This is a genomic window from Mucilaginibacter xinganensis (assembly GCF_002257585.1).
GTDB lineage: Bacteria > Bacteroidota > Bacteroidia > Sphingobacteriales > Sphingobacteriaceae > Mucilaginibacter > Mucilaginibacter xinganensis.
This window is the reverse complement of sequence record NZ_CP022743.1, coordinates 1,787,818-2,018,503: the sequence shown is the minus strand read 5'-3', so window position 1 is coordinate 2,018,503 and position 230,686 is coordinate 1,787,818. Positions and strand designations below refer to the sequence as shown.

The 230,686-nt window shown below is 41.5% G+C and carries 187 protein-coding genes, 7 tRNA genes and 1 riboswitch (2 of these 195 running past the window's edge); of the genes, 73 read left to right on the top strand and 121 right to left on the bottom strand.

The features are described 5' to 3' along the window. The 3 genes from secDF to MuYL_RS08735 form a co-directional block, all read left to right on the top strand. Positions 1-368 carry the 3' portion of a protein translocase subunit SecDF gene (secDF, locus tag MuYL_RS08745; RefSeq protein ID WP_094570175.1) on the top strand. The gene continues 2,626 nt to the left of window position 1, outside the view, so only the last 368 of its 2,994 coding nucleotides appear in the window; the start codon falls outside the window, past its left edge; the stop codon is at positions 366-368. Between the two features lie 82 nt (positions 369-450). Continuing rightward, complete coding sequence (locus MuYL_RS08740) at positions 451-1,764, top strand: NAD(P)/FAD-dependent oxidoreductase (RefSeq protein WP_094570174.1); 1,314 nt, start codon at positions 451-453, stop codon at positions 1,762-1,764. A gap of 2 nt (positions 1,765-1,766) precedes the next feature. Next, positions 1,767-2,627, top strand: coding sequence for a hydroxymethylglutaryl-CoA lyase (locus MuYL_RS08735; protein WP_245845812.1), 861 nt, complete (start codon positions 1,767-1,769; stop codon positions 2,625-2,627). 293 nt (positions 2,628-2,920) lie between these two features. On the opposite strand, the gene MuYL_RS08730 is transcribed toward MuYL_RS08735, so the two are convergent. From MuYL_RS08730 to fbaA, 3 genes are all read right to left on the bottom strand, one after another. After that, positions 2,921-3,346, bottom strand: a complete 426-nt coding sequence (locus MuYL_RS08730) for a GNAT family N-acetyltransferase (protein WP_094570173.1) — start codon at positions 3,344-3,346, stop codon at positions 2,921-2,923. Continuing rightward, a complete protein-coding gene (locus MuYL_RS08725; RefSeq protein WP_094570171.1) occupies positions 3,312-3,809 on the bottom strand; it encodes a low affinity iron permease family protein in 498 nt (165 codons plus the stop codon). The genes MuYL_RS08730 and MuYL_RS08725 overlap by 35 nt, the downstream gene beginning before the upstream one ends. An 87-nt stretch (positions 3,810-3,896) precedes the next feature. Continuing rightward, entirely contained in the window at positions 3,897-4,976 is a 1,080-nt protein-coding gene (gene fbaA, locus MuYL_RS08720) for a class II fructose-bisphosphate aldolase (protein ID WP_094570170.1), read from the bottom strand. Positions 4,977-5,341: 365 nt separating this feature from the next. Here fbaA and accD point away from each other — a divergent pair, with 365 nt between their 5' ends. Beyond that, positions 5,342-6,187 (top strand): acetyl-CoA carboxylase, carboxyltransferase subunit beta, encoded by an 846-nt coding sequence (accD, locus tag MuYL_RS08715; RefSeq protein ID WP_094570169.1) that lies wholly within the window; start codon positions 5,342-5,344, stop codon positions 6,185-6,187. Positions 6,188-6,264: 77 nt separating this feature from the next. Here accD and MuYL_RS08710 read toward each other — a convergent pair whose 3' ends face one another. From MuYL_RS08710 to glmM, 4 genes are all read right to left on the bottom strand, one after another. Next, the gene (locus tag MuYL_RS08710; protein ID WP_094570168.1) at positions 6,265-6,498 is read right to left on the bottom strand and encodes a hypothetical protein; all 234 of its coding nucleotides are present in this window, start codon (positions 6,496-6,498) and stop codon (positions 6,265-6,267) included. Positions 6,499-6,589: 91 nt separating this feature from the next. After that, positions 6,590-6,889: a hypothetical protein gene (locus MuYL_RS08705; protein ID WP_094570167.1), complete on the bottom strand. Its 300-nt coding sequence runs from the start codon at positions 6,887-6,889 to the stop codon at positions 6,590-6,592. Between the two features lie 105 nt (positions 6,890-6,994). After that, positions 6,995-8,131 (bottom strand): cysteine desulfurase family protein, encoded by a 1,137-nt coding sequence (locus MuYL_RS08700; RefSeq protein ID WP_094570166.1) that lies wholly within the window; start codon positions 8,129-8,131, stop codon positions 6,995-6,997. A gap of 86 nt (positions 8,132-8,217) precedes the next feature. After that, positions 8,218-9,606 carry a phosphoglucosamine mutase gene (glmM, locus tag MuYL_RS08695; protein WP_094570165.1) on the bottom strand — a complete coding sequence of 463 codons (1,389 nt, stop codon included), beginning with the start codon at positions 9,604-9,606 and terminating at the stop codon, positions 8,218-8,220. Positions 9,607-9,731: 125 nt separating this feature from the next. Between glmM and MuYL_RS08690 the strand changes: the two genes are divergently transcribed. Next, positions 9,732-10,301 (top strand): phosphatase PAP2 family protein, encoded by a 570-nt coding sequence (locus MuYL_RS08690; RefSeq protein WP_094570164.1) that lies wholly within the window; start codon positions 9,732-9,734, stop codon positions 10,299-10,301. Positions 10,302-10,331: 30 nt separating this feature from the next. Here the strand turns inward: MuYL_RS08690 and MuYL_RS08685 are convergent, their stop codons facing one another. The 9 genes from MuYL_RS08685 to MuYL_RS08650 form a co-directional block, all read right to left on the bottom strand. Further along, complete coding sequence (locus tag MuYL_RS08685; protein WP_094570162.1) at positions 10,332-10,781, bottom strand: MarR family winged helix-turn-helix transcriptional regulator; 450 nt, start codon at positions 10,779-10,781, stop codon at positions 10,332-10,334. A 32-nt stretch (positions 10,782-10,813) separates the two neighbouring features. After that, a complete protein-coding gene (locus MuYL_RS23430) occupies positions 10,814-10,972 on the bottom strand; it encodes a DUF5522 domain-containing protein (RefSeq protein ID WP_170309736.1) in 159 nt (52 codons plus the stop codon). Next, positions 10,973-11,911, bottom strand: coding sequence for an MBL fold metallo-hydrolase (locus MuYL_RS08680; RefSeq protein ID WP_094570161.1), 939 nt, complete (start codon positions 11,909-11,911; stop codon positions 10,973-10,975). Positions 11,912-11,983: 72 nt separating this feature from the next. Continuing rightward, entirely contained in the window at positions 11,984-12,577 is a 594-nt protein-coding gene (coaE, locus tag MuYL_RS08675) for a dephospho-CoA kinase (RefSeq protein ID WP_094570160.1), read from the bottom strand. Then, positions 12,577-13,524: a CdaR family protein gene (locus MuYL_RS08670; RefSeq protein ID WP_094570159.1), complete on the bottom strand. Its 948-nt coding sequence runs from the start codon at positions 13,522-13,524 to the stop codon at positions 12,577-12,579. The genes coaE and MuYL_RS08670 overlap by 1 nt, the downstream gene beginning before the upstream one ends. Positions 13,525-13,644: 120 nt before the next feature. Then, entirely contained in the window at positions 13,645-13,968 is a 324-nt protein-coding gene (gene yajC / locus MuYL_RS08665) for a preprotein translocase subunit YajC (protein ID WP_094570158.1), read from the bottom strand. Positions 13,969-13,981: 13 nt separating this feature from the next. Further along, on the bottom strand, positions 13,982-14,410 hold the full coding sequence (locus MuYL_RS08660) for a DUF1573 domain-containing protein (RefSeq protein WP_094570157.1): 429 nt from the start codon (positions 14,408-14,410) through the stop codon (positions 13,982-13,984). Positions 14,411-14,415: 5 nt separating this feature from the next. After that, positions 14,416-15,363, bottom strand: coding sequence for a transcription antitermination factor NusB (gene nusB / locus MuYL_RS08655; RefSeq protein WP_094570156.1), 948 nt, complete (start codon positions 15,361-15,363; stop codon positions 14,416-14,418). Between the two features lie 49 nt (positions 15,364-15,412). Beyond that, positions 15,413-16,498, bottom strand: a complete 1,086-nt coding sequence (locus MuYL_RS08650; RefSeq protein ID WP_094570155.1) for a Glu/Leu/Phe/Val family dehydrogenase — start codon at positions 16,496-16,498, stop codon at positions 15,413-15,415. 252 nt (positions 16,499-16,750) lie between these two features. Here MuYL_RS08650 and MuYL_RS08645 point away from each other — a divergent pair, with 252 nt between their 5' ends. Both MuYL_RS08645 and MuYL_RS08640 read left to right on the top strand, forming a co-directional pair. Further along, positions 16,751-18,538 (top strand): ABC transporter ATP-binding protein, encoded by a 1,788-nt coding sequence (locus MuYL_RS08645; RefSeq protein ID WP_094570154.1) that lies wholly within the window; start codon positions 16,751-16,753, stop codon positions 18,536-18,538. A gap of 118 nt (positions 18,539-18,656) precedes the next feature. Next, positions 18,657-18,986: a DUF3276 family protein gene (locus MuYL_RS08640; protein WP_094572895.1), complete on the top strand. Its 330-nt coding sequence runs from the start codon at positions 18,657-18,659 to the stop codon at positions 18,984-18,986. Positions 18,987-19,066: 80 nt separating this feature from the next. Here MuYL_RS08640 and MuYL_RS08635 read toward each other — a convergent pair whose 3' ends face one another. Together MuYL_RS08635 and mgtE are read right to left on the bottom strand one after the other, a co-directional pair. Further along, positions 19,067-19,543 carry a DUF5362 family protein gene (locus MuYL_RS08635; RefSeq protein WP_094570153.1) on the bottom strand — a complete coding sequence of 159 codons (477 nt, stop codon included), beginning with the start codon at positions 19,541-19,543 and terminating at the stop codon, positions 19,067-19,069. A gap of 74 nt (positions 19,544-19,617) precedes the next feature. Then, positions 19,618-21,048, bottom strand: coding sequence for a magnesium transporter (gene mgtE / locus MuYL_RS08630; protein WP_094570152.1), 1,431 nt, complete (start codon positions 21,046-21,048; stop codon positions 19,618-19,620). A 193-nt stretch (positions 21,049-21,241) separates the two neighbouring features. Here mgtE and ychF point away from each other — a divergent pair, with 193 nt between their 5' ends. The 7 genes from ychF to MuYL_RS08595 all read left to right on the top strand — a co-directional run bounded on the left by ychF (position 21,242) and on the right by MuYL_RS08595 (position 35,120). Continuing rightward, positions 21,242-22,345 (top strand): redox-regulated ATPase YchF, encoded by a 1,104-nt coding sequence (gene ychF / locus MuYL_RS08625; protein ID WP_094570151.1) that lies wholly within the window; start codon positions 21,242-21,244, stop codon positions 22,343-22,345. 134 nt (positions 22,346-22,479) lie between these two features. Then, positions 22,480-25,137 (top strand): glycoside hydrolase family 2 protein, encoded by a 2,658-nt coding sequence (locus MuYL_RS08620; RefSeq protein ID WP_094570150.1) that lies wholly within the window; start codon positions 22,480-22,482, stop codon positions 25,135-25,137. A gap of 375 nt (positions 25,138-25,512) precedes the next feature. Next, the gene (locus MuYL_RS08615; RefSeq protein WP_094570149.1) at positions 25,513-28,173 is read left to right on the top strand and encodes a ThuA domain-containing protein; all 2,661 of its coding nucleotides are present in this window, start codon (positions 25,513-25,515) and stop codon (positions 28,171-28,173) included. Between the two features lie 114 nt (positions 28,174-28,287). Beyond that, positions 28,288-30,642: a TonB-dependent receptor gene (locus tag MuYL_RS08610; RefSeq protein WP_094570148.1), complete on the top strand. Its 2,355-nt coding sequence runs from the start codon at positions 28,288-28,290 to the stop codon at positions 30,640-30,642. A 217-nt stretch (positions 30,643-30,859) separates the two neighbouring features. Further along, the gene (locus MuYL_RS08605) at positions 30,860-31,180 is read left to right on the top strand and encodes a hypothetical protein (protein ID WP_094570147.1); all 321 of its coding nucleotides are present in this window, start codon (positions 30,860-30,862) and stop codon (positions 31,178-31,180) included. A gap of 493 nt (positions 31,181-31,673) precedes the next feature. Then, positions 31,674-34,394 carry a T9SS type A sorting domain-containing protein gene (locus MuYL_RS08600; RefSeq protein WP_157740705.1) on the top strand — a complete coding sequence of 907 codons (2,721 nt, stop codon included), beginning with the start codon at positions 31,674-31,676 and terminating at the stop codon, positions 34,392-34,394. A 6-nt stretch (positions 34,395-34,400) separates the two neighbouring features. Continuing rightward, the gene (locus MuYL_RS08595) at positions 34,401-35,120 is read left to right on the top strand and encodes a fibronectin type III domain-containing protein (RefSeq protein ID WP_094570145.1); all 720 of its coding nucleotides are present in this window, start codon (positions 34,401-34,403) and stop codon (positions 35,118-35,120) included. A gap of 130 nt (positions 35,121-35,250) precedes the next feature. Here MuYL_RS08595 and MuYL_RS08590 read toward each other — a convergent pair whose 3' ends face one another. Next, the gene (locus MuYL_RS08590) at positions 35,251-35,616 is read right to left on the bottom strand and encodes a nuclear transport factor 2 family protein (RefSeq protein ID WP_094570144.1); all 366 of its coding nucleotides are present in this window, start codon (positions 35,614-35,616) and stop codon (positions 35,251-35,253) included. A gap of 94 nt (positions 35,617-35,710) precedes the next feature. Between MuYL_RS08590 and MuYL_RS08585 the strand changes: the two genes are divergently transcribed. Further along, a complete protein-coding gene (locus MuYL_RS08585; RefSeq protein WP_094570143.1) occupies positions 35,711-36,619 on the top strand; it encodes an AraC family transcriptional regulator in 909 nt (302 codons plus the stop codon). Between the two features lie 43 nt (positions 36,620-36,662). On the opposite strand, the gene MuYL_RS08580 is transcribed toward MuYL_RS08585, so the two are convergent. Further along, a tRNA-Arg gene (locus MuYL_RS08580) sits at positions 36,663-36,734 on the bottom strand. 203 nt (positions 36,735-36,937) lie between these two features. Here MuYL_RS08580 and MuYL_RS08575 point away from each other — a divergent pair. After that, positions 36,938-39,373 (top strand): AsmA family protein, encoded by a 2,436-nt coding sequence (locus MuYL_RS08575; protein ID WP_094570142.1) that lies wholly within the window; start codon positions 36,938-36,940, stop codon positions 39,371-39,373. Between the two features lie 267 nt (positions 39,374-39,640). Here the strand turns inward: MuYL_RS08575 and MuYL_RS08570 are convergent, their stop codons facing one another. Further along, positions 39,641-40,132 carry a DinB family protein gene (locus MuYL_RS08570; protein ID WP_094570141.1) on the bottom strand — a complete coding sequence of 164 codons (492 nt, stop codon included), beginning with the start codon at positions 40,130-40,132 and terminating at the stop codon, positions 39,641-39,643. Positions 40,133-40,285: 153 nt separating this feature from the next. On the opposite strand from MuYL_RS08570, the gene MuYL_RS08565 reads away from it, so the two are divergent. Together MuYL_RS08565 and MuYL_RS08560 are read left to right on the top strand one after the other, a co-directional pair. Next, the gene (locus MuYL_RS08565) at positions 40,286-41,314 is read left to right on the top strand and encodes an LLM class flavin-dependent oxidoreductase (RefSeq protein WP_094570140.1); all 1,029 of its coding nucleotides are present in this window, start codon (positions 40,286-40,288) and stop codon (positions 41,312-41,314) included. A 111-nt stretch (positions 41,315-41,425) separates the two neighbouring features. Then, positions 41,426-41,803 (top strand): response regulator, encoded by a 378-nt coding sequence (locus MuYL_RS08560; protein WP_094570139.1) that lies wholly within the window; start codon positions 41,426-41,428, stop codon positions 41,801-41,803. A 38-nt stretch (positions 41,804-41,841) separates the two neighbouring features. Here MuYL_RS08560 and MuYL_RS08555 read toward each other — a convergent pair whose 3' ends face one another. Beyond that, a complete protein-coding gene (locus MuYL_RS08555; protein ID WP_094570138.1) occupies positions 41,842-42,606 on the bottom strand; it encodes an SDR family NAD(P)-dependent oxidoreductase in 765 nt (254 codons plus the stop codon). Between the two features lie 111 nt (positions 42,607-42,717). Between MuYL_RS08555 and MuYL_RS08550 the strand changes: the two genes are divergently transcribed. Further along, a complete protein-coding gene (locus MuYL_RS08550; protein ID WP_094570137.1) occupies positions 42,718-43,095 on the top strand; it encodes a response regulator in 378 nt (125 codons plus the stop codon). 6 nt (positions 43,096-43,101) lie between these two features. Here the strand turns inward: MuYL_RS08550 and MuYL_RS08545 are convergent, their stop codons facing one another. The 4 genes from MuYL_RS08545 to MuYL_RS08530 form a co-directional block, all read right to left on the bottom strand. After that, on the bottom strand, positions 43,102-45,465 hold the full coding sequence (locus MuYL_RS08545) for an ABC transporter permease (protein WP_094570136.1): 2,364 nt from the start codon (positions 45,463-45,465) through the stop codon (positions 43,102-43,104). 253 nt (positions 45,466-45,718) lie between these two features. Beyond that, on the bottom strand, positions 45,719-46,996 hold the full coding sequence (locus tag MuYL_RS08540; protein WP_094570135.1) for a BamA/TamA family outer membrane protein: 1,278 nt from the start codon (positions 46,994-46,996) through the stop codon (positions 45,719-45,721). Between the two features lie 162 nt (positions 46,997-47,158). Then, a complete protein-coding gene (locus MuYL_RS08535) occupies positions 47,159-49,516 on the bottom strand; it encodes an ABC transporter permease (RefSeq protein ID WP_094570134.1) in 2,358 nt (785 codons plus the stop codon). A 78-nt stretch (positions 49,517-49,594) separates the two neighbouring features. Further along, the gene (locus tag MuYL_RS08530) at positions 49,595-52,009 is read right to left on the bottom strand and encodes an ABC transporter permease (RefSeq protein WP_094570133.1); all 2,415 of its coding nucleotides are present in this window, start codon (positions 52,007-52,009) and stop codon (positions 49,595-49,597) included. Positions 52,010-52,301: 292 nt separating this feature from the next. Here MuYL_RS08530 and MuYL_RS08525 point away from each other — a divergent pair, with 292 nt between their 5' ends. The 6 genes from MuYL_RS08525 to MuYL_RS08500 all read left to right on the top strand — a co-directional run bounded on the left by MuYL_RS08525 (position 52,302) and on the right by MuYL_RS08500 (position 58,887). Continuing rightward, a complete protein-coding gene (locus MuYL_RS08525) occupies positions 52,302-52,664 on the top strand; it encodes a BlaI/MecI/CopY family transcriptional regulator (RefSeq protein WP_094570132.1) in 363 nt (120 codons plus the stop codon). Continuing rightward, positions 52,661-55,099, top strand: coding sequence for a M56 family metallopeptidase (locus tag MuYL_RS08520; protein ID WP_094570131.1), 2,439 nt, complete (start codon positions 52,661-52,663; stop codon positions 55,097-55,099). The genes MuYL_RS08525 and MuYL_RS08520 overlap by 4 nt, the downstream gene beginning before the upstream one ends. 13 nt (positions 55,100-55,112) lie before the next feature. Continuing rightward, the gene (locus MuYL_RS08515; protein ID WP_157740703.1) at positions 55,113-56,270 is read left to right on the top strand and encodes a hypothetical protein; all 1,158 of its coding nucleotides are present in this window, start codon (positions 55,113-55,115) and stop codon (positions 56,268-56,270) included. Positions 56,271-56,394: 124 nt separating this feature from the next. Next, the gene (locus MuYL_RS08510) at positions 56,395-57,138 is read left to right on the top strand and encodes a YdcF family protein (RefSeq protein WP_094570129.1); all 744 of its coding nucleotides are present in this window, start codon (positions 56,395-56,397) and stop codon (positions 57,136-57,138) included. A gap of 72 nt (positions 57,139-57,210) precedes the next feature. Further along, complete coding sequence (locus MuYL_RS08505; protein WP_094570128.1) at positions 57,211-57,930, top strand: peptidase; 720 nt, start codon at positions 57,211-57,213, stop codon at positions 57,928-57,930. 111 nt (positions 57,931-58,041) lie between these two features. Further along, positions 58,042-58,887, top strand: a complete 846-nt coding sequence (locus MuYL_RS08500; RefSeq protein ID WP_094570127.1) for a transglutaminase-like domain-containing protein — start codon at positions 58,042-58,044, stop codon at positions 58,885-58,887. A 181-nt stretch (positions 58,888-59,068) separates the two neighbouring features. Next, positions 59,069-59,268, bottom strand: a riboswitch (SAM riboswitch). 126 nt (positions 59,269-59,394) lie between these two features. Here the strand turns inward: MuYL_RS08500 and MuYL_RS08495 are convergent. Next, positions 59,395-63,342, bottom strand: a complete 3,948-nt coding sequence (locus MuYL_RS08495; RefSeq protein ID WP_094570126.1) for a Pls/PosA family non-ribosomal peptide synthetase — start codon at positions 63,340-63,342, stop codon at positions 59,395-59,397. A 152-nt stretch (positions 63,343-63,494) separates the two neighbouring features. Between MuYL_RS08495 and MuYL_RS08490 the strand changes: the two genes are divergently transcribed. Together MuYL_RS08490 and MuYL_RS08485 are read left to right on the top strand one after the other, a co-directional pair. Continuing rightward, positions 63,495-63,992: a TspO/MBR family protein gene (locus MuYL_RS08490; RefSeq protein ID WP_094570125.1), complete on the top strand. Its 498-nt coding sequence runs from the start codon at positions 63,495-63,497 to the stop codon at positions 63,990-63,992. A 41-nt stretch (positions 63,993-64,033) separates the two neighbouring features. After that, entirely contained in the window at positions 64,034-64,567 is a 534-nt protein-coding gene (locus MuYL_RS08485) for a hypothetical protein (protein WP_094570124.1), read from the top strand. A 130-nt stretch (positions 64,568-64,697) separates the two neighbouring features. Here MuYL_RS08485 and MuYL_RS23130 read toward each other — a convergent pair whose 3' ends face one another. Further along, a complete protein-coding gene (locus MuYL_RS23130; RefSeq protein ID WP_157740701.1) occupies positions 64,698-64,847 on the bottom strand; it encodes a hypothetical protein in 150 nt (49 codons plus the stop codon). 289 nt (positions 64,848-65,136) lie between these two features. Here MuYL_RS23130 and MuYL_RS08480 point away from each other — a divergent pair, with 289 nt between their 5' ends. Continuing rightward, the gene (locus MuYL_RS08480; RefSeq protein ID WP_094570123.1) at positions 65,137-65,460 is read left to right on the top strand and encodes a hypothetical protein; all 324 of its coding nucleotides are present in this window, start codon (positions 65,137-65,139) and stop codon (positions 65,458-65,460) included. A 24-nt stretch (positions 65,461-65,484) separates the two neighbouring features. Here MuYL_RS08480 and MuYL_RS08475 read toward each other — a convergent pair whose 3' ends face one another. Continuing rightward, positions 65,485-66,684 carry an NHL repeat-containing protein gene (locus tag MuYL_RS08475; protein WP_170309735.1) on the bottom strand — a complete coding sequence of 400 codons (1,200 nt, stop codon included), beginning with the start codon at positions 66,682-66,684 and terminating at the stop codon, positions 65,485-65,487. Positions 66,685-66,880: 196 nt separating this feature from the next. Then, positions 66,881-69,277 (bottom strand): translocation and assembly module lipoprotein TamL, encoded by a 2,397-nt coding sequence (gene tamL / locus MuYL_RS08470; protein WP_094570121.1) that lies wholly within the window; start codon positions 69,275-69,277, stop codon positions 66,881-66,883. Between tamL (MuYL_RS08470) and MuYL_RS08465 the strand changes: the two genes are divergently transcribed. From MuYL_RS08465 to MuYL_RS08455, 3 genes are all read left to right on the top strand, one after another. Then, complete coding sequence (locus tag MuYL_RS08465) at positions 69,268-70,023, top strand: TrmH family RNA methyltransferase (RefSeq protein WP_094570120.1); 756 nt, start codon at positions 69,268-69,270, stop codon at positions 70,021-70,023. The two genes, tamL (MuYL_RS08470) and MuYL_RS08465, sit on opposite strands and share 10 nt — an antisense overlap. Before the next feature lie 31 nt (positions 70,024-70,054). After that, positions 70,055-70,125 (top strand) — tRNA-Cys (locus MuYL_RS08460). Positions 70,126-70,158: 33 nt separating this feature from the next. Then, positions 70,159-70,332 carry a spore protein gene (locus MuYL_RS08455; RefSeq protein ID WP_073405483.1) on the top strand — a complete coding sequence of 58 codons (174 nt, stop codon included), beginning with the start codon at positions 70,159-70,161 and terminating at the stop codon, positions 70,330-70,332. A gap of 128 nt (positions 70,333-70,460) precedes the next feature. Here MuYL_RS08455 and MuYL_RS08450 read toward each other — a convergent pair whose 3' ends face one another. Continuing rightward, the gene (locus tag MuYL_RS08450) at positions 70,461-71,501 is read right to left on the bottom strand and encodes a quinone-dependent dihydroorotate dehydrogenase (RefSeq protein ID WP_094570119.1); all 1,041 of its coding nucleotides are present in this window, start codon (positions 71,499-71,501) and stop codon (positions 70,461-70,463) included. Positions 71,502-71,839: 338 nt separating this feature from the next. Here MuYL_RS08450 and MuYL_RS08445 point away from each other — a divergent pair, with 338 nt between their 5' ends. The 7 genes from MuYL_RS08445 to MuYL_RS08415 all read left to right on the top strand — a co-directional run bounded on the left by MuYL_RS08445 (position 71,840) and on the right by MuYL_RS08415 (position 85,909). Continuing rightward, positions 71,840-72,604, top strand: coding sequence for an SGNH/GDSL hydrolase family protein (locus MuYL_RS08445; RefSeq protein WP_094570118.1), 765 nt, complete (start codon positions 71,840-71,842; stop codon positions 72,602-72,604). 164 nt (positions 72,605-72,768) lie between these two features. Next, complete coding sequence (locus MuYL_RS08440; RefSeq protein WP_094570117.1) at positions 72,769-74,694, top strand: ABC-F family ATP-binding cassette domain-containing protein; 1,926 nt, start codon at positions 72,769-72,771, stop codon at positions 74,692-74,694. A 200-nt stretch (positions 74,695-74,894) separates the two neighbouring features. Continuing rightward, positions 74,895-76,166, top strand: a complete 1,272-nt coding sequence (locus MuYL_RS08435) for a type IX secretion system plug protein (protein ID WP_157740699.1) — start codon at positions 74,895-74,897, stop codon at positions 76,164-76,166. 106 nt (positions 76,167-76,272) lie between these two features. Then, positions 76,273-81,399 (top strand): translocation/assembly module TamB domain-containing protein, encoded by a 5,127-nt coding sequence (locus MuYL_RS08430; protein ID WP_094572894.1) that lies wholly within the window; start codon positions 76,273-76,275, stop codon positions 81,397-81,399. A gap of 2 nt (positions 81,400-81,401) precedes the next feature. Next, positions 81,402-83,696, top strand: a complete 2,295-nt coding sequence (gene tamL / locus MuYL_RS08425) for a translocation and assembly module lipoprotein TamL (RefSeq protein ID WP_094570115.1) — start codon at positions 81,402-81,404, stop codon at positions 83,694-83,696. A 403-nt stretch (positions 83,697-84,099) separates the two neighbouring features. Beyond that, positions 84,100-85,458: a PAS domain-containing protein gene (locus MuYL_RS08420; protein ID WP_170309734.1), complete on the top strand. Its 1,359-nt coding sequence runs from the start codon at positions 84,100-84,102 to the stop codon at positions 85,456-85,458. Beyond that, on the top strand, positions 85,451-85,909 hold the full coding sequence (locus MuYL_RS08415; RefSeq protein WP_094570113.1) for an aspartyl protease family protein: 459 nt from the start codon (positions 85,451-85,453) through the stop codon (positions 85,907-85,909). The genes MuYL_RS08420 and MuYL_RS08415 overlap by 8 nt, the downstream gene beginning before the upstream one ends. A 20-nt stretch (positions 85,910-85,929) precedes the next feature. Here MuYL_RS08415 and MuYL_RS08410 read toward each other — a convergent pair whose 3' ends face one another. The 4 genes from MuYL_RS08410 to gyrB form a co-directional block, all read right to left on the bottom strand. Continuing rightward, the gene (locus MuYL_RS08410) at positions 85,930-86,604 is read right to left on the bottom strand and encodes a hypothetical protein (RefSeq protein WP_094570112.1); all 675 of its coding nucleotides are present in this window, start codon (positions 86,602-86,604) and stop codon (positions 85,930-85,932) included. After that, positions 86,601-87,281 carry a hypothetical protein gene (locus MuYL_RS08405; protein ID WP_094570111.1) on the bottom strand — a complete coding sequence of 227 codons (681 nt, stop codon included), beginning with the start codon at positions 87,279-87,281 and terminating at the stop codon, positions 86,601-86,603. The genes MuYL_RS08410 and MuYL_RS08405 overlap by 4 nt, the downstream gene beginning before the upstream one ends. Continuing rightward, positions 87,278-87,616: a PadR family transcriptional regulator gene (locus MuYL_RS08400; protein ID WP_094570110.1), complete on the bottom strand. Its 339-nt coding sequence runs from the start codon at positions 87,614-87,616 to the stop codon at positions 87,278-87,280. The genes MuYL_RS08405 and MuYL_RS08400 overlap by 4 nt, the downstream gene beginning before the upstream one ends. A gap of 122 nt (positions 87,617-87,738) precedes the next feature. Next, a complete protein-coding gene (gyrB, locus tag MuYL_RS08395) occupies positions 87,739-89,697 on the bottom strand; it encodes a DNA topoisomerase (ATP-hydrolyzing) subunit B (protein ID WP_094570109.1) in 1,959 nt (652 codons plus the stop codon). 343 nt (positions 89,698-90,040) lie between these two features. Between gyrB and MuYL_RS08390 the strand changes: the two genes are divergently transcribed. Then, positions 90,041-90,637 (top strand): OmpH family outer membrane protein, encoded by a 597-nt coding sequence (locus MuYL_RS08390; protein WP_094570108.1) that lies wholly within the window; start codon positions 90,041-90,043, stop codon positions 90,635-90,637. A 104-nt stretch (positions 90,638-90,741) separates the two neighbouring features. Then, positions 90,742-91,227: a nucleoside deaminase gene (locus MuYL_RS08385; protein WP_094570107.1), complete on the top strand. Its 486-nt coding sequence runs from the start codon at positions 90,742-90,744 to the stop codon at positions 91,225-91,227. Here MuYL_RS08385 and MuYL_RS08380 read toward each other — a convergent pair. Next, positions 91,224-92,627: an undecaprenyl-phosphate glucose phosphotransferase gene (locus tag MuYL_RS08380; RefSeq protein ID WP_094570106.1), complete on the bottom strand. Its 1,404-nt coding sequence runs from the start codon at positions 92,625-92,627 to the stop codon at positions 91,224-91,226. The genes MuYL_RS08385 and MuYL_RS08380 overlap by 4 nt on opposite strands. Before the next feature lie 59 nt (positions 92,628-92,686). Then, entirely contained in the window at positions 92,687-93,088 is a 402-nt protein-coding gene (locus tag MuYL_RS08375) for an RNA-binding S4 domain-containing protein (protein WP_094570105.1), read from the bottom strand. Between the two features lie 140 nt (positions 93,089-93,228). Here MuYL_RS08375 and MuYL_RS08370 point away from each other — a divergent pair, with 140 nt between their 5' ends. The 6 genes from MuYL_RS08370 (at position 93,229) to miaA (ending at position 99,108) form a co-directional block, all read left to right on the top strand. After that, the gene (locus MuYL_RS08370; protein WP_094570104.1) at positions 93,229-94,044 is read left to right on the top strand and encodes a 2,3,4,5-tetrahydropyridine-2,6-dicarboxylate N-succinyltransferase; all 816 of its coding nucleotides are present in this window, start codon (positions 93,229-93,231) and stop codon (positions 94,042-94,044) included. A 109-nt stretch (positions 94,045-94,153) separates the two neighbouring features. After that, complete coding sequence (locus MuYL_RS08365; protein ID WP_094570103.1) at positions 94,154-95,272, top strand: glycosyltransferase family 4 protein; 1,119 nt, start codon at positions 94,154-94,156, stop codon at positions 95,270-95,272. Further along, positions 95,266-95,832: an L-threonylcarbamoyladenylate synthase gene (locus MuYL_RS08360; protein ID WP_094570102.1), complete on the top strand. Its 567-nt coding sequence runs from the start codon at positions 95,266-95,268 to the stop codon at positions 95,830-95,832. The genes MuYL_RS08365 and MuYL_RS08360 overlap by 7 nt, the downstream gene beginning before the upstream one ends. Positions 95,833-95,903: 71 nt before the next feature. Next, positions 95,904-97,313, top strand: coding sequence for a CCA tRNA nucleotidyltransferase (locus MuYL_RS08355; RefSeq protein ID WP_094570101.1), 1,410 nt, complete (start codon positions 95,904-95,906; stop codon positions 97,311-97,313). A 118-nt stretch (positions 97,314-97,431) separates the two neighbouring features. Then, the gene (locus MuYL_RS08350; RefSeq protein ID WP_094570100.1) at positions 97,432-98,082 is read left to right on the top strand and encodes an IS1096 element passenger TnpR family protein; all 651 of its coding nucleotides are present in this window, start codon (positions 97,432-97,434) and stop codon (positions 98,080-98,082) included. 117 nt (positions 98,083-98,199) lie between these two features. Beyond that, entirely contained in the window at positions 98,200-99,108 is a 909-nt protein-coding gene (miaA, locus tag MuYL_RS08345) for a tRNA (adenosine(37)-N6)-dimethylallyltransferase MiaA (RefSeq protein ID WP_094570099.1), read from the top strand. Positions 99,109-99,146: 38 nt separating this feature from the next. Here the strand turns inward: miaA and rfbA are convergent, their stop codons facing one another. Both rfbA and rfbD read right to left on the bottom strand, forming a co-directional pair. After that, complete coding sequence (gene rfbA, locus MuYL_RS08340; RefSeq protein ID WP_094570098.1) at positions 99,147-100,010, bottom strand: glucose-1-phosphate thymidylyltransferase RfbA; 864 nt, start codon at positions 100,008-100,010, stop codon at positions 99,147-99,149. A 15-nt stretch (positions 100,011-100,025) separates the two neighbouring features. After that, on the bottom strand, positions 100,026-100,880 hold the full coding sequence (gene rfbD, locus MuYL_RS08335; RefSeq protein WP_094570097.1) for a dTDP-4-dehydrorhamnose reductase: 855 nt from the start codon (positions 100,878-100,880) through the stop codon (positions 100,026-100,028). A gap of 225 nt (positions 100,881-101,105) precedes the next feature. On the opposite strand from rfbD, the gene MuYL_RS08330 reads away from it, so the two are divergent. The 5 genes from MuYL_RS08330 to MuYL_RS08310 all read left to right on the top strand — a co-directional run bounded on the left by MuYL_RS08330 (position 101,106) and on the right by MuYL_RS08310 (position 106,524). Beyond that, a complete protein-coding gene (locus MuYL_RS08330) occupies positions 101,106-102,368 on the top strand; it encodes an oligosaccharide flippase family protein (RefSeq protein WP_094570096.1) in 1,263 nt (420 codons plus the stop codon). After that, a complete protein-coding gene (locus tag MuYL_RS08325) occupies positions 102,361-103,293 on the top strand; it encodes a glycosyltransferase family 2 protein (RefSeq protein ID WP_094570095.1) in 933 nt (310 codons plus the stop codon). The genes MuYL_RS08330 and MuYL_RS08325 overlap by 8 nt, the downstream gene beginning before the upstream one ends. 64 nt (positions 103,294-103,357) lie before the next feature. Beyond that, the gene (locus MuYL_RS08320) at positions 103,358-104,704 is read left to right on the top strand and encodes an O-antigen ligase family protein (protein WP_157740697.1); all 1,347 of its coding nucleotides are present in this window, start codon (positions 103,358-103,360) and stop codon (positions 104,702-104,704) included. After that, positions 104,694-105,392, top strand: a complete 699-nt coding sequence (locus tag MuYL_RS08315) for an acyltransferase (RefSeq protein WP_094570093.1) — start codon at positions 104,694-104,696, stop codon at positions 105,390-105,392. The genes MuYL_RS08320 and MuYL_RS08315 overlap by 11 nt, the downstream gene beginning before the upstream one ends. Position 105,393: 1 nt before the next feature. Further along, positions 105,394-106,524 (top strand): glycosyltransferase family 4 protein, encoded by a 1,131-nt coding sequence (locus tag MuYL_RS08310; RefSeq protein WP_094570092.1) that lies wholly within the window; start codon positions 105,394-105,396, stop codon positions 106,522-106,524. Here MuYL_RS08310 and MuYL_RS08305 read toward each other — a convergent pair. Next, positions 106,521-107,624: a glycosyltransferase gene (locus tag MuYL_RS08305; RefSeq protein WP_094570091.1), complete on the bottom strand. Its 1,104-nt coding sequence runs from the start codon at positions 107,622-107,624 to the stop codon at positions 106,521-106,523. The two genes, MuYL_RS08310 and MuYL_RS08305, sit on opposite strands and share 4 nt — an antisense overlap. Before the next feature lie 15 nt (positions 107,625-107,639). Then, positions 107,640-108,584, bottom strand: coding sequence for an SDR family oxidoreductase (locus MuYL_RS08300; protein ID WP_094570090.1), 945 nt, complete (start codon positions 108,582-108,584; stop codon positions 107,640-107,642). Between the two features lie 537 nt (positions 108,585-109,121). Between MuYL_RS08300 and MuYL_RS08295 the strand changes: the two genes are divergently transcribed. From MuYL_RS08295 to MuYL_RS08285, 3 genes are all read left to right on the top strand, one after another. Beyond that, complete coding sequence (locus MuYL_RS08295; protein WP_094570089.1) at positions 109,122-110,354, top strand: glycosyltransferase family 4 protein; 1,233 nt, start codon at positions 109,122-109,124, stop codon at positions 110,352-110,354. Between the two features lie 122 nt (positions 110,355-110,476). Then, positions 110,477-112,873, top strand: coding sequence for an SLBB domain-containing protein (locus tag MuYL_RS08290; RefSeq protein ID WP_094570088.1), 2,397 nt, complete (start codon positions 110,477-110,479; stop codon positions 112,871-112,873). A 2-nt stretch (positions 112,874-112,875) separates the two neighbouring features. Further along, the gene (locus MuYL_RS08285) at positions 112,876-113,943 is read left to right on the top strand and encodes a hypothetical protein (RefSeq protein ID WP_094570087.1); all 1,068 of its coding nucleotides are present in this window, start codon (positions 112,876-112,878) and stop codon (positions 113,941-113,943) included. Here the strand turns inward: MuYL_RS08285 and MuYL_RS08280 are convergent. From MuYL_RS08280 to MuYL_RS08070, 43 genes are all read right to left on the bottom strand, one after another. After that, a complete protein-coding gene (locus tag MuYL_RS08280) occupies positions 113,940-115,637 on the bottom strand; it encodes a capsule assembly Wzi family protein (RefSeq protein WP_094570086.1) in 1,698 nt (565 codons plus the stop codon). The genes MuYL_RS08285 and MuYL_RS08280 overlap by 4 nt on opposite strands. Positions 115,638-115,652: 15 nt before the next feature. After that, positions 115,653-117,344 (bottom strand): capsule assembly Wzi family protein, encoded by a 1,692-nt coding sequence (locus tag MuYL_RS08275; protein ID WP_094570085.1) that lies wholly within the window; start codon positions 117,342-117,344, stop codon positions 115,653-115,655. Next, positions 117,341-117,982: a hypothetical protein gene (locus tag MuYL_RS08270; RefSeq protein ID WP_094570084.1), complete on the bottom strand. Its 642-nt coding sequence runs from the start codon at positions 117,980-117,982 to the stop codon at positions 117,341-117,343. Before MuYL_RS08270 ends, MuYL_RS08275 begins: the two co-directional genes overlap by 4 nt. Beyond that, a complete protein-coding gene (locus MuYL_RS08265) occupies positions 117,979-119,934 on the bottom strand; it encodes a polysaccharide biosynthesis protein (protein ID WP_094570083.1) in 1,956 nt (651 codons plus the stop codon). Before MuYL_RS08265 ends, MuYL_RS08270 begins: the two co-directional genes overlap by 4 nt. Before the next feature lie 157 nt (positions 119,935-120,091). Then, positions 120,092-121,063, bottom strand: coding sequence for an MraY family glycosyltransferase (locus MuYL_RS08260; RefSeq protein ID WP_094570082.1), 972 nt, complete (start codon positions 121,061-121,063; stop codon positions 120,092-120,094). 113 nt (positions 121,064-121,176) lie between these two features. Continuing rightward, complete coding sequence (locus tag MuYL_RS08255) at positions 121,177-122,067, bottom strand: NAD-dependent epimerase/dehydratase family protein (RefSeq protein WP_094570081.1); 891 nt, start codon at positions 122,065-122,067, stop codon at positions 121,177-121,179. Between the two features lie 278 nt (positions 122,068-122,345). Beyond that, positions 122,346-123,056: a glycosyltransferase family 2 protein gene (locus MuYL_RS08250; protein ID WP_094570080.1), complete on the bottom strand. Its 711-nt coding sequence runs from the start codon at positions 123,054-123,056 to the stop codon at positions 122,346-122,348. Beyond that, positions 123,053-124,210: an O-antigen ligase family protein gene (locus MuYL_RS08245; RefSeq protein WP_157740695.1), complete on the bottom strand. Its 1,158-nt coding sequence runs from the start codon at positions 124,208-124,210 to the stop codon at positions 123,053-123,055. Before MuYL_RS08245 ends, MuYL_RS08250 begins: the two co-directional genes overlap by 4 nt. Continuing rightward, positions 124,200-125,072 carry a glycosyltransferase family protein gene (locus tag MuYL_RS08240; RefSeq protein ID WP_094570078.1) on the bottom strand — a complete coding sequence of 291 codons (873 nt, stop codon included), beginning with the start codon at positions 125,070-125,072 and terminating at the stop codon, positions 124,200-124,202. The genes MuYL_RS08245 and MuYL_RS08240 overlap by 11 nt, the downstream gene beginning before the upstream one ends. Continuing rightward, the gene (locus tag MuYL_RS08235; protein ID WP_094570077.1) at positions 125,053-126,240 is read right to left on the bottom strand and encodes a glycosyltransferase family 4 protein; all 1,188 of its coding nucleotides are present in this window, start codon (positions 126,238-126,240) and stop codon (positions 125,053-125,055) included. The genes MuYL_RS08240 and MuYL_RS08235 overlap by 20 nt, the downstream gene beginning before the upstream one ends. Positions 126,241-126,320: 80 nt before the next feature. Beyond that, on the bottom strand, positions 126,321-126,914 hold the full coding sequence (locus tag MuYL_RS23795) for an acyltransferase (protein WP_394338998.1): 594 nt from the start codon (positions 126,912-126,914) through the stop codon (positions 126,321-126,323). An 86-nt stretch (positions 126,915-127,000) separates the two neighbouring features. Continuing rightward, positions 127,001-127,843, bottom strand: a complete 843-nt coding sequence (locus MuYL_RS08225; protein WP_094570075.1) for a glycosyltransferase family 2 protein — start codon at positions 127,841-127,843, stop codon at positions 127,001-127,003. After that, a complete protein-coding gene (locus tag MuYL_RS08220; RefSeq protein WP_094570074.1) occupies positions 127,840-129,087 on the bottom strand; it encodes an O-antigen translocase in 1,248 nt (415 codons plus the stop codon). Before MuYL_RS08220 ends, MuYL_RS08225 begins: the two co-directional genes overlap by 4 nt. 10 nt (positions 129,088-129,097) lie before the next feature. Beyond that, complete coding sequence (locus MuYL_RS08215) at positions 129,098-129,694, bottom strand: DapH/DapD/GlmU-related protein (protein WP_094570073.1); 597 nt, start codon at positions 129,692-129,694, stop codon at positions 129,098-129,100. Then, positions 129,675-130,781, bottom strand: a complete 1,107-nt coding sequence (locus MuYL_RS08210; protein ID WP_094570072.1) for a DegT/DnrJ/EryC1/StrS family aminotransferase — start codon at positions 130,779-130,781, stop codon at positions 129,675-129,677. The genes MuYL_RS08215 and MuYL_RS08210 overlap by 20 nt, the downstream gene beginning before the upstream one ends. Further along, positions 130,778-131,329, bottom strand: a complete 552-nt coding sequence (locus MuYL_RS08205; protein ID WP_094570071.1) for an acyltransferase — start codon at positions 131,327-131,329, stop codon at positions 130,778-130,780. Before MuYL_RS08205 ends, MuYL_RS08210 begins: the two co-directional genes overlap by 4 nt. Then, positions 131,323-131,733: a sugar 3,4-ketoisomerase gene (locus tag MuYL_RS08200; protein WP_094570070.1), complete on the bottom strand. Its 411-nt coding sequence runs from the start codon at positions 131,731-131,733 to the stop codon at positions 131,323-131,325. Before MuYL_RS08200 ends, MuYL_RS08205 begins: the two co-directional genes overlap by 7 nt. Next, on the bottom strand, positions 131,734-132,144 hold the full coding sequence (locus tag MuYL_RS08195) for a sugar 3,4-ketoisomerase (RefSeq protein WP_094570069.1): 411 nt from the start codon (positions 132,142-132,144) through the stop codon (positions 131,734-131,736). 88 nt (positions 132,145-132,232) lie between these two features. After that, entirely contained in the window at positions 132,233-133,330 is a 1,098-nt protein-coding gene (locus MuYL_RS08190; RefSeq protein ID WP_094570068.1) for a lipopolysaccharide biosynthesis protein, read from the bottom strand. A 25-nt stretch (positions 133,331-133,355) separates the two neighbouring features. Further along, complete coding sequence (locus tag MuYL_RS08185; protein ID WP_094570067.1) at positions 133,356-135,839, bottom strand: SLBB domain-containing protein; 2,484 nt, start codon at positions 135,837-135,839, stop codon at positions 133,356-133,358. 108 nt (positions 135,840-135,947) lie between these two features. Beyond that, positions 135,948-136,889, bottom strand: a complete 942-nt coding sequence (gene fcl, locus MuYL_RS08180) for a GDP-L-fucose synthase (RefSeq protein WP_094570066.1) — start codon at positions 136,887-136,889, stop codon at positions 135,948-135,950. 6 nt (positions 136,890-136,895) lie between these two features. Continuing rightward, positions 136,896-138,011: a GDP-mannose 4,6-dehydratase gene (gene gmd / locus MuYL_RS08175; protein ID WP_094570065.1), complete on the bottom strand. Its 1,116-nt coding sequence runs from the start codon at positions 138,009-138,011 to the stop codon at positions 136,896-136,898. A 17-nt stretch (positions 138,012-138,028) separates the two neighbouring features. Further along, complete coding sequence (locus MuYL_RS08170; RefSeq protein ID WP_094570064.1) at positions 138,029-138,340, bottom strand: DUF3467 domain-containing protein; 312 nt, start codon at positions 138,338-138,340, stop codon at positions 138,029-138,031. Between the two features lie 302 nt (positions 138,341-138,642). Beyond that, positions 138,643-142,929 carry a DNA-directed RNA polymerase subunit beta' gene (rpoC, locus tag MuYL_RS08165; protein WP_094570063.1) on the bottom strand — a complete coding sequence of 1,429 codons (4,287 nt, stop codon included), beginning with the start codon at positions 142,927-142,929 and terminating at the stop codon, positions 138,643-138,645. A 94-nt stretch (positions 142,930-143,023) separates the two neighbouring features. Then, positions 143,024-146,827: a DNA-directed RNA polymerase subunit beta gene (rpoB, locus tag MuYL_RS08160; RefSeq protein ID WP_094570062.1), complete on the bottom strand. Its 3,804-nt coding sequence runs from the start codon at positions 146,825-146,827 to the stop codon at positions 143,024-143,026. A gap of 221 nt (positions 146,828-147,048) precedes the next feature. Next, positions 147,049-147,432, bottom strand: a complete 384-nt coding sequence (rplL, locus tag MuYL_RS08155; protein ID WP_094570061.1) for a 50S ribosomal protein L7/L12 — start codon at positions 147,430-147,432, stop codon at positions 147,049-147,051. Between the two features lie 62 nt (positions 147,433-147,494). Further along, positions 147,495-148,013 carry a 50S ribosomal protein L10 gene (gene rplJ / locus MuYL_RS08150; RefSeq protein ID WP_094570060.1) on the bottom strand — a complete coding sequence of 173 codons (519 nt, stop codon included), beginning with the start codon at positions 148,011-148,013 and terminating at the stop codon, positions 147,495-147,497. Positions 148,014-148,016: 3 nt separating this feature from the next. After that, the gene (gene rplA, locus MuYL_RS08145; RefSeq protein ID WP_094570059.1) at positions 148,017-148,715 is read right to left on the bottom strand and encodes a 50S ribosomal protein L1; all 699 of its coding nucleotides are present in this window, start codon (positions 148,713-148,715) and stop codon (positions 148,017-148,019) included. Positions 148,716-148,742: 27 nt separating this feature from the next. Next, positions 148,743-149,183, bottom strand: a complete 441-nt coding sequence (gene rplK, locus MuYL_RS08140; RefSeq protein WP_094570058.1) for a 50S ribosomal protein L11 — start codon at positions 149,181-149,183, stop codon at positions 148,743-148,745. 187 nt (positions 149,184-149,370) lie between these two features. Beyond that, positions 149,371-149,913, bottom strand: a complete 543-nt coding sequence (gene nusG / locus MuYL_RS08135; protein ID WP_094570057.1) for a transcription termination/antitermination protein NusG — start codon at positions 149,911-149,913, stop codon at positions 149,371-149,373. 15 nt (positions 149,914-149,928) lie between these two features. Then, positions 149,929-150,123 (bottom strand): preprotein translocase subunit SecE, encoded by a 195-nt coding sequence (gene secE, locus MuYL_RS08130; RefSeq protein ID WP_094570056.1) that lies wholly within the window; start codon positions 150,121-150,123, stop codon positions 149,929-149,931. 19 nt (positions 150,124-150,142) lie between these two features. Beyond that, a tRNA-Trp gene (locus tag MuYL_RS08125) sits at positions 150,143-150,213 on the bottom strand. Positions 150,214-150,329: 116 nt separating this feature from the next. Next, a complete protein-coding gene (gene tuf, locus MuYL_RS08120; protein WP_094570055.1) occupies positions 150,330-151,517 on the bottom strand; it encodes an elongation factor Tu in 1,188 nt (395 codons plus the stop codon). A 70-nt stretch (positions 151,518-151,587) separates the two neighbouring features. Next, positions 151,588-151,659 (bottom strand) — tRNA-Thr (locus MuYL_RS08115). A gap of 38 nt (positions 151,660-151,697) precedes the next feature. Beyond that, a tRNA-Gly gene (locus MuYL_RS08110) sits at positions 151,698-151,770 on the bottom strand. A gap of 147 nt (positions 151,771-151,917) precedes the next feature. Then, positions 151,918-151,998, bottom strand: a tRNA-Tyr gene (locus MuYL_RS08105). A 66-nt stretch (positions 151,999-152,064) separates the two neighbouring features. After that, positions 152,065-152,137, bottom strand: a tRNA-Thr gene (locus MuYL_RS08100). A gap of 245 nt (positions 152,138-152,382) precedes the next feature. Next, a complete protein-coding gene (gene hpf, locus MuYL_RS08095; protein WP_094570054.1) occupies positions 152,383-152,730 on the bottom strand; it encodes a ribosome hibernation-promoting factor, HPF/YfiA family in 348 nt (115 codons plus the stop codon). Between the two features lie 12 nt (positions 152,731-152,742). Then, positions 152,743-153,693, bottom strand: coding sequence for a tyrosine-type recombinase/integrase (locus MuYL_RS08090; protein ID WP_317043870.1), 951 nt, complete (start codon positions 153,691-153,693; stop codon positions 152,743-152,745). Between the two features lie 48 nt (positions 153,694-153,741). Continuing rightward, entirely contained in the window at positions 153,742-153,936 is a 195-nt protein-coding gene (rpsU, locus tag MuYL_RS08085) for a 30S ribosomal protein S21 (protein ID WP_094570052.1), read from the bottom strand. 155 nt (positions 153,937-154,091) lie between these two features. Beyond that, positions 154,092-155,264: an acyl-CoA dehydrogenase gene (locus MuYL_RS08080; RefSeq protein ID WP_094570051.1), complete on the bottom strand. Its 1,173-nt coding sequence runs from the start codon at positions 155,262-155,264 to the stop codon at positions 154,092-154,094. Between the two features lie 160 nt (positions 155,265-155,424). Continuing rightward, positions 155,425-155,952 (bottom strand): adenine phosphoribosyltransferase, encoded by a 528-nt coding sequence (locus tag MuYL_RS08075; protein WP_094570050.1) that lies wholly within the window; start codon positions 155,950-155,952, stop codon positions 155,425-155,427. After that, the gene (locus MuYL_RS08070) at positions 155,949-156,824 is read right to left on the bottom strand and encodes a ComEA family DNA-binding protein (RefSeq protein ID WP_094570049.1); all 876 of its coding nucleotides are present in this window, start codon (positions 156,822-156,824) and stop codon (positions 155,949-155,951) included. The genes MuYL_RS08075 and MuYL_RS08070 overlap by 4 nt, the downstream gene beginning before the upstream one ends. Before the next feature lie 77 nt (positions 156,825-156,901). Here MuYL_RS08070 and MuYL_RS08065 point away from each other — a divergent pair, with 77 nt between their 5' ends. Continuing rightward, entirely contained in the window at positions 156,902-158,656 is a 1,755-nt protein-coding gene (locus MuYL_RS08065) for a lysophospholipid acyltransferase family protein (RefSeq protein WP_094570048.1), read from the top strand. A 72-nt stretch (positions 158,657-158,728) separates the two neighbouring features. Here MuYL_RS08065 and MuYL_RS08060 read toward each other — a convergent pair whose 3' ends face one another. The 8 genes from MuYL_RS08060 to MuYL_RS08025 form a co-directional block, all read right to left on the bottom strand. Next, positions 158,729-159,271: an Mpo1 family 2-hydroxy fatty acid dioxygenase gene (locus MuYL_RS08060; RefSeq protein ID WP_394338988.1), complete on the bottom strand. Its 543-nt coding sequence runs from the start codon at positions 159,269-159,271 to the stop codon at positions 158,729-158,731. Positions 159,272-159,317: 46 nt separating this feature from the next. Then, the gene (gene rny / locus MuYL_RS08055) at positions 159,318-160,886 is read right to left on the bottom strand and encodes a ribonuclease Y (RefSeq protein WP_094570047.1); all 1,569 of its coding nucleotides are present in this window, start codon (positions 160,884-160,886) and stop codon (positions 159,318-159,320) included. Between the two features lie 215 nt (positions 160,887-161,101). Beyond that, positions 161,102-161,395 carry a cell division protein ZapA gene (locus MuYL_RS08050; RefSeq protein ID WP_094570046.1) on the bottom strand — a complete coding sequence of 98 codons (294 nt, stop codon included), beginning with the start codon at positions 161,393-161,395 and terminating at the stop codon, positions 161,102-161,104. A gap of 18 nt (positions 161,396-161,413) precedes the next feature. Next, the gene (locus MuYL_RS08045; protein ID WP_073405404.1) at positions 161,414-161,701 is read right to left on the bottom strand and encodes a hypothetical protein; all 288 of its coding nucleotides are present in this window, start codon (positions 161,699-161,701) and stop codon (positions 161,414-161,416) included. A 183-nt stretch (positions 161,702-161,884) separates the two neighbouring features. Next, positions 161,885-164,284: a phenylalanine--tRNA ligase subunit beta gene (gene pheT / locus MuYL_RS08040; protein ID WP_094570045.1), complete on the bottom strand. Its 2,400-nt coding sequence runs from the start codon at positions 164,282-164,284 to the stop codon at positions 161,885-161,887. 161 nt (positions 164,285-164,445) lie between these two features. Beyond that, on the bottom strand, positions 164,446-164,679 hold the full coding sequence (locus MuYL_RS08035; RefSeq protein WP_094570044.1) for a hypothetical protein: 234 nt from the start codon (positions 164,677-164,679) through the stop codon (positions 164,446-164,448). A 103-nt stretch (positions 164,680-164,782) separates the two neighbouring features. Further along, entirely contained in the window at positions 164,783-165,481 is a 699-nt protein-coding gene (gene radC / locus MuYL_RS08030) for a RadC family protein (RefSeq protein ID WP_094570043.1), read from the bottom strand. 214 nt (positions 165,482-165,695) lie between these two features. After that, on the bottom strand, positions 165,696-167,177 hold the full coding sequence (locus MuYL_RS08025) for a glycine--tRNA ligase (RefSeq protein WP_094570042.1): 1,482 nt from the start codon (positions 167,175-167,177) through the stop codon (positions 165,696-165,698). A 616-nt stretch (positions 167,178-167,793) separates the two neighbouring features. Between MuYL_RS08025 and MuYL_RS08020 the strand changes: the two genes are divergently transcribed. Further along, a complete protein-coding gene (locus tag MuYL_RS08020) occupies positions 167,794-168,576 on the top strand; it encodes a carboxypeptidase-like regulatory domain-containing protein (protein ID WP_157740693.1) in 783 nt (260 codons plus the stop codon). A 92-nt stretch (positions 168,577-168,668) separates the two neighbouring features. Here MuYL_RS08020 and dnaE read toward each other — a convergent pair whose 3' ends face one another. The 3 genes from dnaE to MuYL_RS08005 all read right to left on the bottom strand — a co-directional run bounded on the left by dnaE (position 168,669) and on the right by MuYL_RS08005 (position 172,962). Beyond that, on the bottom strand, positions 168,669-172,259 hold the full coding sequence (gene dnaE / locus MuYL_RS08015; protein WP_094570040.1) for a DNA polymerase III subunit alpha: 3,591 nt from the start codon (positions 172,257-172,259) through the stop codon (positions 168,669-168,671). 111 nt (positions 172,260-172,370) lie between these two features. Beyond that, entirely contained in the window at positions 172,371-172,670 is a 300-nt protein-coding gene (locus MuYL_RS08010; protein WP_094570039.1) for a HigA family addiction module antitoxin, read from the bottom strand. A gap of 13 nt (positions 172,671-172,683) precedes the next feature. Next, complete coding sequence (locus MuYL_RS08005) at positions 172,684-172,962, bottom strand: type II toxin-antitoxin system RelE/ParE family toxin (RefSeq protein ID WP_094570038.1); 279 nt, start codon at positions 172,960-172,962, stop codon at positions 172,684-172,686. A 185-nt stretch (positions 172,963-173,147) separates the two neighbouring features. Between MuYL_RS08005 and MuYL_RS08000 the strand changes: the two genes are divergently transcribed. Then, a complete protein-coding gene (locus MuYL_RS08000) occupies positions 173,148-173,675 on the top strand; it encodes an acyl-CoA thioesterase (protein WP_094572892.1) in 528 nt (175 codons plus the stop codon). Positions 173,676-173,833: 158 nt separating this feature from the next. On the opposite strand, the gene MuYL_RS07995 is transcribed toward MuYL_RS08000, so the two are convergent. The 3 genes from MuYL_RS07995 to MuYL_RS07985 are packed head-to-tail and all read right to left on the bottom strand — an operon-like array spanning position 173,834 to position 176,451. Beyond that, the gene (locus tag MuYL_RS07995) at positions 173,834-174,916 is read right to left on the bottom strand and encodes a family 10 glycosylhydrolase (RefSeq protein ID WP_094572891.1); all 1,083 of its coding nucleotides are present in this window, start codon (positions 174,914-174,916) and stop codon (positions 173,834-173,836) included. A gap of 16 nt (positions 174,917-174,932) precedes the next feature. Next, on the bottom strand, positions 174,933-176,039 hold the full coding sequence (locus MuYL_RS07990) for a carbohydrate-binding family 9-like protein (protein WP_094570037.1): 1,107 nt from the start codon (positions 176,037-176,039) through the stop codon (positions 174,933-174,935). A 4-nt stretch (positions 176,040-176,043) separates the two neighbouring features. Then, positions 176,044-176,451, bottom strand: a complete 408-nt coding sequence (locus MuYL_RS07985) for an EVE domain-containing protein (protein ID WP_094570036.1) — start codon at positions 176,449-176,451, stop codon at positions 176,044-176,046. A gap of 142 nt (positions 176,452-176,593) precedes the next feature. On the opposite strand from MuYL_RS07985, the gene MuYL_RS07980 reads away from it, so the two are divergent. Beyond that, positions 176,594-177,157, top strand: coding sequence for a hypothetical protein (locus MuYL_RS07980; protein WP_094570035.1), 564 nt, complete (start codon positions 176,594-176,596; stop codon positions 177,155-177,157). 1 nt (position 177,158) lies between these two features. Here the strand turns inward: MuYL_RS07980 and MuYL_RS07975 are convergent, their stop codons facing one another. Then, positions 177,159-177,380, bottom strand: a complete 222-nt coding sequence (locus MuYL_RS07975) for a hypothetical protein (protein ID WP_094570034.1) — start codon at positions 177,378-177,380, stop codon at positions 177,159-177,161. A gap of 228 nt (positions 177,381-177,608) precedes the next feature. After that, on the bottom strand, positions 177,609-178,061 hold the full coding sequence (locus MuYL_RS07970; protein WP_094570033.1) for a pyridoxamine 5'-phosphate oxidase family protein: 453 nt from the start codon (positions 178,059-178,061) through the stop codon (positions 177,609-177,611). A 460-nt stretch (positions 178,062-178,521) separates the two neighbouring features. Between MuYL_RS07970 and MuYL_RS07965 the strand changes: the two genes are divergently transcribed. The 4 genes from MuYL_RS07965 to MuYL_RS07950 all read left to right on the top strand — a co-directional run bounded on the left by MuYL_RS07965 (position 178,522) and on the right by MuYL_RS07950 (position 182,491). After that, positions 178,522-179,043, top strand: a complete 522-nt coding sequence (locus MuYL_RS07965; protein WP_094570032.1) for a YciE/YciF ferroxidase family protein — start codon at positions 178,522-178,524, stop codon at positions 179,041-179,043. Positions 179,044-179,178: 135 nt separating this feature from the next. Next, positions 179,179-180,276 (top strand): baeRF3 domain-containing protein, encoded by a 1,098-nt coding sequence (locus tag MuYL_RS07960; protein WP_094570031.1) that lies wholly within the window; start codon positions 179,179-179,181, stop codon positions 180,274-180,276. 87 nt (positions 180,277-180,363) lie between these two features. After that, a complete protein-coding gene (locus MuYL_RS07955; protein WP_094570030.1) occupies positions 180,364-181,032 on the top strand; it encodes a BON domain-containing protein in 669 nt (222 codons plus the stop codon). A gap of 379 nt (positions 181,033-181,411) precedes the next feature. Then, positions 181,412-182,491, top strand: a complete 1,080-nt coding sequence (locus tag MuYL_RS07950; protein ID WP_094570029.1) for a 3-oxoacyl-ACP synthase III family protein — start codon at positions 181,412-181,414, stop codon at positions 182,489-182,491. Positions 182,492-182,562: 71 nt separating this feature from the next. Here the strand turns inward: MuYL_RS07950 and MuYL_RS07945 are convergent, their stop codons facing one another. Next, positions 182,563-184,344 carry a hypothetical protein gene (locus MuYL_RS07945; protein WP_094570028.1) on the bottom strand — a complete coding sequence of 594 codons (1,782 nt, stop codon included), beginning with the start codon at positions 184,342-184,344 and terminating at the stop codon, positions 182,563-182,565. A 208-nt stretch (positions 184,345-184,552) separates the two neighbouring features. Then, entirely contained in the window at positions 184,553-185,500 is a 948-nt protein-coding gene (locus MuYL_RS07940) for a phytanoyl-CoA dioxygenase family protein (RefSeq protein WP_094570027.1), read from the bottom strand. 127 nt (positions 185,501-185,627) lie between these two features. On the opposite strand from MuYL_RS07940, the gene MuYL_RS07935 reads away from it, so the two are divergent. After that, positions 185,628-186,488: a helix-turn-helix domain-containing protein gene (locus MuYL_RS07935; protein ID WP_094570026.1), complete on the top strand. Its 861-nt coding sequence runs from the start codon at positions 185,628-185,630 to the stop codon at positions 186,486-186,488. 37 nt (positions 186,489-186,525) lie between these two features. Here the strand turns inward: MuYL_RS07935 and MuYL_RS07930 are convergent, their stop codons facing one another. Continuing rightward, complete coding sequence (locus MuYL_RS07930) at positions 186,526-188,928, bottom strand: TonB-dependent receptor plug domain-containing protein (RefSeq protein ID WP_157740691.1); 2,403 nt, start codon at positions 188,926-188,928, stop codon at positions 186,526-186,528. Between the two features lie 178 nt (positions 188,929-189,106). Between MuYL_RS07930 and MuYL_RS23735 the strand changes: the two genes are divergently transcribed. Then, the gene (locus tag MuYL_RS23735; protein WP_094570024.1) at positions 189,107-189,283 is read left to right on the top strand and encodes a DUF2256 domain-containing protein; all 177 of its coding nucleotides are present in this window, start codon (positions 189,107-189,109) and stop codon (positions 189,281-189,283) included. 18 nt (positions 189,284-189,301) lie between these two features. Here the strand turns inward: MuYL_RS23735 and MuYL_RS07920 are convergent, their stop codons facing one another. Further along, positions 189,302-192,022: a bifunctional YncE family protein/alkaline phosphatase family protein gene (locus MuYL_RS07920; protein WP_094570023.1), complete on the bottom strand. Its 2,721-nt coding sequence runs from the start codon at positions 192,020-192,022 to the stop codon at positions 189,302-189,304. 391 nt (positions 192,023-192,413) lie between these two features. On the opposite strand from MuYL_RS07920, the gene MuYL_RS07915 reads away from it, so the two are divergent. After that, positions 192,414-193,274, top strand: coding sequence for a ThuA domain-containing protein (locus MuYL_RS07915; protein ID WP_211710255.1), 861 nt, complete (start codon positions 192,414-192,416; stop codon positions 193,272-193,274). A gap of 175 nt (positions 193,275-193,449) precedes the next feature. Here MuYL_RS07915 and MuYL_RS07910 read toward each other — a convergent pair whose 3' ends face one another. The 5 genes from MuYL_RS07910 to MuYL_RS07890 all read right to left on the bottom strand — a co-directional run bounded on the left by MuYL_RS07910 (position 193,450) and on the right by MuYL_RS07890 (position 200,277). Further along, on the bottom strand, positions 193,450-195,618 hold the full coding sequence (locus MuYL_RS07910; protein WP_211710254.1) for a carbohydrate binding family 9 domain-containing protein: 2,169 nt from the start codon (positions 195,616-195,618) through the stop codon (positions 193,450-193,452). A gap of 391 nt (positions 195,619-196,009) precedes the next feature. After that, on the bottom strand, positions 196,010-197,182 hold the full coding sequence (locus tag MuYL_RS07905; RefSeq protein WP_094570022.1) for a DUF5009 domain-containing protein: 1,173 nt from the start codon (positions 197,180-197,182) through the stop codon (positions 196,010-196,012). A 478-nt stretch (positions 197,183-197,660) separates the two neighbouring features. Next, positions 197,661-198,059, bottom strand: a complete 399-nt coding sequence (locus MuYL_RS07900; protein WP_094570021.1) for an RNA recognition motif domain-containing protein — start codon at positions 198,057-198,059, stop codon at positions 197,661-197,663. Between the two features lie 129 nt (positions 198,060-198,188). Further along, entirely contained in the window at positions 198,189-198,641 is a 453-nt protein-coding gene (locus MuYL_RS07895) for a 3-oxoacyl-ACP synthase (RefSeq protein ID WP_094570020.1), read from the bottom strand. 739 nt (positions 198,642-199,380) lie between these two features. After that, positions 199,381-200,277, bottom strand: a complete 897-nt coding sequence (locus MuYL_RS07890) for an AraC family transcriptional regulator (RefSeq protein ID WP_094570019.1) — start codon at positions 200,275-200,277, stop codon at positions 199,381-199,383. A 125-nt stretch (positions 200,278-200,402) separates the two neighbouring features. Between MuYL_RS07890 and MuYL_RS07885 the strand changes: the two genes are divergently transcribed. Beyond that, on the top strand, positions 200,403-201,218 hold the full coding sequence (locus tag MuYL_RS07885; protein ID WP_094570018.1) for a phytanoyl-CoA dioxygenase family protein: 816 nt from the start codon (positions 200,403-200,405) through the stop codon (positions 201,216-201,218). A 52-nt stretch (positions 201,219-201,270) separates the two neighbouring features. On the opposite strand, the gene MuYL_RS07880 is transcribed toward MuYL_RS07885, so the two are convergent. The 3 genes from MuYL_RS07880 to MuYL_RS07870 form a co-directional block, all read right to left on the bottom strand. Beyond that, entirely contained in the window at positions 201,271-202,890 is a 1,620-nt protein-coding gene (locus MuYL_RS07880) for a DUF3943 domain-containing protein (protein ID WP_094570017.1), read from the bottom strand. Positions 202,891-202,967: 77 nt separating this feature from the next. Then, complete coding sequence (locus MuYL_RS07875; protein ID WP_094570016.1) at positions 202,968-203,744, bottom strand: SDR family oxidoreductase; 777 nt, start codon at positions 203,742-203,744, stop codon at positions 202,968-202,970. Positions 203,745-203,812: 68 nt separating this feature from the next. Further along, positions 203,813-206,149: an efflux RND transporter permease subunit gene (locus MuYL_RS07870; protein ID WP_094570015.1), complete on the bottom strand. Its 2,337-nt coding sequence runs from the start codon at positions 206,147-206,149 to the stop codon at positions 203,813-203,815. Positions 206,150-206,251: 102 nt separating this feature from the next. Between MuYL_RS07870 and MuYL_RS07865 the strand changes: the two genes are divergently transcribed. The 3 genes from MuYL_RS07865 to MuYL_RS07855 all read left to right on the top strand — a co-directional run bounded on the left by MuYL_RS07865 (position 206,252) and on the right by MuYL_RS07855 (position 208,868). Further along, positions 206,252-206,620, top strand: a complete 369-nt coding sequence (locus tag MuYL_RS07865; protein WP_094570014.1) for a diacylglycerol kinase — start codon at positions 206,252-206,254, stop codon at positions 206,618-206,620. Next, positions 206,610-207,335 (top strand): DNA repair protein RecO, encoded by a 726-nt coding sequence (gene recO / locus MuYL_RS07860; protein WP_094570013.1) that lies wholly within the window; start codon positions 206,610-206,612, stop codon positions 207,333-207,335. Before MuYL_RS07865 ends, recO begins: the two co-directional genes overlap by 11 nt. 321 nt (positions 207,336-207,656) lie before the next feature. Continuing rightward, entirely contained in the window at positions 207,657-208,868 is a 1,212-nt protein-coding gene (locus MuYL_RS07855) for an alpha/beta hydrolase-fold protein (RefSeq protein ID WP_157740689.1), read from the top strand. 616 nt (positions 208,869-209,484) lie between these two features. Here MuYL_RS07855 and MuYL_RS07850 read toward each other — a convergent pair. Further along, positions 209,485-210,354: a hypothetical protein gene (locus MuYL_RS07850; RefSeq protein WP_094570011.1), complete on the bottom strand. Its 870-nt coding sequence runs from the start codon at positions 210,352-210,354 to the stop codon at positions 209,485-209,487. An 830-nt stretch (positions 210,355-211,184) separates the two neighbouring features. Between MuYL_RS07850 and MuYL_RS07845 the strand changes: the two genes are divergently transcribed. Continuing rightward, positions 211,185-211,709, top strand: a complete 525-nt coding sequence (locus MuYL_RS07845; RefSeq protein WP_094570010.1) for a hypothetical protein — start codon at positions 211,185-211,187, stop codon at positions 211,707-211,709. A gap of 591 nt (positions 211,710-212,300) precedes the next feature. Here the strand turns inward: MuYL_RS07845 and MuYL_RS07835 are convergent. The 4 genes from MuYL_RS07835 to MuYL_RS07820 all read right to left on the bottom strand — a co-directional run bounded on the left by MuYL_RS07835 (position 212,301) and on the right by MuYL_RS07820 (position 219,787). Beyond that, positions 212,301-213,590, bottom strand: a complete 1,290-nt coding sequence (locus MuYL_RS07835; protein ID WP_157740687.1) for an AAA family ATPase — start codon at positions 213,588-213,590, stop codon at positions 212,301-212,303. Positions 213,591-214,011: 421 nt separating this feature from the next. Continuing rightward, complete coding sequence (locus MuYL_RS07830) at positions 214,012-215,133, bottom strand: efflux RND transporter periplasmic adaptor subunit (protein ID WP_094570007.1); 1,122 nt, start codon at positions 215,131-215,133, stop codon at positions 214,012-214,014. Further along, positions 215,123-218,371, bottom strand: a complete 3,249-nt coding sequence (locus tag MuYL_RS07825; RefSeq protein WP_094570006.1) for an efflux RND transporter permease subunit — start codon at positions 218,369-218,371, stop codon at positions 215,123-215,125. The genes MuYL_RS07830 and MuYL_RS07825 overlap by 11 nt, the downstream gene beginning before the upstream one ends. Positions 218,372-218,386: 15 nt before the next feature. After that, positions 218,387-219,787 (bottom strand): TolC family protein, encoded by a 1,401-nt coding sequence (locus MuYL_RS07820; RefSeq protein WP_094570005.1) that lies wholly within the window; start codon positions 219,785-219,787, stop codon positions 218,387-218,389. An 88-nt stretch (positions 219,788-219,875) separates the two neighbouring features. Here MuYL_RS07820 and MuYL_RS07815 point away from each other — a divergent pair, with 88 nt between their 5' ends. Together MuYL_RS07815 and MuYL_RS07810 are read left to right on the top strand one after the other, a co-directional pair. Then, on the top strand, positions 219,876-220,919 hold the full coding sequence (locus tag MuYL_RS07815) for a LysR family transcriptional regulator (RefSeq protein ID WP_094570004.1): 1,044 nt from the start codon (positions 219,876-219,878) through the stop codon (positions 220,917-220,919). Between the two features lie 67 nt (positions 220,920-220,986). After that, on the top strand, positions 220,987-222,213 hold the full coding sequence (locus MuYL_RS07810; protein ID WP_094570003.1) for a glycosyl hydrolase family 8: 1,227 nt from the start codon (positions 220,987-220,989) through the stop codon (positions 222,211-222,213). A gap of 291 nt (positions 222,214-222,504) precedes the next feature. Here MuYL_RS07810 and MuYL_RS07805 read toward each other — a convergent pair whose 3' ends face one another. After that, positions 222,505-225,300 carry a glycoside hydrolase family 2 protein gene (locus tag MuYL_RS07805; protein WP_094570002.1) on the bottom strand — a complete coding sequence of 932 codons (2,796 nt, stop codon included), beginning with the start codon at positions 225,298-225,300 and terminating at the stop codon, positions 222,505-222,507. Positions 225,301-226,248: 948 nt separating this feature from the next. Between MuYL_RS07805 and MuYL_RS07800 the strand changes: the two genes are divergently transcribed. Continuing rightward, positions 226,249-227,475: a cytochrome c3 family protein gene (locus MuYL_RS07800; RefSeq protein ID WP_094570001.1), complete on the top strand. Its 1,227-nt coding sequence runs from the start codon at positions 226,249-226,251 to the stop codon at positions 227,473-227,475. Between the two features lie 65 nt (positions 227,476-227,540). Here the strand turns inward: MuYL_RS07800 and MuYL_RS07795 are convergent, their stop codons facing one another. The 3 genes in view from MuYL_RS07795 to MuYL_RS07785 are tightly spaced (at most 20 nt apart) and all read right to left on the bottom strand, a layout consistent with a single transcriptional unit that may run on beyond the window. Further along, positions 227,541-229,085, bottom strand: a complete 1,545-nt coding sequence (locus MuYL_RS07795; protein ID WP_094570000.1) for an FG-GAP repeat domain-containing protein — start codon at positions 229,083-229,085, stop codon at positions 227,541-227,543. A gap of 20 nt (positions 229,086-229,105) precedes the next feature. Then, the gene (locus MuYL_RS07790) at positions 229,106-230,425 is read right to left on the bottom strand and encodes a vanadium-dependent haloperoxidase (RefSeq protein ID WP_094569999.1); all 1,320 of its coding nucleotides are present in this window, start codon (positions 230,423-230,425) and stop codon (positions 229,106-229,108) included. 11 nt (positions 230,426-230,436) lie between these two features. After that, a protein-coding gene (locus MuYL_RS07785) for a VCBS repeat-containing protein (RefSeq protein WP_094569998.1) crosses the window boundary here: on the bottom strand, positions 230,437-230,686 show its 3' end. 3,332 nt of this gene lie beyond the right edge of the window; the window shows 250 of its 3,582 coding nt (coding positions 3,333-3,582); its start codon lies off the right edge, out of view — the gene reads right to left on this strand; it ends in the stop codon at positions 230,437-230,439.

Here is a 230,686-nt window from a genome sequence, read left to right as displayed (position 1 = left end):
AGGATGTGTTGCCGTTCTCGCTTGATATCGACCAGTCGTTTATAGCGGCCATATTGACAGTTATAGGTTATTCCATCAACGATACAGTGGTAGTATTTGACCGTATCCGTGAGTTCCTTAACCTGCACCATGCAAAAAATGACGATCCGAAAACAGTTATTAATGATGCGATCAACAATACGTTAAGCCGTACCATTATTACTGCTTTAACTGTGGTATTAATATTACTGGTATTATTCATCTTCGGTGGTGATGTGATCCGCGGCTTCTCATTCGCTTTATTGATAGGTGTATGTTTTGGTACGTATTCGTCAATATGCGTGGCAACACCGGTAATCATCGACTTTGGAAAGAAAGATCTTAGATAAGTAAAATTATCAGGTTATTGAGGCTCCAAAGAACATTTGGAGCCTTTTTTGTTTCTATATAAAATGAAAATTATAATGTAACATGGATACAAAAGATAAAGCTAAATTTCCGCAGGTGGTAATAGTTGGCGGTGGCTTCGGCGGTTTGCAGGTTGCAAGCAAACTTGCCGATAAGCCGGTAGATGTATTATTGCTCGACAGGCACAACTACCACACCTTTCAGCCCCTGCTTTACCAGGTGGCTACCGGCAGCCTGGAAGCTGAATCAATAGCCTTTTCAATCCGCAAAAACTTTGCAGGGCAAAAAAACTTTCGCTTTAATATTGCGGAGGTAACCAGGGTGAATGCAGAGAAAAATACCATTGATACTTCTATTGGTGAAATTGCTTACGACTACCTGGTGATTGCAACCGGATCAACAACCAATTTTTTTGGCAATAAGGATATAGAGAAATTCTCAATGCCGATGAAATCAATCCCCGAGGCATTAAATCTTCGCTACCTGATCCTGCAAAACCTGGAGGACGCAACTTTAAAGGCTACAAAAGCTGAAAAAGAGCCCCTTTTATCATTTGTGCTGGTAGGTGCCGGCCCCACCGGCGTTGAATTAGCCGGGGCGCTGGCAGAAATAAGGAACCACATTCTTTGCAAGGATTATCCCGAACTGAAAAAAGAGGACATGAAAGTGTACCTGGTTGATTTTTTACCTAAAGTACTCGGCCCATTTTCAGACGAAGCATCAAAAAAAGCCTACGAGTTTTTGACGAATATGGGCGTTGAGGTATTGTTGAACGTTAAAGTTGAAAGCTATGACGGAAATGAGATAAAATTTGAAGGTGGAAAAACCATTCGCAGTAAAAACGTGATTTGGTCGGCAGGGGTTATGGGTGAAATTCCGGAAGGGGTAAATAAAGAAGTTATTGTTAGGGGTAATAAGATAAAGACAGATGACCACTGCCGTATGGCAGGTAGTCCGGCTATTTTTGCTATAGGCGACGTGGCTGCGATGATAACTGATGAAACCCCTAAAGGCCACCCGGGCGTTGCACAGGTGGCTATACAAATGGGTAAATATGTTGCAGAAACAATCATCCAAACGATAAACGGAGAAGCGACAAAGCCATTCAAATATTTTGATAAAGGCTCATTGGCTACTATTGGCCGAAATAAGGCTGTTGCAGATTTGGGTAAAGTAAAATTCCAGGGATTTTTTGCCTGGATGATTTGGATGTTTGTACATTTGATCTCACTGTTAGGCTTCAGGAACAAATTGCATGTATTCATTAACTGGATTGGCAGTTACATCAGCTTTAACGGCGGCAGCAGGCTCATTATCCGCCAGTTTAAAAAAGAGACCTTAGCCAGCAAAACCGAACAAGTAGCAATACCAGACTAAAGTTGACAAACGCACCCGTAAAGATAACCGAATGCCCGCGTGATGCCATGCAGGGGCTTCATGACTTTATCCCAACAGCGGATAAAGCGGCCTACATTAATTTATTATTACAGGTTGGTTTTGATACCATTGATTTTGGGAGTTTTGTGTCCTCCAAAGCTATCCCTCAAATGCGGGATACTGCCGAAGTATTAAGCATGCTGGATTTAAGCAATACCAAATCAAAGCTACTGGCTATTATAGCAAATTACCGTGGTGCGGAAGATGCAGCAAAGCACCAGGAAATTACGTACCTGGGCTATCCGTTTTCCATTTCCGAAACTTTTCAGCAGCGGAATACAAATTCCGGAATTAGTGAATCTTTTGATACTGTGAAACGGATGCATGACTTATGTGGAAAGAGTAATAAACAATTACTGGTGTATTTATCCATGGGATTCGGAAATCCTTACGGGGATGAGTGGAATATAGAAATAGTACAATACTGGGCAGAAAAACTTATTAATGAAGGGATCAGCCAAATAGCTTTAGCAGATACTATTGGGATAGCCACGCCGGAACAAATAAACAGTTTATACCCGTTGCTTTGCAGGCAATCTCCAAAAACAGAATTTGGGATTCATTTACATTCTACTCCTAATACATGGCACGAAAAAATTGAAGCGGCTTATCACAGTGGTTGCAGAAGATTTGATACTACTGTAAAAGGCTATGGTGGCTGCCCAATGGCAAAAGATGAGCTTACAGGCAACATTGCCACCGAAAACCTAATCGACTACCTTCAATCGCAAAACGAGCCTACAGGGCTTGATATGGATAAATTCAGCGCAGCTATGGCATATTCAGGCCAAATTTTTATTTAATTTATTCAACTTTGCTGTAAGTAAAATAATAGTTCAGAAACGGTAAAAAAGTTAAATTTCTTAATTAACGTGCATTTTCGATCTAAAAAATAGTGTAACACCTTTATTATCATATATTTAATCACTAACAAAAATCTAATCAGTTAATAATCAGCATGTTTCACTTTGTTCCGGGTGTTCCGCGTGCAAAAATGGAACGCTTTGCCTGCACAGATCTGCAAACTTGCGCTTCACTTTATATAAAGTTGTAGTGGCATGCGATTATTCTCAAAAAATAAACAGCAACTAAAAAATCACGCCTTCACCATTTTAAAATGCCTGATCCCTGCTTCCTCAAATTCAGGCCCAGTTTTCTCAAAACCAAATTTTTCATATAAGCTTACAGCCTGGATCTGCGCATGCATATAAACGTAAGCAGCATCCGCAGGCAAATCAGCCAAAACAGTTTTAACCAACTCCTGCCCTACTCCCATTCCCCTGAAATTTTTCAATACGGCAAATCGTTCAAGCTTGTAGCCTTTATCTGTGTTACGCCAGCGCGATGCACCGGCAGGTTCCCCGTTAACTGTTGCTAAAAAATGAGTTGATTCCTCTTCAAATTCCCATTCCAGTTCGGGCGGGCAATTTTGTTCATCTACAAATACTTCACGCCTGATGGCGAATACTTTTTCAAGATCGGCCTGATCACTTACTTTGTTTGCTTTTACTGTTACCGGCATTTTTATAAGAGTTTCTTTGCTTAAAATTATTTTGCTTAGAGTTGTTATTTTCCTCCGCCGCATCAATAGAATGGGTGCAGGTAAGGTCATCTTCCTTTTCGGCTAATTTACCCAATTTAACATAAAAGCGATGTAACTGATCAAGTTCAATTTCAGTAAGGTCCTCAATGTTTACCATGCGGTTACTTGTACCCTGGTGAGAAGCTATTAACTCATTTAGCTTAAGGTGAATTGCCTTTGAATCTTTATTTTGCGATTTCTGTATCAAAAAAACCATTAAAAAGGTAACAATGGTTGTACCTGTATTAATAATTAACTGCCAGGTGTTTGAATATTGAAATACAGGCCCGGTAACAATCCACACCAGTATAGTGCTTGAAGCTATAATAAAAGCGGCTGAACTACCGGTTGCCATAGTTGCCCAATTGGCAAAACGTTCAAAAAGATTCTTTTTCTTAGCCATGATAAATTTATTTGCTGAACAACAAAAAAAAAGCGCCAATGTTTAAAACATCGGCGCTTTTTACAACAAACAGGAATGCTGCTTATCTTATAATTTACTATTCACATCAAGGCAATTCAAATCACCAAAAGCAACAGTTAATCTCTTAACAAAGCTTTCTTCACCTTTACGTAACCAAACACGCGGATCGTAATATTTTTTGTTTGGAGAATCTTCGCCTTCAGGGTTACCGATCTGGCTTTGCAGATACCCTTCTTTTGATTTGTAGTAATCTTTTATACCTTCCCAATATGCCCATTGCATATCGGTATCAATATTCATTTTAATAGCACCATAAGAGATCGCTTCCCTTATTTCTTCCTGGCTTGAGCCGGAACCGCCATGGAATACAAAATTGATTGGTTTTTCAGCAGCAAGACCGCAATGCTTTCTAACATACTCCTGCGAGTTATGCAAAATTACTGGCTGCAGCTTAACATTACCCGGTTTATAAACACCGTGTACGTTACCAAAAGCAGCTGCAACTGTAAAGCGTGGGCTAACTTTTGAAAGTTCCTCGTATGAGTAAGCAACGTCTTCAGGTTGTGTATATAAACGTGAACTATCAACATCTGAATTATCCACACCGTCTTCCTCGCCACCGGTAACGCCTAATTCTATCTCTAAGGTCATTCCCATTTTTGCCATCCGGGCAAGGTATTTAGCAGAGATTTCGATATTTTCATGCAACGACTCTTCCGAAAGGTCAAGCATATGCGATGAAAACAACGGTTTCCCAGTTTCAGCAAAAAACTTTTCACCATGATCCAACAAACCGTCAATCCATGGAAGAAACTTCATTGCAGCATGGTCAGTATGTAATATTACGGCAACACCATAGTGTTCCGCTAATAAGTGAACATGCTTTGCAGCAGAAACAGCGCCTAAGATACAAGCCTGCAGTTTAGAGTTATCTAATGATTTACCTGCATAAAACTGCGCACCGCCGTTTGATAATTGGATAATTACCGGGGAATTTACAGCTTTAGCTGTTTCCATAACAGCGTTAACGGTATTGGTACCTATTACATTTACTGCCGGTAAAGCAAACTGGTGCTTTTTTGCCGCTTCAAATAGCTCCTGAACCTGATCGCCGGTCAGAACGCCCTTATAATTTTTTAAATCCATTTAACTTTTAATTGGGTCCCGAAGTTAAAAAAAAATATCATTGTAGTTATTACCCTGGTTGCGAAACACAACTTTTTTCAAGTTTTTGAATAAACAATTGTTAATTATGTTTATAATAAAAACAAGCGACTAATCAACAACTAAATTTTGATTTTTATAATAGAAGTTAGATTTAATGCAAGGGATTAAAGCGCTGGCTCCTATCGTTTATCCGAAAAAATATTGAATATCAGCCTGTAAATTAATTAAAACCAAAGCAATATTTTTTTTTAATACCCTATCAATTTCAGATCTCGAATGAAACATCCTATATCTCAAAAAAAATTTCGTTTCTTTGTATCCAATTGAAAGAGTTAGATATAGATATGGCTTGGTTTAAAAGGGAAATCAAAGGGATAATTACGACCACGGAGGAAAAGAAGGAAGCGCCTGACGGCATCTGGAACAAATGCCCTGAATGTAAGAAACCTCTTCATTATTCTGAACAGGTTGAAAATCAATACGTTTGTCATTATTGCGGGTATCATTTACGCATAGGTTCAAAAGAATATTTCTCCATACTTTTTGATAATAACGAGTTTACAGAATTATTCCCTGATTTGATATCGGGCGATCCGCTTCATTTTGAAGATACCAAAAAATATACCGACAGGCTGAAAGAAACCATGAGCAAAACTGGTTTAAAAGATGCTATAAGGGCTGGAACGGGCACTATGGGCGGGCAACCACTGGTAATTGCCTGTATGGACTTCAATTTTATAGGCGGATCAATGGGATCAGTAGTAGGCGAGAAAATAGCCCGCTCTATTGATTATTGTATTGAGCATAAAATCCCATTCCTGATGATCTCGAAATCGGGTGGAGCACGTATGATGGAGGCGGCGTTTTCATTAATGCAAATGGCTAAAACATCGGCCAAACTCGCACTGCTATCACAAGCAAAAATACCTTATATCTCCTTATTAACCGATCCTACCACAGGGGGTGTTACTGCATCTTATGCAATGCTGGGGGATATCAATATAGCGGAACCAGGTTCGTTAATTGGATTTGCCGGGCCAAGGGTTATTAAAGAGACCATTAAAAAAGATCTTCCAAAAGGTTTTCAAACTGCCGAATTTGTACAGGAACACGGATTTTTGGATTTTATAGTTGACCGCAGGGAAATGAAAGAAAGACTATCTTCCTTTTTGAAAATGATGGTTAATTAAACAAAATATATTAAAAAAAAACGAGGCTGCCTTTCCAGACAGCCTCGTTTTTTTTTGCGCAGATTCAGGTTAAGCTCTTATTTGAATGTTCCGGCATTTTGGCTGGTATCGCCGTCGGCATTTTTACTTATTTTATCCCAGTTTGGGCCTTCAACGCCTGAATCGTCTTTACCCATATAATTTTTTGCCTTAGGATCGCCGCCTTTGTTTATTTCTGCAGCACTGGGTTTTTCTGCATTTGGAAACGGTTTTGTTGCGTCATCTTTTTCTGCTTCCATTTTTTTAAAAAGATCTTTATTCTTGGTTTCCATAATTAACACATAATTAATGACCAAAAAGTGTAAGGATATGGTTACTCGTAATCCTTACGCTTTTACTGATCGTTGTCAGAAAATTGGTTATTTATATATTGTTCTCGGTACCTGGTTCGTGGCCAACCATTCTTCCGGTTGTACGGCCATGATTACTTGGTTTGAAATCAGTTTCAGGATTTCCTACGGATGGGAATTCTTTATGATTAGGCGGCGTGACGTCTGTTTGTTCGCTATACGAGGCGTCATTGCCACCTTGTTGCTGCTCCTGCTCCTGTTCGTTAGGATAACCTGATTGCTCTTGTTCTGATTCTCTTTTTTCAGGAATTTCATTCGGACGACCTTGTCCGCGATGTTCCACGCTTTCGGAATTTTTACTATTTGAACTCATGGTAGTTTAATTTATAATTAAATAAACCCACCGTTTAAACATTTTGTTTTATAAATGATAAAATAAAATCGCTTTAAAAGAAACACACGCAAAAAATATCTAAGCTTAAGCGCTCACCAAGCACAGTTCGCGTACTTTGGCAACTGTAAAATCAACTTCGTCCTTAGTATTGTACTTTGAAAAAGAGAAACGCACTGACGGCCTTGACGCGCTCGCCCCTATCGCCGTTAAAACGTGTGAACCAATATCGCTTCCCGAACTACAGGCGCTGCCGCCTGAAGCAGAGATCCCGGCTATATCTAAATTGAACAACAGCATGTCTGACATTTCCATTTCAGGAAACTGAACGTTTAAAACCGTATATAAGCTTTTTGCAGGATCGGTTTCACCGTTAAAATTAATACCCGGAATACTTGCAAGTAATTGCTCCTGCATATAGGTTTTTAAACCCTGTATATGGATTTGATGCTGTTCCATTTCACTGTAAGCAATTTCCAGCGCCTTGGCCAGGCCTATTATCCCATAAATATTCTCGGTGCCGCCGCGCATGTTGCGTTCCTGCGCGCCACCATATATCAAAGGCTTAATTTTTATACGATGATTTACGTGTAAAAACCCCACTCCCTTAGGCCCGTGCAGTTTATGACCGGCACAAACTAAAAAATGAGCTTTTAGCTTACCCAGGTCATGTTGGTAGTGCCCCATGGTTTGTACAGTGTCGCAGTGATAAATAGCGTTATAGGCTTCGCAAAGATCGCCTACACGCTCCATGTCAGACAGGGTGCCAATTTCGTTATTGGCATGCATAAGCGATACAAAGCTGCGCTCGTTCTCTTTCAACAAAGTCTCCAGGTGTTCGTAATCAACATTGCCTTTACTATCCAGGTTAACAAAGCTTAATTTAATTAGTCCGGCCTTTTCAAGCGCCTCCATGGTGTGTAATACCGCATGATGCTCTATTTTAGTTGTAATGGCGTGTTTAATGTTGTGGTCGATGATGCCGCACCTTATGGCTGTGTTATCTGCTTCGGTACCGCTTGAGGTAAAAAATATCTCAGAAGGCGAAGTATGCAACAAGCCTGCAATGGTTTTGCGTGACCTTTCAATCAGCGTACGCGCTTCACGCCCGTGTGAATGAATAGAGGAAGGATTACCATAGGTACTTTCCATAACAGCGTACATGGTTTTCAGTACTTCAGGATCAATAGGCGTAGTAGCAGCATTATCAAAATAAACACGCATGTTGTAGTAGTTATTGAATTTGTAATTATTTGAATTGGTGACTGGTTGTACGCCACTCACCTTCAATTTTTAATTATCGTTTTGGACTAACTTAATTTTAAAATCTCTTTGATATCGGCAATTATCTTGTTAGCTAAGTTATTTGCAACAGTTTCTGAGTTTCCTTCTGAGTAAATACGAATAATGGGTTCGGTATTTGATTTTCGTAAATGCACCCACTCTTTATCAAACTCTATTTTGAGTCCATCAATGGTGCTATGGGGCTGTTTACTATATTTCTCTTCAACCTTTAAAAGCAATGCATCAATATCCATCTCGGGTGTTAAGGTTATTTTATTTTTAGAGATAAAATAACCCGGGTAAGTGCTTCTTAATTGCGAAACAGACTTACCATATTTGGCCAAATGTGTTAAAAACAATGCAATACCAACCAAAGCATCCCTTCCGTAGTGTAAGTCAGGATAAATTACCCCGCCGTTGCCTTCGCCGCCAATTACGGCATTCACTTCCTTCATCTTATTAACTACGTTCACTTCGCCTACAGCGGCTGCATGGTATTCGCCGCCGGCACTTTCGGTAACATCGCGCAATGCACGTGTTGAAGAAAGGTTTGATACGGTGTTGCCTTTGGTATGCTTTAAAACATAGTCGGCTACGGCAACCAGTGTGTATTCCTCTCCAAAAACGTTCCCATCCTCGCAAATAAAGCAAAGGCGGTCAACATCCGGATCAACAGCAATACCCAGGTCTGCCCTTTTACTAACCACTTCTTTTGATAACGCAACCAGGTTTTCAGGCAATGGTTCCGGGTTATGCGGAAAATTACCATCAGGCACGCAATACAACTCATGGATAGTTTTTACACCCAATGCCTTTAACAATGCAGGAACAAAGATCCCACCGGTTGAATTGACACAATCAATAACTATTTTAAAATCAGCTTTGGCAATTGCAGCCGCATCAACAAGCGGCAGTGCTAATATTTTGTCAATATGCTTTTGCATATAATTATCGCTATAATCTACCTTGCCAAGGTCGTTCACATCAGCAAACTTGAAAGCGTTGTTCTCCGCAATTTCAAGCACTTCTTTGCCATCCGCATCACTTATAAATTCACCCGCTGCGTTTAATAATTTCAGCGCGTTCCATTGCTTTGGGTTATGGCTGGCGGTTAGGATGATACCACCGGCTGCTTTTTCATCAGGCACGGCAATTTCAACCGTTGGTGTGGTTGAAAGGCCCAGATCAATCACATCAATACCAAGACCCTGTAAGGTACCTATAACAAGGCTGTTCACCATGTTACCCGAGATTCGGGCATCCCTGCCTAATACAATTTTTTTTATCCCGCTTTTATTAACAGCCCAGGTACCGTACGCGGCAGTAAATTTCACAATATCCAATGGAGTTAAGCCCTCGCCCACCGCACCACCTACGGTGCCCCGTATTCCTGAAATTGATTTTATTAGTGTCAAAGTGTAAATGTTTGATATGCCGCAAAAATAAGATATTTAAGCGAGCAATAATAAAAATCCTATTGTTTTAAGCCTGCACTAATTAGCTATATTTACCGTTTGCTTAATTATTCATCAGTAACGCAATGCCTGATTACCTTTTACAACTCGACCGGCATTTATTTTATTTTGTTAATCACGACCTGGCAAACCCGTTTTTCGACTGGATTATGCCCTGGCTGCGCAACCCTAAATTCTGGATCCCCCTATACCTGTTCATTATTGGCTTTTGCCTTTATAACTACAGGAAAAAAGGATTGGGAATTATCCTGATGTTAGCGCTGGCGGCCGGTTTTGCTGATTTTACCAGCGCAAGCATTATAAAGCAATTGGTGAAGCGTGATCGCCCCTGCCGCGATATTGTTGTTTCAAAAACCGATGTTATCCGAGTTACCTGCGGTACAGGATACAGCTTTCCGTCAACCCATGCAACAGATCATTTTGCAATGGCCTTTTTCCTGATCATGCTGTTTTATAAAAAATGGCGCTGGATCTGGCTTTGGGCCATTCTTTGGGCGGGCAGTATAAGCTTTGCGCAGGTGTATGTTGGTGTGCACTTCCCGATAGATGTTTTATGCGGTGCCCTTTATGGAATTTTTGTTGGATGGTTGTTTTCGGTATTGTTTAAAAAAGTGCAGCCAGACTTTAAATTTTAAAATGTCATTAAAACCTTAAAAACAAACAACTTACCCTCGCAATTTATCCAGCAGGTCACTCAGCTGGCCGGCCTCTTCTTCGGTGAGGTTATCCTGCAAGATGTCTTTTATTTTAAAGTCCTGGTCCATTCTTGATAATATTTCGAGGCCCTTTTCACTGATCCTGATATCAACAGCACGGCGGTCTTTTTTGTTGGTACAGCGTGATACCAGTTCTTTTTGAACAAGTCGGTCAACAATTCGTGAAGCGTCAGACATTTTATCAACCATCCGGTCTTTCAGCAGGTTAACTGTAGCCGGATTAGGATATTGCCCCCTCAGAATTCTTAAAATATTAAACTGCTGCATTGTAATATTATGCTGCTCAAACAGCGAACGCGTTTGGTTATTGATCCAGCTATACGTGTAAGATATGTTGATGACAGCCTTTTGGTAGTTATTTTCAAACTTGCTGCTTTTAATTTCGTCGTCTATCCGCATAATACGATTACATTTTACACAAATATCTTTAATTATTTTTTAACATCCTTAACCTGTTTCGGTTTCCCGTAATCCCAGGGGCAGTTCAGGCACTTATTTTTACAACAATATCCGCGTTTTAAATGGTATTCTTTTGTAAAAACCAGGTTGCCATCACTATTAACGTAATAATCAATCCCTTCTACCAGCATTTAGTTTAAAATTTTCACAAAGATATCATCTCCAAAATATTTCTTTAAGTGCGTCCCCTTGCCGTGCAATGTCCAAATTTGGGCGGGTTTAATTTGTTTAACCGCTAACAAAATATCATTCCAATCCACATGATCTGATATAAACAGGGTGTCCTGCTGGTTTACCTGCAAATTTTTCCATCCCGACGCAAACAACCGCTTAACCCCCACCGCCCTGATGTAGCTGTCAAAGGTAAAAGGCGGAACGATATAAACAAATTCGTCCTGCTCCTTCATAAGCTTTCGGCTATAGATCTGGTGTTTCCCCAGTTTAATACCCATCTTTTCGTAAACCGCATTGATAGGCATTATGCGGTGGTGTACCAATATCTTCTTTTGCGGGGCATATTCATTTATCATATTGATAAGCCGCTGGCTTTTGCCTAAGCCATATGCACCAAGCAGGATATTACTTTTTATGTCGTTAATCTTTTCTATCTCGGCAACAGGGTCTGGATGTAAAATTTCGGGATCAGCAAAGGTACTTTCGGTTATCAGCACATCGGCATTCACCCATTCAATGGGTTCACACGTTGCATCCGGCTGAACTTTGTAATCACCGGTATATAAATACCGGACACCTTCATATTCCATTACAACCTGAGCTGAACCTAACATGTGCCCGGCAGAAATAAAAAAAATTGTAACACCACCAATATTAAAAGGTGCATGATAAGCCGCTATATTGAATTCCCGTCCGGCGTTTTTACCATACCGCAGTTTCATAAAAGCATGCGTAGCTTCCGTACAATAAATGCTGGTATTTCCGGGTATGGCATGGTCAGCATGGGCGTGCGAAATTACCGCATTAACTACCGGCTGCACCGGGTCAAGGTAAAAATCGCCGTACTTACAATATAAACCGTTCGGGTTAAAGCTTAGAAAATTTTCTATTATCATTGAATTACCGGGTCATTGAGTAATTTTTGCTTCAGTATATTAATAGTGGATGATTAAAGAACAACAATGACTTTAATGACCCAATGACAAAAATTTTTGGTGCAATTCCAAAACCTGGGGTATCAACAATTGCACATCATCATTAATAATTATATAATCAGCAAGCGCGGCTTTCTTTTCTTCCGAAAACTGTTTGGACTCGCGGCTTTCTACCTCTGCACGGCTTAAGCTGTCTCTTTCCATTACGCGTTTTAACCGGAGTTGAAAAGGTGCCTGCACCATAATAGAATAGTCGCACATTTTATATGAATCACTTTCAAATAGCAATGCCGCTTCCTTTAAAACATAGGGAACATCCTTAATTGCGTTAACCCATTCGTCAAAAGCCCTGAAAGTTGCGGGGTGTACCATCGCATTTAACCTGGCCAGTTGCTCCTTATCATTAAAAACAATTGCGGCTATGTGTTTACGATTTAACGCGCCATCCTCAAAATAAGAACTATCGCCAAACGCTGCCTTAACCCCGGCTATAAGTTCCCGATCGGTCACCATAACTTTTTTTGCCGCATCGTCCGCGTAAAAAACAGGAACTCCCAGCAATTCAAATACCTTACTTACCGTAGTTTTACCACTCCCAATATTGCCGGTTAATCCTATCTTAAACATTATTTCTTTACAATAAAGTCGATATTCTGCGGTTCTATTTTTACTATTTTGCAATAAGATGGCGATTTAAAAATCACCACGGGTAACACCTTATAACCATGTTTGCGCCAAAGGTCCAGATCAACCGTGGCTTCAAAAAAATCCTCATCAGTTTGCGCATAGCGGCTCAGCGCTGTTGTAAACGTTACCTTAACCTTTTGAGGGAAGATCTTTACATCATCGTAATTGTAATTATTGATCATCTTAACAGGAATCTCCAGCGTTTTTTCAGTATATTCATCAACAGGGACGGTTACTTCAACCGTTTTTGGAAATACACTTACATTCCCTTCCCGCACCGGCTGCAGCGTTAAGCGCGTGTTAATGGTTTCACTGATACTGTCAGACTCTAATGTATCTGTTTTCCACGTCTGTATTTTGTCGATGATATTAGCCGGGCCATTTATAATTACGTAGGCGGGATTAAGTATAACGTTACCAGATTGTGAAAACTGGTGTTTATACTTTACAGCGGTCACTAACTGGATAGGCACCCTTTTTACCTTCCTGTTCGAAAAATCAAAATACAGTGTATCAGGGTTAAATCCGGTTATTTGCTGTTCAACTTCCTTTTTGGTGTTTATCTGGCTCAATTGCGTGCTCAGCACAATGTAGCTCTTGTATTCCAACGACCGCAGATCGACTGAAATACTGCCCGCTTCTTTATGCAGTTTTGAAAATAACATTTCCCACCCCGTGCCATTTACAGTAGCGTTAACTGTATCAGACTGTAATGAATGGAAGGCGCGTTTTTGCGGAGTGTTCTTAAAATTCAATACTGTTTTAATGGTGTAGCTATAGGTGTTTGACAATACGGTAAATACCCACGCAAGAACTGCCAGCACCAGGCATGTAAAAAATGCCGATACCCGTCTTCGTTCTGTTGCAGATAATTTTATTATTGCCATATTGAGGTGTTAAAGGTTAAAGGCGAAAGGTTAAAGGCAAGATTTTAATCCCCGCATTTAACCTTCCGCCTTTACCTTTTTAATTATTAAGGTGAAAGCCTTTCACCTTTAATCTTTTACCTAAGCCTTAGTAACTACAGCGGGCGTGTTCAGCGCCTTTGAAGCCTCTAAAGATATTGCCGATTTATCAAAACGAATCTTACCGTTATCAACTTCAACCAAAAAAGTGGTATCGTTTACGTCAATGATCCTGCCGTGGATACCAGCTGTTGTAACCACTTTATCGCCTTTTTTCAACTCGTTAACATATTTTTTTTGATCTTTTTGCTTTTTAACCTGTGGCCTGATCATAAAAAAGTAAAAAACCACGGCTATTAAACCAAAAGTTATAATTTGCTGAATTCCAAAGCCTGAACCAGCCTGTAATAAAATAGTTGCTATCATTTTAATTTATAATTTAATTAGTTGTTACCTCGCCAATTAAATGCACCCTGTTTTGGGCCGGGTTGGTATTGGCGGTAATAGTGATCATTTTGTCCTGCAGTCCCATTTTTGCGGCACTGTTAAATACAACATGTATGTTGCCGCTTTCACCCGGTTTTATTGGTGTTTTTGGCCATTCGGGCTTCGTGCATCCGCAGGTTGCTATGGCATCGGTAATAATCAAAGGCGATTTACCTGAGTTGGTAAACTTAAAATCGTAGGTAACCTTATCACCGCTTTTGATCTTGCCGAAATCATGGGTATCCTTTTCAAATTTCATTACAGGTGCATTTGCAGCATTCGCAGTGGTGGTATTGTCTGCAGTTGCGCTGCCTGTTTTGTTTGAGTTGCAGGCAGTAACCAGGATTCCTGCTGCCAGTAAGGTTAAAAACAGTTTCTTCATTTTAATTATTCTATAAGTCCTCTGCCTATTTTCTTTATTTTATTCTGCGATTTTAAGTCGGTTAAAATCTTGTCCAAGATACCGTTAATAAACGAATTACTCTTCGGGGTGCTAAATTCCTTCGAAATTTCCAGATACTCGTTAATGGTTACTTTAACGGGTATTGAAGAAAAGTTAACAAATTCGGCAATCGCCATTTTCATCAGCAACGTATCCATCATCGCAATACGGTCAGGTTCCCAGTTTTGAGTTTTTCCGGTTATTAAAAGCTGGTATTCGTCGTTATGACGAATGCTTTCTTCAAAAAGATTTACTATAAACTCCCTGTCTTCTTCCCAATTGCCCGTTACCTCGGCAAGGTTGTTCAGTTCGGGCTCATCGTGCGAAAAGTTTTTAAAAGTTTTTGCGATCAGGGCCTGCAAAACATCTTTATCAACCGGCCAGTACAAAAACTTATCTTCAAATACCTGCTCCGCAATTGATGATTTTAAGATCACCTTTTTGAAAATATATTTGATTATGTCTTTATCTGTTTGGATAGTATCACCTGTTTTTTTCAGATACTCTTTATAATCTTCAGAATTTTTCAGGACAGTAAATAGCGACTTAACCAGCTCAGGTTCAAAATCCCAGGCTACTTTGTACTTTTTAAGGCCCGCCAAATACTCTTTATTTTGATGTAAAGAAGTTATAAAGCGGTTGGTTAAAATTTTAACGTTGGCATTAAGATCCTCGGCTGTAGGCAGGTGTTTGTTTGCCCTTTCTTCGGCATCATTTTCTGCGTAGCTTGTTATTTCTGAAATTAACGAAAGCATCCAAATGTACATTTCGTACACTTTATCAATTGTCTGCAATAAGTTTTTTTCATGCTGTTTGATGTCGCCGCTGTTTGATTGATGATAAGCGTATAACGACTGAAGAACTTTTACCCTAAGGTGTCTGCGGTTTAACATTTTTGTAAGAACGATTTTAGCCCGCTAAGTTAGCGGGTTATTTTCTATTTTAATAGGTTGATTTAACTTTTTTTATGTCAGCGATTCTTTTTTCGGCTATTTTGTTTGCGGCTACGGTTGTTGAGATGTTTTCGGCTTTTGAAAGTTTTAAAACATTGCGTGTGGCCTCGTAAATATTTTCGGTTAGCTGCATGGTCCTTTTTTTGCTGAATCCCATCAATTCCGAGTAACAATTAATGATCCCACCTGCATTAATTACATAATCAGGGGCGAATATGATTCCTTTATCCAGTAGCATTTGCCCGTGAATGCTTTCATCCTCCAGCTGGTTATTAGCCGAGCCGGCAATAATGGCACATTTCAACTTATTAATTGTTTGTGTGTTTACCGTTGCGCCTAAAGCACAAGGTGCGTAAATATCCGCATCAATATCAAATATCGTATTGTTTGATACAGCTTCGGCTCCGTACTTTTTTGCAATCTGCCCAAGGCTGTCCTCATTAATGTCGCTTGCATAAACTTTCGCATTTTCTTCGCGAAGCAACTTTACAAGGTTTTCGCCAACGTGCCCTATACCCTGTACAATTATTGAGCGGCCTGCAAGGTTATCATTACCGTAAAGCTCCTTTATACAGGCCTTAATCCCCATAAAAACGCCAAGGGCCGCTATAGGTGCAGGATCGCCGCTGCCACCGATAGACTCAGGCACACCCGTAACGTGCTGCGTTTCCATCCGGATATACTCCATATCACGCGGATTGGTGCCAACATCTTCGGCGGTAATAAATTCACCGTTAAGGTTTTTTATAAAACGGCCGAATTTGCGTAATAATGCTTCCGATTTATCTTTGTGAGAATCGCCGATAATAACTGCTTTACCACCGCCCAGGTTAAGGCCGGCGATTGCCGATTTATAGGTCATGCTTTTTGATAGCCTTAAAACATCATGCAATGCATCAGCTTCTGATTTATAAGCCCACATCCGTGTTCCGCCTAAAGCAGGGCCGAGCGTGGTGTCATGAATAGCTATGATTGCCTTTAAGCCTGTATCCGGGTCACTGCAAAACACAACTTTCTTATGTCCTAAAGCCTCAAGCTGGCTAAAAATCGATTCACTTGCGTTTGAGTTTGGCATTAGCGGTGACAAAGTAAATTATTCTGTTGACTTGGACAAAAGTATGGGTTTTTTTTATTGCCGCAAAGTTTGTTTAGTCCTAAACCCGGAAAAGCATAGGAGCACGGCTGAAACAGGAGCGTATTAACAATAAATAGTTACATACCAATATTATTATCGCAGCCCCAATGCTCCTTGAATAATTAATTACATTATCCTACTTTTGAACTTTCCGGCGTCCGGGTTTCGGACTGTTCCGGGCTCCGCCGCTATATGAAGGATCTTGCATACCTCAATAAGTTTTTTTACAAATACCGCTGGCGACTTATTCCCGGCATCCTGTTCGTTATAATTTCCAATATTTTTGGCGTGTTGCCTGCGCAGGTTATCCGGGTCGCATTTGATCTTGTAACAGAAAATATAGCGCTTTACAGGCTCTTTTCAGGCTTTAACCGGCAAGACGAAATTTACCAGCTCTTTGGCACCAGCCTGCTCCTCTTTGGCATCCTGGTGCTGGTACTGGCCTTGCTGCGTGGTTTGTTCCTGTTTTTTATGCGCCAAACCATTATTCTTATGTCAAGGCACATAGAATATGATCTGAAAAATGAGATCTATTATCATTATCAGAAATTATCGCTTGCTTTTTATCGCCGCCACAACACCGGCGACTTGATGAACCGCGTAACGGAAGACGTGAGCCGCGTGCGGATGTACCTTGGGCCGGGTATTATGTACACCATTAACACGGTAGTACTTTTTATAATGGTTATTTATGTAATGCTTACCGTAAATGTACGGCTTGCCATATATTCTGTGCTGCCATTACCTGTTTTGGCTGTAATTATATACTACGTAAATAATACCATTAACTTCAGAAGTGAAAAGATCCAGCAGCGGCTGTCGGCCCTTTCCAGCTTTGTGCAGGAGAATTTTTCGGGTATAAGGGTTATCAAATCGTACGTTCGCGAGGGGCACGTAACCGGCAAATTTGCTGCAGAGAGCGAGAACTACAAAACACATTCAATGGAGCTGGTTAAAGTACAGGCACTATTTTATCCATTAATGCTGCTGCTGGTAGGCTTAAGCAACGTTATAACTATGTACATAGGCGGTGTTGAAGTAATGAAGGGTAATATCACATCGGGCAACATCGCTGAATTTATTGTGTATCTTAATATGCTTACCTTCCCCGTTATCTCGTTAGGCTGGGTTACTTCGCTGATTCAACGGGCGGCAGCCTCACAAAAACGCATAAATGAATTCCTTGAACAGCAACCGGAGATCATTTCGCCCGCTGTTGATAAAATAGCTGTGAGCGGGCACATCCGGTTTGATAATGTATCTTTTGTTTACCCGGATACCGGCATCCGTGCACTTAAAAATGTTTCATTTACCGCTAATCCCGGCGAAATGATAGCCATTATTGGCCGCACAGGTTCGGGAAAATCAACTATTGCTAATTTGATTATGCGGATGTACGATACCACCGGCGGCGAGATCCGGATTGATCAGCAGCCAATTACCCAAATTAACCTGGAAGGGTATCGTTCGCAAATTGGCTTCGTACCGCAGGAAGTTTTTCTTTTTTCAGACACCATAGCCAATAACATCGCCTTCAGCGCCGACGTGCTTGAAATGGATAAAGTATCGCAGGCTGCAAAAGATGCCGCCGTTTATTCAAATATCATGGAGCTGGAACATGGTTTTGAAACGCTGATTGGCGAACGGGGGATAACGCTTTCGGGCGGGCAAAAGCAACGGGTGTCTATAGCAAGGGCGATAGTTAAGCATCCGCAGATTCTGATTTTTGATGATTGCCTCTCGGCCGTTGACACCCGGACTGAAGAAGAAATATTAAACAACCTGGGGCGAAATATGCAAGGGAAAACAAGCCTGATAATAGCCCACCGGATTTCGACCATAAAAAATGCCGACAAGATTTTGGTAATGGACAATGGCGAAATTATTGAGCAGGGAAACCACAACTACCTGATGCAACTCAAAGGCACATATTTTGAGTTATATGAAAAACAGTTGCTGGAAGAAGAGGAAAGCATCTGAAAAAAGTGCGGAAAATAGAATAATTACAACAAAAGTTTAATATTATTAGAATAAATACTTGTACTTTGAAAAATTATTTATATTTATGCCAACCAAAACTAGTTACGATAAATATATTATGGGAGATTTTGAAAACAGAGAGCGTGAAGAGGTTTATTCAAAGAAGGTAAGAGCAGGGAAAAGGACTTATTTTTTTGACGTAAAGGCAACCCGTTCAAACGATTACTATGTTACTATTACCGAGAGCAAAAAGCGTTTGGAGGATGGCGTTTTTATCAAGCACAAAATCTTTTTATATAAAGAGGATTTTGAAAAATTTGCTGATGGCCTAAAAGATACCATTGAGTATATTAAGGCAAATCAGGAAGTTGTTGAAAAGCGTTATGAATATAGCGAAAACCAGGAAGTTGCAAAAACTGCCGACGAGGATTTTTCTTTCGAAATTTAAACAGAACAAACTAAACTAACTAAACTAATATACCCCTGCCCAACCAGCAGGGGTTTTTTATTTTGTTATTTCCCGATTTGTTAACGGTGATTGAACGCTATCCCGATTATTATTGCGCCGGCAATTTCAAGAGCATATAAACACAAAACTACAATTGTTACTATGGCCCAGAGTTTAAAAAAGGATTTTAATTTCCCCAGTGCTTCGGTAACGCTTTCGGTGTCTGCAAACAGCAATCCCTTTTTTATTTTTGTCGCAAACTGGTAAATGTACAAAGCAAAGAAAAAGTAAAGTACGTCAACCAGTATAAAAATAACAGACAATCCTATACCGGCACCAGCGGGTATGCCAGCATACAATGGGGATATGGATGCCAGTACAGAAATGATAGTACCAACAAATAATGACAAGATTAAAAACAGGCTGCAAAATACAAACCCGGTTATACCTAAAAAATAAGCCCACTTACCTGATTCGCGTAAATATCCCTGCGCTTCAAAAGTTAAAATTGCCCCTGACTCAGCTTCGGGTTGTTCAAAGTTTTCTGTTACTTCCATTTTAATTATTTTAGATTATCTAAAGTTATAAACTATTAAAAACTAAACAACTAAAATTGAGCCCGGCCCGTAATTTAACCGAAAGAGACTTTAAAATGATTGAATAAGCAAACTGCATGATGCGCAGTAGCTGCATGATGAAGAATATTATGCATCATAAGAGATGCCATGCTAAAATAGATGATAAGCCCGGTAACATCAACTAAAGTGGCCACGAAAGGTGCCGATGAAGTGGCAGGGTCCAGTTTTAATCTTTTCATCAGCAAAGGCAGCATTGAACCTGCTAACGAGCCCCATAGTACAATCCCAATTAATGAAAAGCCAACCGTAAGGGCTATTAATAACCAGTAAGGGCCATAAATTGTACTGAATGAGGTCCACAACACAATGCGCAGAAACCCAATAACACCCAGTATGGAGCCCAGCATCAATCCGGACAGGATCTCCCGGCGCATAACCCGCCACCAGTCGCTTATGGTAACTTCACCAAGCGCCATGGCCTGTATAATTAAGGTTGATGCCTGCGAGCCGCTGTTGCCCCCACTTGACATAATTAAAGGAATAAAGAAGGTAAGCTGTATAACTACTGCAATTTCATCATTAAAATATTGCATCGCCGTAGAGGTAAGCATCTCACTTAAAAACAGGATGATGAGCCACCCCACCCTTTTACGCACAAGTCTGAATAAATTAATATCAAGATATGGTTCGTCCAAAGCTTCGGTACCACCTATCTTTTGGATGTCTTCTGTATATTCCTCATTTGCAATCCACAAAATGTCGTCGACCGTAACAATTCCCAATAAAATATTTTGGGCATCCACAACAGGCAACGCCGTGCGGTTATTCATCCTGAACACATTAATGGCATCCTGCTGAGGGTCGCTGGCGCTTAGCGAAATAAGCCGTCCATCCATCAGATCGATGATCTTTGTATCGGGTGTTACCAATAATATCTCACGGATCCGGATGTCATCCAGTAAAATACCGCCTTTATCAATTACGTAAATAACGTCGATAGTTTCGGAATTTTTACCATAACGCCTGATGTGATTGAGCACCCGCTCCACATCCCATTCCTTTTTTACGGCGATATAGTCAGGGGTCATTAATCTGCCAACAGAATCTTCCTCGTATCCTAAAAGGGATAATGCCTCTTTTCTGTCTGCAGGCGATAAATGCAGGATCAGTTTTTGAACGGCATCACCGTGGAGTTCGCTAAAAAGCGAAGTGCGATCATCCGGTGGTAACTCGTTAATGAGGTCGGCAACGCGCGTGCCTGAGAGTTTTTTTATAATGCGCTCCTGTGTAGGAAAATCCAGGATGCGGAATACATTTACAGCGCGGTTAAGCGAAAGTGTTTCAATAAACAGGGCACCGCGTTCAGGAAGTTCATCTATCAGCTCTTCAACGTCTGATATATTTAAGTTGTTCAAATATTCCTGCAGCCGGGTATTGTCTTTATCTTCCAGTAACACATTTATCTGATCAACCATTTCTTCCATAAAAACCCTCCGTTTACATATTTAATTCTGCCTGCTTTTTGTATTGCCGCAAAAGTCGTTTATTTTTTCAAAACGCAGGCAATTTTTTCTGTTATCTTTGCAGCTTTTTGGGAATAGTTCATAGTCAACAGTTGATGATTCATGTCGGCATCTATGAATTAGCAACCATAACTATCAACATAATTTAGATAAAATGGGACTTCAATGTGGTATAGTAGGTTTGCCGAATGTAGGTAAATCAACACTTTTTAATTGCTTATCAAATGCAAAGGCGCAGGCGGCAAACTTTCCGTTTTGCACCATTGAGCCAAATGTGGGTGTAATTACTGTTCCCGATGAGCGCTTAACAAAGCTTACGGAAATAGTTAACCCTAAAAACGTTGTTCCAAATGTTATTGAAATAGTTGATATAGCAGGGCTTGTTAAAGGCGCCAGCAAAGGCGAAGGACTTGGCAACCAATTTTTGGCCAATATAAGGGCTACCAATGCAATTATACACGTGTTACGTTGTTTTGATGATGATAACGTGATCCACGTTGATGGCTCAGTTGACCCGATCCGTGATAAAGAAATTATTGACACCGAATTACAGCTTAAAGACCTTGACTCGATAGAAAAGAAAATTCAGAAGGTTGAAAAAATGGCTAAAACAGGCGGCGATAAAGAAGCTAAGAAAACCTTTGACGTACTTACTGTTTACAAAAACCATTTATTGGCCGGCAAATCAGCCCGTACCGCTCCTGTTGCTGAAGAAGACCAGGAGTACATTGCAGACATTTGGCTGTTAACGGCAAAACCTGTTATGTATGTTTGTAATGTTGACGAGGCATCGGTTAACACCGGAAACGCTTATGTTGATAAAGTGAAAGCCGCGGTTAAAGAAGAAAACGCCGAAGTACTGATCATATCCGCACAAATAGAATCAGAAATATCGCAACTGGAAACCTATGAGGAGCGCCAGATGTTTTTAGACGATCTCGGCCTTGCTGAATCTGGTGTAAATAAATTGATCAAAGCCGCTTACAAACTATTGAACCTTGCCACCTACTTTACGGCTGGTGTGCAGGAGGTGCGTGCATGGACCATTACCAAGGGCTTTACCGCACCGCAGGCAGCCGGCGTAATCCATACCGATTTTGAAAAGGGATTTATCCGCGCCGAAGTTACCAAATATGAAGATTTCGTAAAGTTTAATGGCTCAGAAGCCGCAATTAAAGAAAACGGAAAATTAGGTATCGAAGGCAAAACCTATATTGTGCAGGATGGCGACATTATGCACTTCAGGTTTAATGTATAAAAAAAGACAAAAATTATTTAAAATAGCGGTGAGTATGAAACTTACCGCTATTTTTTTTAATTAGTGTATAAAAGAACTCGCGCCCACAGCTACTATTTTATATTTATTTTACCTTTAGGGCATTAAATTTATCTATGGCTACGTACAAATCATTTGCTAAAAGCTTCTCCCTTTTTATTGCCTTTTTTTTACTCTCATTTGCAAACGCCCCGGCGCAAAATAAATACGAATTAAACGAAGGCTGGAAATGCCGGCAGATAGCTGAAGTACGTGCCGATGGCACACAAATTTCAAAAACTGACTTTGCTGTTAACGCCTGGATCAACGCCACCGTCCCCGGAACGGTTTTGACTACGCTGTTGAATAACAAACAGGTTCCCGATCCTTTTTGGGGGATGAACAATGCCCATATTAAAGACATTTACACCACCGGGCGCGATTATTACACTTACTGGTTTGTAAAAGACTTTACCCAGCCAGCACCTACCGGTAATAACCAGGTTTACTTAAATTTAAGAGGCGTTAATTATAGCTGCGAGGTTTTTTTAAACGGCAAAAAGGTAAATAAACAAACGCATTTCGGGATGTTCTTGCGGCAATCATACAACATCTCCGCGCTCCTTAATAAAAATGGCGCCAACCGTTTGGCGGTATTAGTTTACCCACCAGACCCTGTGGGCAATCCCAATGGCGGCCAGGGCGGCGACGGCCGGATAGCCAAAAATGTGGGACTGCAATACACCGCCGGCTGGGACTGGATCCAACCGATGCGTGATCGCAACACCGGGATTTGGGATAAAGTGACCATTGAAACAACCGGAGCGGTTAGAATTACCGACCCGCACGTTGTTACAATTGTTCCGGGTATAAGGCAGGTTGAAGGCAAACAACAACCTGCTGTTATTAAATCTTCGGCAACATTGGTTAACGCTACCGGCAAGATTGTGAGCGGTGTACTACAGTTTATTATTGACGGGCAGCGAATGGTTAAAAACATAGCCATTAAACCAAATTCTTCTCTTGAAGTTAACCTGAACGATTTGGTATTAAAAGACCCTAAACTATGGTGGCCCAATGGCTATGGCACGCCCCACCTATATAAGTCGTCTATTCAATTTTTTACAGCAAATAAACTTTCGGACAAAGCAGATATAAATGTTGGTGTAAGGGAAATTCAAACCAGCTGGAACACACAAACACATAGCAGGCAGGTGGAAGTTAACGGGCAAAAGATCTTTATCAAAGGCGGCAACTGGATCATCTCTGATGCCATGCTCCGTTTCACCGATGCCCGATACAATGCAGAAGTGCGCTTTCACAGGGATATGAATTTGAACCTGATCCGCGTTTGGGGCGGTGCTTTGGTTGAACGCCCTGAATTTTATAACGCCTGTGATGAATATGGCATGCTCGTTTTCCAGGATTTCTGGGTATCAGGTGATGCGAACGGCAGGTGGCTGGACCCAATGAAGAAGGATGACCAATGGACGAGGCGCAAATACCCCGACGACCATAAACTTTACCTGCAATCGCTCGCCGACCAGATAAAACTGGTGCGCAACCACCCCTCTTTAGCTATTTGGTGCGGCGGTAATGAGATAACACCGCCTGAAGATATTTTACTGCCCGTGCGCGACTCTATCCTGCCAAAGCTTGACGGCACAAGATGGTTTGTTGAATACTCTAATTCCGATAAAATGTCACTCAACACCCTCGGCGGCAATGGCGACGGGCCTTACGGCATCCAGCCCGACTCGGCATTTTGGAAGGTGCATACCTTTCCGTTTAATTCCGAGATCGGCTCGGTTGGTATTAATGACTTTGAAAGCTTGAAACGCTTTATCCCAACCGAAAATTTAGTGGCCCCTGAGTTTTCTGATGATAAGAAAAAGAACAAGGTTGACTCCGTGTGGGATTATCATAAATATATCGGCTATGATGCATCTATTGAGCCTTACGGAAAAGCAAAAGATGTAAAAGATTTTGCCGCTAAAGCACAGCTGGTTAATTATAACCAGTACCGCGCGCTAATGGAAGGCTTTAGCGCCCACATGTGGGATTGGTACACCGGTGTGATTATCTGGAAAACCCAAAACCCATGGACGGCCATGCGCGGGCAAATGTATGATTATTACCTCGACCCTAATGCTTGCCTGTATGGCCTGCACAACGGCAGCGAGCCCCTGCATGTGATGTATAATCCGTTAAATGGAATGGTCACCATTGTGAATAACACGTTTACAACTAAACGTGACCTGATGCTGTCTGTGAAAACTTATGATATGCAGGGAAGAGAAAAACTGCTGACGCAGGTTTTTGAAGAGATCCAGCCGCAATCTGTTAAAGGCTTTGTTCCGGTAAAAGACGATGTTGATGCCCTTGCCAAAAAAGAAGGTGTATTTCTGTCGCTTAGATTAACTGATCTGAAACAAAACGTTGTTAGCGACAACCTGTATTGGCTTGTGGACGAAAAAGGCAATTATTCCGGCTTGAAAAAAATCGCACCATCACAAGTTGAAACGGTTGCAAAACAAATTGTGCCCGGTAAAATTGAAGTTACTTTAAGCAATCCCCCAAATGCGCCTGTGGCATTTTTCAACCGGGTATCTTTGGTCGATTCGCAGAGTGGCGCTCGTTTACTGCCGGTATTTTACAGCGATAATTATGTCTCTGTTTTACCCGGTGAGCATAAAACAGTTACGCTTACTTATGATGCAGGTAAAATTAAAAGTTTACCGGCAGTAACTGTAAGCGGGTGGAATTTGAAAGAGCAGACCATCAGCCTTAAATAGTTGGTATCTCCCGTTAGTCCGCAGTTATTATTCCGGGCTAAAGAGAGATAATTTGCGGTCTTTTACCCTGCAAAACCCGTTATTCGTGAATTCAGTGATGGAATTATAACCCGCAACAAACAAAATAATAGTTTGTGTATTGATACTCACACGTCAAGACTAATGACTAAAGGGTACATATTCAAAGGCATCGCTCATGTTTTAATAAATGACGCATACCCCTTTCCGCAATCGATTTCATAAATCTTAAACACATGAGTAACAATTAAGTATCATTTCTTTTTATCCATACTAATTCAAGCCTTTTTTATTAAATTGAGCCCCTGTTAAACCAATTACAGCACCGACATATTTTATCATTAAAAAGACAAGCCAATGCGCCTAAAATTTACTTTCCTTTTATTTATCCCGCTTTTGTTTTTAGGATTTGCTCCTGTAAAACCAAAGGTTTTGGTGTTCACCAAAACTGCGGGCTTTCACCACGCCTCTATCCCGTTGGGTGTGACTGCAATTATAAAACTTGGCCACGAAAACAATTTCGACGTGGATACCACCTCAGATGATGCCAAGTTCACAGAGAGCAACCTGAAAAAATACAGCGCCGTTGTGTTTTTAAGCACTACCGGGCCTTTATTAACCGCTAACGAGCGTAACGATTTTGAAAGGTACATACAGGCCGGCGGAGGCTACGCAGGTATCCATGCTGCTGCTGATGCCGAGTACGACTGGCATTGGTATGGCCGCCTGGTTGGTGGTTACTTTTTGAGCCACCCTGCACAACAGGAAGCTGTACTACACGTAGTGGACAGAACACATGTTTCGACCAAACACCTTCCCGCTGAGTGGAAAAGAAAAGATGAATGGTATAACTATAAAGAGCTGAACAAGGATGTTCATGTTCTGATCACTATCGATGAAACCAGTTATAAAGGTGGCGTTAACGGTGCCAACCACCCTATGGCCTGGTATCACAACTTTGATGGCGGCAGGGCGTGGTACACCGAACTTGGCCATACTGACGAGTCGTACAGCGACCCGCTTTACCTGAAACATATTCTTGGCGGTATTCAATATGCCATTGGTGATCACCAGAAATTAAATTATGGTAAGGTTACTACAGAACGCGTACCCGAAGAAAACCGTTTCACAAAAACACAGCTGATAACCGGTACTTTTTTTGAACCTACGGAAATGACCATTTTGCCAAACCTTGATGTGCTTATTGCACAGCGTCGCGGCGAAATAATGCTTTATAAAAACGAAACTAAAACTGTTAAGCAGGCCGGATTTTTAAATGCATACTGGAAAACACATACCAAAGGCGTAAATGCCGAAGAAGGTGTGTTGGGCATTCAGGCCGACCCTGATTTTAAGAACAACCATTATGTTTACATTTATTACAGCCCGGTTGATACCAGCGTAAACCGTTTATCGCGTTTTACACTGGTAAATGACACCATTGACAATAAAACCGAAAAAGTTGTACTGCAACTTTACTCCCAACGCGAGATCTGTTGCCACACCGGCGGTTCCATTGCATTTGGGCAGGATAACACCCTATTTGTTTCAACGGGTGATAACTCAACCCCTTTTGATGAACCGGGAAAACAACCGTATAATACCCATGCCTTTGCTCCTCTTGACGACCGCCCTGACCATAGCCAATTTGATTCAAGGCGTTCAGCAGGAAATACCAATGACCTGCGCGGTAAAATATTAAGGATAAAAATAAAACCGGATGGCTCGTATGATATTCCAGAAGGTAACTTGTTTAAACCGGGAACCCCAAATACCAAACCTGAAATTTTTGTGATGGGCGACCGGAACCCATATCGTATTTCAGTTGATAAAAAGAATGGTTACCTGTATTGGGGAGAAGTTGGCCCTGATGCTAATAAAGATAGTTTAGAGACCCGCGGACCACGTGGCTATGACGAGCTTAACCAGGCCAGGACCGCCGGCTTTTTTGGATGGCCGCTATTTATAGGGCCCAATATCCCGTATCATGCTTTTGACTATGCAACAGGCGTTTCGGGCCCCGCGTTTGACCCTGCACACCCTGTGAATGATTCAAAAAACAACACCGGTTTAAAAGAATTACCACCTGCGCAGCCCGCTTTTATCTGGTATCCTTACGCTGCCTCGCCAGATTTTCCTGAAGTAGGTTCAGGCGGACGTACCACAATGGCAGGACCGGCTTATTATACGGACATGTACCCTAAAGCAACCCGTTTCCCTGATTATTACAATAAGAAAGTTATTTTTTACGATTGGATCCGTGGATGGATAAAAGCAATAACCCTGCAGCCAAACGGCGATTTTGATAAGATGGAACCGTTTATGTCAACCACAAAATTCAATGCGCCAATTGATATGGAAACCGGCCCCGACGGCAGGATCTATGTATTGGAATATGGCAGTGGCTGGTTCAGTAAAAACCCCGATGCCGGTTTGGCCCGTATTGATTACAACCGCGGCAACCGCGCACCTGAAATTACCAGCGTAAAAGCCAGCAAAACTTTTGGGCAGTTGCCGTTAGCCGTGTTATTTACGGTTGCCGCAAAGGATCCCGAAGGCGATAAAATGAGCTATACCTGGAACCTGGGTAATGGAGTTACCAAAAAGACCATCGCCCCAAAATTGCTTTATACTTATACTAAAAAAGGAAACTATAACGCAACGGTGGATGTTAAGGATGACCAGGAAGCAACCGTAAAAAGTAAACAAATTAATATCTTAGCCGGCAGCATGATATCAAACCTGGCTAATATCAATGCAAACAGCCCCGGCAAAGCATTAATGTTATCGCTTGATTGCAAAACCTGCCATAAAATAGCAGAAAAATCTATCGGGCCTGCGTTTACAGAAGTGGCAAAAAAATATCCTAATAATAAGGCATCCATGGCCCATTTAACACAAAAAGTTAAAGAAGGTGGAAGCGGCGTTTGGGGCGATGTTGCCATGCCTGCACACCCTGCTCTTAAACCGGCGGAAGCTAAGCAAATTATCGGCTGGATCCTGTCGTTAAAACAATAATATTAAAAAATACCAGCGGCAGGATAATCAAATAATTATCCTGCCTTTTTATTTATACCCCGCAAGTGTGTAGTCAATTTGACCTCACATTTTTGAACTTATGTACCTATTTTAATGAAAAAACTACTCGTTTTATTTTTTATGCTGATCATTTATTGTTCAGTGTCAGCGCAAAATTTCACTGATATTTCCGGTGTTATTGTCAACCAAAGCTCAAAGCCGGTTGGCGGTGCAACCGTTACATTACTAAATACTAACTTTAATACAACAAGCAATAGCAAAGGAGAATTTAGTATTAACCATGTACCTGAAGGAAACTATACCATGCACGTAAGCAACATAGCCTATGCCGAGCGGAACCAGCTTGTTACACTAAATGGCAAAGGGCAGGTGTTTAATATAAAACTTAATGACGCAAGTACCCAACTGGACGAAGTGGTGGTAACGGCACAAAAAAGGGAAGAAGAAGTGCAAAAGGTGCCGGTTAGTATTTCAACACTATCGGCTAAAGAGGTACAGGCTTACCACCTGCAAAACCTTAAAGATATTACCGGCATTGTACCTAATTTATACGCTGCCGGCCCGGGTGACAACCGGAATGTTACCGGCATAAGGGGAATTGCAACTACATCTTATGATCCGGCGGTGGTAACTTATATCGACGGCGTTAATCAATTTAGCCTGGATACTTATATCCCGCAGCTTTTTGATGTAGAGCGGATAGAGGTTTTACGCGGGCCCCAGGGAACTCTGTATGGCCGCAACGCCCTGGGCGGTGTAATTAACGTGATAACCAAACAACCCACTAATCAAACCAGCGGCTTTGCTGAACTTGAATTTGGAAATTACGGCGAACAACGCTATAGCCTTGGCTTGCGCGCACCTTTAATTAAAGACAAACTATTTTTAGGGGTTGCCGGAGTTTACTCAAAAATGGATGGCTTTTATACCAATGAGTTTAACAATACTAAATTTGATAAACAGCATTTCTTTTTGGGTAATTATTACCTGAAGTATTTAGCAAGCCAAAAGCTTACGCTTACCCTGAACGTTAAAAATTACGCCAACCGTAACAACGGACCGTTCCAGTTAGCGGGAAGCCCTGCAGATGCCATAAGTAATCCATTCAGGGTTAATCAGAATGCTACTACAAAAATGATTGACAACATTTTCAATGCCTCCCTGTCTGCAAACTATACAGGCAGCAACTTTAATTTCACCTCAGTAAGCTCGTACCAGGAGAATAACAGGTATTATACCGACCCTATTGATGGCGACTTCTCCCCTATTGATGCGGTGTCTCTGATCAATAATTATGGTGGTAGCTGGAACAAAGTTAAGGTGGGAACGCAGGAATTCAGGTTCAGTTCACCGGCATCATCATCCTCTCCGCTTAAATGGACAGCCGGTCTGTATGGATTTTACCGGTACGCCCCTTCAAAAACGGGGACCCATTTTGGTGCTGATGCTGCAGCTGTTGGCGCACCGATCAATAATTTCACCAGCATTAACACCAATATTGAGCGCAATTACGGCGCGGCAGCATTTGGGCAGGTAGTTTATACTATCAACCCAAAATGGGATATTACAGCAGGTTTACGCTATGATATTGAGCACAAAAAAGAAGAAGTGAAAGGCGAATTTCAGCCGGACGGAGGTGACGCAATGATAACCCAGCCGGATACCTCCTCGAAAGCAAACTTTAGGGCATTTACGCCAAAGCTTACCGTAGCTTATCATTTAACAGATAACAACAACTTGTTTGCCACTTACAGCAGAGGTTTCCGTGCCGGCGGCATCAGCCAGTTAGGCTCTGATCCTTCGCAACCACCGCTTTACGCTTATAAACCGGAATATAGTGACAATTATGAAATTGGTTCAAAAAATTCATTTTTTGATAAAAGGCTACGTTTAAATATCTCGGCATTTTACACGTTGATCAACAACGCACAGGTGCCAACGCTGGTATTGCCCGATGCCATAACTATCACTAAAAATGCCGGCAAACTGAGCAGCAAGGGTATTGAGGCAGAGTTAGCGGCCACGCTTTTAAAAGGTCTTGACATCGGTTATAACTTTGGTTATACACATGCCCGCTATACCGACTTGGTTGTACCCAATAACGGCAGCACTTTAAACTTAAAAGGCAACCACCAGGTATATACTCCTGATGTAACCTCAATGCTTTCCTTGCAATACGCTTATGAAATTGGAGAAGACATGCATCTTGTGGCCCGCGGCGAATGGAAATATATTGGCAACCAATATTTTGACCTGGCCAATAAGATTGAACAGAAGGCCTACAGCGTGTTGAACGCACGTTTAGGCATAAGCACGAAAAGATTTGATGTGTTTTTATGGGGAAGCAACCTTGCCAACAAAAAATACATTGATTATGCTTATGACTTTGGAGCGTCGCATCTTGGCAATCCAAAAACTTACGGGCTTAGTTTAAGAACCAGATTTTAAAGACTTTCGTTTCAGCAAATTTAATTTTAAAAACCAATAGTTAAAAATTAACTATTGGTTTTTTTATTTCACTAAGCTTAGTAATAGCATGTTATCTTCTCATCAAACTTTCTAATCTATAGAAAGGCTAATGAGTATAATTTCTAAATAAATAAATTAACTTTCATGTAAAACATTTGAAACAGCATTTGTGTTTATAAGTAACACACATTTACCCATGAAACAATATAATGAATATGCTACCGTAATTTATACGGATTGCGAAGGAAAAGAAATAGATACTTTCGTCATCTATGATACTGACCCATTAACCGGGCTAACCCATATTAATCACAACAACTTGAGAGTTTCGGGCGAATCTCTAAAAATGCACCCGGGAACAGCTGTCGAAAAATATCATTTGCCAATTAACGATGCTTTCAGCTTCGAGATCTTTAAAAAACTAAAGGATAAATTTGACAATACTGAAAGCCCAGCCATCCGCCGCGAACTAAAGGTTGAGCCTGTTTATAACAATCAGCTGGCACAGGCATCTTAGTAAGATACCTAAAATGTTATTATATAATAAAGAAAGCCCGCCAGTGACCTACCGGCAGGCTTTTTGACGTTTTGTGCTCCGGCAACATACCAGCCGGTATCCATAGCTGAAACATTTCTATTATCTACCAAACTATTTACGCGTCTCCTTCCGCATCAACGCCATCGATTAGGAGTGAATACTCACTTACAATATTTTTATAAATATATTGTAAGTGCTTTGTTCTAAATAATATTAACTTTATAGAGTTATAGGTGTAATTTAATTGCCGTATTGCTTTAGTACACAGTATATTAAAAATTCAATACTCCTTATGAAAAAAAAGCTAAACCTTTTTTTCTTAATTTTTCTATTTGCAATTCCATTTAGCACTAAAGCTTCAATTTTAATTACTATCAATAGCCCGGATACGAGACTTCTTTTCCACGATTTACTTAAAGTAAGAATATCTGTTACTTCTCCTTATTCAATAGCTACAGCAACGGCTACAGTAATGAACAGAACAGTATCCCTTGCACGCGATAGCTATGGTTATTACATCGGTACACTGTCTTTAACTGGGCTACCCCAGGGACTTTTACAAATAACTGTTTTTGTAAAAGATGCGCTCAATAACGCGCAAACCCTAAGCCAAAATTTCAATTTTGATAGTTTACCAATAGTCGCGGTGACGGCGCCAACAAGAAGGGCCTCTTTTCTGCAATCAAAAATACATATAAAAGCAAACGTGAGCGACCCGGGACACAGTAGTTGCAAGGGTGTCGTAATTTATGATAATTCCAGGATCAATTTTGTTAATAGTATTGATACGATGGTTGATATACTGCCACAGGGGACATCTTTCTCGGGCAATATTGGTGTTTACGGCATAGATAATGAAAGTGTAAGTACAGGTGTAAATGAAACAAGCGACATAACCTTAATTCCAATATATATTGATAAAAGCCCTTATCTGAAGCCTTATTTTACCAGCCAGGGGGGGCAGGTGATTGATTTTAAAGACACTCGAGCCTTGGTCTTAGATCAGGGGACTGATAATATACCTCATTTAAAAATTGTAAATATCACTAATGGAGCTACTGAAAATATTAATATAGGCGGCGGTGCTTTTGTATTTGGCATTTTATGTGATGCTGGTGCGGCATTACTTTTAAACTACAGTGGCGACGCCGTCCATGACTCGGTGTATGTTTGGAAGGCCAATAAACTTACTAATGTATCTAAGGCTGTAAAGACTTTTAGCGGAATTTCTTATGGGCTTATCAGCCAGGGAAATAAACTGATGTGGCAGGGATGGGGAAATGAGATTTTTTTAACCGACCTCACAACATTTAATACCATTACAGCAGCTACAGTTACCACAAATAATCAAAACGATTTTAGCCCCGAAGGCACAATTGTTTACAGCAAAGTATATAGCGCGTCGGATTACAATATTGAAAAATATACGGTGAGTACCGGTGCCGTGCAAAAAATAACAACGAACGGGGTTGATGTTTACCCCTCTATAGATCACAATAATATTGTATATACGCAGGCTTCAGTTGGAGGTCTCGGGCCATATACCGTACATTTGTACAACGGGTCAGGTGATCAGGTTTTAGGAACGGTATTAGAGAACACAAAAAAATACCTTTTATACAACGGATACATTGCATTTAGTATTACAGACAATTCAAATACTGAGCAGGTTTGGCTCAGGACTTCTAAAAATGTGTCGAAACAAATAAGCTTTTTTTCGAACAATAGCGCGGTAGATAAATTAGGCAACAACGGCCGGATGATATTCAACTCCCGCGGATCAAGATATTATGCAGATAGCTTAACATCTGCTAAGCGGGTTCAAAGTTCATTAGGTAAGGTTTACTTTGGTAATGGTGATTTTTATGTAGCAATTGGGGGCAGCATATATAGGTATGACATTCCATCAGCTATCTATCCGGTTAAAATAACCTCCGTAAGCCCATTATCTGCAGGAACCGGGGCAACCTTAACCTTTAAAGGATCAAACTTTAGTAGTGTAACTGCTGTAACTTTAGGTGGGGTGGCGGCAAGTTCATTCAAAATTGCGTCTGATACGGTATTGGCGGCCGTAGTTGGCGCCGGAGCTTCCGGTGCAATTAAATTCACAACAGCCGGCGGAAGTTACGCAATTTCGGGGTTTACGTATCTGGCGCCAACCTTTACTATAACCGGGACAGCAAAAACCTTAAACACTATTAAAGGAACACCATCGGCCTCTCTTACTTTTAATGTATCAGGTACAAATATGATTACGGGAATATTGGTAACCCCACCAGCCGGTTTTGAAGTAAGTAAAGACAATATTACGTTTAGTACCGCTGTGACTATAGGTAAGGCTGGAACTATTACTCAAACTCCTATATATATTCGTCTTAATGCGAATGCGGCCGGAACTTATGGTGGCCCTATTCTTTTATCCAGCACAGGAAGCGTATCGCAAAACTTGCCAGTTGATGGCAAAGTAATGTTTGATTTACCAGCAACCAATTTTAAAATAACCAATACCAGCGCCACTTGCAGGGGTTCAGCAAATGGGGCTCTCAACATAACAGCACAGCAAAGTTTTAATTATACAGCTTTGGTAACTACCAATGGCGGCACAAGCAGCAACTATTCCTTTACATCAACCCTTGATGTGAACAATCTTTCTGCCGGCACTTATAATGTATGTATAACTATCGCCGGGCAAGCCGATTACCAGCAATGCTTTACATCAGTAATTACTGAACCCAAAGAACTGTCGGTTTATTCAAGTGTAATCACATCCACTAGCCAACTGGTACTATCATTAGATGGCGGGGATGTTTATCACATTACCTTAAATGGAATAAACAGTACTACTACTGCAGGGCAGGTAACGCTGAATCTTAAAAGCGGAACAAACCAATTAGCCGTAACCACTGATAAGGTGTGCCAGGGCATTATCAGTAAAACGATTACTATTGAAAACGAGATGACACTTTTTCCAAATCCGTTTACCAATTCTGTTAGTCTTAATTTAGGTGATAATGTGATAAAAAATGCAAGCGTGAAAATATATAACAACGTTACCAAGGTAGTTTATGACAAACAATACACCAATCAATCTGGCATTATTCAACTTGATCTGTCTAACTTAACACAAGGTGTTTATATAATTGAGTTAGTTGCAGATGGTAACCAGGGCATCCATAAAATCATAAAAAATTAAATGAGTATGCCGCACCTTATATCAAAATCAAAAATAAAAGGCATGGTGAATATTTCAGTAATGTTGATCCTGACCTTTCTAATAGCAAACTGTAGCAAACATCAAAATCCTAAACCTTCGCCTGAGAAAGCGACACTAGTATTTCCGGCTCAAAACGCCCTTTGCACCAGCGGAACAGTTCTATCAAACACCGAAGCCAGTATCGTACTTACCTGGAGCGCGGCCGCTCATACCGACAGTTATGAAATTGATATTAAAAATTTGATTACAGGAACAATCGCTGTACAAACATCAACTGGTAACCAGATTACAGCTACTTTATCGCGCAACACCCCTTATTCATGGTTCGTGGTTTCTAAATCAAACAGCTTGAACACCACTGCCCAAAGTGATACCTGGAAATTTTACCTGGCCGGATCAGGCGCAATCACCTACTCGCCTTTTCCTGCAGTCCTGGTCGCCCCTGCCTTTGGAGCAAGTGTAACTGCTGCGGCCAATGCCATAAACCTGACTTGGACGGGCGGAGACGTTGATAACGATATTACCGGGTATGATATCTATTTTGGCTCAACTTCTACCCCGTCACTGCTTAAATCCAACGTTACCGATATGTTTTTAAACGGAGTGACGGTTACGTCCGGAAGCAGCTACTATTGGAAAATAGTTACCAAAGACACGCAGGGTAATACTTCGAATTCAGGCGTTTACTACTTCAAAGTAAATTAACTGCTGACGGGTAATTTATTCAGACTGCATGATGCCACTGATATAGAATTATATTACGGGAGTTTCGCTTTAAAGCAATAACAAAACTCCCATTTTACCTTTAGATATCCGTAAAAGTTTAAACTAATTACTAATAAAAAAAGGTTTCGGATATTATCTTGCCGTCCTTCACTCCAAAAACTGCAACTTCTGCAACCTGTAAACGCTGTCCATTTTTCATGGTCATATCCCGGCCCATAGCCATGCTAAAATAGTCGCCACCAACTACCGGTTCACTGCAAAAAAAGCTGTGTACTTCTGCTATAATTTCTTGCCTGGCTTTTGACTTTGCTAATACCGCCTCAATGCCCTTTGTTATGGTAGGCACACCCATTGCCAAAGCATGTTCAGGTTCGGTACAAACAATGTCGGTACTATAAAATTGTTGATAAATTTCGGCCACTTGCCTTTGCTGAAAAAGGTCGTAGTAGCGATTAGCTAATTCCTGTGTTGTCATTTTTAATTATTTTAATTATCCAAAGTTATCCTCATTTTTAACACTTAAAGCGTTAAAAAGTATCATATATTTGCTTAATCGTATCATTTTATAAATGGATTCATTAAGCGCGATATTAGAGGCAACCAGGTTAAAGAGTGTAGTTTACAGCAAATTTCCTCTTGCAGCTCCCTGGGGACTGGATATTATCCAGGATCAAAATTCGCAATTCTGGCGGTTAATAAGCGGCAACTGCACTGTTGGCTCGCCTGATGGCCGGATTATAGAATTGCAAGAGGGTGATTTGGTATTTATTCCTCATGGAAGTGCCCATTGGATAGCAGATAAACCTACAAGCCTGCGTATGCCATCGCCCGAATTTGTTAAGGCCCGCCGGGCCGGGATCCCTGTTTTTAACGGCGGCGGCGAAGTAACCAACCTGATAGCGGGACATTTTGAATTTGATTACCAGCCTTTGCATCCTTTTTTAAAGGATTTGCCGCCAATTATTCATATCAGGCAATATTTGACAGAAAACCAGCTATTGCTAAAGCAGGTTACGCAATTAATGCTGGAAGAACTTAATAACGAAAGGCCGGGAAGCAATGTAATGCTGAAGTGTTTGTCGGAAATTATGTTTATTAATATCATCAGGACATATTTAGAACAAGCTGAACCCGAAAGTGGTTTTCTTTCCGCGTTAAACGACCCAAGGATCAGCAAGGCGCTAAAGCTAATGCAGGAAGCACCGCAAAACAATTGGACCTTGCAATCGCTGGCATCAGAGATTGGTATGTCACGTTCTGTCTTCTTTAATCAGTTTAAAAAATTAGTGCATGAAACGCCTTTGAGTTACCTTACTAACTGGCGCATCAGGCGGGCCCAAAATCTATTGATAACGGAAAGCAGTAATATATCCCAAATCGCAGCAAGCGTCGGTTATCAGTCCGAAGCCGCTTTTAACCGACTTTTTAAATCAAAAACAGGGGAAACTCCGGCAGCTTACAGAAGAAGCAAAAAATAAAAAAGCGGGACAACTATATCAAATTTGACGTTGTCCCGCTTTGTGCTCCCGACGAGATTCGAACTCATATCGATGGTACCGGAAACCATAATTCTATCCATTGAACTACGGGAGCGTTGTGCGGCAAATATAAGATATTTCCGTATTTAATTTAACCGGACTTTTAAACACTATTGATAAAGCGCTGTTATGTTTTTAAAGAACTGTAAACCTGGTTATTTAAGCGGACAATCCCATGGTAATCGTTTATTGTAATTATTTAAAGGTGCGTTAGTTTTGGCAGCCCGATTACAGTTTTAAAACTTATATTTATCTATTATGGCCCGCTGGTTAAAAATTTCGTTAATAATATTTGCTTCCCTTGTACTGTTTTTTATAGTTGTTTTGGCGGGCCTTTCTATTTACATCTCCAGTCACAAAACAAAGGTTATAGCCATGGTTACCGCCGAACTTAATAAAAACCTGGACGGTAAGCTGACTGTAGGCGATGTAAAAACTTCACTTTTTGAAAGGTTCCCCTCCCTTTCGGTTAAGTTGGAAAATGTGTCCCTACGTGATAAACAATTTGAACGCCATCATCATACTTTACTAAATACCAGGAGTTTTGACGTAGCCGTAAATTTTAAGCAATTGCTTAAGGGCAACGTAAATATTGACCACATTGATATAACCGGTGCCAATATAGATTTGTTTACCGATAGCAGCGGCTACACTAACACATCCATCTTTAAAAAAGATACTACTAAGGCAAATAAGGGTACCGGCAAGAATGACCTTACTCAAATTGGCAAATTTAATTTAAAAGAAGTGATCTTTACTGTTGATGACCGTAAAGCTAAAAAGCTGTTCAAATTTGAAGTAGAACGACTCAACGGAAAAATAAACTTTCCTGACACAGGCTGGGCAGCGGAAACGGATCTTAAGGTTATGGCAAGGAGCATGGCCTTCAGTACTGTTCATGGAAGCTTTATAAAGAACAAACTGATTGAGGGTAGATTAAAGGGCGGCTACAACAGCAGCACCGGGGTTATCAGCGTACGTTCTGATGATTTTAGTATTGGCGGAGATGATTTTAATGTAACTGCAAGTTTTAACACCAAAAAGAAGCCTGCTGATTTTACCTTTTTTATTACGGCCGATCAACTTTTGTGGCGGCATGCTTCATCCCTGCTGGCTCCTAACATCTCCCAAAAGCTCAACCTGTTTAATCTTGACAAACCAATTGCCATTACTGCCACAATTAAAGGCACCTTTGGCCCGGGCGACCCGTTCCTTTATATTACCGCAGGTGTTAACAACAATAAACTTAGCGGCCCGGGCTGGGTTATTGACGATGTGAGTTTTAAAGGAGTTTTCACTAACAATTATATTAAAGGAAAAGGGTTTACCGATGCAAATTCTATTATTAGGTTGTCGGCATTTCAAGGCAGTTATGGACATTTGCCTTTCGTTATTGATACCGGCAGTATTATCAACCTGGAAAAACCAATTGCCACGGGTAATTTCAAGTCTAACTTCCCGGCAACTAACTTCAACTATCTTTTTGGCAGCAGCGTGGCCAGGTTTAGCAAAGGCACAGCCGATATGACACTGCATTACAAAGCCGATATTGTTGATTACCTGATTAATAAACCGATAGTGACCGGCGATATCAATTTAAGAAATGCGGATATCAATTATGTTCCGCGTAATATTGCTTTTAAAAACACATCTGTTTCTTTTCATTTTACTAAAAAGGACCTTACTGTAGATCACATCCGGGTGCAAAGCGGCAGGAGCGTCGTATTGATGAAGGGCAGGATCAATAACTTCCTGAACCTTTATTACAACGCGCCTGAGAAAATTGTAATCGACTGGCAAATTAACAGCCCACAGCTATATATCGGGGAGTTTATCGGGTTTCTGGGCACCCGGCAGCATGTTGAAACAAAAAAGGTTAACAGGAGGAACAGCGGGAACATTGTAGATCAGCTGGGCACCGTTTTGGATAAGGCGCAGGCAGCTATCCATATTAATGCGGCAAATGTACATTATAATAAATTTCTTGCTACTGACGCCGTTGCTGACCTTCACCTTTCTGACGATGGCGTGCAGATAAGTAATGCAAGTGTGAAGCATGCAGGCGGATCACTAAAGCTGAGGGGTAATATTTACCAGGATAAAACACAGAATCATTTTAATCTGAATACTACTGTAAATAATGTAAATGTCCGCGAATTCTTTTTAGCGTTCGATAATTTCGGGCTTACCGATATTACCTATCAAAATCTTAAAGGTTTTTTATCGTCCACCACAAAAATTACCGGCCGGCTCAGTAATGCGGGCGGGCTGGTGCCGCTTTCAATTTTCGGCACCTCGAGTATTAACCTGCAAAATGCGGCATTGCTCAATTACAAACCGCTGATCAATGTCGGTAAGTTTGCGTTTCCTTTTCGAAACCTCAGAGAGATCACCATCCCGCGTTTAGATGCTAACTTTGAGATCAGGGGCGACAAGATTGTTATCAACCCCATGCAGCTTAACTCCAGCGTGCTGAATGCCGATATAGCGGGCACCTACGGGCTAAAAACCGGGACGGACATCACAATGGATGTGCCGCTGCGTAACCCAAAAAATGATGCTGATATCACAGATTCAGTTAAGCTGGCCAAAAGAAGAAACCGGGGCGTTGTATTGCACATCCGTGCCAGCGATGATGAAAGCGGAAAGCTAAAAATAGGCTGGAATAAGGACCACAAAATATTAGGCTTTTAATTAACTGGAGTGCAACATAAGCGAAAGGCCGCCTAACACCTAAACCGCGCTGCAACCGCGCGAAACCGGGTTTTAGATGAGGTGAGTTTTTGTATTCACGCCGCTAACGCGTTCCATTTTTGCATGCGGAACACCCGGAACAAAGTGAAACATGCTGATTATCAGCACATTTGATTTTTACAAAGGAATAACCAGATGTAAATAACTGATAACTAACATGTTTCATTAATATCTATATAGAATTCACGTTAATTAACCCGGAAAACGTTAACTATTTCCGGGGTTAACCAAAATTACCTGCCCAATGTGATAAGCAATGTGGTTGGCCCTGTTCAGCAGCACGCTCAAACGGTTTCGTGATGGATCTTTTTCAAAATCTTCGTCGGTCATTGCATTATGCCGTTTAAACCAGTCATCTTCGGACGTATTGGCAAACAGTTCATTTAATTCGCTGTGGACAAGCTCCCAGTATTTCTTCAATTCAGTTATTGATGGCATCACAGCATCGCTGTCATCCGGATTTTGCAGAAATATAGCAGCAAATTCAGGCTCTGTGCGTTTACCTATTCCCAGTGTTTCCTTGAGCGCATCGTGATATGCGGCAAGATGTCCGTATAAGTAAATGACCCGGTTTTTACCGGGCGCTACAGGCAAATAAAATGCGGCTTCGCTAAAGCTGCTGAATATTTTTTCGGCACGTGCAAGCTGAGTATTCCAGCTGTGCAGCGCCATTTGTACAAATATTTTTTGCTGATTCATTTGGTAAAGATGGGTCTGTACAGGCAATATTCAGGCAGCAAAACGAAAATTGACGCCTGCCTGACGCTTCGCCGGGCGCAGCAAAAATAAATGGGTAATTTTGTATCGTAACAAAAAATTACAGGAGAATTTTCCCGGACTACGAAAATTAATATGGAATTAGGCATCAGTACATTCGGCGAAGTAACGCCTGACAATAAACCAGGCGGAGCAGTAAATGCACACAAACGCGTTCAGGAATTACTTGAGGAGGTTAAACTGGCTGATGAGGTTGGGCTTGACGTTTTTGCATTCGGCGAACACCACAGGTCTGACTTCGTAATATCCGCTCCTGAAATACTGATGGCAGGCGCTGCTGCTATCACCAAAAACATCCGGTTATCCAGTTCGGTAACCGTTTTAAGTTCTGCCGATCCGTTAAGAACCTTTCAAAACTTTGCTACCGTTGACCTAATTTCAGGCGGCCGGGCTGAAATGATTGCCGGGCGTGGATCGTTTATTGAATCATTCCCGCTATTTGGTTTTGACCTTGACGATTACGATGCGCTTTTTACAGAAAAGCTGGAGCTATTTTTAGAGATCAATAAGCATGAAATGCTGAATTGGAAGGGCAAGTTCCGTTCCCCTGTTGTTAACCAGGGCGTATATCCGCGGCCATTGCAGCAGTCGCTTCCTGTTTGGATAGGCGTGGGCGGCACACCCGCATCTGCCAAACGCGCCGGCAGTTTAAATTTACCAATGATCATCGCTATACTGGGCAGTGCACCAAAACACTTTGTTCCTTTTGTAGAATTGTACAGGGAATCGGCAGCTAAGGCGGGGCACGATGTTGCTAAACTGCAACTGGCAATTTCATCACAGTTTTATGTAGCTGAAAATTCAGGCCGCGCAGCCGATGAGTTTTATCCTTCGTATGAAGCGCTAATGAACCGCGTGGGCAGGGATCGCGGGTGGGACCCGATGAACCGGCAAAATTTTGAATGGTTAAGAAAAGACGGACCATTAATTGTAGGTGACGTGTCGCAGGCTGTTGATAAGATTCTGATGCAGCATGAACTTTTTAAAAACACGAGGTTTGTGGCGCAACTGGTTACCGGGCACACCCGGCATGCAGATGTATTAAAGGCTATAGAACTATATGGTACTAAAATAGCGCCCGCGGTAAGAAAAGCATTGGCTTAATTTTATAACATTCCCCTAACTTTAAAGACAAAAGATCGCCCTATTTTTGATTGGATAGTTTTAAACAAAAACATTTGTTTAGCTGTTATATCATCACCAATTGCCAATCTTATGTCGAAGAGAATCCTTATCGTTGAAGATGACTATGATATACTTTGCATCTTAACAGACCTGCTGAATGAAGAGGGCTATGAAGTAGCCGGATTAAATCACACCCCGTCCATTACAGAAAGTGTATGGCAGCACAAACCCGACCTGGTGATGCTGGATTTTTTACTCCCCGGGGTAAACGGCGGAGAATTATGCCGCGAATTAAAAAACAATGCAACAACGCAGCCATTGCCGGTTATCATACTTTCCGGTTATCCACGGTTTATAGAATCGCTGGGCGACTATGGATGTGACGGCTTTATTGCAAAACCATTTAATATAGATGCCGTGATGCACATGGTTGAACGCTGTTTATCAAAGCGACCTGTGCTTGCTTAAAAAATCTGTAGTTACCCGGCCTAAGACAAGTGTGCAGATTAGCCCCGCAAATACGATGCGCCGTTAATATCAACAATACCTGCACTTGTAAATTCAAGCCCTTCACTGGCATATACTGCAATCAACCGGGCCACCTCTTCCGGCCTGGCAACCCTGCCAAAAGGGCTTTGCTTCCTGATCTGCTCGCCCGCGGGGCTATTTAACACACCCGCCGCCATATCAGTTTCTACAAACCCCGGAGCAATAACATGCACACTGATGTTATGCGGAGCCAAAGCAATGGCCAGCGATTGGCTCATGGCGTTCAATCCGGCTTTACTTGCGCCATAAGCAGGATGATCAGGCTCACCTCTAAATGCTCCCCTTGACGAAATATTGATAATTTTTCCGCCGTTTTGGTTGATCATTAAACGCGACGCAAAATAGCACATGTTAGCGGGCCCGGCCAGGTTAGCCCTAAGTGTATCGTCCCAGCTTTTCTGCCAGTTTTCGTAACTGGTTTCAAGGATTTTATGTTCTGTAAATATTGCAGCATTGTTAACCAATACATCCAGCTTTTTATATTTTTCTGAATATAAACTAAAAAATTCCTGAACAACTTCCGGAATGGCTATATCCAGCTGGTATATGCTGTGATTACCTGGTTTAAGCGAAGAAATTACCTGTTTAGCCGCATCCAAATTATTGTTATAGGTAATTATGACATTGGCGCCGGCCTCTGCAAATAACCGTGCGGTAACGCTTCCTATACCACCAGAGCCCCCGGTGATCAGTATATCCTTATCTTTAAAATCAAAAGTCATTTATAAAAGTACGTTTTTGCGGCAAACCTGAGCGCCTGCCATTGGTTTCTATACAAATATTTTTTAAACAATAGTTGCCGTTAAATGTTATAAATCCACCTATTATCAAACATGGCAAAAAAAATCCTATTGGTAGAAGATAACCAGGATATCTTAAATATACTTAAAGAGCTTCTTGAACTGGAAGGATACGAGGTAACAGGGCTAAATTACACTGATTCCATAACAAAGAGCATTGCTCAATTCGCTCCCGACCTTGTAATGCTTGATTTTTTATTGGAAAGAATAAATGGCGGAGAACTTTGCCATGAAATCAAAACTACCAAAGAAACTTCTGCAATACCCGTTATTATGCTATCGGCATATCCAAGAGTACTTGACTCACTGGGCAACTACGGGTCTGATGCTTTTATTGCCAAACCATTTGACATAGCTGAAGTATTGAAAACAGTGAAAGAGTGCATTGAAGCTAGTATGGCACACGCATAAAATATTTCATTCGCTCTTTAAGCTTTTTACCGGGTTTGTAACCGCTACTTTTATGGTTTGATAACTTATCACCAAAATTGAAATGAGCAGGATCATAAAAACAGGTGTAACCAGTAGCCACCAATTGATATTAATGTGATAAGCATATAAAGTAAGCCACTTGTTCATTATGAGCCAGGTGGCCGGAATGGCTAAAATAGCCGCTATAGCTATCAACTTTACAAAATCTTTTACGAGCAAAATAATTAACCGGTTTACTGCGGCGCCCAATACCTTACGGATCCCGATTTCTTTGGTACGCTGAGTTGCCATTAGGTGAGCAAGCCCGTACAACCCCAGGCAGGCTAAAACAATTGAAAGGATGGTAAAGTAGTTAAACAGTTTAATACTGGTTACATCCTTTTGATAAACAATATTAAATGCGCTATCCATAAACTCAAAAGTAAAAGGCACGTCGGGAAAATAGGTCTGCCATGTATTTTTTACCAGTTGGAGGTTATTTGGATTTATTTTTACTAAAACAGATGAAGGCCGAAAGGTAGTATAAACCATTACCAACGGTGCAATTGGACTGTGCATAGATTCGTAATTAAAATTCTTAACTACACCCACTACATATCCTTTATGATCAAATCCTTCTATAGGCTGGCCTATTGGATTGCTCCACCCTACCTGCTTTACAAATGCCTCGTTTACAATAAAACCTTCCTTTTTATCGGTGGCCATACTTTCTGAAAAATTTCTGCCGGCAGCAAGCTTCATATTCAGTATGGGGATAAATTTATCATCAACAGAAAAGTAATTTGACATTAATTCCCGCTTAGTACCATTTGATTTAATCATAGTGGTTGACTTAGCCTGGATACCGTTAATTATTGACAGCCCATTTTGAACGGAGGTGCCTTTTACCTGGCTCAATTGCCGAAGTGCATTATTAAAGGGCGTAACCCGCAGCAATGCCACTGAATCTGAAGGCAGCGATATACTTAATACCTGGTTTTTATCATAACCCAATGACCTGTTCCGGACGTAATTTATCTGGCGGTTCATAATGAATGCCCCCGCTATCATAACCGTTGCTATTACAAACTGGGTAACAGTAATAACTTTCCTCATAGTTATCCCCTTTGCTACATGTTTAAAATTTCCCTTTAAGGCAGTGATGGGCTGAAAAGCTGACAATACGAATGCCGGGTATAAGCCTGTTAATAACGATGAGGCTAAAACCAGTCCGCAAATAACAAGGAAACTAATCAACGAACTCCAGAAAGAGATGTTGATTTGAAGCAGGGTATTTAAAAACGGCAACATTATTATTGTTAAAGCAATGGCTATGACCAGTGCAATTAGGGTAACAAAAAAAGACTCGAACAAAAACTGACCCACAAGGCTTGATTGAACTGCACCGTTCACTTTTCGTACCCCTACTTCCTTTGCCCTTTCGGCAGCCCTGGCGGTTGACAGATTGATATAATTTAGCAACGCGATTACCAATATTACTATTGATAACGCCGAGAAAATATAAACCAGCTGTTTATCGCCTTTCACAACGTCGCCTAATTTCCCCTCGCTAAAATGCACACCGGCCAAATACTCCGTGTTAAATTTCATGGAGTATTTTACCGCACCTATTTTATTTAACTCCGGCTGGATCTGCTGTTTAGAGATCTTCGCCAGCTTGTTTTCAAAAGCTGTTAAATCAGGTTTTTGTTTAAAAAGCACAAAAGTGTAAACTGAAAAATCATCGGCCAGCCAGGTTGTTACTTTTGAATAGTCGCCTGCAAAAAGGGCGCTGATTTTCATGTCTGAATTTTCCGGCAAATCATAAAACACGGCTGATACCCGGTAAGTTTTGCCATTATGGTTAATGCTTTTGCCAATAGCATCGCCGCTGGTGAAATATTTTTTCGCCAGCGTTTCACTTATCACCATACTGCTTGGGTCGCGAAGCGCCTGAAAAGGATCGCCTGCTGCAAATTTGAAAGTAAAAACGTTAAATATATTGGCATCTGCTTTATAAACATTATCCTCTCTGAACAATTGATTATTCACCTTCATTATACCGCCGTCCGGCTCAAAGCGTACAGCAGTTTCTACCTCTGGATAGTTATGATTTAATGCTGAAGCCAACAGCGCAGGCGTTAACGCCATGTTAACATTATCATTTTCGGGCGTATGCATCAAGTTGGTGATGCGAATTATCCTGTCTTTTTTTACTTGATACCCATCATAACTTAGCTGGTAGTGCACATACAATGAGATAAGAAGACATGCCGCAATACCTATTGACAAACCGCCGATATTGATGAATGAAAAACTTTTATGACGGATAATATTACGCCAGGCGATTTTAAAATAGCTTTTTATCATGATACAATTGTTGGTACACAAATGTAACTGATACGCGCTACGCCAAAGACTATTTAATAACTGATTAACAGATATTTAACAAGTTTTAACAGGATTTAACAATTTGAATTAATAACAATAAACCGGAATTAATTTTCAGACCGCTTAGCTTTAACGAATTTGAGACACCATACAGATCGGGTTGCTGCCTGCTCCAATTTTAATATCTGTTTGTACGTTATATTATGCGTTATGTCAGATATAAATTAAGCACCTAAAAGGCCTCGCCAACGTCAATAAATAACCCGTTTGACCCTTGCCGGCCAAAGCCATAGTCAATTGTAATATTGGTATTTGACTTTTTATTGAGTTTTAAACGCAAGCCGGGCCCGTAGCCAGGCTGGATGCGTTGTAAACTGGTTCCCGGCGCTGCAGAAAACGATTCTCCGTTTAAAAACAACACACCGCCAAGCAAGCCGTTCCTGGTAATTTTAAACCGGTACTCACTCTCCAGGTACACCATCTGCGCCCCGCGAAACCTGCCCTGGATATATCCCCTGCCGGTGGCGGAATTGCCATCCCACTGCGTACTTGGTAAATCAAGATATCCGGGCCTGCCGCTTAATATCAACCAGTTATAACTCCAAAATGCCAGCACGTTATCTGAATTATCAGAAAGCCTGAAATACTTGCGTAAATCAATGATCAGTGAACGCCACGGCGTGGTGCTTCCCAAAAAGCTATAATTGTCGCGGTATTGGATGGCTGCATAGCCGCCTTTTAATGGGTTTATCGCATTATCCCTTGAATCAAGCAGCATATTAAAGGTTAGCCCTGAGGCTACCGTGTGTGAAGCTTTTCCGTAAACAGCATAGTCCGGTATCGCGCCATTTATATCACCCTTATCAGAAATATTCCAGTGTGTGCCAAATATGAAACCAAGCCCGGCATACAAATTACCTGCTATACGCCTCAGGGCAGTTTGATAAAATTTAAAATAAGAATAATCCATCGGATCTGCATTCTTAATATTTGAATTACTGCCGAGTCCGTATGTGCTTTGCGGGTATTTATAATATTGATATTCGCCCACAAAATTATATCTGTTGTCCTTACTCCAAATATTGGTTTGAACAGGTAATATCAACTGCTTGTTTTGTGTATATGACGCGCTTGCGATAACCGTTGAGATCCGAGATTGTGGACCCGTTTTAAAAATAGCATTCCCCGAAAGCACCAGTGCAAATCTGGATAATAAGGTATAGCCTATTGCGGGAGCTAATGAAATTTCGGGCTTAGATGTAATTGAATCAACCTCTGGACTTGGTTTGCTGTGAAATAGCTTGGTTAATACATCGCCGATGTCTTTTTGATCACGAATGCTGACTTTGTTATTACTGCTTAACGTATCAATCGTAACAGTATCTTTTATTACTCCAACTTTGCGCCCGACAGGAATTCTCTTTAAAATCACCGGGTTTTGCTGTGCAGATAGCTGCGCCGCCAACAATATAGAAACAATAAAAATACCTAACGATAGAAAAAACTTCATAAGCCCATTTAAAATAACCGGGCTAATTGAAATTCAACACCCTGTTTTATATAACCAAAAACGGTTTACAATTAGGCTCGAAAGTAGTCATTCTGTTACAAAATCGACTCAATATTTAAATAAAAACGTTAGTGTCAGCATCCTGATAGTATGTTTATAAAATCATTCACTGCGTAAACTTTTAACGGGGTTTGTAAGCGCGGCTTTAACAGACTGAAAGCTGATAGTGACAAAAGCAATTACAATAGCGATTGCTCCCGCTGCCACAAATACCCACCAGCTTAAATTAATGCGATAAGCAAAACTTTGCAGCCAACTGTGCATGGCAAACCAAGCAACCGGGATTGCAATTATAATGGCGATAAACACCAGTTTTATAAAATCCTGTGCAAGCAAACCTACAATTCGGCCCACGCTGGCGCCCAATACTTTACGTACGCCAATTTCTCGCGTACGAACCTGAGCGGTAAACGCAGCAAGACCCAACAAGCCCAGGCAGGAGATCATAATGGCTATTGCGGCAAAATAATTAAACAATGTTCCTTCGCGTTGTTCTGATTGGTAAAGGCCGTTAAATACATCATCTAAAAAAGCGTAACCAAAAGGATATTGCCCGTTGTATTGTTTAAACTGCACCTGTGCGGCAGCTATTGCTTTCTTCGCATCGTTTGTGGTGGTTTTTACATAAACAGTGCTAAAATATTGCGGTGCATACCAGAACAGCGCAGGTGCTATTTTTTCTTTCATTGATGCATAATGAAAATCCTTAACCACCCCTATTATTTTACCGGTAATGGTATTCATCCGGAAGCGCTTGCCGATAGGGTTTTTCAATCCCATCTCGTTAATTGCGGCTTCATTTAAAATATAGTTTGCGGTATCACTTGCTGCTCCCGTAAATGATGCGCCCGCTATCAGCTGCATTTTAAAGAACGGGATGAAGTCTTTATCTATCACGATCGGGTGAACGATAAAAGTTGAGTTTGGAGCTTTACCATCCCAGTCGTTATCACCCGACATTCCGCCGAACCTTACAATATTTTGATTTGACCGCGTTACAGCCAATACGCCCGGCTGTTTTAATAATTCAGCTTTTACAGCGTCGTAGTGTTTGGCAGCATCGCGCATCCAGAACGAAAAGACGTTGGTTTTGTCGTACCCCAATTTTTTTGAGCGGATATAATTTAACTGGCTCGTAATAACTATTGTGCCAATTATGAGCACCACTGAAAAAACAAACTGTGTAACAACCAGTATTTTACGGAACATTACATCGCCTATCCCTGCTGAAATCTTCCCCTTTAATGCCTTTAACGGCTCAAATGAGGACAACAAAAGGGCGGGATAAATACTGGAGGCCGCCAAAGTACCGGCGATAGATAAAAGTATAATTGTCCATACGTGGTAATCGGACAAATTGAGCGACAGTTGTTTACCAGCCAACTGGTTAAAAGCCGGCATTAAGGCCGAAATAACGAAAAGCGCCAGGATAACCGCAAGGGAAAATAGCAGCGCTGTTTCAACTATAAACTGCATAAAAAGTTGGATTTTTGCAGCACCCACAATTTTACGCATACTTATTTCTTTTGACCGCAGCATGGAACGGGCGGTTGAAAGATTAACGTAATTGATACATGCAATAACCAGTATCAGCAACGCTACCACGATAAAGATCCTGACAGTGCTCATTCCTTTATCAGTAAGGTCGGCATTATATAAATGCATCTTGGATAAGGGCAGCAAAAGGTATTCGGCATCAGTATCCTCCGGTTTATGGTTAAGGTGGATCTGCCGGATCCTTACCGCAAGATTATTTAAGGAAACACCCTGTTTTAGCTGCAAATAAGTCTCGTAGGAGAAGTGTGAAAAATTAGAATTAACATCATTTTTTTGAGCAAGCATACTTTTTACATGGTAGCTCATTGGCATGATCATGTCAAAGTCAAACCTGGAGTTTTTAGGAAAATCATTAATCACAGCACTCACTGTAAAGTTCTCCTTTTCATCTGCAATGATAACCTTGCCTAATGGGTTCTCGCCGCCAAAGAACTTCTCAGCTGTTTTCTTAGTGATCACAACAGAATTGTCATTTGCAAACGGTTTTGATGCATCACCCTGAACAATCGAGAAGTCGAACACCGAGAAAAACGAGGGGTCGGCAAAAGTTGCATTTTCATCCCCAAAAACTTTGTCTTTAAACTTATAAAGCGAAAAATTATAGTTACCGGTAAGTCGCACCGCATCCTTCACTTCGGGCAGTTGTTGCTTTAGCAGCGGCCCCATTGGCGCAACACCAACCGTCCAGATCTGCTTGCTGGCTCCTGTACCGCCAAAAAGCTCCAGCCTGTAAATATTGGAAGTTTGTTTGTGAAAGTTATCAAAACTTAGTTCGTCCTGAACCCATAACAATATGAGGATTCCGATAGCCAGGCCAGCAGTTAGCCCGGCGATGTTTATAAGCGAATAAAATTTGTTCTTTAACAAATTACGCCAGGCGGTTTTGATATAGTTTTTAAGCATTTGTTCAGTTATTTAGCAGTGTCGGATATTTTTTATTTATTTCAAATATTCCGGGAAAATTAAAAAATAGCGTGCTTTTTATTCTGTTTTTAAACTTTTTACAGGATTCATTAAGGCGGCCTTAAAGCTAAGGTATGATACCGTAGCAAAGGCAATAAATACCACAATAATGAACGGAATAAGAAACAGCGTCCAGCTGATATCTATCCGGAAGGCATAGGTTTGCAGCCATTTGTGACAGGCGTACCAGCCAAGCGGGGCCGAAACTAAAAACGCCACCAAAACAAGCTTTGCAAAATCTTTATACAGCAGTTGTAAGATTCCGTTAACAGAGGCGCCCAATACCTTGCGAATGCCAATCTCTTTAGTGCGCTGTACAATGGTGTAGGATACCAACCCAAACAAGCCCAGGCAGGCAACAAAAATACCTATCCCTGTAAAGGCAGCAAACACCTGCCCAAATTGCCTGTCGGCATGATACTGTTCATTAAAATGCTGATCAAGAAAGAAATAATCAAACTGGTCGCCGGGAAAAAATGCCTTCCAGTTGCTTTTTAAAGCGGCGATAGTTTGCGGCAGGTTGGCCGTACTTATTTTTACCGAAACCTGCCCCCTCACGTCAGGGATGCAGCGGAAGATAAGGGCATCATAAGCATCGTGTAATGATTGCTGGTGGTAGTTGTCAACAACACCTATGATAGTATAAACCTCGCCCCAGAAATCAATCTTTTTACCGATAGACTGCAGCGGCTTATCAAAGCCCATTTGTGCTGCGGCTTTTATATTAAGTACTACTGCGTGCGGGTCAGTTGTGCTAAATTGTTCCGAAAATAACCTGCCGCCTATAAGTTTCACACCAAATGCACCAAGGTAATCCATATCGCCGCCTATGATGCGGTATTGTTTACCCTCACTTTCAGGCGTGCCCACCAGCTTAATGCCACCGGCGTTCCAATCCACGGGTTCGCCGGGTATAGATGTGGATACAGTTATGCTTTTAACTGATGAATTTCGGAGGCTTTCATTTTTAAATGCCTTCATACTGCGGTAAAACGAATCAACTTTGGCCAACGGCGGTTTTATAACCAGCGTTTGGTTAATGTTAATACCAAGGTTCTGCTGCTCCATAAACCGGATCTGCTCAAATACGGTGAGCGAACCAATCAGCAAAAATATGGATGCCGCAAACTGGAACACCACCATTATTTTACGCAGCATTATGCCGCGGGGCGAGGCAGAAAGCTTACCCTTCATTACCTCAACTGGCTTAAAGCCAGATAATACCATGGCCGGGTAAAAGCCCGAAAAGAATGAGCCCAGCACAAACAAGCCCAAAACGCCGGCCCAAAAGGCAGGCTCAACGAGCAATGTAAGGCTTATATACTGGCCTGATATGGTAGAAAATATGGGTAAAAAAACTATTATTAAAGCTATAGCCAGCACAATTGCGAGCCCATTAAGCAGCAGGGCCTCCATCATAAATTGCGTAATTAACTGCCCCCTGGCCGACCCTAAGGTTTTACGCACGCCAACTTCTTTTGCCCTGCCAATACCACGTGCGGTGGCAAGATTTATGTAGTTTATCCAAGCAATAACTATAACAAATATGGCTATGCCGGCCAGCAGATATACTGACGTACCATCGCCATTCGGCCCGGCTTCCATCATAAGGTGAGATTTGAGGTGGATGCTCTCTAAAGGCTGTAGATAATATTTTGCGCCATCACCGCTGCCTTTAAACTGAGCATATTCTTTATTTACATAAGGCACGAACTTTGCCTCGAGCGCTTTAGGGTCTGCGCCCGGCTTAAGCAGCAGGTAAGTAAGGCAGCCATCGTTGCGCCATCGATCATCGATGTCGCTTTTAGGGCCGGCAAATTTTAAAAGTGTGGCGTACGACAATAATATATCCGTATTAAAATGTGTGTTAACCGGAAAATCCTTCATAACGCCGGTTACCTTTACGGGCTGATCATAGCCAAAGTTTAATAATTTGCCTATAGGGTTTGTATTACCAAAAAGCTTTTTTGCATTGGTTTCAGTTATTACTATAGAGAATGGTTCCTGCAGTGCTGTTTTAGGGTCGCCGGCGATCAGCGGGTAGCTAAAAATATTAAAAAACGAATTTCCGCTAAAATAAACCTTTTGCAGGCTAAGGCGCTGCTCCTGGTAAATAGCCAGAACCGGCCCGGCACCCACTACTTTCACAAAGTCCTCTATCTCGGGAAAATTTGCTTTAAACTTACTGCCTGCCGCAAAAGCACCGGCGGCCCATTGCGTGCTCAGCTTCCCGTTGTTATACCTGTCTTGCGCTACACGGAACACCCTTTCTTTTTTAACATGAAAATTATCATAACTCAACTCAAATACCACGTATTGAATTATCAGTAATCCGGCAGCCATCCCGATGGCCAGCCCCGTGATGTTTATAAAAGAGAAAGCTTTGTTCTTCTTAAGGTTTCTGAAGGCAATGAGTAAATAATTCTTGATCATAATTCAGGATTTGCTAAGCCGTTGACTAAAATTGTGCCGTTTTTATAAGTATTTGATTATAAGCTTTTTATATAAATATTAAATAATAACAAATGTTCGATAATAGCATAAAAACCGTCCGGTAACGGACACCCGCGGTTGCCCCCCTTTTGTGAAAAATTCAGATTGTAAATTTTTTATCGCTGATAATCAACTATTTAAATATTAAATACTATTCAATTAGTACAAATACTAATTCAATAGTTGCAATACTAATAAATTAGTATCAACTTTACGAAAAAAAAATGTTGTTATGCAAAAACTGGCTAAAAGAGAAGAACAAATAATGCAGGCCGTATGGCAGTTGGAAAATGCTTTTATAAAAGAGATTATCCAGGAAATGCCCGATCCGAAACCTCATTATAACACAATTGCTACCATGGTTAAGATTTTGGAAGACAAAGGATTTTTGGGACATGAAATAATTGGCAACATTTTTCGCTATTACCCGGTCATATCAAAAGACACTTATCAAAAACACGCCATGAAAGATATTGTGAGCCAATATTTTGATAATTCGTATCCAAGTATGCTTGCGTTTTTTGCCAAAGAGCAAAAGATCACTGAAGAAGAATTAAATGAAATTGTAAACCTAATAAAATCACAAAAAAAATGATCCCTTATATTCTGCAAGTAGCATTGCTCCTAACGGTTAGTATTTTGTTTTATAAGATATTGCTGCAAAGAGAAACCTTTTATCAATTAAACCGACTGGTGCTGGTATGTTGTTTGGCATTATCATTCGGTGTTCCATTTATTCCAATACCGCAGCAGTGGGCGTTACGGAGCAGCGAAAGGCCAGTGGGTGTATATAACCAACCGGTTGTGTTACCCCAACCGGTTGCCGTGCAATCGCAAGGTGCGGCAGCAGCCCTGCAAGCTGTAAAATCTATAGCTGTGCCGGCACCTACCGATAAATCAAAGGTTGCTGTTAAAACTACACCTCCCCCATCCGTTGCCGAACCCCAGGTTCCGTTTATACAAAAAATGGCAAAATGGTTGTTTTATTTATACTGGATAGGCGTTGTTGCCTTTGGTTTAAACCTGCTATTGCAACTGGTTGTGCTGCTGTATCAAGCCTATACAAAGCCGGTTATAAAAGACGGCAAGTTCAGGATTATTGAACTTACCGGCGATAAAGCGCCCTGTTCCTTCGGCAACAACATATTTATAAACCCTGAAAAGTACGACTGGGATACATACAGCCAGATCCTGCTGCACGAGAAGGTTCACATACAGCAAGGGCACAGCTTTGATATTTTACTGGCCGAACTGGTGCTGGTATTGCAATGGTTTAATCCATTTGCCTGGCTTTACCGCAGCGAGCTAGAAAACAACCTGGAGTTTTTAACCGATGATGCCGTACTGGGGCATAAAGAAATTGAACGCGAAAGCTACCAGATGAGCCTTTTGAAAGTTTCTGCACCTCATTTATCGTTAGGCATTACAACAAACTATAACCAATCATTATTAAAAAAACGCATTGTTATGATGAACGCTAAAAAATCAAACATCCATATTATGTGGAAATACTTTTTCCTTGTGCCACTGCTGGGGGTGTTAGCCTGCGCTGTTAACAACCCTGTGGCATACAGCCAGGTTACCAAAGTAAAAGCAAAAAGCCTACGGCAAAATCATTACAATATAGACCGGTCTGCAGGCGTATGGTTTGCCACTATTAAAAACGAAAAGGTAAATATTGAGTTCAAAAGTGATGACGATGATCACAACTGGTCTAACAGTTCCGGCTTTTTGCTCAGTGAATTTCCCGCTTTGCCAAAGGATCAAAAAGGAGATTTTACCTTAAAGCGAGAAGCTGGTTCGGTTTTATTTAATGGCAAATTTGAAGGTAATGAGGGTTATGGACACTACAAATTTACTGTAGATAAAACCTTTACCGAATATTTGAAACAGGAGGGCGTTGCCGAAATGGACAATGATGATGATTTATTTGCCTTTTTTATGGTGAATGTAACAAAAGAATACGTAACAATGCTGAAAAGGAACGGATATAAGAATCTCTCAAAAAACAATCTGATCTCAATGGCTGCACTTAAGGTTGATGAGCCCTACGTTAAAATGTGGAAAGCAAATGGCTTTGCTGACCTGAGCCCAAACCAACTGGTGTCAGGTAAAGCCATGCATATTGACAACGCTTATGTAAGCGAAATTCGCAAAGCGGGTTACAATAATATTTCGTTTAATGAACTCATTAGTTTTAAAGCCCAGCATATTACCGGCGACTATATAAACGGATTAAAGAAAGCAAAACCAAAGGACGGTAAAAGCACAGGCGAAGAAAGCTTACCGTCGGCTAACGAGATTTCGAGCTACAAAGCCATGAATATCGATTCTGATTTTGTAAGGTCGTTTGCAGCTATCGGTTACAAAAATATACCCTATAACCAGCTCACCAGTTTAAAGGCGATGAATATTACACCGGCATTTGTTAAAGGATTGAGGGATCTGGGCTATACTAACCTCACCATAAACAACCTTACCTCGTTAAAAGCATTGGGCATTACCGGTGATTACGTAAAATCATTTGAAGCTATAGGTTACAAGAATCTAAGTGTGAACAATCTTACAACCTTAAGATCATTGGGAATAACGCCGGAATTTGTAAAAAGCTACGAGCCGTTCAACTTTGGCCAGTTAAGCGTGAATAATTTATCAACGCTGAAATCATTGGATATAACGCCGGAATACATTAAGGGATTTACAGCCATGGGATATAAAAACCTTACAGTAAATAACCTAAGCTCCTTAAAAGCATTAGGTGTTACCGGCGATTATATAAAAAGCTTTGAAGCTGTTGGTTATAAAAACATCCCCGTTAACCAACTGAGCTCGCTAAAAGCCCTAAGCATCTCGCCTGATTTTGTTAAAGGATTTAAAGAACTGGGCTTTGAAGACGTATCTATAAACGAATTATCATCATGCAAGGCAACCGGTGTTACGCCGGCATACATAACCGAAATGAGGGGTAAAGGGTTTAACTCAAAGGACCTCAGGAAATATGTACAACTAAAAACAGCTTTCAGCAATTAAACCCTCACTTATCATGAAAAAAAATATTTTAACTTTTTTAGCTGTCGTTGTTCTAATGGCAGCATTTTCTGGCAACTCGTTCTCGCAGCAAAAGGCAAAGGCTGAAAAAGATGAGGATGATGAAATTAGCGGCGGTTTTTACAGCAACCACACGCCGGGCACATGGGATGCTGTAATCAAAGGCGACCAGGTAAATATCCCGTTTTATGGCGCACACTGGAGCTTCGGCAGAAATTTCCCTGTAACTGAACTTGGAACCCTGCCTGTGGGAAAAACCGGAACTTTCACACTTACCCGGGAAGCGGGAAAGATGACTTTTAGAGGAGTTTTTGAAAGTGGTTTCGGGCATGGCAGCTACATCTTTGAGGAAAATACCACTTTCAAAAACGATTTAGCAGCGCGCGGATATAAAGGCCTTGATAAACAGTTGATGATCGATATCTTTTTTACTGATATCAACAGAGGTTATTTCGATTATATGAAAGCCAATGGGTATGCAGAAATTACAAATAGCCAGCTAAAAGACCTGGCCGAGCAAAACCTTAACCATAAAGTACTGGCCGACTATTTTGAACTTTTTAAAACTGAGGGCTACGGGCACCAACCGATAGACAAGATAGTGGAGCTGCGGGAGCATGGCGTTAATGCGGGCTTTGTGAATAGCGTTCATCAGATAGGCTTTAAGAAAATCCCGCTTGACCAGGCGCTGGAGCTTCGCGATCACGGCGTTAATGCCGAGTTTATTGGCGAATTTAAGAAAATGGGATATGGGAGTATTTCGCTTGAAAAAGCGCAGGACTTGAGGGATCATGGTGTGAGCGTTAAATATATCAGCAGCCTCCAAAACATGGGTTACAAAAACGTTACGCTTGACAGAGCCCAGGATTTGAGGGATCATGGTGTAAGCCCCGAGTTTATTAACAGCATTCAAAACATGGGCTATAAAAACATTACGCTGGAAAAAGCGCAGGAGCTAAAAGATCATGGTGTGAGCCCCGAATTTATTAAAGGCGTGCAGTCACAGGGATTTAAAGAGCTTTCGCTTGATCAGGCGCAGGAACTTAAGGACCATGGTGTAACAGTTGCCTACATTCAAAAAACAAAAGCGAAAGGGCTCAGCAATATCCGCACGCTTGATGACTATATCAAGCTAAAAGAAACCGGGTTTTAATCTAAAAGCATTTCCACTACTATAAAAGCAAATTGGGCCAGCCCCGGTTTGCTTTTGTATTGAAATATAATTATGCCATCCGTCAACAGTAAAAAACTCTATTTTTATCACAAATTAAGGTGATATGTTTTTTATTCTCTCTAAGGTACTGTTGATTTTTATTTTACCATTTACGTGGGTAGTCGCTTTTTTGCTTGCAGCGTTGATAGTAAAGAAACCGCTGCTTAAGCGCCGTTTTTTTATAACTTCTGCGGCGTTGCTATTCATATTTTCCAACCCATTCTTATTTAACAGATTTGCTAACAGTTGGGATATTAAGCCCGTACCGCTAACAAAACCTGTATATAGTTGTGCGATAGTTTTAGGAGGATTTTCCGGCGGTGATGCAAACGGGAACGGTTTTTTTAACGGATCAGCCGATCGGTTTATCCAGGGTCTGAAATTAATCACAACCGGCAAAGTATCACATATCCTTATTTCGGGTGGAAATGGATTTTTAATGCCGGGTGTTTTTAGAGAAAGTGCATGGGTTAAAACCCAACTACAGCAATTAAAAGTTCCGGACAGCTGCATAATAGTTGAGGACAAGAGCCGCAATACAATTGAAAACGCTGCTTTTTCAAAGGTGCTGTTAGCTCAAAAGCACCTGTCTCCACCCTATTTACTAGTGACTTCAGCTTTTCACATGCGCAGATCATTAGGCATTTTTGAAAAACAAAAAACTGAGGTTATCCCTTATCCATGCAATTTTTTAGTTTCGAAGGCTGATTTTTCGTTAGATGAGTTTATCCCGAGTTCCGAACCGTTGTACCGCTGGGAGTTTTATATCAAAGAAGTAGTTGGCACCGCAGTAAATTATTTTAAATAGCAACATGGGCTTATACCTGTTATTTAACTAATTTGCCCCTTTAAAAATCATTGTTCATCCATATATTACAAAATGACTTATTGCTTAGGAATAAAGGTTAAGGAAGGCTTACTTGCCATTGCAGATACGCGCATTACTTCAGGAACAGATACAACTATAAAAAAGAAAATCACGATAGAACAAAAGGATAAATTTTCGCTTTTTATTATGACCAGCGGATTGCGGTCTGTAAGAGATAAGGCGCTTATTTATTTTAATGAATTGCTGGAAACCAATGAATATAATAAGTTATATAAGGCGGTTAACGCTTTTGGCGAACAGGTTAAAAGGGTGGCCAACGAAGATAAGGCAGCGCTTGAAAAGGCAGGTTTTAAGTTTGACCTGAATACAATTATTGGCGGGCAGCTTGCGGATGATGAGGAACATAAGCTGTTCCTTTTATACCCCGAAGGCAACTGGGTTGAGCTGGGACAGGGAGCCCCCTACGTCGTAATTGGTAATTCGGGCCATGGAAAAGCGATATTGAACCGAATTCTTGATGAAAATTCCAGTTTAAAGCTGTCTCTAAAAACCGGGTTTTTATCTTTTGATTCAACAAGGGTAAGTTCAAACAATGTTGACTTTCCTATAGATGTTGCGCTTTACCGCAAAGACAGTTTTCATATTATTGAAAAAAGATATGAAAAAAAGGACCTTGAATATATTTCAACACAATGGGCCGAAGAACTAAAAACTGCCCTTGAAAATATATCGGAGGACTGGATGGATGATGCATTTAATAAGTTAGATTAGTTGGACGACGTTAGCGTTGCATTAGTTAAACGCAGCCGGTGACAAAATCCCCCAAATTTAATAACGTTTAACCCATAAAAACACTGTTTTCACAACGCTTACAATCACAGTATGAAATTGAATGTACTTACTGAAATGGAATATACCGCTGCGTCGGCAGGTACATTGATACTAAATATCCATGCACTGCGAACGCCGCGGCAAACAGTAATTAGTGAAGAATTTGTAATAGATCCTTATATTAAGGTGGAAGAACTGGTATCGCAACAGAGTGACAACCGCGTCTTTAGGTTCGAAATTGCCGAAAACTCATCTATAAAAGTATCCTATAAGGCGACGATTGATAATTACTGCGAAGTGAAGGATTACACCAACCTGGTTGAGATCCCAATTGCGCAGATGGACAGTACTATTTTACCTTATTTATATCCGAGCCGCTATTGCCAAAGCGATAAGTTGTACCGCCTTGCTAACAACCTGTTTGGTCATATTATGAACCCTTTTGAAAAGGTGATGAACCTTACCGGATGGATCAATAAAAATGTACAATACCTGAGCGGATCAACCAACGCACAAACCTCTGCTTATGATACCGTTACGCAACAGCAGGGTGTGTGCCGGGATTTTGCCCATTTAGGCATCGCGCTATGCCGGGCGCTTACCATTCCGGCACGCTACTTTACAGGATATGCTTACCAGCTACAACCGGCAGATTTCCACGCCTGCTTTGAGGCATACCTGGGTAATGACTGGGTTTTGTTTGACGCCACCGGCCTGGTGCCGCTTAATGGGTTAATTAAAATTGCCTCAGGCCGTGATGCGGCAGATACTGCGATAGCCAATATTTTCGGTAATGTTAATTTTACTTCGATGCTGGTAAGCTGCGAATTGGCCGAAGACGGATTTACGCCATTTTATTACCATCCAACCCAACTACGGGGGCTCACTTATTTATAAGCACCAAGGCATTTAACAGTAATTAAAAAAAAGTTTTTAAACGACTACCAGGTAATTAGACGTCGCGGGCAGATTCGAACTGCCGTGTGGGGTTTTGCAGACTCCAGCCTATCCTCTCGGTCACGCGACTTTTTAAAAAAAAACTATTTAATCACTTATCAGAGGACCGGAGGAACTGGATAACCTATCTTTCTCCGCAGGGCGGAGCAGGAGTTAGCACCTTTTATCGAGTCTATAGTCTTGAGTTTACAATCTTAAGTCTTTATTAAAATTTGCTGTTTTAATTTTTTTTGACTCGGGACTCATGACTTTAGACTTTGCTCTAAATACAGGTTGCTAAGACTTCACAGGGCCTTTTCCCTCAGTCTTTCTGGATAAGCGAAAATAAAGAACGATTTGATGATGCAAACATACGTATTAATTCTATAAATCCTATAGACATTATATAATATATTAAATTAATTTATAAATAACTTAAAATCAAACAGATAATTTTAAAAAAAAGTTTCAGGCGGGTTTAACGGGGCTACCTGTCCAGTCGGTACCCGGCGATAAACGTTCACCCTTCATCACCAAAGACAACGCTTCTATGTTGGTATCGTCTCCAAGTTCGCTGTCATACAAAATAATAGTACCTGCACCAATACTGCTCCTTGCCCCTATTTTCACGGAGCCAACTTTCATCACCCTGTCTTCAAACAGATGCGTTTGCGGGCCGCAGTCGGCGTTCAAAGCGGCATCGTCACAAATCGTAACCATATCAAATTCGGTAATGTCGGTAGTATTCATAAACACCCGTTTGCCCATTTTAACCCCAAGCAGGCGCATTAATAGCGGTAGCCAGGGTGTACCCTGAAGGTATTCCAATAAAAAGGGAATAGACAGCGCCTCGTATGTAGACGTGATAGCCTCGCTTCGCCATACCGCCCAGCTCCACATTGGCCTTTGTTTGGGCTTATACTTTCCAATAAAGCACCATTTTAATAAAACAGTAATCAGGAAAGCAGGGATACCCATAAAAAACAGGTAATAAAACGGAAAATACAGGATGATCTTCCACAAAGGCTCGTCAACCACCAGGTCGTGCCCGTAGGCTATAAACAAGATGGAGCAGCAAATAATGGTGCTCTCCGGCAGTATGATCCTTATGAATTCAACAAATCCCCTCGCAATTTTACGGAGCGGTTTAGGGTGAATAGTTAACTCAGGGGGGAAAGGGTTACTCTCCTGCCTGCGCGGCAATGGTATTGCCGGTGAACCAAACCAATCCTTTGCTTCGCTTGCTGCCATTTGCTGCTGATCCGGAGGGGTTGATAGCACACCTATCAGCATATTGCCATTTAAATGATACCCCTGCGGGATCAGCGCGCTGTTACCCACAAAGCTATTACTGTCAATAATCGTTTTATCAAGAATCAGCTGCTGTGCACGAACATCAGCTTCGCCAAGCGTAACTGCATCAGCAACAAAAGCGCCATCGCCAATTTCAAGCAACTGGTGCGTAACACTGCTTGCGGTTGATATCTCTGTATCCCTCCCAATTTTAGCACCCAACGCCCTGAAAAAGCCGGCGACGTAAATTGTTGCATAAATGGGGTGCAAAACAATAAGGCTTAATGACATCAACTGGTCAATAAACCACTTACGCACATAAAACATGCTATAAATTGAATATTTGCCCGGCTTTATATTCCTTTGTAATAAACGGGTCAGTAAAATGGTCTCAGCTGCAAACAAGGCAATATAAACTATAGCGAGCAATGGCGCATTCACCAGGTAGGTAAAATCATAGTCGCCGGCGGCGTTATCCAGCTTATTTATGGCAATAATGGTTGGCAGCAAAGGCAGCAGGATAATGAACGGGAAGATCATGATAAACATCGTGAAGATCAGCTTATACTTGCGGCGCGTAAAATTTGATACAGGTAAGGGATGCGGCAACTCATCAATACTCTTTTTTTCTTTAAACTGCGCAGGGCTCCCCTGCCATACTTCACCCACGGCTATTGTTTTGCCTGGCTGCAGACAGCTCAGATCCTGTAACTCACTCCATGGCTCCATTACGCTTCCCCCTGATATAATGGCACTGCTACCGATATAAGCATGGTCGCCAAGGGTTATGGTGCGGAGTTTTAACATACCATCTTCAACAAAGGCGTTGTTCAAATTGGTTTGCGAACTTATACTTACATCGCTGCCAATGGTTATCAAATCCTCGGCCCCGAAAGCAAAATCACTAATCTGTGCATCAGCGGCTATTTTAACGCCCAGTAAACGCAGGTACACCGGGTATAACGGGGTTCCGTTTAAAAACTGGGCCGGCAATAAGCGCTGCATTGTTTTTACCAGCCACCACCTGAAATAGTAGCTACCCCAAAGCGGATAGTCGCCCGCTTTCATTTTTCCTATGATAAGCCATTTGCTGGCTAAACACACCACTGTAAAAATGGGCGGGATCAGCGAGAATAACAGCAATGAAGTAATGATGGAATAAAGTACATTGCCCGTTTCCTGGTCAACATAATAATACCCCAGGTATGGAATAAAGATCTGGAAAGCAAAAAGGCCATAAATAACCAGCAAGGCAATAGTTTGTGCCAACCAGCAGGCGATATGTCTTAGCAGGGGAATCTTGTTAAAAACCCGTTTAGGCTTATTGCTTTCTTCCTGTTTTGCACTCCAAACTTCAATCAGATTGCTAACCGGCCTGTTGATGTAAACATCCTTAAGCGATGCATTAGGTAATCCGGCATCGCGCCTTAACTGTGATACAAAACCGGCCGCCAGTAAAGAATGGCCGCCAAGATCGGTAAAGAAATCCATTGACGGATCAATCGTTCTGTTGGGGAAGATCCGGTGCAGGACGCTTAAAATCCTGTCTGCCACCGGGGCATTGAGGTCCAGTGTTCCCGATCCGCCTTCGTCGGCTGATAACAGCGGTGGCACCGGCAGTGCTTTACGATTGATCTTCCCGCTTGGCATCCGCGGCATTTCTGGCAGCACCATTATGGTTGACGGAACCATATAGGAAGGCAGCCCTTTTGAAAGTTCCATCCGGAAAACACCTTCATCAATACAGGCAAGGCCTTCCGTAACTACATAACCAACCAAATGCTCGGTACCGGCAAAATCCTTTTTTACAGCTACCGCTGCGGAGCGCACCCCGGCAATTTCATTCAACTTTGTTTCAATCTCGCCAAGTTCAATCCTGTAGCCGCGAAGTTTTATCTGGTCGTCAATACGCCCTTGCATATCAACGGTACCGTTTTCATTGATTATAGCAATATCGCCCGTGCGATAAACCGTGTCGCCGGGCATTTCAGTTAGCGATGATGGTTTTGGTACAAATTTCTCCCTGGTAAGCTGTGGCAATTTAACATAACCGTTGGCCACTCCCGGCCCCGTTATCACTAATTCGCCAGCTTCGCCAACGGGTACCAGGTTCAAACCTTCGTCAACAACTGCCAGGTTATAGTTAGGTAACGGCTGCCCTATTACTATATGATCATGCGGGCCCAGCTGCGCCATGGTTGCGGTAACGGTAGTTTCTGTAGGGCCATAACTGTTAAAAAAACGCATCCCTTCTTTTGACCATTTGGCCAGTACCTGAGGGGTGCAGGCTTCACCGCCGGCATTAACCAGTCTTAAGAGCGGCAAACTATCGTCCATAACCGCAAGTAGGCTCGGCACGGCATGCAATACCGTAATATTTTCTTTTTTTAGCGTATAGCTTAACTCATCAATTGCTTTTGAGGTAGTGTTGTCGGCAACCCACAAAGTAGCGCCGGCAAAATAGCTGATCCAGGTTTCTTCGCACCACATGTCAAACGAAACTGAAAAACCCTGGTAAACTTTATCATTGGCATTAATTTGCAAAATGGTTTGCTCTGACCGCACCAGGTGGCAGATCTGTGCGTGAGTAATAGGAATGCCTTTCGGTTTACCCGTACTACCAGAGGTATACAGCACGTAAGCAAAATCTGTAGGCAACGGTCCGGTAACCTGGCTCATGTTAATCGTTTCCCGGTTTTCCGCAACTGGTTTTTCGGGTATGGTGAGCATTTCGCAGGCCACGTTTAGTTGTTGCAGGCTAAAACAAGCCGAGGCACCAACTTCCTGCATTATTACCTCAACCCGTTCTGCGGGAATCTCCCTGTCAACCGGCACGTAGGCAGCCCCTGCTTTAACTATCCCCAATATAATGGTGTGCAGTTCCAGGCCCCGCTGCCACCAAACGCCCACACTATGCCCCCGTCCTATCCCTTTTTTTGAAAGATATAAAGCAACTTCGTTGCTCCAATGATCCAGCTCTCCATAGGTTAACGAGTCATCATGAAAGGTCAGGGCTTTTTTGTTTGAGAATTCAATTGCCGAAGTCTTGAATAAGGCCGGTAATGTTTCTTCTTTGATAAGGTCGGGGCGGTGAGCACCGAGGATAATACTTAAATGGTTCATATAAAGGGGGTATTCCAAAGCATGAGCGGATGCGCCGTCAATACTCAATAGTAAACAATGTTTACAGCATTTTGATGAAATAAATATGAAATAGTTTAACCATATATTTACAATAAAAAACAGGTTGATATAATAGTTGTTAAAGCAGGTATATGAGCACAGTAGCCGAAGTTAAAAAGTTCCGTTTATTCCCATTTATAACCAGTTTATTTATTACCCTGGCCATTGGTTTTGTAGCCTCATTATTTACAAGGCCTCAAATTGCGGGGTGGTACAGCACCCTTAATAAACCATCGTTCAACCCGCCGGCATGGTTGTTTGCCCCGGTTTGGACTGCCTTATATATTATGATAGCCATTGCGGCCTACCTGGTTTGGCAGCGCAGGGATGGATCTGTTAGCTATAAAACAGCAGCAACTATCTATGCTGTGCAATTACTGCTAAATTTCTCATGGTCGATAGTTTTTTTTGGGTTGCACGGCATTTTACCTGCCGTGTTTGTTATCCTGCTGATGTGGGCGGCCATTATACTAAACATAAGATGGTTTGCTAAATTCAGTAAAATTGCTGCATGGTTGCTTGTACCTTATTTGCTTTGGGTAAGCTTTGCAAGCCTGCTTAATTTAAGTATTTATTTGCTTAACCAATAGCTTAAAATGCTACTTTTATACCACAAAACTGCTTTATGATAATGAAGAAATTATTACTTATTTTTTTCCTGCTGGCCATTTCAGCACACTTCACTTTTGCTGATACAATTGCTATCAATCATTTTGTAATTAAAGAAAATCCCTTTGCGAAAAATGAAGTTGCGGTAATAGCCACTGATACCGCTAACGTGATACAGGAAAATGTTACTGGGCTGTTTACTTTTACCATGAACGGTTTTGAGGAGCAGCTAAAGTTTGACAAGGGTACAGCCTTTTATCGCCACAAGATTGACAAATCGACCTTTATATATGCCCGGCACCGAAACGATAAGGGAACACACAGTATTCTATATTATATTTATAAGCACGATGATAAGTTAAGCCCTTTTCACATAAGCTGGGTATTGCTGCTCGCTATTCCATGCGGGCTGGTTTTACTGGCCTACATGTTTAAAAGGTTCATAATTATTGCCATCATCATCTTCTGCATTTTTATGTACTTTAATTACCATAATAACTTAAGCATTCCAACATTTTTTCAAAGCATAATTGACGGGTTGAAAGGGATATTTTAGCCTGTCAGGCATCAGGATAAAATAAAAAAAGCCGCCCGGTACGACCCGAACGACCCATTTGAAAAGAAAACTTTTTTATGCTGTAAAACCCTGTTATTAAGCAGGATTTTGTATTTATCCAGTCGGTTAATCAGGCTGCTATTTGCTGGCTTGTGCGTGCTGTTTTATTTTTGGCCTGCATCATTCTAAAGTTCTCCAGATCTTTTTCAAGAAGTAACTTCAGTTCAATATCAAGTGCCTTTAAAAGGATGTTTGTTTTGGTTGATGTTATGTTTTTCATGGTGGTAATTTTAGTTTGTTACCTCATTTATATAAATATGATGCCATAATCTCTAAAACTTAAACTATTTCTAAAATTAATTAAATATCATATAATGATAATTTAATAAGTGTATTGTTTAGTATGCAGAAAGCATATTTTTGGCGGCATTAACAAACTATTACCTGTTAATTGAGGTAAATACCGTAGTTATTCAGCTTTAAACACCGGCGCCGGGAATGCAAATTTGAGTTTTACGGTAAAACAAACTATTGTTCTGCCTGTATTATCAACATCAATTAAAAAAGCAATGATCAACCCGCTGCAGATTAGCCTTGTGCAAACAGATGGCACAGAAAGAAAAATTATAATTGAACCTGTTTTAGAAAAAAACGAAAAAGGATTACATCCTAACGGCACTTACAAGATCTATAAAGATTCTTTTGGTGACGAATCGGCGTTATTTACGGAACCCCTTGAAACAACCATTACAAATAATGTCCTCCCTGATGATGATAATCCTGATTATTTAGGGAAGATCGTTTTCGATGATCAGTCTGCGTGGATATACACCGGCGATCTGCTCAGCCCGGAGGAACAAACTCAGGCTGCAGGTTTTATAGCCAAAGCTTAACTTGCCGCTCCGGCCAATCATACGCTATTTAACTTTATAAAATACAGGCAATTGTTTCTTAAGTGCCGTCCTGATTATTTTAGGGTTACGCCTCACAGCCGCCTGCCCGTTAATCGCACCGGATGAACCACTGCCTGCAATGGTGGTAACTATCCCGGCCTGGGTTATTTTACGAATCATATTATTGTTCGAGTCAGCCACATACACGTTCCCGGCGGCATCAACCGCTAATCCGGCCGGTCCGTTGAATGAGGCTTTTGCTGCGGCACCATCAACAGCGCCGGCGGTACCATTGCCCGCAAAGGTGGTAACAACGCCTGCGGGCGTTATTTTACGCACCAGGTTATTGATCCCATCAGCCACATAAACATTGCCGGAAGCATCAACAGCCAAACTATTGGGGAAATAAAAAGTAGCCGAGCTGCCTGTACCATTTGCCGAACCGGCGTTACCGCTTCCTGCAAAGGTGTTTATTAGCCCTGAAGGCGTTACTATGAGTATATTATTGTTAATGTAATTAGCAACGTAAACATTTCCCGATGCATCCGCAGCTACCCCGGTAGGGTTATTGAAGATTCCTCCCTGGCTTACATCCGTCCCGTTTCCTGCAAGAGTACTCACAGTTCCGTTAGGTGTAACTTTACGGATAAGGTTATTACCTGCATCAGCCACATAAACGTTACCCGCAGCATCAAGGGAGATACCTTCGGGATGAAAAAATGAAGCAGTGGTGTCGGGTCCGTCGGCAAAACCTGTGCTATCACTTCCGGCCAGCGAGCTTACTGTTCCCGCCGGGGTAATTTTGCGGATGCGGTCATTTCCTGCATCACCAACATAAACATTGCCTGCTGCATCAACAGCTATACCCGTAGGCTGGTTAAAAGCAGCCAGCGTGCCCGGGGCGTTGATGTACCCCTGTGAACCGTTTCCCGCCAATGTGCTCACCACTCCGGCGGCGGTAATCTTGCGAATCAGGTTATTGCCGTAATCGGCTACATAAATATTACCCCCGGCATCAACAGCTACGCCGGCGGGGCTGTAAAACGATGGCAGGGTATCCACAACAACGCCTCCTCCATTTCCTGACGTATCGGGCTTGCTATGCGTAGTAGTATCAGCAACCTGGCGGTTGGGAATAAGCTCGCGTTTGCAGGCGACAAAAAAGCCGGCTATCATCAACAATAAAAAGATATTAAGCTGGTGTTTAGAGGACCCAAATTTCATTGATATAAATGTAGGGAATTTGTTCATTATTTATCAGCTCAATTACCCTCAAACAACCCTACTGATCAATAATGCAGCTGTGCAGCCTGTATTTGATTTTACGCACCTATTGATTTGGAAAGAGTTAACGCTGAAAAAGAGACCAATTTTATAGCGCCCCACCGCAGGCATCGCTTTTTGTACAGTTGTTGCCCGGTTAAAATGGCATTCCAATGCCGAAGTTAAGTTGCATAAAGTTATAAGTGTCGCCGCTATTGGCAATTTTGTAGTTATTTTTAAATGATCCGGCGTTAAAAAGCTCATTGAAGTGCCGTACCAACACCCATGAATCGGAACCCGTAAACTGCGGATCCTTAAATTTAAATGCTGCATCCAGCCTGAATACAAAGAATGCAAGATCGAACCGTAAACCTGTACCAATATCCATAGCAGTTGATGGTAAAATATTATTCAGCCTGAATTCAACGTCCGGTTGGTCCGCTTGTCTTTTCAGTCGCCACACGTTACCGGCATCAATAAAAACAGCTCCTTTTAATTTTGCACCAAAAAAGTTATCGGCGAGCTTATAACGATATTCTGCATTGGCAATAATTTTAATTTCTCCAAATTCATCAAGATATTTCAACTTGCTGCGCAGTAAATCACCGCTGGAAGGGTGATCGCTGTCAGGTCCGGGTGCACCGTAAAAGGTAGCACGGTTAAATTTACCCGGGCCAAGCGTACGCGGCAACCATGCCCGCATATCATTGGCGCCACCTGCATAAAATTCTTTCTCAAAAATCCAGTGCTGATCATCGCTGTTGCCATAAGGGATGCCGAAGCCTGGGTTTATGCGAAATATAAACTGGCGCTCGCCTCCAAGTGTTTTGTAAATACGGAGGTCAACCTCAGTTTTACCATATTGTGCAAACGGATAACCCAAAAAGGTTCTCTTACCTGCTGTGTCACGTTTAGTATTGAGCACTTTACTCAGCAGACTTAAGCTGTTACCACCAACATCCAGGCTTCCCCTAAAATAAATAAAGTTCTTATATGAGTTTAATTCAATAGCATTATATTGAAAAGTATATTGGCTGCCCGAAGTAAAGATGGTGCGCCCTATGAGGTAACTATAGGCATAAAGGTTTTTTTTCAGCAATTCAACCTGCGCTGCAGGATCAATAGTGCCCCTGGAAAACTCAATATCAATGGGTGTTATAGTATGTAGTTTACGCCCGGTTTCAAAAAAATCGTATGTTATGGAGTTAATAAAACTTTGACGCGATACCAGTCCCTTTTGATAAAAAAGCTGGTAGTTGGTTGAAAACGTGGTATGAGGCACACCATACTTACCCGGTAAGGGAAAATCAAACGGGGCTATTATACGCGGATAAATAAGATTCGCACCAATACGAAGATCCTGGTTTTGCACTGCCGCCTGGTTTATGGTATTGTTATTATTGTCAAACAAAACGCTCCAGTTAGTTTTTATTTGCAGGATAGCCGCATTGTTAAATACGTTTCTGTCAGTAAAAGTATTCCCGAGATTGTAGCCAAAACGACCGCCGTTAAACAGAAATTCGCCCTCAACCCTGTCGCTAAACTGTTTAAGCGGCGTTATATCAATTTTCGTATCGAGCCGGTTGGTACTATCGGGCAACTTTGTATAGGTTGGGTTGGGCACGTTTCGGAACACATTTAGCTCTGATAAACGCGAGGTCGTCAATGTTTGCTGGTCGATATTATAGATCTGCCCTTTTTTCTGAAAAATATAATCGGTAACGGCATGCGGATTAAACCTGCCGGAAAAATCTACAAACCTAAACTGGGAATCAACCTGTATAGTATCAGCCTTACCAACTGCACGCCCATTACTCTTAGCCACGGTTACCAGGGTATTGTTAATAGTGTAAACAGGATGAGAAGCACGGCCTGCAGGGTTATCAATAGTCATTTTAATATCAACAACGCTGCTACGGAACGTTGAATCATATTCAAAATTGATATACTGCCGGTAAAAATCGTAATAGCCGTTACGTTTCATTATCTGGTAAAACTCATCCCTGTCAAAAGCGAGGCTATCGGTATCAAACCTTCCACCGGGTTGAACGTGCGAAAAGCGGGGGCGATTAACGCGGTAAAGATCCTGTACTTTTTTATCTGCTATGCTATCCTGCAGCTTCCGGATCCTGAACAGGGGCCCTTCCACCGCCGAAAATAACAGTGTGGCCTTTTTCTTTTTTATAATAATGGAATCTGCAACTTTCGCTTTTAAATAACCCTTATTCTGTAAAAAGCGCTCAATCTGCACACGGGAAAACTCAACAAGGTTACTATCAAGTATAGCAGGTGCTTCGCCTATGTCGCGCTTGCCATTTTTGCTGAACAGGTAATAAAATTGCAGGTTTATAACATTATTGGGTTGCTGCTCTTTATCAACATATAAAACAGCCGCATCAGCAAACTCTTTATCAACCCCCTTAATGGTTATTTTACGTACCAAAGCCTCGTTATCCTTAAGCCTGCGCGTTAAACTGCATCCGCTCCCTATAAAGAGCAGCAAAATACTTAATATTGCAAGGCGGTAACCATTAGGTTTTATATATGCTCTCAAAGTCTCAAATCAGTTTACTAAAATCACTCCAGCACAAAAACGAACGTAAAGAAAACGGCCTGTTTTTGGTTGAAGGATACAAATCGGTTATTGAATTCATTAATTCTTCCTACAAAATTGAAGGTATTTATCATACAGCTTCATTTGAGCCAAAAATGCTCAATTTATCCCAAAAAATAAACTTATATAATATTTCTGTTACAGATATTGAAAAAATAAGCAGTTTAAAAACTCCGCAGGAAGTTATCGCTCTTGTCAAAATACCGGTTCACCCACCGCTTAATAACCAAAAGCTTAAACAAAAGTTCTCATTAGTTTTAGATGGCATTCAAGATCCCGGCAACATGGGTACCATCATCCGTACCGCCGACTGGTTTGGTATCGATAACATCATCTGCTCAAACGATACAGTTGATGCTTACAACCCAAAAGTTGTACAGGCAAGCATGGGGTCGCTATCACGCATTAATGTATACTATGCTAATATAGCCGAAGTTTTGCCGCAAATTGGACTGCCTGTTTTTGGAGCTATGCTAAATGGCGAAAGCATTTACAAAACGCGTTTTGGAACTGAGGGATTGATAGTAATGGGCAACGAAGGCAAGGGCTTAAGGCCTGATATTGAGCGCTTAATAAGCAAGGCGGTAACCATACCACGCACCGGAAAAGCTGAATCCCTTAACGTTGGGATAGCTACTGCATTATTTTGTTCAGAAATAAGCAGAAATAAACTTGGCAGCCAATAAATAATTACTATTTTTGCAACCTTGAAATTTTGGTCGGGTGGCCGAGTGGCTAGGCAGAGGTCTGCAAAACCTTTTACAGCGGTTCGAATCCGCTCCCGACCTCGAAGGATTTAAAAACATTAAAATAATACCATCATGGGCGTTACTCGTTTAAAAAGAAAAGATAGGAAAAACAAAACTACTTCACGTTTAGAAGTACAATTTTTGAAGCTGGCTACAAACCTTGAACCAGGAAGCCGCAGCGCTGAAAAGAAAGACAGCCAGATCGCAAAAAACAATGCAGCTTTATTGATTGCAGCAGGTAAATAATCTCTCTTTTTAAGGGAAAACTATTTATTTTGAATAATATTTAAGATCCTGTTGGTGTAAACCGATGGGATTTTTTGTGGGATAAAAGCTGATAAGCGGAAACACGAAACATCGCATCCCTGCCGGATTTACATCGAAATTATCCTTTTATTTATCCGCCCGATCAATGCCGGTCCCTCGTAAATAAACCCGGTGTACAACTGCACCAATGCTGCTCCCGCATTCAGTTTCTCAATAGCATCCTCTGCAGAATGAATGCCTCCCACTCCTATAATAGGGAATGCTCCGTTTGATTTTCTGTGCAAATAACTGATCACCTCGGTTGAGCGTTTGCTTAATGGCACACCGCTTAACCCACCGGTTTCATTCTTCAATTCATCGCTTGATGCTAACCCCTTCCTGCTGATGGTAGTATTGGTTGCTATAATTCCTGCAATGCCGGTTTGCTGTACTATTTCAATAATATCGTCCAGCTGCTCATCAGTTAAGTCTGGGGCTATTTTTAATAGAATGGGCCTGCTGATGCCATTTTTCGAGTTCCGTTTTTGCAGGGTATTTAACAGATCCATCAACGGTTCCTTTTCCTGCAGGGCACGCAAACCTGGTGTATTGGGCGAACTCACATTCACCACGAAATAATCAACCACATCAAACAAACGGTCAAAACATTTGATGTAATCACTTACCGCTTCCTCATTAGGTGTAACTTTGTTTTTGCCGATGTTTCCACCAATGATCAATTCTTTTTGGCCCGCTTTGGTTTTGCGGAAAGCCGCCAGGCGTTCGGCAACCACATCAACACCCAGGTTATTGAACCCCATACGGTTTATTAGCCCGCCATCTTCAGGCAGCCTGAACATCCTCGGCTTTGGGTTACCCGGTTGCGGTAACGGGGTAACTGTACCTACTTCAACAAAGCCAAAACCCAGGTTAGCCATTTCACCCATCAGTTCGCCGTTTTTATCAAACCCCGCTGCAAGGCCAACAGGGTTTGTAAACCTGAGACCAAACACTTCCCGCTCCAGCTTTGGGCTCTTGACGTTCCAGATAGCCCTGCTCAAAGCAGCACCACCGGGAAAGCGGTTCAATCGCTTTAAATTAGCTGTTACCACGTAATGGATCTTTTCAGGATCGAACTTAAAAAGAATGGGTTTGAGTAGAGAATACATGAGTGCGAAGGTAAGCGTTTTGGAGGAAGTGCAAAAACAGGAAAGTCAGTAAACTCCGGGAGATAACTACAGTCTGTTCCGCGGAACAGTGTGCACGCGGGAAACATTTGGAACAAAAATTGGCCGATGGAACAATGTGGAACAGGTGGAACAACCGGAACAAAACTCCTTCTTTCGGACTGCCTGTCTTTACTGACTTTCGGATTTCACACATGTAACAAATTACAGATATTTTCAGCCTTGTTAAATGATTATCTATATTAGCGATAACTAATGATTATGCATCCGGCCACAAAACGGTGAACCATCAACCATAAACTGCTTACAAACCATCAATTATGAAGTCAAACAACTCCCGCCGAGGTTTTATAAAGACAGCCGCCGTTGGCACACTTGCATCAATGGCATTATCCCTGCCGCAAATTGCTGCTGCGGCCGTTGCCGAAAATGGTATTAAGAAGGTCAGTATTGACAAAAATGATATTATCCTTTTCCAGGGCGACTCCATTACCGACTGGGGCCGCGACCATAGCAAAACAATCCCGAACGATACCGGCAGCCTTGGCAGCGGCTATGTTCTGCTGGCGTCGGGCCAGTTGCTGATCAAATATCCGCAATACAACCTGCAGATCTATAACAAAGGAATCAGTGGTAACAAAGTTTACCAGTTAGCAGAACGCTGGGATACAGATGCCCTTAACCTGAAACCAACTGTATTAAGCATCCATATTGGCGTAAATGATTTTTGGCACACAATAACCAATGGTTATACAGGTACCATTCAAAACTACATTGCCGATTACCACACTTTGCTCGACCGTACCCGGAAAGCGCTGCCGGAGGTGAAATTTGTGATCTGCGAGCCGTTTGCTGTAAAAGGAGTTAAAGCAGTTGATGATAAGTGGTATCCCACCTTTAACCTTTTCCGGAAAGCGGCAAAGGATATCGCAAATGAGTACAACACAGCTTTTGTGCCGTACCAGGCTGCTTTTGATAAAGCGCTTGAACTTGCCCCCGGCAATTACTGGACCTTAGATGGCGTACATCCCAGCATAGCAGGCGAAGCCTTGATGGCCAAAACGTGGATGGAGATAGTTAATTAGAGATTAGAGACCAGAAATTAGTGCTAAAAATCTAGAACATGAAGGACTTTGCGGTAGATAATTACTTTAAATGTCTCGTTTGCCTTGAACTTTTACGGCTTTCCGACAAAAACCTAACCTCTAAACTCTAATCTCTAGCCTCAAAATCGTATCTTTGCGCGCAAATGATAGCTATAAATAACCTTACGTTCGAGATTGGTGCGCGCGCCCTATATGATGAAGCTAACTGGCATATAAAACCGGGAGAAAAAATTGGCCTTATCGGCGCCAATGGGACCGGGAAAACCACCCTTCTTAAAATCATTGTAGGCGACTATAAACCTACTTCAGGTACCATATCAATGGCTAAGGACCTTACTTTGGGCTATCTTAACCAGGATCTGCTATCCTATTCATCTGATAAAAACATACTACATGTAGCCATGGAGGCCTTTGAACGCCAAAACCAGCTGCATGATGAAATTGAAAAGATACTTCAAAAGCTTGAAACCGATTACAGTGAAGACCTGCTGCACAAACTTAGCGACAAACAACATGAGTTTGAAGCGCTTGACGGTTATAACATTGAGTACAAAGCACACGAAATTTTAGCCGGTTTAGGCTTTACCGAAGCTGATACCCACCGCAAGCTAAGCACCTTCTCGGGTGGATGGCGCATGCGCGTTATGCTGGCCAAGATCCTGCTGCAGGCACCTGATATCCTTTTACTGGATGAGCCTACCAACCACCTTGACTTACCATCAATTGTATGGCTGGAAGATTATTTAAAAGCATTTGACGGTGCTATCGTTATCGTATCGCATGACAGGTGGTTTTTGGACAAGGTAATTAATCGTACAGTTGAGTCGCGTAAGGGTAAGCTTACTGTTTATGCGGGCAATTATACTTTTTACCTGGAAGAAAAAGCGCAGCGCGAGGAAATTCAACGCGGCGAATTTAAAAACCAGCAATCAAAAATAAAGCAGGAAGAGCGTTTAATTGAGCGCTTCCGCGCCAAAGCTTCAAAAGCAAAAATGGCGCAGTCACGTATTAAAATGCTGGATAAAATGGAACGGGTTGACGATGTGGATGATGATAATCCATCGGTAAACTTCGCTTTCCGTTTTTCAAAGCAATCCGGCAGGCACGTAGTAACGCTGGATAATATTGTGAAAAAATACCCCGGTCTTGACATTTTAACCGGTGCAGAGGCTGTAATAGAAAAAGGCGACAAAATTGCTTTGATAGGTGCCAACGGTAAAGGTAAATCAACATTGCTGCGTATTATTGCAGGTGCCGACCATGATTTTACCGGCAAGGCAGAAACAGGCCACAATGTGTCGCAAACGTTTTTTGCACAGCACCAGTTGGAAGCTTTGCATTTGGAAAATACCGCATTGCAGGAACTGCAGTCATTCGCTCCAAAACATACGGAAACAGAACTGCGTACCATATTGGGCTCGTTCCTGTTCACCGGCGACGATGTATTTAAAAAGATCAAGGTATTATCGGGTGGTGAAAAATCACGCGTGGCTTTAGCCAAAGCATTAACCGCTGATGCTAACTTCCTGGTACTGGATGAGCCTACCAACCACCTTGATATTGCATCGGTAAATATATTGATCCAGGCATTGCAGCAGTTCGAAGGAACTTTCATCGTAGTATCGCACGACAGGTATTTCCTTGACAACATCGCGAACAAGATCTGGTTTATTGAAGATCAGCAGATTAAGCAGTACCCGGGCACCTATGCCGAGTTTGATATTTGGTTTGCTAAACGTAAACTGGAGCCTAAGGCAGCTATTCCTGTACCTCAACCAAAAAAAGAGGAGAAGAAAGAAGTGGCACCCGTTAAACAGCAACCATCTGAAAACAAACACCAGCAGCTTAAAAAGCTAAATCAGGATTTGGGCAAAATGGAAGAGCAGATTGCTGAGCTTGAGAAAACGGTAAAGAGCCTGGAGGCGCAATTGGCTGATGAAAAGCTGTATAACGATGTGGTGAAGATGAAAGAGATCAACCTCAACTACGATAAGAAGAAAATGGAGCTTGGTCATATCCAATTAAAATGGGAGGCATTGGCCGAGCAAATAATGGAGCTGGAAGCATAATTTGATTTCGGAATTCGAATATTTGATTTCGGATTTATTTATAATTTAGAAGACAAAAATCACTCTTTTAAATTATAACCTTGCGGGGAATAAAGCAATTGCAAGCTATGCATGGTAGTGTTTGTGTACTTATATACCTTCGACATGCTAGGGTCGCAAAAACATAATGTATAATGAACCATAACCTATTGATAAACATTATGCGCAAGAAATACGAATGGTTTAAAAGCATCGTGCTTATCCTGCTCTCCGTATCTGCCTTAACAACCTTTGCCCAGCCCTACACCGACAGCGTTTACCGCCACGAAATAAAAAGCGTTGAGTTTTACAATTCAACGAAAAAGGCTTCTTTTCCGTTGATCAACTTAAACTCCGGCGAAACGGTTACGTTAGGTTTTGACAACCTTGCAGGTGGCACACTTAATTATCATTATACCATTGAGCATTGCGACGCGGAATGGAACCCGTCAAATATCTCAACCGCGGAGTATTTAAAAAACTACAATGACGACCGCATATTAAACTATAGCTACTCTATCGCGACTGTACAAAAATACACCCATTACGAGCTTACACTGCCAAATGAGAACATAGCACCCAAGATACCGGGCAACTATATCTTAAAGGTGTATGATGACAGCGACCCAACCAAACTGGTGCTAACCCGCAAATTATATGTACTGGGCCCGAAGATTAATATAGCTGCTGAAATAGTACCTTCCAGTGATAATGCTACCCGGCAAACTAATCAAAAAGTAAACTTTACCCTCGACTACGGAAGCCTGCGGGTGCAGAACCCAAACCGGGATGTGCGCACGCTGTTGATGCAGAATAACCGGGTTGAAACTGCAATTATGAATAATCAGCCTACTTATATCCGTGGCACACAGCTTATTTACAGCGATGTGAATATCAATAATTTCGCGGCTGGTAACGAGTTCAGGCACTTTGACACCCGCACGTTGAAGCTAAACTCACAGAATATTTTGCACATCTACCGCGATACGGCAAATACGGTAATGATGCTGACTGACCCTGACAGAAACAAGGCTAATTACACGCTGGAATATGACCTGGACGGCAACTATTACATCCTGAACCAAGACGGAACCGACCCGCGAATTGATGCTGATTATGCCCACATGATCTTCAGCCTTTCCACCGCAAGGCAGCCAAATACCGGCACGCCTTACATTGTTGGGCGGTTTAATGATTATAAGCTGGACGAAAACAGTAAAATGACCTTCAATACTACCGACAATAAATATTTTAACACCCTGTTTTTAAAGCAGGGCGTGTACGATTATACTTTTGTTTGGGTCGATAAAAATGGCAAAGCTGACAACAATGCTTTGGAAGGCAGTTATTTTGAAACCGAAAACGATTACCAGGTTTTAGTTTACTACCGCCCGGCGGGTGCACGCTGGGAAGAACTGGTGGGTTTTAGGCTGCTGAACTCAACAAAGAAATAAAAACGGGTCTTTTCTTCAAAATTCGAATTTTCCGGAAAACTTTTTGGCTGGTTAATTGATTGTATTTAAAGTAAAATCACGCTTACCATTTGAAAAATTTATACGCTTGGAACGATTTGGACGAATAGCCCTAAAAACCATACTCTGGATAATTGCAAGTGTCATTATCCTGATACTACTTATCATAGTCTTAATACAGGTACCTGCCGTTCAAAATTTCGCTAAAGACAAAGCTGTATCTTTTATCCAGGGTAAAATCCATACCCCGGTAAAAATTGGCCACATCAGCCTGGGGCTACCAAAGCTTATTGTGCTGGAGGATGTATATTTTGAGGACCAGCATAAAGACACCCTGATAGCCGGTGAAAAACTAAAGGTCGATATCAGTTTATTAAAATTACTAAGTAACAAGGTTGAGATCAATGAAATTAATCTGCAGGGTATTACTACTAATATAAGCCGCGGCGCTGACAGTGTTTTCAACTTCGATTATATAACCAAAGCCTTTGCCGGCGAGCAAAAAAAAGAAGTAAAACCTACGGATACCGCTTCTACCATGAAATTCTCAATTGATAAGATCATCCTCGACCGGATCAATGTGAGCTATAAAGACAAGATTTCGGGCAATGATGTAAAGTTTATTTTAGGCCATTTTGATACCAGGATTAAAGATTTTGACCTGGATAAAATGAAGTTTACGATCCCGAAGATCAACCTTTCAGACATCGACGCAAGGATAATACAATCCCCGGTTACTTCAGAGGGCATTAAAGTTGTCCCGGTTGATACCACCACAACGCCCATCCAAATGGCCCTTGACCTGGGCACCATAGACATCTCAAAAGTTAAAGTAGATTACCGCAGCAAATCAATGAGTAGTAAGGTAAACCTGGGGAAGTTTTTGGTGGAAATGGATAAGATAGACCTTAAAAACCAGGTGGTAGGTATAAAAAAAGTTCAGCTTGATAACACAGATGCCGGTATCACATTTGCAAAACCAGAAACGGTTAAAAAGGCTGTAATAAAAGCAGTTAAAAAATTAGATACACTGGTGGCCACCCCTGCAAGCGGAAAAGGGTGGCGCGCCAAACTGAACAAAATAACATTCAGTAATGACAATATTCAATTTGATAACGATGCGCAAAAGCCATTACTAAAAGGGCTGGACTTTGCGCACATGAATATCAAAAAGCTTAATGCTGATGTGCAGAACCTTTCTTACAGCCCTGATACTATAGCAGGTAAAGTAAACTCATTTACATTTGCCGAAAAAAGCGGGCTTATCATTCAGAAATTCCACACCTCGTTTTTATATGGCCCAAAAAGCGCTTACCTGAATAACCTGCTGGTTGAAACACCGCAAACCGTTTTACAAAAACAAGTGCAGGTTAGCTACCCGTCTGTTGCGTCGCTTTCAAAAGACCCGGGGCAACTTTATGTTAATGCCAATTTAGATGGCAGCAAGCTGAGTTTAAAGGATGTTTTACTGCTGATGCCTTCAATGTCTGGTATGGAGCCTTTTAAACATTCACCCAATGCCGTGTTCCGGATAGATGGTCGGGTAATTGGGAAGGTAAATAACCTCAGCATCCCAGCCGTGGAGGTTAAGGGCTTAAGTAATACCCATATCAAAGCTTCTGCAACGCTGCGGGGCTTACCAGATATGAATAAAGCATATTTTGATGTGAACATTGCCGACCTTACTACCAGCAGAGCCGATATCTCAAAACTGGTTGCCGCTTCAATGATCCCGGCTTCGGTAAGCATCCCTGCCAATTTAAATTTAAAAGGAAACTTTAAAGGTAGCATGTATGATTTTAATACTAAAATGTACCTGCGTTCAACCTATGGTGCTGTTGACCTGGTTGCAGCCATGAAAAACGGTAACCATAAAGGCCGTGAAATTTACACGGCCAACGTTAAAGCCAATAACCTTAATGTTGGTGCATTAACCAAACAACCGCAAACTGTTGGAATGGTAACCGCTACAGCCAATATAAAAGGGGTAAGTCTTGATCCTAAAAAAGCAAGCCTGCAGTTTAGCGGAAACGTAGTAAAAGCCTATGTTAAAGGTTACAACTACCAAAACCTGGTAATGAAGGGCACCGCTCAAAACGGAAGCTATGCGGCTAAAGCAACCATGAAAGACCCCAACATTAATTTTACGCTTGATGGCAAGGCCAACATGAACAAAAAATACCCTGCCATAGCTGCCACGTTACAGCTGGACAGCATTAACCTAAAAAACCTGCACCTCACTACATCCGATATTCGGGTTCACGGTAATATGGTAGCTGATGTACCAACTGCTGATCCGGATTACCTGAATGCCAACATCAGGGTAACAAACCTGCTGGTGGCACAAAAGGACCAGGTATTTAAGCTCGATACCATCAGCCTGGTTTCGACAGCCAATGCCGATAGCAGCACCTTAAGGCTGAAAGCGCCTATGCTTAATGCGCATATGGCAGGCAAGTATAAACTTACAGAAGTTGGCCCCGCCCTGCAGGACCTGGTAAATAAATATTACAACACCGCGCTGGCGTCAAATACAGCTAAGCCTAATTATTCGCCGCAACAGTTTAAGTTTGATATGAGGCTGGTTAAAACACCATTAACCGATAAATTTGTGCCCGACCTGAAAAGGCTCGATCCGGTAAACATTACCGGTCACTTTGATAGCCAGGCTGGCGCCCTCACCATTGATGGCACTGCACCGAAGGTGATATATGGCACCTATATTGTAAATAATTTAAAACTTGCCGTTAAAACACAAAATAACGCGCTGAATTACGGCATAACCGTTGATGAAGTAAAAGTATCTTCAAGTATCGACCTGCTATATACAAGCTTAACCGGCAGTGCACAGAACAACAAGTTAAATGTTAACCTGCAGATTAGGGACGCAGCAAAAAAAGAAAGGTACAGGCTGGCGGGTTTATTCAGCGTTTTACCGAACGAATATCAGTTTAACTTTTTGCAGGATGGCCTGCTGCTAAACTACACCCCCTGGGCGGTTAATGCAAATAACGCCTTGTTTTTTGGCAGCAAAGGCATAATGGCCCGCGACTTTGCCTTAACTAACAACAACCAGGTATTAAGCATCAACAGCGATACGCAGGAACACAACGCCCCAATTACAGTAAGCTTTAAAAACTTTAAAATTGAAACCCTTACCACAGCCGCACAGCAGGACTCATTACAGGTTGGCGGCGTTATTGACGGGGACGCACACATCAGCAACTTCCAGAAATCGCCGGTGGTTACTGCAGCATTAAATATTAAGGATTTTAATTTTAAAACAGATACCGTAGGCAATGTAGCGCTTAAAGTAAATAACCAAACTGCAAATGCGTACGCTGCGGATGTAACCGTTACCGGCAAAGGCAACCAGGTTAACTTAAACGGATTGTACTATACTGATCCTGAAAGCAGGTTTGATATGAACCTGAATATCATCAGCCTTAAAATGAAAAGCATTGAAGGTTTCAGCTTTGGCAGCATCAGGCGTTCCAGCGGCGACATTAGCGGGCAGTTGAAAATAACGGGTACTACAGCTGCCCCGGTGGTAAGGGGCGATGTTAATTTTAACAAAGTCGGTTTTAACGTTTCTATGTTAAATTCCTACTTTACAATGCCCAAAGAGAGCATAACATTTAACAATGATGGCATCCTGTTTAACGATTTCGCCCTAATCGACTCGTTAGGCAATAAAGCGGTAGTAACGGGCACCCTTTATACCAAAACCTTTACTGATTTTAAATTTGGACTGGATATTAACGCCACAAATTTCAGAGTGATCAATTCTACTCGCGAGGATAATAAGTTGTACTATGGCAAGCTTTTTATAGATACCCGCATCCGGGTTCGTGGAAATATGGCCAAGCCGGTAGTTGACGCAAACCTTACCGTTAACGACAAAACCGACTTAACCATCGTACTGCCGCAGGACGACCCTGGAATAGAGGACCGCAAAGGGGTAGTTGAAGTGATAAATCCAAATGCGCCAAAGCTTGATTCGATATTCCTGGCCAAACAATTGGATTCGCTCCGTAAATCAGATATAACCGGGCTTGATGCGACAGCGAACATTACTATCAATAAAAATGCAAAATTCACCATTGTAGTTGATGAGCGCAACGGCGACGTGGTACAGCTGAAGGGTGAAGCCCAGCTAAATGGCGGCATTGACCCGAGCGGTAAAATAAACCTGACCGGTACCTACAAGGTTAACCAGGGCTCGTATAATTTGGCGTATGCCACCGTTAAGCGCAAGTTTAATTTTAAACCCGGCAGCACTATTACCTGGACAGGCGACCCAACCAGTGCCAATATTAACCTTACAGCCACCTATGTAGCAAACGTCCCTCCTATTGACCTCGTGCAGCTGAGCGAATCGCAGAACTCAACGATGTACAAGCAAAAGCTGCCCTTTAATGTTAATCTTAATTTAAAGAACGAGCTGTTGAAACCCGACATCAGTTTTGATATTGTTTTGCCGGACAGTACTTATACGGTATCGCCCGACGTAATTTCCACAGTTAATACCAGGCTGGCACAGATCAGACAGGACCCTAACGAATTGAACAAACAGGTTTTAGGCGTACTGGTACTTGGCCACTTTATTGGCGACAATCCATTCCAAAGCCAGGGCGGTAACGCAGGTATTGGCGGCGCTATCCGCAGCAGCGTAAGCAGTTTATTGTCCGATCAGTTGAATAAACTTGCCGGCAATTTGATAGGTGGCGTCCAGCTTAGTTTTGACCTTACCTCGGGTGAGGATTATTCTTCCGGCACTACGCAAAACCGAACGGACCTGAATGTTGGCCTCTCCAAACAGTTCCTTAATGACCGTTTAACAGTAACCGTAGGTAATAATTTCAACCTTGAGGGCCAAAATCAGCCGGGTCAAAAATCAACAGATATTGCGGGCAATGTATCCGTGAACTATAAAATAACCAAGGATGGCCGCTATATGGTTCGTGTTTACCGCAGGGACCAGTTTATTGTGGTAGAGGGGCAGGTAATTGAAACAGGCGTAGGGTTTACCCTGACTTATGAATACAACCGCTTTAAAGAACTGTTTAAGCGAAAATCGAAAAAAGACAGGGAACTGGAAAAGCAATACAACGAGAAGCAAAAGGAAATAAAAAAGGAACAAAAGGAGGCAGATAAAAAAGCCGACTCCACAGCGGCACCCGTGCAGCCTTTACAAAAACCAATATCAAAGTAACTATGGCCAAACTTAGATACATATTTATTTTTCTGGCCCTTTTTGTAAGTGCCTGCAGCAATACCAAATATTTGGCTCCCGGTCAGAAATTATATACCGGTGCCGAAGTTAAAATTGACGACAAGGACCTTAAAAAAAGTGATGCCGGCCAGTTGAAAGATAATTTATCGGCCTTGTTAAGGCCGCAGCCTAACAGCAGTATACTGGGTTTAAGATTTAAACTTTGGGTTTACAACAAAACCCGTACAAATAAAAGGACCGGCTTGAGGCACTATTTAAACACCCATATTGGCGAGCCCCCGGTTTTAGCAAGCAGTGTTGATTTGGTGAAAAACAGCACTATTTTACAAAACAGGCTTCAAAATGTGAGTTACTTTTTGGCCCAGGTTAATGGTGATACGGTAGTTAAAAATAAAACTGCAAAAGCAGTTTATGCGGTACATGCGGGCCCTTCATATCATTATCGCTCTATAAAGTTCCCTACAGACAATAATGACCTTGATACTGCGGTTGCCGGTACCGCTAAACAAACCTTTTTAAAGGCCGGCAATAAATACAACCTGGATATAATTAAAAATGAGCGCATAAGGATTGATGCCCGCTTAAAAGAAGAAGGCTTTTTTTATTTTGCGCCTGAAGACCTTATCATGAGGTATGACAGCACGGTAGCCAACCACCAGATTGATATGTTTGTGAAAGTAAAAGACGCCACGCCCGATGAAGCCAGGTGGATTTACAAGATCAGGAATATTTATGTTTATCCACGTTACTCACTAAGGGATACCTCTTTAAAATTAGATTCTGCGGTAAAGTACCGCTGGTACAATGTTATCGACCCCAAGAAGACGGTACGGCCATTTGTGTTTAAAAACGCGGTGCTGTTACAACCCGGGGAGGTTTACAACCGCACGGAGCACAACAACTCGTTAAACAGAATGATCAACCTGGGTCCCTTTAGTTATGTAAAGAACCGTTTTGAAGATGTTACCCCCGACTCTGCCTTCCTTGACATTTACTACCAGTTAACGCAATATAAACGAAAAGCGCTTTCACTTGATTTACTTGCGCGGCAAACCTCTGCAAATTATAACGGTACACAAATTAACCTTAATTTTAAAAACCGCAATACCTTTAAAGGTGCCGAACTATTTACCCTGACGCTATTTGCCAGCAGTGATCTGCAATTTGGAGGTACTTCAAACGGTTACAATGTTTACCAGTTTGGTATTCAGCCCAGTGTTACATGGCCCCGGTTTATTAGTCCGTTTAATTTCAATACGGACAATGCCTATATCCCGCATACCATTTTAACGGCAGGGTACACGCTGGTGAACCGTACCAAACTGTATAATTTAAATTCGTTCAATGCGTCGTTTGGCTATTCGTGGAAACCAAGCATTCATAAACAGCATGATTTAAACCTTCTCAATTTAACTTATGTTGATGCAGCAAGCGTTAGCCAGGTGTACCGGGACAGCATTGCACACACACGCAACCCAGCCCTGGCGCACGTAATTAACAACCAGTTTACTTTTGGCCCATCATACGGCTACACCTACACCAATACCAGCGAAGATTACCGTACCAATACATTTTACTATAACGGTAAAGTGAGCACATCTGCCAATATTTTAGGATTAGTTACCGGTGCAGATACATTAAAAGGAAAAGTAAGTAAGCTGTTCGGTACACCGTTTAATCAATATGTTAAACTGGAGAACGAAATCAGGTTTTACCATAAATTATGGGCCAATAATAAAATTGCCACCCGGTTGCTGGTGGGCGTTGGCTTGCCTTACGGAAACTCTACCGTATTGCCTTATAGCCAGCAGTTTTTTATTGGCGGGCCTAACAGCCTGCGTGGGTTCCAGGCGCGGTCGCTCGGGCCGGGTGCATATAACCTTCCTCCAAGTCTCAACACCGGGAACAATTTCCTGGCAGATGAATCAGGAGATATAAAAATTGAAGCTAATGCCGAGTTTCGCCCCAAATTATTCAGTATTGTTGAAGGCGCACTGTTTGTTGACGCCGGTAATATTTGGCTGCTTCGACCAAACAGATTACAGCCCGGGGCAGCTTTTGGATCAAACTTTATTAACCAAATGGCTGTAGATGCAGGTGTTGGTTTACGCTTTGATTTAACCGTACTTATTTTGCGTACAGACTTTGGGTTTCCTTTAATTAAACCCCAGTTACCGGCCAGCCAGCGAACCGTAATTAACGGAATAGATTTTTCAGATGCCAAATGGCATGGCAGCAATATGATCTTTAACCTGGCAATCGGGTATCCATTCTAATGTTATAACCACCTGGCATTCATAAATTTCTTACCATGCAGTTACGTTCAGTAACTTAATTAATTATAAATTTGTGTTTAATTTATAAGCAAGCGACATTTAATGAATATTAAATATTAACTAACCTTTCTTTTAACAAACAATGAGTTCCAAATATGTAATTGAAAGCTATCCTGCCATAAAATTTAAAGCCGATCCATTATTTTAAATGTCTAAACCGTGGAAATATACCTCAATCAAAATAATTGCCCTCCTTGCAATATTTACAGCGTTAGCAATTACAGCCGGCTGTTTTTTTAACGTTGCCGCCGTTAAGTATTTATTAACCAATACTTTAATAATCAAGCTAAGTTTACCTATTCTATTGCTAATATCCGGGGCCATCCTGTTATATTGTTATACTGTGCTGAATAAAAACAGCCTGTCCGGCTTTCAAAATAGCGAAGACAAGTACCAGTCATTAATAGAACAGGCATCTGATATTATCTATATCCTCGATCTCAATGGAAATTTTACTGATGTAAACGCCAGCATGTGTAAAATAATGGGCTACACCAGGGAAGAGATGTTGCAGTTGAACATAAAATCAATTCTTGATCCGGACGAACTAAAAACCGATCCCCTGCCTGATAAAATGGATAAATCAACCATCCCCATTGTTCGTGAGCGACATTTTATTCGTAAGGATGGAAAGATATTTACCGCTGAGATAAATGTTAAAAAATTCACTGACGATTGTATAATGGTAATTGCGAGGGATACCACCTATCGCAAAAAAATGGAATCGGATCTTAGAGAAGCCGAAGTAAAATTCAGAACCATTGCCGAAAAATCAATGATAGGTATCTACATAGCACAAAATGGCAGGTATATCTACGTAAATCCAAGGTTTGCTCAAATTTTTGGTTACACGCCTGCCGAAATGATCGATACTTTTCCCGTGGAAACTGTTGTTGACGAAAGCTACAGAGACCTTGTTAATGAAAACGTAAGGCGCAGGATAGCAGGCGAGATAGATAGCATTCATTACGAAGCCAAGGGAATCAGGAAAGACGGCACAAGCAATTGGCTTGAATTGTATGGCAGCCGCGCCATTATTGGCGGTGAGACTGTTATTATGGGCTCGGCATTAGATATTACTGAACGCAAAAAAAACGAAATTGAATTGCGCTCATCAGAGCAGGAGTACAAATTACTTTTCGACAGCAACCCGATGCCAATGTGGATGATAGGAAAGGGTGATCAACGCATAATAGCCGTAAATGATGCAGGTGCAAAACACTATGGTTACAGAAAAGAAGAACTGTTACACATGGATGTGAAAATTTTCAGGCCCAGGGAAGATCGCGAACAACAATTGTTGGACTACCGCCAGGACAAGAATGCGGATAGCCCGCGGGTTGTAAAACATCTTAAAAAGGACGGCACCATTATTTATGTTCAAATAATTGCTCATGATATTATATTTGAAGGTCGGCAGGTGAGGCTTTCAATGACGAACGACATTACCGAAAAATTAAAGGCTGAGCAGGATTTAAAAAATGCTTACGAAAGTATCAGGACCCACATTAGTAGTATAAAAGAAATGGCCTGGAAGCAGTCGCACCTCATTAGGGGGCCCCTGGCTAATTTACAAGGGCTGGTACCAATGCTTAAAGACGACCCAAAAAACGCAGAACTATTTAACTATATGCAAAACGAACTTAACAGGATGGATACCATAATTATTGAAATGGCGGAGGAAGCATCAGACCATGACTGAGACTAAACCCACATCTGCTAAAAAAAGCATTTCCATTCCTTTACAAATTATTGACCTGCACGAAGATGGATTTCACCCGCTGCTTAAAATCAAACTTTTCGGAAAACGTTTTACTGTAGTTTTAGATACAGGCGCTTCTAAAACTGCTTTTGATAAAACCATGCTGCTGCAAACTTTTGAACATGCCGTACTAAATGCAAGCGACAGGCTTTCCACCGGCCTTGGCACCAACAACATGGAATCGGCAACAGCCACCATTAGCGATATGTATATCGGGAAATTTTTGGTGGAGGAGTTTGAAGTTGCAGTGCTTGATCTTTCAACCATAAATATTGCGTATCGCCAATTAGGGCACCCTGAAGTTTTGGGTGTTTTAGGTGGTGATATACTAATGAAGTATAAGGCAGTAATTGATTATGGTAAGGAAAGGCTTTTATTGCGGGTTAAATAGAAATTTGAAACTAAGTCCTATCATTTCGCTATTTTAAACTCCTGCCTGCACAGCCTTATTATACTTAATCCATAAATTATAAAAAATACAAAAAGTACCATATAAATTACCGGATGATAATTTATTGGATTTAAAAAAACAATATCCCAGGTACGTGCCGCTCCGCCAAACAGACAAAGTATTAAATTTATCAGCGTCAGTAAAAATAACGCCCGGGTTTTCATATAGCTTTCAATGATTGATTGTTTGCCCTGATCAAGTGTTATCCGGGGAGAATTTCTGTAAGCATAAACTAAAGGGATTATTGCAGTTAATAACAACCCACTAAGCATTATCAGGACGGTCACTTTGGTTCGTGGCAGGTAAAACCCTACTAAGGCGAACAGCATTACAGCAACCACGCCCGGTCTCTTTAGATAAAATTTAAAATTCTCAAGCAAGCCTTTTGTTATTCTGCTTCTGTAAGCACGCTCATATGCAGTTACAATTTTATCTACTCCAAGGTAGCCACCAAAATCGCGTTCCGTTACTTTATCAAAAACATTATCAATGGTTCGCTGATCACCTGCTGCCCTTTCAACTTCAATAGCTGAAATGATATGGTCCGCTATCTCATCAAAAATTTCCTGGAATTTGATACCATACCAGTCCATTCGCTTATTTATCCAATCTAATTCCCGCGTTGTTAAACTCATTGTTGATGGGTTATAGATTTAATAATTTTAAACTCGGCACTACTCAGTTTTATAACTGCCAATGATAATGTAATTTCAGCCACAATGATAATTGTAAGAACAAGAGGCTCAAAGCTGCCTAAAAAAGAAAAATCGGCTTTATGATAAATAAGCAATAACAAATTGCTGCAAATACAAAGTCGCATTGGAAACTGAGCTATCCATACAAAAATATTGTCCCTCACTGATTTCTTTGTGTCTTTAAATATATAACCAATTTTGTAATACCTAACCGGCACAAGCAAAGCTGGCAGAAAAGCAAAAAGAACAAAGATTCGCTCAAAAGCGACAGGCTGTATATTTATGTTGTAAATTATATAATAAACTATTGCCGAAATTATTACAGTATACACAGCCAACGGAAATTTCATATATGTGCTAAAGAATTTCCAAAACTGGCTGCTCATATCTTTGGCAACAGATTTGCGAAAGTTTTCTTCTATCCGCCATAAATTTTTGCTGCCGCCAAAATCTTCTCTGATTATTTCATTAACGGTACCATTAAATGACGAAGTTTCGGCTTTGTTTTCTAAAGCAACAAGGATATGATCATACACTTCTTCATAGGTTTCACGGTATTTTAATCCTTTTCGCAGATATTCCTGTAATTGTTGCTTTTGTTGCTGGTTTGGTTTCATTTTATTGCAGGTTTAAGGCTTAACAAAAGCTGAAGCTGATCAATAAAAACCTGTGCTTCATTTAGTTTACTGGTTACTTCCTTCCCACCCTGTTCAGTAAGGCGATAATACTTCCGCACCCGGTTGTCAACAACTTCTGTAAAAGTTTCAAGCATACCATCAGCCTCCAGTTTATGAAGCGCAGGATACAATGCCCCTTCAGTAAGAATAAACTCACCGGCAGTTACTTCCTTAACTTTTTGTGTTATCTCATAACCATACATCTGGCTATTATCCTCCAGTAGTTTTAGGATAATGGTTTGCAAAGTACCTTTTAGCATGGGGTTTGAACTCATCTGGCAAATATATTATTATTTTATATACATAAGAAAATTATGTATATAAATTTAAAAGCTTATACCTGGAAAATAAAAAAGCCCCGCTATCACTAGCGAGGCTCAAAAAAATCATTTAAATACTAGGTATCTATTCTTGCATATTTGGCATTCTTCTCAATAAACTCACGGCGTGGGGCAACTTCATCCCCCATCAGCATAGAGAAGGTGTGATCGCACTCGGCGGCGTTTTCAATGCTTGCACGTTTCAGGGTACGGGTTGCAGGGTTCATGGTTGTATCCCAAAGCTGCTCGGCATTCATCTCGCCCAAACCTTTGTAACGTTGTATGTGCACACTATCTTCTTTACCTGCACCTTTTAAACGCTGTACGGCTGCGTCACGTTGTTCTTCGGTCCAGCAGTACTCAAATTCTTTTCCCTTTTTAACCTGGTAAAGCGGTGGCGAGGCTACATATACATACCCATTTTCAATCAGCTCCTTCATGTAACGAAAGAAGAAAGTTAATATCAGGGTAGTAATGTGCGATCCATCCACGTCCGCATCCGTCATGATCACAATTTTGTGATAACGGAGCTTAGCCATGTTGAGCGCTTTATCATCTTCAGGCGTACCGCGGCTTACGCCAAGACCAGTAAACATGTTCTTTATTTCTTCGTTTTCGTAGATCTTGTGCTCCATTGCCTTTTCCACGTTCAGGATCTTACCCCTTAAAGGTAAAATAGCCTGGAATTCGCGGTTGCGGCCCTGTTTGGCAGTACCACCCGCCGAGTCACCTTCCACAAGGTAAAGTTCGCATAATGCAGGATCACTGTTGGCACAATCCGATAGCTTACCAGGTAATCCCGATCCGCCCATTACACTTTTACGTTGTACCATTTCACGTGCCTTACGTGCAGCAGCGCGGGCGGTTGCAGCAAGAATTACCTTGTTAACAATCATCCTGGCCTCTTTAGGATGTTCCTCCAGGTAATTACCCAGGATCTCTCCTACCGCCATATCTACGGCACCCATTACCTCGTTGTTACCCAACTTTGATTTGGTTTGCCCTTCAAACTGCGGTTCTTGTACTTTAACTGAAATTACAGCCGTCATCCCCTCACGGAAGTCATCGCCGGTAATCTCAATCTTCATATTCTTCAGCAACCCTTCTTTATCGGCATAAGCTTTTAAAGTACGGGTTAGGCCGCGCCGGAAACCAGCAACGTGCGTACCGCCTTCAATGGTATTGATGTTGTTGACGTATGAATGTACGTTCTCTGTATAAGTATCATTATACTGCAAAGCAAGCTCAACCGGGATGCCGTTCTTTATACCGTCAACATAAATTGGCTCAGGTATAATAGAAGTACGGGTGCCGTCAAGATATTTTACAAACTCGCTTAAGCCACCTATTGAATAAAACTCTTCGGTGTTAAAAGATCCATCCTCGTTAGGTTCGCGTTCGTCAGTTAAAGTAAGGCGGATGCCTTTGTTTAAGTAAGCAAGTTCGCGCAAACGGGCTGCAAGGGTATCATACTTATATTCTGTGGTAAGCGTAAATATCTCAGGGTCGGGCTGAAAGGTTTGTGTAGTACCTGTACGGGTTGAAGTGCCGATCTCTTTAACCTCAAACAATGGCTTACCCTGTGCGTATTCCTGGGTAAACATTTTGCCTTCGCGCTCAACAACGGTTTTCATGTGTGTTGACAATGCGTTAACGCAACTTACACCCACACCATGCAAACCACCGGATACCTTGTAAGTATCTTTATCAAATTTACCACCTGCGTGTAAAACGGTCATTACAATTTGCAGTGCCGATACCTTTTCTTTAGTGGTGATACCGGTAGGAATTCCCCGCCCGTTATCCACAACGGTAATGGAATTACCTTTATGAATGGTAACGTTAATGGTATCGCAATAGCCGGCTAGTGCCTCATCTATTGAGTTGTCAACAACTTCATATACCAAATGGTGCAAGCCTTTAACGCCTGTATCGCCAATGTACATGGAAGGGCGTTTACGCACCGCCTCTAAACCTTCTAAAACCTGTATATTATCTGCTGAATAATTTGATTTGTCTTGATTTTCTTCGCTCATATATGGTTAAAACAATAACCTTCAAAAGTACGAAAAATACCCCATATCACCGCTATTGTTGATAAGTAAAATGGTTGTGGAGATGTAACAAGTACGCTGGAATGCAGATAAATCCTGATGTGCGGATAAGTTACAACATAAAGTAAAAATACTGCCGGCAAAACTGCAAAACCGAAGCAGAGAACACGCATATCTTCATCTTTTGGTACAGCACATTTGCATATCTGCACATCAGCACATTAAATTAGGATACTTGTTGCGAAAGTTTATCTTTGTCAAAATTTACATAAATTAAAACGCTAAAAATTTCTTGCGTAAATGCGCAATAAAACAATTTAAAAGAATGAAAAAGACGGCTTCAATTTTTACAAAAATCACTTTAGGTGTGTTACTTGCCGGAAGCATAGCAGCATGTAACCAAAATAAACCCGCCGATAAAACAGCAGCAACACCTGCTACCACAGCAAGCGATAAACCAGCAATTGTTTATGTTAATGAAGATTCTGTATCGCTGAAATACGAATACGCAAAAGACATGCGTAAACGTTTGGAAGACAAAGGTAAAAGTGCGCAAAACGATGTTGGTGGCCGCAAACAGGCATTTCAACGTGAAGTTGTTGAGTATCAAAAAGGTGCTAATACATTAAGTGCTGACCAACGCGCTACAACTGAGCAGCGGTTACAACGCGAAAGCCAGGAACTACAAACTTATGAGCAAAACGCAGGTGCACAATTACAAAGCACTCAGGCTGATGAAAGCAAAAAGCTTTACGAAAAAGTATATGAATTCACCAAACAATACGCCAAAGACAACGGCTACAAAATGATCCTGACTTTTCAAACCGGAAGCACACAGCTTTTGTATGCTGATAAAAGCCTTGACATTACTGCCGATTATCTTAAAAAACTAAACGAAGCTTACACAAAAGACAAGAAGTAATATCCCTTCGGGTAGCAATATTTGCAGGTATGCAAAATGCTTATTACGTTGAATAATTAATAAAAACCCCGGGCAATTAGTCGGGGTTTTTTATTTTTGGGCAAATGAAAAATCAGCTACATGAAAAATTTATGCGGATGGCAATTGCGCTTTCTGAATATAATATAAAGGAAGGACTTGGCGGGCCGTTTGGCGCTGTAATTGTAAAAGACGGCGAGGTAGTGGCCGCCAGCGCCAATAAAGTTATTCCTGAAAACGACCCAACCGCCCATGCCGAAGTATCAGCCATAAGGCTGGCCTGCAAGGAGTTGGATACCTATAATTTAACCGGCTGCGAAATTTACACCAGTTGTGAGCCTTGCCCTATGTGCATGGGCGCTATATATTGGGCCCGGATAGACAAAATATACTATGCAAACACCAAGGCCGACGCTGCTGCCATAGGCTTCGACGATCATTTTATATACAACGAAATAGCCTGTAAAATGGAGGATCGCAAGGTGCCGTTTATTCAGCTTTTACGCAATGAAGCGTTAGGTGCTTTTAAGCAATGGAAGGAACTTGGCTTTAATGATACCAAAAATTATTAAAATGCATTTTCATTGCCTAGCAGCGAATCCCTCACCGTTAAAAATACTATTTTAAGATCCAGTAAAAACGACCAGTTTTCCAGGTACCACAAGTCTGCTTCAACCCGCTGCTTCATTGCTTCAACAGTTTTAGTTTCGCCCCTGAAGCCTTTGATCTGTGCCCATCCGGTGATTCCCGGCTTCAAAAAATGCCTTACCATAAACATATCTATCAGCTCAGAATATTCTTCGGTATGGTTTAACATGTGTGGCCTTGGCCCTACTACTGACATATTGCCTATCATCACATTAAAAAACTGGGGCAGTTCATCAAGGCTGGTCCGGCGCATAAATGCCCCAAGTTTGGTTACCCGGCTATCGTTGCGTGTAGCCTGAACTTTATCGGCATTGTTATTAACGTACATGCTCCTGAATTTATAGCACTTAAAAGGGGCATTGTTCCGGCCTGTACGGGTTTGAACAAAAAACACCGGCCCCTTTGACCCCGCCTTTATTAAAAAAGCCAGGATAGGAAATAGCCAGCTAAAAACAAACACGATTACAAACAGCGAAAATATAACATCAAAGCTCCGCTTTATCATCCGGTTAAGTAAATGTTCAAGCGGCTCTATCCTGGCAGAGATCACCGGGATCTGCCCGAAACTTTGAATATAAGTGGGCTTGTTACCGTAATCATAATACTCAGGCACTAATTTAAAACGGACCATATTTTTATCCGCGTCAAGCATAAGTTTTTCAATCTTTTTTGATTCAGAAACCGGCAGGGTGCAAAACATCTCGGTTACTTTATGTTCCTTAACCCAGGTAATACACTCATTTGTGTCGCCAAGATACATTTTGCTTTCACGCACTTTGGTGGCATCGTCATCAAAAAAGCCTACTACTCTATAACCTGTATCCCAGTTTTTTAACAGATATTCGTGCAAATCGTATCCGGTACGCCCGGCGCCAACTATCACCGCCTTGCGGGTATCCATCAGCGCAGCCCGTTCGGCCTTTCTTATCAGCAGGAAGATCACCTTCCAACAACCCAATAAAAACCCAAAAAACGCTAAAGAATAAAACAGGTACTGCCTGGTTACAAAATAAGCCTCTGACCCTATTAATATCAATATGGTGAAACAGATAAAACTTACAAAAAGAAAATAGGTGCGAAATACGTTGCGAAATGTTAAAATAGAGTCTTTGTTTAATACAGCGAAGTAGAGCCGGGAGATATTTGCAGACAGCAACCAGATCAGGTTAAAAATCAACACTATAGGGAGAAATCTCCTGTTTTCGGCCGAAAAAATATTGGTCTTATTTAGAATATAGTAAGTAACTATTAAACTTAAGTTCAATAGCAGATAGTCAATTATAAGGTTTAGTGCTTTAAAAAAGGTGGTATGTCTGTTTATCATTCAAATTTTGCAGATTAAATTCGATATGGGTCTGTCAAGGTAATGATATAGATAACGCTTTAAGCATCTTTTTTAAAAAAATCGTCATTTAACTCGTCAATTTCCCGCCGGTCACGCTTGGTTGGCCTGCCGGTTCCCCGGTCGCGTTTCAAAAGCGGCGCATGAAACATTGATTTAAACGCAGGGGTTTGCTCAACCGGGGTTATATCTTCGTAATAATCTACAGCTTTTTTTGCATCTACCCTGTTCTCAAGCAAGCCGGTAACTTTAATAATCTTCTTATCCGGCCCTTTTGAAACTTGGTACACCTCGCTTAATTTTACCTCGTGCGATGGTTTTATGTTTTGCCCCTCAAGTTTTACCCGCCCGGCTTTACAGGCATCAGATGCCAGCGTGCGTGTTTTAAAAACCCTTATCGCCCACAAATATTTATCTATTCTTAGTTTTTCTTTTACCGGCATTGCTAAGGGTCAAAATTACAAAGTTTTATACACTTGCGGGTTTATGTTTACAATAATTTTATATTTATGAACTGCGTATGCATACAGATTGAAACAAATTCCGTAAAATTCCTTTAATTTGCTGAAAGTTAAATTTACTGATGCAAGACCTTAAAAAACTTATTGAAGATGCCTGGGAAGACAGGAACCTGCTGCGTTATTCTGAATATGTTAACGCAATTGATACTGTTATTGAAAAATTAGACCAGGGCGAAATGCGTGTGGCCGAACTTATAGGCACCCGCTGGCATACCCATGAGTGGATAAAGAAAGCGGTGATCCTGTATTTCCCTACCCGCGAAATGAAAGAAATTACCGTTGGCCCGTTTGTTTTTCACGATAAAATGAAGTTAAAAACGGATTATGCCCAAACAGGCGTTCGGGTTGTTCCCCACGCTATAGCCCGCTATGGCGCTTACCTTGCCAAAGGGGTTATCATGATGCCATCGTACGTAAATATAGGTGCTTATGTGGATGAGGGCACCATGGTTGATACCTGGGCAACCGTTGGTTCATGTGCGCAAATTGGCAAACATGTACACTTAAGCGGTGGTGTGGGCATAGGCGGCGTATTGGAACCTATCCAGGCAGCACCGGTTATTATTGAAGACAATTGCTTTTTAGGGTCAAGGGCCATAGTGGTTGAAGGTGTGCACCTGGAAAGCGAAGTGGTTTTGGGTGCAAATGTGGTATTAACCGCATCAACCAAAATTATTGATGTTACTCATGACACGCCTATTGAATATAAAGGCATTGTACCGGCCCGCTCTGTTGTGATTCCCGGTTCATATACTAAGAAATTCCCGGCAGGTGACTACCAGGTGCCTTGCGCATTAATAATTGGCAAGCGTAAAGAATCAACTGATAAAAAAACATCGTTAAACGATGCGCTGCGCGAAAACAATGTGGCGGTTTAGTGAATAGTTGATTGGGTTGATTAAGTGAGCGGTTGATTGGGTTAAGTTATGATTCATCAATTCATCTTGATCAACCTAATCCAACTCAATCAACCCATTCAACTCCCCCATGAAAATAGGATACGATGCTAAACGTTTATTTTTAAACAACACCGGGTTGGGTAATTACAGCAGGTGGCTGGTTAAAAACATAGCACAGCATTACCCCGGCAATCAGTATTTTTTATACACGCCCCGGCTAAAGGCTAATAACAGTCTTGATTTTCTGCACAACGCCGGCCAAATCAAGACCGTTACCCCAAAAAGCAAACTCTTTACTTCCTGGTGGCGCAGCAGGGGAATAGTTAAAAACTTAAAACAGGACGGAATTGAAATCTATCACGGGTTAAGTCACGAACTGCCGGCAGGCATCCGGCAAACAGGCATAAAAACGATAGTTACCGTTCACGATCTGATCTTTATGCGCCTGCCCGAAAGTTTCGGATGGATAAACAGGCGAATTTATACCGCTAAGGTTGTGTATGCCTGCAAGGTTGCCGATAAAATAATTGCCATCAGTGAAAAAACAAAAGATGACCTGGTAGCACTTTTGAATGTGGATACCAACAAAATTGAAGTGATATACCAGGGAATTGACCCGGTATTTAATAACCCGCAAAGCAAAGCGCAAAAAGAAGCAGTAGTAACTAAATACAAACTCCCCGCAAAATTTCTGCTAAGTGTAGGAACTATTGAAACACGTAAAAACCTGCTTTTAACAGTTAAAGCGTTAAAGCTTACAGACGCGTGCATGGTTGTTGTAGGCAAGCCGACTGCTTATTTAGATGATGTTAAAAAATATTTAAGCGATAATAAACTAACGCAAAGGGTGACGTTTTTGCATGAGGTAACATTTAACGAGTTACCTGCAATTTACCAGCTGGCAACAGTATTTGTTTACCCTTCCCGGTACGAAGGCTTTGGTTTGCCGGTATTGGAAGCAATAAGCAGCGGCGTACCGGTGATAGCCGCAACCGGCTCGTGCCTTGAAGAAGCGGGCGGTCCGGATAGCTTATATGTTGATCCGGATGATGAAAATGACCTTGCTCAAAAGATCAATCGTATATTTGCAGACGAAAAACTGCGGCAAGCTATGATAGCAGCAGGAAAACAATATGCTGCAAAGTTTGAAAGCGATAAGCTTTCTGCACAGCTGATGCAATTATATAACAACATTAAAAAATGCTAAAAGACGAAGTTGCCAAAGCGTTAAAGGTTATACAGGACGGCGGAATCATCCTTTATCCTACTGATACTATTTGGGGAATAGGGTGCGATGCCACCAATACCGATGCTGTAAAAAAGATCTTCAGGCTAAAACAGCGCGAGGAAACAAAAAGCATGATCATTTTGCTGGACACCGAAAATAAACTGGAAAGTTATATTAGCGATGTAAATCCCTTAGCTTACGACTTAATTGAATATGCCGAAAACCCGTTAACGCTGGTAATGCCCGGCGCTAAAAACATTTCGCCGGCCCTTATAGCTGCCGATGGCAGTGTAGGTATCCGGGTAGTGAAGCATCCTTTCTGCCAGCAACTCATACAGCGGTTACGAAAACCACTGGTATCAACCTCGGCAAACATCAGCGGCAACTCATCGCCTCAATATTTTTCGCAAATAGAAGGTGCCATAATAAACGGTGTTGATTATGTAGTTGACATTGACCAGCACGATATGGAAATTAAAACACCATCAACCATTATGCGGTTGGCACCTGATGGGAAGTTTGAATTCATCAGGAGATAGCGGTTAGCCGTCAGAAATACAATACAAATTATTTAAACCATCATCTCCGGATCAGAGATAAAAAATACATAATGCAAAAACACCTGCAACATCCTGTTTTTTCTATTATATCAAAGCTTGCTGCTGAGCAAAATGTGCAGGCTTATGCTATTGGTGGTTTTGTGCGCGATATTTTCCTTAAGCGCCCGTCAAAAGACATTGATATTGTAGTAATAGGGAACGGGATAGCTTTTGCCGAAAGTGTAGCACATAAGTTAAAAGTAAAGGTTTCGGTGTTTAAAAACTTTGGTACAGCATCACTTAAATACCATGATCTGGAGATTGAATTTGTGGGAGCCCGTAAAGAATCGTACCGGCTTGATTCGCGGAAACCCATTGTAGAAAACGGCACGCTTGACGACGATCAAAAACGCCGGGATTTCACGATCAATGCGCTGGCCATTTCGCTGCACCCGGAGTCTTTCGGGCAGTTGTTAGATCCATTTAACGGCATTATCGACCTAGAAAAAAAAACAATCCGTACCCCCCTAAACCCGGTTGAAACATTTTCTGATGATCCGTTACGGATGATGCGGGCTATCCGCTTTGCATCGCAGCTGGATTTTAAGATTGATGAACCGGCCCTTGCGGCAATAAAAAGCAACATCGACAGGATCAGCATCATATCGCAGGAGCGGATAACTGACGAACTTAACAAGATCATTTTATCCGCAAGGCCATCAATAGGTTTTAATTATTTATTTGATACCGGCCTGCTGCATAAAATATTCCCGCAAATGACGACGCTTTATGGCGTTGAATATATTGACGGGAAAGGGCATAAAGATAATTTTTACCATACCCTGCAGGTGCTGGATAACATTTGTGAAACAACGGACGATCTATGGTTAAGATGGGCCGCTATACTGCACGACATCGCCAAACCCGCCACAAAGCGTTTTGAACCAGGGCATGGCTGGACATTTCATGGTCACGAGGACCGCGGGGCACGCATGGTGCCTAAAATATTCACCCAGCTAAAACTGCCGCTTAACGAAAAAATGAAGTTTGTTCAAAAAATGGTGCAACTGCATTTACGGCCCATTGTTTTGGCGCAGTCAATAGTAACCGATTCGGCCGTACGGCGTTTATTATTTGAGGCTGGCGAGGACATTGAAAGCCTGATGTTGTTGTGTAAAGCAGACATCACCACGAAAAATGAATATAAAGTAAAAAAATATCGCAACAATTTTGAGCTTGTACAGCAAAAATTAAAAGATGTTGAAGAGCGTGATAACATGCGTAACTGGCAGCCGCCGGTAACAGGGATTGATATTATGGAACTTTTCGGTATAAAAGAGGGCCGCGAGGTAGGTATTATCAAGAACCAGATCCGCGAAGCCATACTTGAAGGCGATATCCCAAACAATCGCGAAGAGGCAATTAAATTCACAATTGAGAAAGGTGCAGAAATTGGCTTAAAAGTTGTGGGGAACAAATGATAATTTAGGAGCGGGGCTTACAAACTGCGATTTTTAAAAAAATTGAAATCGAAAATCCTAAATCCAAAATAACTAAAAACATTACTATTTTTGTAAAAACACTATACTATACTAAAAAATGGCTTTATACAGGTTCAGGATTACTTTTGAAGATTACGATGATGTGGTTAGGGAGATTGACGTAAAGTCAAATCAAACATTTGAAGATCTTCACAGAGCGATCCATCAGTCAACAGGTTACAATTCGGAATACCCTTCATCTTTTTATATCAGCAATGATCAATGGACAAAAGGCGAGGAAATTACTTATTTGCCCAATCAAAAAAGAATTGACCGTGGTGTTGCGTTAATGAATAAAGTAAAACTGTTAAGCTATATTGATGATCCTCACCAAAAATTTTACTATACTTTTAATTTTGACCGGCCTTTCGACTTCCATGTTGAATTGATGAAGATTATTTTGGATGAAGCGCCCGGTGTTACCTACCCTGCTGTAATAAAATCTACCGGCGAAGCACCAAAACAATTTGGCAATGTACTTAATGTACCTATTGCTGCTGCAGAGGGCGATGATTTTGATTTCCTGAACGAAATGGCAATTGGTGAAGAAGATGCTGAAGACTTTTCTGAAATAGCTGAAGCTGTTGAAGAGGATGAGGTGATTCCTAAAGTTGAAGGGGACGAAGAAGAAGATGAATTTGGCAGCGGATTTTCAGACGATGAAGGCTTCGAAGATGACAGCAAACTTTCTCACGGCGACGATTATTAATTAGTTCATAGTTGATGGTTCATAGTTGATGGTTGATGGTTCATAGTTGATGGCCGCTGCAATTTTTTGCTATAAGACACCATCTGTGAACCATTAACAACCTGCGAACTATTTACAATGAACCACGAACTGCTTCCTACGCTCTTAGTAATAGCCGGCCCAACGGCTGTTGGTAAAACTGCAGCCGCAATTGAAGTTGCCAAACATTTCCATACCGTAGTGGTATCTGCTGATTCCCGCCAATTTTACCGCGAGATGTCCATTGGTACAGCTAAACCAAGTGATGAAGAGTTGAGTGCTGTACAGCATTATTTTATCAACTCTCTTTCAATCAATGAGACATATACTGCCGGCGACTACGAAAAACAATGCCTGGATCTTCTCCACGATCTTTTCAAAAGCAATAATGTGGTGGTGTTAACCGGAGGATCAGGACTGTTCATAAAGGCGATATGCGAAGGGTTTGATGCGTTTCCGGACACGGATGCAGCGGTAAGAGAAAGCTTAAATAAAGAACTGGATACTTACGGTATAACTTATTTACAGGAAAAATTAAAAACTGCCGACCCGGAATATTATCAGCAGGTTGATGTCAACAACCCTCAGCGGGTTATAAGAGCGCTGGAAGTATTTGAAAGTTCAGGTAAACCCTACTCATCGTATCGTAAATCTAACTTAAGTAAACGTCCTTTTCGAATAATTAAAGCAGGTTTAAGGATGCCACGGCCGGAATTATATAACAGGATTAACCGTCGTGTTGATTTAATGGCAGCGCAGGGCCTGGTGGATGAGGTTCGCTCACTTTTACCATATAGACACCTAAATGCATTAAACACTGTTGGTTACAGCGAGTTGTTTGACTATTTTGACGGAAAAACCGGTATGGATACCGCCCTTGACCTCATCAGGCAAAATACCAGGCGTTTTGCTAAACGGCAAATCACCTGGTTTGGAAAAGACAAAACCATTACCTGGCTGGATGCCTGTGATAAAGACCTGGCTGACAAAATAATTGCTTTGGTTTAATTCTAATTTCAACCTCCGCGAAAGACTTGCACCTTAAATCAATCGTGAAGCAAGGTCTCTAAATAAGCCCCATAACCACTTTTAAGATATTTTGTGATCAGCACTTTCAATTGCTCATCATCAATAAATCCCTGGCGATAAGCAACTTCTTCAATACATCCTATTTTGGTAGCCTGGCGCTTTTCAATAACCCTTACATATTCTGAAGCATCACTTAATGAATCAAATGTTCCGGTATCCAGCCATGCTGTTCCTCTGTCCATTAACCCAACATGCAGATCGCCCTGTTCAAGATAAAATTTATTTACATCGGTAATTTCATACTCGCCGCGCGGAGAGGGTTTTAGGTCTTTTGCTATTTTAACTACGTTATTATCATAAAAATAAAGTCCCGGAACCGCATAATTTGATTTCGGCTTAACAGGTTTCTCTTCTATTGAAAGTGCCCTGAATTCTTTATCAAACTCAACAACCCCATATCTTTCCGGATCGGCAACCGGGTAAGCAAAAATCGCTGCGCCATCAACATCGCTAAAGCTGCGGATCAGTTCGGTAAAGCCGGTACCGTAAAATATATTATCGCCCAAAATAAGTGCAACTTTATCAGCACCGATAAATTCCCTGCCAATAACAAAAGCTTGTGCAAGGCCATTTGGTTTTTCCTGTATAGCATAGTGAAAATCGCAGCCTAATTCCTGGCCATTACCAAGCAGGCGTTTAAAACTTTCATTATCCTCCGGCGTGGTGATGATCAGTATTTCCCTGATACCTGCCTGCATCAAAACCGATAACGGGTAATAAATCATCGGTTTATCATATATCGGCATCAGTTGTTTACTTATTGCCCTGGTGATAGGATAAAGCCTGGTGCCTGATCCGCCTGCTAAGATTATTCCTTTCATGTAGTATCTGTTTAATTATTGAAGCTTGCTTATGCATTTGATAAGGCTATCTCTCCAATACGGTATTTCTATATTAAATGTTTGTTTTGCTTTGCTTTTGTCCATCACAGAGTAAGCCGGCCTAACAGCCTTTGTAGGATATTCATCTGTGCGGATAGGTATAGCTTTAACCTTAGTGTCCGAAATATCAAATACGGCCCTTGCAAAGTCAAACCACGAGGTTACGCCTTCGTTACTGTAATGATATGTACCGTAAGCCTTACTCCCGGTACTGATTATCATCAATATAAAATCAGCGAGGTCAATTGCATAGGTGGGTGTTCCTACCTGGTCAGCAATAATTTTGAGTTCATCGCGCTCCCCCCCTAACTTCAACATCGTTTTAACAAAATTATTGGCATATTCCGAGTACAGCCACCCCGTACGAATAATAAAATGTTCCCTTAATACTTTAGCCACTGCCAGTTCACCATCAAGCTTGGTTTTCCCATAAACGCTTATAGGCTTTGCTTCATCATCTTCGGTCAGCGGCCTGGCGACATCGCCTTTAAAAACAAAATCTGTTGAGATGTGGATTAATACGGCATCGTGTTTTACACATTCAACAGCAAGGTTCTCAGCCCCCATCCTGTTAACCTTTTCAGCAACAGCGGCATCGTCTTCTGCCCGGTCAACTGCTGTATAAGCTGCACAGTTAACTACGTATGCCGGTTGGTATTGGTCAAACAGCCTGGCCAGGCCATCTACATTTAAAATATCGGCTTCTTCTTCCGGTAAAAAAACCACCGGTGATATCCCTTTTAAAGATGCTACGTTTTGAATGCACTGCCCTAATTGGCCCGAAGCGCCGAAAATTAATATATTATTCATTTTGGTATTTTTCTGTCGTAAAGCAGGCCGGCAGCAGGTGCCCAAAGCCTTTAAAATAACCCGTAGTTTAGTGTAGCAAATATGTTCACTATATTTTAATTAATAGCTACAAGTAATCAAATAATTACACCTAAAATTACTGTAATCCATATTGATCACAACGGTGCTCGGTATCAAATTACCATTAAATTAAGCTAAATTTGCTTTTAAAATAACTTTTAAAATTTGAAACAACGCATAATTGGCTCTTACAATAAGCTGAAAGAAACAAATATAATTTCTAACTTCTTCAATTTAAGCAGCATTCAAATTTCAAATATTTTACTGCTTATCCTTATTATTCCTGTTATAACCCGCGCCGTTGGTATTGTTGAGTTTGGCATAATTATGTTTGCCACACGCTTTTCTCAATTTGCAGGCGCTATTGTCAATTACGGAACAGGGCAGTCAGGCGTGCGGGATGTAGCTTTTCACATAAACGATTCCAAAAAACTAAGTCATGTGTTTTTTAGCACGCTGCTTATAAGAACCATCATTTTTGTGTGCTTTTTGGCCGTTATGTTTGCACTGCAGTGGTTTCATATCCGTTATTATCCCTACCTGCTGCTCTCTATACCTATAGTTTTGGCCGAAGTTTTTAATCCGCTGTGTTTTTTCATCGGCGCAGAAAAACTCAGGATTTTTAACATATTAAACCTGGTATCAAATATCGCGTCGGTTTTGGGTATCCTGGTTTTTATAAAAAGCCCCGCGGATGCGGGTTGGGTTAATTTAATTTTGGGAACAAGCAGTGTAATAGCCTATTTTGGTTTATTGATCCATTTGCTGTCAAAACTTAAAGTTGATTTTTATCTGCCATCAAAAACTGAACTACTAAAAATCGGGAAAGATAACTTCTATCTTACTGTTAATAACCTTTCTGTGAACCTGCAACAGTCAATTATCATCTTTGCTTTACCTATATGGGGACTGGAGCGCTTACTGGGCCCCTATTCATTATGCGACAGGATCATTGGACAATGCCGCAACCTGTTGATCACCATTTCAAACGCACTGTACCCAAACGCAGCACATTTGTACAAACAAAGCATCACTAGCTGGAATGTTTACCGTAAAAAAACGAAGTACCTGCTTGCAGGTGTATTTTTCACGGGTTCGCTGCTTATATTCTTTCTCGCCGATTTTATTGTATTTACCCTTTCGAAGGAGCACAATACAACGGCTGTGCTGTTTTTAAAAATAATGGCATTGGTTCCGACAATATCGGCTCTGAACGTTTTAAATGTGCTCGACCAGCTTTTGAAAAATCATACCGTTTATATCTTTAGAATAGCGATAATTTTGTTCATCGTAACGCTATTAACCACATTCGTGCTGGTTACAATTGGTAGCGATCCTTTAATCGGGAGTTTCACCCTCATTGTGGAAGCGTGTGCCTTACTGATGTATGAATATATTGTAAATAAAACCTCAGTAAAAAATGGCTAAACCTGTAGCAATCATACTGCTCAACTGGAACACACCGGAACATACGGTTAACTGTATCCTGTCATTAAAGCAGTATTGCGATGAGGCCTTATTTGATATAATTGTGGCGGATAACGGATCAGCAGACAATTCACTAACCATCTTTAAAGCCCGGTTTCCGGAGCTGATTTATATTGAAAACAAGGAGAACCTGGGCTTTGCAGAAGGCAATAACAGGGGGCTGCTGTACAGTATTGAAAAAGGCTACACCTATTCGCTGGTTATGAACACTGATACCTTGGTTGACCAGGATTTAGTAAAGTGTCTTTTAACACACATGGACAGCCACCCCCAGGCGGCAGCAGTGCAGCCCGCCATTTACTGGATGCATGATAAAACTAAGATCTGGAACGGAGCGGGAAGCTTTAACCGTTTATCAGGCAAAACCATTTCTGACACTACAGTACCCGGCGAAACTGATTTGTTAAGCTATAAAGTTGCTGAATGGGTAACCGGGTGCTGCATGTTTATCAGGAATTCGGTATTAGCAAAAAGCGGGCTGTTTAACAAACTGTTCTTTTTGTATTACGAAGATGTTGAACTTTCATTCAGAATGCGCGGTGCGGGCTTTGAAGTGCATTATCTGCCATCATGCCGCATGTATCACGAAGCCGGAGTATCGGCCAAAGTATCAGCTCCAAAAAAAGAAGGGGCATTGAGCCCCGTTATACATTACTATGTGAGCAGAAACCATATCTGGTTTTTACGGCAATACGGCAGTGCGGTTTGTTACCCTGTTAATATAATTTATAATGGCTTTTACTACCTCGCCCTGCTTGCCTATTTTGTGTTGCGCCGTCGAAATGAAAAAGCAGGTTATTTAATTAAAGGTTTGAAAGAAGGGATTTTCACTTCAAAAAACCTAATTTGGCCTAAAAATAATTAATAAAGTACCGCCAAGGATGTTGTTCATTTTTCCACTCATTTATCTCACTTCTTTTTTTGTGGCATTGCGTGAGATTATAAGGGGCAACCGCCAGGGTATTTTGGTGTTTTTAATTTTCGGCCTTTCAATGTACACAACAGCAATGTCTGTTGCTTTTTTACTCGGTCTTAAGGGGTTTATTCCTATTTTTCAATACTTTAAAGAAGTTTTAATATTAACCCTGCTCACTTTAAATATAGTAACGCTCAAGTACCTGCCACGTCTGCATTTAATTGATTATGCGGTTCTCGGTTTTTTATTGTACACTTTAATTTACGCCATATTACCCATTGGTGAGCAAAGCTTTTTTGACCGCCTGCTCGCCTTTAAAAGCACCTCATTTTTTGTAGTGGTTTACTTTACAGGCCGGTTAATGGATATCCGGACCATTTACATCAGCAAATACTTTAACTATATTGTATTGCTAACGATTGCCGCGGGCGCGGTGTTGGTGGTTGAAGTTATCTTTAATCAGCACTTGCAAACCATAACAGGTTTTGCAGATTACGTTTATTACTTTTTTAATTTTGAGCCCAGTGGAAACTTTGGCCTCAGCTGGACATTTGAGTCGGAGGGCGGCTATAAACGTTTTGCCAGTTTTTTTGCCAATCCGCTCGAACATGCATCTGCTACCCTTTTAGCACTGTCGGTAATAATTGCTTTGTTTACGCGCGACGATAATAAATTCAAACCTTCCGGTATGGGGATGCTCGCTTTGGCAGCATCGTTTCTTTCCATACTTTTCGCACTATCGCGGGCTCCGTTTGTAAGTTACTTCATCATCATTTATGTTTACGCGCTGATTACCAAAAAAAAGTATATCACGCATACGGTACATGCCGCCTTTGGCCTGGCGGCGCTTTACTTAATTTACCTGTTCACCAGGTTTGGCGATAACAACAATGGGATCACCGCTGTTATTATGAATACCATCGATTTCAGCAATCCATCCAGCGTTGGTCATTTGCTGGAGTGGGCCGAAGGCATCCTTGCCATGATTGAAAAGCCCCTCGGGCTGGGCCTGGGTACCTCGGGCCGCGTTGCCGGCAGTTTGGGTGAAAACGTAGGGGGCGAGAACCAGTATATCATTATTGGCGTGCAGGCTGGTATAATTGCCTTATCTTTATATTTATCTGTATATATTATGCTGATAAAAACAAGCTTAAAATGGCTGCCAAAGTTAAAGGGAAAGGAAAGACAGGTTTGTATGGCCGTGCTGCTTTTAAAAATTGGATTTTTCATCCCTTTGCTCACGTCAGAGGTAGAATCATCGTCGTATATATCCTATGTAAACTGGTTTTTATCCGGCTTATTGATCAGTGTCATCATGCAACCAAAATTCAATCAATTACAGCCATCACATGATCATTGAAAAGATTATAAAAACATTAAAAAACGACCCCAATTATAAATGGGAAAGTCCGCATTCCACGCGGGATCTGCTCAGTATCAGCTGGGTTAGAGCCAGTCAAATTATCAGGGGATTGTTTTTGAAGCCGTTTTTAAAAAAATCAACCGGTCTGTTATTTGTTGGCCGCAGGGTTAAAGTAAAGCACGGCTACAAAATAACTGCCGGGAAGAATTTAATTTTAGAAGATAATGTGAGCATAAATGCCTTATCAGAAAACGGAATAACCCTCGGCGACAATGTTTCTATTGCCCGTGATTCCATTTTGTTTTGCACCGGGGTAATAGCATACAGAGGAAAAGGCATCACCATTGGCGACAGAACAGGAATTAGTGCCCGTGCATATCTTGCCGGGCAAGGCGGCATAACCATAGGCACCGATGTAATTATGGGCCCGAACGTGCAAATTTTTTCAGAAAATCACGACTTTAGTGATGTTAACCTAACCATTAAGGAACAAGGGGTTACCAAACAGCCGGTGGTAATTGGTAACAACTGCTGGCTTGGCGGCGGCACCAGTATTTTATCTGGTGTAACCATTGGCGATGGTTGCGTGGTTGCAGCCGGCAGCGTGGTTAATAAATCGTTCCCGGCAAATTCAGTAATAGGCGGCGTACCTGCAAAATTGATCAAAAACAGGGAAGGGATTTAAAATGCCAAAACCTTTAACAATAGCTGTAGATGTGCGCGACCTGCAGGTAGCCAAAACAGGTACCCGCACTTACCTGGAAGAGCTTTGTAAGGAGTTCAGGAAGTTGGAAAGCAACGAACTTAAATTTCATTTTATAGATACCGGCATTCCCGTTTATTCCGGCAATAAAAAACTCTTTAAATATATTGAACATGCCAGGCACCAGTTTTGGAAACAATTGGTATTACCGTTGAAAGCTTTCTTTAAAAACTGCGATATTGTTTTTTGCACTGATAACTGTGTGCCTTTACTGCATTTGGGATATAAAACTATCCCCGTTTTTCACGATGCTTTTTGTTTTGAGTCGCCGGAGACCTATGGGAAATTATGGCTTTGGCTTTATATGAAAACAGCTGTACCCGCTGCAAAACGATCTCCTTTTGTGATCACCCCAACCGAATGGTCAAAAAAACAGATTCATCATTTCACCAAAATAGCTAACGACAAACTGTTGGTAATATACGAAGGCCCAAAGGCATTGAAAAATAATGACGATGGAGAACACGCCACAACCGTGCTTGGTTCCTTTTCAATAAGCCCGCAAAATTACATTTTACATGTTGGATCGATGTTTAAGCGAAAAAACATTCCTGCACTTATTGAAGCCTTTGCTAAAGTAAAAAACACCGGCTACCCCGGTTTGAAGCTGGTGCTTGCCGGCCCGAAGCCTGCAAACTATTTCGACAGCGATTTTAAACTCATATCAGATGCTATCGAATCCCATCAGCTTAAAGGTAGTGTGGTGCTCACAGGATATCTCAGCGATATTGAATTGAGCGACTTTTATCAAAATGCGCTGATGTATGTTTTCCCCTCAATAAACGAAGGATTTGGAATTCCTATTCTGGAAGCATTCAAAAATAAGCTGCCTGTTTTAGTAGCTGATAATACCTGCCTGCCGGAAGTTGGCGGCGATGCCGTTTTAACATTTAACCCATTCGATACGAACGACATTGCTGAAAAAATAAAAACCACACTGGATAATTTGGACTTGCGAAAAGATTTGATCAGTAAAGGGCAACTGCGCTTACAATTTTTTTCGTGGGAAAATACAGCCAAACAACTGGTACAGGTATTTAAAAAATCGATTTAGCTGTTTGCAAATACCTTGATATGTTCATCAGCAACCATTTCCCAGTTAAATACGCTTAAAGCCCTTACCTGGGCTTTTTCGGCAAGGGCCAGCATTTGAGCGTAGTTGCTTTCGCAAAAATTGATTTCCTTTGTCAGGGATTCAATATTGCCCTTTTCAAACATCCGGGCAGTATCTAAAACGGCGTATTGATTTTCCTCAATATCGCTCACAATTAAGGGTACGTTTAACCCCATTACGGTTAAGACTACCGGCGACAAGCCCTCAACGTCCGAAGGCTGAATATAACAGTACGCATTGGACATCAGTGTATTTACGTCGCTGCCGTAAACATACCCTGGAAAAACGATGTTTTCATCAGCCATGTCCAGCAGTTGCTTTTCATAAGGTGATGGATTGGGCGACCCTCCAATAAGTACCAATTTTTTGTCTGATATGGATTTTTTAAACGCCGGTAATAAATAATGCAGGCCTTTATCAGGAATAAAGCGCCCCACAAATAAATAATATCCACCCTTTTTTAACCCATGCTGCTGCAAAATAGCAGTGCTGCCATTTCCGGGCTCTACTTCGCTGCCGAAAGGAATAAATTTAAATGTCTTCTTAAACTTATCTTCAAAAAGTTTTTTTGCAATTACGTTATCAAATATTACTTCGTTGGGTATATGGGCTGTAATAAAAGAGGAGAGCTTTAAATATAACTTTCCATACCACGGCCACTTATCTCTTTTCCAATCAACCCCGTCCTGGCTTATGAATACTTTTTTGCCGAACAGGCGTAATGGCAAGGCCCAGATACTGTTCCCTCCATTTTGGATGTGAACAATATCGGCGGTATTATTAACAATAATATCCCAGGTACATTTAAAAGAATGAAGCAGGGTGTCGAATCCCTTTTTTGAAGTTGTTTTAAAGGTTTTGATCTTTACCCCCTTATACTCGGTCACATCAACAAACACATCGGGGTAACGCCTGTTGTAAGCAACTACACTGTGCCCTCTGTTAACCAAACGGGGAAATAATTCAAGAGCAAATTTATCAGCACCGGCAGCACCTTTTGAGGGTGGGACCGACCGGAAGCCAAAAGCAGCAATACGCATTATTTAAAATAATATTTATAAAGTAATTATGTCTTCCTTTACAGAATAAATATTCTTTTCTTTTAAATAATCTGTGTAGTAATCAGTAATGTATTCTCTTAAGGCAACCTTCCAGTCGCGCATAATATTCATATTCCTTAGCTCCAGCTTTTTGTTTATCAAACGCTCAGAGGGCGGTCTTGGGGCAAAATAAGTATCTTTAAAATAAGTAGATGAAACTTCGTGAAAAGTAACTTCACTTTCAAGTTCAAGTATTTTTACAAGTTCTTCAGCTACTTCGCGCCTGCTGGTTTCACCGTTACAAACCAGGTTATATAATCCCCAGTATTCATTCTCGATCAGCAGTTTTACATTTTTAGCAAAATCAACGGTAAAAGTTGGTGTTCCATCTTTATCGTTCACTATATACAGGTCACGCTTACCGGACGCTATCTGTTTAATTATTTTGTTTATAAATTTCTTGTCTTTGTCAGGCCCTCCGCCCATCATCCAGCCAGCGCGGCAAACAATATATCGTTTGGCATTTTCGCGAACATAACGCTCACCCATATATTTTGATCGTGCATAATGTCCAAGCGGATTAGGCTCGTCCCAATCATCGTAAAAATCTTTGGTGCCGTCAAATATCCCGGCCGTACTGATATATAAAAGCGGTATGTCTAACTTATTCGCAATGAAAACTGCATTTTCAACAGCCGTTGTATTGGTTAGGTAAGTATCGTCAAGGTTAAGTTCACAAAATTCAAGATCAGTATATGCGCCTAAATGAAACAGATAATCAGGTTTAAAAGCCTCAACTTCCTTTTTATATTTATCAAAATCGCGAAAATCTAAAAAGCTAAGCCATTTCTCATTTACATCCTTATCTGTGCACTTAACTTCAAAGTCATTCTTAAATATGCGGTAAAAAGCTTCTCCAAGCATTCCACCTGCACCAGCAATGTAAATCTTTTTCTTCATATAAATGTTAAAACCATAAGGCAGAATCTGGTAGTTGATCCGTTAGTGACAGGATATTTATATAGACGTTATCACTTTACAAAATTAACCTTTTTTTACTTTACTAACCAGAATAATTTTTTAAAAACTCTCAATAATTTGATAAAATAATTCAAATACTTTGATTTTTAACATAGTTATATAAAATTTTTGCAACCAAAACGCCTGTTTATCATCACAAACGATAGTTGACAAAATTTTATTAACAGCTAAAAAACATAAGTTAAAGTTTAATTATTACGTTTCATTTACATCAAACCGCTACACGTCCGCTGAAAATTATTTCAGCAATTCCAAAGTAATTAACATGCCTGGAGATAGTTTTGGCTTAGCGCTTAACCGAAATTGAACGGGAATTGATGTAGAATTATTCGCCAATTTTTAAACTTTTATTTTTATCGTACTATTATCATTTAATACAGCCATCTTTGAATTTTGTTTTATTTTATGTTAAATTTTTAAAATTACTGCTTGTATTTTGAGTCAAATAATAGTTTAATGAATATTCTTGTTGTAAACTGGGCATGGTATCCAACCGGCGGCGATTGGACATATGTTGAAAACGTAGTTAATATTTATCAGCAAAAGGGACACCATGTTATCCCTTTTTCAATGAAAGACGAAAGGAATTTCCCTACCCCTTATTCGGATTATTTTATAGAAAATATCGATTACAAAAAAGTTAACAAACGCAGCATTTCTGCCGGTGTAAAAGTGGTAATGAAGAGTATTTATTCTTTTGAGGCCCAGGAAAACCTGGAACGGCTGTTAGCAGACGTTAAAATTGACTTCGCGCATATTAATGTGATCCATCATTACATCACACCCACAATTTTAAAAATCCTGAAAAAAAGAAATATTCCTATTATCTGGACTTTACATGAATATACTCCCATTTGCCCGGACAGCATATTTGTGAGCCACGGCCAGATCTGTGAAAGATGTTTTGGCGGCGCATTTTATAACTGCATTACGCATTCATGCAAAAAAGGATCATACCTGGCCAGCACTGTTGCAGCCCTGGAGAATTATGTACACAAATACCTTAACTATTACGCATACGTTGATCATTTCGTTTGCCCTTCAGTTTTCCAATACGAAAAATACAAGCAGTTTAACTTTTTCAACGACAAACTGGTTCAGATTTATCATGGTTACGATTACGCTGAAATTGAAAAGGCAAAACAGCTTACTGTTCAGAACCCCGAAAAATATATTGTTTTTGTAGGCAGACTTGAAAAGATAAAAGGCGCCCATACTTTGCTAAAAGCGATGCAATCATTACCCGAGGTTTCTTTAAAAATAATAGGTGACGGCACCCAGGAAGACGAGTTGAAAGCTTATAAAGAGACGCACCAGTTAACGAACGTTACCTTTTTAGGTAAAAAAACCAAACAGGAAACCCTGCAGGTGATTAATGGTGCCGTTTTTTTGATTTGCCCTTCAGAATGTTATGAAGTGTTAGGGTTTACTGTTGTTGAGGCTATGGCTCTGGGCAAGCCTGTAATTGGGGCTGCTATCGGCGGTATCCCCGAAATGGTTATTGATAACTATACAGGCCTGTTATTTACTCCGGGTAATGTTGAGCAATTGTCCGAAAAAATAAAATGGCTGATTCAAAACCCTGATGTCGCGGCCAAAATGAGCATAAATGCACAGATCCACATTAATAAATTGATTAATAACGAAACTCATTTTAAAAGTTTACAAACACTGATACCGGAATTGTAATAATCCGGACTTTGCACCCGTTTAAACTTTTTTGTGCGCGGTAAACAAACTAATTATGCAAGATTGTGTTAACCATGCACCCAAATTTACAAGGGCCAAAGTAACCGGGCGGCCGGCTATTTATGGAATTAGACCGATATAATATTTTATATTTGCACCACAAGCTTAACCTCAATTTCTACATGCGGATTAAATACCTGTTATATATTTTATTTTTTGCTTTAACTGTTTTTTCAAAGCAAGCCATGGCCCAGGAAGTTTCACTGAGCAATATTCAAAACGTTAAAGTAGCAGCATTAAGTGACGAGCAAATAACCCAGGCGTGGAAAAAGCTTCAGGATTCTGGAATTCCTGAACAGGATGCCTATAAACTGTTGATTCAAAAAGGAATGCCCGCTGATGAAGTTGAAGCGTTCAAAAACAGGGTAACCTTACTTGGTTTAAATAAAAAAACAGGATCTAAAACCACCCAATCATCTGAAAAGAAAAAGATAGATTATTCAAGGGACATAAATGATACCGTGATAGCCCCTAAATCTGTCAAGCCTGAACAGCCTGTTGCCGTAAAAACATTAAGCGTTTATGGTTCTGAATTCTTTAATCAAACCGCTATAAAATTTGAACCCAATTTTTCTGTAGCTACACCTAAAGGCTATGTATTGGGCCCTGGCGATGAAGTAATTGTACTCTTAACCGGTTTAAATGAAAGCAGCGTGCGTAGTAAAGTTAGCCCTGAAGGTAATTTACAGATCCCATACGCAGGCATTGTGTATGTGAATGGGTTTACCATTGAACAGGCAACCAATTTAATCAGGAGCAAAATGACCAAGGTTTATCCTGCTTTAAGTTCCGGACAAACTCAACTTGCAATTAATTTAGGCAATACCCGTAGTATTAAAATAACCATAGTTGGCGAAGTAAAAACACCCGGATCATATACCCTTTCGTCTTTATCTACGTTATTTAATGCCTTATATAATTCGGGGGGGCCAAATCAAAACGGATCATTACGGGATATTCAGCTGATAAGAAATAACAAACTTTATAAAACGGTTGATTTTTACAGTTTTCTGCAACGCGGTTTGCTTGATGGAAATATCAGGCTTGAGGATCAGGATGTGATCAGGATCCCAGTTTACAAAAAACGGGTGAGCATTAACGGGGAAATAAAAAATCCGGCAATTTACGAGCTAAGAGATAATGAAAATATTGAAGACCTGGTTAAGTACGCCGGCGGTTATACAGACATTGCCTATAAAGGCATTGCTAAGGTTGACCAGATAAACGCCCTTGAAAGGGAGGTTAAAGACGTTCCCGCAAATCTATTTGCCAATTACATACCACATAATGGCGACATGGTTCAAATTGGGGCAATTACAGACCGCTACACCAACAGGATCACACTCGAGGGTGCTGTTTACCGGCCGGGGATATATGAGCTGACTGCCGGCTTTACTTTGGCGCAGTTGTTAAAAAATGCGCAGGGTTTAAAGCCTGAAGCTTATATGGAGCGCGGCTATATTAAAAGAACACTCCCTAATCTGGCAAAAGAACTGGTTTCGTTTAAACCGGAGGATGTTGTAAGCGGAAAGAATGATATCCCATTGTTACGTGAAGACTCCGTTGTAATACTCAACCGCGATATTTTCACCCCCGATCAAAAAATAACGGTTGATGGTTTTGTAAGAAAACCATCCATTATAACTTATCGTAAAGGATTAAAACTCGCTGATGTTATCGCAATGGCCGGCGGCTTTGACGAAGAGGCAGCTAATCACCACGTAGAGATCTCGAGGATCATTAAAAACTCGTCAGACAGTGTTGCCAATCAATTGGTCAATACTTTTATTGTAAATATGGATGATCCGGCGGCTACCCAGGAAATTGAACTGCAGCCTATGGATTTTATTTATGTTCCGCGACTGGTTAATTACCGCTCATTAGGAAACGTACAAATAAAAGGCGAAGTTGTATTTCCGGGAGATTATGCAGTTCAAAAACGCGATGAAACGGCTCTTGATTTCTTAACACGGGCCGGCGGCGTAACACCCTACGGATCTATTGAAAATGCCCAGGTTTACCGCAAAGGGATCAGGGTTAATTTAGACCTTACAAGGAAGAACCCAAATCAGAAGCAAAAAACTGATATGATATTAATGCCGGGCGATAGTTTATATGTTCCGCGCGTTATCTCGTATGTTGAAGTTTCAGGAGCGGTAAATAACCCTCAATATGTAAGCTATAATGGCCGTAGGTTTAAATACTACATCAATGCTGCTGCAGGCACTACTCAAAATGCACGCTTAAAAGGCGCGTACATTAAATATCCTGATGGTTTGAATCAACCGGTAAGGCACTTCTTGTTTTTCCGTAATTACCCGGTAGTAAAACCAGGAAGTAAAATTGTGGTTCCGGAAAAAACGGCTGACTCCAGGATAAAAATTGGGATCGGAGATATAAGTGGAATAGCCGCTGCATTAACTGCAATAGTTAGTATTATTGCCATTTTACATAAATAACAATGACCCAGGAAAATTCTCCATACCCATACGAACCGGAGTTCTCATTTAAAAAGCTGCTTAATGACCGTGTAGGCGATATTACTTATATCTTACAATTTAAGAAAGCACTGGCACTGGTTTTAATTATTGGTGGTTTGCTTGGGGCTTTAACAGCATGGCTGTGGACACCTACCTACACCGCCAGGTTAACATTTGTTGTTGACGATTCAAAATCAGGTGGCGGAGCTGGCGGGCTTTCTGCATTGGCAGGACAGTTTGGGTTTAACCTGGATGGGTTAGGCGGAGCAAGCGGCGTATTGGCCGGCGATAACGTTGAAGAATTGATTAAAAGTCATCGGCTTATCAAGGCTACCTTGTTAACCGCTTACGACAGCACTCAAACGCTTGCAGACCGGTATGCTGCTGTCAATAAGCTTGATAAAAAATGGCTAAAATACAGCCCCGATGGCAAAATCATCCGATTTCCGTTAAATGGTTTAAAAAACAGCAGGCTCCAGGATAGCCTGTTGCATGAAATGACCTCTTTGATACTGGCGGGTGAATTTGGAATTTCAAAGACGGATAAAAAACTCGGCTTTTTTGAGGTTGATGCTACCATGAAAGATGAAAAGTTAGCATTGCTGTTCTGCAATAGGATGATCAAACAATCAACCGATTTCTTCGTAAGCACCAAAACAAAAAGATTGCGAAATAATGTTGACCGGTTGCAACAACGTGCGGATAGCATTGGTGCAATACTTAACAGAAAAACTTATGATCTTTCGTCAGCCAACCAAACGTTGCTGGATATTAACCCCGCCTATACCAGGGCAAATGCCAGCGTTGATATAAAGGAGCGCGATAAGATTGTACTATCAACCATTTTTTCAGAGACAGTAAAAAACCTGGAGTCAAGCAAAACCATGCTGGCACAGGAAACCCCAACCGTACAGATTGTTGACGAACCAGAATTACCTTTAAAAAAGAACAGGCTTAAATATTCAATTGCGATATTAAGCGGATTGGTTATAGCGGGTATTCTCTTCAGCTTTTATAAATTATTAACCAGGAAAAAGCAGGCTGATTAAAATCTGAATGTTACACCAAGCACCGCATGCAGGTTATAAACATCATTATGAGGAATATAATACTGATCAGGATTGTAGTCTTTCAGCACCCATTCGTAGTTAAATGATTTTACCTGTTCAATGGTAGCATTAAATATCAGGTTTTTATAATTCCATTCGCCTTGCAAAGCAAAAGCAAAATCAACCCATTTCCTGCTATTGCCATTTATATCAGGCAGATAAATATTTGAAAAATCGACGCCGTGCTCATATCGTTCAAACCGTACGCCTAATTTTTTCAATCCAGATACCCAGCTTAAGTCCATTGATTGCAGATTCCCTCCGGAGCCTGTACCGGCACCAAGGATTTGTCCAAGATTAGTTTGCCCCTGCAAAACCTGGTAATGCACGTACCAGGTACCAGCCTCCCTAACCAGCCGGTCAGCCGTTTCTGATAGTTGAGTTACCTCAGCCCCAAACAGAAGATGCTGGTCAGGACGACCATTGAGATCTATCATTTTTCTTACACCAAAAACATAAGCCCGTGAATGGTCCGGAGACCCTATAAAGTCTCTTGAGTTGTACGAATTGTCATTCAACCCGTATTCAAAATAAACCTCGGCCTTTGCTTTAGTAAATAACCAGCGTGCGTACAACGAGGTGTACTGATCACGTGGAATTGGGTCGCCGTCAGCTGTATTTTGCTTTTGATAAGGGAAAAAGAAAGGCAAATATTCGCTCAACGTATTAACGTCTTTATGATAAGCGTCAAATGTCCTTGTAAGCCCCAGGGTTAAACCCTCAACCCATTTTGGGTGGTAATTTATATTAACACCCGCAAAGTAACGCCAATTGGTAGGTTTGGGCCTTAAAAGAGACTTGCCGTTTGACAATGTTGTAACCAACAGTGGGTTAAAATCCGAAGACTCCAGTTTCGCTCCAATAATCTGTCCCTCAAACGAACCGAGGAACGTACTAACGGGGCGCACTGTATTTAAGGTAATGTGCTTAAAACCGGGTGCATTATCACTAAGAATCAGTGCATTACGTACTCCCGGTCCCCACCAGATATTTTCGTTTGAAAGGCCTATGGAAGCAGGTCCAAACGTTAACCGGATGCTGCTTTGACCCAGGAAAGCCCTGCTGTACGGCCCTGTTCCAAAACGTTCAGGGTTATCTATCTTATTACCAAAAGCATAGTAATTAATCAGGTCCTGGTCCGAATGTCCGGTGGCAAACCCATTAAATGCAGGGTTGGCAGCATAAACATATTCGGGGCGTAGTTGTATGCTTAAAGGCCCAAATTTTACGAAAAACCCGCCGCTTATCATGGTTTGATACCCCTTTGCAGGGATCATTGCGCCATCATTCCAACCATATGGATGATCAGAATTAAATTGCTGCTGCCAGCTTATCGGCAATATTTGAAAACTCCCCAGGCCGTTAGCAAATGATATAGGTCCGGTTGACACCCAATGATCAGTCTTCAACGTACTATCAGGGTCATATACATCATGCGTTTTCAGCATCGGCCCTGCAAAAAGAGGGCGAACGGTAAATGAAATGTTAGAGTCAACTTTTCCAAGCAGTTGCATCCTTCTGTAATAGTCATCAAGAACTGGCGTACCAACCGGCAGTGATTGCGCTTTTACTTTAGTGTTTATTACGAAAGTAAAGAGCGCCATTATATTTATTATATAAAATATCTTTCTCATTTTTAGCTGTAGAAGTTAAAACCTGTAAGTAACACCTGCCTGTAATTGTATATTAACAGCATTGGCACCATTAGTAAAATAAGGGTCACCCGGATTCTGTTTCAAATACCATTGATAATTTAAAGACTTTATCGCCTGTATCTTTGCGTTAAATATTAAGTTTTTGTAGTTCCACTCACCGTTAGCTGCTATGCTTAAATCAACCCAGTGTCGCCTAAAGTCATAACTATCATAGTAAGCGTAATAATAAAAATCGTTATTGTGGATGTAGCGTTCAAATTGCAGTCCTATTTTTTTCAACCCTTTTACCCAACTTACATCAACCGACTGCAAATTTGCACCCGGCCCAATACCCGCCCCCAGCACCTCTCCCATATTGGTATAACCAGCCCTTATACTTTTACTGGTGTACCACTCATCGCCCTGTTTAATTTTATCAATATTGGTTTCCTGTAGCTGGGTAACTTCAACACTGATAAGGATATTTTCGTTCCTGGCGATGTTGAATGGCACCATTTTCCGGATACCGAAGATATAAGCCCGTGACTTATCGGGCGATAATAAAGCCTGAGTAAGATCGCCGGAGTAATTGTTGTGCGCCCATTCAAAGTATATTTCGGCTTTTTCAGCTGTCCATAGCCAACGCATAAATAAAGAGCTTCGCTGATCTTGTTTGTTAATAGGGTCATCAGGAGCGCCGGTCTTTTTTACCGGAGCGAACAGCGGCAGATAATCTCTCAAACCGCTCAAATCTTTTCCATAAGTTTGCGAACTCTGATCAAATCCTAAAAACAATCCTGGAACCCACTTGGGCTGCCACGTTACAACAATTCCTGCTAAATATCTCCAATCAGTGGGCTTTGGAACATACAGGTTAGTTCCGAAGTAGCTATGGTCCGGTTCAAGCGGCGCGTAGCCGGAATTAGTTAACTTACCCCCTATTATTTGCCCTTCAAACGAGCCTATTGCGGTCTTAATCGGGTGTAAAGTATTCAAAGTTAAATGCAAAAATCCTGGTGCTGTATTACTCATTAAAAGAGAATTCCTTATACCTGGCCCCCACCATAAATTCTCGGTAGATACGCCAAAGGACATTGCCTTATAATTCACCCTTATACTGCTTTGCCCCCAGTATAATTTATTGTATTGCCCGGTCCCAAACCGCACAGGAAGATCAATATTGTTATATATATCGTAATATCGGGCAAAAATCACGTCGTATGACTTTGGATTAAACGTGTCAAAAGCATCGTTTCCGGCCATTACCAACTCCGGTTTTAACTGAATAGTTAAAGGCCCGTACTCCGCAAAGATGCCCCCGCTTATTACTGCCTGCAAGCCTTTCGCAGGTATCATCGGTCCATCGTTCCAGCCATATGGATGGTCAGAATTAAATTGCGACTGAACACTAAAGGGCAAAAAACTTCCCTTTACCCCTCCCTTTCCTAACGACCACGTATTCTTAGCCTTATTGTCATATTTACGTTCATTTGTATCGGGATAAAAAACGGAAGCACCTTTCTTAATGCTATTTGGGAAAAGAGGACGAACTGTAAAAGAGACACTGGAATCTACATTGCCAAGTAGCTGCGCTCTTCTATAATAATCCTCCAGGCTCTGGGTACCAACCGGTAACGTTTGCGCCCGGGCAGCAAATTGCACTACAGCAGTTAATAAGCATATAAATGAAAGTTTCAGGATTTTCATAGAGTGATTGCTTTTACATTTATATTATCTACCGACCAACTTTCATCGCATTTAGGGCTATCCGTATTTGTTTGGATCAATTTATCCAAACATTGCAGCACCATTGTTTTGTCAGAATTTTTAAAGGTCTTTACAATCTTATACATTGTAGTGCCATGCGGACTGGTTATCAGGTGGCAGGCACCGGGTAAATCAGTTCGGTAAGCGCCGGTTTTGGGATTATTATAATTACTGGGATAATCAGCAGGATATGACTGTGGTGAGCAAAAGTTACCGGGAGAACAATCGGAATTTGAGAAGCTGGTGTTAATAAGCGGACTTCCGTTTATCAGCATTTCCCAAATGTCGGGTCCATCCGGGGCTGTTTTATTGCCATCCCAGCTATCATGAATGTATAAATCAAAAGAAACAGTAATCAGATCATGTTTAGGAAGATTATTAAGCTTCAAAATAAACCCACCATTATTATACTGACCCAACACAGCTGAATTATTGAACTGCCCGATCACACCTGTGGTGATGTTGGACAGATCCCCTGTTTCAAAATCATTGTTATAAACCACCACCTCGCTGCTAACATTCTTATGACAAGCGGCTATAAAAAAAAGAGGAATGATGAAGAGTATCTTTTTTATCATAAATTACTTTTAGGTATGTGATCTAATTCCTCAAAAACCGAATTTTTACTTTTAAACTCATGTACAATTTGTTTCATGGACTTTACGACCTGGTGATCATCGTTATTTTTTGCGTGATGAATTAGATCATAAATCTGTTTTTCAATTTCGTTAAACATATACTCCCTAACTTTGCCAATCATAATTTTTTCATGATGGGTAGGCATCGTGTTTTCGTTATCGTTCAACAGTTCTTCAAATAGCTTTTCTCCAGGCCTCAATCCGGTGTATTCAATTTTTATATCGCTGTTTGGAACTAAACCCGCTAACCGGATCATAGTTTTAGCCAGCTCAATAATCTTCACTGATTTGCCCATATCAAAAATAAAGATCTCCCCGCCTTTACCCATGCAGCCCGCTTCCAATACCAACCGGCAAGCTTCCGGGATCGTCATAAAGTAACGTGTAATTTCAGGATGTGTTACAGTGATCGGGCCGCCTTTTTCAATTTGCTGCCTGAATCTGGGAATTACCGAGCCATTGGAGCCTAGCACATTACCAAAACGCGTGGTTATAAATCGTGTATTTTGCCTGGTATCATTTAAATGGCTCATGCCATTACTGAAGTTGAAATCTTTATTGTGTAATGATTTATTTAAAGATTGAACATAAATTTCAGCAATCCTTTTTGAAGCCCCCATCACATTGGTTGGATTTACGGCCTTGTCCGTAGATATCATCACAAACTTGAGCACATTGTATTTTACCGCCAGATCAGCAATGGTCTTTGTACCCAATACATTTGTTTTTACCGCTTCAGCCGCGTTATCTTCCATCATTGGTACATGTTTATAAGCAGCAGCATGGTACACGTAGTGGGGTTTGTAAGTTTCAAACAGGTGGTGCATTCTTTTTTCGTCCTTAACGTCGCCGATAAAAGCATGAAAATTTAAATCAGTGTGCTTTTCCTCCATCTCAAGGTATAAATGATGGAGCGCCGTTTCTGATTGGTCGCACATGATGATCAGTCCGGTGTTAAATTTTAACAGCTGTCGCACAATTTCGCTGCCAATGGAACCAGCAGCACCTGTTATCAGAATTCTCTTGCCTTTTAGTTCATTTCTAATACCCGTTATATCAATCTCGATAGATTTCCTGTTTAACAGATCTTCTATATTTATCTTTTGAATCTGTATAGGCTGTAACTTACCGCTGGGCCAAACATCAGGAGGAGGAATACTTAGTACCTTAATCTCATTTTCAAGGCATACGTCAACTATGTTATTTTTCACATCGGGCGAGATTGTATAAGATGCAAAAATAATCTCGTCCAATTCATGTTCCGCTATTAGTGTCGATAAATTGCTGGCATCTAATATTTTAATTCCGTCGATAGTTTTCCCGACCTTTCGCTGATCGTCGTCAACAAATGCCACTACGCTTTTGTTAACTTTATAATCATGGTCAAACGTTCTCTTTGCTGCTACCCCTGCTTCTCCGGCACCATAAATAATGATTCTCTTTTTGTCCAGTTTTAGATTCTTTATATAAACAAAAAAATACTTCACAACAACCCGGTAAATAACCATTAGTAAAAAAGACGCCAGGAAACTAATGATAAGAATACTATTTGAAATAAAAAGAGGCTTATTGAACGCCACAGAAATGATGTTCATTAAAAAAACAGCCCCATTACTAATAAATACAGCCAGCAAAATCCTGAATGAATCCTGAGCGCTCGTATATCTTATAATCCCACTATAGGTTTTTACCACAAAAAAAACTATAGTGCTTATAACCAGAATTATTATCGTATTCCGGCTAAACTCCACAAAATTCACATTGGAAATATTGAAGTTCCCTTTAATTAAATATGCTAAACCTAAAGACAGAACGCTAATTACCAGGTCGAGCGTTAAAATAATCCAGCGGGGTACAATATTTATTTGCCTGAATATGGTAGAAGATTTCATGTATAAATAATAAACAACTAGTTAATTAAATTTTAAAACACCCTGGTAAAGTAGTTTTCAGAAGTGTTTTACCTATGCTTTCTGCATAATTCATCAAATTTCTTAGCATCAAAAGTAATCAACTTAATAATAGCTTCATATATTTACTAAAATAAAGCTACTTCTCAATAGTTAGTAAACCTACTTTTCCTTCCATTTTTAAACGTATAAAAACGAACGCCAGGATTGAGAAAGCCAGGAATAAAACAACTATCAAAGCCGGCTTTGTTACCAAATTCAACAAAACGATATTCACCAGAGCTTGAGCACCCATGTATATTGCAGCCACCTGCAAATGCGACGCTTTCTTTTTATGAACCAAAAATTGATAAAAATGACTTCTATGCGGCTCCAGGATATTTTCCTTTCTTATAGCTCTAAACAATATTGTTGTTGTTGAATCCAAACCATAAATTAGTAATAGAAGCAAATAAGCTGGATCATTTGTTTTGATAATTAACTGTAGAAGAAAAAAAAGCATGATAAATGCGATACTTACACTGCCAACATCGCCGGCAAAACATTTCGCCTTGATCCGAAAATTAAAAAAATTGAACACCAGCAATGCTATTATCGTAACAATAAGCTGGTTACTATCAGTAAATGTAACTATCCGTTCATTAATGTAGTATAATGTTATTAATGTTATTAAACTATATCCACCGGTTATACCATTAATACCGTCCATAAAATTAATTGCATTTATGGTTCCTATAAATAAGATAAAACCAAGAATTATCCAATAGATAGGAAAGTGATAAATATGTAATTGCTGAAACAGCAACGATACTGCTATTAAATGAACAGTAATTCTTATTCTTCTGCTCATGTGTTTAATATCATCCATAAAGCTAATCAGGCTGATCAGGAATAGCCCCGCCAGGAAATAATTATACTGAAGGTTAAAAAACAATGGTGCTATTAGTAATGCCAGGCTGAATACAATGCCCCCACCTCTAATGGTCACTTTAGTATGTGAACTGCGGTGATTGGGGTGATCAATAATGTTGTATTTGTCGGCTAGTTTGAAATAAACCATTTCAACGGCAAATAATATTAAGAAGAAAATTGGAAGCAAAATGAAATTCATAGACGATGTGCCGTAAATATTGCAAAATTAACATTAGAAACGGAATTAGCCTTATAAGAAACAACGAAGTTATCTACCGACTGCTTTTTAAGCCCCGCGCTTGTGAAAATCTATTAAAAAATTTCAAGCTGCTCTAATACGGCACCAGGCTTCCAGCCTATTTTATGCTGAGCCTTCGAGTCATCGAATGTTAAATCAGAAATGATTTTGCTTAATTTATTAGAATTTATAGGTGCTTTTGAACCAAGGGCGTCTCCGGTTTTTGCTAATAAACTTGCTACCCATTTAGGGATGTTCAAAGGTCTCTTTTTTCCTAATTGCTTAGCCATCAGGGAAGATAACTCTAAAAAACTGGGGTGATGCTGATCTGTCAAATTGTAGATTCCACCTACGACTGCTGCTTTAGGGATTATTTTAGCAACATCCAGCGCCATCACCATACTTTTTTTTGCTTTACCACCAGCTATGTTAAAGTAATATCCGGCCTTAATACCGTTAATCATTGATTTTAAATTACCCGGAGGATTTTTACCGGCCAATAAAGGCAGTCGCAATATGGTACAAATAACATTGTTTTTTTTGCACCAATCAGTCACTAATTTTTCGGCTTCAATTTTGCTTTTACCATACGGATCGACGGCTAATAGCGGCGAATCTTCATCAACTAAATTACCAGTTTCCAAACCATAAACGGCAACACTGCTTATAAAAACAAAATATCGGGGTAGCAACGGCGCATTTTCAAGCGCCAAAAGCAGGTTTTTAGTTCCTGTTACATTAACATTGAAAAACTCTTTTTTTTCCAGATCTGTACCTGGAACAGCATGTGCCTTACCTGCTGCGTGAACTACCAGATCAACAGCATCAATTTGAGGAACTTGAATACTCAAGTCTGCTTTAACAACCGAATTTTTTCTGCCTAAGGTGATTATGGGATCAGGTTTCCATAATTTTATATATTCTGATCCAAAAAAACCTGACGAGCCGGTTAGTAAAGTAATCACTGTATAAACTTAATTAATATTAAAAAACTACTGATAGCACTGGTTATTTCCCCAAAAATAAGATATTTATCTTGCCTATCCCGGATAAGTATACAACCTGTATAATTATCCTCTAATCTATGCTTTATCTTCATAAATCCGGGTTGCCCGAAGTTCCATTTTTGCACCAAAAGCTTATTTAAATTTGTGATTAATGACTAAAGGAGTAAGATAGAAAAGGTTTGGTAATTTTCTTAATTTCAGCAAGCCGCAGGCAGATGCTAAGAACTAAACAATCTTCATCTTAACGATCTTTTAATAACTGCTACCAATAAATTATACCTGAAACTTATTTTATCGCGCAAGCTGTTATTGCTGGTAAAGTTAGTATTAAGAGGAGTAACATTGTTGCCATGCCGCCTGTATATCATTAACTTATTTGGGATAAATATTGGCTTAAAATACATCTCGGCCACCATTCCAATCCACATATCATGCATCGGAATATTTTCAGGGAATGGTAAAGCGACATCTATTAGTTTGCGATCAAAAGCAATGCAGCAACCTAAGTAAGAATTTTTGAAAAGGTTTTTCAAAAAACCGGTACGAGAATTTCTCCAAGCGAAATAAGAGTCTTTAATAATATTTAACGACTCGTCGCCGATCATAGCATTACTTACAACCAAATCATGATCTTTCAAAGCATTTAGCATAACTTCTATTTTATTGCCGAACCATTTGTCATCCTGGTCCGCCAAAAAAATATATTTACCCTGCGCCTGAATTATGGCATTTTCAAAGTTAAAAATTGGGCTCCTAAACTTTTGATTAGAGAAAACTTTGATTCTGTTATCGTTGATAGATTCAATGATCTCCAGCGTCTTATCAGTAGATGAGTCGTCGGAAATAATTATTTCTCCGTTTTCCGGGAGCTGTGGAATAATTGATTCCAGTTGCTCTCTTATATATTTTTCACCATTATAGGTGGCTATACAAACCGAAATATTCATCGGGCTACTCCTATTTTAATTATTTCTAATCTTCTTAGGGCTACTATAGCAATTATTACAACAGACATTCCAATCGGGTTGTTTAGGTAAGGGTTCGTAAAAGATTGCAAAAATACAAAAACAGAAGCTAATAAATAAGGTAGCGCTGCTTCTTTATTTCCATTATGCCGGGCTTTGTTATATGAAAAAAAAATAGCGCCTAATATAAATATCCAAAAAAAAAGGCCTATCACTCCTTGCTTGTGAAAAATTTCCAAATAAGATATTTCCATATGATCTGGTCTAACATCAACACCATTTCCAAATCCATGGCCTACAAAAAAGCTAAAAGGATCTATCGCACTCTTAACCTGAGCTATTTCCATTACTCTAATATTATCAGAATCAGATTTATCACCTAACACGTCGGCATATACGCCAAAATACAGATAGCCTAATACTGCTCCCGAAATAACAATAACAAATGATACTATCTTCTGTTTGTAAAATATTAACAAGTATATAATTACCACAAGCACCAGTGAAAGCAAGAAGCCCCGGGTAAACGTTAAAACAATCGCTGTTACAAGTAGTACAAGGATAAATGTATTCCTGACTGAGAACTTATTGATAAAAAAAAAGACTCCCGTACACATATATAAAAATCCTTTATAAAAAAAACCGCTGGTTCCCCGAAAAAAAAACTCTCCGGTAGAATCAAGCAGTCCGTAAACCACATCAAAATTGATCAATCCGGCTGCTAATCCGGCTAGAAAACACAAATAGCCAACTGCTAGAATAATAGCTGAATTTCTCATTACCCGACTCACCATATTGATAGCGACCGCATCCTTAATCATCAATGAAAAAAACAATATGCTAAAAAAATAGATGAGCGGTTTCAAATCCTCCATCACCATTGACAATGGATTATGATTTATTACAGCAACTAATATGCCAACCGATAACACAACACTGTATAATAAAGTGAGGACTAAAAAGTACTTCTCAATTTTTTTTGATAACAGTACTACGACAACGGAAACAGATACGATTGATATAAACAAAAACATTCTCAACGTAAGCGGGCCAGCTTTCAACATTTGACCGCTTCCCATTAAAGCAAGTTCATAAAGGGTAATAAAGAATATAAAGTAAATCAGTTTAGATTTCATTAAATTTCTTTTTAAGAACATATGAGTTATAAAACACCTTCAAAAACTTTAGTCGTCTAAATTTATAACAAAGCTTTATCCCTCGCATAAAGGTTACCAATCCAAATAAAAAAAAGTCAGTGACGGTTATAATTGAATGATATGCACCATCACAATAATATTTAAACCTGTTCAACGCCGAATCATATGTTTCACTATATGACGAAAGAGAATGATTAAACGCTACAGGCATCACTACAAAATATTTCACTTGGGGGGTAATTCTCCTTATAAAATCAAAATCACTGAAATCAAGGCGGATTTTTTCGTTGTAAATAGCAATTCTTTCGAATACCCTTAGATTTATACACATACCACTGTTAAGAGGGACTATGTCGCCCAAATTTTGCTTTCCAGGCTCGACTGCTTTTAGCGGAAACCCCCTTCTAAATTTATATTTGGAAGGGGAAATAATTTGGTTGTCGATTCTTAAAATAGGTGAATGGATTAAAACATCTGGAAATACGCTAATACTTTTTAAGTATTCCTCCAATCCCGCAGCACTAAACTCTGTATCCTGATCAGCCAAAATGAGCCAGTTGTATTCTGTATTCTTTGCATAATAATAACCGGCATTGTATGCAGTACTTACACCGGGATTTTCAGGGTTGTGGTAATAAGTTTGTGTTAGGCCAGGGATGCTTGATGTTTCATTATATTTATTGGGGCTATTGTCGTAAATAAAAATTCCAAACCGACCGGCATTCGACGGATCCAGTTTCCTGATATTATAGCCTAACGACTTATAAGCGATAGTATCAAAATAGTTTTGCTGATACACTACTAGTACTATTAGTAATTTATTAGCTATGTCGTTCTGCATTTGCCGGCGAGGTTAAATTCTTAACAAGGTCAATGTATTTCTGACCAAATATTATAGTCCTGTTATCCAGTTGTTCTTTCAAAACCTTCGGAGAAGCTTTAAAAAAAGGGATTTTGTTAATTAAAACGTCTTCCATTATTTGAGCTAATTCAGCGGGACTATCCGGATCAAAAAACCTTGCGCCTTGGGGGTTTTGTTCTTTATGAACAGGAATGTCAGAAAGTAATGTTAAAGTTCCAACAGATTTCGCCTCTTCTACTGTCGAACTCCAGCCTTCAAAGTATGAAGGATTAACCAATGCAGCAGCATTTTTAATAAGTTCAAAAACATCTGTGTATGGAATTAAACCTAGAAATTTTATCACTTGATCCAGGTTGTTTTCTTTAACATATTTAACAAGTTGGGCTATGTGATCATCATTACTCCGAAAATCTTTCATGTGCCCGCTGGTTATTAACTGAAATTTATGGCCCCTGTTAATCAAAATTTCGCATGCTTTAAATGCTGTTATGTGGTTTTTATGGGTCCAAAATTGATTGGGAAGATAAAAGTAAGGCACATCATTAGTTTTATACCCTTTGTTTTCAGGTTTCGATGTACCGCCCTGATTGGCCACCGGTTGAGAAACAAAATGTATAACTTCCACTTTTTTACTTATTTTATCGTACTTCGTCTTAAAATCGTTAAAAGCATCAAAACTACTTAAGACGATTTTATCGCTACCTTCTATTAAATATTTATGAAGCCTGGAAGTTTCTGATAGTTGTTTGGCTGTCCATAAATCGGGTAAGTGTAAATATTGAAAATCAGGTATCCAATTGATAGTTTTAATTTTTTTATCGGGACAAACATAATTTGAATGCGAAATACAGCTAATGTTGTTTTTCTTAAGCAAAAAATGAACCAGCGGATCATAGCCAAAATATTTTTCTCCAATCCGGCTCAGGAGCCAGGGGAAAGATTTCCTTTTAAGAATTTTAGTTCTTATAATTTTTGCATATGGCGAAAAAATAGCGACATATTCATCATCCGTGTCGTCGGGGACGAATAAAATGACGCTAACGTCGGTATCTTTACATTGCTGGATAGCATAAAAAAGGTTTTTCAGGTAATTGATTCCCCCTTTGTATTCAACAGGGAAATTCAACATAAAGCCAATATTAATCATTTTTTAAAACCTTGTATTCCATATATCATTTCAAACTCGCAGCAACCTAAAACGGTGTATTTATCCGTGTCAAGCGCACTCTATCCCCTATTTTTATATTCGTCAGGAATATCTTTGATTACCTTCGCCGGATTTCCCCCTACAATAGTCCAGGCGGGCACATCTTTAGTTACTACGCTTCCGGCACCAACTATAGCACCTTCACCTATTGTCACACCTTTTAAAATTATACAATTCATGCCAATCCATGCATACGACTTTATCGTTATAGGCTTTGATTCAACGACATCCCAATTTTTATTCTCAATAAAAATTTTACCGGCCCTGTAATCTTGCAGTTGTTGTGTAATGTCATTTTCTCGTTGGCGATAGTCAATTGAGTGAGAATTGTGATCATAAAAACAGGTACCCCAAGCCACAAATATATTATCTTCAAACTCTATTTTAGTTCGGCAAATTATAGTGCTTGATCCAATGTGTACACGGTTTCCAATCACAACTTCGCCGTTACCTGATTCAAATAAAACCTTGCAATCAAGAACCGTATCATTACCAACCGTGAGATAAACTTTGTTTTTTTGAGGTTTAATTATCGTTAACCTGAAATTTTCCAAAAAATGTGAATTACCCGACACCAAATATTTCTTTATATTATTGAAGTGCCTGGAAAAGATTAATTGTCTAAATTTTTTTACCAATAAGCCTACCACAATTTGATTAATAATTACTTAAGTTAATTTAATATTAAATTTTTATTTCTTTAGAAATAATTTTTCAAAGTTAGCTTTAAAATAGCAAAGTCCAATTCTATTATTTTTTTCACACCCAAGTATTTGAAATATAAAGACGGAAACCAGCTAACATTTCTTCGGACCGACAACTTAACAGCTCTGTATATTAATAAACGCTTTGTGAGGCTAATGTTTGATCCTGACATATTTGAAGAATGTACCCGGTACTGTGAAACTACTTTATCCCAAAATAAAATAGCCCTAATAGAGGCCGCTCTTTGGTAAAAAAACCAATCTTCTATAAATGTGTCTTCCGGGTAGAAACCTATCCTGCTATATATTGATTTATTAATTAATGCAATCGCTCCAACTGTAGATGGTTTGCTTATCAGTTCCTCTAAAATTCCTTCCTCTGTTTTAAATTTATTTTTATCTCCTTTATTCATCTCCATTGAGCTTGCCGATATGAAATTGTTATTTTCATCTATTACCTGTGCGTCACTAACCAAAACCAATTTCCCGTTCTTTTCTGTTTCTTCCAACAAATCAACCCTTTCGGCAATAGTGTTGCCATATAAAGCATCATCACTGGCAATTACTAAAAGATATTTCCCGTTCGAAAGCCTGATTAATTCGTTTAACGTGGCGCAAATGCCTCTGTTTTCCCGTTTTACGTAAATGACCGAAATCTTATTCTGATTTAATTTAACCCAGTTAATTATCACACCATCCGTATCGTCCTTTGATCCATCATTTATAATTACTATTTCTTTATTAGGATAAGAATCTTCAGTAATGCTATCCAAAGTATAGGCTATAAATTTTTCGTGATTATAGGCTGGAATAATAATTGAAACTAGTGGATAGCTCATTTAAATAATAATTTTCTAAAAATAATCACCATCACAATCAAATAAATAAAGTAATTGATAGCAAAAGCAATAGTTATTCCTTGTAATTTAAATATCGAGATGCAAAAGTAGGATAAAAACACATAGCTAAAACTGAAAAGAATTTCAGTTATTATGTATGTCCGGGTCATGGCCTTGGCAATAATCATGTAGCCAAGCAACCATGCAGCCATTTTAAAGAAGTCGCCCAGTAATTGAAAAGCAAAAAGGCTTTGCATACCTTCAAACTCGCCTGTGTATAAAATCCGTATTATGAAATGCCTCAAAAAATAAATCGTAATGCATCCAAAAAAAACAGCAGGGAGGATTATCTTATACCCATGAAATATCTCTTTTCGTAATTCTTTCTCCGTATTTAATGATGATAGCTTTGGTAAATAGTAGGTACTTAAAGATGTTGTTATTAATAACAAGTATCCGTCAGAAATTCTCATCATGCCTTGCCAGTAACCTGCGCTGTTAATTCCTAAATTTGTAATAAGCAGTTTTCGTAAAATGATCTGCGAAACCGGGCCAGTAAGCGCTGTAACAACTGTCATTAAACTATAATTAAACAACTTCCTGCCCAGCTTACTATCATAAGCTCCGTTGAAATAAGAAATGGAAAACCAATCGCTTTTTATAATCAAAATGAAAGTAACCACAAAAACAATTGACTGAGCCAGCACTAAGGCATAAAGTGCGCCCTCAACCTTGTAGAAATATACCAGAACAACAGTAAGCAATAAGCCTACAATACTACCAACAGTATTAACTATTGTATATGTTTTTATTTGTTGCTTTCCGTTTAAAATTGATATTAGAAGTGTATTGAGGGAATATAAGATTATGGTAACTCCCAGCACTCGTATTGGATTATTATATAAGGATGTGTTAAACATCCATGTTGAAAGATACGAAGAGGAAAGCAAAAGGATTGCTCCAACTATACCAGAGCAGTAAATACTGATTTTTAACGACGTACTAAAAAGCGCTTTTAATTGTTGGTTATCGTCACTATATTCAGCCGTATATTTGACTACACCTGTATTGATAGCGCCGTTGGCAAATGTTAATATAATAGTGATAAAATTGGTAAACTGACCAATCAACGCCACACCAGCCGGCCCCGTAAATAGCGAAACTACCTTGCCAGCAACAAATCCGGAAGATATCCGGATAAAAGTAATAATAGCCGAAAAAAAAGTTGTTTTTACAAGTTTCAATTTATTCTTATTAAACGCTAATCTCTTTTATTATTTTGCATGGATTGCCTCCAGCAATAACATTAGCCGGGATTGATTTGGAAACAAGAGAATTACTTGCTATAACAGAATTTTTACCAATAGTTACGCCTTTTAAAATAGTGACATTTGCGCCAATAAAAACATTATCCTCAATTTGAACTCTCGCGGTTTTTTTTTCCAGCTTTCTTTTAAGAGGATCTATTGCATGAAAATCACTATCAAAAATCGTTACTGAAGGGCCGATCAGCACATCTGCACCGATGTAAATCCCTTCTCCTTCACTTATAAAACAAGCGTTGTTATTAATAAAAACATTATCGCCAAACGAAACGACCGATAAAGAATTACGGGCTTCGATATAGCAATAGGTGTTATAAAAATATGGCGATGCGACAACACCTATTGTAACACTTTTTTTAAAAATAACCGTCCCCACACCGTTCAACAAAACGGGGCAAATACGAATTGGCGTACCCGTTACATTGCTGCACGAGGATAAAATCCAATATTTCGCTATGCGAAATGAAGTGTAAACAGGAGAAATGACCCTATTAATTAAAATTCTTTTAATCCTTTCCGTAGTCATTTAATGTCTTTATGATATAGCTAACTTCCTCGCTGGTAAGGATAAAATTCAGCGGAATGCTCAAAACTTCTCTATGAATTTCTTCACTTATAGGATACCTTAAATCGTTCCAATCTTTATAAGCCTGTTGCTTGTGCGGCGGTATAGGATAATGGATTACGGTTTGAATTCCTTTCTCTGTTAAGTATTGCTGCAATTTTTCCCTATTCGCAGTCCTAACAACAAATAGGTGCCAAACGTGTTGCTCTTGTGTCGCTATTTTAGGTAATTTTATTTTAGGGTTCTTTATTTCCAGTAAATAGCGGTTGGCTATCTCTCTTTTAATTCGGGTTTCATCGTTAAGGGTGTGTAGCTTAACTCCCAATAAAGCAGCCTGTACTTCATCTAGCCTGCTGTTTATTCCCTTGTATTGGTTATGATATTTTTTTTCAGAACCGTAATTTAACAAAGCCCTTATTGTTACTGCTAAATCTGTGTCATTCGTTGTAACGGCTCCGGCATCACCTAAAGCGCCAAGGTTCTTGCCCGGGTAGAAACTAAACCCGGCTGCGTCACCAAAATTACCTGCCGCTTTACCATCGTTTGTTGCCCCGTGCGCTTGTGCACAATCTTCAATTACCTTTAAATTGTATTTTTCAGCAATTGAATTAATAGATTTCATATCGCACAAATTTCCGTATAAATGAACCGGTAAAATGGCTTTTGTCCTTGTCGTTATTTTAGCTTCTATCAGTTTGGGATCAATATTGTAAGTGTCGATGTCAGGCTCTACCAACACCGGAATCAAATCATTGGCAGATATAGCTAAAATACTAGCGATATAAGTGTTAGCGGGTACAATAATTTCGTCATTATCCTTGAAAACTCCTAATTCTTTATAGGCTCTAATTATCAATATCAGGGCGTCCAAACCGTTTGCTACACCAATTGCATGCTTAGTACCGCAATATTCAGCAAATTGCTGTTCAAACAGGTTCACTTCATTTCCCAAAATATACCATCCCGAATCCAATACCCTATCAAAAGCAAGTCTTAATCCTTCACGATATTGTTGGTTTATGCCTTTTAAGTCTAAAAATTTAATCATTTTATAATAATTCCGTTTTCGTCTAATTTATATTGTAAATTATTTACGTTATCGAACAAATTCAAATCAAGCAATACAGCTTCCTCTGTAATAAATCCCTTATGCTTTGCGGGATTACCATACCATACTGTATATGGGGGCACATTTTTAGTTACGACGCTTCCTGCGCCAATTAATGAAAATTTTCCTATTTCGTTTCCTGCAACAATAGTGGCATTTCCACCAACGGAAGCTCCTTTTCTTATAATTGTTCGTTTAAATTGCTGCGGGTAAACTTTTGACCTGGGTAGCAGATCATTTGTAAAAGTGACGTTGGGGCCAATAAATACATTGTCTTCGATTCTCACACCGTCCCATATCTGTACGCCCGACTTTACCGTTACATTATCACCAATCACTACGTCGTTTTCAATAAAGCAGTTACAATTAATATTACAGTTAGCCCCAATTACCGCACCGCTTAGTACAACAGTAAATTGCCATATAAAAGTATCATCTCCAATGATTTTACTTTGCACGTCGGATAAAGGATGAATATTAGCTACCATTTCTTATAGGTTAAAAAATCATCATACTCTCTTATATAGTCGTCCTCATTGTAAGTATGGGATGCAAAAACCAGGCAAATTGAGCCGGATGAGAAATTAATCTCAGACGCCCATATTCCCGGGGGGATATGTAAGCCTATATAGGGCCGGTTTAATTGAATAATACGTTTAGTTTTACCATCATCAAGTAATACTTCAAAGCTTCCGCTTGCTGATATCAGAAACTGGTGGCATTCCTTATGCGCATGAGCTCCCCGGGATTCTCCCCCAGGAATATCATATAAATAAAACACCCGCTTTATTGCAAACGGTATTTCCAGATTATTATGAACAGGGGTAATATTACCCGCTCTGTTTTTAATTTTTGGAAGCTCATATATTGAGCAATCGTATGTTGTACTCATTTAATGATTCAACTTAGATTTCAAGTAATTATCGTAATCTCTTTCGTAGTCGTTTTCATTATAATCGGTAGAAGAAATAACGAAGGCTAATGAATTTGTGGAAAAGTTCTCCATGTGGCGCCATATTCCATTAGGTATATATAAGCCATAATATGAACGGTTTAACGTATATGTTTTTACTTCGATCCCATCGTTGACAACCACGTCAAAACTGCCTGATAGTGCAATTACAAACTCCTGATTAATTTTATAACTGTGAGCCCCTCTTTGCTCCCCGCCTGGAACGTCGTAAATCCAATAAGATCTTTTAATCGTAAAAGGAATATGATTATCTGCTTCCAAAAATGAAAGATTACCCCTTTCATCGAGTATTTTAGGTAACTTAATTATTTCTACTGATTTAAATTCCATTTAATGGTTAATATTTTTGAGCTGGCTTTCCTAAATAATTTTATCACCCCAATATTTTAGCTTTATAATCTTCAATAATTTCTTTTGCTTATTTTTCTAATATATTATTATATAATTTACGAAGCAGTAAAAAAACAATGGTTAAAAACGCAGCTATAAACCCACCTAATATTAATCCTTTTAACTTACCAAACCTTTCCTTTTCCAAAGGTAAAATTGGCCTGTCAATTATTTGAATAAGCGGTGTTTCTTTTCTTAACGAAACTTTTGACATTTCAAGGTTGGCAACCAGCTGGGTTAATATTGCGGTATTCGCCTGTACATCTACCTGACGTCGCTGTGAAGGGACCCTTAATATCTGCATCGCCGGGTTTGGGTTTGGGTTAACATCTGATGATGAAGCCACGCCCGTCAAGGCAGCGTTTAATTCACGTCTCACCGAATCAGTTTGATGTTGCAGGATATTCACGTTTTGAACTGATTTTTTAGTTTTTGTTTCGATATAAAAATTGGATACGGTTTTGGTGAGCACTTCCGCAAAATATTTAGAGAATAACTCGTTTTTTGAATTAACCTCTACAGTAATAATACTAAGCTTCTTGTCAATTTTATCTACCAACAAATTATTTTTAATTATCTCATTGTAGAAAACCCCCAAAACACTATCTTGCTGAAGGGTAAATTTCTCAGGATCAGCTCCCGGCAAGAATTTAATATCTTTTAATTCAGGTTTATTATCCCATTTTTCGCGTAGCTGATTAAATGAAATATACAAGCCTGCCAGTGTTTGCGTAGTACCTTTTATAACCACCGGGGTTAACAACGTATTTTCGACCATTGACCTTGAACGCATTAGCCCAAGTAAATTATCTCCTGCAAAAGCCCCGCCTGCCGTGCCACCACCCAGGTCAATTCCGAACTGGCTGGCTAAACCCATTGCAGCGCCGAGGCCGCCGCCACCAGAAGACTTCTCATCCTCCAGTGCAAAACTCAATTCCGCTTTATAAACAGGCTTTTTGAGAAATGCATAACCCAATCCCAAACCACCTCCAATAATAGCAGAAATCAAAATAACTTTCCATTTAGAAAAAATAAAGCGTCGCCCACCCTGAACCTTAAGGATAAACTGCTTCAATGAAATTTCGTCTGAGTTATCTAAAACCTTTTCTTGGTTAATTTTATCCATAATAGCTTATACTTCTATTATATAGTTATTTATGAAGGCTGATTATACCCAAAATGATAGCCCCCAATGATGCTAAACCGGTAGTGAATCCTAAAATTACCTGTGCAGTGTTATTATTGGTTATAGGTTTCCTGGGCACATAAATTTCGCTACCAGGTTTTACACTGGGGTGAATATTAAAAAATAAGAACTTAGTCGTCCCCTTAACTGTTCCATTAGGATACACAACATAAGCCCCACGTTTTAAAGCCCTTGGAGAATAACCGCCCGCATTTATTACATATCCTTTAAATGACTTGCTACTACTGTAAACTATTGCACTCGGATAAAGTACCTCTCCATTTACCCTCACAATTTGCTGTTGTTTAGGTACTCTTAATACGTCTCCATTTTCCAAAATAAGGTCATCGCTGGTTCCTGGTTTTTTTAAAATTTGCTTCAGATCAATGCCTACATAATTATTCCGGAACTGCATGGTGTCATTGTTAGTAGAATCTTTAAAAGCACGCTGCAGTCTCCTTAAACGGTCTGTACGTTCTTTATTTAATTCCATTGTATCAATTTTGGTTTTATCAACGCCAAGCACAGCGGCGTTGTCGCGTTTCAGGCTGCTTCCCTCGACGTCTGCCGATTGCGTCAAACCACCGGCTCTCTCAATTATATCTGAAATTTTTTCGTTTTTCTTTTGAATAGTATAATAGCCAGGGTAAATCACTTCACCTTCAACCTTAACAGTTTTTTGAGTTTCATATCCCGGCAAACTATACACCGATACAATGTCGAAGGGTTTAAGGGTAAAGCTAACTTCATCATTCAGTGCCGAGTTAACATCCACGCTAAAAACCTGTGCAACTACGCTATTTCTCACACGCGGATCGCTGTTAAAAACCCGTCTGGATACTTCAATACGTTTTGCACTTGCCCCTTCAGAAAAACCTCCTGCTTTAATAATCAAATCAGTAACCTTCATACTATCAGCATATGCAAATTCACCAGATTTTCTTACCTCACCCTTTATAGTCACTTTGTATTTTGAACGAAGGTCAAAAACAGAAGAGATTACTACGCTATCTTCACGTTGTAATGCAATATCCGACGATGGCTTATTTAAAACGTCCAAAACGTTAAAAGACAGTTGCTGTGTAGTATTGTCCTTATTAAGCCTTATGATACTTCCGCGGCCTGTAAAAGCATCCTCTTTTAAACCTCCTGCATTTGCTATCAGTTTTGAAAGGGTTAGTCCTTTTTGTAACTCAAATTCGCCGGGTCTAAAAATTGCTCCTTTTATTATAACGCGGTTCTCGTATCGGTCAAGAATTTTGTCAGCAGTATATTTATCGCCTCGTAAAGGAATATAGTTTTTATAATCAGACTCAAAAACATCCGTAATTCTACGCTGCTGGTCACTTACCTGATTTACTTTAATCCGGGCGGTATAAGCCTGATCCGTAAACCCGCCGGCAAAATTAATCACATCCAGTAATACTTCACCAGGCAGGGTTTCAAACAACGCCGGTATCTTTATTTCCCCCTTAAACTCTACCCTGATTTGATATGTGGGTACCCGTATTACATCCTGATCCTGTAACGCTATATTATCTCTTTGGCTTCCTTTCACTAAAAAATCATACAGATCCAGGTGCCTTACTATTCTGTTATTCCTGATCACCTCAATTTGCCGAAAAGACCCAACATCGTTAGGTCCGCCAGCAGAATACAATGCATTAAATACAGTTGCAAGTGATGATAAAGTATAGGTTCCCGGTTTTACAACCTGCCCCTGTACTATTACTTTTATACTTCTTATATTACCTAACCCTACTTTTACATTGGTTCCACGGCCTATGGCGTAATTATTTCGGGCAAGCAAACTTTTAACTGACGATGTAGCGTCCTCAATGGTTTTACCTGCAACATGCAATACGCCAACACCAGGAATATTAATGTTACCATCAGGCGAAACATCAAGGCTCCAATCCACAACAGAGTTTCCATAAACATTAATGGTAATTTGATCTTCGGGACCAATTATATAATTTACGGGCGTTGCGAGCTTTAAATTAGGTTCAAAAGTATTACTATTGCTATTTCTAAAAAGATCTGCACCAAATATTTTAGGTTCTAAATTGATAAAAAGATCATTTTTTGATGTGTCCCTAGTTAAAGAATCCTGAGAATTAACCTTCCGTTTCCTATTAAGAGTTGTATCTCCGCCTGTTTTCTTATATCCGGTACTACTATTTTTACTCCTGATACTTTTAATTCTTGTCTGTAATTTTTGCACTTGTAAGCCAGACATCCCCCGACTTTCGGCTTGCTGTAATAGCTGATCGTCACTTAAACCAGCTTTCTGCGCCTGCTGTATTAACTGCGTTACTTGCTGATCTGTAAGGTCATCAACATTTATGCTTGACAAATTCTTAGGAATGCTTTGGGCGCTCACAGGCGCTATAAGCACAAAGCACAGAAAAAGGACCAAGAAGAATAAATACGTTTTAAAATTTTTCATTTTTATAAAAAGCCCTACTAAATAACTTTTTTGTGAAATTGCGGTACAGGTGATAGTTAATTTGCTGCAATATTAAACAAATTTAATTACAAGTTATATGAAGGAACCTTACGGTTTAACTAAGGTGTGTTTTGTTAAAAAGTCGTGGTAAGCAAGTTTAATACCTTCAGGCAGTTCTATTGTATGCTTCCAGCCTTGTGCATGAAGCTTGCTAACGTCCATTAGCTTTCTTGGTGTACCATCTGGCTTGGTAGTATCAAAGTTAATGTCTCCGCTATAACCAACAACAGCTTTAACAAGTAAGGCGAGGTCTTTAATTGATAGATCTTCACCCGTACCAATATTTACCAATCCTTCTTCGTTATAGTTTTGCATTAAATAATAGCAAGCTTCGGCCAAATCATCAGCAAATAGAAACTCGCGCTTGGGTGAACCGGATCCCCAAATAGCTACCTGGGGTAACCCTTGCTCCTTTGCCTCATGAAACCGGCGGATCAAAGCTGGCAACACGTGAGAGTTCTGTGGATGATAATTATCATTATAGCCGTATAAATTGGTGGGCATCACAGAAATATAGTTACAGCCGTACTGAGCGCGATAAGCATCACACATTTTTATACCTGCAATTTTTGCTATGGCGTAAGGTTCATTTGTAGGTTCCAGTAAACCAGTAAGCAGATATTCTTCCTTTAATGGTTGCGGAGCCATCTTTGGGTAAATACAGCTTGATCCTAAAAACATAAGCTTTTTTACACCGTTTAAATAAGAGTTATGTATAACGTTATTTTGTATTTGAAGGTTATCATATAAAAACTCGGCCCTGTAGGTATTGTTGGCAACTATACCTCCAACTTTTGCTGCAGCTAAAAAAACGTAATCAGGCTTTTCTTCCTTAAAAAAATCCGTAACCTGTTGCTGATTACGCAAATCTATTGTATCAGAAGTTCTGGTAACAAAATTGGTATAACCTTCCTTAATCAGCTTACGGTGTATTGCCGAGCCCACCATTCCGCGATGCCCGGCAATATAAATTTTCGCATCTTTTTCCATTACCTGTTATTCAAACTGGTTTTTAATAACGTAGCCCGAATCTTTCAATAATTTTTCGCGTCTGAATAGTTCCACATCGGCAGCAACCATTTCGCTTACTAAACCCTGCAGGTCGTATTTGGGCACCCAGCCTAATTTTGTTTTAGATTTGGTTGGATCACCTATCAATAATTCCACTTCGGTAGGGCGGAAATACTTTTCATCAACAGCAACCACTTCTCTTCCGGCTTCAACCTGGAAATCAGGATTGCTACAGCTAACCACAAAACCTTTTTCATTCACACCTTCGCCCTTAAACTCAATCTTAATCCCAACCTGGTCAAATGCCATTCTAACAAATTCACGCACACGCGTAGTAACGCCTGTGGCAATAACATAGTCTTCAGCAACATCCTGCTGTAAAATAAGGTACATCGCTTCAACGTAATCTTTTGCATGCCCCCAATCGCGTTGCGCATCTAAATTTCCAAGGAAAAGCTTATCCTGTAAGCCCATCGCTATTTTTGAAACCGCGCGTGTAATTTTACGCGTTACAAAGGTTTCACCGCGTAAAGGGCTTTCATGGTTAAATAAAATTCCATTGCTGGCAAAAATCCCATAAGCTTCCCGGTAGTTAACGGTTATCCAATAAGCATAAAGCTTGGCTACGGCGTATGGAGAACGCGGATAGAAAGGTGTAGTTTCTGACTGTGGAACGGCCTGAACTAATCCATACAATTCCGAGGTCGATGCCTGGTATATTTTAGTCTTCTTTGTTAAATTTAGTAATCTAACTGCTTCTAAAATTCTTAACGTCCCTATACCATCTGCGTTTGCAGTATATTCAGGCGTATCAAAACTTACTTTAACGTGTGACATTGCACCAAGATTATAAATTTCATCAGGCTGAACCTGTTGAATAATCCTGATCAGGTTGGTCGAATCACTTAAATCTCCATAGTGTAAAACAAGATTTATATTTTTTTCATGCGGATCCTGGTATAAATGGTCAATCCTGTCAGTGTTAAATAATGAACTACGACGTTTTATACCATGTACCTCATATCCTTTTGAGAGTAATAATTCGGCCAGATACGCGCCGTCTTGTCCTGTTATTCCTGTTATAAGAGCTACTTTTTTCATTAAGATAAATTGTTTTACTATGCTTGTCCTACTGTACCGCCAAAATTCATCGGGAATCCGGTTGGGTCTTGTTGAATCTTTATATTTCCGTTTACTGCCTCAAATTTTTCGAGGTTATCAGCTAATGCGGTTAATAACCTTTTAGTGTGTTCCGGTGTCAATACAATTCTTGACTTCACCTTTGCTTTAGGCACTCCCGGCATAACCCTTATAAAATCAATCACAAATTCCGATGTTGAATGTGTAATTATTGCAAGGTTTGAATATATTCCCTCAGCTATTTCTTCGGAAAGTTCAATATTTAATTGATTTTCGTTTTGTTCGTCCATTTTGCTAAAATAATAAGCCGACTATAAATATTGGTTTTAAATGCAAAAAAACAATTTATTGCCTAATTACCCACTCTCCTGCAATATTATTAATAATATAGTTCTGGTCTTTATCTTCGGTAATTTCACAAAGATAAATTAATTAAATATTTGAGAACTATACAATTTATCAAAGATTCACTTTTTTTATTACCAATTTGATAAAAAAAATGCATAATGCCTTATAATTATTGCCGGCATAGTATAAACAAAAAAGCCTCCCTTTTGTGGGAGGCTTTGCTATTTATTATCTACTTTACTGATTAAGCTTCTACTTCTTCAGCTTTTGAAGCCATTAAGCGATCAAATTCCTCTTGCGAACCTACACGGATATTTTCGTATTCGCGTAAACCGGTTCCTGACGGGATAAGATGACCTACAATAACGTTTTCTTTCAAGCCAAGCATTAAATCTTTCTTACCTGCAATTGCTGCTTCGTTCAGAACTTTTGTAGTTTCCTGGAACGACGCTGCTGAGATAAACGATTTAGTACCTAATGAAGCCCTGGTTATACCCTGAAGCATTGGACTAGAGGTTGCAGCAATAGCGTCACGTACTTCAACTAATTTTAAATCTTTACGTTTTAAAATTGAGTTTTCGTCGCGCAGTCTTCTTACCGAAACTATCTGCCCGGATTTTAGGCTGGTAGAATCTCCTGGTTCAGTAACAACCTTTTTATCAAAGATGTCATCATTCTCCAGCATGAAATCCCAGCTGTCAACTGCTTCTCTTTCAAGGAAGCGGGTATCGCCGGCATCTTCGATAGCTACCTTCTGCATCATTTGGTGAACAATCACTTCAAAGTGTTTGTCGTTGATCTTCACACCCTGTAAACGGTAAACTTCCTGGATACCATTCACAAGATATTCCTGTACAGCAGCAGGGCCCTTAATCGCAAGGATATCAGCAGGTGATATTGAACCGTCAGACAATGGCATACCAGCCTTCACAAAGTCATTATCCTGTACAAGGATGTGTTTTGACAATGGAACCAGGTACTTTTTAACCTGTCCGTCTTTTGATTCAATGGTGATTTCGCGGTTACCACGTTTAACACCACCTAATGTTACCACACCATCAATTTCAGTTACCACAGCAGGGTTTGACGGGTTACGTGCTTCAAACAACTCGGTTACACGTGGTAAACCACCTGTAATATCACGGGTTTTACCTGTTGAACGAGGAATCTTGGCAATAACCTGGCCTGTTTGCAGTTTTTCGTTTTCGTCAACTGCAATGTGGGCACCCACCGGAATGTTGTATCCTTTAATGATGTTACCTTTATTATCAGCAACCTGGATAACCGGGTTTTTAGTTTTATCTCTTGTATCAATAATTACCTTTTCGCGGTGACCTGTTTGCTCGTCTGATTCTTCGCGGAAAGTAATACCTTCCAAAACAGCTTCAAATTTGGCAACACCTGCAAATTCAGATATAATTACCGCGTTGTACGGATCCCATGAACAGATACGGTCGCCTTTGGTGATCTTGCTGCCATCTTTTACATACAGATATGCACCGTATGGAATATTGTTGGTAACAATCACTTTGTTGGTTCCCTCTTCAACTATCCTGAACTCACCTGAACGGCCTAATACAACCTCAACCAAACCTTCTTCGGTTTTGTATTCAACTGTACGAACGTTCTCAAATTCAATGATACCATCGAACCTTGCATTTATCTGTGATTCAGCCGCAATGTTTGACGCGGTACCACCCACGTGGAACGTACGCAATGTTAACTGTGTACCCGGCTCACCGATTGACTGTGCAGCAATTACGCCAACAGCCTCGCCTTTTTGCACGCGTTTACCGCTTGCAAGGTTACGGCCATAGCATAATGCACATACACCGCGTTTGCTTTCGCAAGTTAATACCGAACGAATTTCGATACCTTCCAGCGGAGAGTTTTCTATAGTTTTAGCAATCTCTTCAGTAATATCCTGTCCGGCAGAAACTAATAAATTATTAGTAATAGGGTCAAGCACATCATGTAATGAAGTACGGCCTAAAATACGATCGTATAATGGCTCAACAATATCCTCGTTATCTTTAAGGGCGGTAGTATATATACCTCTTAAAGTACCGCAATCAACTGTACCAACTATCATATCCTGGGCAACGTCATGCAACCTACGTGTTAAGTAACCAGCATCAGCAGTTTTTAACGCTGTATCCGCCAAACCTTTACGTGCACCGTGAGTTGAGATAAAGTACTCCAATACTGACAAACCTTCTTTAAAGTTTGAAAGGATCGGGTTTTCAATGATCTCGCCACCTGAACCTGATTTTTGAGGCTTAGCCATCAAACCACGCATACCTGCCAGCTGACGGATCTGCTCTTTTGAACCACGCGCTCCAGAGTCAAGCATCATGTAAACAGAGTTGAAGCCCTGGTTGTCTGATGAAAGGATCTCCATTACATTCGCTGTTAAGCGGTTGTTGATACGGGTCCAGATATCGATGATCTGGTTGTAACGCTCATTGTTGGTGATGAAACCCATGTTATAGTTGCCCATAACCTCTTCAACTTGTTTTGAAGCCTGGGCTATCAGCGTAACCTTTTCATCAGGAATATTGATATCCTTAAGGTTAAATGATAAACCACCCTGGAATGCCATTCTGAAACCTAATTCCTTAATATCATCAAGGAACTGGGCAGCACGCGCCATACCGGTAATTTTTACAACCTCACCAATAATATCACGTAATGATTTTTTGGTAAGCAATTCGTTGATATAACCTACTTCAACCGGAACGTGCTCATTGAACAATACACGGCCAACAGTAGTATCAATAATTTTGCTTACTATTTGCCCGTCACGTTCTTTGATCAATCCTTTAACCTTAATAAAGGCATGCAGGTCAATCTTACGTTCATTATAGGCAATAATTACTTCTTCAGAAGAGTAGAATGTTAATCCTTCACCTTTTACAACACGTCCGGCATCAGTTTTACGTCCTTTGGTTATGTAGTACAAACCAAGCACCATGTCCTGAGATGGAACTGTAATAGGCGTTCCGTTAGCAGGGTTAAGGATATTGTGTGATGCAAGCATTAAAACCTGGGCTTCCAAAATTGCTGCGTTACCCAAGGGTACGTGCACAGCCATCTGGTCACCGTCAAAATCCGCGTTGAAGGCGGTACAGGTTAACGGGTGCAATTGAATAGCCTTGCCTTCAACCAATTTTGGCTGAAAAGCCTGGATACCTAACCTGTGCAGCGTAGGCGCACGGTTCAATAATACAGGGTGGCCTTTCAATACGTTTTCCAAAATGTCCCAAACCAATGGGTCTTTACGGTCAACAATCTTTTTGGCAGACTTCACTGTTTTAACCACACCACGCTCAATCATTTTGCGGATGATAAATGGTTTGAACAGCTCGGCAGCCATATCTTTTGGTAAACCGCATTCGTGTAATTTAAGGTTAGGACCTACAACAATCACCGAACGGGCTGAATAATCAACACGTTTACCTAATAAATTTTGACGGAAACGGCCTTGTTTACCTTTCAGAATGTCTGAAAGTGATTTTAAAGCACGGTTACCTTCGGTTTTTACCGCGTTTACTTTACGTGAGTTGTCAAATAACGAGTCAACAGCTTCCTGTAACATACGTTTTTCGTTACGTAATATAACTTCCGGCGCTTTTATCTCAATCAATCGTTTTAAACGGTTGTTACGGATAATAACACGGCGGTAAAGGTCATTTAAATCCGAAGTTGCAAAACGGCCACCTTCCAATGGTACTAACGGGCGCAATTCAGGCGGGATAACCGGAACGATCTTAACGATCATCCATTCAGGGTTATTCTCGATCCTTGTTTTTGCATCACGGAAAGCTTCAACAACCTGTAAACGTTTTAAAGCTTCGTTTTTACGTTGCTGAGAAGTTTCGTTAGCAGCCTGGTGACGTAAGCTAAATGAAAGTTCGTCAAGGTCAAGGCGTTTTAACAACTCCTCTAATGCCTCGGCGCCCATTTTAGCCACAAATTTTTGCGGATCTTTATCATCAAGGTATTGGTTTTCCTTTGGAAGGGTATCCAATACGTCAAGGTATTCTTCTTCTGTAAGGAAATCCATTTTGTTGATTCCGTCAGCTTCTTTAATACCCGGTTGAATCACTACATAACGTTCGTAGTAAATAATCAGATCCAGTCTTTTTGTAGGCAAGCCCAGTAAGTAACCAATTTTATTTGGCAACGAACGGAAATACCAGATATGTGCAACAGGAACCACCAAATTGATGTGTCCCATACGCTCACGACGTACTTTTTTCTCAGTTACTTCAACACCGCAACGATCACAAACAATACCCTTGTAACGGATACGCTTGTATTTACCGCAATGGCACTCATAATCTTTAACCGGACCAAAAATACGCTCGCAGAATAAACCATCACGCTCAGGCTTGTAAGTCCTGTAGTTAATGGTTTCAGGTTTTAAAACTTCACCGCTTGAACGTTCCAGGATAGATTCCGGAGAAGCTAAACTGATGGTAATGGTGGTGAAATTACTCTTGATTTTATTATCCTTTTTGTAAGACATAGTCTCCTTTGTTTTTTGAAGGTGAAAAGCGAAAGGTGAAAGGTAAAAGGAATCGACATTTCTGCCTCTCGCCTTTTACCTTTATCCTTTTACCTTATTCTAATGTGATATCCAAACCTAAACCTCTTAATTCATGAACCAATACGTTGAATGATTCAGGAACTGATGGTGTTGGCAAGTTTTCGCCTTTAACAATAGCTTCATATGTTTTGGCACGGCCAATAACATCATCAGATTTTACAGTCAATATTTCCTGCAGAATGTTTGATGCACCAAATGCCTCCAGTGCCCAAACCTCCATCTCACCAAAACGCTGACCACCAAACTGGGCTTTACCACCCAATGGCTGTTGTGTAATTAATGAGTATGGCCCTATTGAACGTGCGTGCATCTTATCATCAACCATGTGACCCAGTTTCAGCATGTAGATAATACCTACAGTTGTTTGCTGATCAAAACGATCTCCGGTTAAACCATTGTACAAATAGGTACGGCCCGATTCTGGTAAGTTTGCCTTTTTAACCCACTCTTCCACTTCTTCATGGCTTGCACCATCAAAAATCGGAGTAGCAAATTTAATTCCAAGCTCTTTACCGGCCCATCCTAATACAGTTTCGTAGATCTGGCCCAGGTTCATACGTGAAGGTACACCCAGCGGGTTCAACACAATATCAACCGGTGTTCCGTCTTCAAGGAAAGGCATGTCTTCGTCACGTACAATACGTGCAACAATACCTTTATTACCGTGACGGCCCGCCATTTTATCACCCACTTTAAGCTTACGCTTTTTAGCGATGTAAACTTTGGCCATTTGTACGATACCTGATGGCAATTCATCACCCACGCTGATAGCGAACTTATCCCGGCGATAAGCACCCAGTTCCTCATTAACTTTAATGTTATAGTTATGAAGAAGAGTTTTTATCTGATCGTTCTTGTCATCATCAGTTGTCCACTTGGTTGGGTTAATATTTTCATAGTTAAGCTCAACCAGTATTTTTTGGGTGAATTTTACACCTTTTGGCACATGCAGCTCTTTGTAAACGTTATACACACCCTGTGATGTTTTACCGTTCACAATCTCAAATAACTTTTCAATCAAAGTATTTTTAAGATCTTTTACTGCTTTATCATGCCTTGTATCTAATTTCTCCAATTGTGCTTTTTCTTCAGCTTTTGAAGTTTTCTTCGCACGTGAGAATAGTTTAGTATCAATAACAACACCTGCAATAGATGGTGGAGTTTTCAGTGATGCATCTTTAACATCGCCTGCTTTATCACCAAATATGGCACGTAGCAATTTTTCTTCCGGTGACGGGTCAGACTCACCTTTTGGCGTGATCTTACCAATCAGGATGTCGCCTTCCTTAACTTCAGCACCAACACGGATAATTCCGTCTTCGTCCAAATCTTTGGTAGCTTCTTCTGATACGTTAGGGATATCCGGTGTTAATTCTTCTTCACCACGTTTGGTATCACGAACTTCGAGTTCAAATTCTTCAACGTGAAGCGAAGTAAATATATCCTGCGATACAACGCGTTCAGATATTACTATCGCATCCTCAAAGTTGTAACCCTGCCAAGGCATGAATGCAACTTTAAGGTTACGCCCTAAAGCAAGCTCGCCTGCCTGTGTAGCATATCCTTCGCAAAGCACTTCTCCTTTTTCAACCCTTTGGCCTTTTTTAACAATAGGCTTAAGGTTCATGGTGGTGCTCTGGTTTGTTTTCTTGAACTTGGTTAAACGGTAACTCTTGGTATCGCCATCAAAAGAGATTAAACGATCAAGCTCATTACGATCATAACGGATCCTGATTTCGGTTGCATCAACATATTCAACAACACCATCGCCTTCAGCGTTGATCAATGTACGTGAATCTTTAGCCACGCGGCCTTCCAAACCTGTACCAACAATTGGCGCTTCAGGACGCAACAAAGGCACTGCCTGGCGCTGCATGTTTGATCCCATCAACGCACGGTTAGCATCATCATGTTCAAGGAACGGAATTAATGAAGCCGCTATAGATGTGATCTGGTTTGGTGCAATATCCATTAAGTCAAGTTTTTCCGGATCAATAATCGGGAAGTCACCTTCAAAACGTGCTTTTACCTTAGGTAATGCGAATACACCTTTATCGTCATAATGCGCATTTGCCTGGCCGATAGTTTTACCGTCTTCATCTTCTGCAGATAAATAGATAACATCTTCCTGAACTTGTACTTTACCGTCAACCACACGTTTGTATGGTGTTTCAATAAAGCCTAAGTTATTAATTTTGGCGTGTACGCAAAGTGAACTGATCAAACCAATGTTCGGTCCTTCCGGAGTTTCAATGGTACACAACCTACCGTAGTGGGTGTAGTGTACGTCACGAACCTCAAAACCGGCACGCTCACGTGACAGACCACCGGGCCCAAGGGCTGACAGACGACGCTTGTGCGTGATCTCTGCCAGTGGATTAGTTTGGTCCATGAACTGTGAAAGCTGGTTTGTTCCGAAGAACGAGTTAATAACTGATGACAATGTACGTGCATTGATCAGGTCGGTTGGTGTGAACACCTCGTTGTCACGAATGTTCATACGCTCACGGATGGTACGGGCCATACGTGCTAAACCAACACCAAACTGTGCATATAACTGCTCGCCAACGGTACGAACACGACGGTTTGACAAGTGATCAATATCATCCACCTCAGCTTTTGAGTTGATTAATTTGATCAGGTATTTAACAATCGCAATAATATCCTGTTTGGTTAAAACCTTAGTCTCTTCAGAGGTTGACAGTTTTAACTTACGGTTGATGCGGTAACGGCCCACATCGCCCAGATCATATCTTTTATCAGAAAAGAACAAACGATCAATGATACCACGTGCAGTTTCCTCATCAGGTGGTTCAGCGTTACGTAATTGACGGTAGATGTGTTCAACCGCTTCTTTTTCTGAGTTTGAAGTATCTTTTTGTAAAGTGTTATATATAATAGTGTAGTCACCGCTGGTAGCCGCATCTTCCTTGTTCAGGATAATGGTTTTAACACCTGCATCAATGATCTGATCGATATGATCATCTTCCAATACAGTTTCACGCTCCAGTATGATTTCATTACGGTCAATAGAAACAACTTCGCCGGTATCTTCATCCACAAAGTCTTCAACCCATTTTTTCAACACCCTTGCAGCAAGCTTACGTCCAATAAATTTCTTTAAGCCGCTTTTGCTTACTTTAACCTCGTCGGCCAATTCAAACAATTCCAGGATATCTTTATCAGAATCGTAACCAATTGCGCGCAATAAGGTAGTAACCGGGAATTTCTTTTTACGGTCAATATAAGCATACATCACGTTGTTAACGTCTGTAGCAAACTCAATCCATGAACCTTTAAAAGGAATTACACGGGCTGAATATAATTTAGTACCATTAGTGTGGCGGCTTTGTCCGAAAAACACACCTGGTGAACGGTGCAGCTGAGATACAATTACACGTTCAGCACCATTGATAACAAAGGTACCTTTAGGTGTCATGTAGGGAATAGTTCCCAGGTACACATCCTGTACAATAGTTTCAAAGTCTTCGTGCTCTTCATCATTACATGAAAGGCGAAGCTTGGCTTTTAAAGGCACACTGTAAGTTAATCCGCGTTCAATACATTCCTGTATATCATAACGTGGCGGATCAATAAAGTAATCAAGAAACTCTAAAACGAAGATGTTTCTTGAATCGGAGATAGGAAAATTTTCGGCAAACACTTTAAACAAACCTTCTTTATAACGGTTGTCTGAGGTAGTTTCCAATTGAAAAAATTCCTGGAAAGATTGCAACTGAACGTCAAGAAAATCGGGGTAATCCAATACTTTCCTGCTGGTTGCAAAATTTACTCTTTGATTTATTTTGTTTGCCAAGGGAATAAAATTTTAGTTTATTAATAAACTGATATAGGTTCTTTCGGTAGATGTTTTTGACAGACCGGAGAGATTAGCATTGAGTTCGTTACAACTATCCATAACACAACAGGATAAAAATGCCGCGACTAAATTCTGCCGCCTCCTATCTAATCTATATAAACAGCAATAGACCCCGACCAAAAGGTCGGAGTCTTGATGCTATATTATTACGGGTTAAATTATTTAACCTCAACTACTGCTCCAGCTTCTTCTAATTGTTTTTTCAAAGATTCAGCTTCTTCTTTAGTAACACCAGTTTTTACTTCTTTAGGTGCACCATCAACTAAGTCTTTAGCTTCTTTCAAACCAAGGCCGGTTAAGTCTTTTACTAATTTAACTACTGCTAATTTAGCGCCGCCTGCTTCTTTCAGGATAACGTCAAATGCAGTTTGTTCTGCAGCAGCAGCAGGAGCGTCATCGCCACCTGCAGGAGCAGCAGCAACAGCAACAGCTGCAGCAGCAGGCTCAATGCCATACTCATCTTTCAAGATCTGAGCTAATTCGTTTACTTCTTTTACTGTTAAGTTTACCAACTGTTCAGCAAACGCTTTTAAATCCGCCATTTTATTTTAAATTTTACTTTTAATGCTTTTTGTTTTTTAATATCGAACTTTAAGGTGTTCGGTTAACCTCTTTCCTGTAATGTTTTTACAACGCCTGCAAGTATATTTCCGCCTGATTGTAATGCAGAAATAACGTTCTTCGCTGGTGATTGCAATAATCCAATGATCTCTCCTATCAGTTGTTCCTTCGATTTCAATGCAATCAAAGTATCAATCTGGTTATCACCAACAAATATTGATGAATCAATGTAAGCCGCTTTTAAAACCGGTTTGTCACCTTGTTTCCTTAACTGTTTGATCAGCTTTGCCGGGGCAGTTGCTGACTTTGAGAAAAGGATAGATGATGAACCTTTCAGCACGTCATACATTGGGGTAAAATCACCGCCGGCAGCTTCCATAGCCTTTTTAATCAGGCTGTTTTTTGCTACCTTCATCTCAATGTCGCTTTCGAAACATTTACGACGGATGTTATTGATTTTTGCAACTGTCAAATTTGAAGTATCGGTGATATAAAAATTACCGTACTCTTTCATTTGCTCAGTAAGGGCGATTACTAACTCGTGTTTTTCTTCTTTATTCATGATTTAGATCCCCGCTACTGTTTTAGTTTCAATTTCAATTCCAGGTGACATTGTTGAAGAGATATGAATACTCTTAAAATATGTTCCTTTTGCTGCTGAAGGTTTTAATTTTGAAATGGTTTGTAATACTTCCAAAGCATTTTCATAAATTTTATCAGCAGGGAAAGATACTTTTCCTATTGAGGCATGGATAATACCGGTCTTATCAACCTTGAAGTCGATCTTACCACCTTTAACCTCAGTTACAGCTTTCCCAACTTCGGGAGTTACTGTACCTGATTTAGGGTTTGGCATAAGGTTACGCGGGCCTAAAATACGACCTAAACGACCTACCTTCGCCATAACACTTGGCATAGTGATAATGATATCAACATCAGTCCATCCACCTTCAATTTTGGCAATATAATCATCCAAACCTACGTAATCTGCACCTGCATCTTTGGCCTCTTGTTCCTTATCAGGAGTACAAAGTACCAATACACGTACAGTTTTACCGGTTCCATGAGGTAAGGTTGCAATACCACGCACCATTTGATTGGCTTTACGCGGGTCAACACCTAAACGAACATCTATATCAACAGATGAATCAAATTTGGTATTAGTAATATCTTTTACCAAAGATGTTGCATCCTGTAGGGAATACGATTTGTTCACCTCAATTTTGGAGAGTGCCACTTTTTGATTTTTTGTTAATCTAGCCACTGTCTTAAACTGATTTGTATAAATTAATTAATTCCAGGGTGCCGTACCTGATACGGTTATCCCCATACTGCGGGCAGTTCCTGCCACCATTTTCATGGCTGATTCTACTGTGAATGCATTCAAATCAGTCATTTTATCTTTGGCTATAGTCTCAACCTGGTCCCAATTTACATTGGCTACCTTTTTACGGTTGGGTTCGGCCGAACCACTCTTTAAACCTGTTGCTTCCAGTAACTGGATGGCAACCGGTGGAGTTTTGATGATAAAATCGAATGACTTGTCGACATAAACAGTAATAACTACCGGTAACACTTTACCAGGTTTATCCTGGGTACGTGCATTGAACTGCTTGCAAAATTCCATAATGTTCACCCCTTTTGCACCCAAGGCTGGGCCAATTGGAGGTGATGGATTTGCAGCGCCGCCCTTTACCTGCAGCTTCACCATCGCACCGACTTCTTTTGCCATTTTCTATTTATTTAATTATAACTCAATGTTAGTAAGTGGAAGCTAAGTAACATTTAAGCTCTTGCGAGCAGTGACTGGAGATTAGTGATTAGTTAATCGGTTCAATCGAACGCTCTATTAATATTTTTGTTGGTTCCCGGCCCAGAGATAGTTCTAATTAACTAATCTCTATTCACCAGTCTCTATTCTACTCTTTCTCTACCTGCATGTAATTCAATTCAAGCGGCGTACGGCGCCCGAAGATCTTTACCATTACTTTCAATTTTTTCTTTTCTTCGTTAACCTCTTCAATCACCCCGCTAAATCCGTTGAAAGGTCCGTCCATCACTTTTACACCCTCACCTATATAATAAGGCACATTCATCGTCTCGCCCTGTGCACTCATTTCATCAACCTTACCTAAAATACGGTTAACTTCTGCCTGGCGTAACGGAATAGCATTTCCGGCTTTATCACCCAAAAATCCTATAACGCTGTTTATGTTTTTTATGATGTGCTCAATTTCAGCATCAAGCTGCGCTTCGATCAACACATAACCCGGGAAAAAATTGCGCTCTTTTGCAATTTTCTTTCCGTCGCGCATCTGGTAGTATTTTTCTGTTGGGATCAATACCTGCGGAACCAAATGCGTAATACCAAGACGGCTGATCTCGGCATCAATATATTGCTTTACCTTTTTCTCTTTACCGCTTATAGCCCGTACCACATACCATTTTAACTGATCACTCATCTTTTTACTTTAAAATTAGGTTAGTGAAGAATAAAACTGTGTAAGCAAAAAGTGTATGCTTTGGTCCATAAATAGAATTATTAACGCAATAATAAGCGCCGCAACCAATACAAGAATAGAACTGCTTTGCAGTTCTCTCCAGGTTGGCCAGGTAACTTTTTCCGTCAACTCTATATAAGACTCCTTAATATACTCAGATACGTTAGCCATTTCGTTGTTTACTGTTATGCACGGGAACAAGGATTCGAACCCTGATCAAAGGTTTTGGAGACCTCTATTCTACCATTGAACTATTCCCGTTTATACTTAAAATCCTTATTAGGGGATTTTTATTAACAAAGTACTTAGCTAAAAAGCTAAGTACTTTGCGTTAAATTAACCGTAACCTAACCTTGTTCCCCTAAAGGGGTTAGGGGTTATTTTAAAATTTCAGTTACCTGACCAGCACCTACTGTTCTGCCACCTTCACGGATAGCGAAACGTAAGCCTTTTTCCATTGCGATAGCGTTGATCAGCTTTACAGTGATGGTAACGTTATCACCTGGCATAACCATTTCTACACCTTCGGCCAATGAAATCTCACCGGTTACGTCAGTTGTACGGAAATAGAATTGCGGACGGTATTTATTGAAGAATGGAGTGTGACGGCCACCTTCTGCTTTTGATAATACGTAAACTTCTGCTTTAAAATCTGTGTGCGGAGTTACTGAACCTGGTTTGCAAATAACCATACCACGACGGATATCAGTTTTTTCAATACCACGTAACAATAAACCTACGTTGTCACCAGCTTCACCTCTGTCAAGGATCTTACGGAACATCTCAACACCTGTTACAGTTGATTTTAAGTTTTCAGCACCCATACCAAGGATGTCAACCTGCTCACCTGAGTTAATTACACCACGCTCAATACGACCGGTTGCAACTGTACCACGACCAGTGATCGAGAATACGTCTTCAACAGGCATTAAGAATGGAAGCTCAGTTAAACGCGGAGGAATTGGAATGTAGCTATCTACAGCATCCATTAATTCCATAATTTTGTCAACCCATTTCGGATCATTGTTCAAACCACCAAGGGCAGAACCTTGAATTACAGGGATATCATCACCAGGATATTCGTAGAATGATAATAACTCACGAATTTCCATTTCAACAAGTTCTAATAATTCCGGATCATCAACCATGTCAACCTTGTTCATGAAAACAACAAGTGCAGGTACACCTACCTGGCGTGCTAACAGGATGTGTTCGCGGGTTTGTGGCATTGGACCATCAGTAGCAGCAACAACGATGATTGCACCGTCCATTTGAGCTGCACCTGTAACCATGTTCTTCACATAGTCAGCGTGACCAGGACAGTCAACGTGAGCGTAGTGACGGTTAGCAGTTGAATACTCAACGTGCGCTGTATTAATAGTAATACCACGTTCTTTTTCTTCAGGAGCAGAGTCAATTGAATCAAATGAGCGAGCTTCTGATAAACCTTTATCAGCTAAAACTTTAGTGATAGCTGCGGTAAGGGTTGTTTTACCGTGGTCAACGTGACCGATTGTACCGATGTTTAAGTGCGGTTTACTGCGGTCAAACTTTTCTTTTGCCATGATTATATTTAATTATTGTAGGTTAATTTATACTTAAAAATGTATTCTATTATATATGCTTATAATATTGAGCCAACAATGGGATTTGAACCCATGACCTCTTCCTTACCAAGGAAGTGCTCTACCCCTGAGCTACGTCGGCTTTTCAGTTTGCAGTTTTTAGTTTGCCAACTGTAACAGAGCGGAAGACGAGGTTCGAACTCGCGACCTATAGCTTGGAAGGCTATCGCTCTACCAACTGAGCTACTTCCGCTTGTTTAATTTGCGGTTTACGTTTTCAGTTGGCAATGTGCTGTCCGATATTGTATTCCGTAAACCTTTTTTAATCAAATTGACAGTTTACAAATTTCAGTAAGCTTTAACCGCAAACTTTAAATTGTAAACTGCCAACTTAATAAAGTGGGGGGAGAAGGATTCGAACCTTCGTAGCCGAAGCAGCGGATTTACAGTCCGCCCCATTTGACCGCTCTGGTATCCCCCCATTTGTTGATTTCGGCGTTGCGATGTCCAAAGTTGAAGCTAAACATCACTCTTCCGAAATTAACAGAGCCTCCTATCGGGATCGAACCAATGACCTACTGATTACAAGTCAGTCGCTCTACCAGCTGAGCTAAGGAGGCTTAAATCATTACCCTTTGTACATTCGTAAATCATTGCTGACCATCGGAATAATACCGGTTAATTATTAAGGCTGTATTTTAATTTTAAAGAACCAACCCTTTTAACTGCGAGAAGACATTTACATACCTCTCTGAAAGGGATTGCAAATTTACACATTTTTAGTGCTGAACAAAATTTATTTTCTAAAAAAAAATCGGCAGGCTGAAACCCACCGATTTACGTTTAAAAATAATGTTTATCAGGTTCAAAAATCGTCTGTTGCCGATAGTAAAACCGCTTTTTTTGCAGCCTCGGCGGCGGCAAATTTTTTCTGTTTGTGCTTTTCAATCTGCTTTCTCAGGCTTTCGATCGCCAGATCGGTGGCCTCTTCAAATGTTTTACACTGCTCTTTGGCGAATAATTGGTTACCCGGCAGCATCAGTTTAATCTCCGTTATCTTATTAGCCTCATCCTCCACATTCTCCAGCTTTAAATACACTTCGCCGCTAATAATATGATCATAAAAGGTTTCAAGCTTATCAGCTTTCTTTTGAATAAAATCCAATAATTTCTTGTCTGCATTAAAACGAATAGATTGCACTGTAATTTTCATGATTCCTCCTTTTTACGCCTTTGGATGGGCTTGTTTGTAAATAGACTTTAACCTTTCAACTGAATTATGAGTATAAATTTGGGTTGCACTAAGGTTTGCGTGGCCCAAAAGTTCTTTGATTGCATTTAAGTCGGCCCCGCGATTGAGCAGGCTGGTTGCAAACGTGTGGCGCAGCACATGCGGGCTTCTTTTGTTTTGGGTTGATATGTAAGACAGATACTTGTGCACTATTAAATAAATTAGCTTTGAATAAGCATTTGCTCCTTTATCTGTAACGATTAAGGTTAAGGAATTGTTACCGGAAAAATCTTGTTTTTTCTTTAACTCCTGGTATTCAGCTATTAATAATTTCAATTCATTATTAACCGGGATAATGCGCTCCTTGTTTCTTTTTCCCAAAACCTTTATGGTGCCTTCGTAGGTGTTTATATCCGTATCCTTAACTCCCATTAGCTCAGAAAGCCTCATGCCGGTACCAAACAGCATCTCGATAACAAGTTTATCCCGCAGGCCCTTAAAATCGTGCCCAAACACTTCATTATCATCAAGCATCTGCGTTAGCCGGGCATCTTCAACAACAACAGGCAAATTTTTAGGGATCTTAGGTGTATTTATTTTGGCCGCGGGGTTAATTTGAATAACCTCTTCCTGCACTAAAAATTTGAAGTATTTGCGTAATGTGGCAATTTTACGATTAATAGACCGGGCGATAATTTGCTGGTTCATCATCTCCACAATCCAATTGCGGATGTGATAATGCGTAATTTGGTCCGGATGTGTTATTGCTGCAGGTGGCGGAGGCGTTTCCTTGCCTGGATTATTGAGAAAAGAAATAAATTGATCAAGGTCTGACTGATAAGCGGATACGGTATGCGGTGAGTACCTTTTTTCGAATTGAATATACCGGATAAAACGCTCTGTAAACATAAAAACTACTTGTACACCCAAAGAATGAATGTACAAATAGTTTTGATATTTTGATTAGAAAAATCGAAAATTCTTTTACAAGAATTAAACGGTAGGTTCTAAGTTCATATTCTGCTTGTAGATGGCATGTTTAATTTCGTGGCGACGGGTAATTGATTTTTTCTCAAATGCCTGGCGACTGCGTAGTTCTCTTAAAACTCCAGTTTTCTCAAATTTCTTTTTAAAGCGTTTTAATGCTTTATCTAATGATTCGCCGTCTTTTACGTTAATAATGATCATAATTCCTGAAATACCTCCTTTCGTGGGAGGGCAAAGGTAAGTATTTAGTTTTGAATATGAAAGAGGGAAGTTGAATTAGTTGATTGGGTTAATTAATTGGGCAGTAACGTTTATGAAAGCATACGTTTACTGCCAAAACTAACTGTCTAATAATATTACCTCAATATCTCCCTGCTTATTACAATTTTCTGTATCTCCGATGTCCCCTCGCCTATTGTACAAAGCTTGGCATCCCGGTAATATTTTTCAACCGGAAAATCTTTGGTATAGCCATAGCCGCCGAAAATCTGTACAGCCTCGGTAGCGGTACGGACTGCTACCTCTGATGCAAAGTATTTAGCCATAGCCGATTGCTTTGTTACCGGCAGATGCCTGTTCTTCAAATCGGCGGCCTGCATGATCAACAGTTCAGCGGCTTCAATTTCTGTGGCCATATCTGCCAGCTTAAAGGCTATCCCCTGGAAGTTACTGATCGATTGGCCGAACTGCTTACGTTCCTTTGAATAAGTAACTGCTGCTTCAAAAGCCCCTTTGGCAATGCCCAATGATAAAGCAGCGATAGAAATTCGCCCGCCATCCAACACCTTCATGGCCTGCTTAAATCCTTCGCCCTCAATGCCCAAAAGGTTTTCTTTTGGTACGCGGCAGTTATCAAATATCAGTTCAGTTGTTTCTGATGCCCGCATGCCCAGCTTGTTTTCCTTTTTACCATGAGTGAAGCCTGCAGTTCCCTTTTCAATAACCAGGGCCGAGATCCCCTTTGAATCGCCCTTTTCGCCTGTGCGAACCATAACCACAGCTACATTACCTGATTTACCGTGGGTGATCCAGTTTTTTGATCCGTTTACAATATAATGGTCGCCATCTAAAACGGCAGTTGTATTCATACCCAACGCATCCGAACCGGTGTTAGCTTCGGTTAACCCCCAGGCTCCTATCCATTCCGCCGTAGCCAGCTTCGGAAGCCAGCGGTGTTTTTGTTCTTCGTTCCCAAATGCAAGAATGTGGCCGGTACATAACGAATTATGTGCCGCAACCGACAGCCCTATCGATCCGCAAACCTTTGCAATCTCAACTATCACGGTTACATATTCAAAATAGCCGAAGCCTGACCCGCCGTATTCTTCCGGTACAAAAACGCTCATCATCCCCAGTTCGCCCAATTTCTTGAACAACTCTACCGGAAAATGCTGCGCCTCGTCCCATTCCATCACATGCGGACGGATGTTTTTTTCAGCAAAATCTTTGGCCATCTGGCCTATCATTTTTTGATTATCGTTGATAGAAAAATCGTATCCGGCGGGCGCATCAGTTAATAAAGAATCCATGTATTTATAATTGGTTTACAGCAAAGTAACGCAATATCTCATGCATTGGTTTCAAATAAAATCCTCGTGAAAAAAGAACGATTTGGTATATGGTATGAATACTAGGTTTAGTTATTACAGAGGGATTTGTCAGAACGAAATCGGTGTGAAAATATTTTTGTTAATAATCCGCCAGCACCACCACCCTATCGCAAACAGGGCTTATCCTTTCCAATCCTTTCAAAAAACCCAATCCTACAACAAACGAAAAGCCAGCCACTATTCCACCCATTTCCTGGATCAATTCACTGGCTGCAAGGGCTGTGCCACCGGTTGCCAATAGATCGTCGTGAATTAAAATATGCTGACCGGGTTCAAATGCATCAGTATGCAACTCAATAGTGGCGGTACCGTATTCAAGCTTGTAAGCCTTTTGTTTAATGGTAAAGGGAAGTTTCCCGGCCTTGCGCACCGGTACAAAGGGAACACCCAATTTGGTAGCCAGCGAAAGCCCGAATAAAAAACCCCTGCTTTCAATGCCGGCTATGGCATCAATACGGGTGCCCTTCAATTGCTCAGCAAAGGCGTTAACAATGGCTTCGCACAGCTGAGGGTCTTTTAATATAGGCGTAATATCTTTGAATACGATACCCGGTTTGGGAAAGTCAGGGATATCACGAATGGCCGATTTTATTTGCTGCGCTATCATTTAAAACTTAAATATGGCTCAATTTTACGCAAAATTCTGTCATCAAGCAGTACAATATTTTTCAAATCAGCTACTGATGAATAGTTGCCATGCTGCGCACGGTATTCGATGATTGCATTAGCCTGCTTATAGCTTAAATAAGGAAAAATTCTTAACTGACTGAACGAGATAGTATTCACAGGGATTTTTTTAATATTGGCAGCATTTACTAAAAGATGGTCTTTTATCTCCGCATAAGTCACCGAATCAATCCCGTAAACTTCCTTTAGCTGCTGTTTGTTAATAAACCCGCCCAGCCTGCTGCGATACCGTATTATCTGCGCTGCAAATGCGGGGCCTATTCCATTTAATTCGGCGAGTTTTGCCGCATCAGCTGAATTAAGTTCAATAATTTCGCCCGGTGTTACTTTTTTTGAAACATAGGCTGTTTGCGGGATGCTGATGTAAGGCTCAAGTCGCAGGTAGTCGGTGGGCGTAATAGCATAAATCTTTTTCAGATCCTCTTTACTATAAAACCTGCCACCTTTTTGTTGATAGCGTTCTATAACAGTTGCCTGTTGCGCGGTTAACCCGAGCTGCTGCCATTGCTTTACAGTAAGGTTATTTGGATTGAAAGGGGTCAGTTCAACCTTTGAAATATGCTCAACGGGATCAGCCTTTTCATTATCAGGATCGTAACCGGCTTTGCTGCCAAGCTTGTTTAGCCGGGCAACTGCTTTATCAAAATCTTTAAAATTTATTGTATTATCTTTGCGGATTAACTGATAAACATAGGGAGCAGCAAGTACCAATGCAATCAATACAACAAGAATTACCAAACCGTTCCACTCTTTTTTGCTTATTGACAGGTAATTTTTTATCCGCGCTTTCATTAAAAGGTTTATCAGGAGTAAATTAAATAATTTTTCAGGATATTTATCCCCCTTACAATGGGGTTTGTTTTATAAGTATGAAGGTAATTACCACAGAAGAGTTTGCCAAAGCAACTAAACTGGATAAGCTGAAGATGCCAGGCCTTGCTGCTTTATTGATGGAAATAATGAAAATTAACCAGGTGAACGAGTTGTTTGCCCAGGCACAACCAAAGGTGGGTCCAGAATTTGTTGACGCTATTTTAGAGGGTTGCGGCATTGATGTTGAATTTGACGAACGCGATTTAAGGCACATTCCTAAAACAGGCAGTTTTATTGCTATTGCCAACCATCCTTATGGAGGTATTGAAGGCATGGTATTGTTAAAGATGCTGTGCATGGTTAGGCCCGATGCCAAGCTGATGGCTAACTTCCTGCTTAAAAAGATCCCCAATTTGGCCGATTATTTTATCGCGGTAAACCCGTTTGAAAATGTTGACCATTCATCCAGCATCAGCGGCCTGAAAAACACGCTTGAACTGCTGGCGAACGGAACGCCAATCGGCATATTCCCTGCCGGAGAAGTGTCAACTTATAAGGTAGATAAACAGGAAGTAACTGACCGGATGTGGCACCCCGTTGTAGGTAAAATTATAGCCAAGGCAAAGGTGCCGGTTGTACCTATTTACTTCCACGGTAACAACGGTTTGCTTTTTAACCTGCTTAGTCTTATCCACCCGGCACTTCGCACGGCCAAGCTCCCTTCTGAATTATTTAATAAGCACGGGCATACCATTAAGCTGCGGATAGGCAAGCCGATTAATGTGCAGGACATTCCGGATTATACCAACAGCGCCAAGCTGCTTAACTATTTACGTGCGCGCACTTATGCGCTGGGGACCGGTCTTGAAAACGAGAAGAAGATTTTTAACCCGCGTAACTTATTCAAAATAAAAAAACTACCGGAGGCGATAGCACCTGAAATAAACGCCGATACGCTGGAAAAGGAGATTATCCCGCTGCGTGATCATTACAGGATTTGGGTTGAAAAAAACTACGAGGTATTTATAACCCCTACCACACTCATCCCGAATGTGATCCGCGAGATTGGCCGGTTGCGTGAAGTTACGTTCAGGGAGATAGGCGAGGGAACCAATAAAGCCATCGACCTTGATGAATATGATATCTATTACCATCACTTGTTTATTTGGGATACCGAAGCCAAATTGATAGTGGGGGCCTACCGCATAGGCCTGGGCGACGAGATCTTTTATAGTATCGGCAAAAAAGGCTTTTATGTTTCTGAACTGTTTAAGATCAAATCGCAGTTTACACCTGTGCTTAAAAAGAGTATTGAACTTGGCCGTTCATTTGTCCGTAAAGAATATCAGCAAAAACCATTACCGCTGTTTTTATTGTGGAAAGGCATTTTAAAATATTTAATTGATAACCCGCGCTACCGGTACCTGATCGGGCCTGTGAGCATCAGCAACTCGTTCTCAAATTTCTCCAAGTCGCTTATTGTTGATTATATCAACCGGAACCATTTCGACCATGAACTGGCCCAATACGTTAAGCCCCGCAAAAAATTCAAGGTTGACCTGGCAAGTATTGATACCGATTTATTAATGGCCGGCGAAGACAGCTTTAAGGGGTTGGATAACCTCATAGGCGAAGTAGAGAGCCGTAACATGAAAGTACCTGTGTTGCTTAGGCAGTACATTGCCTTAAATGCAAAGATCATCTGTTTTAATATAGATCCTAAATTTGCTGATTGCCTGGACGGTTTTTTAGTGCTCGATCTGCAAAAAGTACCTCAGGATATTTTAGAAAAACTAGGGAAGAACCTTTAGAGGCGCTGACAAAGAAGTTAAGCCTAACCGGAATCTGCAAACAATACCAGCTAAGTTTCCAGGCTTTTTATTCTAATACCTGATAGAAAGCTTCTTTAAAATAAAATGCAGCAGCCAGATAGGGCCAATCAGCAGGAACTTCAGGTCATCTAAAAAAGATGGCTTTTTGCCTTCTATTTTGTGACCGATAAATTGCCCCACCCACGAGAGTACAAAAATCACCAGGCACACCTGCCACATAGCAGGGCCGCCGGCTTTTTGCCATATTTCCAACTGGATAATGCCGTAACTAAAGCCGAACATGATGAACAACATTAAATACGAAAGAACCGGAGATAATTTGTAATAGAAGTAAATACTAAAGCCGATTAAAAACGATGCCCAGTTTATAAACCCGTTGTATCTGCCCAAAAACTTAAGGTAAGGAAACGGGATAGCCCAAAATAACCCGAACAAACTAAATACGATGAGCGGAACGCAGATCCAATGAATAAGCTTATTGGTTGAATTTTGGTGGCTTTCGGCGTATTTATCGAAATAAACATCAACCGGCCGCTGTTCTGCTGAAGCAGTTCCGACTGTTTTAGTTTTTATGTTTTTGGTGTTAATTGCCACAATATAAAAACCCTCTCCATTTTTTGGAGAGGGTTAAATTTAATTTTTACTTAGCGAATGCTACAGACCTTGTTTCTCTTATTACGGTAACCTTGATCTGGCCCGGGTAGGTCATTTCTGTCTGGATGCGGTTTGAAATGTCGGCGGCCAGTATCTCTGACTGTGCGTCACTGATTTTTTCGCTTTCAACTACTACGCGCAGCTCACGGCCTGCCTGGATAGCGAATGTTTTCTCAACACCCGGATATGACAATGCAAGCTCTTCCAGCTCTTTTAAGCGCTTAATGTAGCTTTCAACCACTTCGCGGCGAGCGCCCGGCCTTGCGCCTGAGATAGCGTCACAAACCTGTATTATCGGCGACAACATAGATGTCATTTCTATCTCGTCATGGTGGGCTCCTATCGCGTTGCAAACTTCAGGATGTTCCTTATATTTTTCTGCCAGCTGCATCCCCAAAATAGCGTGAGGCAATTCAGGATTATCATCAGGCACTTTACCAATATCGTGCAGTAAGCCGGCACGCTTGGCAAGCTTAACATTTAAGCCAAGCTCGGCAGCCATGGTAGCGCAGAAATTAGCTACCTCACGTGAGTGCTGTAACAGGTTTTGCCCGTATGATGAGCGGTAACGCATCCTGCCAACCATCCGGATCAGCTCGGGGTGTAAACCGCTAATTCCTAAGTCGATTACGGTACGCTCACCTATCTCGACAATTTCTTCTTCTATTTGCTTCCTGGTTTTGGCAACTACCTCTTCAATACGTGCCGGGTGGATGCGACCATCAGTAACCAGGCGATGCATTGCCAAACGGGCAATCTCTCTGCGAACCGGATCAAAGCCGGATAATATGATGGCTTCGGGCGTGTCATCCACAATGATCTCAATCCCTGTTGCTGCTTCCAGCGCACGGATGTTACGGCCTTCACGACCGATGATCCGACCTTTTATTTCATCATTCTCTATATTGAAAATAGAAACCGTATTCTCTATCGCAGCTTCTGTAGCTGTACGCTGAATGGTTTGGATAACGATCTTCTTGGCTTCTTTCGTAGCGGTAAGCTTAGCTTCGTCAACAATATCCTTTATTTGAGCCATTGCCTTGCTGCGGGCCTCTTCACGCAGGTTATCTACCAATTGGTTCTTTGCATCTTCGGCAGATAAGCCCGCGATGGTTTCCAGCTGCTGAACATGTGAATTTTTAAGCACCTCAACTTCTTCCTGTTTTTTAACAACAATTTCGGTTTGGCGCTCCAGGTTTTTACGTAGGTTATCCAGCTCATTATCTTTGCGATTCTGGTTTTCCAAACGCTGATTCAATGACTGCTCTTTCTGCTTGATGCCATTCTCACGCTGGTTAATGTTGTTGTTTTTAGCGTTTATTTCCTGCTCATGTTCGGCTTTCATCTGTAAAAACTTCTCTTTAGCTTCCAGCAGCTTGTTCTTTTTCAGAATCTCAGCGTCGTTTTCAGCATCCTTCAAAATCTTTTTGACCTTAGTTTGTGCAGCTACTTCCTGATCTTTAAACAGCTTCTTCAGCAAAAATCGTCCCAGCAGGAATCCCGGCAGGCCTCCTATCAACACTCCGATGATAAGATATAATATGGTTGTACTCATGTCTATAATTGGTATATATTAAAAAAACCGCAACTAATTTCTAAGTGTCATGTATTTAAAAACCTCATTCAGGTACGAATCATGGGTTACCGTTAACCGTACGATCAACGCATGCCTCTTCGATCCGTTCATATTGAAGCGTTAAGTTTTTAATAGTGATACTTAAAATTTAACTGCGGTTAAATCTTAATTGCTCTGTAAATATGTAAAGAACGTTATTGCTTTGAAAAAAACTCTGATAACAAATAATCCAACTGGTAAACCTTCTCCGTTACTTCCGTATCTTCAATGTTTCCCTTCATATCTGCTTTTAACGATGATGTGGCGTAATGCAGCACACACATCGAAAGCAAATCCTGTTTATCCCTAACTGCGTAATTTTCCTGATATTCTTTTATCCGGTCATTAATCAGTTTGGCTGCCCTGCGTATTATTTCTTCCTCTTCCATGTTTACCTTTAAGGGGTAAACTCTGTCAGCAATGTTTATTTTTATTGAGATTTCTCCCATTTGAGCTCACTTTTTGTATTATTTCTTCAATAATACAATACACTTATCTATTTCCTGCACAAATTCGTTAATTTTTTGCTTTATGTCAAGACTTTTTTCATTTGTTTCTGAAAAAGACTTCGCCATCTTCAATGCGCGAAGTTTCTCGTCCAGCTCTTTTGTCTTGTTTTTACTCGCATCAAGCGCTACCGATAACGCCTCGCTCTCCAACTTTAAAAGGTCGTTTTCCTCCTGCAAAGCAGCGCAAAGCTCAATTAAGCGCTCTGTTCTTTCTACAATTGTATTTAATTGCTCTGCTAAGGCCATTGGTTGTTAGTGATTAAAGGTCAGAGACCGGAGATTAGTTTTACCGTTATGATATTAATTATTTATTAACAAATATAGCGATTTGAGATCGGAGATTAGTTTTTGTTGACTGTAAATAGTAATTCCATCATAGTTTTACCCCCCCGCCGATCAACTGGTCTCTAATCTCTGGTTAACTAATCTCTATTTCCTAATCTCAGCTCCTGCCTCTTTACCTAAATTATAAATTAATTTTTGCATTATTGAGTCAATCGCTTTATCAGTCAGCGTTTTTTCACTGTCCTGGATGATGAAGCTTAATGCGTATGATTTTTTTCCGGCGGGCAGCTTATCACCCTGGTAAACGTCAAACACGTTTACTTCCTGTAACAGCTTGCGTTCTGTCCGTTCGGCTATCTGTTTTAACTGGCCAAATGTTACTGATTTATCAATCAACATGGAAAGATCACGCCTGACTGCCGGAAACTTCGGTACATCCCGAAATACGATCTTATTTTTACGCACCGCAGCCAGTATCAGGTCAAAATTAAAATCGGCACAAAAAACCTCGTTATTCAGGTCAACCATTTTTAAAGCCTCTGGAGCAACTTTACCAAACTTTACCAGCTGCTTGCCGTTTAGATTGTATTGCATCCCCCAGCTAAGCTTTTTGCAGGTTGATTCCTCCAATGCCAGCCCGGTTATGTTTAATTTGGAGATAATACCATCAACAATAGCCTTGAGGTTATAAAACGATACCTGTTTTGCTTTTTGGTTCCATTGCTCGGGCTTATCGATGCCTGATATAAAGATTGCAAACCTTTGGGTTTCGGAATACTTATCTTCATTCACCTCATAAACTTTTCCAAACTCATACAATTTTAAGTCGGCATTACGCCGGTTAGTGTTGTATGCGATAGCCTCAAGACCCGAATAAATCAGCGTTTGGCGCATCACGTCAAGGTCACTGCTTAAAGGATTAAGGATTTTTACCGCCTTATCAAGATTTGACGAGTAGGTTGATTTTGTTAATGAGTTCGACATGATCTCGTTAAAGCCATTGGCCGACAGCATGTCTGAGATTAAATTTTGTACGGTATCTTTCTCGGGCCGCACGGATGTATTTAATGAGGCACGAATCTGTGTAGGGATCTCGATGTTATTATAACCGTAGATCCTTAAAATCTCTTCTACAATATCCACCTCGCGGGTAATATCAACACGGTAAGGGGGTACTTTTAACGATAATCCCTCGCCCGTTTCGCCAACTATGTCAATATCCAAAGCGGTGAGGATGCCTTTTATTTCGCCATGCGGAATTTCCTTGCCGATTAACCGGTGGATGTTTTTATAAGTAACTTCTATCTCAAACGGTGCAACCGGGTTTGGATAATGATCAGATATTTCTGATGAGATATGTCCGCCTGCGATTTCCTTTATCAATAAAGCAGCACGTTTCAAAGCAAACACCGTCATATCCGGATCGGTACCGCGCTCAAACCTGAACGAGGCATCTGTTTTTAAACCATGCCGCTTGGATGTTTTACGAACCGAAACAGCATTGAAATAGGCGCTCTCTAAAAAGATATTTTTGGTAGTTGATTTAACTCCAGAATCTGCGCCGCCAAAAACACCGGCTATACACATCGGCACTTCGGCGTTGCCTATCATCAAATCATCAGCACTTAACTTGCGCTCCACATCGTCCAAAGTCTTGAATAGTGTTCCTTCGGGGTAATTTTTAACGATCACCGTATCGCCTTTAATCGCATCTGCATCAAATGCATGCAGGGGCTGTCCAAGGTCATGCAGCACATAATTGGTTGCATCAACAATATTATTGATACTCCGGATACCGATAACCGCCAGCCTTTCCTTCATCCATTTTGGTGATTCCTTAACCTCAACGCCAGAGATGGTTACACCGGAATACCTTGGACTTGCAGCTTCGTTCTCCACCACAACTTTTATGTTGCGGCTGGTATTATCTGCCTTAAATGCCGAAACATCAGGTTTCTTTACGCCTATCTTTAAAAATGCGGCAATATCCCTTGCCGTACCCAAATGCGAAGTAGCATCGGCGCGGTTGGGGGTTAAACCTATTTCGTAAAGGTAATCGTCGTTTAATTTAAAATAGTCTTTAGCCAATATGCCAACCTGCGCATCAGCATCAAGCACCATAATTCCTGCATGATCGGTGCCCAGGCCTATCTCGTCTTCAGCACAGATCATCCCTTCGGACACTTCGCCCCTTATTTTTGATTTATTGATCTTAAAAGGCTCACCAACTGTTGGGTAAACAGTGGTACCAACGGTAGCAACTACCACCTTTTGCCCTGCATCAACATTGGCCGCACCGCAAACAATCTGCAAATCTTCACCCGTACCCACATCCACTTTGGTAATGCTCAGCCTGTCGGCATTGGGATGCTGGCTGCGTTCTTTTACATAGCCCACAACCAAACCTTCCAGTCCGCCCGGAACGGCATGCACTTTTTCAAGGCTCTCCACCTCTAAACCTGTACCGGTTAATATGGTTGAGATCTCTGCGGGAGTTTTATCGGTATCAATAAATTCTTTAAGCCAGTTATACGATATCTTCATTATAGCGAAATGATAATCGGCAAAGATAGGATTTACTCTGTAAGAGCGGAAGCCGGAAAAGCGGAAAGTGAGAAAAAGGTAAAAGAGTATCGAAAAGCCCGGAAAGCTAATAAAGTTAAAAAGAAAAAATCTCCCTGTTAGGGGAGATTTAAAGGAGCTGATTAGTCATTATCGCCTTCTGTGGTATCGCCGTCGTCACCTAAGTTAAGGGTGTAAGCGGCTTCAGAGGCATCGTATGCCTGTTTTAATTTATCAGGATCTGCATAATCAACGGTATCACCAGGCTCGGGCGCATCATCAAATCCGTTTGAATGGATGTCCTGCTGGCTTAGCTGATCGTCAGAATCGCTATTTTCTGAATCGTCAATCGGGATCTGGTTATCTGGAGTTATCATAGCTTTGGGTTTTAATTGTATAAAGGTAACGCTTTACCCGCTATGTTGTTTAATTGAATTGGTTTAAAATCACTTTGCAACGTTCCCAACTTTCGTACTCGCTTTAAAACACCCCTTCATCGGCAAAGCTATAAAAGCCGCCGTTGGTGATAATAAGGTGATCCATGATCCTGATGTCCAGCAGCCGACCTGCCTCAACCAATTTTTTGGTGAGGTGAAGATCTTCGTTACTTGGTTTTAAATTACCGGATGGATGGTTGTGTACCAGGAAGATATTGCTGGCCTGGTGCTGCAGGGCCAAACCAAAAATGATCTTTGGGTCCACAATGGTAGCTGATAAGCCGCCTTTGCTAACCAGTTCACGGGCGATGAATTTTTGTGAGCGCCCGGTTAGCAAGATCCAGAACTCTTCGTGGTTCAGATCAACCAGGTGCCGCTTTATCAAATTGTAAGCATCCCTGCTGGTGCTGATATATTCGGGCGCGGGGTTTTCTGTATCGTCTCTCCGCCGGCCAATCTCGAGCGCGGCTATGATGGAAATGGCTTTGGCTTCGCCGATGCCTTTAAAATTGGAGAGCTCGGCAATGGAGGCTTTGCCGAGTTTGTTCAGGTCGTTATCATAATGATGTAAAATACGCCTGCTTAATTCAACAGCAGTTTCATTCCTGCTGCCCGAGCCTATCAATATGGCAATCAACTCGGCATCACTCAGGGCACGGCGGCCCTGTGTGCCCAGTTTCTCACGCGGGCGATCTTCCTCCGCCCACGCTTTGATGCCGATTTTGGTGTCGTAATTGTTCACTAGGTTAAATTAAAAAAGATTTTCCATTTCGCCACGGCTCTTTATAAAACGCTTCATTGCGAGGAACGAAGCAACCTCTGAGCTATACAGATCAAGGAACGAAAATAATGTGGCAACCGGTTAGCGGCTGCAAGGTCCCTCCTAAACAAAGGAAATTGATTGTCCTTTGCAGAGTTTGCTTCGTTCCTCGCAATGACGGGAAAGAAAAAGCTAACTAAGCCAACAAATTCTTCCAGCTTACCAAATCGCCCAGGATCTTCTCCAACTGGTTTGCGTCAACGCGCTCCTGCGCCATGCTATCGCGGTGACGGATGGTTACGGTGTTATCTTCCAGCGTCTGATGATCCACAGTGATACAGATAGGAGTACCGATGGCATCCTGCCTGCGGTAGCGTTTTCCTATAGCATCTTTCTCTTCGTATTGCAGGTTAAAATCAAGCTTTAGCTTATCCATTATCTCGCGCGCCTTTTCTGGCAGTCCGTCTTTCTTTATCAACGGAAATATGGCGGCTTTAACCGGCGCCAGGCATGGGTGCAGGTGTAATACCGTACGGCTATCCTGTTTTTCTTCGGTGCTTAAGTCTTCTTCTTCAAAGGCGTTTATCATTGTTAACAAAAACATCCGGTCTAACCCTATAGAAGTTTCAATAACGTACGGGATATAGTTGCCATAAGGCTTGCCTGTTTCAGGGTCAACTTCAGGGTCAAAGTATTGCATTTTTTTGCCTGAGAACTTCTGGTGCTGGCTCAAATCAAAATCTGTACGGCTATGGATCCCTTCTACTTCTTTAAATCCGAATGGAAACTCAAACTCGATATCATAAGCGGCATCTGCATAATGGGCCAGTTTGGTATGTTCGTGGTAACGGTATTTTTCGGGCGCGGTACCTAAAGCCAAATGCCATTTTAAACGGGTTTCTTTCCATTTGTTAAACCATTCCTTTTGCGTGCCGGGGCGTACAAAGTATTGCATCTCCATTTGCTCAAATTCGCGCATGCGGATTATAAACTGGCGGGCAATCACTTCATTACGGAAGGCCTTGCCAATTTGCGCTATCCCGAAAGGAATTTTCATCCTGCCTGATTTTTGCACGTTCAGGTAATTCACAAAAATACCCTGCGCGGTTTCAGGGCGAAGGTAAACCAGGTCGGCATCATCAGCCACAGCACCCATCTGGGTACTGAACATCAGGTTAAACTGGCGCACTTCAGTCCAGTTGCGGGTACCACTCACCGGGTCGGCAATTTCATGTTCTATAATTAATTCGCGCAGGCGTGGCAGGTCCTCATTTTTAAGGGCGGTGTCCATTTCTGTTTGCAGCAGCTCGGCCTTGTCCGTTTTGCCATCTTTATCATATTTGGCAATTTTGTCTTCCAGCAGCTGATCTGCGCGATAGCGTTTTTTGCTGTCTTTATTGTCAATCATCGGGTCGCTGAAACCATCAACATGGCCGCTCGCTTTCCAGATAGAAGGGTGCATAAATATAGCAGAATCAATCCCAACAATATTATCGTGCATCTGCACCATTGATTTCCACCAATAGGTTTTAAGGTTGTTCTTCAGTTCCGAGCCAAATTGCCCGTAATCATAAACAGCGCTAAGGCCATCATAAATTTCACTGCTCTGGAAAACAAAGCCATATTCTTTTGCGTGCGATATAACGTTTTTAAAAAGTTCGTCGGTTGATTTGCTCATAATAGCGCAAAGATATGTTTTTTTGATTTTTTCGCTATGGTTTGTTTTCAACTGTGCTTACAGAGGCTGCGCCATTTTGAATGTCCGGAATTTACATTTCGGTTTTTTTACTTAGTTGGGGAAGAAGTCAGGAAGGTGGCTGTTAGTTTGAGTATTTGTTGGTTTAAGTTTTGTTTGTCGCCTGTACCTTATTTATCCATAAAGAAGATTAGGGACAGGTAGTCATAATGGTAAATTATTATTATTTAATTGGAACAATATTTCAGTTGTTTCCGTAAAAACAGCCACTAAACAAAAACAGATGTCACTATTATTTTCAATCATTGTATTTTTAGGATTTATAGCAATTTGCTGGCTTGCTTACCTGGTTGTGTTTGTTTGGATCCATCTGAGCAACAAATATCAGTAAGCATCAAAAGTCGGTTGTTAGTTAGTTAATTTTTTATAGTAAAGTATAGTCTTTCGCCATTTCGGTGAAGGACTTTTTTACGCAATTTTTTCCGCTCTCTCCTATCTGCTCCCCGCATCTGTTAAATGATGTTAAACAATTAGTTAACCTTCTTCCGTTTGTTATTTTTGGGTAAATGATCAACCTGCCTGCCAATATCACCATCTTATGAAATTGAAGAACCTGCCGCTCCTTTTATTTTGTATGGTAATAACCCATAGTTACGGCCAACTGGTAAGCGGTAAGGTTATTGATTCAGACACAAAACTACCCGTCAGTGGCGCTGTAATAAGCCTCGGTAAAAAGCAAACCATAACGGGATCATTTGGCGACTTCAGGATTCCCGCTTCTGGCGGTGACAGCCTCCGGATTGTCCGCTTTGGTTACAAAACCTATACTAAACTGGTAATTAATCCTATGGATGCCATAAAGGTTGACCTTGAGCCCGCTAAAATTGTGATCAAAGAAGTTATTATACACGCCAACCGGGAAAGGGAATATAAAAAGGACTCGGCTTATAACCGGCAGTTTTATGCTAAACAATTCAATTATAAAGGCCCAACAGTTATGGATGCGTTTGTACATCATATCCCTAAAAACACCAGCGAACTGTTAAGTGTTGACGTAGTCACTTTGATACGGGCGCTCACCAAAAAAAGCACCCGCGCCTATAAATTTAACAAGCTTTTGCTGCGCGATGAAAAAACAAATTACATTAACCAAAAGTTCAGTCATGGCATGGTATCCAAAGTTACCGGGTTAAGAGGTGATACGCTTTCGGCATTCATTATCCAATATCGCCCAACTTATGCGTATGCCCAAAAGGCCACTGATTACGAAATGGAGGTTTACATTAAGGAATGCTATAAAAAGTTTTTGAAGGATGGATTTAAGAAGAATGAACTTTTTAATGCAAGCCGGAAAGATTCCGTTATTTTTAGGTTAAATTGATTTAATTCTATAAGCATTCCTCTATTAGAAACTCTGCCAAAACTAAAAAAGCGTACACATACATTAGCGGAAGACATTTTATAAATATCAATCTAATTCAACACCGGTTGTACATTCGTTAAATTAAAAATATCAGCCATCAGGTCATCGCTCGGGTTTACCTTAAAATTCTTCGACGGCAGCTCCACCAGCATATTTTCATCCCTGTCTTTTATCATAAATTTAAGGGTGCAATTCTTAACCGGGTATTTTTGGTTATTGATATCTATCAGGCCCTGCAGATCTTCCAGTAAACGGCTGTTCAAAGCATTCAATTCCAGGCATACGGTTAACGACTTGGTGAGTTTGTCCCGCATTTCGGAGAGCAGGCTCATTACCGTTATTTTCATGTCCCAGTTATCCTTCTGGCGAAACTTCTCTTCAATAATTCCTCTTAAATGCAGGAAATATCCATCAACCATCATGTTCCTGAACTTAACATAGTCATCGCCAAAAAGCGCAAACTCGTACGATTCATTATAATCCTCTAAAACAAAGGTGCCAAACGGCTTACCTGTTTTGGTCATTTTATGCTGTACGTTGCCTACCAGGCCACCTATGCAGATCTCCCCTTTGCGGCGCAGGTTGGCAAATGCCGCCATCAGCTCCTCACCACCCTCACCTGATCGCGCTTTCTGCATCATCTTCAAATCGCTGATATTTGCATTGCAAAATCTTTCCAGCTCAACCTTGTAGTTATCAAGCGGGTGGCCGGTAAGGTAAATACCGATCACATCTTTCTCATATTTCAGCTTTTCAATCAGCGGCCACTCATCTGATTCAGGCATAGCCGGCTCAGGAATATATGATGCCACCGAACCGCCAAAAAGCGACGATTGCGAACTGTTCTGCGTATTTTGGTAGTCATTAGCGTATTTTATCAACCGCTCAACACCTGTAAGCACACCATTTTCTGTCTTAGCGAAGAACTGTGCACGGTTCAATCCAAACTCATCAAATGCACCGCCGTAAACCAGGTTTTCATACGACTTGCGGTTTACACTGCGGGTATTTGAGCGCTGCGCAAAATCATAAACAGATTTATACGGGCCGCGTTCCGCACGTTCTTCAATAATACTTTCTACTGCCTTATCGCCCACACCTTTAACACCGGTTAACCCGAAACGAACCTGTCCCCTGGCATTTACAGCAAAAGCCATGTCACTTTCATTAATATCAGGGCCCAAAACTTCCACACCCATTCTCCGGCACTCCTCCATAAAGAAGGTGATCTTTTCCATGTTGTTCTGGTTGTTTAAAACCGCAGCCATGTATTCAGACGGGTAATGTGCTTTCAAATAAGCTGTTTGATAAGCCACAAAGGCGTAACAGGTAGAGTGCGATTTATTGAACGCGTACTGGGCAAATGCCTTCCAGTCGGTCCAAATTTTCGTTAATTTATCTTTAGGGTGCCCTTTTGCTGCTGCCCCATCCATAAACTGGGACTCCATTTTGTTTAGCACCTCAATTTGCTTTTTGCCCATTGCTTTACGCAAAACGTCAGCATCGCCCTTACTAAAGCCTGCCAGCTTTTGCGACAAAAGCATCACCTGTTCCTGGTACACGGTAATCCCGTAGGTTTCGCCCAGGTATTCCTCCATGTCCGGAAGGTCAAAGGTGATCGGCTCGCGGCCATGCTTACGGCTGATAAAGTTGGGGATATACTCAATAGGGCCCGGGCGGTAAAGCGCGTTCATGGCAATTAAATCCTCAAACTTATCGGGCTTCAGTTCACGCAGGTACATCTGCATCCCATCGCTTTCAAACTGGAACGTACCGTTGGTATCGCCGCGCTGGTAAAGCTCAAAGGTTTCTTTATCATCAAGCGGGATGTAATCTATGTCTATTACTACCCCGTGATTTTGTTTGATCATCCGCAGGGCATCCTTCAAAATGGTAAGGGTTTTCAAACCCAAAAAGTCCATCTTAATAACACCTGCATCTTCAATTACCCGGCCATCATACTGGGTAACCAGCAGATCAGAGTCTTTTGCTACCGCTACCGGAACAATGTCTGTTAAGTCATACGGTGCTATGATAATACCTGCAGCGTGCACACCTGTATTACGTACCGACCCTTCCAGCTTTTCGGCCTCGCGCAGCACCTGGGCACGTAAATCGTTCCCTTTTAAAATCTCCTTAAGTTCGGGCACCTGTTCAATAGCGTCTTTCAGGGTGATGCCCAATGTGTCAGGAACCAGCTTTTTAATGGCGTTCATTTCAGAAAGCGGCATATCCAATACGCGGCCCACGTCCTGGATGCTGGTACGGGCGGCCATTGAACCATAAGTAATAATTTGCGCTACCTGGTTCTTACCATATTTATCAACCACGTAGTCAATAACTCTTTGCCGGCCGGCGTCATCAAAGTCGGTATCAATATCGGGCATTGATTTACGATCCGGGTTCAGGAACCTCTCGAACAGGAGATTATACTTCATCGGGTCGATATTGGTAATACCTGTACAATAGGCCACTACAGATCCCGCCGCAGAACCGCGGCCCGGACCAATAAATACGCCCATATCCCGCCCTGCCTTAATGAAATCGGCAACGATCAGGAAATATCCCGCAAAGCCCATGGTACGGATGGTGAACAACTCAAAGTTGATGCGTTCTTCCGTCTCGGCATCTATGTCAATATAACGTTCCTTTGCCCCCATAAAGGTGAGGTGCTTCAGGTATTCCCACTGGTTAAGGGTATCTGAATCAGGCGTACTCTCACTGTGGATCTTAAATTCAGGGGGGATAACGTAATTGGGAAGCAGAATATCTCTTTTCAGCTTCAGCACTTCTACCTTGTCAACTATTTCATTGGTGTTGTCTAAAGATTCAGGGATGTCATGAAAAAGCTTGCCCATTTCGGCCTGCGTTTTAAAGTAAAACTGGTCGTTAGGGAACCCGAAACGATAGCCTTTACCACCTTCTTCATCCGTAGCTATCGGCGTGCTCTGCATATCGCCGGTGTTCACGCAAAGCAAAATATCGTGCGCATTTGAATCCTGCTGATCCACATAGTGCGAATCGTTTGAGCAGATCACCTTAACGTTATACTTTTTTGCAAATTTAGCCAGTACCGCATTCACTGTGTTTTGTTCAGGAATGTCATGGCGCTGCATCTCTATGTAGTAATCCTCACCAAACAGGTCTAACCACCATTTAAACTCAATTTCAGCCTCTTCTTCTGTCCCCCGTAAAATGGCCTGCGGTACGGATGCGCCCAGGCAGCAGGTAGTTGCAATTAGCCCTTTGTGGTATTTTAATATCAGTTCCTTATCAATACGGGGCCACTTGCTGTAAAGGCCTTCCATGTAGCCAAATGAGCAAAGTTTAACCAGGTTCTTGTAACCTTCGGGGTTTTTAGCCAGCATCAGCTGATGGTACCGCTTATCTTTCTTCTCTTTGGTAAACTGCTTTTTATGCCGGTCATCCACCACGTAAAACTCGCAGCCGACGATAGGCTTCACATTATGCTTGCCCGCCTCTGCCACAAACTTAAATACACCAAACATATTACCATGGTCGGTAATAGCCAGGGCTTTCATGCCATCGGCTGCTGCTTTTTTGTAGAGTTTTGAGATATCGGCAGCACCGTCGAGCAGTGAAAATTGGGTATGTACGTGTAAGTGCGAAAAATCGGGCATCGTCTATTCTGTTCCTTTAATGAAGATACCAAAGTTACTGGTGAATTTCGAATTTCGGATGTTCGATTTTTGATTTGTTGATAAAAACGCTGATTATTAATAAGTAAAAAATCAAATGGCTATTTCATGAAAATGCCGGATAGATGCACGGTTAACTTTCTGTTCTGCATACCATAGTTCATAATTATTCTGCAGGTTAATCCAAAACTGCGCCGTATTGCCAAACGCCTCCGATAATTTAACAGCCAGTTCCGGGCTAATACCCATGTGCCCATTAATTACAGCCGACAGGTTAGCCCTGGCCATATTTAACCCCTTCGCCACTTCAGTGATAGTTAAACCGCGTTCACCAATAAACATTTCCTTCAATATTTCTCCCGGATGACTCGGGGGCAACCCTCTTTTTAACATAACTTCTCCTTATTTAATGATAATCTACGTAATCAACGTCAAAAACATCTCCTGCTTCAAAACGGAATATGATTCTATAATTAGCACTTACTTTTATCGACCAATAACCTTTTAAATTTCCTGTTGATGTATGAATGCCAGACCCAAGAGCCTTAATATCTTCTTCGGATGAAACGGCATCGAGCGCTGACAGAATCCGGGCTATTTTTGGCAATTGTTCATGAGGTAACTTCGCACCATTTCCATCTTCAAAATAACTCCGAAGACTTTTGTGATTTATAGTTGCGATCATATACAAATGTAATGTGTATTGTTACGCATTACAACAAATATTACCGAAAATTATTATTGCTACAGATATTAATGCCGATCCATTTTTTTGCCCGTGATATTTTTCCCGCATTAATCAGGCCCATTAACAACGTACCTGCTTACGCCACTTTCGGACTTCCCGACTCTAAACATTATATTTGCGCTATGAATGCAAAAACGCCCAAAGAATCGCACACCATAATGAACGAACTGGTGTTGCCCAATGATACCAACACACTTAACAATTTAATGGGCGGGCGTTTATTACACTGGATGGATATTGCCGCTGCCATTGCCGCACAGAAGCATTGCAACCGCATTGTGGTAACAGCCTCGGTTGATAATGTGTCTTTTAAGCATTCCATTAAACTGGGGGACGTAGTGACTATTGAGGCCAAGGTTTCCCGGGCGTTTAACACCTCGGTAGAGGTAAGGCTTGATGTTTGGGCCGAAAATATCCCGTCGGGTACCAGGATAAAAAGCAATGAAGCTTATTACACATTTGTGGCCCTCGATCATAATAACCACACGGTACCCGTACCTGAGCTTATCCCTGAAAGTATTGAAGATATGGTTTTATTTGAAGGGGCACTTCGCCGCAGGCAGTTGCGCCTGATCCTGGCCGGTAAAATGAAGCCGGATGATGCTACTGAGCTAAAGGCTTTATTTTTTGGAGAGGAAGAGGGTAAATAATATTGCTGCTAACCGGTATAAATCCGCGATAACTTACCATTTATATCTATGTAAAAAAAACATGCATGCACCCGCTCAATTGTCGAAATTGAGCGGGTGCGTCATTTTAAGGTAGCAACTAATTCTCATTTAGAACCATTTGACCTAACCACATGCCGTTAAGCATTCACCACCGCCATCGCGCTCTTCAGAACTTCCAATATGGATGGTGTAACATTCCCGAAGAATGAAACCCCATGTGCACCATTCTTTAAGGCCGCCTGAATACCCTGACGGATCTCCTCGTCATTTTTAAAATCAGGGATATAAAGCCCTGCGTAGAGCGGAAAAGCGCCTGCCAAAAAGTGTACCCCTTCGGCAACAGCATTGCCTATCCAGCCTACCTTCTCTTTATAAAAACCGTGATAGGTCATCGGGCAAACACCGTCGAGGTTAAAATTAGTCCAGTCCTGCCTTACGTTGCGGCGGGCAACTTCCGGCGTTGGAAAAACGGCAGCTGTAATTAATTTTTTATGCTGATGGGCTATTGCCGAAATACTGTTTACTACCCTTACAATATTGTTGTAACGGAACAGTCGCCATGATAGGCTGGCTTCCGGGAATTCTATTTCAGAAAGGTCGGTACCATATTGCTCTTTAAACTTTGCACGGCAAACCTCGCAGTAGCAGTAATCGTATTCGGGCAGTTCTTTGGTCTGTTCAATTTTATAGTTAGCCCACAGGTTTACAGGCAATACCACATCGCAATAACGCACATAATCCAGGTGAATACCATCTACATAATCCTTCGTTAAAATATCGGTTACCTGCTGCTCCAAATATTGCTGCACTTCGGGCCGCGACGGGCAAAGCCAGCGGTAGTAATTTACGTATGGCGGTTTGTCGGCACATGAGTCGCCGTTGCGGTTCTTGCTGTACCAATCCGGGTGAATGGTGATCAGTTCAGCGCGGTTAAAGGTCCAGATCCAGCGGTGCGTCTCCAGTCCATGCGCTTTTGCCGCACGAAAGTGGCGCTCGCTGTCTGCCTCAAAAAATATCCCTGTTACCCCACCTGCCTTAAAGGAGGCATAACGGGTAGTAAGCTCTTCGTCCGTGTCTTTCTGGTTGGGGTTTGTCCATACCCAGTTTTTTATTTTTTTACGTTTTTTCGCTATCGTAGTTGCTTCGGCCGAACCTTTAAGCGGTAAAGCTGCTGCTGCGCCTACTACCAGGCCTGCCTTTAAAAAATCACGTTTATTCATTGGGTTTAGTGTAAGTTTATCTAACCAGGCCATCCTGGTTAATGGAATAGGTTATGTTGTCTTTCTTATCCGCAATAAAAGCCATAAACTGGTGGGGAGTGGCCTCCAGCTTTAGTTCGCTCACATTGCCATTTATGGTTGCCAGCTCATTTATATCCAGGTCTTTTAATGATTGTGCATAGCTATTATGCTTGTCAAACCATTCCGTTTCACGGTAGTAAACCAACCACAAATATTGCTTCTGCAATTCGGCATAAGGCAAGTTAAACGGTGTTTTCACAGGCAGGTTTTTAGTAAACTGTAAGTAACCCCAACGCTCGGGGTAATGCATATTTACCACACCCTGCGGGCTCCATACCCAGTTATGCTCGGGCTTATTACGCCCGCTTGCGTCCTTTAGCTTTTCGTATTTACCATTGGTCACTTTCGTATCCCACTCCACGCGCGAAAAATTGATGCGCCACAAGGTGCCTTCCCCGGGCACCTGCACCTGGTTACCCAGGCTGATGGCTTTAAACGGGATGGCTATTTCTATCGTCCAGCCCTGATCGGTATCCGCCGGATCGTTCAGCGTTCCCTGTACCTTAACTGCCGATCTCATCCCCTGCACATCCCAACTGCTCATCGGACTGCCCCAGTTGCGGTAAGGTTTATTCAAAAACAGGTCAAAAACGTTATTTATTGCATTAAATTCTATTTCGTAATATTGATGGGTAGTTTTATTGGGGTTGATAAAAAGCTCGAGATCATTATCTAAAAAAACAATCTGATCGTGTTTTTTTAAGTTGGCCCAAACTTGCGGGTCCATCACTTTTGCCGCAATATACAGGCAGGTATCGTCCCAAAGCATTTTAACATTGGTTTGCAGCGGGGGGATCGGTTTAACATCACCCTCAATGTCAGTAAAATCATCTGTCCAGGCGGCCCGCTGCCAGGCGGCATCGTTAAGGTCGCCGTCAATCACGGGGGCAATTTTTGTATAGCCGGCAATATATCCTTTAGGGATGGTGAACAATTGCTCCAGCCCTTTAAATGGCGACTGCGCCCTGCCAACCGTTGTACCAGCCAAAATAAAAGCGGCAATAGCTATTGCCCTTCTGCAGGCTTTTAAGCGTTTATACATCCGTTTAACGACTGCCTAATTCCAGGATCCGGTCAAATTCTTCCCGCTTAAGGCCCATTACCGAAAGCCTGCCCTGGCGAACCAGGCCAACATCTTTCAATTGTTCATCCGCTTTGATCGCTTCCAAAGTAACAGGAGTTTTCAGGGTTTCAACGGGCGAAAGATCAACCACCACCCAATTAGGATCGCTGGTGGTGGGGTCCTGGTAAGCCTCCTTTACAACTTTGGCTATACCTACAACCTCTTTACCTTCGTTACTGTGGTAAAACAACACCAGGTCGCCCTCTTTCATTTCGCGCAGGTTGTTGCGCGCCTGGTAGTTACGTACACCATCCCAAAAGGTGCGCCCTTCTTTATTAAATTTCTCCCAACTGTATTTAAAAGGTTCTGATTTAACCAACCAATGCTGCATAGATAATCGTTTTTCCAAATGTAATTATTTTGAGGAAAATGAGGCGCGGGCTTACAGGATTTTGATAAAAATGGACAGTAATTTACTGAAAATGAGCACTTGATATTTACTTGATTAAGCTGAAAATATTTATATTTACTATATGAAACCTGTACAACCTGAAAACTGGAAGATTGATGTTGGGTTCAAGAACAAACTTCAACCGGAAGAAGCCAAATTTATTTTTGAGGAGGCAGAAAAAGCGTTCAATGACGCGATAGAAACCAGTGCGAAAATCTTAGACAGGAACTCATCTTTGTTACAACTGGTAGCCGGGATTTTGGTGGGTCTTGTTGCCTATGCCATTGGCAAATGGGAAAAGAGCGGTTATTTGGATAGCCTGCTCATCACAGCTGTTTCAGGAATAGTTTATTTTTTTTGCCTGGGACTCTTTTTTATTTTCCCAAATATCAAACCAACAGAATATATCCTTCCGGGTACACAACCCAAAAAGCTCTTTATAGAACCTATTTTTGACACACCGGACGCCAGCAGATGCTTATTGCTTTACATGATAAAAATCACCAACCTGCAGGAAGCTATTACATTTAACAGGGAGATAAACAACCGGCGCTGGAAGTTTTACAGGCGGTCACTAAATTTCCTGTTTTACTCTCCCATTATATTGATAATTATTTATTTACTCAGCAACTGGCTCAGTAAATAAATCAGTCGCATGCTTCTTCTTCGCCGCGGTCATTGATATCAACATCAGGAAAGGGTTCCGATAATGGCGTATTATCCATGCTCTTTGTACCAAAATCATTGATTAAAATATCAGGCCATGCGTCCTGATCAGGTACGCTCATTTGCCCTTTATCATTTGTAGTAACATCCGGAAATTTCTCCTCACCACCATCATTGGCTGGTGCTATATCATCTGGTTGCATATCAAATCAATAATACAGTTAAAGCTACAAGTTAATCTATTAAAAATCAAATATTTCAGCGATAAACTTAACAGATTATGAGAATTAATTATGCTAAAAGATCTGCTGATTATTAGTTGTGGCAGCATTTTAAATCCGCCAAAAAAAAGCAGGAACATTGAACAAAAAAATCATGGCAATAATGATCAATAACCTGCCGCTGTATAAGTTATCATTAAATTACTACGATCAACTCTTCTCAAACCTTCCGGTTTTTGTTGTTAAGGTAATTTTGTAAACGATCAGTTTTTTCCTGGTATCAATGTCGCGCTCATTCTCTGTGATCCCATGGAAGGGATGGTTGTTAGGCTTGTCGGCAAGCGGCATTAATTTATGTATAAGGCCCTGCATAACCTGCTGTTTTTGGTCAGAATCCTTTATTTCCTCAAAACGCCCCCAGGCAACAACACTTCGCCAGCTAAAGATCGTTTTTATGTCATCCACCTGGAAACATACCTCGGGGTTCTTGCGCATCATCATTATCTTTTTCCCCTTGGTTGATTGCGCATAAATAACAGAATCGCGATAAAAATAATTAACGGGGACGATGTAGGTCACCCCTTCAGCATTACATCCTATTCGCCCTGTTACCTGCTGCGCTAATATCTCATCAATTTGCTTTTCATTTAATTTACCCAACATTTTGCCGATTTATTTAAAAGATTAAAAAACAGGATTTTTGAAGAAAAAATGGAAGACCATAAAAAGAATGAATAGTATTAATAACGCCAATAAAAACAAATGGTGATCTTTTGTTTTTTGACCGAAATGCCGTCTTGTTTTTGATGAATCCCTCATTTTTATTGATCTATGGACTTATTTTGGTTTTTAGGGGCGGTTATCAAAAATAACCCGGCCAGGTATTGTTTAATATGACGGTAAGCACAAATATTCTTGATCTTCATTACTTTGTAAAGTGCAGCCGGTTATAATTGTAAATCCAGACATCCTGCTTTTAACTTAAGTTACCTAATTAAATCATCTGTAAAGACTGCCAACCCTTTTCGATGCAATTAGGTGAGCAACATCATTCCCATAAGTGATAAAGGTCATTGCAGCGTGGTTAATCACCTATAACTTTGTGAAATAAATCCAATTTTCCATGGAAAACAGCCCCATCATCTCCTGCCTGCGCAAGCTGCTGCATGAAGACGTAAGCCGGTTTATAAGCGCTGAATTACAACTTAAAAACAGCCTGCCTGCCTTAATAGCTAAAGAAAATTCCGTACAACTCAAAATGGTATTACATGAATACCTCGCAATGACGGATAAGCATATCAAACAGCTGGAAACATTTTGCCGCGAAGAAAACATCAGATCCTACAGCCTCTCCAACAGGATCATGAAAGCTTATATTGAAGAGGCGAATGAAAAGCTTTCAGGCTGCACCTGCCGGGAAGTAAAAGACGCCTGCCTGCTTGCTGCCATACAAGGCATTAACCATTTTAAAATCAGCACCTACGGAACTTCTGCGGCATTTGCCGACGCACTAAGACTTGACAAGGCGGCAGCCCTGTTTCACCAGGCACAACTGGATGAAAAAAACATAGATGAAAGACTGACTTACCTGGCTGAACATGACATTAATTTCAGAGCGAAGTCGCCAATCACTAGCTCTCAATAAAATACAGGTTTGCAAACACGTGTCATTGTACCGAATTGGTATCTGGCTAATGTAAATCCCCAGGTTAGCTAAAGCGGATCAGCGACCGGGACTCACCTAAGAGAATTTTAACCGGTCTTACTAAATCAAAAAATTATGAAACCTATACTCAGCCCCGAAATACACGAAGTGATCAACGCCGTTCATTATCGGCCCGCTTTGTCAATTATACTACCACTTGAAGCCAGAATAAGCCTGCGGGCAGAAATGACCCACACGCTTAAGATTGCAGCAGATAAAGCGGAGCGGGAGCTGCTAAAGTACTACCCCGACGAACAATGCAGGGTAGTTATGCAAAAACTTAAGGGTTTGATTGCGAACCCGAATTTCCCTGACGAGAAAAAGGGAATGGTCATTTACGTGTCGCCAATATTCGAAAAAGTACTGTACCTGGACTCGCCGGTAATAGAAAAGATAACGGTAGATGACTCATTTGAGGTCCGCGACCTTATTTACGACGCCAAGCGTAGCAAGAAATTTCTTTTACTTGTACTTAGCGGGCAGCAAAGCAAGGTTTTCCTTGGCAATACGGCTTGGCTGACGGCCCTTGCCTCCCCTATCCCTGAATCCGTTTTTGCCGGCGAAAATGACGCTGATGAAGGGGAGACCAATTTGTCGGATATAAATGAGAGCAGGCAGGTGGCAACAGTCAAATTCCTGCACCAGATTGATGAGGGGCTGGATAATTTATTACATGAATATCAGTTGCCGGTACTGGTACTTGGTAGCGAAAGAATAATCGGGCATTTTAAAAAGTTCAGCAAACACACAGCAGCTACTATGGATTATGTAGCGGGCAACTATGAAGAGGCTACTATAGGTGAGCTAATGGATTTAATAGCTCCTTACCTGGACACCCGGCAGGTTAACCTGCAAAAGGAATGGCTCAACCAATTGGAGACGGCAGCAAATCATCATTTGCTATGCACAGGGATTCAGAATGTTTGGCGCGAAGTTTCCGATGGTAAGGGAGGCCTGTTAGTGGTAGAAAAGAACTATCGCTATACCGCTCAGCACGGGGCAACCCCGGATCTTATTGAACCCATTACTGAGCCCTATAACCATTTTTCATACATCCGCGATGCCGTAGATGATTGTATTGAAATGGTGTTGAAAAATGGCGGCGATGTGGAATTTACAGCCGATGGCGCTTTGGAACAATTTGAACATATCGCGTTAAGCAAGTTTTACTAACTAAAAAGGAGGTAAAAATAAGGAAACGCTTTAAAACCGATTTTAATTTTCAACACATATTATCAATTTACCATTAAAATCAAACTCATGAAAACGGACATTCAAATTCAAAAAGACGTGATGGACGAACTGAACTGGGAGCCTTTCCTGAATTCATCCGAAATTGGTGTGGCAGTTAAAGAGGGTATTGTAACGCTATCGGGAATTGTTGACAGCTATTCCAAAAAATTAAAAGCAGAGCGGATCACCAAAAAAATAGCGGGTGTAAAAGCCGTTGCCGAAGAGATCCAGGTTGGCATTTCGCCGGCATACCGTAAAACCGACCCGGAAATTGCGGGCGCAGTATATAATGCGCTAAAATGGCATTCGGCGGTAAGGGAAGATGAAATTAAAATAAAGGTGGAAGATGGTGTAGTGACGCTGGATGGCGAAGTTGAATGGGAATACCAGCGCAATAACGCCAAAAATGCGGTGGAGCATTTAACAGGGGTAAGAGCAGTGATCAACCTTATTAAAGTGTCGCCCCGGATAACACCGGTTGAGCTGGAGCGTAAAATTAGCGCAGCCTTTCAGCGAAGTGCCAGTATTGATTCGGGTAAAATAACAGTAAGCATTATGGGAAACAAGGTAATCCTTACAGGCAAAGTACGCTCTATTGCCGAAAGTGAAGATGCGGAAAATGTAGTATGGGCAGCGCCGGGCGTTTACAGCGTAGAAAACAAGCTGGATATTGAGGAACCGGAATATGCCTTTTAAGAAATCCGGGCACTTATCACAAAAAAACACAACAGTTTAGCCTGGTTAATGGGAAAGCTGCCTGAGAATAACAGGCGGCTTCTCTATTTCGTAGCTGCGTCAATACACCATAACCACCTGTTTTGCATTTAACTGATTAATGAAAATTATCTTTTTGCCGACTTAAAAGTGGTGGTGATCAACAAAAAAAAGTGACTGAACTACTAATACAAAAGGAAATAACTTACCAGAACACCATGAAAACCTGCCAGGCAAAGGCGTTAATCGTTTAAACGCCAGTAATCTGAAAAATGCTTATTTATAACCTAAGCTGTTCTTTTATTTCAGTATTGCGTTCATCCTTAAAAAAGTTATATTTAAACCATATCTAAAAACAAAAATGTCATCAACAAGGTATTCGATTATTGCGGGAAGCGGAAGTTATATTCCCACAAAAATTATTGCTAACTCAGATTTTAAAGACCATCTATTTTACGACCAGGACGGAACCCGGCTCCAAAAATCCAATGATGAGATCATCAGCAAGTTTGAACAGATCACCGGCATCAGGGAGCGACGGTATGTTACAGATGACCTTGTAGCATCTGACATTGGCTTTCTTGCGGCCAGGGATGCCATTGAAGCGGCAAATATCAACCCTGAGAAAATTGACTATATAATTGTAGCGCACAATTTCGGCGATGTTAACCCTGTTAATTTCCGGAGCGAGTTTGTACCCTCGCTGGCTTCCAGGGTAAAACATCATTTAGGCATCAGTAACCCTGATACCGTTGCGTACGATCTGCCTTTTGGATGTGCGGGATGGTTACAGGGAATGATCCAGGCAGACCAGTATATTAAAGCCGGAGCCAATTGTGTATTGGTAATTGGGGCCGAAACCCTGTCGCGCGTATGCGATCCCTGCGACCGCGACAGCATGATATATGCAGATGGCGCAGGTGCAGTTGTCCTTGTAGCAACCGAAAGCGAAAAACCGGTAGGCATCCTGTCGCATACGGCCAAAACCTATGCAAATGAACTTGCCTTTGTACTGCGCATGGATAAATCTTACGCACCTGATTATCCGGGTAATCGTTTCTTTTTAAAAATGAACGGCCGAAAGCTTTATGAATATGCTTTGAAATTAGTGCCGGGAGTGATAAAGGAGTCCATAGACAAGGCGGGCTTAAGTATAACCGACCTGCAAATGTTGCTGATCCACCAGGCCAACCATAAAATGGACGAGGCTATTGTAAAACAATTGCTGGAATTATACAGCTTAAAACAAGTACCTGATAATTTTATGCCGATGACCATTTCATGGCTTGGCAATAGTTCAGTAGCCACATTGCCCACCTTGTATAACCTGCTTGGCAAGGGTGAGATTGCTAACCATACTTTAAACAAAGGCAGTTTTATTGTTTTCGCATCTGTTGGTGCAGGTGTAAATATCAATTCAATGGTTTATAATATCCCGTAAAAAACAATTAAGCTAATAAAAAAGCGCCCCTGCAATTGACTACAGAGGCGCTTTTTTAAAATTCTTATATCCTATTTCCCTTTCTTCTTATCCATCACTTCGTGCAGCGTTATCAACGGCTGTAATTTCCCGTAAATATGACTTATACTGTCTGGATTAAGCGAAGGCACCGATGATGAGTGGCACGTAAAACAGGAGAACTTAGGCAGCTGAAAATAAGTCTCCATCGTACTGTTAGCCAGCACGCTGGTACCTATAGATACCCCCGGGGCTGTACCGTTAAGGCCATACACACCTCCATTCGGGGCTGCGCCGCCACTCGTCCACGTTGCTCCTATTAAAAGATAATTGCCACGTACGTCTGCCCCAAGCATTTTCCGGATGTTATTGTTAATGGAGATGATCTCACTATTTGACGCCGCCGAACTTTTGTCCTCCTGGTTGGTAACTGAATCTTTTGCGCTGCCCCAGGGCATAATGGTAAGCGTATTGCTGGGCGTTATCGTAAAACCCTGCTGGGCCCTTATAGTATCCGATGATTTGAATTGCGCGTCAACATTGGTCATGTGCGAAATATTTACTGACGTATCTGAAGCATTGGAATTAAACAACCAGCCCTTCCCGGTATCCTGCTGAACTGTTTTTACCTTATTGTTTACATCAAGGTACCTGTACTCGGCATTGGGCGTGTTGCTTTGATGTTCAAATGTAGCCCAGATCATTTCGGGATGCCCGGCAACGCTGCCAACAACATGCATTCCTACCAATGCCATTTTCGTTGTTTTTTCGCCCTTAGGTACCCATTTTTTAGCATCGGTTGTATCATAAGTTGGAATAACAGCCGTTACCGTTATATAATCGTCAGGATTACTGAGTTTACTCGCCTCAACCCATGATGTTTTAAGCTCCATTGCCAATGCATTTGAGTCGGGCAGGGTAGCATGATTAGCCTTTGCATAAGTAATTATACTGTCTAAAGCACCCTGGGTTGTTGGAAACTCATTGGCGGTAAGTTTACCGTTCATGGCACCGGTAACAAACCACGCATATACGTCGTTCACCATTGTTAAATAATACACCAGCGATCCGTTTTGTGCCATTAAAACATCCCCTGTTGCCTGGCCGGCTTCGGTTTGCACCTGGTTACCGGCCGCATCAAGAAATACAGATTTATTACCCGCTGTAAACTTCTGCACAATATTTTTTGCGTTGAGTTTATGCCGGATAATAGCCTGCGGATGCTGAATTACTTTACCGGACCTGTCCAGGAAAACAAAGGCGCCCTTATTATCAAGGCTTACGTGGTCAACCTCTGTTAAACCAGTTCCGCTTTTTACCAGCGCTTTGTTTTTTGCCTGAGGATCAGCTATTTCAACCTCAAGCATTCGTCCTTTGGTATCAATTATAACAGGCAAGTGGTTGGGCCCGTTTTTGGTGATGTGGCTCGCCATGTGCAGTGGTGTGTTGCCTTCATGGCGTTGCAGCTTACGCTTACCATTTGAATCAACCGGTAAAACATCATAAAAAACGGGCGATTCCAAAACGGTGTTACCGCTCCCATAGGTTTTATTTGGCGATGTGATCCATAAAAACATATTCTCAGACCATTGGTAAAATTCGCAGTTGTTTTGATGCTTAAAGGCTACACTGTTTGCAGGTAATACCGCTCCGTTTGGTTGCGCGGTGCCGCTTACAAACCAGGAGTTGAATGTTGTTTGTGTAACTGTACACGAGGCCAAAACATCCTGGGGAAGTGTGATTTTGTTAACAACAACATTGGTTGCAGGATGGGTGCAACCCAAAAACGCCAGGCACGAAATAATACCGGCGATGGATTTGATGGAATGTTTCATAATAATTGTGATTGCAGGTTTAAAATTTAAATAAGGTGTCAGGTTTTAAACATTGGTTTTAGAACCAATATTAACTTATAGATAAATGTAAAAACTATTCCTGATAAAGAGAAATTTGAATTTTAATAAACAACAGCGACAATTATTTGATTTTAAATTAACACAGGCAATCAAAAGGAGGAACGTCTTCATCCCCCCTTTCGACTTTTTACCACTTTTTTAATCCCAGCAGTTTTTCCCCTAATTCAGAAAGCCTGGCAACCGGGTTCTGTTTTTCTCTTTTCATCGGGTCGCCCGGAAACGCGTAACCTTCCATTGCATCGCGGCTTTGCCAGCTGTTGATGCGCCATTGCACCAGGTCTTCATTCTCTTCCTGGGCGGGCATCATAGCTATGTATTGGGCTATACGCACTTTATTACCGCTGGTATTTGGCCTTATACCATGCGGCTGCAGGCTGTTAAATATCAGCAGGTCGCCGGCTTCCAGTTTAACTTTTACCAGTTTGAACCCCGTGGTATCAGGTTTATAATGGTCCCGGTCTTCCGGCTGGGTCAGCTTCCAGGTATCATAAGTACGGTACAATTCAGGAATACACTGAAAACCGCCCATATTTTCATCGGTTTGGTCCGCCAGCGCCAACACACCCTGCACATTTTGAGGTTTAGTTTCGGGGTCGTAATCCCAGTGGATAAATCCTTTATATTCAAAACCCGGCCGAAGCGGAAAATTCAGGTTTGCCCGGTCAATAGTTACCCAAAGCTTTTCGGTTCCCCAAACATCCGCAAAAGCAGCATGCACTTTTGGGTATTGCCGGTTATCCCACATATACTGGTGGTTATAGATCTCCACCATGCCTGTATTATTTAACTCTTTCATCTGCATTTGGGCATTTGGCTTTTTATACCAGCTCTCTATATCTGCAGGGTCTTTATCTTCATAAGCCCACAGGTAATCTGCCAGTTGCTTAACCTGTTCTTTGGGTATGGCGTTTTTTATAACCACGTAGCCATTGTTTACCCAAAAGGCCCAGTCGGCCTCTGTAAGCAGGCGAAGCGGCTCGCCGTTGCTGCGATCATTTAATTTTAGCTGGCTTGATTTTGCGGTTGAAGGATTTCCCGGAATCTCCTTATGGGCATTCATTGTTTCAACTTTCATAATTATTATTGGTTTAATAGTTCAAAAGTAGCGGGCTGTTAACGGGTGCTTATCCTGTACATTATCCAAAATTTGCTCTGCATTAACATTTTATATAAATTTGATTAACCAATAAGAACAATAGCGCATGAATGAGATCCAATTGGAGAAGGTAGTGTTTGAGCCGGGCCGATCGTTCAAGTTATTTTCTCCGCGCCTGCGTAATACCTTTTTATGGCATTACCACCCCGAATTTGAACTGGTGTATGTAGAAGCTGATGCCGGAATCCGACATGTTGGCACCCACATCTCCACCTATACGCAAAGTGATCTTGTATTTATAGGCGGCAACCTGCCCCACCTAAATTTTGATTACCGGCTGCGGAGCGATTACCACCAGATAGTAATCCAGCTGAAGACCGATTTTATGGGAACGGCGATTGGCCTCGTTCCTGAATTTGCCGTTATTGATCAATTGTTTAAAAGCGCCGAATACGGCATTGCCTTTACGGGTGAAACTAAACTCAAGGCTGCAGAACAACTCAAACAGCTGAACAGCTTAAACCCGCTGGATCAGCTTCTGCAGCTGATGAATATTTTCCATCTGCTGGCCGGTTCAAATGAACGGGTGATTTTAAATGGCGACCTTACCAGCAAAAATTTCATTTTAAAAGATAAGATCAGGATGGGTGCCATTTATGAATATATTGACGCCCAATACCACCGTAAACCCGATGTTAATGTAGTTGCGCAAAAGGTTAACTTAACTACGCCTGCCTTTTGCAGGTATTTTAAAAGGCAAACCAACATGACCTTTACTGAATTTGTTAACCAGTACCGTATTGAAAGGGCGAAAAACCTACTGATGCAAAACCACAACGTAAGTGAAACCTGCTACGCTATCGGCTTTGAAAGCGTTTCTTATTTTAACAAGTTATTTAAAGAGATTGTTGGAGAAAACCCTTCTGATTTCAGGCGCAGCCGGGAAAACAAAACAGGTAAGGATTAACGTTATTCCTATTTGCGAACCATCAATAAGGTTATATTTATTTTACAGTGTACCTGTAAACAGTCCTCCCCAAATTTCCTTTTACGTCTATTCCTTCTATAACAACACGGTAAGTACCCCGGCCATCGGCGTTGTAACAATCAAACGAGGTATTCCCATCTTTACCGGTAACTAACGCGGGGTTCCAGTAAATGGTTGAACGCAGATCTGTTTTGACATTTGTTTGGGCAATATCGTAACGGGGAAAATAAAACATGCGTGCTTTATAGTAACCGGGCGGAGTAATTGGCAGGATCCCAAAGGATGGAATGTCTTTTACGTTGCGTTGATGCCCTATTCTGGTTGTAAAAACCAATACCCCATGAGCCGAACCCATTCCGTAGATACTGGCATTGGCATACTTTAATGCTTCAACTGTTTCCACATCATTGGGGCCCAAACTGTTAAAGTCATACCGGGGATCCATAGCTACCCCATCTACCACAATCAACATTTTTTGCCCCAAAAATAATGCAGAGGTAGCACCCGGAACTCTCACAATATTAATTGACCTGAGAATACCGTTTAGTTTGTCAACCAGATCACCGCCGGTCCTTATGTCGTCCATGTGCACTACCTGGTCTGCGTGGCCCGGGCCACCATATACCGATGACCGATAGGTATCTTTTGCCTTAATTTCTTTAATCTTTACCTCCTGCAGCATTATACCCTTTGGAGTTCCATAGCGGTTGTACTCATTTAACTCCCGCCTGCTATTTTCCATGTAGGCTGAAATTTGCCGGTTAACATCCGTATCATCTTTTTCGGTAGCAGCGGGCGGTGTCGGGATAGCTGCCGGCTTATATAAAAGCCCGGTCTTATTGCCTCCTTTTGCATTTACGGCCTGCAGCACAAAAGTGGTTTTGTCTAAAAACTCCAGGTTACGGAATTTGAAATTACCGTTGCTATCTGTTGTTTCACTTAAAACCGGTCCACCTGATGGTGAGATCAGCGACACAGCCGCATTTGCAAGTGATTTCCCGCCCAGGCTTTGGGCCACACCGGCAATTTCCAGTTTTCTTTCGGGCTGATAGGTTAACTGCGGGTTGCTGCTATTCAGCACCTGCCTCCATTCAAACCTGCGATAGCCATTGGTAAGCATTACCAGGTCAAGCTGTTTTAGCTTTTCGTCGGTAATGTTATTAAAGTAGTAATTAGGCTGCTCCACGCTCCCTTTTAAGTCGGCTGTTAACAGCAGGTTGCTCAGCAGGGTACTTTCATTATTTTCGTCAACCGGAACTTTGCTTTCATCAGTTATTGCAACCGAGAAATGCCCCGCTGCCACCGAGTCGGCGCGGTTTTTAACATTCAGTTTTATGTGTACCTTTTCCCGTGTGGCATATACTTCCTTGTCCGTGGTTACCGCCACACTCAGCTGGTCATAATTTTGCACAAAAAAAAGGCGTTCGCAAAGCGGTTCGTTACCGGGCGAAAATAGGGTTACCGTATTCACACCCGTACGCAGGTGTCTTTTAGCCAGGTCAATCCTCACCACCGCGCTATCCAGCCTGCAGCTAACCCGGGTGGCTGTTCCTCCCGAGTAGATCAGCAACTGGTATTCCTTATCTTTATTTTGCTCATAGCAGGCCTTATTGGCGGTTATCACCACCGAGGCTTTTGCCACAGAATCATTATTAACCGTTAAACTGATCCCCTGTGCTTCGGACCCGGGCAAATCAATGGTGTTTTGTGAGCCATCTGCAAATTGAACGCTGGCCCTATAACTTTTACCCGCTTCAGGCTCAAGGTAAAAATAGCCCATCCCAAAATGCGCAGCCGCAAACACGGCCACCACGTTTCCGGTATTATCGGTAACAGTTCCCTTAACATTTATTCCCTTCCCGTTTTCATTTATCGCCTTAAATGCAATTTTTGAACGAATCCCGGTTACCAGGCTCCCACCCTCCGGGAAAAACTGCACTTCGGGTTTATTACTCGCGCGCATCGGCGGCCTTGTACCGCTCTCGGGCACTTTATCTTTTAGCGGCGAACCAACAGGAACAGCCTGCGTAAAAAACGCCGCTTCGCTTTCATTCCGCATCCAGGTTGTGTAGGCCCTTACCCGGTATTGACCTTTTGGCAGCGAATCGGGCAGTGCAAAATCGCCCCAGCTTACGCCACCGGTGAGCTTCAGCAATAACGACTGATCTATCTTATCCTGTGTATTAATTAAATCAACATGCAGTAAACCACTGATCTGCGACAGCTCATGCCGCTCGCCCATGGTTACATAGGCTTTAAAATAAATGGTATCGCCCGCTGCATAATAAGGCTTATCAAAATGGAGGTAGGCTTGTTCCCTTACATTGCTGCTTAGATAGGCAGCCAGCTTATTTTCAATAGCTACTCCTTCTTTTTCATTAACGGTGGTTTTCACCTGCGCAAATACAGTAAAAGGCATTAAAACAATTAATAATAAATAAGAGTGCAGCCTGGTCATTTACAGATAATTTGCTAATAAGGTTATACAGGTAAAAGTGACGACAGCAAACTGGTGCCGGTTCCCGGTTTATAATTAGTTATACTAAAGGTAACTGTTAATAACAACTAAACCAAGTACATCCATTAAATTTGCGGACTTGAAGAATGTAAAAAAAGAAAACCTGCCCCAAAAAATATGTCCCTGCTGCGGGCGACCTTTTTCATGGAGAAAAAAATGGGAAAAGAACTGGGACGAGGTAAAATATTGCAGTGATGCCTGCCGCAGAAGCAAAAGCAGCAATCAGCCCGGTAACAGTTTTAATTTGATAAAATGATTTCACTAACAAAATACTTTAATCGTCGTTATCCTTGCCTGCCAGCTTAGCAGGGTACGGCTTTTTACCTTTTGCAGCAAACCAAAGGATGCGGTTCATCACATCATCGTTTCCGCCGTCTATATGGTCATACTCCGGCCTTAATGATAGTTTAGCATAATGCAATGCCGGCCCTTTCAGCGCTGCGAGTTTTGGGTTGATGTCGTTTATGGGTACCCGGTTATTCAAAGCGGTGTAAGTTTGTGCCGATGGCTTATCGGTAAAGCAATTGAACATGGGCAGCGCCGTGGCATCCATTATATTCATCGGCGGGATGCCTAATATTTGTTCAATGGAACGTACAAAGCTGGTTTGGTTATAATTTGTGGATACATTCCTTTTTAACACGTTGTAAGGGCTTATGATAAAGCCGGTGGTGCGATAAGCCGATACGTGGTCCCAGCCTGCCTGCGAGTCATCCTCGGTGACAAAAATTACGGTATTTTTCCAAAACCGGCTTTTGCTTACGGCTTCCACTATCCGGCCAAGTGCAAGGTCGTTATCAGCAACCATAGCGTTTGGCGTTGGTAACCCCGGGCGGGTACCTACGGTATGATCTGAAGACAAGGCCATCACCATCAATTGCGGCAACTGGTCGCCGGGTTTGCTTTCATAATCCTTTAACTCGTTAATAAATGCCGACGCGCGCAACTGTTCGGTAATCCGGTGCTCGTCTGATGCCGGAAAGTTTTGCGACAGCATTGGGCGCACCCGCGATATGGTACTGGTATTGGTAAAACTAAATGGCTTACCGGCTTTATAATCATTGTAGATATCCGTCCATGATAATTTATTATCGAAATGCGGTATGCAGGCCTCGCCATAAATCCTAACGGTTTTGCCGTGGTCGGCAGCATTGTTCCAGATAAAGCCGTTGGCGTCATACACCAGCGCATCGTCCTGTACGTGCGGGTAGCTGCGAAACCAGGCGCGCACGCTTTTTTCAACATAATCGGTAACCATAGCGGCATCGGTCCACTGGTGCCCTTCGGCCGAGCATTTGCCCGAAGCATAATAATTATCGAGCAATAAAAAATTCCGCGCCAGGTTATGCTGGTTTGGGGTAATACTATCGCCATAAATACAAAGCGATTTCATGCCGTTACCTTCGGGCATATCGCCCAATACCTGGTCGTAGGTACGGTTTTCTTTGATGATATACAGTACGTGGTTAAATACGGACGGCTCTCCTATGCGTTCAGGCATCGGCCTGGGCGCTATGTTTTTTCGCGGCAACAGTCGGGCAATATCCTCCCTGAAAGTTAAGTTCAGTTTTTTAACACGGTTGGTATATTCCTGTAACCCTTTACCATCCGGGATTTGAATAATGGAAACGGTGGCCTTCTGGTGATGCGAGTTGTAAGTATCCGCATTACCGGCAGCATCTTCCTTTTCTTCATTGCTCAGTTCCCTGCTGCTCACGCGCGCGCCCTCGCCCTCCAGGTTGGTGACAAAAAGCGTATTGCCATCAATTGCTAAACCGCCCGGATAAGCTTCCGTTGGGATAAAACCCTGTACCTCGCTTTTTCCGAAACCCTTTGTCGCTGCCTTTACGCCTAATTTTACAACTGCCACCGCGTTATCTAATCCATTGGCCACGTACAGGGTGGTGCCGGTAGTATTAATTGCGAGGGCATTTGGGGTATCGCCGATAAAGCTTTTTTTGCCGGGCATTAATTTAACGGGAATGGCATCTATAGCTTGCAAACTGCCGGTAGCAATAACCGAAACCAGATCACTGTTTCCATTGGCCACGTACACAAATTCACCATCCGGGCTATTGATAATGGCATTGGGATGCAGCCCTACCGGTATTTCTTTAATCACCCAGCCATCCAGCCCCATCACAGACACCGTTCCTGATGTAGTAGCGCCGGTTTTAGGGTCAATATAGGTGCTGCCATAAGGTACGCCTGCTGTTTCACGGTTTAAGGTATCTTTGGGTTGCGTACCGGCCCAGTTGCTTACAAAAATCTTATCTTTAACTATGGTTATCCCATAGGGTGCCACGCCGGTCTGCTTTGTCCAAACGGTTTTATTGTCGTCCAGGTTTATTTTAACCAATTGGTTATTACCATTTAAAACAACGTATAAATAGTTGGTTCCGTTTTCATTATTTATCGCCACTTCATTTGGCAGGGCTAACGGGGAAGGGCGTTCGGCCTTAAATTCAAAAGTATTTACGATGCTCAGTTTCTCTCCGTTCCAGACAGCCTGGAACACATACGAATGGGAGTTTTGCCCGTTTGACACCGCTCCGCTCCAAAAAATAAAGGTCTTTTGGTTTGACTGCAGGACTTTTAATCCGGAGTAAGTGCTCATTACACCGCTGTACTTTCGGTCGCTCTTATAGGTCCACCTGGCAGTCACTTTCTTTTTTATGGTATCAATAAAAGCAATGCCAAACCTGTCTTCAACCACTATTAAGGAAGATCCGGGGATCAGCTTTACATCCATACTGTGGTTTTCGTCTCCCGGGTCACCAAAAGCAATCACCTTACCGGCAGGGTCTATTACCCGGTTATAGGGCATTAATACCGGCAAAATTTTATTGGTCAGGGTGCTGTCGTCATAAGCACTATGCATATTCAGTTGCTCATTGTCAGCATCGGCCTTATTTTTTTTTGCGGTATGGCAGGCAGTCAGCGCTATTACATTTAACGCGATATAAATATAAGATAACCTTATGTTTTTATACATTGAAAAATAGTTAGAAGGCCAAATTTATGCGTTTTATGTTAACCCATTATTAATTGATATTCCCATATTGGCAGCATTGGCAATTTAGGCAAAAAAGCAGGTAATTCAACCATTGGTTACATTAGCCCTGAGCAATCGCTTTTAAACTTTGCGGGTTGTTTTTTGGCTAACGCCGCCGTGTTTGTTAATTAAGTCCGTTCACTAAAGTGAACCGGCAATAAATTAAGATTGTATTGCTAATTGAAAATTTTCTGTTAATTGCCGTTTGGCTTTAGCCAAAAATTTTGACGGTTGCAGATTTTAAAAGCGATTGCCATGGTACATCAGACATTTTTATTTAAAATAGCAATTAATGTGCTTAATTTTAGCGCCACCAATTAAACCAAATACCATGTCGTTATCATCCCGGATCAGGAATGCTGCTTTTTTATTAATGAGTGCCTGTTTACTATTTGCCTGCGCAACAAATTTAAGGGCGCAAAGTGCCGGGCCGAAATTCAGGGTAATTGCTTTTTATACCGCACAGGAAGATAAGGCGCACATCAGTTTTGTACACGATGCCAACCAGTGGTTCCCCAAAATGGCGGCAAAATATAACTTTGCATACGATTCCACTAAAAACTGGACCAACCTTAACCCTGAATTCCTGTCGCGTTACCAGGTGGTGATTTTTTTGGATACCCGCCCGGAAGACCCGTCGCAAAGGGAAGCATTTGAAAAATACATGAAAGGCGGCGGCGGATGGATGGGTTTTCACTTTGCTGCATTTGCGCTTACCCCTTCCAAATTTAACCAGGATTGGAACTGGTACCACAATGAGTTCCTCGGCTCGGGGCAGTACGTAAGCAATATCTGGCGCCCATCGCCTGCTATATTAGATGTGGACACCAAATTTCCGGCAACCAGGCACCTCCCTAAAACATTTAAAACCTCACCCAACGAATGGTACCGGTGGGAACTTGACCTGCGTAAAAATCCGGATATCAAAATCCTGGCAGCTATTGATTCTGCCAGCTTTCCGCTTGGCACCGGGCCAAAGCAAAGCGAGATCTGGCACAGCGGCTACTACCCCGCCGTATGGACCAACACCAAATACAAAATGGTTTATTTTAACATGGGCCATAACGATATGGACTATGAGCACAAATACGACAATACAGACAAAACACTATCCTATACCTTTGGCAGCCCAATGGAAGCAAAAATGGTACTGGATGCTTTGCTGTGGATGGGTAGTGGTGGTGGTGACTAGAGATTAGAGGTTGGTGATGAGAGATTAGGGATTGGTTAACCCGGGCGATTGGGAACATCGTTAGTATAACTTTAATGGCGTTATAACTATCAGCGACATGGTGAGATGCGGGTTTAGAAAATCTCAAAGTTATTTACCTCCTTATCTCTAATCACTGATCTCTAACCGCTAATCACTAATTATTCAGCCAATAGGTAAACTTAAACACCAGGCCCCTGTTTTTTACGAAGAACGGGCGCGGCAGGTAGTTATCGGTATAAACAATAAAGAAATCTGATGCCGGCCTGTACCGCCATTGAAGACGGGTGTTGATGTTAATATTTTTACCCTGCTCATTGTATTGAAAAAAGCCGGTAAGGAAAAACTTATTGGTCATGGTAACATCAACCCTTGGGCCTACCAGCCAGAACGTTTTTTGTCCCCACGGTTGTGGCAGCTGCAGGTTATTATAAGTTGTGCTCACCTGGATATTTACATAAGGCTGAAAGCGGTAACCAACATCATTCGCCAGACTCAGTTTCTTACCATTGTCATAATACCCGCCATAATCTAAAGTAAAATCATAAGTAAACAAGCTTTGCGGCACCGAAAAGAAAGACAGTTCGGCATTGTTCCAATGGCTTTGCTGGCCCGCCGGCAAAAAATTGTTAGTGTAATTGGTTGGGTCAAATGGCTGCAGCAGCTTAACAAAATCATGTTCAACCAGGGCGGTTAAAACACTTTTATCCCTGAACGTTACCTGGTATGAAAGAAATGCACGGTTATCCGTTGGCTTAAATCCGCCGTCGTAATAATCAGTTAAATTAAAAGTCGGGCCGTGGCTTAATATCACACCCTCTTTCGGAAAAAATAAACGACCGATATAGGGATTAAGCTTTATATACCCCTGGCGCGGCACATAACCTACTCCGGCATTATAGTTGGCGCCAACAACTTCGTACTGGCCACCAATTGTCCAGTACTTATCCGCATATTGAAGGTTGCCTGCCTGGGTAAAATCATGCCCCTGTTTATTGGGACTGAATGATTTTAAAACCAATGCTTTACCGGTAAACAAATTATCAGACGATGCCAGGTTATATTCCAAACCAAAGTTGCTGTTATATTTAGCATCTGTTGGCGTTACCGAGGTGGTTGCCGGGTAATTAAATGATTGCTTATTCACAAAAAGGAAACCAATATTGGAGCGTGCAAACACTTTGCGCTGTAAGGCTATTACTGTGAAATTTTGCGCAGGGGCCCCGGTTTGATCGTTACTGTTGGTTTGCATATCCATAACCCCGATGCGCCAGTTTTGATCAAGCTTACCGCTTAGCCTTGCCCCGCCTATTATGGTTGATGTTAAGCCTATCCGCCGGGAAAAGAACGGCCTGATAGACGCATAACCGAAATTATTGAACTGATCGCCGTTCTCTAAAAAAAACTGGCGGGTCTCCGGGTAAAAAAGTTCGTACCTGCTTAAGTTGGTTACCTGCTTATCGGCATCAACCTGCGAAAAATCAGGGTGCACCGTAAGATCAAGGTTAAGTGCCGATGACACGGCTATTTTCGCATCACCGCCCGCTTCCAAATGCAGTGCCGCATTTTTGTGCCCGGCGTAGTCTTTGGTAACCCCCGTTAATACATAAGGTATGATGGAAATATTAGGACCCGGATCAGGCGGCGGAACATCCCATACCAGCGTGCCGGTGTAAGCAAGCGATGCGGTGGGGAACTGGCGCGGAACAGGTGTCCAGCTTGATTTTTCCGTAGTTTTCAAATCGTTCCTGCTAAAGTTTATTCCCCATTCTGAAATGCCTTTTTTGTACCGGATAGATTTGAATGGTATAGCCGCTTCAAAAACATAGCGGTCGGGATAATTCTTAACGGCCGATACCCATTTATTTGTCCAGTTTAAATCAACCTTACCGCCTTCGTACATGGTTCCGTCCCACTCCGCACCTACCGCATTAGACCCGAATGAATACCCGTTGGTTTGATCGTTATAGGTATCCATAAAGAAAATAAAATTGTCGTTTTTTTGGAAAGCGAAGTCGCGCTTTAACGATTCAACCATGCTTTGGCCGGGCAGCGCTTTATAGCAGGTAGCTAAAATATAAATGTTCTTATCGTCATAAGCCATTCGTACCTCCGTTTTCACTTTGGCAAAACTGGTGTCCATTGGCAGCACCATGTAAAAGTTGTTGGCAACCTCTGCATCTTGCCAGGCTGCCTCGTCCATTACCCCATCAATTTTAACCGCAGATGTTAAATGGCGGATATGGTATTGGAACTTACTATTCTTCTTTTGTGCAAAAATATGCAGGGTAAATAAGCAGCAGATAAGTAAAAATCTATACTTCAAAATTGAGGCGTTTTAATGATAAAATTATTAGAATTATGAAGTTTTTAATCGGTTTATGCCGTTTTAGGCCGTTATTGGTTATTTCTATCTAAATATCACAAATTGAACATTAAAAACTTCGAAAACAAGCACAACAAGCACCATATTGTTAATAAATAACCTCTTGTTGGTATTTTTCAAGCTTAAATCGCATTTTTTTTGTAAAAAAGTGTTAAAAAATTAGTCTGCTAACCCGATAGAATATATATTTGTGTAATTATTATTTTCGATCTAACCAATTAGTTCTTTATGACGAATAATGAGGTCAGTTACTACAAAAAGAGAAAGCGCCAGCTTCCTCTTTTTTGTTTTAAAGCCTTTTTTTATTTAATGGTTTTGCTGGCTAGGCGGCTTAAATTTTAAGCCTGATCCTTCTTTTTTCTAATACACCTGTTACTAGGATAACAACAAAAGCAACAGCAAATGAGCGGATGATACCACCTGTTCCCTCATCCAAAAAATCAGGATAAGTAAAATGCACCAGTGCCATTAACGAAACCAGCAAATAAGGAATCAAATAACAGGTTAACGTGCTTGTGCCGCCTGGTTTAATAATTTTAAACCAACCGGCTTTACCTTTAACATCAACCAAAAATATAATGATCTCAAACACCAATACCCCGATCCCGGTACAGATGAAGATCCAGGCAGGGGTTGAATGAATTTTTGAGATGCCCTGCGTATAAGGCCTTACCAAAAAGCCAAACCCTATTAACGCGACTCCCAATACGGTAAATGAAGGCCAAAGCCATTTATAACTTCCCTTTGCAATTATTTTTGAATAAAGCAACGAGACTATCACACCAAACATCATTAGCGATGCGCAGGAGGCGTCGTTAATAATGGGTATTTTAAAGTCTATCAGCTTTGCGTGTACCGCCAGGTTGGTACCAACCAATACCAGCAACGCTGTCAACAAGCCCATCATGTTGCCTTTTGTAAGCAGATAAATTAATGAACAAACAAGGTATGCCCAGCCGATAAGGCCTAAGATCCCCCACCACGATGGTTCCAGCCAGCGGATGCCGCCGTCCTCGTCAACTCCTTTATATAATACACCCAGTAATATTAATATCACAATACCGGTACCTATTAATGCGTACTTTTTTGTTTTGGCAAGCGTATCAGGGTAATCAAGCCAAATGAGGAAGAAACTGATGGTGAGCAGCAGACCCCAAACAGGAAGGGGCAGCAAGGCTTGTTTGCTGTAGTCTTCCATATTAACATGAAAAAAGCCCATTACAATGAGGGCAAACGACCGTAAGGCTATATAACCCGTGATAGAACCCGCTGAATTCCCTTTTTCAATACGCTTGCCTATTGCCAGTGGGATGGACAACCCGGCGATGAAAAGGAAAAGCGGAAAAATTGTATCGGCAAAATGCATCCCGTCTTCCCATCCTTTAACGTGGTCTATCCATTTGGGCACATGGCTAACCCCGCTAAGGTCGTTAACAAATATCATGAATAACATATTGATAGCCCGCAGCACATCAATAGATAAAAGACGCTTTGAATGAGACATTGTAAAAGGTTAACCGGTTTAAATATAGGAGGTAAAGTTTAATTTTTATGTATCGATATTGTTATGATGATAAAAGACGGGTGCCTTTTAAGCTATCTATTGATTTAAGAAGAAAATCAGGAAAGTTAAAACGATGTTGCTGCAACTGCAGACAAAAGGATGGCAAGAAAAACAGCGGAGAATAAAATGGAAAAAAACGACAAATTCGAGACACGGGGCCCGGACATTTCAACCACGCACTTTCAGGGTACAATTTGCAACCACCTTGTGTTGATTAAACTACACAGAAATGAAATGCCGGTGCCCGCAGATGATAACAGCTGATAATAGTATTTAATAAAATGCAAACTTAAATCAAAGGCAAGCCAGAAAAGGCCGTTTTAGGCCAATACCACTGCAAATTAGAATTGTTTACACAGGTAGTGATAGATAGTAAAAGGCCTCACCATGAAGGGAAGGCCTTTTACTTATATATTTGTTACCAACGGCTTCCGCCGCCGCCACCGCCACGGTTATTGTCTCTTGAGTAGCCACCGCCACCGCCGCTTCCGCCACGGTTACCGCCGCCGCCATAGCCACCACCGCCACCGCGGTTGCCACCATAACCACCGCCGCCGCTTCTGCGATCATTCGGTTTTTTCTCTTCAGCCTGGCTTACCGCAATTGATCTGCCTTTAACATCAGCGCCGTTTAATCCGGTGATCGCTTTTTGAGCGGCCTCATCATCTGGCATTTCTACAAAGCCGAAACCCTTGCTTCTGCCGGTTTCTCTGTCACTAATTAATTTTACGGTGCTTACTTCACCATAGGCTTCGAAAAGCTCTCTTAAATCGGCTTCCTCTAATGAGAAAGGAAGACTTCCTACGAATATGTTCATCAAAATTTAATTTATTACGGGCAAGGCTACTATGCTCACCATCTTTTTATTAACATCAAATATAGTAATAGATATTTTATACTTACTGCAACAATTTACAAATACACGCAAGTTATTTTTAAAAACACATTAAATAACCTGTTTTATGTGATATAATTTGTCATTTAACTTAAACTCATACCCCGCCACCTGTCCTGAAAGCTTCAACCCAATAGGCGAGCCCGGCGATACCGCAAAATAGTTTTCGCCGTTAACTGACAAAACGCCCGCGCTAACAGCTATATAAAAGTTTCCATTGTTTGTAAAAACTACACTGCCGGTTTCCGCTTTATTTGTAACACCGCCAGGATTTATTTTGTTTAGGGCAACCTTTAATTTATTTGCTTCATTTAGCTGCATCATGTTCCGGTCGGTTTCCTGCTTTGCCATTTCCCGCCCTGTTTCATATTTATCACCGGCACTGCTTTTGGTATCATCGGTTGATGCCTTTTGAGCATCGTTGATAGCTAATTGTGCAGCATCCATACGCTGCTGTACATAATTAAGGCATTCATTATATAATTCCTGTTTTAAATTGATCATTTTTTTTAGTCGGGTGACGAAAAGTCACCAAGCGGGAAAGATAGTTTTTTGTAACTGAAGAAATGACAGCAGCTAAAAAATAGTTTAGTTAGTAAAAATTGAAAGTAAATTAATTCCGGATGCCATTTCCAGAAGCGTTTCTCTCATTAAACGACAAAAAGTTAGATAAAACACAGCATTGACAGGCCGCATAAAATACGAAAACCCCCTTGCACTCGCTGCTTGGGGGCTTTCAACCTAAACCTTATCACAATTATAAATGCGAGAATGCATCTATACAATTTTATAAACGCAATAATTAAGCCAATGTTTTACCCAATTAAAAAAAATCTATAATTATAATATTTTTCATTTTTTTATAAATAATCCTTATTTTTGCCATTGTTACTACCAATTACTCCCCCTAATTGAAAAGCTATTAATTTTTTGTGAATTAAAGTTTTGCAAAACTTTACTCCGGTAAAGCTGTTAAGCCAAAACGATAAATTATTTAACACAGTCAATAGCGTTCACTTAAATTCATCGCCATGAAAAAAACTTACAAAAAAACCAGTCTTACCGACTATAGAACTACATTTTTCCTGATCTCTTTACTTTTGTTGGTAATGAGTATATTTATACTACTTCACTAAAATTATCCGGTAAATAATTTTAAATAAATTTTCAAGAAAAACATTCTAAAGCGCATTACAGACAGCGGCAAAAAGCGAAACCGCCTGGTAATGCGCTTAGTTTCACCTCAAAACACTATCGCTTCGTCAGCCTCGTTAAAGCTGCGCATAAACCTTTTACGGTAATTTAGCGGACTAAGGTGCATTTTCACTTTAAACAGCTTGTAAAAGTGCGAAACATCTCCAAAGCCGCTTTCAAATGCTATGGCCGAAATCGGCTTATCGGTTTGCACCAATTGCTGCGTAGCATAATTAAGGCGATACTCAATGATGGTTTCCATGAACGTTTTACGGGTTGTTTTCTTGAAATATTTACAAAATGCGTTAGTGGTCATGTTTGCCAGGCCCGCCGCCGTATCCAGTGAAACTTGCTGCCTGAAGTTTTCAACCAGGTAGGCAAATACCGGGTTAATCCGTTCCTGCTCGGCAAGAGAGCGCTCAGCAATAACCTGGTTTTGATCAAGCAAGGTATATTCCGCAGATTGTGCTAGGCGTTGCAGGGTGTCGAGCAATCCGAGCATTTTCCTGAAACTATTGCTCTCACTGTTAAGTGCCAGCATATTTTGGTTTACAGCTTTTTGTGTATCTCCATAAAAACTTACGCCGCTGGCGCTTTTTTTTAAAAGGCGTTTAATGTGCTGCAACTCATCCTTATTAAAAAAATCGCTTCCTAAAAAAGCACCGTCAAACTGTATAACTATAGCGCCAGCCTCTGTTTGCACATCCTTCCCCGGATCGAGTTTCCAACAATGAGGAAGGTTAGGGCCGATGAGCACCAGATCCCCGGCGGTAAAATCATCCATATGACTGCCAACATAACGTTTGCCGCTGCCATCTAAAATGTAGGTCAGCTCAAATTCGGGGTGAAAGTGATAAGGGGAATCAAAGCCTGCGCAATCAAACTTGCGCAATAAAAACGATTGGCCGTTTGAGGGCTGCAATATTTCATAGGAGGCTTTAATCATAGTATATTTTAATATTTTTTTAAGCTCATAACAAATATAGGGATAAAATAATCCATAATAAATCCATTTAAATCATTTTAATTGGAAGAAAGTATAATTTACTTTGGGTATAACCAATTACACCCATGCAAACACAAACTTTGCCGTCGCTGGACGATTTCATAAAAATTCAGCCGGAAAATATTGATGAGTTTCGAAAAAAAGGCCACACCCTGATTCCGGGGGTACTTACACCCGACGAAATTGACGCTTACCGCCCGGTAATTGTTCACGCAGCCGACCTGTATAATACCGAGAAGCGCGAGCTGGAAGACCGGGACACTTATGGCAAGGCATTTTTACAGATCATGAACCTGTGGCAAAATGATGAAGATGTGAAGAAATTTGTACTGGCAAAACGGTTGGCAAAAGTAGCTGCTGAGCTTATGGGGGTAGAAAACGTACACATTTATCATGACCAGGCGTTGTTTAAAGAACCAGGCGGCGGCCCTACCCCATGGCACCAGGACCAGTATTACTGGCCCATTGACACCAACAACACCATAACCATGTGGATGCCGCTGGTTGATATTGATGAGGCGATGGGGATGCTCACCTTTGCCTCTGGCTCCTACACTAAAGGATCAATATTTAACTACGAGATCTCGGATGAATCGGAAAGCGCCTTTGCTGATTATGTGGCAGAGAACGGGTTCCCGATAAGCCGCGCTAAAACCATGAAAGCAGGCGACGCTACCTGGCACCGTGGCTTTACCCTGCACCATGCCAACGGCAACAACTCAAACAAAATGCGCGAAGTGATGACCATTATTTATGTTGCTGACGGCGCACGGATAACTCCGTATAAAAACGACTGGCAGAAGAACGACCACGCTAAATGGCTCATGAGTAAACCGATAGGTTCAGAAATCGATTCGGAGTTAAACCCGAAACTGCTATAAAAATAACGAATTAGAGCCAGGGGAAGATTAACAAGCCCTGGCTCCCAAAAAGTTAATTATATCGTCCTTTGCGTTGTGGGTCTTCAAGGAACCACGATAAGAAGATCTTTTGCTCTGTTCTAACCGAGTGAATTCCAACCGGCAGCGATTTCAGATAGCGGTCATCGTAATAGATAAAATGCTCGAAGCCAAGGCTTAGGTTTTCAGCCAGCCGGAAAGTAACCCGCGGTTTTAAGATGCTGATGTTATTGTTACCGGCCTGGCCAACATAGGTATGCATTAGGAAATAATAATAAACAAACGAAGCACTTGCATACTTACCAAAGTTGATGGTGCTTTCTATTTTAGCTTCAAGGCCATCGTTATAGGTATAATCTCTTACCTGCGTGGTATCCGGTCCAAAACGGGTACTGTTGCCGGCTAACGGCACTAATGCAAAATGCGCATTGGTGTACCACATTACATCTTTACTGATGGGATATTTAGTAAATACACCTCCGCCAAAACCCAGTGCACCCAGTTCAAACGTTTTATTATCCCAATAATCATCATACTGAAATGCGCCGTACATTATTGATAACTTACCAATGTTTGTGTTGTTACCTACCAAAATACCATAACCGGTTAAGTTATCCAGCAGTTTCCTCCCCGACCCAAAGCTGAACTCGGTACGAAGCCTGAAAAAATCGAATGGTTTGCGGTAGATATCTTCAAAAGGATTACCATAGTCAAGTTGAACATTCAGCAATACCTCCGTAGGCCCAACCCCAAAAACGGTACTGTTGGCATCATTAATTTTATGAACACCGGCAAACAATGTAACGTTTAGCGGCTCTTTCTGGTAAACCTCGGTGGTGGTGTGCCTGAAGCTTTTACCCTGCAACAGGCGGTTAAGCCCCCTTACCGGGTCAATGAGTCCGGCTGCAACTTCCCTGAATACCCTGTTTGCCCCTCTTGTGCGGTCGTCAAGAATATTTGAGCTGAGGCGGTAAAAAATCTCCCCTAAAAAAGCGCCGTTAAGCGGCGTATTAATAACATCATTGTACGAAGGCCGGGTGGTTTCGCCAAAATATTCCCACATCAAACTGCCGCCAACCGCAAAGGGAATAGACTGAAAATAATTATACCCTTGTGACCGGGCAGCATTAAAATACATGGAACCCGTGTAAGGGTGCCCGATAAAATTTATCCCAAACCTGTCCGAATCCCACTCCCAGCCCTTATTTAGATTGTATTTCCATGAAGTGGGACCAACATGCGAAAAATCCTCGCCCAAAGCTCTGTCGAGTGCGTTGGTAAATACATTTACGCCCAATACCTCAACGGCCGGTTTCCAAAAGGGATATTTTGGGTTAAACTTGATATCATCATTTAAAAGATCGCCGTATTTATTGCGGAAAGTGGTGTCAATCAAAGGGTGTTTTTTTGGTTGGCCGTCGGTGGAGTCGGAAAGTAATTTGGCTTTTACTTCGTTAATTTTCTTTACCTGGCTATTCGGATCGCCTTTATTGGGCTTTATTGTATCAATAGGTAATGCCTTTTGGGCAAAGGCACCATTTGAAATAATCATAAAAAAACCCATGACCGGTATCAGCATGGGTATCCTTAACGGATCAATAAAAACTAAAAAACGCTTAATTACATTTCTTAAAATAGCGTAAAATACTTTCATATCAAATGGTTAAGTACTGATAACCATTGTTATGGTAAAGTGTTTTATATGTTAACAAATACCATTGCCGGCGTTCACTAAAAAATACTCCTGCTGGCCCCGCCGTCAACCTGTATAGTAGTTCCGCTGATATAAGCTGCCTGTGCTGAGGAAAGAAAGGTAACCAGTGCCGCCAGCTCTTCAGGCTTCCCTATACGGCCCAGAGGGATGTTTTTCGCCTTCTCTTTAAGCGCCAGATCAGGGTCAATGCCCTGCGGAAGCGTGTGCTTCAACCTGTCGGTCAAGATCATACCCGGGGCAACATTATTTACGGTGATGTTATACGGACCAAATTCGTCAGCCATTAATTTGGCCATGCCCACCACCCCCATCCGCATACTGGTTGAAAGTACGGAGTTTGCCAGCACTGCCTTTACCGAGCCGCTGATGATATTGATGATACGGCCGCTGCCGGTTTTTTGCATGTGCGGTAATACCAGCCGGCTGGCGCGGGCGAAACTGAGCAAATTAAGCTCAAAGGCCTTTTGCCAGGCATTATCATCAAACTCCTCAAACTTGTTAAATGGCGGCCCGCCTGCATTATTCAATAAAATATCTATCCTGCCAAACCGGGCCGCAGCCTGTTCAATAAAGTCTTTCATCTCGTCGCCATTAGCTACATCAACCGGGATGGCGATCACCTCATTACCCGTAAGTTTGCTTATTTGAGCTGCAGTTTTAGAAAGCTCCTCCGTATTGCGCGAGCCTATAATAACCTTTGCGCCCTCGGCAGATAAGGAAGCGGCTATGGCTTTACCCAAACCTTTGCTGGCCGCTAATACAATTGCTACTTTGTTGGTGAGTTGCAGGTTCATTTTAGTTAAATAGGTTATTTATTTATAATTGAACAGGGTTGGCCCGGGTTTAGTTTTATTCAACTTCATCAACCACTCACCTCATCCACTCCATCAACTTTTTTCTTATTCTCCCTTTTCTCTATGCTCAACAAAAACGCGGGCAGTAAAGTTAAGTTGCTTACCATTGCTACCGCCAAAGTTACTGAAAGCAAAATACCAAGCACCTGCGTGCCACCGAATGTTGATGCGGCAAAAATGCCAAAACCAAAAAACAGGATGGTGGCAATATAGATCATGCTGATCCCAGTTTCGCGGATAGTATCAGAAACTATGGCCGAAATGCTTTTATCAGTTTGCTTTAACTCCTGCCGGTAGCGGGTAATAAAGTAAATGGTTTGATCGGACGAGATGCCCATAGCAATACTAAAAATAAGGATACTGGACGGTTTTAGCGGGATGCCGAAAAAGCCCATAATGCCTGCAGTTATGACCAGCGGAATCAGGTTTGGCAGCAATGAAACTGCTATCATTTTAATCCCCCTGAACAGGATCCACATTACGCCGGCAATTAAAAATATAGCCCAGGCAAGGCTTTCGTACAGGTTTTTCACCATGTAATTGGCCCCTTTTATAAATATAATACTCGATCCGGTTAGCTCTACGTGGTACTTTTTAGGGTTAAATATCGAGTCGATGCCGGGCTGCAGGTCGGCAAGCACTTTATTCATTTTAGCTGACCCGATGTCGATCATTTCAAAAGTAACCCTTGTGAACCGGCGGGTACTGTCCAGGTAACTTTTCAGCATATCATTGCTTTTGCCCGAGTTGCCTGCATAACTTAAAATAAAGCCCTGCTCCAGTCCGTCAGGCAAGCGGTAATATGACGGACTGCCGCCATAAAAAGACTGCGTTAAAAATTTAAGCCCCTGGGTTAATGACAATGACCGGCTAAACTCCGGTTTAGACGAGATCAGCTTCTCCAGTTTCTCCACTTTATGGATAACCGCATTGTTCATCACGCCGTTTTTGCGTTTGGTATCAATGCTTACCTCCAGCGGTAAAACGCCTTTAAAGTTGGCTTCAAAAAATTTTAGGTCAGTTAGCGTATTGTTGGTTTTTGGCAAATCATCAACCACATAGCTATTTACGCGAATGCGGGTTACCCCGTAACCGCAAATTATCACCATTATTACCGTTGTAAGGTAAATTGCCTTGCGCTTATGGTGTACCAGGTAATCCAGCTGCTCCAAAATTCCGCGTATAATTTTCCGGTCCTTTATTTTACTTTGCCTTGCCTTTGGATCAGGCAGGTAGCTAAAAATAATGGGCACCAGTATAATACTCAGCACAAAGGTTACCATAATGCTTGTGGAGGCCACCAGCCCGAACTGGATGAGCAGCTCGCTATTGGTAAAGCACAAAACACCAAAACCTATTGCAGTAGTTATATTAGCCACAAAAGTGGTGATGCCTACCTTTTCAATGGTAGTATGCAGCGCCTGCATTTTATTGCCTGTAGCACCGTACTCATGGTAATATTTATTGAGGATAAATACCGCATTCGGAATCCCTATAATGACTACCAAAGGTGGCATAATGCCGGTTAGAATGGTTATTTCATAATGCATCAGCACCAGTATGCCCATGCTCCAGGTAACGCCCAGCAATACCACCACAATGGGAAACAGCAAGGCATAAAATGAACGAAAAACCAATACAAGAATAATGGAGGTGATGAGTAACGAAAGGCCCAGGAACAGCGAAAACTCGTTCTTGATCAGGTCGCCGGCTACGGTACGAATCAGTGGCAGGCCTGAATAATGCACCTGGATACGATGCTTTAGCCCAAACTCCTTACCGTATTTTAATACGGTTTTTAAAATAGGTACCCGCTTTGGGGTGTTTATTATTTTACCGTCAAAACTAATAGCCATCAGGGTTGACTGGCCATCATCGCTCAACACAAGTCCCTTATAAAAAGGCAGCGAAAGAAACTTTTGTTTTACACTATCAGCAGCCGGAGCGGTTGCCAGTAAACCCGGCGTTAAGGGCTGCAATACAAACTTATGCTGTAACGTGTCTTTCGAAATATTGTAAACATTGGCTACCGAAATAACGCCATTGATCCCTTTTATCTTTTTTACGTTAGCCGCTATCGTGTACCAATCGTTGTAAACATCTTTATCAAAGATCTTCGGCGATTTAAAGCCAATCACCATGGTATTGGCGTCCTGCCCGAACAATTTTTTAAACTGCATGTACCTGATGTAGGCCGAGTCTGTTACCGGCAGTACCTTGCCGCCATTAAAGGTTATGCGTACTTTACTTGCCTGGTAGCCCATAAAAATGCTTGCTATGATGGCAAGGCACAAAATAAGTAACCGGTTTTTCAGAATCAGATCAGCAAGCTTTTTCCAGATCATTTATAAATCATATCAGGATGGCTAAACTACGAAAATAGATCAATCTTGTGATTTGATTAATTGAGATTGTGACAATGTTTTGAAATGTGCAGATTTGTGTTGATGAAAAAACTAATCCGGAGTTTTGGTTATGCGTTTAAAGGGTTGGCCTACGCTACAACCAGCCAGTTAAATTTCAGGATCCATTTATTTGCAACGGCGCTAGCTTTGCTGCTCGGGTATTTGTTGCACATCGCCGCAGGTGAGTGGCAATGGATTATGCTTTGCATTACCATAGTGCTGGTTACCGAGATCTTTAACACCATGATTGAAACCCTTGTTGACCTGGTATCACCGGATTATAACGAAAAAGCCGGGCGGGTAAAAGACATGGCCGCCGGTGCCGTTGTTATTGCCGCAGCATTCGCCCTTATTACCGGCATCATCATTTTTTTACCTAAGCTATTATTGCTTTTTAACCATGCTGCATAAAACCCGCGGCATCGTCTTTAAAACTACCGACTATGGCGAAAGCAGTGTAGTTGTACAGGTTTTCACCGAAAAATTCGGCTTGCAATCATACATGGTAAACGGGGCCAAAAAGCCAAAAGCAAAAATAAGCCGCAATATGCTGCAGCCGCTGCACCTGCTTGATCTGGTGGTATATCATAAAGAAACAGGTAACGTACAGCGCATCAAAGAGCTTAAAAACTCCCCACTGCTGCAAACCATCCCCTACGATGTTATTAAAAGCAGTCTTGCCATGTTTTTAAACGAGGTACTTTATAAGGCTGTTAAGCAGCAATCGGCAGATGAGCGTTTATTTGATTTTGTATTTAGCGCTATAGAGTGGCTGGACCACCAAACCGAAGGGTTGGCCAACTTCCATTTGCTGTTTTTGATCAGGCTTACCCGTTACCTGGGCTTTTACCCCGACCGCTACCTTGCCGGCGAAGCGGACTATTTTGATTTGAAGAACGGCATTTTCAGCAAATATAAGCCCGACAGTGTTTTATACCTGTCCCCCCCGCACACGCAAAACTTTACTAAATTGCTGCAAAGTACCTTTGAAAACATTGCTGCGGTAAAACTAAGCAATGACGAACGCCGGTACCTGATCAGCAAGTTATTGGAGTATTATGCCCTGCATATTGAAGGGTTTGGGAATATTAAGTCGCATGAGGTTTTGGAAGAGGTGCTGGGGTGAATAAATATATAATATCGAACACTGAATGATGAATATTTGCGCCTTTGTTGGAATTTGTCTCCATAACTGTTCAGAAGATTTTAATTTATCATCTTGAGTGAGAGCGAAAGATCTTCTACCCGGGACATGAACGCAGGACAAGTATAGCGCCGACTTATGAATTGGATAAGATCCTTCACTGCGTTCAGGATGACAAAGGGAGGGTTGCTTTTACTTCCTGTCCCGGGAATTTTTCACCTGCGATGTGTAACATTAAGTTAGATTAAACGTCATCTATTATATTTATAAAATTCTATTTATCGCCCTCTTAACCCAAAACTTGTGAAATCTTTTTTCTACTTTATTGTACTATTTCTATGTTCTTTCTATGTCCATGCCCAGGAAAACAGTCCATTCAGGACGGGGTTCGAAGAAACCATCCCTTCAAAAATTTTAGGTCAGCAACGTAAAATCTGGATCCATATCCCCAATAGTAATGGTGGCGACAAAATTAAAAACAGAGGTAATTATCCGGTTGTATATGTGTTAGACGGAAGCGAAAATTTCAACACCGTTGTTGGTATTACCGAGCATATGGAAGAATCGAGCCTTTGCCCGCCAATGATTGTGGTTGGAATTGTGCCTGATGATCGGTTGAGCGAACTTACAACCGGATCGGATAAAGAGTTACCTAACGTTACCGGCAATGGCGAAAAATTTATATCCTTTGTGGAAAGAGAATTGATTCCTTATATCGATTCGAATTATCCAACCACAACTTATAAAACATTGATTGGTCATTCCCTTGGAGGCCTGACGGTTATCAATACACTACTTCATCATCCAAATTTATTTAACGCTTATGTTTCGCTCGAAGCGTCCTTATGGTGGAACAACAAGAAGTCTGTGGAAGAAGCAAAGGCAATTTTACCCGTTCAGAATTACCAGGGCAAAACTTTATTCATGGCGATGGCCAATCGTATGGAAAGAGGAATGGATACCTTAAGTGTTCAAAAAGATACCAGCGGTTATACTGCGCTTATTCGCAGCAATCTGGAGTTGATTAAACTGCTTAATAGCAATAATAAGAATCAATTGCGTTATAGCTACAAATTCTACACGGATGACGACCATCCGTCTGTAAGATTAATCGGGGAGTATGATGCGCTTCGGTTTGTTTTCGCTTTTTACAGGCTTAAAATATATGAAAGCGAATTACAAAACCCCACCTTTAAACTGGATTCGGTAATTGTTGCGCATTACAAAAAGGTCTCTGAAAACATGGGATATAGCGTTAAACCAGACGAAAGCCAGGTCAATAACCTCGGATACCAAATGTTAGGTAAAAAACAATATAAAAAAGCCGAAAACCTTTTTAAACTTAATGTTGCCAATTATCCTTACAGTGGTAATTGTTACGACTCAATTGGTGATTTCTACCTGGCGTCCGGTGAAAAAAACAAAGCCATTGAGGCTTTTAAGAAAGCGTTAACGCTAAAGGCAATCCCGGAAACTAAAGAGAAGCTGAATAAATTGCTGAATGGAAAAAGCTAAACAAACAATGTATGCAGCTTGAACAACCCGCCGGTTCAAGCGTCCCGCTTGAACCTCAACACGGGTCAGCGCCCTGCTGACGTTACCAAATGATTATTGGTCGGGTTTAGAATTGATTCTGTTTTGTGTAAAGAGTTATTGTAAGCGGGACGCTTACATTTGTTTGAGTTCAAGCGAGACGCTTGAACCGGCGGGGGCTTTTAAGAAAGCGTTAACGCTGAAGGCAATCCCGGAAACTAAGGAGAAGCTGGATAAATTATTGAAAGATAAAAAAAGCTAAACACACAATGTATGCAGCCTGAACAACCCGCCGGTTCAAGCATCCTGCTTCGACCTCAACACGGGTCAGCGCCCTGCTGACGTTACAAACTTATCATTGGTCGGATTTTGGCATAGCTATTTTGCTTACAGGGGTTATTGTAAGCGGGCTTGAACCGGCGGGATTTATATTTGGTACTCATTCACAATAAAAATACCGCATTGCTGATTACTTGGCAAGCGGTATTTTGTTTTTAAAATCATGTTCCAACATAGCTTGTTGGCTACCTGAACGCGGGACACGAGTACGCCTTTTCGCTTTTGGCCGACACGTCATACTCGCGCCAGAGGAGTAAGGTTAACCCCTAGCCTTTGAAAGGCTTTTTATTTTTTCCATTGTATGCGAAAAGTGTTTTTTATTGGAAAAACCGGCATATTCAAGACCTATGCAAGGCGTCATGTCACCATCGGTTACATCTGTGTTAACAAACATAAATGCCTTTAGAGAGACCATTTCTTTTATGAATTTTATTGATTGGATAGTTCCTCCATCATTATACGACAATGTATTTAAATGATTAAGTCGTATTGCGTAGTCGTGATTTTTTATCGATTTACAATGATCAAAACGAAAAGAAACTAAAGTTTTCTTACTTCCTTCTAAGCAGCATAGATTCTCGAGTTTACTGCAATAATTAAGCTCGAGTTCTTCAAGTTGGTCAAATTTCCCTAATCCATTCAAAGTAAGTATTGTCGATTGCGTTATTTTCAATTTTTTTACTGAGGGAATATTAGATATGCTTAAACAGTCTTTAGTTTTAGGGGTAAATTTGGAAAGCGACAAATTCCTCAAATAGTCGCAATTATCCAGATTTAAAAAATGAGGGCTCCATTCAGCAATCAATTCTGTAAGTGAAGGAAAATGCAAGAAATCAATCTTTCTATTTTTCCCCGCTAGTATTAAGGATCTCAAATTTTGCAACGTATGGATGGCACTAATATCATTGATTCCACCTGATATCGAAAGATGTTTTATTTCTGGATATTCGCAAAGAAAGTTTACATTTTGAAGTCTATAATCATGAGAAGTTGTAATAGCCACTCCATCTAATTGATTTTCAGTATAGACACGCATACATTCACTTATACAATCCGAATTAATAATAATGGATTTTGTTCCATCTAAATTTGAATAAACTTTAATTCCTTCGATTATTATTATTGCCATAGTTGTTATATAAGTGGTGACGGCATAGTTGGTATTGGTGATATCAAAATAGACATCGCAAGTTAATTGGCTTTTAGTTTATGGTCCAGTTTGTACAAACAAATATCCGTATTCTTTAAAATTCTCCTTTTAGATGGTTTAGTGACTTGCTTTAATCACCTAATTCAATCGAAAAATTCATTTTAAATAGTATTTATTATATCCCAATAGGTGCTAAAATAACATGCCAACAATAATTAAAACTCCTCCTACCCCTATTCCTGTAATTTTAGCTTGCCGACTTAATCCTCCCACAGGAGAGGGCATACTGCTGCATGAGGATGGCGTTGCCGGGCTTTGATCGCCATCTTGAATTTTATATTGTTCGCCTGGTGATGCCCGTTGGTTGTAATTGTCTGGACTATTATGCCCGCCCCCCTCTGGCGCGAGTATGACGGGCCGCCTGCGCGCAATGGCTACTCGTGACCTGGATGGGCCTTTGGTTTACAATACCTCCGTCGCAATTAAAAGGATGTCTATTAATCCTTGCAATCCATAATAATCTCTTGTGTTACCATATACTATACAGATTACCCTTTACTGATCCATAAATTATATCTCTTACTCATTAACAATAAAAATACAGCATTGCTGGTTACCTGGCAAGCGGTATTTCGTTTTAAAAATCATGCTCCAACTTTGCATCTTGGCTACCTGAACGCGGGGCACGAGTAGCCTTTACGCTTTGGCCCAACCCGTCATACTCGCGCCAGATTGAGAACTTTTTCGTATTATCGTTTTTAATCCCTCTATATTTATAAATAACTTTTATAGTACACACATAACATTAAATGATAAAAATCGAACTTACGCCGCTAAAAGGGATTGATATTGAAAATGTTGGTGAAGTACTTTTGGGGCAATCTCGTCAAAGTGTCGATAGCCTGTTAGGTAAGCCGTCAGAACCTGATAGTACCAATAGTGCTTTTTATGAACTTTATGAGCTTCGAATCGACTTCGACGAATTTGGAAAGGTCGGATATATTGAATTTTTATATGGACCATTTCCAGAACGAACGGAATTGTGCATTTATGATGTCAACCCATTTACCATTGGAGCCGAAAAATTAGTCGAAATTCTTAGCAGGCAGAATAATGGGGAAATCGATACTACAGAAGCTGAATTTTCTTATGCATTTTTAAATATTTCGGTTGGAATTTGGAGACAATTTACTCAAAAGGATATGGAAGAAAGTATTGCTGAACTCAAGTCAACTGGAAAATATGAATTTAATAGATCCTCAATTGAGGATGACCTCGACAAATCGAGAAATTTCTGGACAATCGGAGTGGGTGTAGCCAATTATTATAAATGATTCCTTTGACCTTTTATGCTGATCCACAACCCGGCGCTAGTATCTGGACAGGCGCTAGAGTACTAGTGTGCTCCCACCTACTAAGTCGCCACTATGTATACAGTATTTCCACGCCAAAAGCATTCTACATAATTGATTGTCCTGCGTAGCAATTGCTTTCCCGATTTTAATCGGGACGGGCGTTTCCATGCAATTATGCGAGGTTGGGATTTCGTGGTTTATTTCCCGGCTGCCCTTCCAGGTGTTTAGGGTTACCCAAAAGTCTTTATGCGCCTTAGGCGCTACCGCTTGGTAGAAATATCAAATAAGCAGCTAACAGCTCCATTAGGTGCTGCCCTCCGCCAGCAAGATCACCGGGCATTAATGTATAAGGGTAGCCTCGATGAGGCAAAATATCACGCGTTTATTTTTCTACAAGGGGGTAGCCCGGACGGGGCAAGTCGTCATGATTGTTTTGCAGATGTGGGATCACGATAGCCTGAGGGAGGGATTTGTGCGGATTCTTTTTCGGGCGTCTTCCGTAATATGTGTTCCAGCAGTTCAGGTGTGAGCAGTTGATCAATTGTTGATATTTTCCGGTCGCTTGCGGGGTTAAACTTTTACATGGGGTGTTGTCTGTTTTGGTTCATTTATCATTATGTCATTAGTCATTGGTGTATCCGGAGATCCTTCCTCACCTGTACATCTATTTTGGTCATTGGTCATTGGGTCATTTGTCATTAAGTCACTGTTCATTAGGTCATTGGTTATCGGGTGATCTGCAGACTCATTTTGTTCATTGGCCATTGGTACAACGGCATCCGAAGGGCTCCGGTAGAGGAGCCGGTTTACCGTAGCCAGACCTATGCCCAATTGGTGGGCGATGTCGCGCTGGCTGTGGCCGGCGGCGGCGAGAGCAGCTATTTTATGGACCAGTTGCCGCCGTTCGGAATTACTGCGGGTAAGCAGGTGAAGGCGTTCAGGGCTGTGACCTTCGAAAGCGAAATGCAAAAATGCGCCGGGCTTTTGAATGCGGCACAGGCATACATTATCCGCGCCGTAGCGCTGGCGGGTATTACGCTGTTTCACCTGTTTCAGATAGCACAGATCGGTGTCGAGGGTGCTTTTACCGATTGCAAAGGCGCTGTCGGCAAAGTTGATGAGCAGCTTGCTGCCGTGCAGGTCGTCGGCGCTGAGGGGTTGTGTGGCGTTGCGTCTTTTTGGGGTATGCGCCAGTACAAGGATCGACAGGTTGTGTTCTGTTTTTAGCGCCTTGAGGCTTTTCATCAGCGCAAGGGCCACCGTCGAATTTTCTGTGCCGCCGCGCAGACAGGTAATGTTATCAATGATGAGCACGGTGGCTTTTGCCTGTTTTACCTTGTATTCAATGGCGGCAATCAGCAGGTCGTTTTCGTTGATATTGGATGGCGGATCGGGAATAAAATTATACTGGGCACGGAAAAAGTTCTCCGAAAATTGGTGATCGGCATCGCCGTTGCTGTACCGCAGTCCAAACTGCGACTTGCTCAGTTCGAAATCGATGTAGAGTACCCGGGCGGGTGGTGCCTGGCAGGCAAAAGGGGCGATGCCTTGTCCGCGTGCAATGCTTTCGCCAATCTGCACGGCCAGTACCGATTTGCCGATATTGGTATCGGCGAACAGCATGCACAGCTCGCCCTGGTGCCAGAGCTCGCCAAGCAGCATTTTGGCTTCGGGTTCGCGCCGGGCCAACTCCAGCCAGCGGTTGCCGTTTTCGATGGTAAACATGCGGCGGCAGTCGTGGGGGCTGGGTCGTGAGGCTTCGGGGCGGTTTCTTTTGGCCGGGCGGTACTGCAGGCCACGGGCTTCGGCGCGCAACTGTTCGATGACGGGCGGGCGTTCGGAAAGTGGGTTGGTTGGCATGGGGATAACGTTTACCACAAATTTAAGTGGTTGCATCCGTTAAAGTGCTGACACTGTTTTGTCAGCAGGTAGTTAATGTTGTCGAGGTTTTGCGCGGGGGATTGGCGCAAATGCATGGTGGGTTGACTCACCCCGACATTGCTTCGCTGCGCGGAAAGAGGGTGAGCTGCAATTTTTTAATTTAAAACATTAGTCAATTGTTGGAAAATGCACCCCTATGAAACCAATCAATTGATTACCAGTTAATTACTGACTTGTAAAAAGAAAACCAACTGATAATGAGCATGTTTCATAGCGTTCCACCCGTTCCGCGTACGAAAATGGAACGCCAGGCACGGGATGCCGGAGGAGGTACTTAGGCAGAGAGGAATAACAACTTACTACCAAATAGTAATTTGTTATTCCAAAATCGTCAATCAAATTAATACTTCACCGGCGAGCCGTCCCTGATTTCGTCAGACGCCTGTTTCACAACCTGGTCGCCTGGTTTCAGATTGCCGGAAACTTCAACCTGTCCGTTTGCCTCAATTCCCTTTTTCACATCAACCCATTGTGCCTTATGATCAACCAGCTTTATCACAAATACTTTTTCGGTTGAGGTTACTACTGCGGTTTTTGGAAGAATGATGGTACTATCGCGCGACGGAAGGGGAACATTAACGTCCGCGTACATGTGCGGCAATAGCTTTTTATCCTTATTGTAAACGTCCATTTCCAAACGCTCCGCACGTAGTTTTTCGTCAAGGGCACCTGCAAGGCGCTGAATTTTAGCTGTAAATTTTTGCGTTCCCAATGCCTGTACGGTAAAGGTTACTTCGTCCTTATTGGTTAGTCCGCCGGTATAACTTTCCGGAACCGAAACCACCAAACGCAGCCGGTTTTGATCCTGCAGTACAAACAGGGGATCAGTTCCCTTCCCTCCCGGACCTACATAGGCGCCTAAATTTACATTACGGGCGGTTACTACGCCATCAAAAGGCGCCCTGATCTCAAGGTAGGCAACGCTTGCACCTACTTCTTTATAAGCAGATTTCGCGGCTTCTACATTGGCAAAATCAGCATTCTTTTTGGCCTCAGCCTGTTCCAGGTCGTTTTGAGAAACGGTTCCCGGGGTTTTGCTGGTATTTACCAGCCGGTCATAAGTAGCCTTGCTGGCAAAATAAATAGCCTGCTGCTGCTGGATCCGCGATTGCGCACCCGCCAGCTGTGAGTTAATTTCCGGTGCTTCCAGGGTAGCCAGCAATTGCCCCTGGTGAACCTGCGAACCGATATCAACCATCAGCTTTTTAACGTAGCTGTTCACCTTTGCATATAAATCTACCTGTTGGTAAGGAAGCAGTTCGCCGGGAACGGCAATGGTTGAACTTAATTTACCTTTTACCACCGGTACGGGCACAACGGTTGGCGTTTCAACAGCGTCAACCTGTGCCACAGTTTGGGCCTGTTCTTCCTGCTGCTTTTTATCGGGCCCGCATGAGCTTAACAGTGCCGCGCTTATAAATAAGCCGGTTAAGGCTATCAGTGTATTTTTTTTATTGTTCATGGTGATGCAAGGGGACATAAAATTTACTTTCTTTATCTTCAGGGTCTAACGAAACAGAATCAGTGGATGTATTGCCCTGTACCCAGGCAAATACAAGTGGCAATATTAACAACGCGGCAAAGGTTGATGCAAACAACCCGCCTATAACAGCACGACCTAGCGGAGAAGTTTGATCCCCCCCTTCACCAAGGCCCGATGCCATTGGGATCATCCCTACAATCATGGCAAGGCTGGTCATTAATATAGGGCGTACACGCAGGGCAACCGCCTCGCGGGCCGATTTAAGGGCATCCCCATTGTGTTTTCTCAGTTCCTCGGCATTGGTTACCAGCAACACCGCGTTTGAAATGGATACGCCAACAGACATGATCATACCCATGTATGATTGCAGGTTGAGCGTTGCACCCGTCATTTTAACCAGCAGCAATGAGCCAAATAACACTGCCGGCACTGTTGACAATACTACCAATGAAACTTTAAACGACTGGAAATTAGCTGCCAGCATTAAAAATATCACTAAGATAGCTACTATCAAACCGGTTTGCAGGCTGTCTAAAGTATCGGTAAGCGTTAACCCCATACCGTGCAGCTCAACATTTAAACCACGTGGTAATTTACCTAATGCTTTTATTGCCTTATTAACGTCATCAGTCGCCGTGCCCAAATCCTTTTTGTTGATATTGGCAGTTACGGATAATGTGGGTACTGCGCCTATATCGTCGTTTTCGCCGTAAGTAAAGCCCTGTTTAATATCGGCGACGTCACCCAAAACGGGACGCGGCTGGTTTGCCAATACCGGAATCTGACGAATGTCATCAATGCTCGACATTTTATATTCAGGCACCTGTACCTGTACAAGATAGCTTAAGTTGGGCTTTTCGTCAATCCAGTTATTTTTTTCTGTAAAACGGGAAGATGAAGTTGAAGCAGTTAAGGTACGGGAGATATCATTGATGCTTAAGCCCAGTTCTGCAGCACGCACCCTGTTAATATTAATATCAATAGTTGGGTATTTGTACGATTGGGCAATCTGCACATCGCGCAGGTAGCTGATGCTATTTAGCTTCTGTACAACTTTGTTGGCATACTCCACATTTTGCAGTTTGTTTTTGCCGATCACCGCAACTTCAATAGGCGTAGGTGATCCCTGGCTCAGGATTTTATCTGTAAGCTCGATAGGCTCAAACGAGATCTGGATATCAGGCAATTCTTTTTTCATTGCCGCCCTGAACCGCTCTTTTAAGTCATCAAGGTTTTCCTTATAACTCTCAACCAAACTCACCTGCATCACCGATTCCTGCGGCCCGGCCATAAACATGTAAATTGGATTTGTAGAGAATGAGGATGGGTGCGTACCAACTACCGTTGACGTAATTTCAATATTTTGCTTGCCAACTAAGTTCTGCAAAACCTTTAAAGCTTTTATGGTGCTTGCTTCTGTGCGTTCAAGCCTTGTGCCATCTGCGCCGCGTAACCTAACCTGGAACGCGCCGGAGTTAACTTTTGGCAGCACATCACGCCCTATCACACTAAATAAAAGGAACGCGAGGCCGAAAGAGCCTATAACGTATAATACCACAATCAGCCTCCGGGCCGGAATCATCCTGTCTATCAAAGCCAGGTACCGGATCCTGAATTTGTCAAACCCGGTTAGTTTGTGACCGTTTTGTACCGTTTCATTTTTTATCAGTAGCTCTTTTTGCTGCCACGGTTCACCCTCATCGTCCATCGCAAACCCATCGGCATGGCTTTTATCCTCATGGTCGTTTTTCATTATCCAGTTAGCCATAATCGGCACAAAGGTTTGTGCAAGCAAATAAGATATGATCATGGAGAAGCCTATGGCGAGCGCTAATGGCAGGAATAATGCTCCGGGGATACCTGTCATGGTAAAGGCCGGTGCAAACACTGCAAGGATACAAAACAGGATCAATAATTTAGGGAAAGCAATTTCCTTACAGGCGTCCCATATTGCCAATGCTTTGGGCTTGCCCATATCAAAATGCTGGTGAATATTTTCGATGGTTACCGTGGACTCATCAACCAGGATACCGATCGCCAGCGAAAGACCGCTCAGCGTCATGATATTGATGGTTTGATGGAAAAGGTAAAGGAAACCAACTGCCGATATTACGCAGGTAGGGATAGTTAATATTACAATTAAGGCACCGCGTCTATCGCCCAAAAACAGCAATACCATTAAACCGGTAAGCACCGCACCAATAGCGCCTTCTTCGGCTAAGCTTTTTACAGCATTTATTACATATATAGATTGGTCAAAGACAAAGGATAGTTTAACATCCGGCGGTACCAGCGCCTGAAACCGGGGCAGTGCCTTTTTCAAACTTTGCACCACATCCCAGGTTGATGCGGTTGCTGATTTTGTAATAGGCAGATAAACAGAGCGTTTACCATTAATCAAGGCATAACCATTAGTAATATCGGCACCATCTTCAACCGTGGCAACATCCCGCAGAAATACGGTTTGGATTCCGTTTTTAAACAATGGAATGTTCCCAAATTCAGGAATCTTTTTAATGGTGGTATTTGCCGGGGTAAGGTAATTGAGATCGCCAATGCGAACGTTACCTGCCGGCGTATTTTGGTTATTATCTCGCAGGGCCTGTACAATCTGATCAGGGGTTAAGTTATGCGCCCGCAACAATCCCGGGTCAACCTTAATAACAACCGTACGCTGATTCCCACCGAAAGGGGCAGGCGCAACAAGGCCTGGCACAGATGTAAATGATGAACGTATATAAACCAACGCAAAATCCAGCAATTCGTTATTCGAACGCGTCGGGCTGCTCAGCACCAACTGCCCTACCGGTAAAGTGGAGGCATCAAAGCGCAATATGAATGGCGGCTGCGATCCCTGGGGGAATCCCGCCTGAGCCCGGTTGGTATAACTCGTGACTTCCGCTGCAGCCTGCGCCATGTTGGTACCCTCGTAAAAGGTTACCTTTATTAATGTTAAACCCTGGATATTTTTTGTTTCGATACTTTTAACACCCGATACGAATAACAACAAGTTAACGTACTGCTTGCCAAAATAAGCCTCCATTTGGTTTGGAGTAAAGCCACCATAAGGGTGTGACACATAAATTACCGGTAAATTCAAATCCGGAAAAATATCTATCTTAATACTTTTTACTGCATTTATACCAAAGAAAAACAATCCTGCTACTATAACCAGTATGGTAATTGGCTTTTGCAGCGCACCTTTGATCATTCCCATTATTTAATTTTTGTATTAAAAGTTATTTATAAAAACACCAAAGTCCCCTGTTGCCGCAGCTTTAAACAATATAGCCTGCCAAACATTGTTTTGGGCGATATCCATATCAACCTCAGCCCTGTTCAGCACATAAAGCGCCTGGGTAAAATCAACTATATTGGCAAGCCCATTTTTATAAAGGGCGTACTTTTGGTGGTAGGCGTCTGATGCAGCTTTAATTTCGAGGGGCACTTCGCTAAAATTCTTCAGCGCATTGCTAATGCGGGTTTCGGCGAGTGCCTGCTGTGCAATTAGCTGCTGGTTAACAAGGTCATACTCGTCCTTGTATTGGGCAGAGGTATATTTTTGCGATTTAACCTGGTAATGAACCCTAAACGGATTGGTAATATTCCAGATCATACCTACCCCTACAAGATAATTAAAACGTGTAGGATCGGCGCCTGCGCCATAGCTGCTGCTGTAATCATTTAAATTTGATCCGTAATCAGCTTTAAAGCCTGATCCCCTGCCCTGGTAAGTTCCAAAAAAGCTAAATGTCGGGTAGCTGAAGGTGCTGTAATACTTAGCCAGTTCATTGCTCACATTAATGCGGTTTTGATAAAACTGCAGCAAAGGATGATTTTCAGTGAGAACCGTTGTCTGCGGATCGGTATTGGCGGGCGCTTTGGTTACAAATGCGCTGTCGAGCTGAAACTCCTGCGAGGGTATGCCGAGATAAACGGCTAGCTGATTACTTTGATCCTGTACGGTCTGCCTGCTATTGGTGAGCGCGATGCGGGCATTTGAAACTTCGGCGTTGGCCTGTGATGAATCAACCCCGGCATTTAAGCCATTTTTAACGCGGGCAACCACTACCTTTTGCAGTTCCATAGCTCTTTGAAGGTTATCTTCCGCCGCTTTGCTCAGCTGCTGTGCCGCCAATAAATTCAAATAGGTGCTTGCCACCCTTACCTGGTGTTGAAATTGTTCCTGCACCAGGTCGGTTTCATCGCGTGATACCGCTGTGCGCTGAACTTTAACTTTTTCTTTGGCCCTGCCGAAAGAAAAGAAATCCCAGCTTACATTGGCCAGGTATAGCGAACCAAAGGCCGAGTTCCAGTTTTGTTTTGCCAGGGCCGGGCCTGATGATGCCACGCTAAAACCACGGTAACCATATAACGGGCCGTTTTGGCCGTTAACTGTACCATAATCCTGCTGTGCCGAAAGGTTAACATCAGGCAGCTGCTCTGTTTTGGTTTCTGTTAAGTATGCCTTTGAAGCATTTAACTGATTTGCTTTTGCTTTAATAGTACCATAATTGGCCAGCGCAAGTTGCTCTGCGTCTTTTATAGTAAGGAGTTTTTGGCCTTGCGCCTGCGAAACAATTAAAACACTCAAAAAACCGAAGATGATATGTTTTGAAGAGGTGTTTAACATATGTGTAATTTTTACACGACAAAAGTATAATTCACATCTATATGAAAAAAATGAATTAATTTTGTGAGAATCATTAGTTAATTTCATAATGAATATAGCATTGCATCATTTTCGCCTGATTGATACCATATCAAAAGACGGTACTTTAACAAAAGCAGCAAACACATTGCACCTTACACAATCAGCGCTGAGCCACCAGTTAAAGGAGCTTGAACGCGAGCTGGAGGTAGAAATATTTAACCGCCAGGGTAAAAGGCTTCATCTATCTGAACAAGGTTACAGATTTTTACGAAGTTCGGAAAAAATCCTGGCCGAGATCAAGTCGCTTGAGGAAGATATCAATAATTACAAGAATGGTAAAACCGGCAATTTGAGTATCAGCATGCAGTGCTATACTGCCTATCACTGGTTGCCGGGTATCATCAAATACTATAAAAAACAGTGGCCAGACATCAATATACAGATTCTGAGCGATGCTACACGCAGACCCCTGGAGTTTTTAATGAACGGTGATCTGGACATTGGTATCATCCGTACACAAATGGTAAATACCCGTATCCGGTATGAGCCTATTTTTGAAGATAAGCTTACAGCTGTACTTTCAAAAGACCATCCGCTGGCCAAAAAAGACGTTATAGAGATCTCGGATTTCCAGGACCAAGAGCTGATTCTCCCCCTTTACGATCCCTCTTACCAGGATACGCCCGTGATTGAATCGCTCATCCAATCGCAGCATGTAAAGCCAAAAACTTTGCACCGAATTCACTACACAGATGCAACCATTGAAATGGTAAACGCGGGCCTTGGCATTACCGTTATGGCCGACTGGATTGTTCAACCTTACCTGCAGGGTCGCAACATTGTTACAAAACCATTGCACCACAGCATAGCAAAAAGAGCATGGTACGCCGCCACCTGCAAGCAAACACCGGCCATTTTAAACTTTTTAGAATGCCTGAAGCTGTATTTTTCGGGAGCTGACATGAGCGTAGATGAAACTGAAAAGCAAAAGATAATTCATGAACACGCCACTCCAAAAAACGCTGTTACGCAAAAAATTTCCCCCGCCCCGCTATTTTATGCTCAGGAGGTTGTTAACGGCGCGCAGGACATAAGAAATTACCAATATTGAGTTAGCGGTTACAGGCTGGGGGTTAAAGGTTAGTGAACTCAGCCTAAGCTGTTTTTAAAAGTTTCAAATGAATTTGTCGAAGTTCCACCTTTTAATTTTATTCTTTTTTTTTTATTCCAACCTTTCAGCTCAACATCCGGTAAAACCCTTTCCACAGCACGTAAAGTATTTTACCGGCGTCATCAAACCCAATCAACTAACAGCGGCACAGGCAGACAATGCTGTTAAAAGCTTTTACACCCAATGGAAAAAAAGGTTCATAAAGCACAAAGCCGGTGCAGATGAAGATTTTGTTTGGTTTGAGAATAAGGATAAAAAGCAATGTGTATCTGAAGGACAGGGCTACGGGATGATCATAGTAGCGTTAATGGCAGGTCATGACCCGGCGGCACACGAAATATATGATAATTTATACCGTTACGTTAAGGCACACCCAACCGGCAAAAGCAGGCACCTGATGGCCTGGGCACAATACGCCAATGGTAAAAGCACTGATAATACCTCCGCTACAGACGGCGATATGGATATAGCCTATTCCCTATTACTGGCCGATAAGCAATGGGGCAGTGATGGCGAGGTCAATTATTTGGAGGCTGCCAAAGCGATGATAAATGCCATTATGCAATATGAGATCAATCATAAAACATGGACGATTTTGTTAAGTGATGGAGTTGAATCAGAGAGCAAGGATTATTTCACTACAAGATCATCCGATTTCATGCCTTCGCATTTTAAAGCTTTTAAACGGGTGACGAATGATAGCAGATGGGATAAGGTTATTGATGCAGGTTACAGACTTCTTTCGGGAATGCAAGCTAAATACAGCCCCGACGCAGGGCTTATTCCCGATTTTATAGTAAACCTCAACAAAAAGCCAAAGCCCGCGCCGGCAAATTTTCTGGAATCGCCGTATGATGGTTATTACAATTACAATGCCTGCCGCGACCCATGGCGTTTAGCTACAGATTATTTATTAACGGGCGACAAACGCTCTAAAAAAATGGTTGACAAAATAAACCGCTGGATCAGGAGTACAACCCATAATGATACCTATAATCTAGGCGCAGGCTATTCCCTTGACGGCGTTGATATGAAGCACCGCAATTTTGAAGCCTTGAGCTTTGTTGCTCCATTTGCCGTATCGGCTATGGTGGATGTTAAAAATCAAGCATGGTTAAATAAGGTTTGGAATTACCTTGTAGCATTTAAGCTGAAAGATTATGATTATTATGATAACAGCATTAAGCTGATGGATATGATCATTGTATCGGGCAATTATTGGGAGGCGAGGTAAGGTAAAAGCTGAAATAGTTGTTGATAAACTGCTCGTTCACACCCCTTAAACTTACTTGAGTTCGACATATGCAAACGATCACTTCACCCCAAAAACCTTCTCCAACCGCGTTGAGGCTAAGCACAAGTTTGTGTGGACACACCGGCAAAGCGTTCCATTTTTGCACATGGAACACCCGGAACGCTGTGAAACACGCTCATTATCAGTGCTTTTGATTTTTATAAAAATGCAAGTGTTTGATAATCAAGAAACTGTGTTACCAACCTTTATATCGAATACCTTAAGTGACAATTATTTAACTCCCAATCCTATTACCTGCTTCTCCAAATTCCATCCTTCAACCAATACCATTGGCGTAACGCTGCCTAATTTAGCTATCGGTGCGCTTACTGAAACCGTCATACTTTCATGTGGGGCCAGGGTAAAATAACTGGAAGTCCAGTAGCTTGGCATTACTTCTTCCCCATTTTTCATTAATTGCGGTCTTACAAAAAAGGCCAGCTTGCCTGTGTTGTTGGTAAACTGCATTGTCCATTTATTTTCAGCAACACCTTTTTCAGCTTTTAATACTTTTACATCAACCTTAGTCGCTGGCATATCGTTTAAAGCCGTCAAATCATTACCGGGAGCCATCCAGTACACGTTGTGCGATACTGTTCTACCAGCAGTATTGGTTAAATTCAATACCACAAAGCTCACACCTTTGGCGCCTGTTAATGCGTTTTTCAATTTGATTACCTCCTGCGTGCCTTCATCTGCCAACCCGATGTGGTCAATGGTAAATGCGTTTAGCCGTTTACTGTCAATATCATAAATTTCAGCCTTTGCTGTTAACATGCCTGTTGCGTGATGCATCCGGTTTATAATAGCTACCGTCGAATCGTTTTGATTAAACTGGATATGCAACGGTTCAACCGCATTTTGCAGGGCATAATAGCCGGCATTAGGCTCCAGGTACCAGTCATAAATTTGCCAAACAACGCTCGGGAGCGCAGCATTCAGTTTCCACAACATCACACCGCCGGTTTCTGTAAGCTTATGCCCGGCAGCTTCAAAAATACCCTGGTAACCAACTGCATTCATCAGTTGCATCTTATCCGAGAAGTTAACTATTGATGTTGGCTTGCCGTAGCGTTTCACCATTTCGCTGTTATAAAGGTCATAACGCGCAGCGCCCGTGGCAGCATCGTGGTATCCCCAGCTATCATTAAGCGGGAAAGGCAATTTGGTGTCCCAAACCAGGTTGGGGATGGTTTTAGCGAGGGTAGTATACGGCGGCTGCGATGGCAGGCCGGTTTCATCTTTAAAAACCCAGTCGCCGCCTGCATCTGCTTTTTTATAATACGCTTTCGGATCTTCCCATTGGTAGGGTCCGCCGCTGTAAACGCCGGATGGCTGATCATCCGGCCACGAACCTTTCCAGCCCGCAGGCAACTTGGCAAATCCCGAAGAACTGGGAATGTACGGCCTTGTACCGTCCAGGCTGATGATATCATCACGCATGGCATCATACAGTTCTTTACGCGCATGGCCTTCGTTACCGCCCGTCCACACCAATAAGCTCGGGTGGTTGCGAATGCGGTAAATGGTGCTTTTTACGTTTTTATTAAAAACATTCCCTTCCAGCGGCCAGTCAGGCGATCCTTTAAATTCTCCTTGTGTGTCGCCTGTGATCCAAAAATCCGACCATACCATTTCGCCATATTTATCGGCGGCGTTCCAGAATGCATCGGGAGGGGTAACCCCTCCGCCCCAAATCCTCACCAGGTTTACGTTGGCATTGCGGCACAGGTGCATTTCATAATCATAACGTACAGAATCACGGTTAACCATCATATCGGGCACCCAGGCACCGCCGTTAAGGTGCACCCGTTTACCATTTACATAAAACTCGCGGCGGGTAAATTTGCCCACCATGGTAGCTTTTGAACTTACCGTACGAATGCCGAACACAAATGTGGTATCATCGGCAATTCCACCCGCATCGGCATATTGCAGGCGAATTCGGTAAAGGTTTGCCCTACCATAACCGTTTGGCCACCATAAATGCGGCTGACGAATAACCAGCTGGCTTATTTTAGCCGGATCCAGGTTAACTAACGAAGCGCCGTTTGCAGCAACCGTTACATTTTGCGAAAACTGAACGGGCATGCCGGTAAAGTTCTCCGGCTTTATACTTACCAGCAGCTTCCCTGCATTGGCAGTCCCGCTGTGGTTTGACAACGTTAAATTTAAGAATAGTTTTGCAACGCTTGTATCGGGCAGGTTCGGCAGGTTTGTTACCAGTTTTGGCCTGCCTATGGTTACAGCGCCTGTAGTGCGTAAATAAACCGGCTGCCAGATGCCAATGTTACGGTCACGAACGGGCGGAATCCAATCCCAGCCTACCGAGCACAGCATGGTTACGTTTTTACCGATATCGCCGGTTGGTCCACCATTTTCATAAAATGGCCCTAAAGCTTTTAACTGTTCTTTTGCAGGATAGCCAGGGTAATCCAAAGGATAGATTTTTACTGCCAGCGCATTTTCACCGCCGGCGTTAATGGCTCCGGTTATATCGAGGTTATAGTCAGCAAACATCCCTACCATTTGGGTAGAGTCGGTAATTTGTTTACCGTTAACCCATACCGCTGCACGGTAGTTAATCCCTTTAAATATCAATTGAAAATGACGGCCTTTGTCACCGGCAGGCACTTTAAAAGAGGTGCGATACCAGTAAGGTTTTTTCCAGGGGTTAGGGTCGTTGGGTAAATGGCTGTACTGCTCCAGGTTATATTCCTTATTAAACTGATCTGATGCATCCGGGATAAGCATATTGTTCAACCCCTGGTACGGATCCGGATAAATATGATTAGCAACCAATCCTGTAAGGACGGTTGACGGCACTTTAACCGGCATCCAATAAACCGGCGATTTATATTTTGTTGTTGATATTTCTACCCCATCCGCAGTTACCAGCGCCGATGATTGCAGATCGAAATTTGTTAGTTTAACCTGTTTTATTGCCCCATTTTGGGCGAACAACGAAACAGGAAGAACAAAGAGTGAGATAAGGCCAAGAGCGGCCCTGGAGATCATTTTTTTCATCGGTACAATTAATTTAAAGCCTGCGGACAAAGCCTTCAACGCAGGTAAAATTCACAGCGGTAAAGCTAACGACTAAAGCCAAGGGTAATTTGTACTAATTTACCCTTTTATTATATTATTTTAAATTAACAGCGAATTTAACTAGGGAAATCACTTTTAAAATTTGCAACCGTCAAAATTTTTGGCTAAGCCTCTTTACAGTCTTCTTATCCTCCGTTGGCTGAAGCCAAACAGCAATAAATAGAAAATATTCAATTATAAATGCAACCTTAATTCATTGCCGTTCCACTTTAGTGAACGGAATTAATTAACAAATACAGGGGCTTTAGCCAAAAACAACCCACAAAGTTTAAAAGCGATTTCGCTAACATTCTAACGACTAATTCCGTTCAATCATTTTTAGTATCAGCCCCACTGCCGAGTAATATGTTACCGGCTTTCCTACAACTTTTCAATTGGAAGTATTCCTGATGTCCAGCATATTTTTCCATTCACACCCACCACTTTTCCGGAACAAAAAACAGACTGCCGCCGGCAAGTATTATATACCAAAACTATAATAAAATAATATTATTTATATAAAATAAACTTATGCCTTAAATTTTTTTAAATAACGAAAATATTACAATATAACACCGATGTTACAATTGGGCATTTAACCATTATTTTATACATAAAACAATCCTTTTTCTGCACTTTTTTTTCCGCTATCAAATTTGCGCGTAAACTTCCCGCGTTACGTTGTGCTAACGTTTTAAATAATTTTAAAGCAGGCAACTAAATGTATAAAGCAGAGGGTACAACTAATAGAATTTTGATTGTAAAAATCTATTAACCTACTTAAATCGTTTATTAAAGCTCCGGCACTCACAAAAGCGCCGCACTTTAATACGATAAATAAGCCAAAATACCGGCCAATATCTAAATAATACCAACATCAATATTAAAATGACTAAAAAACAAGCGTTCCGGTTACTTATATTTTTAATACCGCTGCCTGTGTTTTTGTCCCAGTGTTTTAGCTCGTCCAGCAAGCAGGACGAACCTCGCGGCGAATTGTACGCCGGTGCAGCAACCTGTGCCGGCTGCCACAAGAACGTTTATAACTCTTATTTACATACTGCACATTTTAAGGCATCGGGCCCGGCAACTGACAGTACCCTACAAGGCAATTTCAATAAAGGCGCCAATGAGTTAATTTTCAATCCGCATCTTAAGGTTGTAATGGAAAAACGCGACAGCGGCTTTTACCAAACCAGTTACTCAAATGGCAAAGTGGAACAATCACAACGTTTTGATATTGTGTTTGGTGCTGTTAAAGGGCAAAGTTATGCCTATTGGCTTGCAAACGAGCTGTTTCAGCTCCCGGTATCCTACGTTAAAAACTCCAACTCCTGGATCAACAGCCCGGGGTATGATCCCAAAAGGGTTGCGTTTGAACGGGCTATTGGGACGCGCTGCCTTGATTGCCATTTATCTTATGCAAAACCGGCCCCTGCCCAACTGCCCGGTTTTTATGATAACGAGGAAGGATTTGAAAAGCAGTCATTGGTTTTTAGTGTTGACTGTGAAAGATGTCACGGACCGGCGGCGCAACATGTGAAATTTCAAACAGATAACCCCGCCGAAAAGAAGGCAAAATACATCACTACATTTAGTTCATTAAGCCGTGAGCAAAAAATAAACATTTGCGCCATCTGCCATTCAGGATCGGCCAGCAGGCTGCTGAAACCAACTTTTAGTTTTAAACCCGGTGATACACTATCAAAATACCTGGAAGCACACAAAACAACTTCACAAACTGATTACACGCATATTGACGTACATGGCAATCAAAAGGCATTATTAGAAAGCAGTAAATGCTTTATAAGCAGCCAGCTTGATTGTTCAACATGCCACAATACACATGTAAACGACAGGGGGAAATTAACGCTTTTTGCCGCCAAGTGTATGACTTGCCACAACAGTGATTCACACATTCAGTGCAAGTTAACCGGGACACTGAACGCATCAATGCTGACCAATAATTGCATCTCGTGCCATATGCCTGCTTTTACATCAAAAACCATTATTGCCGGGCAGTCACCCACGCTAATCCACACCCATCATATTGGCGTATATCCCGAAGAAACACAGAAAATAATGGCTTATATAAAAACTACAATAAAAAAATAACGGGCAAGCAAAAAGCCGTAGCTGCATCTAAAACTGCGGCTACGGCTTTCCTTATTTTTACCGGACTATTTCTTAAAATTATTTTCCAATACCACGAAAGGTAAATTTTTTAACCAAAATGGTTTTAAGCCAGGTTGGAAGTTAAAGCCGGTTGAGTAATTGCTTAATATAATATCGGGCTTCCCATCACTGTTATAATCGCCAACATCCATATTAAACCAACGGCCATATTTGCTAACCGGTAAAGCATGTGGTTTGAAGCTAAAAGCCTTATCGTGTTCAAAATAAATACAACCTTCTGCCGGATTATCCTTCAGGTCGGCAAAAAATGCTGTGGTTGCAATATCAAGATCACCATCGCCATCAAAATCGGCGGTAACAAATTTTGTACAGCCGTTAATGGGATAAAACCATTCTTGCTTTAAGTTCCAGTTGCCTGTATTTTTATAAAGATATAACCCATGATAAGGCTTTAGTATCCGCGAGTCGTTGAAATTAAATCCGCAAGTGTAAATAACATCCAAATTTCCGTCGTGGTCAAGATCAGTTACCTCAAAATCCGTTGAGCCATAAACAGGTGGAAATTGCAAAAGATTTTTTTTAGTAAAACCGCCATGCTGATCATTCAAAAACAGGGTGAGTCCCTCGTCTCCCCTTCCGAATAACACCATCAAATCCTGCCAGCCGTCCTTGTTAAAGTCGCCCACTATTGCTTTTACCGCACCGGCTTTATCGCTGATGTTTGTTTGTACAAAGGTTCCGTCATTATTTTGTAGAAACATGTACACGCCACCTTTTAAATATCCTTGTCCGCAAATCACCCAGTCTGTCAGGCCGTCTTTATTAAAATCTCCTGACACCGTATGAACAGGGCGGGCTAATTCTGATGCAAATTTTACAGGGTTTAGCCCGGCATCATTTAGGTTAACATTCATTATCCTGCCGTTTGGAAAATCAACCAGCTGAAGTTCTCCTATGCAGGAGAATTTTGCAGTTACTGCACCTGTTTTTTCTTTGGTAAAACTAGCGTTCATTGCTGTGGAGGGTAGTTTTACCGAACGCAGCATCTTCAAACTGCTGTCCCATTCCTGTAAAATACTGGTAACCCCATCTGAGGTATAAATTTTATGGCTATACGGATCTATAGTTGCCATTGTGGTAAAAACTGCCTTTTCTGTTGGGGCGGGCGTTTTCAGCGCGAACCCGGCCCAATCATTGGCCGCGGTAACAGGCGGTTTTGCCGCAGACAGGCTGGCAGGCGCTATTTTTTTATAATAAGAAACGATGTTTTGCCATTCAATTAATGTTAAACCGGCGGTATCTTTTTTAAAATAACCATCAAGATATGGGGTAATACCCAAATACGGGCCCATGGCAGGCAAGGTATGGAAGGTCCATACGTCTTTCGTAAGTGCATTTGCCGGTACCAGCGCATGGCATTTGGTGCAATGAATTTGCACCAGGTTCTTGCCGTCGGTTAGCGTATCGCCTGTTAATACGTACCGTTCTGCTGTTTTATTTTTACAGCCGCTAAGCAAAATACTCCCGGCTAATGCAGTAACTATTAAAAATATAAAAGAAGAGATTATATAGGCTTTTTTAATGTTCATAGTAATTTAAACAATCAGTTTTAGTTGGTTAATTTTAATTTCTCCCAAATAAATTCAGCTATTTGTTTACCCTGGTTAGCGCCCATTAATGAGCTGTTAAGGTAATGGATGCCACCGTAATACCTGCTCATTGCAGTTTCTTCGGCGGCTAATTTAAACGATTTAAAATGCCGCTGCATTCCGATATAGCGCAAGTCGCTGGTGTCCTGAAACTCAAAGTTATCGCCAAAAAGATGGGTAAGCGTTCCCGCTGCCGCTGCGCTTATTGTTGAATGGCCCGCAGTATATTCAGGAAAAGGCGGCGTTTGCAGCAACGGGAGCCAGTTATGATCGAGCTTTTCATTGATATTTGTAACAGGCCTTGCATAGCTGTATTTGTACTTCACCTCCCAACAGCATATAAACGCGTCATACAACGCTATTGAAGTTAAAGCATAAGCCTGGGCTGTTTTAACACCGTTTGCGTTAGTCTTTTTACAGGCTATGGCAGTAATACCTATCCAGTGGCCGCCGGGGGTTATTTTTTTATCGGCAAACATTAAGTGCCCGTTGTGCTGGATCACAAAAGGGTTATCATCCCAGAATTTTGCAACTACAATCTGCTCTTTAGTTAAGCCTTTGGTGGTGTTATACACATCCGTGTATTGCTTTACATATACGCTGTTTTTATCTTCGCTGTAAGGCGGCGGTGGCGGCGGTGAAAACTGCCCGGAAGAATCAATAGCAAATGATTTCATTGTGCCCCAGCAAAACTCAACCCCGTCCATATAATCCGGGGGCGTTGGGCGCCATTTTGCAGGGCTGTTTTCGCCGAGATATTTAGGTTTACCCCGGGTTTGCGGATAATTATCAACCATAGCCCTTTTCAATACCAGCTTGCCTATTTTTTCACCAAAATCAACTGAACGTGCATAAGTAGAATCGTCCAGGTTGTCCTTGTACATCGCAAATACCTTGTTCTCGTATTTTTTAAGGGTATCAATAGAAAAGGTAATTTTATGAGCAACGGTAAAAAATGCTTTCGTTGCGGCTAAGGCAAAATTGTATTCTTTACCTTTTTGTGGTTCCGGTGGTTTGCCAAAGCCGTTTAACTGTGTAATGATGGAGTTATATTTAGGATCGGCATACCGCATGGCCTCGTACGACGCAAGGGCTGTGTATCCGTAAATACGGCTGGCTACAGGCGGCGTAAATACGTCATAAATAATTACCTGGGTAAGCTGGTCCTCATTATTATGCAGCACATCGGCGTCACTCAATAATTTAACCTTTTGCTTATTGCTGCAACTTGCAACAAATAATATCCCTGTTAAAACGGCTAATAATTTAAAGTATCTCATAAAAAACAGTATTAATTAAGCGAAATATTTCTGACATGTCCGTAGCTATCAGTTATTGTAACGGCCTCCATTGTAGGGTCTGTATTAAAAAATCTGCCCGATTGAGACAGGAACGATGTGCCATTATAAAACTCCTGCTTACCGGTTTTCCCGTTCTTGTATTTTATAGTAGCAAAAAGGTCTAATGGCTTTAACGCAATGCTATGAACCGGTCTTTTCAGCTCAAATATTTTCATTACACTCCTGTTTTGGGTAGCTGCA

Excerpts from the sequence above, each read along its gene's own strand:
- MuYL_RS08050 (WP_094570046.1), bottom strand. The coding sequence starts at position 161,395 with ATGGGAGAAATCTCAATAAAAATAAACATTGCTGACAGAGTTTACCCC.
- MuYL_RS08380 (WP_094570106.1), bottom strand. The coding sequence starts at position 92,627 with ATGATAAACAGACATACCACCTTTTTTAAAGCACTAAACCTTATAATT.
- rny (WP_094570047.1), bottom strand. The coding sequence starts at position 160,886 with ATGAGTACAACCATATTATATCTTATCATCGGAGTGTTGATAGGAGGC.
- MuYL_RS07875 (WP_094570016.1), bottom strand. The coding sequence starts at position 203,744 with ATGAACCTGCAACTCACCAACAAAGTAGCAATTGTATTAGCGGCCAGC.
- MuYL_RS08305 (WP_094570091.1), bottom strand. The coding sequence starts at position 107,624 with ATGCGTATTGCTGCTTTTGGCTTCCGGTCGGTCCCACCCTCAAAAGGT.
- rpoC (WP_094570063.1), bottom strand. The coding sequence starts at position 142,929 with ATGTCTTACAAAAAGGATAATAAAATCAAGAGTAATTTCACCACCATT.
- MuYL_RS08480 (WP_094570123.1), top strand. The coding sequence starts at position 65,137 with ATGATCAACCCGCTGCAGATTAGCCTTGTGCAAACAGATGGCACAGAA.
- MuYL_RS08210 (WP_094570072.1), bottom strand. The coding sequence starts at position 130,781 with ATGATTAAATTTTTAGACTTAAAAGGCATAAACCAACAATATCGTGAA.
- MuYL_RS08680 (WP_094570161.1), bottom strand. The coding sequence starts at position 11,911 with ATGATAATAGAAAATTTTCTAAGCTTTAACCCGAACGGTTTATATTGT.
- MuYL_RS23430 (WP_170309736.1), bottom strand. The coding sequence starts at position 10,972 with ATGCTGGTAGAAGGGATTGATTATTACGTTAATAGTGATGGCAACCTG.
- hpf (WP_094570054.1), bottom strand. The coding sequence starts at position 152,730 with ATGAAAATTACAGTGCAATCTATTCGTTTTAATGCAGACAAGAAATTA.
- rpsU (WP_094570052.1), bottom strand. The coding sequence starts at position 153,936 with ATGATCATTATTAACGTAAAAGACGGCGAATCATTAGATAAAGCATTA.
- MuYL_RS08295 (WP_094570089.1), top strand. The coding sequence starts at position 109,122 with ATGAATATTCTTGTTGTAAACTGGGCATGGTATCCAACCGGCGGCGAT.
- MuYL_RS07970 (WP_094570033.1), bottom strand. The coding sequence starts at position 178,061 with ATGTTGGGTAAATTAAATGAAAAGCAAATTGATGAGATATTAGCGCAG.
- MuYL_RS08250 (WP_094570080.1), bottom strand. The coding sequence starts at position 123,056 with ATGAATATTTCGGTTTGTATAGCCACCTATAATGGTGAAAAATATATA.
- MuYL_RS08510 (WP_094570129.1), top strand. The coding sequence starts at position 56,395 with ATGTTTTTTATTCTCTCTAAGGTACTGTTGATTTTTATTTTACCATTT.
- MuYL_RS08240 (WP_094570078.1), bottom strand. The coding sequence starts at position 125,072 with ATGCAGAACGACATAGCTAATAAATTACTAATAGTACTAGTAGTGTAT.
- MuYL_RS08265 (WP_094570083.1), bottom strand. The coding sequence starts at position 119,934 with ATGAAATCTTCTACCATATTCAGGCAAATAAATATTGTACCCCGCTGG.
- MuYL_RS07915 (WP_211710255.1), top strand. The coding sequence starts at position 192,414 with ATGTCGTTATCATCCCGGATCAGGAATGCTGCTTTTTTATTAATGAGT.
- dnaE (WP_094570040.1), bottom strand. The coding sequence starts at position 172,259 with ATGCCCGATTTTTCGCACTTACACGTACATACCCAATTTTCACTGCTC.
- MuYL_RS08080 (WP_094570051.1), bottom strand. The coding sequence starts at position 155,264 with ATGGATTCTTTATTAACTGATGCGCCCGCCGGATACGATTTTTCTATC.
- MuYL_RS08530 (WP_094570133.1), bottom strand. The coding sequence starts at position 52,009 with ATGATCAAGAATTATTTACTCATTGCCTTCAGAAACCTTAAGAAGAAC.
- MuYL_RS08635 (WP_094570153.1), bottom strand. The coding sequence starts at position 19,543 with ATGGAAGTAACAGAAAACTTTGAACAACCCGAAGCTGAGTCAGGGGCA.
- MuYL_RS08300 (WP_094570090.1), bottom strand. The coding sequence starts at position 108,584 with ATGAAGAAAAAGATTTACATTGCTGGTGCAGGTGGAATGCTTGGAGAA.
- MuYL_RS08280 (WP_094570086.1), bottom strand. The coding sequence starts at position 115,637 with ATGAGAAAGATATTTTATATAATAAATATAATGGCGCTCTTTACTTTC.
- MuYL_RS08325 (WP_094570095.1), top strand. The coding sequence starts at position 102,361 with ATGGCTAAACCTGTAGCAATCATACTGCTCAACTGGAACACACCGGAA.
- MuYL_RS08365 (WP_094570103.1), top strand. The coding sequence starts at position 94,154 with ATGAAAATAGGATACGATGCTAAACGTTTATTTTTAAACAACACCGGG.
- MuYL_RS07990 (WP_094570037.1), bottom strand. The coding sequence starts at position 176,039 with ATGTATAAACGCTTAAAAGCCTGCAGAAGGGCAATAGCTATTGCCGCT.
- MuYL_RS08645 (WP_094570154.1), top strand. The coding sequence starts at position 16,751 with ATGAAGGATCTTGCATACCTCAATAAGTTTTTTTACAAATACCGCTGG.
- MuYL_RS08565 (WP_094570140.1), top strand. The coding sequence starts at position 40,286 with ATGGAATTAGGCATCAGTACATTCGGCGAAGTAACGCCTGACAATAAA.
- miaA (WP_094570099.1), top strand. The coding sequence starts at position 98,200 with ATGAACCACGAACTGCTTCCTACGCTCTTAGTAATAGCCGGCCCAACG.
- MuYL_RS08205 (WP_094570071.1), bottom strand. The coding sequence starts at position 131,329 with ATGGTAGCTAATATTCATCCTTTATCCGACGTGCAAAGTAAAATCATT.
- MuYL_RS07955 (WP_094570030.1), top strand. The coding sequence starts at position 180,364 with ATGAAAACGGACATTCAAATTCAAAAAGACGTGATGGACGAACTGAAC.
- fcl (WP_094570066.1), bottom strand. The coding sequence starts at position 136,889 with ATGGAAAAAGATGCGAAAATTTATATTGCCGGGCATCGCGGAATGGTG.
- MuYL_RS08025 (WP_094570042.1), bottom strand. The coding sequence starts at position 167,177 with ATGAGCAAATCAACCGACGAACTTTTTAAAAACGTTATATCGCACGCA.
- MuYL_RS08600 (WP_157740705.1), top strand. The coding sequence starts at position 31,674 with ATGAACAGAACAGTATCCCTTGCACGCGATAGCTATGGTTATTACATC.
- MuYL_RS08495 (WP_094570126.1), bottom strand. The coding sequence starts at position 63,342 with ATGAACCATTTAAGTATTATCCTCGGTGCTCACCGCCCCGACCTTATC.
- MuYL_RS08585 (WP_094570143.1), top strand. The coding sequence starts at position 35,711 with ATGGATTCATTAAGCGCGATATTAGAGGCAACCAGGTTAAAGAGTGTA.
- nusG (WP_094570057.1), bottom strand. The coding sequence starts at position 149,913 with ATGAGTGATCAGTTAAAATGGTATGTGGTACGGGCTATAAGCGGTAAA.
- MuYL_RS08525 (WP_094570132.1), top strand. The coding sequence starts at position 52,302 with ATGCAAAAACTGGCTAAAAGAGAAGAACAAATAATGCAGGCCGTATGG.
- pheT (WP_094570045.1), bottom strand. The coding sequence starts at position 164,284 with ATGAAGATATCGTATAACTGGCTTAAAGAATTTATTGATACCGATAAA.
- MuYL_RS08650 (WP_094570155.1), bottom strand. The coding sequence starts at position 16,498 with ATGCCAAACTCAAACGCAAGTGAATCGATTTTTAGCCAGCTTGAGGCT.
- MuYL_RS07830 (WP_094570007.1), bottom strand. The coding sequence starts at position 215,133 with ATGAACAATAAAAAAAATACACTGATAGCCTTAACCGGCTTATTTATA.
- MuYL_RS07885 (WP_094570018.1), top strand. The coding sequence starts at position 200,403 with ATGCAAACACAAACTTTGCCGTCGCTGGACGATTTCATAAAAATTCAG.
- MuYL_RS08670 (WP_094570159.1), bottom strand. The coding sequence starts at position 13,524 with ATGGCAATAATAAAATTATCTGCAACAGAACGAAGACGGGTATCGGCA.
- MuYL_RS08010 (WP_094570039.1), bottom strand. The coding sequence starts at position 172,670 with ATGTTAAAAAGAGGGTTGCCCCCGAGTCATCCGGGAGAAATATTGAAG.
- MuYL_RS08200 (WP_094570070.1), bottom strand. The coding sequence starts at position 131,733 with ATGAGTACAACATACGATTGCTCAATATATGAGCTTCCAAAAATTAAA.
- MuYL_RS08475 (WP_170309735.1), bottom strand. The coding sequence starts at position 66,684 with ATGAAATTTGGGTCCTCTAAACACCAGCTTAATATCTTTTTATTGTTG.
- MuYL_RS08725 (WP_094570171.1), bottom strand. The coding sequence starts at position 3,809 with ATGGCTAAGAAAAAGAATCTTTTTGAACGTTTTGCCAATTGGGCAACT.
- MuYL_RS07870 (WP_094570015.1), bottom strand. The coding sequence starts at position 206,149 with ATGATCTGGAAAAAGCTTGCTGATCTGATTCTGAAAAACCGGTTACTT.
- MuYL_RS08700 (WP_094570166.1), bottom strand. The coding sequence starts at position 8,131 with ATGCGTGTTTATTTTGATAATGCTGCTACTACGCCTATTGATCCTGAA.
- MuYL_RS08465 (WP_094570120.1), top strand. The coding sequence starts at position 69,268 with ATGCTCTCAAAGTCTCAAATCAGTTTACTAAAATCACTCCAGCACAAA.
- MuYL_RS08485 (WP_094570124.1), top strand. The coding sequence starts at position 64,034 with ATGAAGAAATTATTACTTATTTTTTTCCTGCTGGCCATTTCAGCACAC.
- MuYL_RS08685 (WP_094570162.1), bottom strand. The coding sequence starts at position 10,781 with ATGCGGATAGACGACGAAATTAAAAGCAGCAAGTTTGAAAATAACTAC.
- MuYL_RS08185 (WP_094570067.1), bottom strand. The coding sequence starts at position 135,839 with ATGAAAAATTTTAAAACGTATTTATTCTTCTTGGTCCTTTTTCTGTGC.
- MuYL_RS08315 (WP_094570093.1), top strand. The coding sequence starts at position 104,694 with ATGATCATTGAAAAGATTATAAAAACATTAAAAAACGACCCCAATTAT.
- MuYL_RS07825 (WP_094570006.1), bottom strand. The coding sequence starts at position 218,371 with ATGGGAATGATCAAAGGTGCGCTGCAAAAGCCAATTACCATACTGGTT.
- MuYL_RS07865 (WP_094570014.1), top strand. The coding sequence starts at position 206,252 with ATGAAAAAACTAATCCGGAGTTTTGGTTATGCGTTTAAAGGGTTGGCC.
- secE (WP_094570056.1), bottom strand. The coding sequence starts at position 150,123 with ATGGCTAACGTATCTGAGTATATTAAGGAGTCTTATATAGAGTTGACG.
- MuYL_RS08290 (WP_094570088.1), top strand. The coding sequence starts at position 110,477 with ATGGAATTAGACCGATATAATATTTTATATTTGCACCACAAGCTTAAC.
- MuYL_RS07980 (WP_094570035.1), top strand. The coding sequence starts at position 176,594 with ATGAAACCTGTACAACCTGAAAACTGGAAGATTGATGTTGGGTTCAAG.
- MuYL_RS08690 (WP_094570164.1), top strand. The coding sequence starts at position 9,732 with ATGCCTGATTACCTTTTACAACTCGACCGGCATTTATTTTATTTTGTT.
- rplJ (WP_094570060.1), bottom strand. The coding sequence starts at position 148,013 with ATGAATAAAGAAGAAAAACACGAGTTAGTAATCGCCCTTACTGAGCAA.
- MuYL_RS08505 (WP_094570128.1), top strand. The coding sequence starts at position 57,211 with ATGACTTATTGCTTAGGAATAAAGGTTAAGGAAGGCTTACTTGCCATT.
- MuYL_RS07985 (WP_094570036.1), bottom strand. The coding sequence starts at position 176,451 with ATGCAGCATTGGTTGGTTAAATCAGAACCTTTTAAATACAGTTGGGAG.
- MuYL_RS07975 (WP_094570034.1), bottom strand. The coding sequence starts at position 177,380 with ATGCAACCAGATGATATAGCACCAGCCAATGATGGTGGTGAGGAGAAA.
- MuYL_RS08520 (WP_094570131.1), top strand. The coding sequence starts at position 52,661 with ATGATCCCTTATATTCTGCAAGTAGCATTGCTCCTAACGGTTAGTATT.
- MuYL_RS08350 (WP_094570100.1), top strand. The coding sequence starts at position 97,432 with ATGGCTTTATACAGGTTCAGGATTACTTTTGAAGATTACGATGATGTG.
- MuYL_RS07965 (WP_094570032.1), top strand. The coding sequence starts at position 178,522 with ATGGAAAACAGCCCCATCATCTCCTGCCTGCGCAAGCTGCTGCATGAA.
- MuYL_RS08710 (WP_094570168.1), bottom strand. The coding sequence starts at position 6,498 with ATGGAAACCAAGAATAAAGATCTTTTTAAAAAAATGGAAGCAGAAAAA.
- rfbA (WP_094570098.1), bottom strand. The coding sequence starts at position 100,010 with ATGAAAGGAATAATCTTAGCAGGCGGATCAGGCACCAGGCTTTATCCT.
- MuYL_RS08410 (WP_094570112.1), bottom strand. The coding sequence starts at position 86,604 with ATGAGTTTAACAACGCGGGAATTAGATTGGATAAATAAGCGAATGGAC.
- MuYL_RS08515 (WP_157740703.1), top strand. The coding sequence starts at position 55,113 with ATGAAAAAAAATATTTTAACTTTTTTAGCTGTCGTTGTTCTAATGGCA.
- MuYL_RS07950 (WP_094570029.1), top strand. The coding sequence starts at position 181,412 with ATGTCATCAACAAGGTATTCGATTATTGCGGGAAGCGGAAGTTATATT.
- MuYL_RS08640 (WP_094572895.1), top strand. The coding sequence starts at position 18,657 with ATGGGAGATTTTGAAAACAGAGAGCGTGAAGAGGTTTATTCAAAGAAG.
- MuYL_RS08385 (WP_094570107.1), top strand. The coding sequence starts at position 90,742 with ATGAAAAATCAGCTACATGAAAAATTTATGCGGATGGCAATTGCGCTT.
- MuYL_RS07820 (WP_094570005.1), bottom strand. The coding sequence starts at position 219,787 with ATGTTAAACACCTCTTCAAAACATATCATCTTCGGTTTTTTGAGTGTT.
- MuYL_RS08730 (WP_094570173.1), bottom strand. The coding sequence starts at position 3,346 with ATGCCGGTAACAGTAAAAGCAAACAAAGTAAGTGATCAGGCCGATCTT.
- accD (WP_094570169.1), top strand. The coding sequence starts at position 5,342 with ATGGCTTGGTTTAAAAGGGAAATCAAAGGGATAATTACGACCACGGAG.
- MuYL_RS08450 (WP_094570119.1), bottom strand. The coding sequence starts at position 71,501 with ATGTATTCTCTACTCAAACCCATTCTTTTTAAGTTCGATCCTGAAAAG.
- MuYL_RS08490 (WP_094570125.1), top strand. The coding sequence starts at position 63,495 with ATGAGCACAGTAGCCGAAGTTAAAAAGTTCCGTTTATTCCCATTTATA.
- tuf (WP_094570055.1), bottom strand. The coding sequence starts at position 151,517 with ATGGCAAAAGAAAAGTTTGACCGCAGTAAACCGCACTTAAACATCGGT.
- MuYL_RS08590 (WP_094570144.1), bottom strand. The coding sequence starts at position 35,616 with ATGACAACACAGGAATTAGCTAATCGCTACTACGACCTTTTTCAGCAA.
- MuYL_RS23130 (WP_157740701.1), bottom strand. The coding sequence starts at position 64,847 with ATGAAAAACATAACATCAACCAAAACAAACATCCTTTTAAAGGCACTT.
- MuYL_RS08610 (WP_094570148.1), top strand. The coding sequence starts at position 28,288 with ATGAAAAAACTACTCGTTTTATTTTTTATGCTGATCATTTATTGTTCA.
- MuYL_RS08660 (WP_094570157.1), bottom strand. The coding sequence starts at position 14,410 with ATGAAGAAACTGTTTTTAACCTTACTGGCAGCAGGAATCCTGGTTACT.
- MuYL_RS08445 (WP_094570118.1), top strand. The coding sequence starts at position 71,840 with ATGAAGTCAAACAACTCCCGCCGAGGTTTTATAAAGACAGCCGCCGTT.
- MuYL_RS07940 (WP_094570027.1), bottom strand. The coding sequence starts at position 185,500 with ATGAAAGTTGAAACAATGAATGCCCATAAGGAGATTCCGGGAAATCCT.
- MuYL_RS08065 (WP_094570048.1), top strand. The coding sequence starts at position 156,902 with ATGAAGGTAATTACCACAGAAGAGTTTGCCAAAGCAACTAAACTGGAT.
- MuYL_RS07945 (WP_094570028.1), bottom strand. The coding sequence starts at position 184,344 with ATGAAACATTCCATCAAATCCATCGCCGGTATTATTTCGTGCCTGGCG.
- MuYL_RS07960 (WP_094570031.1), top strand. The coding sequence starts at position 179,179 with ATGAAACCTATACTCAGCCCCGAAATACACGAAGTGATCAACGCCGTT.
- MuYL_RS08620 (WP_094570150.1), top strand. The coding sequence starts at position 22,480 with ATGGCTACGTACAAATCATTTGCTAAAAGCTTCTCCCTTTTTATTGCC.
- MuYL_RS07795 (WP_094570000.1), bottom strand. The coding sequence starts at position 229,085 with ATGAACATTAAAAAAGCCTATATAATCTCTTCTTTTATATTTTTAATA.
- recO (WP_094570013.1), top strand. The coding sequence starts at position 206,610 with ATGCTGCATAAAACCCGCGGCATCGTCTTTAAAACTACCGACTATGGC.
- MuYL_RS08555 (WP_094570138.1), bottom strand. The coding sequence starts at position 42,606 with ATGACTTTTGATTTTAAAGATAAGGATATACTGATCACCGGGGGCTCT.
- MuYL_RS07920 (WP_094570023.1), bottom strand. The coding sequence starts at position 192,022 with ATGTATAAAAACATAAGGTTATCTTATATTTATATCGCGTTAAATGTA.
- MuYL_RS08360 (WP_094570102.1), top strand. The coding sequence starts at position 95,266 with ATGCTAAAAGACGAAGTTGCCAAAGCGTTAAAGGTTATACAGGACGGC.
- MuYL_RS08400 (WP_094570110.1), bottom strand. The coding sequence starts at position 87,616 with ATGAGTTCAAACCCCATGCTAAAAGGTACTTTGCAAACCATTATCCTA.
- MuYL_RS08500 (WP_094570127.1), top strand. The coding sequence starts at position 58,042 with ATGAAATTGAATGTACTTACTGAAATGGAATATACCGCTGCGTCGGCA.
- MuYL_RS08035 (WP_094570044.1), bottom strand. The coding sequence starts at position 164,679 with ATGATAACTCCAGATAACCAGATCCCGATTGACGATTCAGAAAATAGC.
- rfbD (WP_094570097.1), bottom strand. The coding sequence starts at position 100,880 with ATGAATAATATATTAATTTTCGGCGCTTCGGGCCAATTAGGGCAGTGC.
- MuYL_RS07805 (WP_094570002.1), bottom strand. The coding sequence starts at position 225,300 with ATGAAAAAAATGATCTCCAGGGCCGCTCTTGGCCTTATCTCACTCTTT.
- MuYL_RS08455 (WP_073405483.1), top strand. The coding sequence starts at position 70,159 with ATGGGCGTTACTCGTTTAAAAAGAAAAGATAGGAAAAACAAAACTACT.
- MuYL_RS08535 (WP_094570134.1), bottom strand. The coding sequence starts at position 49,516 with ATGCTTAAAAACTATATCAAAACCGCCTGGCGTAATTTGTTAAAGAAC.
- MuYL_RS08605 (WP_094570147.1), top strand. The coding sequence starts at position 30,860 with ATGAAACAATATAATGAATATGCTACCGTAATTTATACGGATTGCGAA.
- MuYL_RS08540 (WP_094570135.1), bottom strand. The coding sequence starts at position 46,996 with ATGAAGTTTTTTCTATCGTTAGGTATTTTTATTGTTTCTATATTGTTG.
- MuYL_RS07815 (WP_094570004.1), top strand. The coding sequence starts at position 219,876 with ATGAATATAGCATTGCATCATTTTCGCCTGATTGATACCATATCAAAA.
- yajC (WP_094570158.1), bottom strand. The coding sequence starts at position 13,968 with ATGATAGCAACTATTTTATTACAGGCTGGTTCAGGCTTTGGAATTCAG.
- MuYL_RS07895 (WP_094570020.1), bottom strand. The coding sequence starts at position 198,641 with ATGATCAATTTAAAACAGGAATTATATAATGAATGCCTTAATTATGTA.
- MuYL_RS08275 (WP_094570085.1), bottom strand. The coding sequence starts at position 117,344 with ATGAAAATCCTGAAACTTTCATTTATATGCTTATTAACTGCTGTAGTG.
- MuYL_RS08370 (WP_094570104.1), top strand. The coding sequence starts at position 93,229 with ATGCAAGACCTTAAAAAACTTATTGAAGATGCCTGGGAAGACAGGAAC.
- MuYL_RS08190 (WP_094570068.1), bottom strand. The coding sequence starts at position 133,330 with ATGGATAAAATTAACCAAGAAAAGGTTTTAGATAACTCAGACGAAATT.
- MuYL_RS08545 (WP_094570136.1), bottom strand. The coding sequence starts at position 45,465 with ATGATAAAAAGCTATTTTAAAATCGCCTGGCGTAATATTATCCGTCAT.
- mgtE (WP_094570152.1), bottom strand. The coding sequence starts at position 21,048 with ATGGAAGAAATGGTTGATCAGATAAATGTGTTACTGGAAGATAAAGAC.
- MuYL_RS07935 (WP_094570026.1), top strand. The coding sequence starts at position 185,628 with ATGAATGAGATCCAATTGGAGAAGGTAGTGTTTGAGCCGGGCCGATCG.
- MuYL_RS08355 (WP_094570101.1), top strand. The coding sequence starts at position 95,904 with ATGCAAAAACACCTGCAACATCCTGTTTTTTCTATTATATCAAAGCTT.
- MuYL_RS08225 (WP_094570075.1), bottom strand. The coding sequence starts at position 127,843 with ATGAGCTATCCACTAGTTTCAATTATTATTCCAGCCTATAATCACGAA.
- MuYL_RS07810 (WP_094570003.1), top strand. The coding sequence starts at position 220,987 with ATGAATTTGTCGAAGTTCCACCTTTTAATTTTATTCTTTTTTTTTTAT.
- ychF (WP_094570151.1), top strand. The coding sequence starts at position 21,242 with ATGGGACTTCAATGTGGTATAGTAGGTTTGCCGAATGTAGGTAAATCA.
- MuYL_RS08375 (WP_094570105.1), bottom strand. The coding sequence starts at position 93,088 with ATGCCGGTAAAAGAAAAACTAAGAATAGATAAATATTTGTGGGCGATA.
- MuYL_RS08415 (WP_094570113.1), top strand. The coding sequence starts at position 85,451 with ATGACTGAGACTAAACCCACATCTGCTAAAAAAAGCATTTCCATTCCT.
- MuYL_RS08390 (WP_094570108.1), top strand. The coding sequence starts at position 90,041 with ATGAAAAAGACGGCTTCAATTTTTACAAAAATCACTTTAGGTGTGTTA.
- MuYL_RS08550 (WP_094570137.1), top strand. The coding sequence starts at position 42,718 with ATGGCAAAAAAAATCCTATTGGTAGAAGATAACCAGGATATCTTAAAT.
- fbaA (WP_094570170.1), bottom strand. The coding sequence starts at position 4,976 with ATGGATTTAAAAAATTATAAGGGCGTTCTGACCGGCGATCAGGTTCAG.
- MuYL_RS08235 (WP_094570077.1), bottom strand. The coding sequence starts at position 126,240 with ATGATTAATATTGGCTTTATGTTGAATTTCCCTGTTGAATACAAAGGG.
- MuYL_RS08615 (WP_094570149.1), top strand. The coding sequence starts at position 25,513 with ATGCGCCTAAAATTTACTTTCCTTTTATTTATCCCGCTTTTGTTTTTA.
- MuYL_RS08075 (WP_094570050.1), bottom strand. The coding sequence starts at position 155,952 with ATGATAGCGCAGCAAATAAAATCGGCCATTCGTGATATCCCTGACTTT.
- MuYL_RS08260 (WP_094570082.1), bottom strand. The coding sequence starts at position 121,063 with ATGAATTTCATTTTGCTTCCAATTTTCTTCTTAATATTATTTGCCGTT.
- rplK (WP_094570058.1), bottom strand. The coding sequence starts at position 149,183 with ATGGCAAAAGAAGTCGGTGCGATGGTGAAGCTGCAGGTAAAGGGCGGC.
- MuYL_RS07930 (WP_157740691.1), bottom strand. The coding sequence starts at position 188,928 with ATGCCTTTTACTGTATTTGCGCAGGTGAAAACCACCGTTAATGAAAAA.
- MuYL_RS08570 (WP_094570141.1), bottom strand. The coding sequence starts at position 40,132 with ATGAATCAGCAAAAAATATTTGTACAAATGGCGCTGCACAGCTGGAAT.
- MuYL_RS08440 (WP_094570117.1), top strand. The coding sequence starts at position 72,769 with ATGATAGCTATAAATAACCTTACGTTCGAGATTGGTGCGCGCGCCCTA.
- MuYL_RS08215 (WP_094570073.1), bottom strand. The coding sequence starts at position 129,694 with ATGACTACGGAAAGGATTAAAAGAATTTTAATTAATAGGGTCATTTCT.
- MuYL_RS08435 (WP_157740699.1), top strand. The coding sequence starts at position 74,895 with ATGCGCAAGAAATACGAATGGTTTAAAAGCATCGTGCTTATCCTGCTC.
- MuYL_RS08020 (WP_157740693.1), top strand. The coding sequence starts at position 167,794 with ATGAAATTGAAGAACCTGCCGCTCCTTTTATTTTGTATGGTAATAACC.
- MuYL_RS08045 (WP_073405404.1), bottom strand. The coding sequence starts at position 161,701 with ATGGCCTTAGCAGAGCAATTAAATACAATTGTAGAAAGAACAGAGCGC.
- MuYL_RS08005 (WP_094570038.1), bottom strand. The coding sequence starts at position 172,962 with ATGATCGCAACTATAAATCACAAAAGTCTTCGGAGTTATTTTGAAGAT.
- MuYL_RS07900 (WP_094570021.1), bottom strand. The coding sequence starts at position 198,059 with ATGAACATATTCGTAGGAAGTCTTCCTTTCTCATTAGAGGAAGCCGAT.
- MuYL_RS07880 (WP_094570017.1), bottom strand. The coding sequence starts at position 202,890 with ATGAAAGTATTTTACGCTATTTTAAGAAATGTAATTAAGCGTTTTTTA.
- nusB (WP_094570156.1), bottom strand. The coding sequence starts at position 15,363 with ATGTTAAACCGCAGACACCTTAGGGTAAAAGTTCTTCAGTCGTTATAC.
- MuYL_RS07850 (WP_094570011.1), bottom strand. The coding sequence starts at position 210,354 with ATGGCAATAATAATAATCGAAGGAATTAAAGTTTATTCAAATTTAGAT.
- MuYL_RS08310 (WP_094570092.1), top strand. The coding sequence starts at position 105,394 with ATGCCAAAACCTTTAACAATAGCTGTAGATGTGCGCGACCTGCAGGTA.
- MuYL_RS08195 (WP_094570069.1), bottom strand. The coding sequence starts at position 132,144 with ATGGAATTTAAATCAGTAGAAATAATTAAGTTACCTAAAATACTCGAT.
- MuYL_RS07845 (WP_094570010.1), top strand. The coding sequence starts at position 211,185 with ATGATAAAAATCGAACTTACGCCGCTAAAAGGGATTGATATTGAAAAT.
- MuYL_RS08405 (WP_094570111.1), bottom strand. The coding sequence starts at position 87,281 with ATGAAACCAAACCAGCAACAAAAGCAACAATTACAGGAATATCTGCGA.
- MuYL_RS08170 (WP_094570064.1), bottom strand. The coding sequence starts at position 138,340 with ATGGACGAACAAAACGAAAATCAATTAAATATTGAACTTTCCGAAGAA.
- rplL (WP_094570061.1), bottom strand. The coding sequence starts at position 147,432 with ATGGCGGATTTAAAAGCGTTTGCTGAACAGTTGGTAAACTTAACAGTA.
- gyrB (WP_094570109.1), bottom strand. The coding sequence starts at position 89,697 with ATGAGCGAAGAAAATCAAGACAAATCAAATTATTCAGCAGATAATATA.
- MuYL_RS07890 (WP_094570019.1), bottom strand. The coding sequence starts at position 200,277 with ATGATTAAAGCCTCCTATGAAATATTGCAGCCCTCAAACGGCCAATCG.
- MuYL_RS08000 (WP_094572892.1), top strand. The coding sequence starts at position 173,148 with ATGAATGCAAAAACGCCCAAAGAATCGCACACCATAATGAACGAACTG.
- MuYL_RS08575 (WP_094570142.1), top strand. The coding sequence starts at position 36,938 with ATGGCCCGCTGGTTAAAAATTTCGTTAATAATATTTGCTTCCCTTGTA.
- MuYL_RS07995 (WP_094572891.1), bottom strand. The coding sequence starts at position 174,916 with ATGAATAAACGTGATTTTTTAAAGGCAGGCCTGGTAGTAGGCGCAGCA.
- MuYL_RS08285 (WP_094570087.1), top strand. The coding sequence starts at position 112,876 with ATGACCCAGGAAAATTCTCCATACCCATACGAACCGGAGTTCTCATTT.
- MuYL_RS07835 (WP_157740687.1), bottom strand. The coding sequence starts at position 213,590 with ATGCCAACCAACCCACTTTCCGAACGCCCGCCCGTCATCGAACAGTTG.
- gmd (WP_094570065.1), bottom strand. The coding sequence starts at position 138,011 with ATGAAAAAAGTAGCTCTTATAACAGGAATAACAGGACAAGACGGCGCG.
- MuYL_RS07905 (WP_094570022.1), bottom strand. The coding sequence starts at position 197,182 with ATGTCTCATTCAAAGCGTCTTTTATCTATTGATGTGCTGCGGGCTATC.
- MuYL_RS08270 (WP_094570084.1), bottom strand. The coding sequence starts at position 117,982 with ATGATAAAAAAGATACTCTTCATCATTCCTCTTTTTTTTATAGCCGCT.
- MuYL_RS07800 (WP_094570001.1), top strand. The coding sequence starts at position 226,249 with ATGACTAAAAAACAAGCGTTCCGGTTACTTATATTTTTAATACCGCTG.
- MuYL_RS08595 (WP_094570145.1), top strand. The coding sequence starts at position 34,401 with ATGCCGCACCTTATATCAAAATCAAAAATAAAAGGCATGGTGAATATT.
- MuYL_RS08070 (WP_094570049.1), bottom strand. The coding sequence starts at position 156,824 with ATGAAAGCGCGGATAAAAAATTACCTGTCAATAAGCAAAAAAGAGTGG.
- MuYL_RS08245 (WP_157740695.1), bottom strand. The coding sequence starts at position 124,210 with ATGAAATCTAAACTGATTTACTTTATATTCTTTATTACCCTTTATGAA.
- MuYL_RS08560 (WP_094570139.1), top strand. The coding sequence starts at position 41,426 with ATGTCGAAGAGAATCCTTATCGTTGAAGATGACTATGATATACTTTGC.
- MuYL_RS07790 (WP_094569999.1), bottom strand. The coding sequence starts at position 230,425 with ATGAGATACTTTAAATTATTAGCCGTTTTAACAGGGATATTATTTGTT.
- coaE (WP_094570160.1), bottom strand. The coding sequence starts at position 12,577 with ATGTTTAAGATAGGATTAACCGGCAATATTGGGAGTGGTAAAACTACG.
- tamL (WP_094570115.1), top strand. The coding sequence starts at position 81,402 with ATGGCCAAACTTAGATACATATTTATTTTTCTGGCCCTTTTTGTAAGT.
- MuYL_RS08740 (WP_094570174.1), top strand. The coding sequence starts at position 451 with ATGGATACAAAAGATAAAGCTAAATTTCCGCAGGTGGTAATAGTTGGC.
- MuYL_RS08705 (WP_094570167.1), bottom strand. The coding sequence starts at position 6,889 with ATGAGTTCAAATAGTAAAAATTCCGAAAGCGTGGAACATCGCGGACAA.